Origin of the sequence: Arthrobacter bussei (assembly GCF_009377195.2) — a bacterium.
GTDB classification, from domain to species: domain Bacteria; phylum Actinomycetota; class Actinomycetes; order Actinomycetales; family Micrococcaceae; genus Arthrobacter_D; species Arthrobacter_D bussei.
Map to the genome: position 1 here is coordinate 57,672 of NZ_VJXX01000005.1, position 205,918 is coordinate 263,589.

Sequence of the window (205,918 nt, forward strand, 5' to 3'; positions counted from 1 at the left end):
GCTCGCACGCCGTCGACGTCGGCGCTGCGTCGGGCAGTGGTGCGTCGAGCGGGCACGGCACCGCGGACCAGGGCGGAAAGGGGTACGGCGCGCGCGGTGGCCCCGCTGTCCCGGCCGACGCAGACCCCGAGCGCGACGACGCCCGCCGCTCCTCCCCGAGCCTCGGCATCCGGCTCACGTACGGGTTCGGTACGGATCGGGGCCTCCGCCGCGAGCTGAACGAGGACTCCTTCATCGCCGTGGAGCCAGTGTTCGCCGTGGCCGACGGCATGGGCGGCCACGAGGCCGGAGAGGTGGCCAGCAGCATCTGCGTACGGACGCTGGGTGCCAGCAGCATCATCGGCAGCAGGGCGCCGCAGTTCACCGCGAACGATCTCGAGGACCTCATCCGGGACGCGGACCAGCGCATCCGCAGCGAGGCGGGCGGCCACGCGGGCACCACGCTGACCGGCGCCGTGCTCGTCGAGGAATCCGGCGCGCCCTACTGGCTCTTTTTCAACGTGGGTGATTCACGGACGTACCGCCTCAGCGGCGGCACCTTCGGCCAGATCTCCGTGGACCATTCCGAGGTCCAGGAACTGGTGGATATCGGCCGCATCACGGAGGAGGAGGCGCGCACGCACCCGCGCCGGCACGTCGTCACGCGGGCGCTCGGGACGGGTGACGACGCCGAGGCGGACTTCTGGCTCATGCCCGTCGAGGAGGGTGACCGCATCCTCCTGTGCTCCGACGGGCTGAGCGGGGAGGTCACGGATGACGGTATCTGCACCATCCTCAGCACCGTGCAGGACCCGCAGGAGGCCTGCGACGAGCTGATCGCCGCGACCCTCCGCTCCGGCGCGCGGGACAACGTCACCGTGATCGTGATCGACGCGAGCGACCTCGGCGGCCACGACGCGGACGCCATCACGGTGCCGCGGGGCGGCCTCTTCGCCGCGGACGGGGACGCCCGGCTTCCCGGTGCGCCGGCGTGAACCCTGGACCGCTCGGGTACAGCCCGGGGGAGTGGCTCTGCCTCGTCCGGCACGGGCTCGTCGCCGTCGTCCCGCGATCGACGCTCGTCGAGGACAGTGAGCGCCTGTGGGAGGCGTTGCTTCCGGGCGTCTCGCTCGGTCAGCTGCTGCCGGTGGCCGCACGCGGGCTGGGCGCCGGACTCGACACGGTGCCGCCCTTCGCGCTCCTGGCCGTCGGTGAGGACCTGCACGTGATGCTACGGGGTCCGTTCGCACTGACGACGCGGGAAGAGGGGGCCGAGACGGCGCGGGTGGCCGGGGGTGGACGCATCACCACGTGGACGGAGAGCGTCATCGAGGGTGGTGGCCGCGCGGCCTTCGAGCTCGCCTGCGGTGAAGCAGTGACGCCGGGCCCGCTGTATCCGGTGGAGTCGGGCATGGTGCTGGCCTCGGTCGTCCGTGGCGGTACGCGCGTCCCGGGCACGCCCGACGTCGTCCGGGTCTCCGCTGCCGACGGGGTGTCCAGCAGCCCCGCGCGAGAGGCCGTGGTACCCGTGACCCGACCAGCGGCTGCGGACCCATCCCGGCCGACCGACCCGGTGCCCGTCCGGCCCACCCGTCCGGTGAAGACCCTGATCGACTCCATCCCCTGGCTGCGCGCCGACGCGGAGGGCGCCGGCTCCGGAGGGAGCGACGTCGGGACCGCCGACGCCGGCACCGCCGCGGCCGCGGGGCCCGCCGACGCCAACGCCGACGCCGATGAGCCACGGTCCGCGCCGATCCTCGCAGGCATGAGCGATCACGACGGTGACACCATCATGGGCCCACCCTCGCCCGATGCGGATTCCGACCAAGCGGACGTACGGATACCGGAAGTACCAGCACCTGCGGTGCCGGTATCTGCAGCGCCGGCACTTCAGGCTCCGGGCGAGGCGGAGGGCCGGAGGCCGGCCGACCCGCAGGCCGTGGGCGACGCCGACTCCGCGGACACGATCGTCCGGCCCGGCGCCGCTGGTCCCGATGCCGAGGAGCGCTCGCTCCGGCCGCCGTCGAGCCCGGGTACGGGTCCGATGGTCGTGGCACGCCTGTGCCGGCAGGGGCACGCCAACGCGCCCACCCGTACCGTGTGCAGCCACTGCGGGTCCGGGCTGAAGGACGAGACGGAACAGGTGCGGCGCCCCAGCCTCGGGCAGGTGCGGCTGAGTACTGGCGAGGTGTTCGAGCTCGACCGGTCGCTGGTGTTCGGGCGGCAGCCCTCCGTCTCGCGGGTCGCCGGCCGGGAGATGCCGCGGCTCGTGCAGGTGCCGAGCGGCGGTGGTGACATCTCACGCTCGCACGTCGAGGTGCGCCTGGACGGCTGGCACGTCCTGCTCTGCGACCTGCGGGCCACCAACGGCACGCTGCTGCTCCGAGCAGGCCAACCACCGCGCCGGCTCGGTGAAGGCGAGACGGCCTTCCTGCTCGACGGCGACGTCGCCCAGCTAACCGACGACGTCTCCCTGCGCTTCGAGGGACTGCCGTGAGCCCGAAGCGACTTCCTGCGCCGCCCCCCGCCCTTCCCGGCTACCGCTACATCAGCCTCCTCGGTTCCGGCGGATTCGCCGACGTCTACCTGTACGAGCAGGACCGCCCGCGTCGACGGGTCGCCGTCAAGGTGCTCCTCTCGGACCTGCGTACCGACGGCGCGCGCCGGGCCTTCGAGGCCGAGGCGAATCTGATGGCGCAGCTGTCCTCCCACCCGTACATCGTCACTATTTTCGAGGCGGACACCACGGCGGACGGGCACTCCTACCTCGCCATGGAGTACTGCTCCCGGCCCAGCCTCGACGTCCGCTACCGCAGTGGCCGGCTCTCGGTCGCGGAGGCACTGACGGTCGGCGTCCAGGTGGCGTCGGCGGTCGAGTCGGCGCACCGTGCGGGGATCGCGCACCGGGACATCAAGCCGGCCAACATCCTCGTCACGGACTACAATCGTCCCGCCCTCACCGACTTCGGGATCTCGGGCACCATCGGCGGGACGGGTGATGTGCAGGACCACGGCATGTCCGTCCCGTGGTCACCGCCCGAGGTGTTCGGGGACGGGGCGGTGGACGGTTTACTCGCGGACGTGTGGTCCCTGGGTGCGACCGTCTACACCCTGCTGGCCGGTCACTCTCCCTTCGTGCAGCCGGGTGCGGACAACGGGCAACTCGCGCTGATGGACCGGATCGGATCTGCACCGTTGCGTCGGACGCACCGCGAGGACGTCCCGGACTCTCTCGAACTGGCGCTCGCCACGGCGATGTCGAAGCCGCCGTCGTCGCGCTTCACCTCCGCCTACTCGTTCGGACTGACGCTGCAGCGCATCCAGACCGAGCTCGGATTCTCGGTCACGCCCTTCGAGGTCCTCGACGAGACCGGGGACACGGTCGGCGAGAACGACGGCGAGGAGGCGACGCGCGTACGGCGCGTCCTGTCGATCGACCCCGGCGCCGGCACGTCCCGGCCGTCCTTCGCCGACGCCCCGACCACCCGCCCCGCGACCCCCCGGTTCCTGCCCGTTCAGACGGGGCAGGACGCAGCGCAGGAGGATCCGGACGAGGGACGGACGATCCTCCGCGGGTCCCGCAGATCCTCCGGAGCACGCGGAACGGGCACGGCATCCGGCGCAGCGGGAGCGGACACGGGCACCACGGGTCGCACGACGTCGTCGACCCTCCCGTCCGGGGCGGAAGCAACGCCGCTCCACGCCCCGGAACGCGGGGCACGGCCCGCACGCCGGGCGTCCGCTCTGCTCGCGGCGGGCGTTGCCGTGGTGGGCGGGATCGTCATCGCCGCCGTCGCGTCGGGCGGGACGGATGAGGACACCGGGCCGCCGCCGGGCTTCACGCAACCCCCCGCCGATCCGCTCGCGGGGGTGGAGGGCAACGTGCCACCGCCCGAAGCGGTGCAGGGCAGCGCGGATGGAGACACGGTCACGTTCAGCTGGACCAATCCCGACCCGCGGGACGGGGACGTCTACCGGTTCCGCACCGTCACGGTGCGGGAGACGACCGACTGGACCCGGACGCTGCAGACCACCGCCTCGGTGCCGGCGGACCCGTCCGGCACCACGTGCATCGACGTCCAGACAGCGCGCAGCAACGGCCAGGGGTCGGAGCCTGCGGCCGCGTGCTGGCCCGAACAGCCCGAATAGCCCGAATAGCCCGAACAGCTGGGAGAGGATGACCATGGGGGAGCTTGCGCTCGACTACTGCGGGGAGTGGCACGAGCCGCCCGACGACGCCGTGTTCAGCATCGGCCGGGAGGGGGACCTGGAGGTGGACGAGAACCCGTACCTCCACCGGCAGTTCCTGGAGATCGCCCGGCAGAACGGCATCTGGTGGCTGTCCAACGTGGGCAGCATGATCTCGGCGACCGTCGCGGATACCACCGGCGGCATGCAGGCCTGGGTCGCGCCGGGTGCGCGCATCCCCATCGTCTTCGGCCAGACGCGGGTCGTCTTCACCGCCGGACCGACCACCTACGAGTTCGACATCCACCTGCGGACCCCGGCTTTCCGGCAACAGGCGAGGGCGGAGGACAGCGGCGGAGCGGCCACGATCGGTCCCGTGCGGTTCACCGATGCCCAGAAGGCCGTGATCGTCGCGCTCGCGGAACCCATGCTGCGGCGGGAGGGTACCGGCTACAGCGCCATCCCCTCGTCCGCCCAGGCTGCCGAGAAGCTCGGGTGGGCGCTGACCCGCTTCAACCGCAAGCTGGACAACGTGTGCGACAAGCTGGACCGGGTGGGTGTGGTGGGACTCCGCGGCGGAGCAGGCAGGCTGGCCACCAACAGGCGTGCCCGGCTCGTCGAGCACGCGATCACCTCCCACCTCGTCACGGCCGAGGATCTCGGGTTGCTCGACACCCAGCACGGCCGCGCCGAGGACGAATGATCCCCCGGACGGGTGGCGGAGGAACCGGCTCCGCGCCCACCTAGAATCAGGACGGTCGGTGTCGCACGGTGAAGGGGACGTCCCTGCACGGCACCCCCAGGAAGACAGGACCCACCCCATGGCCCCGAAGCTCGTCAACGCCCTCGCCCGACAGCGCGTCCTCGCAAAGGTGCTGGACGCCGTCCTGCCCGCGCTGGCGCTCGCGGTCGCCCTCCTGATCGGTGGCCGGAGCGCGGCGGTGCTGACGGCCTCAGGTCTGACGCTGCTGTACTGGATCGGTGTGCTCGTCTGGGAATCGGTGTCGGGACGGACGCCGGGCAACGTGGTGGTGGGCCTCAGGACCGTCGGTCCCGCCGGCGGACCCCCGGGATTCGGCGCCGTCTGCGTCAGGGCGCTGGCCCTGGCAGCCGCGTCGATCGTCCCGCTGATCGGTCCCGTCCTGGTGCTCGTCTCCAACCTCTGGGACCGTGACGGGCAGCGGAGGGGCTGGCATGACAAGCTCGTGGGGACCTTTGTGGTGGACGTCCGCGCAGGCCGCGATCCGCTGGTCACCGGGGGCATCGACGGCCCGGGTGTGCGCGACGTCGCGCACGGCGAGGATGCAGGCATCGGAACGGTGCCGGTCCGAGCGGACGCGGCTGTCAGCGGCCCGGCCGGCGACCGGGCGGAGGACCTGGTGCTCGCCGGGCGGAGGGCGCCGGGGCGGCAGGTCGGGGGCCCGACCGACCGCTTCGCGCCGCCGATCCCGGCACCGGCATCGGGTGCGGCGGGAGAAGCCCCGACCGGGGTGGCCGCCGCGGCCCCGGCAACCACTCCGACGGAAGCCTCAGCAACTGATCACGCGGCCGGGGTCGCTCACCGGGCACCCGCCGCGGAGGCTGCAACGGGACCTGCCGATGGCGCTGACCGGGCGTCCGCCGGCGTCACCGCATCCACACCCGCCGGCGGTGCTGCCGCGGCCGACGTCGCCGCCGGCGCGACCTGGGCGCCCTACGACGGGCAGGCGGCCGGTCGCGCCGCGCGCGACCCGGACGGCTCGGCAGGCGTTCCCGCCGTCCCCGCGCAGCGCGTTCTCGTGTTCGACGACGGGACGGAGGTGGACATCGCCGGGCAGGCCCTGATCGGCCGCAACCCGGAACCGCGGGCCGGAGAGTCGGTCAACTACCTCATCAACTTCGCCGATCTCAACCGGTCCGTCTCGAAGACCCACGTGCATGTGGGCGTGGACGACGGTGCGGTGTGGGTGACCGATCGCGGCTCCACCAACGGCAGCTTCCTCGTGGACCAGACCGGGGTGGAGCAGCCGCTCCACCCCGAGGTACCGATGCTGCTGCCCTCGGGGTGCGGCGTCCGCTTCGGCGACAGACGGTTCACCGTCCGCTAGCTCCGCCCGGCCGCCAGCCGGTCAGCCCGCCGCCGGGCCCGTCAGCCCGCAGGCCGGTCAGCCCGCAGGCCGGTCAGCCCGGCGGCACGAGGGCCAGCGCTCCAGCCCGTCAGCCCGCCTGCCGGTCAGCCCGGCGGCGTGAGGGCCAGCGCCCCCAGCAGGGAGGCATACGCCTCGAGGGGGTGCTGCCGTCCCGGGATCTCCTCCTGCGGATACTGCACGGCGAGGGACTGGACGGGAGCAGCCCCGAGGAGCCGCGCGTCCCCGCCGGACTCCTCCGCGAGGCGCACAGCGGGTGCGGCGCCGGTCGCAGCGAGTGCCTCCGGACCGAAGAGGGCGACGGCGGGAACTGTGGAGCCGGTGAAGCGCGCCGGCCGGGTCAGGCCGGTGTAGCCCACCCCGTGTCCGACGAGCGCCGTGCGTGCCCGTGCCGCGTGCAGCGCCCCGGCGAGTCCGGCCAGGTCCGCGGAGGACAGGGGGTCGTCGCTCTCCGCCAGGATCTCGAGCGATTCGACCACGGCGTCGGAGGTGCGCTCGACGGTCAGCACCCCGATCGCCGGGACGGGGCTGCTGCTGCCGGCGCGTGGCGTGCCGCGGACCACCAGGCGCGTGGACCGGGGCGACCTCGTGTAGGTGAAGGAGGACAGCGCCTGTGCATCCCACGGTTCGCTGACGGGTTCGTGGAGACCCCAGCCGACGGGCGCCGATCCGGTGAGGGCCACGAAGACGGTCTCGGTGAATGTCCCGATCCGCGCAGCCAGGGAGGCCTGGTGGACGGTTTCCGCGCGCAGGTGGAGGTAGCCGGAGGGGCGGGGCTCGGCGAGGAGGAAATGGGACTCCACCTCCGGCTCGTCGCGGGGCGCCACGCCGTCGGCCGACCATTCGAGGACCTGCCCGGTGAAGCCGTCGTAGAGGGCGTTGGCCGGGCTCGTGGCGATCCAGCGGCAGCCGCTCCCGCCGAGCAGGGTCGCGAGGGGAAGGGTGATGGTCGCCGAGGAGGGCGTGAGGACGGCGAACTGGCGCCCCGAGGAGGTTGCCGAGGCGTAGCCGCGGGCTATCCACGAGGTCAGGGCGACCACGGGCGTGTCCTGCAGCACGGCGCACAGTCCTGCACTCGCGTAGTCGAAGGGGTGCTCGGCGGTCGGGCCCGTCATGGGTTCTCCCCGATCAGCGGGTGGGGTGGCGCCGTCCGCGGTGCGACCACGACCCCGCGGCACCGACGGGCGACGGCGTGCGCCAGGGCTTCCGCCAGGTGGTCGGTGCGGGGCACGTTGGCCGATGCATGCAGATCCTGCCACCACACCGGCGAGGGACCGTCGGCGGCGCCCGGGGAGGTGAAGAGGTCCGGGATGCCGACGGATCCCTCCGGTGCCGAGACGTCGGCGCCCGGGTGCAGCCTGGCGAGCTCGGCCGGCGTGTGGACGAGCTTCGCCCGCTCGACGACGAGGAGCGTCACCGACCGGTCGTCCAGCAGCTCCAGATAGTGCCCGTCCTCGGACGGACGTATGTCGACGGCGTCGACCACATGACGCAGGGCCTCGATGACGACACATTCGGTCGGTTCGTCGACGGACAGCACGATCCAGTCCCTGCTCATGCCTCACCCCTCCTGTCCGCCCGGCGACACGGAGACCGCCGCCGGCTCGTTCCACAGCAGCTGCACGGTCTGGACCGGCCGTCCGGCCTGGACCAGTTGACCCCGCCCGGGCGGGAGCGCGCGAGCCCTGACCCCGCTGAGCAGGGGGCCTTCGCCGCGGTCGCCCGAGAGGACGAGGGCCGCCGTCCCCGAGTCGCGGAGCGAGCTGGAGAAGGTCTCGTACAGGCCCCGCGACGAGCCCCGTACGCGTCGGGTGAGGACGGCATGGAGGCCGATCTCGCCGGCGAGGGGGAGATAGGGTGCCAGCCGCGCGAGGGGAGCCGAACCACCGGCGGTCAGGATGTCGTAGTCGTCGATGACCAGGACGATGCGCGGCATCGACTGCACGGCGGCCCGGCCCGCTCCCGTGCGCTTGTCCAGCTCGGTGGCGACGGCGGCCGCGAGCTGCTCGGCCAGGGCGGCGCTGGTCGCATAGCCGCCGAGGTAGGAGTCCGGGACCTGGTCGGCCAGGGTGCGCCGGGGGTCGAAGACCGCGAGGACCACGTCGTCCGCCGTGTGCTGTGCCACCATGCTGCGGATGACCGTGCGGAGGACGTTGGTCTTGCCCGACCCCTCGTCCCCCAGGACCATCAGGTGCCGCTCGCGCAGCTCGAGGTCGAGGTACTCGACGTCGAGGTCCGCCTCCCGGAGGCCGAGGGGGACCAGCGCCTGCCGCTCGGGGATGGCGACCGTCGACGCGGGAACGGTCTCGGGCAGGACCCTGACGCGCATGGCCCGCTGGTCCGTCGAGGACGCGACCGCGGCCACGAGATCGCGCATGCCCTGGACCGCCGTGTCCTCGTCGGAGACACCGTCGATGCGGGGGAGCGCGAAGTGCCCCTGGAGCTTGTTCGCGGCCAGACCGCGCCCGGGACGTCCCAGGCTGACGGCGTCGGCGGTCTTGCGGCCGTGGGCGGACTCGCCCGGATCCGCGAGCCGGAGTTCGATCCGGTTGCCGAAGAAGCTCTGCTGGGAGATGCGGATCTCGTTCATGCGCGAGGATGTCGTCACCACGTGCAGGCCGTACCCGCCGCCCCTGGCGATGAGCGAGTGCACCTGCTTCTCGATGTCCTCGAACTCGTCCGTCAGCTGGCCGTAGCCGTCCAGGACCAGGACGACGTCGGCACTGGTCACCTCGGGGACCTGGCCCTGCGCGCACATGCGGCGCAGGGTCGGCAGGGAGTCGATCTGGTACCGCTCGAAGAGCCGCTCACGCTCGGTCAGCATCGCGAGGAGCTCGTCGACGGTGCGGCGGATCACCTCGCGGTTGCTGCGCACGGCCACCCCGCCCACGTGGGGCAGACCCTCGAGGGCCATCAGCGAGCTCCCGAGCAGGTCGATGCCGTAGACACCCACCTCGGCCGGGCTGTGGGTCAGCGCGAGGCCGGCGACGATCGTGCGGAGCGCCGTGCTCTTGCCCGTCTGCGGACCGCCCACGATCGCGAGATTCCCGCCATTGGCGGACAGGTCGAGCTCCCACACGCCCTGCCACTGGTGCGCCGGGTCGTCGAGGAGCCCGACGCCGATCCGGAGGGGGGCGGTCCGGGTCATGGCGTGGCCGAGGCGGAGGCCCTGGCTCGTCGTCTGGATCCCCCCGGCCGCGGCGTCGAGCGAGATGCCGGCCGGCAGCGGAGGAAGCCAGATGGGGTCGACGGCGCGCGGGAAGGTGGACAGCGTCTCCATCAGGGTCGAGAGCACGGTAGGGCCCGTGGTCCGCTTCGATCCGCTGGTCGACTGTGGTGCCGGCGCCTCCCTGGCCGCCGGGTTCGAGGACAGGAGGGTGGCGGCATACCGCGGGACCTCGAGCACCTCGTCCTGCTCCCCGCCGTCGTCCTCGTGCTCCTGTTCCTCGAGCAGCGCGTCGAGCGGACCCGAGACGTAGCCCGCCTTGAATCTCGTGTAGGTGGTGGTGTCCACCTTGAGGTAGCCGAAACCCGGCACAGGGGGCAGGTGGAAGGCATCGGGTGTCTCGAGCACGGTCCTGCTCTCGGCCTCGGACAGGGTACGGAGGCCGATGCGGTAGGACAGGTAGGTATCGAGTCCCCGGAGCTTGCCGGCCTCGATGCGCTGGCTGGAAAGGAGGAGATGCACGCCGATGGACCGTCCGATCCGGCCGATGGACAGGAAGAGGTCGATGAAGTCGGGGCGGGCGGTGAGCAGTTCGCCGAACTCGTCGATGATGACGACGAGGTGCGGCAGGGGCGGCAGGTCCTCCCCGTGCGCCTTACGTTCCTGCCGATGCAGCTGGTAATCGGTGATGTTCGCGAGGTTCCCGGCGGACTTCAGTACTTCCTGGCGGCGCTGGATCTCGCCGGCCAGGCTGGCGTACACCCGCTCGATCAGGCTGAGATCGTCGGAGAGGTTGGTGATGACACCGGTGACCTGCGGTGCCCGTTCGAAGGGGGCGAAGGTGGCGCCGCCCTTGTAGTCGACGAGCACCATGGCGAGCGTCTCGGGAGGGTGGGTGGCCAGGAGCCCGACGACGAGGCTCCGCAGCATCTCACTCTTGCCCGATCCCGTGGCCCCGATGCACAGGCCGTGCGGGCCCTGGCCGAACTGGGCGGCCTCCTTGAGGTCGAGCAGCGTCGGCCGTCCGCGGTCGTCCGCGCCGAGGGGCACACGGAGGAAGTCCACCTCGCTGCGCGGTTGCCAGAGCCGGCGGATGTCCTCGGCGCCGAGTTCAGGGGTCAGTCCCAGCATCTCGAGGAATCCCACCGAGCTCTCCGACACATCGTGTTCGAGGGAGTCGGGGGACAGGCGCAGCGGTGCCAGATCGCGGGCCACCGCCTCTGCCGTGGGAACCGGGAGGTCGTCCAGGATGCCCCGCTCGACGAGGGGATCGACGCCGTCCACCCGGTAGTTCTCCACCATGAAGCCGTCCGGGGTCTCACTGATGCGCAGCGCCACCTCACCCGGCTCCTGCACCCTGTCGGCCACCAGATGAACGGTGGTGATGCCGAGCTGGCCCGGCGCGGCATGCGTGTCGGGGAGGTGCAGTTCCACGGGCAGACGTCCGTAGGCGTCCGCCACCACGAGGAGGCGGGGCAGCGCAGCGCCGACACCTCCGCGGAGGAAGTTCTTGCGGGACTCGGCAGCGAGGCTCGACCTCTCGAGGAGATCCTCGCGGAGGAGGTCGGAGAGGTGCTCGACGGTCGGTGCGAGCCGGCGCACCGGTCCTGTGCGGTGGGTCTTCTGCTGGTCGGCGAGGTGCGGGAGCCAGGTCGCCCACTCCCAGTCGGGGCGCTCCTCCTCGTCGCAGGCGATCGCCAGGAGCAGGTCCTCGGGGGAGTGGAAGGACGCGGCCTCGGCGACGAGCAACCGCCCGACCTGCAGCACGAACGCACGGGAGCCGATCACGCTGACGTTGCCGGCACAGTCCAGGGGCAGCGTGATGGGCAGGTCCGGGCTCGACTCGTAGCGCTGCCTGAGCAGCTCCAGTTCCGTCGTCATGAACGTGTCGGCCTGCTGCAGGGCGGACCCCGCGTTGGCGACGTGGATCTCGCGGTTGCGCCTGGGGCCCGTGCCGAGGCGCACGCGCAGGAAGTCCTCGTTGGCCCGGCGGCGTTCCCACAGCCGATGGGGGTTACGGATGATGTCGAAGAGGGCATCCGGCGGCGGGCTGCCGACCCTGGCGACGCGCTCGGCGAGCTGCTCCTCCGCGCGCAGCTGGGTCCTCGCGCGCTCCAGGTACTCGAGGTAGTTCTCCCTCTGCTCCCGCCGCTGCCGGCCCTGCTTGCCCCGCTGGCTCACCATCATGACCACCGAGGCGAGCACGGTGACGATCATCATCAGTGCTCCGACGGCGGCCAGGGAGGATCCCCTGAAGAGCATCATCACGGTCATCGACAGGCCCGCGCCGAGCAGCGGGACGAGGGACATCATGTTCATCCCGCCCCCGCCGGATTCGACGGGTGGTGGGGCGTCCAGGCTGAAGGGCGGAAGCTGGCGGGCCGGTGGCGTGGTGCGGGCCGGCCGGTGCACGATCCGTACGCTCATCGGGCGCCTCCGTCGATCGCCAGGTGCAGCGCGCGGGACGCGAGCGTGCTCACCTGCAGGCGCGTCCTCCGCGCGAGCAGCGCCAGGTCCAGTTCCACCCCGGCCGCGAGGTGCCGGTCGTAGTCCAGGTGGACCGCGGGGATGCCCGCCCCGTTCAGCCGCGCGGCCTGACGTGCGGGGTCGAGGGCAGCGCGGTCATCCACGCGGACGACGACGACGAGCAGCGGCACGTACCCGGGCTCGCCCGGTTGCGGCCACCGGTAGGTGACGGCGAGGGCGTCCTCGATGCCCGCGACGGACGCCGGGGTCACGAGGAGGGCGGCGTGTGCCTGGTCGACGGCCCAGACGGTCGTGGGGAGCTCCATCCCCGCGCCGCAGTCGTAGACGGTGACGGGACAGAAGCGGGAGACGGTGCGTACCAGGCCCGTCGCGTCCTCCGTGCGCGTCCCGGCGAAGGGCGGCGCCGTGAGGCGGGCGGCCCCGCTCCCCGCGACCAGGAGATTCTCCTGTGCCCTGCCCATGACCCCTGCGAGCTCGTCGACGGTGGCCACGGGTCCCGAGGCGATGAGCTCGGCGACGGTCGGTGCGGACTCGAGGCCCAGCCTGAGGCTGAGGGTGCCGAGACCCGTACCGGCGTCGATCGCCGCGATGGTGTCCGAGCGCATGGCCGCGAACACGCGTGCGAGGAGCGCGGCCGTCGTCGTCCTCCCGGCTCCGCCGCGCGATCCGACGACGGCGATGCGCCGCCCCGTGGTCACAGGAGCCTGGGTGCCCGCCGCCGCCCGGGTGAGCTCCTCGCCGTAGGCGTCGCTGCGGAAGAGATCGGTGACCTGCTGCACCAGGGTCCGCAGCGGACCGTCCGCGGGACGCGTCCTGAGGACCCTGCGGAGGCGTTCCTCCGGCGTCTCGAAGGAGTCGGCGCCACGAGGGACGGGGCTGGAAGAGGTCGTCACGGCGTTCATCCGAAGCTTTCGAGGAGTTGGGCGAAGACGCCGAACATCCCCACGGTGAGGGGGACGGAGACGAGGATCGCCAGGGTCTCGAGGCGTTTGGCCTGCTGCCGGCCCCGCGCGGCGACATGGTCGGCCGGGGTGACAGCCAGTGAGACGGCACTGACCCCACCGATCAGCAGGACGACGACGCCGACCAGCCAGGGCTGGTGGGGGAGGAACCGGAGGGCGCCGAGAGCGAGTGCGGCGAGACCGACGGCCGACGCCGCGTACAGGGCGATCCGCTCTGCTGCGAGCGGGAAGGCTCGGGCACGCAGGGCGGTCGCCACGATCAGCGCGGTCAGGAGCGGCAGGGTCCACGGCTGCGTGCTCGCATCGGTGCCGATGATCCACAGGCCGGTTCCGATGGAGGTGGCGGCGATGACCGATCCGAGGCTGAGGGTCGCGTGTGCGGCGGCGATCGCGTCGAGCGCGTCGGTCCGCGCGATCGTGTCCCCCTTCGCCCGCTGGTCATCGAGCGTCGCGAGCCCGGAGGAGGACAGTGCGATCTTCGGCATCAGCCCGAGCACCAGGACCCCGGCGAGAGTCGCGAGGGCGGCCGCCTTCGGCGGGTCGGGGGCGAGGACCGTCGCCGCTACCCAGACGAGGGACACGGTGGCAAGGGTGATCGCCGCACTGGTCATGGCCCGGCGCCTGTCCGCGACGATCCCGATGGCGAGGAACAGGACGATGGTCAGGACCGCGGTGAGGAGCGCGGCCACGGGTAGTCCGTCGTCCCGGTGGATGAACCCGGCGAAGGCGCAGATCCATCCGGCGGCGAGCAGGGCGATTCCGACCGTCCGGAGGCGGGGGGCGGCACCGGCCAGCGTCCCTGCCCCGAGGAGGACGGCCCCGAGGGCGCACATGATCCACCAGGCGCTGTCCGCGGCGTAGGCCTCGAGCAGCAGCTCCGCGCCGGCCCACAGCCCGAGTGCCGTGAGGACGGCAGCCGTCACCGACGCCAGGCCGGCGGTCCATCGACCACGGACCTCCGGGCCGCCGTCCACCACGAGGTCGGTCACGTCGTAGACGACGGCGGCGGGCGGAGCCTCGGCCGCGTCGCACAGGAGCAGGGAGGACCCGTCGGTGACACCCGCGTCGTCGAGCGTGCCGGCGGCGTCGAGCGGTGCACCATCGGGGCCGACGAGCAGCTTGGCGGCGACGTCCTCGCTCGGCTCGTCCTGCAGGAGGTCGAGGACCTGCGGCATCAGGCCTCCGACGGGCCGGTCGGAGGGGAGGAGGAGGTCGAGGTGGCGCCTGGTGCCGATGAGGGTCACCCGGGTGAAGGCGTGGGCCATCCGGTCAGTCTCCAAGGGGTCGGTGGGGGAACCAGGGCGAGGCCTGGCTGCGGGGGTCGCCAGCGGGCTGGTGGACGATGCCGATGCCGATGCCGATGGCGCTGTTCTGCTGTTGCTGCTGGCGCTCGCGCTGCTCCTCGAGGAGGTTGCCGACGAAGGAGATGCCGACGCACACCGAGGCGACGACGGCGGTGAGTGCGACGCTGAAGAGGAAGAGCCGCACGGAATCCATCCACCGTCGCTGGTGCGGATTCGCACCGAAGAGGACCGCGTTGGTGAGGCGGTTCCTGCGGACGGTGACGGACTCGATGAGCTGGCTGTCGTAGTCGTTCGCCACAAAACCCCCCGGATTGTTCCTGAAACCGTTCATATACTCGCACCCTTTGACCCGCACGCCGTCCTCCGCGGGCCGGGATGGGGAGAACTACCCATCCTCCGACCTTGACCATCGGCCCGCAGGCCGGTTCGATGAGTACAGCAGGGTCCGCAGGCGTGATGTCGCCCGGGTCCGCGGTCCGCCAGGACCGGCCCGCTCCGGGTGCAGTAGAGGCATCGAGAAGCGCCGGAAGGCGCCAAGGGGGTAATCGTGAAGTTCGACATGGGTTCACAGACACTGTCCACGCTGACACAGCAGACCGGCACGTCGAACGAGGACCTGGGCCAGCTGGTCCGCAGCCTCGTGGATGCCGTCGCCCCGCTCGAAGGCAAGTTCAACGGCCAGGGCCGCGTCCGCTTCGACGAGTTCAAGCACCGCACGGACGTCGTCGCCAACGAGCTGAACGCCTCGCTCGGCATCATCCTCCAGGGTCAGTCGGAGATGGACACCGCCTTCCAGACCGGCGACCAGGAATCAGCGGACAACGCGACGCAGCAGCAGGGGTCGGCCGCCTTCGACGCCGCGCGCTTGGGCGGGCGCTAGTCCAGCCGGTCAGCCGGCCCGGCCGCGCACCGCGGCTCCGCCCTGCGGGGCACACCCACTTTCTCCGAGTACGGCGCCGGACCACCGGCGCGGAAGGACACACCATGTCACAGGATCGCGTCAGCTTCGATACAGATACCTCCGCCTCCGTCCAGGGCGACATCCAGTCGATCGTCGGGCGTCTCGAGGCCCTCATCGCCGACCGGGAAAAGGCCGTCAGCACCGCGATGTCGGATTTCCAGGCCGACGGCGTCTCGGAGGAGTACCAGGCGGTGGAGGTGCGCTTCAAGAATGCCGCCAACGAGACCCGCAACATCATCTCGCTGGTCAAGGAGACGCTGGGCCTGAACGACCAGACCGCCACGGGTGCCGGTTCCCGGGCGCGTTCCGCCGTGCAGAACATCGGCTGATGCGCCCCGGCACCACCGGGACACCTGCATCGACGAAGGACCGGACGGGGGAGTCGGATGTCCTATGACGTAGCGACCGGCGAGGTCGTCGCCGTACTGAACAGCGTGAACGACGAGATGCAGGCCTATGAGGCCCTCTTCACGAGCCTCGGTGAGAACCTCTCGGCGCTCGCCACCGCGTGCATGGCCGAGCCCGTGTCGGCGGAACTGGAATCGCTGAGCACCGAGGTGGTGCAGCCGGCCCTGCAGAACGTGGCGGGACGTTCCGGAGCGGCCGTCAGCGCGGTGAACGAGGTCGTGACCATCCTGACGACGGCGGACGTCGACATGACGACCGCCGCGAACCAGGCACTCGTTCGCGCCGAACAGACGAAGGTCGACGACCTGCCGGACGGCGGCGGGTCCGCTGCGCCGGCCTCGCGCACCATCCCCCACTAGGGCGGCGCCCACCACGCGTGGGTCCGCAGTGGCCGCGGCCCTTCTCCGTCCGCGTCGATCCCCACGGGTCGGACACACCTCCCAGACAGGTCTCCCATGACGATCAACATCGCCGAGTTCGAAGCGGTGCTTCCGGATGCGGAAGCGATCAGGACGGCCGCCGGAGCGTTCAAGGACACCGTCGGCTCGATCAACACCACCGCCACGGTCACCGCGTTCACCTGGGCGCGGCTCCAGGGAGGTGTCTATGACGTACCGGGCAAGGAGCAGGTGTTCAGCGCGTTCCTCCCCGTCCTCACGGCGTCCGGAGACCTGGTCGAGAGCACCGCGACGGTCCACACCGCGACGACCGCCTATGCGGACGCCGTCGACGCCCTCGAGGTGCGGCTCCAGGGTGTGAAGGCGGACGCTGCCTCCTTCTACAGCGAGGTGGACGGCCGGCCCCAGGACGAGTGGGACGACGACGAAGGCCTGGTCGAGAAGGAACTCGCCATCATCGGTGCGCTCGACCAGCTGTACGCCGATCTGCAGGCTGCCCAGCGGGACTGCGCCAACGCGATCAGCGGGATCTACGGCGGTCCGTCCTACGTCCAGACGACGGAGGAGGGACCAGCCGCCCACCAGGTGGCCTACGGGTACTCGAAGGACCAGCTCGACGCGGCGGCCGCCGCAGGGGACGTCCCCTGGGGCAAGCCCACCGAGTGGGACAAGCCCTGGTACAGGGACGTCGGGGATGGCATCGCGTCCTTCGGCAAGGGCCTGTGGTCCGGGGTCACCGGGACGGTCACGGGCCTCGGGAACATGGTGGGCCTCAATGGCTCGGAGGCGTTCGAGCAGACATGGGCCGGAATCGGCAAGCTGGCCGTGAACGTCGCGATCGTCACGAGCCCCCTGGCGCGGGTCGCGCTGCGGGCGTCGGGCAACGGCGACGTCGTCGACCGCGCCGGTGAGGAATTGCTGGCGGTGGGCAAGGCCGCGATCCACTGGGACGAGTGGCAGTCCGATCCCGCCTATGCGGCCGGCGCGACGACCTTCGACCTCGCGACCATCCTCCTGACGGCCGGCGCCGGTGCGACGGCGAAGGTCGGATCCGTCGCGGGGAAGGTCGCGACGATCGGCGGCAAGGCCGGGACGGTCGTCCGGGTGACCGGTATCGGGAAGGTCGCCGTCGGCACCGTGAAGGCGACGGACTTCGTCCAGGGCGTGAAGGTCAGCACCATCACGGTCACTGCCGATGTCGGCCGCACCGTCATCGCCAAGGTCGACGACGTGTACCGGGCCGGGACCGCGGGGGTGGGGAACACCGTACGTCACGGTGTCGCCGTGCTGAACGACGCCGGGGACAGATTCGTCAACGCCCTGTCACCGCAGTCTGCTCTCGCCGGCGCGGGTGGGGTGTCGACGCGGCCGGGCACGCTGCTGAACGCCGTCGAGACGCACACGGGATCACGGGGCGGTGCGGGCAACTCCACAGGCGCCCCGTCGGGCACGGGTTCGCCGGGATCATCCTCGTCGGGAACCTCGTCCTCGAACCGTGCCGAGGAGTTCCGGCGGCTGAACGAGGGCCGGTACGGGCAGACCGTCGACCAGCAGCCGGTGCCGGTGCGCACGGACGCTGGACCGATGCCCGACGCCGCGACCGGGACGGGGGCTGCCGAGGCGGGCAGGTCCTCCTCGCCGGGACTGTCCGCGCGGCCTCAGGCCGAGGGTGCGGCGGGCACCACGACCTCCATGGCGACATCGGAGCCTGCCACCAGCCGACCCGCCACCCCAGGGAATGCCGTACCGGAGCATCGTGCGCCCGGAACCGACGCTACGGGGCCCACCACGGAATTCGACACGCCGGCTGGTTCGCGTGACGGTGGCACACCGACCGATGCGGCCCCCGGAGCAGCCCGCCCGTCGACGTCGCCGTTCGCGCACCCGGAGTCCTCGCACGGCACCCCGGTCCCGGACGTCATCCACAGGCCTGCCGAGCACGCCGTGTACGGGCTGCGCAACGATGCTCCTGATGCTCCGAGCCGGCTCGAGGGTGCGGCTCGTCTTCCGGACGAGGTGCACGCGGACCTGCGGGGCATCGTGGATCCGGACCAGCCGCCATATGGCCTGGACGAGCACGGTCACGAGCTCACGGAAGCGGAGTACGCGAACCGGTACGGCAAGGCCGATGATCAGGGCGCCATCGCGTGGGATCGGTACCCGGACAACGCGGGAGCAGTGGAGGGGTCTGTCCGGCAGTACGACACCCTCGATGACCTGCGTGCGGACCTCGGCGACGTGACGGTCGACCGTATCGGCGCCAACAGCGGGTCCTTCCTCGCGGTGGAGGGCACGCCGTGGGAGATGCGGAGCCTTCCGGTCAACACGCTCGGCAAGGAGTTGCACCACTTCGAGCTCGACGATCTGCCCGGCGGGTACAGGGTCGAGGTCTCGGAGATCGCCCCGGCTTTCGGACGGCCCGGCGGTGGCACGCAGCTGCGGATCGTCGACGCGATGTCCGGGCAGCCGGCAAGCGTCGATCGTCTGATCGACGCGCAGATGCTGCGGGAGACCGGGCCCCTCCCGGCCTCCTCGCCCCTGGCGCCCGAGTCGGTCGACGGACGCTCGCTACCCGGCGACGGGCCGGCCGCTGTGGGTGATGCAGGTGTTGGCGGACAGTTCACGACGGGTGGAGATGCCGCGGCTGTCCACGGGGTCCGCGAGCCGTTCGACCAGGCGGATCCGTCGGGCGTGGGTCGTTCGCCCGACCTGCAGCCTCGGGTTCACGACAGCGACTCCGGACCGGGGTCGTGGGAGTACGAGCCGCCGCAGAAGCACGGCGGGCCTTACCAGAGGTTCGTGACCGGCGTGGAGTTGGACGACGACGGGCGATGGCTGGAGTACAGCGTGCCGACCGAGTCGCCGTCTTCTCCGTCGGGCAGGGTGAAGTTCGATGGCCATTACTGGGACAAGGGACCGCCCCCCGTCGAGGTCTTCCAGGAGGCGAAGGGCGAGTACGCCTTCTTCGACAAGTGGGGAGCTCTGGACGATACGTTGGACACCATGGTCGGTGATCAGCTGACGAGACAGGTCGACGCGCTGGAAGCGGCTGCACCTGAGGCCCGGCTCGAGTGGAACTTCGCCGAGCAGGTCGTGGCGGATAAGATGCAGGCGCTCGTCAACCAGAACCGGATCTTCCGCGACCTGTCGGATGAGGGGCGGATCATCATCAAGTGGACGCCGATGACGTGAAGAAGGACGAGGGGGTCGTGATCGCGACGATGACTGACGAGACAGCAACAGACCGAGGCCTTTCCACGGTGTTCCCCCATCATCCGGAGGGAGCCTTCGTCAGCCTGGGTTGGGGTGGGCGGCTGGAATCCCCGGCGGAACTCGCTCCACGATACGAGGCGATGTTCGCCCTGATCCGTCGGTTGGCGGGTGACTCCTTCCGCTTGTACGAGGGACACCTGAACCCGGAGGCGGAGGTGAGGGAAGTGCCGATGAACGGTGCTCCCCTGATCGAGTGGATAGCGTCGTACGGTCGTGAGCCCGGAGCCGAGCGCGTGCCCTGGAGCACGACGTCCACGTCACTGAGGGCCGACCCGGAAGCCACAGGACATCGGACGGCATCCATCTCGGTAGCTGCCGGGGCTCCTACGCGGACGGCGAACAACGTCCTCCTTCGTCTGGCGTCCGACTTCCCGATCGGGACCGCCCAGGAATCGGTGGAACTCCTGCTGGCCCTGGTCCGCATCTGGCAGCCCGATGTCGCGGTCCTCCTGACCTCCGAGGCTGTTGCTTCGATGTCCCCGTCCACGCATGCGGCGTACGCGTCGTGGACGTCAACCCTGGCTCGGGGGGAGGAGCCGACCGGCAGGGGGGAGAGAGCCGTTCCCTACGGGGACGGGACGGTCTGGATCGCCGAGGAGTGGTCGGTCGAGGCTCTGACAGCTCTCAACAGCGAACTGGTCGCGGCCGGCGCGCCTCGCCTGTCGAAAGGTCGGGCACTGCAGCTTCCGCCGACCCTTCCCCATGACGTGCCCGAGCATCTGGTGGACATCTGCCGGAACATCCGTATCCCGAACCCACGTGGGAGGTGACGGATGGACTCCCGGAACTGCGGGCTCGCGCATCCATCGTTCTCGACCGACCGAAGCCCTGCGATGGTGTTCCGGTCGACGCCGGACCTCCTTCGATCCGACCTGGACGTGACAGACCCGTCGACGCCGCGGCCGCGGGCGGACCTTGCCCGAGGAGACACGTGAAGACGCTGCGGGAATCGATCGATCCCGAGGTGCTGGCGATCGTGGCGGAGTGGTTCGGGGGCAGTGCTCCGGTGTGGCAGGACGACGAGTGGATCTGCTACGACGCCGAGACGGACGGGATCCTGATCACTGGTGAGCCGGGCGCCGTGTCGGTGTTCTTCACCCTTCATCAGGGTGACCGCAGTGGTGGGCCCGATGTGGTGTGCACGGATGCGGCAGATGCCCTGCGGTATGCCCTGTTCAAAGCGGGAGTCAGGTTCCGTCAACGGCGTCTGTACGGGCGTCTGCTGGTTCCTTTCTCGACCGCGCTCGCTCGTGCAGGGTTCACCATGTCACCGCTCAACGGTTTCGGGGCGATGCTGACGGTGGATGACGGGGATGGTTCGGCGCCGGAGCGGCGGTTGTCCTTCACCATGGGAGGGGAGGCGACGGAGGCGACGTTCTACCTGGACGCGAGCTTCCCGGACCTGATGGACTCGATGCGCGCGCCTGGCGGGCAGCCCTTGTTCGGGGATGTGCGGCAGGTCCCGGCGACGAGCTTCGAGCGGGCCCGTCCCTGATCGGGGTCGTCGTCCCTGGTTCCTGTCCTTTGTCGCGGCGCTGTTCGGTGCCAGCAGTGAGAGTGGTGTTGTTGTGCGGGTGAGTGTTGGAAGGTCCCGGTTCGTCCAGCCTGTCGGTTCGGATGCGGAGCGTCAGTGGTTCGACGCCGATGAGAACATGTCCGTGGCGAGCTTCCTCGAGCAGTGTGGCCTGCCCCTGCAGTTCGTGGACGGTCAGGGTCTGTGGGCAGTGTCGATCGGCGGGGCGGGGCGGGTGGAGGCGGTGGTGCGTCAGGCATCGGCGCCGGGCGCACGGGGTGCCGTCCCGGACGTGCTGTACGCGACGGACCGTACTCTGGGCGAGTTCGCCTCCGGGGACGGGGCGGTGCATGTGGTGTTCACGTCGACCCCGGGGCCGCTGGCCGAGGTGGTGGAGCGCGCGAAGGACGGTCGGGTCTGGACGGTGTCGTCCCCGAGCGGCGAGGTCCGCAACGGTCGGGTGGCCGACGCCGTCGTGCAGTTCGCGAAGAGCCCTGACCAGCGGTCGATGATCGAGGTGCTGCGTGGCTGCCTCGCCGGTGAGTTGCTGATGGATGTGACCGGCTCCGATGCGGCGTCGCCCGCCCTGCGCGGTTTCATGGGGGCCCGCGATGTCCCGGCGATCGGCGTGTTCACGGACCAGGGCGAACTCGCCCGGTTCCTGGCGGGCCAGGGCGACGGATCAGATGCGCTACAGTCGCTCGCCCTGCCGGGTGTCCTCGCCCTGCAGACGGCTCTGGAGGATTCGAGGGTGGGCTGGGTGTACGTGAATCCGGGGGGTCCCACGTGTGCTCTGGCCCGTCCTGACCTCGAGTTCGCCCTGCAGGGGCCGCCGAACCAGGCACTGCGCGAGGTGGTGGTGCGTCAGGGCTCGCAGCAGGAACTGTTCACGGCGATGCTGGGGGACACGAGGGTGTTCCTGGGTGAGATCGAGCGGGACGGCAGGAAGCAGCCCCTCACCGTACCGGTCGACAAGGACGGATCCACCGAGGTCCACCTCGCTGTGTTCACCTCTGCTGCCGAGGTCGCGGCGTTCGACGCCACGGCGGCGGTGCGGGCGTTCACGCCCGAGTGGGTGATGCAGCTGGTGTTCGGGCAGCGGCTCGCCGGGGTGCTGATCGACCCCGCCGGCCCGTCGGCCTCGATCGGGTCGTTCCAGATCTGGCACCTGCTCGACAACCCTCCGCTCGACGGCCCGGCCACGAGCGTCCAGGGCGCGTCGTAGCCGCGGACGCCCTGCGCCGCTCGACGAGGGGTAGGGGATCCTCGCCAGTGGCCCGTGTCGGAGCCGTAGGGCAGGATGGGCGAGTGACTTCCACAGCAGACGATGCATCACTGGACATCCCCCGGACGGGTTCGGACGGGCCTCCCGACGGCGATCTCCGGGAGGAGCACGCGCTGCTTGCCGAGGAGATCCGGAAACACCGGATCGCCTACTACCAGGAGGCGGCTCCCACGGTGTCGGATGCCGAGTTCGACGCCCTGTTCCGGCGCCTGGAGGAACTCGAGGCCCTTCATCCGGAACTCGTCTCGAATGATTCGCCGACCCAGGAGGTCGGCGGCGAGGTCTCCTCGGCCTTTACGCCGGTCGACCATCTGGCCCGCATGTACAGTCTCGAGGATGTCTTCTCCCTCGAGGAACTGAAGGTCTGGCTGGACCGTGCCACGGCAGGCGTCGAGCAGCGCAGCCCCGGCGCGGGGATCCAATGGCTCACGGAACTCAAGATCGACGGTCTGGCCGTCAATCTCCTGTACCGCGACGGCGAGCTCGTCCGGGCGGCCACCAGGGGAGACGGTGTCACCGGCGAGGACATCACGCACAACGTCCTCACCATCGCGTCGATCCCGAAGCGACTCGCCGGCACCGATCACCCCGAGGTGGTCGAGATCCGGGGCGAAGTGTTCTTCCCCACCAAGGAGTTCGGCCAGCTCAACGAACGCATGGTCGCCGCGGGTAAGGCGCCCTTCGCCAATCCGCGCAACGCCGCGGCCGGCTCGCTCCGCCAGAAGGACCCGGCCATGACGGCCGAGCGTCCGCTGGACATGTACGTGCACGGGATCGGAGCGAGGACCGGCCTGTCCGCCGAGACCCAGTCCGGCACCTACGAGCTCCTGAAGGCCTGGGGACTGCCCACGTCGCCGTACTACAGGGTGCTGCAGGACCAGGCCGAGGTCGTCGCGTTCATCGAGCACTACGGCGACCATCGCCACGACCTGCTGCACGAGATCGACGGCATCGTGGTGAAGGTGGACAGCTTCGCCCTGCAGCGCGCGCTCGGTCACACCTCCCGGGTGCCCCGGTGGTCCGTGGCCTACAAGTACCCGCCCGAAGAGGTGAACACCAAACTGCTGGACATCCTCGTCAACGTGGGACGCACCGGGCGCGTGACCCCTTTCGGCCTCATGGAACAGGTGAAGGTCGCCGGATCCACGGTCGGCATGGCCACTTTGCACAACCAGGAGGTCGTGAAGGCCAAGGGCGTCATGATCGGCGACATCGTGGTGCTGCGGAAGGCAGGGGACGTGATCCCCGAGATCGTGGGGCCGGTCATCGCGCTCCGGGACCAGCAGGACCCGCCCGTGCGGGAGTTCGTCATGCCCAACGAGTGCCCGTCCTGCGGGACGGCGCTCCAGCCGGCCAAGGAGGGCGACGTCGACATCCGCTGCCCGAATGCGCGGTCCTGCCCCTCCCAGCTCCGGGAGCGTGTCTTCCACCTGGCCGGCCGTGGTGCCTTCGACATCGAGGCCCTCGGGTGGGAAGCGGCCATCGCGCTGACGCAGCCTGCCGAACCCGAGGTACCGCCCATCACCACCGAAGCGGACATCTTCGACCTCACGCCCGAGAAGCTCGCCGATGTGAGGATCGAGCGGGACAAGAAGGTCAAGGGCGTGGTGACCGGCCGTGAGCTGGTGCCGTACTTCTACTCGAAGGGCACGGCCAAGAAGCCGTCCGAACCGAGCGCCACCACCCGCAAGCTCTTCACCGAGCTGGAGAAGGCGAAGCGGCAGCCGCTCTGGCGTGTCCTCGTCGCGCTCTCCATCCGCCACGTCGGTCCGACAGCCTCCCGGGCCCTGGCGACGGCATTCGGGTCGATGGAACGCATCCGCGCGGCCACCGAGGAGGAACTCGCCGACGTCGACGGCGTCGGTCCGACGATCGCGGTGGCCCTGACCGAGTGGTTCGCCGAGGACTGGCACCGGGAGATCGTGGACCGGTGGACCGCGGCGGGTGTCCGCATGGAGGACGAGGTGGACGAGAGCACCCCCCGTACGCTCGAAGGCCTCACCGTCGTGGTCACCGGATCGCTCGAGCGGTACAACCGCGACGAGGCGAAGGAGGCGATCATCACCCGGGGCGGCAAGGCTGCGGGCTCGGTGTCGAAGAACACGAGTTACGTGGTGGCGGGTGAGAACGCCGGCACCAAGCTGGAGAAGGCGGAAGCACTCGGCGTCGCGGTGCTGGACGAGGAGGGTTTCATGGCGCTGCTGGAGCACGGACCCGCCGCGCTGGCGGGTAACGCCGACGGGAGCAGCTCGGCCGCCGACCCGACCGGGGAGTCAGGCCAGGGTTCCGCTGCCGGGGAGCCGGATCCCAGCGAGGACGAGGACGTCGCAGGGGAGCTCGGCGCCGGCGCCGGCGCCGGTACCGATACGGCGTCGGCAGCCAGGGCCGAGGGATGACCGCGGTACCCGGCCCGGTGGGAGCGACGTCGGCATCCGTCCCCGCGCTGCTCCACCTCGCGCGCCAGGCAGCCGCTGCCGGGGCGGCCGTCCTCGCGCGCCGTGATCCCTCGGCCTTCGAGGCCGGCAGCAAGAGCTCGGACAGCGACTGGGTGACGGCCTTCGACGTCGCTGCGGAGCGGGCCGTGCGGGGCGTCATCACCGATTCCCGGCCGCACGACATCATCACGGGAGAGGAACTGGGCACCACCGTGCCACCGGGCCCGGCGGCCGCGTCCGACCGCATGCGGTGGTCCATCGACCCGCTCGACGGCACCACGAACTTCATCCGCGGGATCGTCTACTACGGAACCTCCGTGGCCGTCGCCGACGCGGAGGGTGAGTGGCTCGCCGGCGTCGTCCATGCGCCCGCCCTGCGCCGGGTCTACTGGGCGTCCCGGGGTGGGGGAGCCTGGCTGAACGACGACGGCGCCGTCCGACGGCTCTCGGATCCGATCGTCGGACGCGGCGGCCTCCTCGCGACGGGCTTCTCCTACGACCCCTCGACGCGCAGCGACCAGGTGCGCGAGCTTGCGGACCTGCTCGACGGGTTCGGGGACCTGCGGCGGCTCGGCTCGGCGGCGCTGGACCTCTGTCTGGTGGCCGACGGCACGCTCGACGCATTCGTCGAGCGCGGGCTCAACGAACACGATTGGGCCGCGGGCGCCCTGATCGCGGAGGAGGCCGGTGTCGCGGTGCGCCGCCCCGACCTCACCCCCATGCTCGACGGCGGACCGGGCGACGCCGAGCGCCTCGGCGCCGTCACCGTTGCCGGACCGGAGGACCTCGTCCACGCCGTCACCGGAGCTGTCGCCCGGTCGACCGAGAGGCCGCGATGACCACGCCGTCCTGGCAGAAGGTGTTCTCCACGCTGGCCGGAGGTCGATCGCGCGAGCTGTACGCCCGGGCCGTCCTCGGGCAGCCGCTCGAGGCGACGCCGAAGGAGCTGCAGCGCCTGCGGGACGCCGGGCTCGTCCTGCCGGACGGCACTGTCGACGAGAACCTCTTCAAGGCTGTCCTGGCGGCTGCTGCACCGAAAACGCCGAAGGGTGTGGACAGGTTCTTCCACGAGGGCCGGATCGACGGGTTGCCGCGCGCCGGCCAGGATCGTGCGGACCTGCTCTCGCACCTCGCCGAGCGGCTCCTGCCGGCTGACCGGGAGATCAGTGAGCCCGAGGTCAACCGGCTGCTCGCCACGGTGACGCGCGATGTCCCGACGCTCCGCCGCGCGCTGGTGGATGACGGTCTGATGGAGCGCTACCCGGACGGCACCGGATACCGGAGGGTGACCGAGGCGTCCTGAGCCCAGGGTCCGGCGGGCCGGCCGCCTGCAGGTGCGTGGGTCAGTTCCGGGACGATGCGACAGACAGAAGGACTCCCGCAAGGGTGCTGGAGTCCTTCTGTCCGAGTGGGTCCGAGCGTCCTCAGCCGGCGGCGGGGGGCGTGAGGACGGCGTCGATGAGGTAGACGACGGCGTTGGCGGTCTGGACGCCGCCGCAGATGACGTTGGCGTCGTTGACCTTCAGTTCCTGGCCGGATCCGGTGACCTCGAGGTCGGCGCCCTGGACGGTGGTCTGGGTGGTGCCTTCGAGTTCGGTGGGCTGGATCTTGCCGGGGACGACGTGGTAGGTGAGGATGCTGGTGAGGCCCTCGGTGTCGGTCTTGAGGCCTTCGACGGTCTCGGCGGGGAGGGCTGCGAAGGCGTCGTCGACGGGTGCGAAGACGGTGAATTCGTCGCCGTTGAGGGTGTCGACGAGGTTGACGTCGGGGTTGATGCCGCCGGAGACGGCTGCGGTGAGCTGGGTGAGGATGGGGTTGGCGCCTGCGGCGTTGGCGACGGGGAGCAGGGACATGCCTTCGACGGAGCCGTCGCCGGAGGGGACCTGCTCGGCGTAGCCGGCGCAGCCGGGGCCGACGAGGTTCGCGGCGGGGTCCATCATGGCGTCGGCCGAGGCGGAGGGGGCCATGCTGGCCTCTGCCGACGGCGACTCGCTCTCGGGGCCTGCCGTGCTGCTCTCACTGGCCATGTTGCCCGAGGTCGTCTCGGTCTCGTCGGTGCCGCCGCAGGCTGCGAGGCCGAGCATCGAGACTGCTGCGATCCCGAGGATCGAGAGGTTCCTGCGCTTCGTGAGTTCCATGCTTCTCCTTCGTAGGTGAGCGGTCCACCGCCCACTGTGTCCGACGTTCCCGACGCTTGACTTCTCACGCCGATGTCTTGCTGGTCCTTCGGTGGCACGGCGCGGGCAGATGGGTGCCGGCACCATGTGAGGAGCGCCACAGGTGCTGGCCGGCGAGCCTGCTCCTGGTCGCCGGCCAGTGCCTGCTGTCAGGCCGCCGGCGTGATCTGCGCGTAGAGGGCGGCCGGGTCGTGGGCCAGCGATGCCTTGATCATCGCGCTCCACTCGTCGACGACCACCTCGATGGCGCCCTCGGCCAGTCCGTCGAAGGACGCGCGGGGTACGAGTGCCGGGTCGATCATCGGTCCGTCGTACCCGGACATGATCTCGGTGTCCGCTGCGCCGAGGTGGACGCCCTGCACGAGCGTGCCCTGGGCCGCGAGGTCCTGCCGCACGCCATTGGTCATGTTCCACTCGGCGGCCTTCGCGGACGCATAGCCTCCGTTGCCGGGGTAGGAGAACCAGGACAACGCGGACAACACATTGACGATCCCGCCTCCGCCGTTGGCCGCAAGGGTCGGAGCGAACTCGCGGATCATGTCCAGCGTTCCCCAGAAGTGCGTGTCCATCTCGCGACGGAGTGCGTCGAGATCGCCCGTGACGAGGGGAGTCGAGGTGGCGATGCCGGCGTTGTTGATGAGCAGCGTGACGTCTGTGGCGGCGCGGGCCGCTGTGACGACCGAGACGTGATCGGTGATGTCGAGCGGCAGCACCTCGACGCGGTCGAGGTCAGCGAGGGCACGTGCCTCCGGGGTGTCGGTGCGGCGTGCCGTGGCGTAGACCTTGCGGGCTCCCCGGGCGAGGAGCTCGTCGACGAAACGACGTCCGATGCCGCGGTTGGATCCGGTGACGAGGGCGACCTGGTCGGTGATGTCCATGTGAGGTGTTCTCCATTCTGGCGGCCTGGCGTCGTGCCCTGCCTGCTCGGCTACAGTAGGACTTCACGTTGACGTCAAGGGCAAGTCGGCCCCCGGCGTCGGAGGGGAGAGGTGCTCATGCGCATCGGAGCCATCGCCGAGCGGGCCGGGGTCAGTACCCGGGCCCTCCGCTACTACGAGGAGCAGGGCCTGCTGCCTGCGCAGCGCACGGCACGGGGCCAGCGCGTGTACGAGGAGGCTGCCGTCGAACGGGTCCAGCTGATCCAGCAGCTCTTCGCGGCGGGACTGGCCAGCCGCACGATCGTCGACCTGCTTCCGTGCGTCGACAGGGGAGAGGCGAGCGAGGACGCACTTGCGCTGTTGAAGCAGGAGCGGGACCGCATCACCGAGAGCATCGCCGACCTCCAGAAGGCACGCGCACAGCTCGACCGCGTCATCGAGATCTCCCTGCACCCCGACCCGGAGCACTGCCCCGCCCTCCGCACCGGGACAGCGCCGCAACCGGTCTGAGTCGAGGGTGCGGTCCGGTGGTCATTCGATGCCGGGATCACCCGCAGAAGACCGTCCCTCCCGGTCGGGCCCCGGCGGGCCGCGCTGACCGACTCAGCGGAGCGCCAGTGCAAGGCCCAGCATGGCGAGGGCGAGGACGGGAAACAGCCAGTTGGTGACGTGGACCAGGATCCTCGCACCTGCCCCGGTGCCGGCCGTGGTGCCCGACAGCGGGTCGATGATCTCGTCGTCGTCCGCAGCGCGGGAGGATCGGACGGTATTCCGCACCGACAGTGCCACCATGACGACGGCGGTCCCGATGAGCCAGGGTGAAGGATCGATGGCCAGCCACGCGTCGGAGGCCTGCGTCGGTGCGACGACGGCCGAGAGGACACCTGCGACGGCGCAGATCGCAGTGATCGCGATACCTACCCAGATCCGTCGGACGACGGCGTCGAGATAGAGCGGCAGGAGGGCCACGAGAACCACCGGTGTGGCGAGAAGCGCCAGCTGGGCAGGGGACACCAGGAGTACCTCCTGCTGCGTCCAGGCCGCGACCGCCTGGTTGAACAGGAGGAAGGCCAGGAGCCCGAGCAGGGACGGCCAGAGTGCCTGTCGCACCCAGTCGTGCCCGGGTGCGGCGGGCAGCTCGAGCGCGGCAGCGTAATCGCGGGCGGGCCCGAAGGCTTCCGCCGCCGCCTGGCCGGTGTCGCCGAGAAGCTCCTTGGCGCTCGCCACGGTGTCGCCGATGGCGCTCCCGTGGACCTGCCGCAGCCGGAGCTCCATGACGAGCTCGTCGAACCACTTCTTGTCGCTGGTCCTCTGCATCATGGGGAGATCTCCTTCGCGGGTCGATCAGGATCGAGGTAGTGCACGCTGGACTCGACGAAACGCCTCCAGTCGGCGCTGAGCCTTGTGAGTTCTGCCCGGCCCTGCTCGGTGAGGGCGAAGTACTTGCGGCCGGGACCGCCGTCGCCGGCGCGCCACTCGGTGGTCAGGAGCCCGGCCGCCTCGTAGCGGGTGAGCAGCGGATACAGGGTTCCGCCCTTGATGGCACCGAAACCGTGGCGCTCGAGCTCGCTGATGATCGCGTACCCGTAGGAGGGCCCGAATGACAACGCACGCAGGGCGAGGAATCCGAGGGTCGCCCTGAGCCAGTCGCTGGGCCAGTCCACGCCATCCGTAGCTCGCACATCGGGGGTGGAGGTGCTCATGACTAGATTGTCTCTCTAAGTAGTTAGCCTGTAAAGCCCCTACGCGGCTCCGCGCCGGCCTCATTGCCGGCGTCGGTCCCCGTGACAAGATGAAGCGGTGACTTCCGCTCCGTCCGGCCACGCCGTGTCCGACTCCCGCCTCACCATCCGGTCCATCCGCACCGAGGACTACGACGCCGTCCGCCGCATCACGCGCGACGCCTACCTCGAGGCCGGGTACTTCGCCGACGACGGCCACCCGTACATGGCGGTCCTGTCCGATATCGAGCACCGCGCACAGCACGCCGAGGTCTGGGTCGCCGAGCGGGACGGCACCGTGGTCGGATCGGTCGCACTGACGTTCGCGGGCCAGCGGTACACGGACATCGCCGTCGAGGGTGAACTGGAGTTCCGCATGCTGGCCGTCGATCCTTCGGTGCAGCGGGGCGGGGTGGGCCGCGCGATGGTGGAGCGCATCGTGGAGCATGCGCGCACCCTGACCGGTATCGAGGCCGTCAGCCTGACCAGCGGCTCCGAGATGGTGCGCGCCCACCGCCTCTACGCGTCGATGGGGTTCGTCCGGGTGCCCGAGCGGGACTGGGAGGTCCCCAACGAGGACATCCTGCTCTGGGTCTTCCGGCTGCCGCTCCAGCCTCCGCGTCCCGTCGTCGAGCCGCCTGCCGCCCTGCCGGACGCGCCACGCGACCGCACTAGACTGGACGGAGAAACCCACCTCCGACTTCCAGGGGAGATCCATGGCTGAGATCAACCGGGACGACGTCGCGCACCTCGCGCGTCTCGCCCACATCGACATGACCGACGAGGAGCTCGACCGCATGGCCGGGGAACTCGCCGTGATCGTCGATTCCATCAAGACCGTGAGCGAGGTGGCGGGCGACGACGTCCCCGCGACCAGCCACCCGATCCCGCTGAGCAACGTGTTCCGCGAGGACGTCGTGGGGGAGACCCTCAGCAACGAGGAAGCGCTGCTCGGCGCGCCCGACAACGCCGACGGACGCTTCAAGGTCCCCGCGATCCTGGACGGGGAGTAACCCATGACCGATCTGATCCATCTCTCCGCCGACGCCCTCGCGCAGAAGCTCGCGGCGAAGGAGGTCTCCGCCGTCGAGGCGACGCAGGCCTGCCTCGACCGTATCGGCGCCGTCGACGGTGCCATCAACGCCTTCCTGCATGTCAACACCGACGAGGCACTGCTCGTCGCGGCGGAGGTCGACAAGGCCCGGGCCGACGGCGACACGCTGCATCCGCTGGCAGGGGTCCCCATCGCCGTCAAGGACCTCATCGTCACGAAGGGCCAGCCGACCACGGCCGGGTCGAGGATCCTCGAGGGCTGGCAGAGCCCCTACGACGCGACCGTGGTGAAGAAGCTCCGCGCCGCGAGGATGCCGATCCTCGGCAAGACGAACCTCGACGAGTTCGCCATGGGCTCCTCGACCGAGCACTCCGCGTTCGGCCCCACCCGCAACCCGTGGGACCTGGACCGCATTCCCGGCGGCTCCGGCGGTGGCTCCGCTGCCGCGGTCGCCGCCTTCGAGGCGCCGCTGGCCCTCGGCACCGACACCGGTGGCTCCATCCGCCAGCCCGGCGCCGTCACCGGCACGGTCGGCGTGAAGCCCACCTACGGCGGTGTCTCCCGCTACGGCGCCATCGCCATGGCCTCCTCGCTGGACCAGATCGGTCCCGTGTCCCGCACGGTCCTCGACAGCGCGCTGCTGCACGAGGTCATCGGCGGGCACGACCCGCACGACTCGACGTCGCTCACCGACCCCGTCGGCGCGCTCGTCGAGGCCGCGCGGATGGGCCAGGTCGAGGGCATGCGCATCGGCGTCATCGAGGAACTGCAGGGCGAGGGCTACCAGGCCGGCGTCCTCACCCGGTTCCACGAGTCGCTCGACCTGCTGCGCTCGGCGGGCGCCGAGATCGTCGAGGTCTCCTGCCCCAATTTCCGCTACGCGCTCGAGGCGTACTACCTCATCATGCCGTCCGAGGCCTCCAGCAATCTGGCCAAGTACGACGGCGTCCGCTTCGGCCTGCGCGTGGTGCCCGACGGCGCCCCGACCATCGAGCGCGTCATGGGCGCCACCCGCGCTGCCGGCTTCGGTGACGAGGTGAAGCGGCGCATCATCCTCGGCACCTACGCGCTGAGCGCCGGGTACTACGACGCGTACTACGGTTCGGCGCAGAAGGTCCGCACGCTCATCCAGCGGGACTTCGCCGCCGCGTTCGAGCAGGCCGACGTGCTCATCTCGCCGACGGCGCCGACCACGGCGTTCAAGCTGGGGGAGAAGCTCGACGACCCGCTGGCCATGTACCTGAACGACGTCGCGACCATCCCGGCGAACATGGCGGGCGTCCCCGGGCTGTCGCTCCCCGGTGGACTCGCGGACGAGGACGGGCTCCCCGTGGGCATCCAGCTCCTCGCACCGGCGCGCCAGGATGCACGCCTCTACCGCGTGGGCGCCGTCCTCGAAGCACTGCTCGAGGAGACGTGGGGCGGCCCGCTGCTGGCCAAGGCTCCGGCCATTTTGAAGATTGCAGGTGGAAAGTAATGACTGCTGGTACCGATGAGGTCCTCTCCTTCGACGAGGCCATAGAGAAGTACGACCCGGTGCTCGGGTTCGAGGTCCACGTGGAGCTCAACACGAGGACCAAGATGTTCTCCTCCGCGCCGAACGCCTTCGGCGACGTCCCCAACACCAACGTGACCCCGGTGGACCTCGGCCTGCCCGGCGTCCTGCCCGTGGTGAACGGGGTGGCCGTGGAATCCGCCATCAAGATCGGGCTCGCGCTCAACTGCAGCATCGCCGAGAAGTGCTACTTCGCCCGGAAGAACTACTTCTACCCGGACACCCCGAAGAACTTCCAGACCTCCCAGTTCGAGGACCCGATCGCGTACGACGGGCACATCGACATCGAGCTGGCCGACGGGACGGTGTTCAGGGTGGAGATCGAGCGTGCCCACATGGAGGAGGACGCCGGCAAGCTCACCCACATGGGCGGCTCCACCGGCCGCATCCAGGGCGCCGAGTTCTCCCTGGTCGACTACAACCGCGCCGGCGTGCCGCTGATCGAGATCGTCACCAAGCCGATCGAGGGCGCCGGTGCGCGGGCCCCCGAACTCGCGAAGGCCTACGTCGCCGCGATCCGCGAGATCGTCAAGAACCTCGGTGTCTCCGATGCCCGTATGGAGCGCGGCAACGTGCGCTGCGACGCGAACGTCTCCCTGCGTCCGTACGGCCAGGAGAAGTTCGGAACCCGTACCGAGACCAAGAACGTCAACTCGCTGCGCGCCGTCGAGCATGCCGTCCGGTACGAGATCCAGCGGCACGCCGCCGTGCTCGACACCGGGACGCCGATCCTGCAGGAGACGCGGCACTGGCACGAGGACACACGCTCGACGACGTCGGGCCGGCCCAAGTCCGACGCCGACGACTACCGCTACTTCCCCGAGCCGGACCTCGTGCCCGTGGTCACGAACGAGGCGTGGATCGAGAAGCTCCGCGCCGAACTGCCCGAGCCGCCCGCCGAGCGCCGCAAGCGCCTGCAGGCCGACTGGGGCTACTCCGACGCCGAGTTCCGCGACGTCGTCAACGCGGGCGTCATGTCCTCGATCGAGGACACCGTCGCCGCAGGCGTCAGCGCCGCCGTCGCCCGCAAGTGGTGGATGGGCGAGATCTCCCGCCGCGCCAAGCTGGCCGACGTCGAGCCCGCCGAGCTGGGGGTGACGCCCGAGCTGATCGTCGAGCTCAACGCGCTCATCGAGTCGGGCAAGATCAACGACAAGCTCTCCCGCGATGTGCTCGACGGCGTCCTCGCCGGGGAGGGTACGCCTGCCGAGGTGGTCGAGAAGCGCGGCCTGGCCGTGGTCTCCGACGACGGACCGCTGCTCGAGGCGATCGACGGTGCCCTCGCGGCGCAGCCCGACGTCGCGGACAAGATCCGCGGCGGCAAGGTCCAGGCCGTCGGCGCGATCGTGGGCGGTGTCATGAAGGCCACTCGCGGCCAGGCCGACGCCGGCCGCGTGCGGGAGCTCATCCTCCAGCGCCTCGGCGTCGAGGGCTGACCCGCACCCGAAGGACACGGACGAGGGAGGGCACGATGGCGCTCATGCCGGTGGCAGAGATCGACGTCATGCCCTCCCTCGTCGTCTCACTCCTCGAGCAGCAGCACCCCGACCTCGCGGGCCTGCCGCTGCGATTCGCCGGCAACGGCTGGGACAACGCGATCTTCCGGCTCGGCGCGGACCTCCTGGTGCGGCTGCCGCGCCGCGCGGTCGCCGACCCCCTGATGGTCGAGGAACAGCGGTGGCTCCCGGGACTGACCGCAGGCCTCGAGGTGCCGACGTCGTCGCCCGTGCGGCTGGGCAAGCCCGGCGCGGGGTATCCGTGGCACTGGTCGGTGAGCCGGTGGATCGCGGGCGGGAGCGGACTCACGGCCCCCCGTGCGCTCCGGGGACCGGCGGCTGCTCCGCTCGCGCGGTTCCTCGTCTCCTTCCAGGGGCCTGCCCCGGCGAACGCCCCGGTGAGTCCCGTGGGGCGGGGCGGTCCGCTCGCTGCGCGCAACGAGATCGTGCGGGAGCGGCTGGCATCCCTTGCCGGCGATCCGGCCCTGTCCGCTGCGTGGGCTCGGGCGGTGGCTGCTCCCGCGTGGGCCGGCGTCCCGCTCTGGCTGCACGGCGACCTGCACCCCGCGAACGCGGTCCTCACGCCCGAGGGCGGGCTGGCCGGCGTCGTCGACTTCGGGGACCTCTGCTCGGGGGATCCGGCCACCGACCTCGCGGCGGGATGGCTGTTCTTCGACGCAGCCGGTCGCTCCGCGTTCCGGTCGGAGGCGGAGCGGTTGCGACCGACGGACGAGGCCACGTGGGACCGGGCGCGCGGCTGGGCCGTGAGTATCGGCAGTGCGGTGGCGGCGTCGTCCGACGATGCCCCGGATCTGCGCACGCTCGGCCGGGAGACCCTGGCGGAGGCCTGCGCCGACTGACCCGCTCCGGTGGCAGCCCGGCTCGGCGCCGGACCCGGCGGGGCTCCACGGCGGGCTCGACCGTCCGCCGCGGTCTGCCTCCGCACAGCGCTGATAGTGTTGCTGCGGGCATATCCCGCCCGGCACTCGTCCCGCTCGGAAGCCCGGCCCACTCCGCCGGAGCCGCAGCGGCATGGAAGGAACTGTCCAGTGAAGGCGCTGTACAAGTCCGGGGCACACCCCGGTTTCGAACTGGTCGACAGGCCCGAACCCGAAGCAGGGTTCGGCGAGGTCAAGATCCGCGTGATGACCACCGGCATCTGTGGCACCGACCTCCACATCGAGAGCTGGGACTCCTGGGCGCAGGGCATGATCTCGGCGCCGCTCATCCCCGGACACGAGTTCTACGGTGAGGTCGTGGCGCTCGGCGACGGCATCCGTGACGTCCGCATCGGTGACCGTGTCTCCGGTGAGGGCCACATCGTCTGCGGGACCTGCCGCAACTGCCGTGCCGGCCGCCGCCAGATGTGCATCCGCACCTCGAGCGTCGGCGTGCAGCGTGACGGCGCGTTCGCCGAGTTCGTCGTCGTCCCCGAGACCAACGTCTGGGTCCACGACGCGACCATCACCCCCGAACTCGGTGCGGTCTTCGATCCGTTCGGCAACGCCGTCCACACCGCGCTCAGCTTCCCCCTCGTCGGCGAGGACGTCCTGATCACCGGCGCCGGGCCGATCGGCCTCATGGCCGTCGCCGTCGCCCGCCACGCCGGAGCGCGGAAGATCGCGATCACGGACGTCTCGGCGCCGCGACTGGAGCTCGCCCGCGGCGTCGGTGCGGACATCGCCATCGACGTGAGCCGCATGCGGGTCGCCGACGCGCAGCGCGAGCTCGGCATGAAGGAGGGATTCGACGTCGGCATGGAGATGTCCGGCCACGCCACGGCACTGCCGGAGATGATCGACAACATGAACCACGGCGGGCGCATCGCGATGCTCGGCCTGCCCTCCGGTCCCATCTCGATCGACTGGGGCAAGGTGGTCACGCACATGCTCACCCTCAAGGGCATCTACGGCCGCGAGATGTTCGAGACCTGGTACGCGATGAGCGCCATGCTGCAGTCCAACCGGACGCTGCGCGACGCCGTCTCGTCGGTCGTCACCGACTGCCTGCCCGCCCGCGAATGGGAGCAGGGCTTCACGACAGCGCGCGACGGCGCGAGCGGCAAAGTGGTCCTCGACTGGACCACCTTCTAGGGAATCGGGAACACCATGTACTCAGCAGTCCGCGACCAGCTCGCCGGCGAACTCGACGACATCCGCACCGCCGGCCTCTTCAAGCACGAGCGCCGCATCTCGTCCCCCCAGTCCAGCCACATCACGGCCGGGGCGCTCGACGCCGGGGACGCGGAGGTCCTCAATTTCTGCGCGAACAACTACCTCGGCCTCGCCGACCATCCCGACATCATCGCGTCGGCGAAGAACGCGCTCGACGAGCGCGGATTCGGCATGGCCTCGGTCCGTTTCATCTGCGGCACCCAGGACCTCCACCTCGAGCTCGAGCGCCGGGTCTCGCAGTTCCTCGGCACCGAGGACACCATCCTCTTCTCCTCCTGCTTCGATGCGAACGGTGGCGTCTTCGAATCGCTGCTCGGCGCTGAGGACGCCGTCATCTCGGACTCCCTGAACCACGCGTCGATCATCGACGGCATCCGGCTCTCGAAGGCGCAGCGCTTCCGCTACGCCAACCGCGACATGGCCGACCTCGAGGCGAAGCTCCAGGAGGCCGCCGGGGCGCGACGCCGTCTCGTCGTGACGGACGGCGTCTTCTCCATGGACGGCTACCTCGCGCCGCTCGAGGCGATCTGCGACCTCGCCGAGCGCTACGACGCGATGGTCATGGTGGACGACTCGCACGCGGTCGGCTTCATGGGCTCCACCGGGGCCGGGACGCCGGAGCACGCGGGCGTGGCGAGCCGTGTCGACATCTTCACCGGGACCTTCGGCAAGGCGCTCGGTGGCGCCTCCGGCGGGTACGTCGCGGCCAGGGCCGAGATCGTCGCCCTGCTGCGGCAGCGCGCCCGCCCGTATCTCTTCTCGAACTCCCTCGCGCCGTCGATCGTCGCGGCGACCCTCACGGCGCTCGACCTCGTGCAGAACAGCGGGGAGCTCCGCGGAACACTCACCGCCAACGCGGCGCTGTTCCGGCGCCGGATGACGGAGGAGGGGTTCAACCTGCTCGAGGGCGAACACGCCATCATCCCGGTGATGTTCGGCGACGCCGTGCTCGCGGCGCGCACCGCCGACGCGATGCTCGCGCACGGCGTCTTCGTGACGGCTTTCAGCTACCCCGTGGTGCCCAAGGGTGCAGCGCGCATCCGCGTGCAGCTCTCCGCCGCCCACACCGACGAGGACATCGAGGCCTGCGTGCAGGCGTTCGTCGCGGCGCGCGACGACGTCTCCGCGGACGGCGCGGGGGCCGAGGACGCCGGTGCTCCGGGCGCACACGTGGGCGGCGCCTAGTCCTTCTCCGCACACCGGGAGCCCCGGCGGCCGTTCGGGGGAGCGCCCATCTAGGATGACGGCATGAGCTCCCTCGAGTGTGACGTCCTGATCGTCGGCGGCGGGATCGCCGGCCTCTCCCTCGCCTCGGCCCTCGCCCCGTTCTCCAGTGTGGTGCTGGTCGAGGCGGAGGGCACGCTCGGCTACCACACGTCGTCGCGCTCGGCCCGGCAGCTCATCCCCAGCTACGGACCCGGACCCGTCCTGGACCTGACGCGTCGAACGCTCGACCTGCTGGACGGCGTCCAGTCCTCCACCGGTTTGCCACTGACGGTGCCTCGAGCCTTCCTCCTGATCGGTACCGAGGACGAGGTCGGCGCCGCCATGAACGGGTCCATGCGCCGCGTCCCGCACGCCGAGGCCCTGGCGCTGTGCCCGCAGCTCCGCCCGGACGCCTTCACCGCAGCCGCCATCGACACGGACTGCGTCGGCACCGACACCGATCTGCTCCTCGACTACCACCGCCGCCGTGCGGGCGACGACGGCGTCATCATCCTCACGGGTGCCGAGGTCACCTCAGCGCGCTACGACGGTGCCGGCTGGAGTGTCCGGGCGGGCTACCGTCCCATCAGCGCGGAGGTCGTCGTGAACGCCGCCGGCGCCTGGGCCGACGGCCTCGCCGATGTGTGCGGCGTCGCGCCGCAGGGTCTCGTTCCCCTCCGGCGGACCGCCGCGATCGTGACGGCCACCCATGCGCCACCCGTCGGGACACCCATGGTGGCGGCAGCCGACGACGCCTTCTACTACCGGCCGGACGCCGAGGGGATCCTGATCTCCCCGTGCGAGGCGGAGCCTGCCGAGCCGGGCGACGCGCAGCCCCACCCGGGCGATGTCGAGCGTCTCATCGACCACCTGGGAACCGTCACCGATCTCGGCATCACCGGTGTCGTACGGGCCTGGACCGGGTTGCGCACGCAGCGCGCGTCCGGCCTGCCGGTCGTCGGGTTCGACGCCGCGCATCCCGGTTTCTTCTGGCTCGCCGGCCAGGGCGGCTACGGTTTCCAGACCTCCTCCGGCATCGCCGAACTCGCGACCATCCTGCTCACCGGTGCGGACCCCGAGGATCTCGGCGCCGATCCGGTCCGGATCAGGGCTGCGGCGGAGGCACTCCGCCCCGCGTGACCCCAGCTGATGTCCACGATCCGCGCAAGGAACGGGCACCGCCGGGACCCCGGATCCGGAAGCGGCGCCCGTTCCGTAGTGTGGGTCCTCGATACCGGCATGATGCCGGGAACACAGGAGCCGCCGCAGGCGGCACGGAGAACGGGAGTGCAGCATGTCGGCAGGCGGAGGCAACAAGGCGATCATCGCGGCGCTCGCGGCGAATCTCACCATCGCCGCCCTCAAGTTCCTCGCGTTCGCCCTCACGCGATCGTCGTCGATGCTCGCCGAGGGCATCCACTCGGTGGCGGACTCCGGCAATCAGGTGCTGCTGCTCGTGGGCGGCAAACGGTCGAAGCGCCAGGCGAGTGCCGAGCATCCGTTCGGGTTCGGACGCGAACGCTACATCTACGCCTTCATCGTCTCGATCGTGCTGTTCAGCGTCGGCGGGCTGTTCGCGCTCTACGAGGCCTACCACAAGTACCAGGACCCGCACCCGATCGAGGGCTCCTTCTGGTGGGTGCCGCTCGCGGTGCTCATCGGGGCGATCGTCGCGGAGTCGTTCTCCTTCCGCACCGCCATCCGGGAGTCCAACCACACCCGGGGGGACATGGGCTGGGTGCGCTTCGTCCGGACGGCCAAGGCTCCCGAGCTGCCCGTCATCCTGCTGGAGGACTTCGGCGCGCTCATCGGACTGCTGTTCGCGCTGTTCGGCGTCTCCATGACCCTCCTCACGGACAACGGCATCTGGGATGCCGCGGGGACGGCGATGATCGGCCTCCTGCTCGTGGCCATCGCCGCCGTCCTCGCCGTCGAGACCAAGAGCCTGCTGCTCGGCGAATCCGCGTCGGCGTCGGACGTGGCGAAGATCGAGGAGGCCATCGGCAACGACGGTGCCACGCACATCATCCATCTGAAGACCCTCCACCTGGGACCGGACGAGCTGCTCGTCGCCGCGAAGATCACGGTCGGGAGCCAGGAGAGCGGAGCGCAGATCGCCGCCGAGATCAACGACGCCGAACGGCGCATCCGGGCGGCGGTGCCGATCGCCACGGCCATCTACCTCGAACCGGATCTCTACATCCCCGACGCCGCGGCGACGCTCTCAGCGAACGGCAGCTCCGCCCGTACCCCGGCGTCCGGCGAAGGGAGTGGGCAGGTCTAGGATGGGCGCATGAACGTCATCGAAACACGTCTTCCCGGCATCGGAGTGCGGCGCGAGATCGTCACCGGTTCCGGGCGAAGGGTGGGCATCGTCGCCCAGCGCGACGGCGATCTCGACCTCATCATCTCCAAGGCCAATGATCCCGACGCCTGCGTCGCCTCGATCCCGCTGACGCCGGACGAGGCCGCCACCATCGGCAACCTCCTGGGTTCGCGGCAGCTCGTCGCGCAACTGACGGAGGAGCACCGGGACCTGCCGGGCGTCTCCACCCGGCAGTTCCTCATCGAGCGCGGTTCCCCCTTCGACGGTCATCCCCTCGCGGACACCCGGATGCGCTCGCGCTCCGGGGCGTCCCTCGTGGCGGTGCTGCGCTCGGGGCAGGTCCAGGCATCCCCCACGCCCGACTTCACCCTGGCCGCCGGCGATCTGCTGGTGGTGGTGGGAACCTCCGAGGGCCTCGACGCCGCGGCGGACATCCTGCGCAACGGCTGAGCCGCCCGTGCACACCACCGCCCTGACCCTGATCGAACTCGGCGCCATTCTCCTGTTCCTCGGTATCCTCGGGCGGCTCGCAGGCCGGATCGGGCTCTCGCCCATCCCGCTGTACCTGATCGGCGGCCTGTTCTTCGGGCAAGGCGGGTTCATCGAGCTCGAGGGCGTCATCGAGTTCAGCGAGGTCGCCAGCGAGATCGGCGTGGTGCTGCTCCTGCTGATGCTCGGGCTCGAGTACACGGCGAAGGAGCTGGTCACCGGCCTCCGGCAGTCCTGGCTCGCCGGGATCGTCGACTTCCTGCTGAACTTCACGCCCGGTGCGCTCGTCGCGGTGATCCTCGGGTGGGGTCCGGTCGCCGCCCTGGTGATGGGCGGCGTCACCTACATCTCCTCGTCCGGCATTGCGGCGAAGGTCATCAGCGACCTCGGCAGGCTCGGCAACCGCGAGACCCCCACCGTGCTGGCGATCCTCGTCTTCGAGGACCTCGCGATGGCCATCTACCTGCCGGTCCTCACCGCCGTGCTGGCGGGACTGAGCTTCGCGGGGGGACTCGGCACGGTCGGTATCTCGCTCCTCGTCGTCACGCTGGTGCTCGTGATCGCCCTCCGCTGGGGCAACGTGGTGTCCGCTGTGGTGGACAGCACGGACCGCGAGGTATTCCTCCTGACGCTGATCGGTGCCGCGCTCCTGGTCGCCGGTCTCGCCTCCGCGCTGCAGGTCTCGGCTGCCGTCGGCGCGTTCCTCCTCGGCATCGCCATCTCGGGGGCGACGGCGGAGAACGCCGCCCGGATCCTCGAACCCCTGCGCGATCTCTTCGCCGCCATCTTCTTCGTGGTGTTCGGGCTCAACACCGATCCGGCCTCGATCCCGCCCGTCCTCGGTTTCGCCCTGGGTCTGGCGCTGGTCACCTCGGCCACCAAGATCGCCACCGGGTGGTGGGCGGCCAAGCGGCAGGGGATCGGGCGGCTCGGCCGTGCGCGTGCAGGGACGGCGCTGGTGGCGCGGGGCGAGTTCTCGATCGTCATCGCCGGGCTCGCCGTCGCGTCGGGGGCCGTGATCCCCGAACTGGCGGCTCTCGCCACCACCTACGTCCTGCTGATGGCCGTCCTAGGCCCGGTGCTGGCCCGCCTCGCCGAGCCGGCGATGGAACTCCTCGACCGGGCTCCGAAGCGCAGGCCGAGGGCCGTGACGGCCTGACCGACGCGAAGAGATACCCCGGGCGTCATCCGCGGCCCGTGGCGGCCTGACGAGCGCGGCTGTCCGCCCCGGGCGTCAGTCCTCCAGGATGCGGCCGATCGGCTCGAGCTTCTCCGCCTGGAAGGTGTCCTCCTCGCGCCCGTACGCCCAGTAGCCGGAGAGCGACACCTGCTTCTTCTCGAGCCCCCGTCCCTTGAACAGCACGTCCCGCAGGGCCTTCATGGCACCGCGCTCACCATGGACGAAGGCGTCGACCCGGCCCTCGGGCCACGGACCGGCCGCGACGGCGTCCGCCAGGAGCGTCGTCGTCCCGGCGGCCCTGCCGTCGCGCAGCAGCCAGTGCACGGCGAGTCCGTCCGGTGCGTCGAGCGGGATGATCTCCGCGTCGCTGTCCACTTCGAGGTAGGCGTGCCCGACGGCGGTGGACGGCAGCGCATCGATGCCCGCCGCGATCGCGGGGAGTGCGGAGTCGTCGCCGACGAAGAGGTGCCAGTCCGCCGTCGGATCGGGAGACCACTTGCCGGACGGCCCCATGAGCACGAGCGTGTCGCCGGGTACGGCCGATGCCGCCCAGGGGCCGGCGATGCCGGCGTCACCGTGCACCACGAAGTCGATCGCGAGCCGCTGCGTCCCGTGGTCGAGCCAGCGGATCGTGTAGGTGCGCTTCACCGGTCGGTCGCCGGCGGGGAGCTCGTGCTTCAGCGCCGCGAGGTCGTACGGCGGGACGAGTCCCAGCTCGGGCCTCGCGAACAGCAGCTTGGCGTACTTGTCCGTCGCCTCGCACTCCTGGAGATCCGCGAAGCCCGGTCCGCCCGCGACCACCCGCACCAGGTGGGGGCTCAGCCACTGCGTCGCGACCACGGTGAGGACGGCTTGCGGCCTCGGGGGCTTGCGGGGCGCCGGGGCCTGTGGCGCCGGATCGGCGGGACCGGCAGGGTCGGGAGACGCCGAGGTGGGAGCGGGGGAGGGTGAGGACATGGGGCGGGACTTCTTTCTCGGTGGGACTTAGTCCACCCTAACAAGCCTTACCCGGCGGACGCCGGGAGTTCCGCGTGCGCTGCCGCGAGGAGCGAGCCGTCCGCGACGAGGAGCCGTGCCGCTTCGATCTCGGGAGCGAGATAGCGATCGGTTCCCGGCCCCGGGACGTCCTGCCGGAGCCGTGACCGCACGGCGCTGATGGGAGCCGAGCTGCGCAGGGCGGGGGAGCTCCCCGGAGCGTCAGCGCCGGCGGACGGGTCCGTCCAGCCCTGCAGTCCGCCGTCGCGCATGTCCAGTCCGCGCGCCGCCGTGAGGATCTCGATGGCGAGCACGCGAGTGAGGCCGTCGATCGCCCGGCGGAGCTTCAGCCCGGCCGCCCAGCCCATGGAGACGTGGTCCTCCTGCATGGCCGAGGAGGGGATGGAGTCGACGGAGGCGGGCTGGGCGAGGCGCTTGAGCTCGGACACGATGCCGGCCTGGGTGTACTGGGCGATCATGTGCCCCGAATCGACGCCGGGATCATGGGCGAGGAACGGGTTCAGCCCGTGGCTGCGGGCCCGGTCGAGGAAGCGGTCCGTGCGCCGTTCGCTCATCGAGGCGACGTCGGCGACGGCGATCGCGAGGAAGTCCAGCACGTATCCCACGGGAGCGCCGTGGAAGTTGCCGTTCGACTCGATCCGGCCGTCGGGCGTGATCACCGGGTTGTCGATGGCCGAGCCGAGCTCGATCGCGGCGACCGATTCCGCGTGCGCCAGCGTGGCCCGCGCGGCGCCGTGCACCTGGGGTGCGCACCGCAGCGAGTAGGCGTCCTGGACGCGCGTGAAGCGGTGCCGCCCCGTCGCGGACGTGAGCTGCTCGGCGATGAGCGGTGAGCCGTCCAAAAGGGCGCGGATGCGGGCGGCCGACGCCACCTGACCCGGGTGAGGACGCAGGGCATGCAGGTCCCCGGCGAAGACGGCGTCCGTCCCGAGCAGTCCCTCGACGCTCATCGCGGCGGCGAGGTCCGCCGTCGCCAGCAGCAGGTGCAGGTCGGACGCCGCGAGGACCAGCATCCCCAGCATCCCGTCCGTGCCGTTGATGAGGGCCAGCCCCTCCTTCTCGCGCAGCTCGACGGGCGTGATCCCCGCGGTGGTGAGGGCCTCGGCCGCGGGGACGAGCCGTCCCCGCGCATCCCGCACCTCGCCCTCGCCCATGAGGGCGAGGGCCACGTGCGAGAGCGGCGCGAGGTCGCCGGAGCAGCCGAGTGAGCCGTACTCGCCGATGACGGGGGTGATGCCGGCGTTGAGGAGAGCCGCATAGGTGGTGGCGACGACGGGACGCACGCCGGTGCGGCCCGTCGCGAGGGTCGAGAGCCGGTTGAGCATGAGCCCGCGCACCACCTCACGGTCCACCTCCGCGCCCGAGGATGCCGCGTGGCTCCGGATGAGGCTGCGCTGCAGCTGGGTGCGCTGCTCGAGCGGGATGTGCTTCGTGGCGAGGGCGCCGAAGCCGGTGGAGACGCCGTAGTGGGGGGTCCCGTCGTCGACCAGGGCGTCGACGACGGCACGGGAGGCGGCCATGGCGGCCGACGCGTCGGGATGGAGCTCGACGGGCGCGCCGGAACGGGCCACCGCGACGACGTCGGCGGGCGAGAGGGGGCCGGTCCCCACGATCACGGGATGCTGCACGGGAACCTCGGTTCTGCGGTCGGACCGCTATTGCCATCTGGTGAAAAGGACGTTTCAATAAGTGAAATACAGGACCGGTTCGAAAGCAAGGAGGCGGCATGGCGGAATCGTCCACCCGCACCGTAGAGCGGGCACTGGTGCTGCTCGGCGCTGTCTGCGGGGCGGGATCGATCACGCTCGCCGACGCCGCGCGCGGGACCGGGCTCTCGGCGTCGACCGCCCTGCGGCTCCTGCGCACCCTCGAGAGCACGGGCTTCGTCCGGCGGGACGGTGACGGCTCCTACCGCCCCGGGCTCCGCGTGGTCCAGCTCGGGGCTCAGGCGCTCGGGCAGGAGTCCCTCGTCTCCCTCGCCGAGCCCGCCCTCGAGCGGCTGGTGGGGCAGACGGGGGAGTCCGCCTACCTGAGCGTCCCGTCACACGACGGTCAGGGCGTGTACCTCGCCATGCGCGAGGGGACGCATTCGGTGCGCCACGCCAGCTGGGTGGGGCGCAGCATCCCGCTGGACGGCACGGCTGTCGGCGCGGTCCTGGCAGGCGCAGCCGGGCCGGACGGGTTCGTCGTCGTGCGCGACGGCGTGGAGGCCGACGTCACGGCCGTCGCCGCGCCGGTGTCCCCGGGCGGACGCGTGGTCGCGGCGATCAGCGTCGTCGTCCCCAGCTACCGCATCACCGCCACGGAGGCTCGCCGCCTGGGCGCACTCGTCGCCCGTGAGGCCGAGGACCTGCTCGCCCACATCCCGGCCGGCCCGCTCGGGCAGGACCTGACAGGAGAACCCGCATGACGACCCACGATCCCTCCCGCTCCATCCGTGCGGCCCGCGGAACGCAGCTCACCGCGAAGAGCTGGCAGACCGAGGCGCCGCTCCGCATGCTCATGAACAACCTCGACCCCGAGGTAGCCGAGCGCCCCGAGGACCTGGTGGTCTACGGCGGCACCGGCAGGGCCGCGCGCAGCTGGGAGGCGTACGACGCGATCGTGCGCACCCTCGAGACGCTCGACGACGACGAGACGCTCCTCGTGCAGTCCGGCAAGCCCGTCGGCGTCTTCCGCACGAACCCCTGGGCTCCGCGCGTCCTGCTCGCCAACTCGAACCTCGTGGGGGACTGGGCCACCTGGCCGGAGTTCCGCCGCCTGGAGGCCGAGGGCCTCATGATGTACGGGCAGATGACGGCCGGCTCCTGGATCTACATCGGCACGCAGGGCATCCTGCAGGGCACGTATGAGACCTTCGCCGCGATCGCCCGCAAGCGCTTCGGCGGCACCCTTGCCGGCACCCTGACGCTCACCGGCGGCTGCGGCGGCATGGGCGGCGCGCAGCCGCTGGCCGTCACCCTCAACGGCGGCGCCGTCCTGATCGTCGACGTCAGCGAGGCGCGCCTCCGCCGCCGCGTCGCCAAGCGCTACCTGGACACCGTGGCGGACACGCTCGACGACGCCGTCGCGCAGGTCCTCGCCGCGAAGCGCGAGAAGCGCGCTCTGTCGGTCGGCGTCGTGGGGAATGCGGCCGCCGTGTTCCCCGAACTGCTCCGCCGCGGGTTCGACGCCGACATCGTCACGGACCAGACCTCCGCGCACGACCCGCTCAGCTACCTGCCGGAGGGCATCGCCCCCGACGAGTGGGAGCGCGAATCCGCTGCGGACCCCGACGGCTTCACGAAGAAGGCCCAGGTGTCCATGGCCCTGCAGGTCGAGGCGATGGTGGGCTTCCAGGACGCAGGCGCCGAAGTGTTCGACTACGGCAACTCCATCCGCGACGAGGCTCGGAAGGGCGGCTACGGCCGCGCCTTCGCCTTCCCCGGCTTCGTGCCCGCCTACATCAGGCCGCTCTTCTGCGAAGGGCTCGGCCCGTTCCGCTGGGTGGCCCTCTCCGGGGACCCCGCGGACATCGCGGTCACCGACGCCGCCCTCAAGGAGCTGTTCCCCGACGACGTGCACCTGCACCGCTGGCTCGACGCCGCCGCCGAGCACGTCGAGTTCGAGGGCCTGCCCGCCCGGATCTGCTGGCTCGGGTACGGGGACCGCGCGAAGGCCGGGCTGCTCTTCAACCGCCTGGTCGCGGAGGGCAGGGTGTCCGCGCCGATCGTCATCGGCCGCGACCACCTCGATTCCGGCTCCGTCGCCTCCCCCTACCGCGAGACGGAGGCCATGGCGGACGGCTCGGACGCCGTCGCCGACTGGCCCCTGCTCAACGCCCTGCTCACCACGTCCTCCGGAGCCACCTGGGTGTCCATCCACCACGGTGGCGGCGTCGGGATCGGCCGGTCCATCCACGCGGGCCAGGTGTCCGTGGCCGACGGCACCGACCTCGCCGCCCAGAAGCTCGAGCGGCTGCTCACCAACGATCCCGGCATGGGGGTCATCCGCCACGTCGACGCGGGGTACGAGAGGGCACGCGAGGTCGCCTCCCAGCGTGGCGTCCGTATCCCCATGGAATCCTGAGCAGGACCACACCCGCCCCACCGCAGGAAGGCACCCTTGTGCAGACCGTCTCCACCGTCCTCGACTCCATCAGCGACGTCGGCCGCGACGCATCCCGCGGCGGCTACTCCCGCGGCGTCTTCACCTCCGCCGAGCTGTCGCTGCGCGACTGGTTCGTCGCGGAGGCGACGGCCCGTGGGCTCGCGGTCGAGACCGACCGCAACGGCATCGTGTGGGCGTGGTGGGATGCCACGGACAGCCGCGACGGCGCCCTCGTCACCGGCAGCCACCTCGACTCCGTGCCCGGCGGCGGTGCGTTCGACGGGCCGCTCGGCGTCGCCTCGGCACTCGCGGCCGTGGACCTCCTGCGCGAGCGCGGGGTGCAGCCGAACCGGTCGCTGGCCGTGACGGTGTTCCCCGAGGAGGAGGGGTCCCGCTTCGGGGTGTCCTGCCTCGGGTCCCGGCTGCTCACCGGCTCCCTCGATCCGGACCACGTGCGCTCGCTCACCGACACCGACGGCACCACCTTCGCCGACGCCGCGCGTTCCGCCGGGATCGACGTCGCGCACCTCGGCCGCGACGAGGAGGCCGCCCGCCGGATCGGCGACTTCGTGGAGCTGCACGTGGAGCAGGGCCGCGGGCTGATCGACCTCGACTCCGCCGTCGCCATCGGCTCTACGATGCTGGGCCACGGTCGCTGGCGCCTGTCGGTCACCGGGCAGGGGAACCACGCCGGCACCACCCTCATGGCGGACCGTGCCGATCCGATGGTCGCCGCCGCGCAGGTGGTCCTCGCGGTCAGGAGGATCGCGGCCGAGCAGGACGGGGCGCGCGCCACCGTCGGCCGGCTGCAGCCCGTCCCCGGCGGGACGAATGTCATCGCCTCCCGCGTGGACCTCTGGCTCGACGTCCGCCACGAGGAGGACGCCGTCACCGCCCAGCTCATCGAGAGGATCCACGGCCAGGCCCAGAAGATCTGCGCCTTCGAGGGCTGCCGTGCCACGCTGACGGAGGAGTCGCGCAGCAGCACCGTCCACTTCGACGGCGCCCTGCAGCGGACACTGCACAACGCACTCGGGCGGTCCTTCCCGGGCGCGCCGACCCTGCCCACGGGCGCCGGGCACGACGCCGGGATCCTCGGCAGCATCGCGCCGACGGCCATGCTCTTCGTCCGCAATCCCACGGGCATCAGCCACTCGCCGGAGGAGTTCGTGGAGCGCGACGACGCCGACGCCGGTGCCACCGCGCTCGCGGACGTGCTCGAAGACCTGCTGTGATCCGAGCCGCACACCACACCGACCGCGTCGTCCCTGCCCGCCCGGCGGGCCTCGCCGGTCTCGCAGCCCCGGCGCGTCCCGCCGGTCACGCATTGAACGGCGGGACGGCCGATCCTGCGTCGCCTGCCGTCCGGGCGGTCTGGTGCGAGTCCGCGTGGCTGGGCTCGGAGGGCGTGGCCGATGCCGTGCGGATCGAGGTCGACGCCGACGGGTACGTGGCCGGCGTCCGGCCGGGCCACCCCGCGCAGGAGGGCGACGTCGTCCTGCACGGCGTGGCCTTCCCCGCCGCCGCGAACGGACACTCCCACGCCTTCCACCGAGCGCTGCGCGGTCGGACGCACGACCGCGGCGGGACGTTCTGGACGTGGCGGGAGACGATGTACCGGGCTGCGCGGGCCCTCACGCCGGCACTCTACGAGGACCTCGCCACCGCCGCCTACGCCGAGATGGTCGCAGCGGGCTGGACGAGCGTCGCCGAGTTCCACTACATCCACCACCTCCCCGACGGGACGCCGTACGGCCAGGGGACCGGCGAACCCCACGCGATGGAACTCGCCCTCGCCCGAGCCGCCGTGCGCGCCGGCATCCGGCTCACCCTGCTCGACACGTGCTACCTGGCCGGCGGTTTCGGGCAGCCGATCGAGGACGGGCAGCGCCGGTTCTCGGACGGAAGCGCAGAGCGGTGGCTCGAGCGGCTGGATGCGCTGCGGGCCACCGTCGCCGGGCTGTACCCGGACCACCACGTGTCGGTCGGGGCGGCCCTGCACTCGGTGCGGGCCGTGCCCGAGAGGGACCTCGCGGTGATCGCGGACCGGCTGCCGGCGGGGCTGCCCCTCCACGTGCATCTCTCCGAGCAGCCCGCCGAGAACAAGGACTGCCTCCGCGCGACCGGGGTGACGCCCGCCGGTCTGCTGCAGCGGCACGGCCTCGTGGACGGGCGCCTCTCGGTGGTCCACGCCACCCATCTCGGCGAGGAGGACATCGCCCTGCTCGGCGGCGCGGGCGCCGGTGTCGTGCTCTGTCCCACCACCGAGGCGGACCTCGCCGACGGACTCGGGCCGGCGGGACCGCTCCGCGCGGCCGGAGCGGTCCTGGCGCTCGGCACCGACCAGCACGCCGTCGTCGACCCCTGGCTGGAGATGCGCGCGCTCGAACACGGCGAACGGCTCCGCACCGGGCGGCGCGGCCACTTCGACCCGGAGGTCCTGCACGGCATCGCCTCGTCGGGCGGGGCCCGGGCGCAGGGTCGCCGGAGCGCCGGCATCGGTGCCGGGTCCGTCGCCGACCTCATGGCCATCGATCCGCACACCGCCCGTACCGCCGGGTCCTCCTGGGACCAGCTCGCCTACACGGCGACGGCGCAGGACGTGACGGGCGTCGTCGTCGGCGGGGAGCTCACCGCCCGGAACGGTACCCACATCACCCTCGGCGATCCCGCCGAGTCGCTCGTCGCAGCGATCGCCCGGCTGGACGCCGCCGCAGCCGCCGACGACCCGACCTCCGCATCCGGGTACACCCACCCCCGGGAGCGGCACTGATGGCCATCCTCATCACGCACATCGGCGAGCTGACGACGCAGGACGCCGGGCACGCCGTCCTGCGGGATGCCGCCATGGTCCTCGAGGGTGAGCGGATCAGCTGGATCGGGCCGGCCTCGGCAGCACCCGCGGCGGACACGGCCTACGACGCCGGGGGCCGTGCCGGCCTGCCCGGCTGGGTGGACAGTCATACGCACCTCGTCTTCGCCGGCGATCGCACCGCCGAGTTCGAAGCCAGGATGGCGGGGGAGTCCTACGCCGCGGGCGGCATCGCCGTCACGGTCGAGGCGACGCGCGCCGCGGGGGACTACGACCTCACGCGCCTCCTGCTGGCCCGGGTGGCCGAGGCCGCCTCGGGTGGGACCACCTACATCGAGACGAAGACGGGGTACGGGCTCGACGTCGCGCACGAGGCCCGCAGCGCGCGGATCGCCGCCGGCGTCGTCGACGAGGTCACCTTCCTCGGCGCGCACCTCGTCCCGCGCGGGTGGGACGCGGACGCGTACACGGACCTCGTCTGCGGACCGATGCTCGACGCCGTCCGCCCCTTCGTCCGCTGGGCGGACGTCTTCTGCGAGACCGGTGCCTTCACGGCCGACCAGTCCCGCCGCGTCCTCGCCGCCTGCGCTGCGGCCGGACTCGGCCTGCGCGTGCACGGCAACCAGCTGGGCCCGGGCCACGGGGTGGCCCTGGCCGTCGAGTTCGGCGCCGCCAGCGTGGACCACGTCAACCACCTGTCCGACGGCGATGTCGACGCGCTGGCCGGCACCTGGCACGCCGGGCCTGGACGACCCGGCACCGTCGCGACGTGCCTGCCCGCCTGCGACCTCTCGACCCGGCAACCCTTCCCGCCCGCACGCCGGCTCCTCGACGCCGGGGTCCAGATCGCGCTCGCGAGCAACTGCAACCCCGGGACGTCCTACACCAGCTCCATGGGCTTCTGCGTCGCGACGTCCGTCCTGCAGATGGGACTCACCGTCCACGAGGCCGTGCGCGCCGCGACCTACGGCGGAGCCCTCGCCCTGCGCCGGCACGTGGGCGACGACGCCGACGGCCGCCGGGCGGTCGGCTCGCTCGCGGTGGGACACAGGGCCGACCTGCAACTGCTGAACGCGCCGTCGGCGGCTCATCTGGCCTACCGGCCGGGGATGCCGCTCGTGCATGCGGTGTGGAAGGCGGGCACGCGCGTCCGCTAGCCCGACCGGACCGTCCGGCATGCAGAATGCCGGGTTGGGAATCCCCAGCCGGCGCTGGGAGGATGACGCCATGCATCCGGATCCTCCCTCCTCCGCACACCTGCAGCCCGGTCCACCGTCCACGTCCCGGTCCGGACCACGTGCATCCGGGACCGGCGGCACGCCCGAGCCCACGTCGGGGCCGGCCTCCGCTCCTCGACGCCGCATCAGGGCGGAGCTGCTCATCGTCCTCGGACTCTCACTCGGGCAGTCCGGCGTCTACGCGATCGTCAACCTCGCGGAGAAGCTCACCCGCGGGCCGCTCGCCGCCCAGACCACCACCCTGAACCCGGTGCTCAACGACCGCCAGTACTTCGATCTCACGTACCAGCTCCTGAACATCGCCTTCGCGCTGGTGCCGGTGGCCCTGGTCCTCTACCTCCTCGGCGGTCACGGGGTCTCCGCCTTCCGCCGGCTCGGGTTCACGTTCGAGAAACCGCTGCGGACAGTGGGTTTCGGCGTCGGGCTCGCGGCGATCATCGGCGTCGGGACGCTCGGCGTCTACGCCGGAGGGAGGGCGCTCGGCATCACCACCGCGCTCGTCCCGGCGGCGCTGGACGCCTACTGGTGGACCATCCCGGTGCTCGTCCTGTCCGCGGTGCGGCACGCCGTCCTGGAGGAGGTGATCGTGGTGGGGTATCTGTTCATCCGGTTGCGCGAGCTCGGATGGTCGACGCCCGCCATCGTCGTCAGCAGTGCACTCCTGCGCGGCAGCTATCACCTGTACCAGGGCTTCGGCCCCTTCATCGGCAACGTCCTGATGGGTCTGCTGTTCGGCTGGTTCTACACGCGCACGCGCCGTGTCATGCCGCTGGTGATCGCGCACGCGCTCATCGATATCACCGGTTTCGTCGGATTCGCGCTCATCGGACCGGCCATCGGAATTGGCGGCTGAATAAAGAAAGGCTTCCCTTTGTTCATTTGCGCGCACAAATCATGACTAAATTATCCGCTAATTGCGGGTTTATGCTCACTTCATCCGGCACAGACAACGGCGGCTCCGACAGGGACCCCACCGGACCAGCCAGGAGGAATCATGAGCAGCGCCCCGAGTGCCCCCAGTGTCACCAGCGTCTCCGAGTGCAGTGTCCACAACTGCTCCTTCAACCACGACGGCTGCACCGCCGTCGCCATCACGGTGTCGGGCAGCGAGGAGCACGCCTCCTGCGCCACGTTCATCGACACGTCCATCAGCGGCGGGCTGCCGAAGATGCTCGCGCACGTCGGTGCCTGCCAGCGCTCCGAGTGCAGCTTCAACCACGATCTCCTCTGCAGCGCACCGGCCGTGAAAGTGGGTCCGGGCGCCGAGGCCGCTGACTGCCTCACCTACACGCACGCCTGACCAGTTGCGGCGGTCGACAACGGCCGTCAAGAAGGAGAAGGACCGGACGACAGTCCGGTCCTTCTCCGTGTCCGCATCGCCGCGAGCTCTCAGATCTCGACGCGTCCCTCGCCGGTCTCGAACGTCACGGACATGATGCCGGGGGTGCCGTTCGGGGCGATCCACTGCACCTGGACGCCGTCGAGCGTCTCCTCGACCGCAGTGCCGAGCCACTCGGTCACGCGCTCGGAGGACCCCGCGATGGTCAGGCAGTCGAGCTTGACCGACGCCGGGCGTGCCTTGGACGGGTGGAGATCCTCGGTGCCCTCGTCCCAGCGGAGGAGGTAGGGGACCTGCGGGTCCGCGATGAGGCCCCTGATGCCGATCTGCTGCCAGGTCAGTTCCTGGCCGTCCGGGAACTTACGGTTCCCGGGGACGGCGCTGCGGCCGAGGCGCTCCTCGAACGGGCCCAGGTCGTCGACCGCGACGCACCAGCCCATCCAGCCGCCGCCGGCCTCGGACCGGGCGCGGACGGCCTGGCCGAAGGGCGCCTTGTCCGACGCCGGGTGGTTCAGCACCTCCACGACCTCGAGGTACTGGCTGTTGGCCAGCGGGAAGATCATGTTGCGGGTGCCGAAACGCGGGTGCACACCGCCCTTCACGGGCTCCATGCCGAGCCGGGCCGAGATCCGGTCAGCAGTCGCGGCAAGTCCATCGGGTTCACAGGCATAAGAGACGTGGTCCAGGCGCATGCGGTTATTTTGGCACTAAGTGATGCACGTCTCGACTTAGGACCGCCTTACCCGTGGACATCGCCCGTCGGCCCTGTCGGAGCGCCGTCCAGGGAGGCCGCGGAGCACAGCGGCGGTGGGCCGGATGCTGGCGCGAGGCACCGCCGGGAACCGGAGGGGGCACCTCGGGCGACGGTTCGTGCCGGCTTAACGGAGGGTCACACGGGTTGCCGGACAGGCTTCCATACGTTTTCATGGGTGCAGGTCATGAGTGCCAGCACGAAGCCCCGGCTTGCTGGCCGGCAACCCTCCAACCGCGGTGGGGTGCCCCGGGTGAAGACCAGGTCCGGCGCCGGTTCGGCGTCGTTCAAGCGCGGGCTCCTGCGGTGCCCGGTCTCCCGGAGCCGAGAACGTCGGCGGGAGCATCGGAGATCGCAGGGCCCCTACCGACAGGGAGCACCATGTCCGACGATTGGTCTTTCGAGACACGCCAGATCCACGCCGGCCAGGTGCCGGACGCAGCCACGGGGGCCCGGGCCCTCCCCATCTACCAGACCTCCTCGTTCGTGTTCCCGAGCGCCGAGAGTGCTGCGAACCGGTTCTCGCTCACCGAGCTCGCGCCCATCTACACCCGGATCGGCAATCCGACGCAGGAGGCCGTGGAGACCCGGATCGCGAGCCTCGAGGGTGGCGTCGGTGCGCTGCTCCTCGCCTCGGGCCAGGCCGCCGAGACCTTCGCGGTGCTGAACATCGCCGAGGCGGGGGACCACATCGTCGCCAGCCCGAGCCTCTACGGGGGTACGTACAACCTGTTCAGACATACGCTGAAGAAATTCGGGATCGACACCACGTTCGTGGAGGACCCGGACGATCTCGAGCAGTGGAGGGCGGCGGTCCGCCCGAACACCAAACTCTTCTTCGGCGAGGTGGTCTCGAATCCCCGCCAGGACGTCCTCGACCTCGAGGGCATCAGCGGTGTCGCCCACGAGCACGGGCTCCCGCTGATCGTGGACAACACGCTCTCCACCCCATACCTCATCCGGCCCATCGAGTGGGGCGCGGATATCGTGGTCCACTCGGCCACGAAATACCTGGGCGGGCACGGCACCGCGATCGCGGGCGTGATCGTGGACTCCGGGAACTTCGACTTCGCCCGGTACCCGGAGCGGTTCCCCGGCTTCAATACGCCGGACGAGAGCTACCACGGGCTCGTCTACGCGCGTGACCTCGGTGTCGGAAGCCCGCTCGGCGCCAATCTCGCCTACATCCTCAAGGCACGGGTGCAGCTCCTGCGTGATCTCGGCGCCGCGGTCTCGCCGTTCAACGCCTTCCTGATCGCGCAGGGCCTCGAGACGCTCAGCCTCAGGGTGGAGCGGCATGTGCAGAACGCACAGGCCGTCGCCGAGTGGCTGGAGGCGCACGACGACGTCGAGCGCGTCTCCTACGCGGGCCTGCCGTCCAGCCCCTGGTACGAGCGCGGCCGGAGGTACGGGCGCATCGGTACGGGGGCGATCGTGAGCTTCGACATCGCCGGAGGGCTCGAGGCGGGCAAGCGCTTCGTCGACGGGCTCGAACTGCACTCGCACGTGGCGAACGTGGGGGATGTGCGCTCGCTCGTCATCCACCCCGCATCCACCACCCACAGCCAGCTCGGCGCGGAGGCGCAGCTCACGGCGGGCGTCCGGCCGGGCCTCGTCCGCCTGTCCGTGGGACTCGAGAACATCACCGACATCCTCGCCGACCTCGACGCCGGCTTCCGAGCGGCCAAAGGAGCCTGACCCTTCGTGACCACCTATCCTCCCGCTCCGCTGCACCAGGGGAACGACGCTGGCCCCTTGGGGGACGGGTTCCTGCGCGTCGCCCCGATCGGCCCCCTGGCCCTCGAGACCGGGGGCGCGCTGCCGGACGTGCAGCTCGCTTTCGAGACGTGGGGGGAGCTGGATGCGGAGGCATCGAACGCGGTGCTGGTGCAGCACGCCCTCACGGGCAGCTCGCACGTCGCACGCGGTGCGTCCGAGGAGGAGGGCTGGTGGGATGCGCTCGTGGGTCCCGGGCGGACGGTGGACACGGACCGCTTCTTCGTGGTGTCGATCAACATGGTGGGCGGCTGCTACGGCTCGACGGGGCCGGCCAGCCTGGCGCCCGACGGCGCCCCCTGGGGCTCCCGTTTCCCGTTCGTCACCATCCGGGACGGGGTGCGGGCGGAGGCGTTGCTCGCCGACCAGCTCGGCATCCACCGCTGGCACTCGGTCCTCGGCGGGTCCATGGGCGGCGCGCGTGCCCTCGAGTGGGCCCTGATGTACCCGGACCGCGTGGAGCGGTGCGCCGTCATCGCCTGCACAGCCGCCAGTTCGGCCGAACAGATAGCGTTCGCCCAGGCACAGCTGCAGGCTATCCGCCTGGATCCCGCGTACCGCGGTGGCGACTACTACGACGGTCCGCATCCGGATGCGGGCCTCGGGCTGGCGCGCCGCATCGCCCACATCACCTACCGCTCGGAAGGGGAGTTCGAGGCACGCTTCGGCCGGGCCGAGCAGGATGCAGAGCAACCCCTCGGTGCGGTGGTACCCGCCGACCGTGGGCGGTACCAGGTGGAGAGCTATCTCGACCACCAGGCCGAGAAGCTGGTGGACCGGTTCGATGCCAACAGCTACGTGATCCTGACGGAGGCGCTCATGAGCCACGACGCCGGCCGCGCCCGGGGGAGCCTCGCCGCCGCCCTCGCTGCCGCGCCGGCACAGTTCTTCGTCGCGGCGGTCGACTCCGACCGGCTGTACGTCCCAGGGCAGTCCCGTCGCCTGGCGGCGGGGCTGCCCGGGGAGGTGCCCGTCCACACGATCACCTCACCGGTGGGCCACGATGCCTTCCTCACGGAGATCCACCAGCTCGACGCGCAGTTGCGCACTGCCTTCTACGCGAAGTAGAAATTTCGCGGCGGCAGCTGTTGGGTTTCTCCGTGCCTGCCCCTAGGCTGGGAGCTAAGCCTGCTTATCGATTGCCGGCAGGCAAGCCCGGGACCCTGTCCCGCGCGCACCACACCGACGGATGAAGAGGAGCTGTTCATGGAACTGAGCACCATTGGCTGGAACCAGGAAGCACGCGACAAGATCCTGCTCGACGCCGACCGGGCGCTGCAGGGCGCGGTGAAGGAGGCGGCGGAGACCATGGACGGCAAGTCCCGCGACGAGGTCTACGAGTTCCTCTTCGAGAAGCTCAAGCCGCAGTTCGTCGACTTCAAGCCGGGGCCCGATCTCAGCGCCTGCGCGGACGCGGTCGCCAACGGCGAGGTCGCACTCGAGAGCTGACTCCCGGGCGTCGCCCTCGGCGCCCATGAGACGCCGATGAGGCACCCATGGGACGCCGGTGATGACCGGTCGGCTGCCGGCCGACCGGTCATCGTCGTCTCCGGGACGCTGGGAAGGGTCGTCTCCGGGACGCTGGTCATCGTCGTCGCCGGGACGCTGGGAAGGCCGGACCCCGGGCCGACGAGAAAGGCGCGGCGGACGGTCCCGCGTGCCGGGGCGGACGGCGAGCTAGTCCGCGGCGCCCGGCGGCATGCCCGGTCCGAAGATCGGTGCCGGTTCGAGCCGCTTGGCGGTGACGCCGTCGCCCGAGGACTGGTGCCGCAGCCGGCGCAGGACCCATGGTACGAAGTATTCGCGGGCCCACACGAGGTCCTCCGCGCGTGCGGCGCGCCAGGTGCGCGCCGGCAGCTCCTTGGGCTGCAGCGGCTCGAGGGTGTGCCTCACGGCGAGGGTGTCGAGGACCATCGCGGCGATGGTGTGGTGGCCGAGCGGGGAGAAGTGCAGCCTGTCCGTGGACCACATCTGCGGATCGAGCAGCTGCCGGAGCGCCCACATGTCCGCGATGACCGCCTCGTGCCGCGTCGCGATGGTGCGCAGGTTCTCGTTGTAGATCGCGGTCTTGGAGCGGATGCTTCCGAGGACGGTCTCGCGCACGTCCGGCCCGGTGAACAGCACCACGGTCGTCCCCGAACCGGCGAGGGTCCCGACGACGTCGTCGAGCTTGCTGGCGAGCAGGTCGGGATCGCCGCCCGGACGCAGCAGGTCGTTGCCGCCTGCCGAGATGGTGACGAGATCGGGACGCAGGGTGATCGCGGCGTCGACCTGCTGGTCGACGATCTGCTGGAGGAGGCGCCCGCGCACGGCGAGGTTCGCGTAGGCGAAGTTCGACTGGCCGCGCGCCAGTTCCTCGGCGACGCGGTCCGCCCAGCCGCGGTTCCCGCCGACGCTGGCCGGGTTCGGATCGCCGATCCCCTCGGTGAAGGAGTCCCCGAGTGCCACGTAGCGATGCCACGGGTGAGGCTCGGAGTTGAGGGTGGGGTCGATCATCGGGCCGTTCGGGATGGGCTGGGCGTTGCTCTGCGGGGGACCCCCGGTGTTCGCTGCACTCACCGCACCATTGTCACCGCTGCCGGCCGTCGGACACCAGCCATCCGGAGTGCAGGCAGTGATGGCCCCGTGACAGGATGGACGGCATGACTGAATCCGCCTCCGGCACCGCCGCGCCCGAGCCACGCTCCTGGGAGCCGGTGGTCCTCTGGTCCAGGCCCGAGTCCGAGCGCGCCGGTACGCCCCTGCTGGTCCTGTTCCACGGCTACATGGCCGACGAGGAGGACCTCATGGGCCTGACGGACCACCTGCCCGGTGAGTTCACCGTGGCCTCCGTGCGGGCGCCGCTGGCCGTGGGCCCCGGCTACTCGTGGTTCCCCCTGTCCCGTGATGCCGACTACTCCGTGGAGCGCGTGGTCGCTGGTGTCGGTGCTGTCTCGGAGTGGCTCGACACCGCGCGCGACGTGCATACCAGCGTCAGCATCCTCGGGTTCTCGCAGGGGATGGCGGTGGCGACCTCGCTCCTGCGGCACCGACCGGCGGACTTCACCTGCGTCGTCGGGCTCTCCGGCTTCACCGTCCCCTCGGAGGGTCATGCGTTCTTCCGGGACGAGGACGCCGCTGCGACCCCCACGCCGTTCTTCTGGGGGCGCGACCAGGAGGACCAGGTCATCACTGCGGAGATGATCGAGGTCACCCATGCCTGGCTGACCACCCACACGAAACTGACGAAGATCCTCTACTCGAACATGTTCCACAGCATCAACGTGCAGGAGCTGGCCCATGTCCGCGAGTTCCTCGCGATGACGGTGCTCGGGAAGCGCTGACGCCGAATCCGGACGCGGCGGGAGGACCACCGGGGACGACCCGGCGGCGACGGATGCGCCGTAGCCGCGCGGTGCGGACCACCCGCGTCGGGGAACCGTCAGCCGCGGGTGAGCCGCACCGTCTCGCCGTTGACGCTGATGGTGTCACCCGGGTGGAGCTGGCGTCCGCGCCGTTCCTCGATCTCCCCGTTCACGTGCACCAGCCCGTTGTCGATGAGGGTCTTCGCCTCCACGCCGTCCTCCGCGAGGGAGGCGAGCTTCAGCAGCTGCCCCAGGCGGATCATGTCATCCCGGATGGGCAGTTCTGTGCTGGAGTCGTCGGTCATGCGTCCATCATGCCGGAAGCCGCCCGACTAGGCTGTACGGGTGTCCGACGCGCCTCTGCTCCCTCCCTCCGTCAGCTTTCCGCTCGCCCTCGCCGCGGGACTCGCGGTACCCGTCCAGGGCCGGATCAACGGTGCGCTCGGTACCGCCCTGGGGGACGGTATCGCCGCCGCCCTGATCAGTTTCGGCACCGGCCTCGTGGTGATGATCGTCATCACCCTGGCGCTGCCGTCCGCACGCGCCGGTGCGCTGCAGATCCTGCCCTCGGTGCGTGAGCGCCGGTTCCCGCCCTTCTACATCGCCGCCGGTGCGATCGGTGCGTTCTTCGTCTTCACGCAGTCCCTGACCATCGGGTTGATCGGCGTCGCCCTGTTCACCGTGGCCGCCGTGATGGGCCAGTCGCTGAGCGGACTCCTGGTGGACCGGGCCGGGATCGGACCGGGTGGGAAGCGGGCCGTCACCGCCATGCGCGTCATCGGCGTCGTCCTGACCGTCCTCTCCGTCGTCTGGGCCGTCTCGCCGCGGTTCGGGGGAGCCGGCGAGGTCTCCAGCTGGCTCCTGCCCGTCCTGCTGCCCGTCGCCGGAGGCGTGCTGCTCAGCTTCCAGCAGGCCATGAACGGCACGGCGTCCCTGCACTACGGCACGCCCCTCGCCGCGACCCTCATGAATTTCATCGCCGGGACGGCGGTCCTGCTGGCGGCCTGGCTGGTCAAGCTCGTGATCGCCGGACCGGGGAACCCCCTGCCCTCCGAGTGGTGGTACTACCTCGGCGGACCCATGGGGTGCGTCTTCATCGCCCTCGGCGCACTGCTGGTGCGGAGCCTCGGCGTCCTTCTCACCGGTCTGTGCATGATCGGCGGGCAGCTCGTCGGCTCGCTCCTGCTCGACCTCGTGGTCCCGGCGCCCGGGACCATCGTGGCCTTCGCGACCGTGGCAGGGACCCTGCTGACGCTCGGCGCCATCATCCTGACGACGCTGCCCTGGCCGCGTCGCGTGAATCCCTGAGCCCGGGCCCCTGACCCCGCTGCACGCAGCAGGGGCTGCCCCGTCGGGAGCAGCCCCTGCCGATCGTGCTGGTCGTGCTGGTCGTGCTAGCGGTCCGCGACCTCGTGGTCGTGGTCGTGCTCCGGGTGGAGCCCGCCGCCACTCTCCGTTCCGCCGCCGAGGGGGTTGCCCTCGAAGCGGTCCTTCTTGCCCTTGCCCTTCACGGGAGTGCCGGCACCGTTCACGGCGAACGTGCTCGACGCGTAGGTCAAGGTCAGGTGCGCGACGGCGTCGCTCAGCTGGTCGAGGGCCTCGATGCTGAGATTGTTCGTGTCGTCGCATGCCGCGTGGTAGCAAGCGTCGTAGGGCGCGCCGGCCACTCCACCGAACAGGGCGGCCTGCTCGGGGGTCTTGATGCCCTCGGCCCCGGTGAAGAGGCCACCCGCGGGGACGCCCTCCGCGATGAAGGGTCCGTAGTCGCTCCTGCCGCTGAACGCGGTCTCACCCGAGGCAAGGCCCACCGAGGCGAAGTAGTCGTGGAAGTCCTGCTCAATTTGGCCCGATCCCTCAGGGCCGGCCGCCGCGTCGGGACCCACCGGGAAGGCGGAGTTGTCGCCGTCGTACACGAAGCGGCCGAAGTTCGGCGAGCCGATCATGTCGAAGTTCAGGTAGAGGCCCACGCGATCGAGCTCATCCTTCTCCACGAGGTCGGCCACGTAGTACTCGGCGCCCAGCAGGCCCTCCTCCTCGGCACCCCACCACGCGAAGCGGACCTTGTTGGCCGTCCTGACCTTGGCCATGCCCTCCGCCACGGCGAGGATGCCGGCGCTGCCCGTCCCGTTGTCGTTGATCCCGGGTCCGGCGAGCACGCTGTCGAGGTGCGCTCCGACCATGACCACGTTGTCCGGGTCCCCGGTACCGGTCTCGGCGATGACGTTGTAGGTCTCTCGGTTCTCGGAGATGGTGTCGACGGCGACACGGCCGGTGACACCCTCGCCCAGGAGGTCGTTGCCGGCGGCGAAACTGGCTCCGACGACGGGGATGCCCACGAGGTCCGGTGCCCCCAACGTGCCGGCGACCGCGGCGGTGTTGCCGCCCACGCCGGTGTTGAAGATGATGACCGCCGTTGCGCCCGCGGCCTCGGCGTTGGCGGCCTTGATGGCGAAGGTGCAGCCGCCGCGCTGCACCAGCGCGATCGAGCCGGCCGTGAAGCCGGCGAAGTCCGTGGCCTCGCAGCCACTGGTGCCGGCCGCGCTCGCTGTTCCCGTGGTGTCCACCGTGCGGATCGCGCCGGAGACGTCTCCGGCGCCTGAGAACGTCATCGTGGCCACGTCCTCGGCGCCGTAGGAGACGTCGTCGGGCGTGGACTGCTCCAGCACGGCGGGGCTCAACTCGGCGAAGAACGGAAAGAGGAAGGACTGGACGGTCGGCGAGTAGCCCGCTGCCGTGAGCTTGCCCACGATGTAGTCGACGGATGCCGAAAAGCCCTCGGTGCCCGAGGCGCGGGTGTTTTCGTTGGCCTCGGCGATGGCGTCGAGGGCCGTGAGGTGCCCCACCACCTTCTCGACCGTCACCGCCGTCCGAAGCTTCTTGGAGGAGTTGTTGGTGCTGTTGTCGAACGTCGGCGCGGCATTGGCCGCGAAGCTGCCGCTCGCCACGAGGGCGAGGCTGCCGGCGAGGGCCAGCGCCGAGCGTCCGATGCGGGCGCGCGGGCGTACGAAGGAACGGGGCATGGGTGTCCTTTGGGTGCGAGCGGTCCGGACCGTCCGGACGCGGGAGTGACGTGGATCACACGTCGGAGTGTGCTCAACCTAGGAAGCTTCGGCCGTTACGTCAAGGGGCTTCCCCCTGCCCCTCCGCGATCGGGTGCAGAGCCTGCCACCACCGCCGACGCCACGGCCCGACCCGGTAGGCTTGCCGGGTAGCTCTGGCGCCCCTGCGACGGGAGCGGACCAGCCTGCACCACGCGCCCCCCACCCGCGGACCGCACCCAGCGGCCTGCAGAGAACCGGAGAAGATCCCATGGCAGCAGCCAAGTCAGCACTCGACCCCATCATCTCGCTCGCCAAGCGGCGCGGCTTCGTCTTCCAGTCGGGCGAGATCTACGGCGGTTCCCGCTCGGCCTGGGACTACGGACCCCTCGGGGCCGAGTTCAAGGAGAACATCAAGCGGCAGTGGTGGCAGACGATGGTGCGCGGCCGGGAGGACGTCGTCGGCCTCGATTCCGCGGTCATCCTGCCCCGGCAGGTCTGGGAGGCCTCCGGCCACGTGGACGTCTTCAGCGACCCCCTCGTGGAGTGCCTCTCCTGCCACAAGCGGTACCGGGCGGACCACCTCGAGGAGGAGTACGAGGAGAAGAAGGGCCGCGCGCCCGAGAACGGCCTCAAGGACGTCACCTGTGCCAACTGCGGGACCAAGGGCCAGTGGACCGAACCGCAGGAGTTCTCCGGACTGCTGAAGACCTTCCTCGGACCGGTCGCGTCGGAGGAGGGCATGCACTACCTGCGTCCCGAGACCGCCCAGGGCATCTTCGTGAACTTCAACAATGTCCTGACGACCGCGCGCAAGAAGCCGCCCTTCGGCATCGGCCAGATCGGCAAGAGCTTCCGCAACGAGATCACGCCCGGCAACTTCATCTTCCGCACCCGGGAGTTCGAGCAGATGGAGATGGAGTTCTTCGTCGAGCCCGGGACGGACGAGGAGTGGCACCGGTACTGGATCGACCAGCGTTTCGCCTGGTACACCGATCTCGGCATCAGGGCGGACAACCTGCGCCTCTTCGAACACCCCCTCGAGAAGCTCAGCCACTACTCCAAGGGCACCACGGACATCGAGTACCGCTTCGGTTTCCAGGGCTCCGAATGGGGAGAGCTCGAGGGCATCGCGAACCGCACCGACTTCGACCTCTCGACGCACTCGAAGCACTCGGGTACCGACCTCGGCTACTTCAACCAGGCCACCAACGAGCGCTACACGCCCTTCGTGATCGAGCCCGCGGCCGGCCTCACCCGCTCCTTCATGGCGTTCCTCGTGGACGCCTACACGGAGGACGAGGCGCCGAACGCCAAGGGCGGGGTGGACAAGCGCACCGTCCTGAAGCTCGACCCCCGCCTCGCCCCGGTCAAGGCCGCCGTGCTGCCGCTCAGCCGCAACGAGGACCTGTCCCCGAAGGCGAAGGACCTTGCCGCGCAGCTCCGCAAGGGCTGGAACATCGACTTCGACGACGCCGGGGCCATCGGCCGCCGCTACCGGCGCCAGGACGAGATTGGGACTCCCTTCTGCATCACCGTGGACTTCGACACGCTCGATGACCAGGCCGTCACCATCCGCGAGCGTGACAGCATGGCGCAGGAGCGCGTGTCCCTCGACCAGGTGCAGGGATACCTCGCCGCACGCCTGATCGGAGCCTGATGGCCCTCGAGTACCGCGCCTGGCAGGAGGGCGACGACCTCGAGCTCATCCAGCTCTGGGGTGGCCCCGAATCCGCGACGTCGGAGCAGTTCCGTGGGTCCTTCAGGCCGCCGGCGGAGGAGCCCTGGAACCGCTGCATCACCGTGGTGGACCAGGGCGTGCCCGTCGCGGCCGGCTGCGTCTACGGTGCGGCACTGCACCCCGACAGGCTCTGGTGCTACATCGAGGTCGCGGCGGACCACCGGCGTACGGGCGTCGGCTCCACGCTCCTCACGATGCTCCAGCACGAGGCCGCGGCGTCGCCGTCGGGCATCACGGCCCTCCGGTCGAAGGTGACGCCGGGGACCACCGGGGCGGCGTTCGCGCAGGCCACCGGATTCGGCGCGCTGCAGCGCTCGCGGCTCGTCGTCATCGGGCCCGGCGCCCTCGCCGCCCCAGCGCTCGATGACGCCGCGGGTCCCCAACTGGAGGAGGCGGCGACCGGATCGGTGGAACTCACCCGGGCGCTCACGGCCTTCTACGAGTCCGTCCATGTCTGGGACCGCGCCGAGCTCAGCCTCGGCAGGGCCCAGCAGCTCTTCCTCGGTGATGCCAGCGGAGCCGGCGGGGCGATCGTGCTCCGGGACCGGCCGAAGGCCGACGGCGGCGCGATCGCGACCTTTGCGGTCAGCTACACGCAGGCGCGCACGGACGACCCCGCGGACGTGCTGCTCGGCTACGACACCTCGCTCCCGCCCGCGGAGCAGCAGGCCGCGGTGGCCACGATGATCGCGATGCTGGTGCACCAGTACCCCATCCAGCTGGAGGTCGACGACGCCATGGAGGCCCTCGTCGCCGTCGTCGAGCCCCTGCTCGCCACGGGCGCCGCGCAGCTCGCCGGACCCGAGACGCTGGTCGTCGCAACCGCCTGACCGGGGCGTCAGCCCCGGCTGTGCCTCCCGGCCTTCTTGTCGGCCACATCGGCGGCGTCGCGCTCTGCCTCGGTCATCGCGCCGCCACCGAGGTGCGCCGGCATCCACCAGGCGCCCGCTTCGGGCGGGACCGGGAAGTCGGCGATGCAGGTCTCGATGCCGTCCTGCAGTTCCCGCCGCAGCCGCTCGGTCTCCTCGGCCACGTCGACGCCGGGCGAGTGGTGGATGGGCGGGCCGATGTGCAGGCGGATCGGTGACCGCCAGGCGCGCTTGAGCGAGAAGCCGTGCCCGCGGGTCAGCAGTCGGTGCGCACCCCAGACGCTGATCGGGATCACGGGTACTCCCGCTTCCGCGGCCAGCCGCACAGGACCGGTCTTCAGGGCCCGGACGGTGTAGCTCCGTGACACCCCCGCCTCCGGCAGGATCGCGACGTACTCACCGGCGCGCAGCTTCGCCAGCGCGTCGTCGTACGCCTCCGCTCCCGCCGTCCGGTCCGTGATGACGTGCCCGAGCCCGTGCACGAACGGACTCACGAACCAGTGCTCCGCGGCGCGCTTGGAGATCATGTACCTGGCCTGGATGCGCGCATGGTTCCACAGGACCAGTTCGGCGAACGCGAAGTCGAGGTAGCCGAAGTGCGTGATGGCGACGACCGCGCCGTGACCCGGGACCGCGCGGCGTGAGCGCCCGTTCAGCGGGTCCGAGGCGGGCAGGTTCTCGGTTCCCGTGACCTTGACGGGCAGGCGGAGCGCCGTGAACACGGACTTGCCCGCGTACACCACTGCCCGGTACATGCGGTCACTCTGCCGCGGCTTCCATCCCATGCTCAGATCCCTCTTCCGGCCTTCGGCGGGAGCGGGAAGAACCCGCTCGTGCTCTCGATGTACTCTTTGTACCCCGGCCGGGCGGACATACGCTTCTCCGTCAGCGGTTTCCCGGTCTTGTTGGCAAGGGCCCAGTACATCAGCGCGGGGGACAGGACGGTCAGGACTCCCGGCCAGGAGTCGGCCGCGACGAGGAACAGACCCGTCCACACCATCGCGTCGCCGAAATAGTTGGGGTGGCGGGTGTAGCGCCAGAGGCCGGTGTCGAGCACCGTCCCCCGACGGGCGGGATCGTTCTTGAAGGACGCGAGCTGCTGGTCGCCGACGGCCTCGAAGAACAATCCCACCGCCCACGCGGCCGCGCCGATCCACGCGAGTGGCCCGAGGGTGCCGGTGCTGACCATGGCGACCTGGATGGGCAGCGAGACGAAGAGCATGACCCCGGCCTGGGGCAGGTAGACCTTCCGCAGCGCGAGCACGGCTGCCGAGCCGGGGGGATCCGCAAGCATCTCCTCGTAGCGCGGATCCTCCTCGCCGCCGCGGGCCCGCCAGCCGATGAACCCGGCGAGGCGGAGGCCCCAGGCGGCGACGAGGACGAGCATGAGGACGCGGCGGCCGTCGTCGCCCTCGCCGGCAGAGGCCAGGAAGGTGATGACCGCCACGACCACGAAGCCGAGGCCCCACGTCACGTCGATGACCGAGTGCCGCCTCTGCACCGTGGCCACGGCGAAGGTCAGGGCCATCAGCACGACGACCCCCGCGATCGAGAGCAGCAGGCCGACGAGGAACGCGGACAGGGGGAAGTCGGTCATGGGCACCTTCGATGGGTCGTGGCGGGGTCGTCGTGGGTCGTCGTGGGGTCGTGGCGGGGTCGTGGTGGGGTCGTCGCGGGGTCGTTGCGGGGTCGTCGCGGGATGGCAGGGGCAGCCGTGGGAAGCGGAGTCGTTCTCATGCGGTCATGCGGTCATGCGGTCATGTCGAGAGGTCAGGCGGTCACGCCGTCACGCCGAGTGGGTCGGACGATCGGCACAGCAGGTCCGAGCGCCCGAGGACGGCGGGGGCGACGGCTGCTCCCGTGTCCTCGGCGAAGCGCCGGAGGAGGAATGAGGTGCTGAGGCCGTGCCAGACGGGGACGGTCCGGAACATGAAGTGGCCGGCGCCGAGCATCCGCACGTAGTGGACGTCCTCGGCGACGCCCACCGCCCGCCGCGCGAAGGAGAGCGACGACGTCGGGCTGGTCCACCGGTCCGTGTCCCCGTGCATGATGAGGACGTCCCGCCCCCGCACCGGTTCCACCGGACTGGAGGGTTCGAGCCAGGGAGCCAGGGCTGCGACGGCGCGCACCTGTGGATGGTCCGCGGCGTAGAGCGCGGTGAGGCCGCCCATGGAGTGGCCGAGGAGGTAGACCGGCAGCGAGGGATACTCGGCCGCGATGCGCGCGAGGGCCCAGCGTGCGTCCTTCAGGGCGGACTGGTCGGCGCCGTTCCAGCCGCGTACCCGGTTGCGGAGCGTCCACACCGCGAGTCCGTGCCTCCCGCCGTCGGCGGCGAGGCGCGCCGCGAAGGGGCGCATCCGCAGCGGACTGAGGTGCTGGGACTGCACCGCGTCGAAGCTGCTGGCCCTGCCCCCGTGGAGGACCAGTGCAACCCCGCGCACGTCGGAGTCCGCGCCGCCGGTCGAGACCATCGGGTCCCTGTCCCTCGCGGGGAGTGATGCCTGCGCTGCCACGTTCCGTCCTCTCACACCCCGGAGGGTCGTCCTCGTGCTGTCGGTCCTGCGGTGGCAGACGGGGCAGCCTGCACCGTCCCCGGTCTCCCCGGCGCTGCCGTCCCAGCCTCCCATGTTCTCCTGCGTAGAATCCGTACGGGCCGCAGCGCGACGCCGTCGTGCCTGCCGAACCCTCGCACCGCCCAGCCGTACCGACCAGCCGGAGGAGTTCCGTGGGCCACAGCCACCCGCACGCCATGAGCGCCACGGGGAGTTCGGAGCCGTCCGCATCCGCGATTGCCACCCGCCGCCGCGCAACCCTCCTGCTCGCGGCCATCCTCGTGCCCATCGGCGTGCTGACCCTCGTCGCGATGGTGCTGCTCTGGCCGAGCGGCGACCGCGGCTCCCTGACCGTCGCCGATCCGTACGCCACGGCCGACGGCGTCAGCTTCGACCGCGGCACCGTCCGCGAGGTCGCCGAGGCGGACTGCCCGTCCTCCCAGGCGACCGTCGACGCCGGCGGGACGGCCCTCACCTGCACGGTCGCCTACACGCAACCCGCCCTCGGCGGTGACCTGATCCCCGTCGAGGTCACGCCGGAACTGGCGCGGACGGACGCCGTCGGGGCCGGTGACGAGATCCGGTACCTGGACCTGTCCGAGGTCATGCAGGGCGGTGCCGCGCCTTATGTCTTCGTGGACTTCGTCCGGTCGGTCCCCATCGTCGCGCTCGCGGTGCTCTACGCCGTCGTCGTGATCGCGGTCGCCCGCTGGCGGGGGCTGCGCGCCATCGTCGGCCTGGTGGGAGCCCTCGTGATCCTCGCGCAGTTCATCCTGCCCGGCCTCCTCGAGGGGGCGCCCCCGCTGCTGCTCGGGCTCGTGGGCTCGGTGGCGATCATGTACGGCGTCCTGTACTTCGCGCACGGGTTCTCCGCGCGGACCTCCACCGCGCTCCTCGGTACCGTCTTCGGGCTGGCGGTGACGGCGCTCCTCGCCGCATGGGCCACGGATGCCGCGCATCTCACGGGGGTCGGGGACGAGAACGCCTACACACTGGTGAACGCCTCGGACAACCTGTCGATCTCGTCGATCATCCTGTGCGGCCTCATCATCTCCGGCCTCGGTGTGCTCAATGACGTCACGATCACGCAGGCGTCGTCGGTCTGGGAACTGCACGAGCTCGCGCCGGACACCTCCGGCCGCCGCCTCTTCGCCTCCGCGATGCGGATCGGCCGCGACCACATCGCCTCGACCGTCTACACGATCGCCTTCGCCTACGCCGGGGCGGCCCTGCCCATCCTGATCCTCGTCTCCCTCTACGACCGCCCGCTCCTCGACACGCTCACGAGCGGCGAGCTCGCCGAGGAGGTGGTGCGAACCCTGGTCGGGTCCATCGGGCTCGTGCTCGCCATCCCGCTCACCACCCTGATCGCGGTGCTCGTGGTCAAGGCCGTCGGGCCGCGGGCCGCACGCGGTCACGGGGGAGGGCGCAACGGCGGAGGACTCGACGGAGACCCGTCCGGCCGCACTCCCGGCCGCACTCCCGACGGCAGCCTCAAGGACGACACCGTCGACGGCATCTCCGACGACGCCCGGCTCGGTGGTGCCCTTGACGACGGCACCCGCCACGGTGGCACGTCCGACGACGGCACCAGGCACCACGGCGGGGTGACGCCCGCGGTCCTCGCCACCGACGGAGCGGGGACGCTCGCGCCCGGCCAACGGCTCGTGGCGCTCGGCGAACGCCGCGCCCGCCGTGCCCGTCAGGCGGACGAGCCGGAGCAGGAGAGGGAGGGAGCGGAATGACGCGGGGCTGGCGCAAGGCTTCGGCCGCGAAGCGGGCGTCCGCGCTCCCGGCGGTCCGGCCGGGGCCGGAATCCGGATTTGCCGCCCCTTGCGACAATGGAGGGGTGACTGCAGTTTCCACCCGCCCCGCCCGCTCCGGTGCCCATTCGTCCGACGAGCCGGCCGCCGCGCCGCACGACCCGGCCGACGCCGCCCTGCGACTCGACCTCCCGCCCCTGACGCTCGGGAACATCACGGTGGACACGCCCGTGATCCTCGCCCCCATGGCCGGCATCACCAACAAGGCCTTCCGCCGGCTGTGCCGCGAGTACGGCGGCGGTCTCTATGTCTCCGAGATGGTGACCTCCCGTGCGCTCGTCGAGCGCACCCCCGAGTCGATGCGCATCATCTCCCACGACGACGACGAGAAGGTGCGCTCGGTGCAGCTGTACGGCGTCGACCCGAAGACCGTCGGGGCAGCCGTGCGCCTCCTCGTGGAGGAGGACCGCGCCGACCACATCGACCTCAACTTCGGCTGCCCGGTCCCGAAGGTCACCCGCAAGGGCGGGGGAGCGGCGCTTCCCTGGAAGCTCGATCTCTTCACGGGGATCGTGCAGACCGCGGTCCGCGAGGCGTCGAAGGGTGACGTGCCGCTGACCATCAAGATGCGCAAGGGCATCGACGAGGACCACCTGACGTTCCGCGAGGCGGGGAAGATCGCCCGCGACAGCGGCGTGGCCGCCGTCGCCCTGCACGGACGCACGGCGTCCCAGTTCTACTCGGGGCAGGCGGACTGGAACGCCATCGCCGAACTGCGGGAGGCCCTTCCGGACATCCCCGTCCTCGGGAACGGCGACATCTGGAGCGCCGAGGACGCCGTCCGCATGGTGCGTCAGACCGGCGTCGACGGCGTCGTCATCGGTCGCGGCTGCCAGGGCCGGCCTTGGCTGTTCGGGGACCTGATGAACGCCTTCGAGGGCAGTTCGACGCGGCACCGTCCCGGCCTCGGCCAGGTCGCGGACACGGTGTACCGGCACGCCGAACTCCTCGTCGAGACGTTCGGCAGCGAGATGATGGGCCTGCGGGACATCCGCAAGCACATGGCCTGGTACTTCAAGGGGTACGTGGTCGGTGGGGACCTTCGGGCCAGGCTCGCCACCGTCCCCACCCTCGAGGTGCTACGCGGCCTCCTCGCCGAGCTGGATCACGACTCGCCCTACCCGGGCCAGGACGCGGAGGGACCGCGCGGCCGTGCCGGATCGCCGAAGAGGACCGCCCTGCCCGAGCACTGGCTCGAGGGTCGCGTGCTCAACGCGGCGCAGCAGGCTGACATCGCTGCCGCCGAGCTCGACGTCTCCGGCGGCTGACCGATCCTCCACACGCGCCGATCCCGCGGGCGTCCTCCGAGTAATTGCGCTAGAAAGGCATCATGAGCTTCACCGAACCGGCCTCCACCACCGGCTACACCGCCGCGGACACCGCGCGGTGGGTCGAGGAGCCGCCGAAGAGCTCCCACCGCACGGACTTCGAACGTGACCGGGCCCGCGTGCTGCACTCCTCCGCGCTCCGCCGGCTGGGTGCGAAGACGCAGGTGGTCGCGCCCGACACGGACGACTTCGTCCGCACGCGCCTCACCCACTCCCTCGAGGTGGCGCAGGTGGGCCGTGAACTCGGGCGTACCCTCGGCTGCGACCCGGACATCGTGGACACCGCCTGCCTCGCCCACGATCTCGGCCACCCGCCCTTCGGCCACAACGGCGAGTCGGCGCTGAACGACATCGCGCACGGTATCGGCGGCTTCGAGGGCAACGCCCAGACCCTGCGCCTGCTCACCCGGCTCGAGCCCAAGGTCCTGCAGGCCGACGGCGGCCCCGCCGGCCTGAATCTCACCCGCGCGAGCCTCGACGCGGCGTGCAAGTACCCCTGGACCGCGGCCTCGGCGCCCGTCATCAGCGGCCGGCGCACCACCAAGTTCGGCGCGTACGACGACGACCTCCCGGTCTTCGACTGGCTCCGGGCGGGTGCACCCGAGGGCCGGTCGTGCGTCGAGGCGCAGGTGATGGACCTCGCGGACGACATCTCCTACTCGGTGCACGACGTCGAGGACGCGATCGTCGCGGGGCACCTGCAGCTCAGGTGGATGGACAGTGCCGACGCCCGGGCACGCGTGGTCGGCTACACGCAGCAGTGGTACCTGCCCGGCAGTGATCCTGCCGCCGTCGACGCCGCGCTGTCCCGCCTCGAGCGGACCCCCGTGTGGGTGCGGGAGGCCGACGGGACCCGCCGGTCCATGGCCGCGCTGAAGAACATGACGAGCCAGCTGATCGGCCGCTTCTGCCTCAGCGCCATGCAGTCCACACGCTCCATCTACGGACCTGACCCGCTGACGCGCTACAACGCGGAGATGGTGGTGCCCGAGGAGACCATCATGGAGATCGCGGTGATGAAGGGCCTCGCCACCACCTACGTCATGACCACGGACCATCGCCAGCCGCTGTACGAGCGGCAGCGGGAGATCCTCGCGTCCCTGGTCGCCCAGATCCACGCCGACGGCGACCGCTACCTCGAGCCCATGTTCGCCGCGGACTGGCGCGAGGCCCCCGATGACGACGCCCGTCTCCGCGTCGTGATCGACCAGGTGGCATCGCTCACCGATGCCTCTGCCCTCGGGCTCCACGAGCGGATCGTCGGTCCCGTCCCCGCCCTCTGGTAGGAGCCGGTCCGCGTGTCGGTGGGGCAGGCATAAACTGGATGCCATGGCCGGACTCATCAAGCGTGAAGACATCGATGAGGTACGCCAGCGCACCGACATCAAGGAGGTCGTCGAGGCGTACGTGACCCTGAAATCGGCGGGGATCGGCTCGTGGAAGGGGCTCTGTCCGTTCCATGACGAGCGGTCGCCCTCCTTCCACGTCCGCCCCCAGATGGGGTCCTACCACTGCTTCGGCTGCGGCGAGGGCGGTGACGTCATCTCCTTCGTGCAGAAGCAGGACCACACCTCGTTCAGCGAGACCGTCGAGAAGCTCGCCGCCCGGATCGGCTTCGAGCTGCACTACGAGGACGGCGGCACGGGGCCGCGCCGCGAGGACGTCGGCAAGCGCAGGCGGCTCCTCGACGCCCACAAGGTCGCCGCCGAGTTCTACCGTGAGCAGCTGCTCACCCAGGGTGCGGCGACGGCCCGCCAGTTCCTGCAGGAGCGAGGCTTCGACCGCGAGGCCGCCGCCCACTTCGGTGTCGGCTACGCGCCCCAGGGCTGGGACTCGCTGCTGAACCACCTGACGGGCCGCGGCTTCACCCTCGACGAGCTCAAGCTCACCGGCATGTTCAGTGCGTCGTCGAGCAACGCCGGGCGCTTCTACGACCGTTTCCGCGGCCGCCTCATCTGGCCCATCCGGGACATCACCGGGGACACCGTCGGCTTCGGGGCACGGAAGCTCTACGAGGACGACCAGGGACCCAAGTACCTGAACACCCCCGAGACCTCCCTGTACAAGAAGTCTCAGGTGCTCTACGGCATCGACCTCGCCAAGAAGGAGATCGCGAAGAACCGGCAGCTCGTCGTCGTCGAGGGGTACACCGACGTGATGGCGTGCCACCTCGCGGGTGTCCGGACCGCCGTCGCGACGTGCGGCACCGCCTTCGGCACGGACCACATCAAGATCGCCCGCAGGTTGCTGTCCGACGACGGCACGGGTGGCGAGGTGGTGTTCACCTTCGACGGGGACGCCGCCGGCCAGAAGGCGGCCCTCCGCGCCTTCGAGGAGGACCAGCGGTTCACGGCCCAGACCTACGTGGCCGTCGAGGCCTCCGGCGCTGACCCCTGCGAGCTGCGGCAGACCCGGGGCGACGACGCCGTGCGTGCGCTGATCGCGGACCGCCGTCCGCTGTTCGAGTTCGCGATCAAGGCCTCCTTCGATGCGTTCGACCTGTCCTCCGGCGAGGGGCAGGTGAAGGCTCTGCGGCACGCCGCGCCGATCGTCGCGCAGATCCGCGACGTCTCCCTGAGGTCGACCTACACCCGCGAGCTGTCCCGCTGGCTCGGCATGCAGTACGTGGGGGAGGACCAGGTGGCCCGGGCGGTCTCGTCCGCAGCTCGGCGCGAGACGGGTGGCCCCGGTGCCTCCGCGTCCGGCGACAGGCAGGGACGGTTCGGCCAGCAGCCGGGCGAGCAGGCTGGCGCGGGGAACACCGCGGCCGCCCAGGGCACGCAGGCCGGCACCGATGTGGAGGAGCCCTACTACGAGCGACCGGATCCCCGCGACCCGATCGCGCGGATGGAACGCGAGGCGCTCGAGGTGGTGCTGCAGCAGCCCACCCTCCTCACCGCGACCCAGTGGGAGAGTTTCTCCACGTCCCGTTTCAGCGTGCCCGTCTACGAGGCACTGCACACGGCTGTGATCGCGGCGGGGGCGGCGGGCACGGAACTGTCCCGCTGGGTGGAGTCGGTGCGGGAGGGTGTACCCGATGTCCTCCGTCCCCTGGTCAGCGAGCTGGCCGTCCGGCCGCTGCCGGCGAAGGACGCCGAGGCGATGGTGCTGTACTGCAGGGACATCCTCAACCGGCTGACCGAGCTGCGCATCACGCAGCAGAAGGCCGACAAGCTCGGGCAGCTCCAGCGCATGGATCCGGCGGCGGATCCGACGCTCTACAACCAGCTCCAGCGCGACCTCATGGAGCTCGAGATGCAGCGCAGACTCCTCCGCGAGGAGTGAGCGCGGGCCGATTTCACATCCCCCCGGCAGGTATGTAGAGTTGTACCTGCGCATTCCTCCGTAGCTCAATTGGCAGAGCATTCGACTGTTAATCGAAGGGTTACTGGTTCAAGTCCAGTCGGAGGAGCAACAGGGCCCCTGACCAGTGGAAACACCGGTCGGGGGCCTTTTCCTTGCCTGCCGCAGAGGCTTCGGGAGCCGCGGGGCCGGCGCCCCGGCTGAGGAGCTGTCAGGGGCCGGGCGTAGTCTGTGCGCATGGACACTGACGGCACGCAGGGCACAGACGGCAAGCTCATCCTGGTCACCGGAGCCACGGGGTACATCGGCGGCCGACTGGTCACCAAACTCGTGGCCGACGGTCGCAGGGTGCGGGTCATCGTCCGGTCCCCGCAGAAGCTGAAGGACGTCCCCTGGGCAGGCTCCGTTGACATCGTGCAGGGTGACCTGCAGGACGAGGAGACCATGCGCACCGTGACGCAGGGTGTCGACACGCTGTACTACCTCGTCCACTCCATGGGTTCGGGCAGGGACTTCGACAAGCGGGAGTCCGCCATCGCCGCGACGGTCTCCGAGGCGGCCGCGGTCGCGGGCGTCCGTCGGATCGTGTACCTCGGCGGCCTGCACCCCGAGGGGGTCGAGCTCTCCACCCACATGCGGTCGCGCACGCAGGTGGGGAAGATCCTCCTCGACTCCGGGACGCCCACCATCGCCTTCCAGGCCGGTGTCGTCATCGGCTCCGGCTCGGCCTCCTTCGAGATGATCCGGCACCTGTCGGACGTCCTTCCGGTCATGCCCGCACCGAAGTGGGTCCTGAACCACATCGAACCCATCGCGGTGCGGGACGTCATCCACTACCTCGTCGGCGCACTCGACCTGCCGGACACGCTCAACAGGACCTTCGACATCGGGTCGAGGGAGGTCCTCACCTACGCCGAGATGATGAACCAGTACGCGGAGGCGGCGGGCCTGCCCCGCCGGAAGATCCTGGCCCTGCCGGTCCTGACACCGCGCCTCGCCGGCCACTGGGTCAACCTGGTCACGCCGATCCCGCGGGCCATGGCCATGCCGCTCATCGAATCGCTGCAGCACGACGCCGTCACCGCCGAGCAGGGGATCGACGAGTACATTCCCGCCCCGGAGGGCGGCCTCACCGGCTACCGCCGCTCCGTGGACCTCGCCCTCGGCAAGATGCGCGGGGGAGAGGTGGAGACCAGCTGGGCCGGGGCGTCCCAGATCGACACCGAGGCCGATCCGCTGCCGTCGGACCCGCAGTGGGCGGGCCACACCGTTTTCACCGACGTCCAGACCTACAGCTCCACGGCGTCCCCGCAGAAGCTGTGGAGCGTCGTCGAGGGCATCGGTGGCGAGAACGGCTGGTACTCCTGGCCCGTGGGCTGGGCCGCACGCGGCTGGATGGACAAGTTGGCCGGCGGAGTGGGCCTGCGCCGCGGGCGGCGTGATGCGAAGGAACTGCTCACCGGGGAGGCCCTGGACTTCTGGCGTGTGGAGGAGCTCGTGCGGGGTGAGCGGCTCAGGCTGCGCGCCGAGATGAAGGTGCCCGGCCGTGCCTGGCTCGAGTTCAGGGTGGAGCCGGACGGCTCCGGCAGTTCCTACTACCAGCGGGCCGTGTTCTTCCCGCAGGGCCTCTCCGGCCGGCTGTACTGGCTCGCGGTGCTGCCTTTCCACGGCTTCATCTTCACGTCCATGGCCCGGAACATCGCGAAGACCGCCGAGGCCCTGCCCGGCGAGGCGGAGACCACGGCATCGGAGCCGGCCGCCGCCTGAGCCGGTGCCGGTTCCCCGGTGCCCTGAGCGCCGTGCCCGGGCGCAGGTCTCCCGGTGCCCTGTGTCGTTTCCCGTTGCCGGCACCGGTGCCGGTATCGGTGCCGGTATCGATGCTGGTTCTGGTCCTAGTGCAGCGCCGGCACCGTCCGCGGGCGGACGACCGACCAGAGGAACACCATCGCCGCGGCGATGCAGGAGGCCATGACCAGAGCCATGGGTGTAGCGGACTCGATGCCCTCCCCGAGGAGGCCGACGAGCGGTGACACGATGCCGGCCAGCCCGAACGTGACGGCGCCGAGGAGTGACGCCGCCGTCCCCGCCTGTGCGCCGTTGTTGATCAGTGCGAGGACCTGCACGCAGGGGAAGATGAAGCCCGTCGCCATGATGTAGAACCACAGCGGCAGTGCGGTGCCCCAGAAACCGAGCCCCAGCTGGTCGAACGCGATCATGAGCAGCGCCATGCTGAGCTGCACGAGCGTCGCGGCGGCGATCACCCACTGCGGGCCGACGCGCCTCAGCATGCGGGAGCTGATCTGCACCCCCGCGACGATCCCGAGCGAATTGATGGCGAAGAGCAGGCCGTACTGCTGCTCGTTCAGCCCGTAGGGCCCCTGGAAGAGGAAGGGCGAGGCGGACAGGTAGGAGAACAGCCCCGAGAAGTTCATGCCACCCACGAGCAGGATGCCGATGAAGATCCTGTCGCTCAGGACGACCCGGTAGCGCTCGACGACCGTCAGGCCGGAGCGCCGCCGGCTCTCCTTCGGGAGGGTCTCGATGATGAACAGTGAGACGGCGACGATCACGAGTACGCCGTAGGCCGCGAGGAACCAGAAGATCCCCGGCCAGGGGAACAGGAGGAGCAGCTGGGAGCCGATGACCGGCGCGAAGATCGGCGCCATGCCGTTGACCAGCGCCATGTAGGAGAGCATCCGCACGAGGGTGTAGCCGCCGAAGAGGTCACGCACCATCGCCATGGCCACCACGCCGCCGCCCGCAGCGCCGACGCCCTGCAGCACGCGGAAGAGCATGAGCATCGTGATGTCCTCGGAGGACGCCGCTCCGATCGAGGCACCGACGTGCAGTGCGGTGGCCAGGATGAGGGGCACGCGACGGCCGATCTTGTCGCTGAGCGGCCCGACGAGCAGTTGCCCGCCCGCGAAGCCGAGGATCGTTCCCGTGAGGGTCAGCTGCACCGCGGTCTCCGGCACGCCGAAGTCCGACTGCAGCGCAGGGAACGCCGGGAGGTACAGGTCGATCGTGAAGGGGCCGAGGGCCGTCAATGTGCCGAGGATGAAGACGTAGATGATCTTCTCGCGCCGGGTGAGGGTGTCGCCGGGGTGGGTGGTGGTGCTCACAGTGCTGCCTAACGGGAGGGTCGGTGCCGACGGGGGGACGCGGGACGTGACGGTGATGGATCGGGTGGAGCGCGGACGGATCGACGACGGCGGCCCGGCGACGACGGCGGAGCGGCTCGAGGCCCAGGACCGACGACCCGGACGACGGGAAGATGGTTGCTGGGGCGAATCAATACCCCTCCATCCTAGGACCGTCGTCAACCTGATGGGGAGTGCTGCAGCACTGGTGCGTTGCACCCGATCTCTAAGCATGCTTGTGGTTGACGTAGGGTGATCAGACACCGAACGAGCAGGGAGATACGACCATGAGCGAGAACGATGCGGGAGTGCAGGCGGAGCAGTCACCGAAGCACATGGCGAGGGTCATCGGCATCACTGTCGCCGCCGCCGTCGGAGGACTCCTGTTCGGCTTCGACACCGCGGTCATCAACGGAGCGGTCGACTCCATCCAGGCCGACTTCGGGCTGAGCGCGAGCGTCCTGGGCTTCACGGTCGCGATCACGCTCCTCGGCTGTGCGGCCGGCGCCTGGTTCGCCGGAGGCCTCGCCGACCGCTGGGGCCGCAAGAAGGTCATGGTGGCCGCGGCCATCCTGTTCGCGGTCAACTCGGTGGGGTCGGCGTACGCCTTCTCCGAATGGGACCTGATGGCCTGGCGCCTGGTCGGCGGCCTCGCCATCGGCATCGCCTCGGTGATCGTTCCCGGCTACATCGCCGAGATAGCACCGTCGAAGTGGCGCGGGGGACTCGCCTCCGTGCAGCAGCTCGCGATCACGGTCGGCATCTTCGCCGCCCTGCTGTCCGATGCCTCCCTCGCGAGCGCCGCCGGTGGTGCGGGCGAGGAATTCTGGTGGGGGCTGTCAGCATGGCGCTGGATGCTGCTGGTCGGCGTCGTCCCGGCGGTCGTCTACGGGGTCCTGGCACTGATCATCCCCGAGTCCCCGCAGTTCCTCATCCGGGCCGGACGCGACGACGAGGCGGCTCGGGTGCTCTCCCGCGTCGCCGGGGTCCGGGACACCACCGGCAAGATCACCTCCATCCGGGAGAGCTTCCAGCGCGAGGACCGCGCGAGCTACCGCGACCTGCGCGGGCCCGCTTTCGGACTGCAACCCATTCTCTGGGTCGGTATGACCATCGCGGCGCTCCAGCAGCTGGTCGGCATCAACGCGATCTTCTACTACTCCACGACGCTGTGGAAGTCCGTGGGCTTCAGCGAGAGCGATTCCTTCACGACATCGGTCATCACCTCCGTCATCAACGTCGCCATGACGTTCGTCGCCATCTTCTTCGTCGACCGTGTCGGGCGCAGGAAGCTCCTGCTCATCGGATCGATCGGCATGGCGATCGGCCTGCTCGCAGCCACCCTCGCCTTCTTCCAGGCCGAAGGCAGCGGGGAGGACATCGTGCTGCCCGGCGCGTGGGGGCCGATCGCCCTCGTCGGTGCGAACCTCTTCGTGATCTTCTTCGCCGCCACCTGGGGCCCGGTGATGTGGGTGACGCTCGGTGAGATGTTCCCGAACCGGATCCGCTCCATCGCACTCGGGGTCGCCACGATGGTCAACTGGGTGTTCAACTTCATCGTCACGCTGACCTTCCCGTGGGTGAGCGAGAACCTCGGACTGTGGACCATGTACGCGGCGTTCACGGTGTTCGCCGTGCTGTCCTTCGTCTTCGTCCGCACCCGTCTTCCCGAGTTCGCCGGCAAGGACCTCGAGGACAATGCGGAGCTCGCGTCCACCTCGTGACGCATTACCTCATCGGGCGCCACGGGGTCCCCTTGCCCGCGCGTCCGTCGGATCGGAACCACGGCAACGGGCCGATGGTAATTTTGGTTCAGCCAATGTCCAGCACACAACCTACGAATGGAGGCAGGGCCTATGAACAGCTCGGCCAGTACGCGCGGCAAGCGGTCCACGGGCTCGCTCTCGCTCTTCGGTCTCATCAAGCTCCTGGCACGCCTGACACCCCGGCAGGTCAGTGACGAGGTATCGATCGCCCTGCAGCAGATGAAGCAGAAGGGCATTAAGGCAGGGATCGCCGCCGCTTTCCTGGTCGTCGCGCTCATCTTCGTGCTGTTCTTCGCCGTTGCGCTCGTGGTGGCCGCCATCATGGGCCTCGCCGAGGTCATGCCCGCCTGGCTGGCCGCCCTCCTGGTCGCCGTCCTCTTTCTGGTGATCGGGGGCGTCCTGGCCCTGATCGGCGTCTCCCGGCTCAAGAAGCAGCTTCCGTTGATCCCCGAGGACGCCATCCGCGGCATCCGGTACGACCTCGGCGTCCTCAAGGAGGGCCGGAGCTTCGACCCCGCCACGCTGGACGTCAAGAAGCCGAAGGAGGACAAGGCCGGGAAGGACCGCAAGGACGACGCGAAGGACGCCAAGCCCAAGGAGCCGACGCCGTCCTACGAGGAACTGCGCGGCCGCTCGGGCGAACGCCGGACGCACATCGCCGACGCGAGGGACTCGCTCGGCGCCCGCGTCGATGTCAAGGCCCGCCTCAACGGAGCGAAGCACCGTTCGGACAAGGGTGGATCGACCACCGGCGCCCCGTCCGGTGGGTCCGGTAGCGGGCGCGTCGCCGCCGTCGCCGTCCGCCGCGAGGTCCCGCACAACACGACGCTCGCCGACCGCTGGAAGCCGTTGAGCGTCCTCGCGGGTTCAGTCGCCACGATGCTCGTCCTGCTGCGCCGGCTGCTGAGCAGGTAGGGGCAGCCCACAGCGCTCCAGCGCCACCCCGGCGGCCCTTCGCCCCTGACGACCCGCAGCAGTCTGCGGACGTCACGGGGGAGGGGCCGCCTCCTGTGCATAATGGGGTGGGAGGCACGGGTGATGAGATTGATCGGCGCGGGCGGACAGGCCGGCAGCGAGGGTGTGGCGCTGTCGACGGCGTGGACCCTACCGAACCTCATCACCGTGGTGCGCTTCCTCGGAGTCCCCCTGTTCGTCTGGTTCATCGCACAGCAGCGCTTCGGAGCCGCGGTGATCACCCTGGTGGTGATGGGCGGCACGGACTGGGTGGACGGCTACGTGGCCCGTCGGTTGAACCAGGTGTCGGTGATCGGCACGTGGCTCGATCCCGTGGCGGATCGCACCGCACTGATCGTCGTCGCGGTGACCTTCGTGATCGCCGACATCGCGCCGGCCTGGCTCGTCTGGACCATCGTGATCCCGGACGTCATCATCATCGTCAATGCGTTGATCCTCTTCCGCGGTCCCCTGCACCTGCCGGTCATCACCGTCGGGAAGATCCGGACGGCCCTGCTGCTGGTGGGTGCGCCGCTGCTGCTGCTCCACCATGTCGAGGGCTTCGGTCAGGAGTGGCTGCTCGTGGTGGCGCAGGGGCTGCTCGCCGCAGGCTGCGTCCTGCACCTCGTCGCGTTCTACGCCTACTTCACGGCGGCGCACCGCAAGTACCGGCTGGAGCAGGCCGAGCAGCAGTCGTGCCCCTCCTAGCCATCGGGCTCGCCCTGCTGGGCGCTGTCTTCCTCGCGTTCGGAGCGCAGCGCCAGGGCAGTGCCGTCCGTGCGAACACGGGCGGGCTCTCACTCAGCAGTTCCGGGCTCATGCGGCTGCTCACCAACCGGCGCTGGATCTTCGGGCTCCTCCTGCTCGGTGCCGGTACGGCCCTCAACGTCGTCGCACTGACGCTCGCGAGCCTGACGGTCGTGCAGCCCATCGGGGCGATCGCGCTCGTGATCACCACCGTCGTAAACTCGCGGGACCAGGGCATCCGTATCAACCGGCCGACCGTCGCAGCCATCGCAGCGTGCGTCGCCGGCAGCGCGCTGTTCGTGATCCTCGCCGTGAACGTGACGCGCGAGAACCACTCCGTGGATCCCGCGCAGGAACTCTCCGTCGTCCTCCTGCTGGGGGCGGCCGTCGCGGTGTTCGGATCGCTCGCCGTCGTCGGGCGGCACCGGCTCAACGCCTTCGCCTACATCCTGGGCGCCGGTGTGCTGTTCGGTTTCGTGGCGGTCCTCACCAAGCTGGTCGCCGGGCATCTGCTCGACCCGAACGGGCGCTTCCTGCTCAACGTCCCGCCGCTGAGCCTGGTGGCGCTCATCGCGGCCGCAGCCCTCGGGGCCTGGTTCGTGCAGAGTGCCTATGCCACCGGACCGCCGGATCTCGTCATCGCCGGACTCACCGTGATCGACCCCATCGTCGGCATCGCCGTCGGCATCACGATCCTCGAGGAGTTGCAGCCGGACGTGCGCACCGTCACCGCACTGGGCATGGGCGCGGCGGCCCTCGTTGCTATTGTTGGGGTCGTCGCGCTGTCCCGCCACCACCCCGACGTGGTCAAGCGCCAGCACTGACACGAGAGAAGCAGTTCCGAACAGCACACCGACGTAGGGGATCCACGCGTGAGTTACCAGGCCGACCACAAGCCTCTGACCATCCTGATCGCCGCGGACACCTATCCGCCCAACGTGAACGGTGCAGCGCAGTTCGGGTACCGGCTCGCGAAGGGGATGACGGGTCGGGGCCACTCCGTCCACGTCCTCGCGCCAGGCGTCTCCAACGGCAGGAGCTACACGGAGCCCGGTGGCGACTGGACCGTGCACCGCCTCCGCTCGCACAGCGTACCCACGCACGACTACTGGCGAATCTGCTACCCCTGGGAGATCAAGCGGGACATCAGCCTGCTGTTCGACCAGGTCCAGCCCGATGTCGTCCACATCCAGTGCCACTACATGGTGGGCGAGTACACCCTCTACGAGGCGGTGAAGCGCGGCATCCGCGTGGTGGCGACGAACCACTTCATGCCGGAGAACCTCAACCCGTTCCTGCCGTTCCCCGCATGGCTCAAGCGGGTCATCGCCAGGAACTCGTGGAAGGACATGGGCAAGGTGATGGGCAAGGCCGCCGCGGTCACCACCCCCACGCCCCTCGCAGCCAAGGCCATGCACGACCATGCCTTCCTGCGCGAGGTGCTGGCCGTCAGCAACGGCATCGATTCCGCTGCCTACGAGGTGCAGCCGGGGGAGACGATCCAGCCGCACGAGGATCCCACGGTCCTGTTCGTCGGCAGGCTCGCCGAGGAGAAGCACGTCGACGTCCTCATCGATGCCGTCGCCAAGACCCCGGAGCACCTCCGCGTGCGGTTGGAAGTCGTCGGCGGCGGAGAGGTCAAGCCCGCACTCCAGGCGCAGGCTGCGCGCCTCGGGATCAGCGACCGCGTCACCTTCCGGGGACTGATCGACGACGACGAACTGCGCCTGAGCTACATCCGGGCATCCCTCTTCTGCCAGCCGGGCACGGCCGAGCTGCAGTCACTCGTCACGCTCGAGGCGATGTCCGCTTCCACCCCCGTGCTCCTCGCGAATGCGATGGCGCTGCCCCACCTGGTGTCCGACGGCGAGAACGGGTACCTGTTCACGCCCGGTGATTCCGACGAGCTGGGCCGCCGCATCACCGAGATCCTCGAGCAGTCGCCCGAGGACCAGCGGAAGATGGGGGCGGCGAGCCGCGACCTGGTGCGCAGGCATGACATCACCAAGACGCTGGAGACCTTCGAGGGCCTGTACTACGGCACCCTGTCCAGCGATCATCCCCATGAGGCGCAGCGCGCGGCCGCCGGATCCTGACGCACCGGAACCGCTGCAGCCGTCTGCCTACAATGGGAGCCGCGATCGGCGTCTGGAGACGTCCTGCCGGTCACGTCCGGGGGCGGACTGCCCCAGGGGGCTGTAGCTCAGCTGGTTAGAGCAGCGGACTCATAATCCGTTTGTCCTGGGTTCAAGCCCCAGCAGCCCTACGCATCGTCAGGATGGTCGGCGACCCCGATCCCGAGTGCGCCATCTCCGCGGAGATGGCGCATTCTGCGTTGCGGCACCTCTTCCCTCCCTCGAGTCCTTGCCTCAGAGATGGCTGCCTCCACTGGCGCCCTATGTTACTGACGGGTAACATAGGGCTTGAGCGCAGCACGCGCCCACCACGCGGACAGCATGGTCGAGTGAGAATGCCGGTCGCCGCCGACCGGAGTGAGGCGAATTCCATGAGCAAGACGTCGATCGACATCAACAACCTGCCGTATGCGGACGGCGACTTCTATGCCTTCGAGGAGCTGCTGTCCGACAAGGAGCGCTCCCGGCTCGAGGAGATCCGTTCCTGGCTGACCGCCGAAGTCCGGCCGCACGCGGTGGAGTGGTGGAACCAGGGCTCCTTCCCCCAGCAGCTCATCCCGAGGATCGCCGAACTGGATCCTGTGAGCCCGGTGTTCCGACAGGGCTATTCCAACCTCTTCGCAGGGATCACCCACGCCGAGTTCACCCGCGCGGACACCTCGATCGCCACGTTCCTCGGCGTGCACGACGGCCTGTTCACCGGATCCATCGAGGCCCTGGCGTCGAAGGAACAGCAGGAGGAGTGGCTGCCCGACATCTACGCGATGAAGAAGATCGGCGCCTTCGGCCTGACGGAACCGCTCGGTGGATCCGACGTCGCGGGAGGAACCCGGACCACGGCACGCCGGGACGGGAACTCCTGGGTCCTCAACGGCGCCAAGCGCTGGATCGGCAACGCGACGTTCTCCGACTGGGTGGTCATCTATGCCCGCGACGTCGCGGACAACCAGGTCAAGGGTTTCCTGGTCGACACGAAGACCCCGGGCTTCTCCTCGACGAAGATCGAGAACAAGATCGCCCTGCGGATCGTCGAGAACGCGGACATCGTGCTGGACGACGTCGTCATCTCCGACGACTTCCACCTCAAGGGCGCGAACAGTTTCAGGGACACCAACAAGGTGCTCAAGGTGACGAGGCTCGCGGTGGGCTGGCAGGCGGTCGGCCAGCAACTCGCCGCGTTCGACGTCGCCCGCCGGTACGCCGTCGAGCGCGAGCAGTTCGGCCGACCCATCGCCAGCTTCCAGCTCATCCAGCAGCAGCTCGTCCAGATCCTCGGTAACGCGATGAGTTCGATGGGGATGATGGTGCGTCTGTCGCAGCTGGAGGATGCGGGTAAGGCGAAGGACGAGCAGTCGGCGCTGGCGAAGGCGTTCACCACCGCCCGCATGCGCGAGAGCGTCGCGGCCGGCCGGAACATCCTCGGCGGCAACGGGATCGTGGCCGACTACGAGATGGCGAAGATCTTCTCCGACGCCGAAGCCGTCTACTCCTACGAGGGCACGCAGGAGATCAACACTCTCGTGGTCGGCAGATCCATCACGGGGATCGCCGCCTTCGTCTGACACGACGCCGAGTCAGCCGTCGAGTGGCAGGAGGACGGACGGTCGGCGGTCCGTGACGAAGGCGAGCGGATCGACGTACTCGCCCTCGACACGGACTCCCCAGTGGAGGCACGGTTCGCCGCAGTGGCTCCGGACCGTGCTACCCGGGATCGCCGCGGACCGGCTCAGGGCCACCGCGGCGACCACGTCGCCTGCGCCGACCGCCTGACCCGCGGCCAGGGTGGTGTTCACCGGTTCGAAGCTGCTCCTCCGGCCATCGCCATGGTCGATCGTCAGGACGCCGCGGTCCACCACCGTCCCCGCGAAGGCCACGACACCGTCCGCCGGACTGCGCACCTCGGTCGGCAGGCCGCGCGTCGACAGGTCCACACCCCGGTGTCCGGGCTTCCAGTTCTGCGGAGGTTTCTCGAAAGGTCGCAGCACGGTGGGTACCGGAACGAGGGGCCACGACCAGGCGGCGACGAACGGGTCCCGTCCGACGGCTGCGACCACCGGGACCGATCGCCCGGCAGGCACGATCGCTGGGACCGATCGCGCGGCGGACCCGACCGACGCGAGCAACGGACCCCCGGAGGCGACGGGCTGCGCAGGAGAGCAGACCGGGATCAGCGCCAGCAGGAGGAGTGGCACCACCCGGCCCGTACGCCAGGCGGGCCGTCCCCCGGCCGTCCGGCGGTCGTGGATGCGCTCGCTCGGACCGGTGCCGGCGCGGATCACGGGATGGGTTCCGGGGGAGTCCTCGCTCATGGCATCAGCCTTCCCGCGCGGGGTAGCCACAGGGGCGTCGGGCCACCGTATGTGGACAACTCCGAGGCAGCCCGCCAGCCGTCCCAGGCGCGATGCGGCGGTGATACCTGCCCGCCCCGGGGCCTGTCGGCCGCCCCGGAGGGCAGCACCGCTGTAGTACACTCTTACAAGCAGTCTGCTGCTCCGATCCCGTCATGCCTCTGGCTCCGCCGGGCCCTGGGATACCGCAGGCTGACTACGCGTGCCTGCTATCCGATGCTCTCGACGAGCGCGGAATGCCCACCCCGCGGTCCGGCTGAGTCCGGTGGGGGAGGGTGTGTCCATGACGAACAGGTGCCAGGACGTGGTGTCCACCCCGGTCACCACCGAGATAACCGTCAACAAGCTTCAGGCGGCGCCCTGCGCCCGAGCCGAAGCTGAAGAAAGGCATGACATGCCAGTCGTCACCATGCGCCAGCTGCTCGACAGCGGCGTCCACTTCGGTCACCAGACCCGCCGTTGGAACCCGAAGATGAAGCGCTTCATCTTCACCGAGCGCAACGGCATCTACATCATCGATCTCCAGCAGTCGCTGGGCTACATCGACCGCGCCTACGAGTTCGTCAAGGCCACGGTCGCCCACGGCGGGACCGTCCTCTTCGTCGGCACGAAGAAGCAGGCGCAGGAAGCGATCGCCGACCAGGCGATGCGCGTGGGCCAGCCCTACGTCAACCAGCGCTGGCTCGGTGGCATGCTCACCAACTTCCAGACGGTCTCCAAGCGCATCCAGCGCATGAAGGAACTCGAGGAGATCGACTTCGAGGACGTCGCCGGTTCGGGTCACACCAAGAAGGAGCTCCTGCTCCTGAAGCGTGAGCTCACCAAGCTCCAGAGCAACCTCGGCGGTATCCGCAACCTGACCAAGGCTCCCTCGGTCGTCTGGGTCGTGGACACCAAGAAGGAGCACCTCGCGATCGACGAGGCGAAGAAGCTCAACATCCCCGTCGTCGCGATCCTCGACACCAACTGCGATCCCGACGAGGTCGACTTCCCGATCCCGGGCAACGACGACGCCATCCGCGCCGTCAACCTGCTGACCCGTGTCATCGCGGACGCCGTGGCCGAGGGCCTCATGGCTCGCCACAACCGCTCCGGCAACGGCGAAGCCACTGCTGACGAGCCCATGGCCGAGTGGGAGCGCGAGCTGCTCCAGGGCACTGCGGATGCACCCGCTGCCGAGCCCGCAGCAGCCGAGGCACCCGAGGCCGCAGCCCCCGAGGCGCCCGCCGGCCTGCAGGCGCCCATCGCGGAAGAGGTTCCCGACGCGGTAGCTCCCGCGACGGAAGCCGCCGTCGACACCAAGTAGTCCACGGTGCGGAAGGGGTGTGGGTCGAACCACGCCCCTTCCGCATGTTCGGCAGGTGTTCACCGCGTGACACCTGCACGGCGGGCCGCGGCCCGCAGAAGCTCTTCGTAGATCCACCTCACCCTAGGAGTGCACATGGCTAATTTCACAGCCGCTGACATCAAGGCCCTGCGCGAGCGCACCGGCGCCGGCATGATGGACGTCAAGAAGGCCCTCGACGAAGCCAACGGCGACGCCGACAAGGCCCTCGAACTGATCCGTATCAAGGGACTCAAGGGCGCCACCAAGCGCGAGGGCCGCTCCACCGCCGAGGGCCTCGTGGCCGCGCGCGTGGACGGCAACGTCGGCGTCATGGTCGAGGTCAACTGCGAGACCGACTTCGTCGCCAAGGCGGGCCCCTTCATCGACTTCTCGAACAAGGTGCTCGCCGCCGCGATCGAGTCCGGTGCCACGGACGTCGAGACCCTCCTGTCCTTCGAGCTCGACGGCAAGCCCGTCTCCGAGCACGTCATCGAGGCCGGTGCCCTCCTCGGCGAGAAGGTCGACGTCCGCCGCATCGCGCGCGTCGAAGGCCAGATCGTCGACGCGTACCTGCACAAGACGTCCAAGGACCTCCCCGCCCAGGTCGGCGTCCTGTTCGCCGTCGAGGGCTCCGGTGACGCCGCCGTGCAGACCGCGCACGACGTCGCCGTGCACATCGCCGCGTACTCGCCGACCTACCTGACCCGCGAGGACGTCCCCGCGGAGCTCGTCGAGTCGGAGCGCCGCATCGCCGACGAGACCGCCCGTGCCGAGGGCAAGCCCGAGCAGGCCCTCGCCAAGATCGTCGAAGGGCGCCTCACCGGCTTCTTCAAGGAGGGTGTCCTGGTGGACCAGGCCTTCGCGAAGGACGCCAAGAAGTCCGTCGCCGCAGTCCTGACCGAAGCGAATGCCAAGGCCACGGCCTTCGCACGTTTCCGCGTCGGGGCCTGACCCCCGCGGTAGGCAGCAGCATCCCGGAAAGGGCGGCCGCCTTCGAGGTGGCCGCCCTTTCCTGCGCCCGGGGAGGCGCCCCGTATCCTGTAACGGGTCCGGCAACATCCCCACCCCAGCATCACCGGCCGTCCGACCAGGACCGGCCCCCAGTTCTACGCCCGGGAGGCACTTCATGGACACCACGTCAACCACTCGACCGGGTGGTACCGAGGGCCGGCGCCGGGTACTCCTGAAGCTTTCCGGTGAGGTGTTCGGCGGTGGCAAGCTCGGCGTCGATCCCGAGACCGTCCGCTCGGTCGCCCAGCAGATCGCCGCGACGGTGGGCGAGGTCGAGGTGGCCATCGTCGTCGGCGGCGGCAACTTCTTCCGCGGCGCGGAACTGTCCCAGAGCGGCATGGACCGCTCACGGGCGGACTACATGGGCATGCTCGGCACGGTCATGAACTGCCTGGCCCTGCAGGACTTCCTCGAGCAGGCCGGGGTGGAGACCCGCGTGCAGAGCGCCATCACCATGGGGCAGGTCGCCGAGGCATACATCCCGCGGCGCGCCATCCGCCACCTGGAGAAGGGCCGTGTGGTCATCTTCGGAGCGGGCGCGGGCCTCCCGTACTTCTCGACCGACACGGTCGCCGCCCAGCGTGCCCTCGAGGTGCACGCGGACGAGGTCCTCATGGCCAAGAGCGGCGTGGACGGCGTCTACACCGCCGACCCCCACAAGGACCCGACGGCGGAGAAGCTGGAGACGCTCTCCTACGACGAGGCCCTGCGGCGGGACATCCGCGTCATGGACCAGACGGCCATGACGATGTGCAAGGACAACGACCTGACCATGGTGGTGTTCGGCATGGAGGGCGAGGGCAACGTGACACGGGCCATCCGCGGCGAGAAGCTCGGGACGCTCGTCACCGCCTAGCGGCTCCGAGGGGAGAGGGCAACGACGCCTGCGGCCCTGCCGGGCCGCGGGACGGCCGTGAACTAGGATTGACCACTGGAACGGTTGCCGTGCAGCCGACTGCGGAGCGAAGGAGACATTGTGATCGAAGAGACCTTGCTGGAAGCCACAGACAAGATGGACAAGGCCGTGGAGGTTGCAAAGGACGATTTCGCCACGGTCCGCACCGGCCGCGCCAACGCCTCCCTGTTCTCCAAGGTGGTGGTGATGTACTACGGGGCTCCCACCCCGCTGCAGCAGCTCGCGTCCTTCCAGAACCCCGAGGCGCGCACCCTGCTCATCACGCCCTTCGACCGCGGAGCGCTGAACGACATCGAGCGTGCCCTGCGCGACTCCGACCTCGGCGCCAACCCGTCGAACGACGGCAACGTGATCCGCGTGGTCCTGCCCGAGCTCACGCAGGAGCGCCGCAAGGAGTACGTGAAGCTGGTCAAGACGAAGGCGGAGGACGCGAAGATCTCCATCCGCAACGTCCGACGGAAGGCGAAGGACGGCATCGACAAGGCCGTCAAGGACGGCGACGCCGGTGAGGACGAGGGCTCGCGCGCCGAGAAGGAACTCGACGCGACGACGAAGGCCCGCGTGGACCTCATCGACGAGCTGCTGAAGCGCAAGGAAGCTGAGCTGCTCGAGGTCTGATGGCAGACCTCGATCCTCCCGGCACGGATCGCGGGCACGGGACCCGCTCCGCCGTCGGGACAGAAGAAGGCCGCACGGGTGGCTCCGAGCCGGCCTCGGCGCCGGGGCCGACCACGCTCCCCAGGACGCCGTCGCGCACCGGGCGGTCCGGTCACGGACTCTTCCGTCGCCGCAGGCCCATCCGTGAGCCGGGCAAGCCGTCCCGCGCGGGACGCAACCTTCCCGCCGCGATCGGCGTGGGTGCGGGTCTGCTCATCCCCGTCCTCGTCGGCCTCTTCTTCCCGGTCGTCTTCGTCGGGATCGTCACCCTGTTCGCAGCAGTGGGCGTGTGGGAGATCAGCCGCGCCCTCGAACTGCGGCGCATCCACATCCCGCTGGTGCCGACCATGGCGGGGACCCTCGTCCTGCCCTTCTCCGCCTACCTCGGCGGCGCCGAGGGCCTCGCCGGAGGGGCGGTCGCAGCCGTCGTCGTCCTCTTCCTGTGGCGCGCGGCGAGCCCGGCGCCGGATGCCGCCAGGAGCCTGATGGCCGGTACCTTCACCGTGCTCTGGGTGCCCTTCATGCTCAGCTTCGCCATGCTGCTCATGAAGGTCGACGGCGGGAACCTCGTCATCGCGACGCTCCTCCTGCTGGTCGTCGCGAACGACACCTTCGGGTACCTGATCGGCGCCTTCTTCGGCAAGCACGCCATGGCGCCCAAGATCAGTCCCAAGAAGTCCTGGGAGGGTTTCGGCGGTTCGATCGGCGGTGCCCTCGTGGTCGGCGGGCTCTGTGCCGTCCTCCTGCTCGATCAGCCCGTCTGGATCGGGTTCGCCCTCGCGGTCGCCATCGTGGCGTCCGCGACCGCGGGAGACCTCGCAGAATCGATGATCAAGCGAGAGCTGGGTGTGAAGGACATGGGCACCCTCCTGCCCGGTCACGGGGGAGTCATGGACCGCCTCGACTCGATCGTCTTCGCCTCCCCGGTGGCCTACCTGCTGTCCGCTACATTGATACAGGGGTTGCTGTAGCCGCTGATCGCGGACCGATCCCGGGGGCGGAGGCCCCGCACGGTCTCGAGTATCTCAGCGCAAAGGACGTCAGACGATGGATGTGGCCCGGCCGAGCAGCTCCCCCTTCGCACGGGTGGGCCGCCGGGAGGTCGGCTACGACATGCGCCAGGTGGACCGCTTCCTCACACGGGCCCGCAGCCACTACAACGCCGACGACCCCGACTCCCTCTCCGTCACGAGCAGTGAGGTACGCGGCCAGTCGTTCCGCCCGACCCCGGGTGGCTACGATCCCCAGGCCGTCGACGCCGCGCTCGACCGGCTCGAGGACGTCTTCGCCCGGCGGGAGCGCGACCGGCTGATACCCGCGCAGGGCGAGGACGCCTGGCTCCGCCGGATCGGCCGCACGGCCGCGGTCCTGCGCGGTCGGCTGCACCGCCCACACGGAGAACGCTTCCGCCGCCCGGGGAGGGGGAACGCCCCCAGCTACTCCGTCGAGGACGTCGACCGCCTCTGCGACGAGCTCCTGCGGTACCTCGAGCAGGACCTGCCCCTGAGCGTCGACGTCGTCCGCCGTGCCGTGTTCCGCGAGGCCCGCGGTGCCGACGGCTACGAGGAGAACCAGGTGGACGTGTTCCTGGACCGCGTCGTCGAGCTCATGGCGGGCATCGACTGACGCCTCCGGGTCACCCGAGGCGGGACGACGCGGCCCGGACGGTCCTCAGTCCCTGTGCGCCGGTGGCTCGGGTGTGTGCAGGCGGGCCAGCACGCGTGACGCCGACGCGGGCCTGCGTCCCGCCGTCGACCTCGAGACGAGCACCATGGTGAGGAACGCCGCCGGCACCGTCCAGAGGGCGGGTTGGCCGAGCCAGACCCAGCGGTCGTCGGCTTCCGGCCCGAGGGCGGCCGTGACGGCGATCGCCCCGCCGCAGAGCACGGCGCCGATCAGCATCCCCGCGATCGCCCCGGCGTCGGTCAGGCCACGCCACCAGATGCCCAGCAGCAGCAGCGGGCAGATCGTGGAGGCGGTGAAGGCGAACACCGATCCGACGCTGCCCGCCAGTGCCAGGCTGTCCGTCAGCAGTGCGACCACGAGCGGGATGAGCGCCGAGAGCAGGGCTGCCCGGCGGAAGCCCCGCACGCTGCCCTGGAAGAACTCCTGGCTCACCACGCCGGCGAGCGAGACCACGAGTCCGCTGGTCGTCGACAAAAAGGCGGCGAACGCTCCGGCGGTCACCAGCGCGGACAGGAGGTCGCCGGTGGCACCGTCGAAGATCCGGCCCGGGAGCAGGAGCACCGTCGCGTCCGCGGCACCCTCCGCCGCGAGCTCGGGTGTGTGGATGCGCCCGAGGATCCCGTAGACGGTCGGGAACAGGTAGAAGACCGAGAGCAGGCCGAGCACGATCACCGTGGTCCGGCGGGCGGAGGCGCCGTCGGGGTTCGTGTAGAAGCGGACGAGGACGTGCGGCAGGCCGAGCGTTCCGAAGAGCAGGGCGATGACCAGAGAGATGGTGCCGTAGAGGGATGCATCCGCCGTCGTGTTGAGATCCGCGGTGAAGGCGCTGCCGCCCGCGGTGATCGGTCGGCCGTCCGCGCCGAGGCGGAAGAGAATGAAGGCCACCGGCACGGCGAGCGCCGTGAGCTTGAGCCAGTACTGGAAGGCCTGCACGAAGGTGATGGAGCGCATCCCCCCGGTGACCACGCTCAGGCACACCACGACGACGACGGCGAGGGGCCCCACCCAGGACGGCAGTCCGGTGGTGATGCGCACGGTCAGGGCCGCCCCGTGCAGCTGCGGAACGATGTACAGCCACCCCACGACGACCACGAGCATGCTGGTCACCCGGCGGACGAGGAGGGAGTCGAGCCGCGCCTGGGCGAAGTCGGGGATGGTGTACGCGCCGGACCGTCGCAGCGGCGCGGCCACGAAGAGCAGCAGCATCAGGTAACCGGCGGTGTAGCCGATGGGGAACCAGAGCGCATCGACTCCGGAGATCAGGATGAGGCCGGCGACGCCGAGGAAGCTCGCCGCCGAGAGGTACTCGCCACCGATCGCGGAGGCGTTCCACCAGGGCCGCACCGTACGCGAGGCCACGTAGAAGTCGCCCGTGGTGCGCGAGATCCGCAGGCCGTAGATGCCGATCAGCACCGTGCTGAGGGCCACGAGCACGAGCGCCGTGTACCCGACGGCGGGGCTCAGCTCGAGACTGCCGCTGTCCAGCGCGTCAGTCATCGTCCACCAGGTCCTGGAAGCGGCGCTCGTTGCGGGATGCGCTTCGGACGTACAGGACGGCGCACCCGATCACGAGCGGATAGATCCCGAGGCCCAGCAGGAGCCAGGGGATCGGGACGGTCAGGATGGTGACCCCGGTGATGTCGGGGAACACGGCGAGCAGCACGGGGATGCCGATCAGGATGACCAGGAACCCGCCCGCCACCACCAGCGCGAGCCGCAGCTGCGAACGGATGAGTGAGGCGACGAACAGCTGGCCCACTTCCGACTGCTCGGCCATCTCCCGCGCCACGGGGAAGCTGGCGCCGGTGGCCCGGGCCGCGGTGCGCGGCGCGGTGACGCGGACCCGGCGGGGAACCGTCGGCTGCTCGTCCGTCACCGTCTCAGTGGCTCGGGCGGAGGCGCGTGGCCTCGAGCTTCTCCCGGACGTCGGGGAGGTGGCGGCGGCTCACGGGCAGCTCGGCATCCCCGACGAACAGGCTGGCCCGGCCCGCCCCGATCCTGACCTTCCGCACCTGGTCCATCGCCACGAGGTAGGAGCGGTGCGTGCGGAGGAAACCCGCGTCCGCCCACTGGCGTTCGAGGTCGTTGAGGGGGATGCGGATCAGGTAGCTCGCCTCCGAGGTGTGCAGGCGGGCGTAGTCACCCTGCGCCTGCACGTACCGGACGTCGTCGCGCCTGATCATCCGGCTGATCCCGCCCTGGTCCACGGTGATGACCTCGGGCGCGGCCGTCGAGCCCTCCATCAGTTCGCAGACGCGACGCACGGATTCCGCGAGGCGCTCGGTCCGCACGGGTTTCAGGAGATAGTCGACGGCGCGGAGGTCGAAGGCCTCGAGCGCACGGTCCTCGTCGGCCGTGACGAACACGACGGCGGGCGGGCGGCTGAAGCGGGAGATGACGCGGGCGATGTCCAGCCCGGAGAGGGCGGGCATGTGGATGTCGAGGAACAGGGCATCGACGCTGTGCTGCTCGAGCGCCCGCAGCGCCTCCGCGCCGCTCGACGCGCGGTGGATGGTCCCGATCCGCGCGTCCTTGCCGAGCAGGAAGGCCAGCTCCTCGACGGCGGGGAGTTCGTCGTCGGCGACGATGACATTGACCATGTGTCCTAGGTTACGCGCCTCAGGCCCGGTGGTCCGGCTGCGACTTCGGCACGCGCAGGGTGATGAGGGTGCCCGCGCCGGGGGCCGTGTCGATGACCAGTCCGTGGTCGTCGCCGTACACCTGGCGCAACCGTGAGTCGACGTTGCGGAGCCCCACGTGGACGTCCTCGGTGTGGCCGGCGAGGACGGAGCGCAGGTGGTCGGGATCGATCCCCACACCGTCGTCCTCGATGGTGACCTCCGCGTACGGCCCGTCGTCGTGGGCCGTGATGGTGATGTTCCCGACGCCGTCCTTGGAGTCGAGCCCGTGGCGCACCGCGTTCTCGACGAGGGGCTGCAGGCTGAGGAACGGGATGACCGTGCTCAGCACCTCCGGTCCGATCTCGAGGGTCACCTTGAGCCGGTCGCCGAACCGCGCTCGTTCCAGCAGCAGGTAGCGGTCGATGCTCCGCAGTTCCTCGGCCACGGTGGTGAAGTCGCCGTGGCGGCGGAAGGAGTAGCGCGTGAAGTCGGCGAACTCGACCACCAGTTCACGGGCACGCTGCGGGTCGGTATTGATGAAGGACGCGATGGCGTTGAGCGAGTTGTAGATGAAGTGCGGGCTGATCTGCGCCCGCAGCGCACGGACCTCCGCCTCGGCGAGCAGCCGCCGGGAGGAGCCGAGCTCGGCGAGCTGCACCTGCGTGGACACCCAGCCGGCCAGCTCGTTGGTGGCCCGGACGAGCCCGGCGTTGACGTCCCCGGCGAAGGCCCCGACGGTGCCGACCACGCGGTCGTCGACCCGCACGGGGGAGAGGACGAGCTCCCCGAGGTCGGTCAGTCCCGCGGCGTCGAGCCGCTGACGCCGAAAGATCTGGGTCCGCCCGCTCTCGAGGACCTGCCGGACGAGGGGCATGACGTCCGGGGCCGGCCCGCGGCCGCCGTCCCAGGCCAGCACGCCGGCGTCGTCGCTCATCATCAGGACGTCGCAGCGCAGGAGGCCGCGCAGGTGCCGGCTCGCCTTCGAGGCGCCGGACGCCGTCAGCCCCTCGCGCAGGTGCTCGGAGGCGAGCGCCGCGGTGTGGAGGGTGGCGTAGGTGGCGCGGTCGGCATCGGAACCGAGATCACGGTAGGAGCGGGAGAGACGGAAACCGAGCGAGGCGACGACGGCGAGGGTGATGACGGCGACCGCGCACACCAGGGCGGTGTCGACGGCGGCGCTGAACATGGCACCACAGTAGCGTCCGTGGTGCGGACGGCCTCGACCGTTCGGCGCGCCCTGCAACCGTTCACCGCACCTCGCCGCTCACTCACCGACGCGTCCGCGCGGTTCGCTGGTGGGGCCCGACGACGTCGTCCACAGTGATGGGTGTCACACCGACGTGCCTCCCTGCGCGGCAAGGATGCCGCCGTCGCGGTCGGTGGGGCGCCCGAGAAGGAGGAACCATGGGTTCGCACCCAGTAGAGCCGGACGCCGGTTCCGGTGCTGCCGTCGACTTCACCGAAGTCCAGCAGACCGAGCAGTTCAAGGAACTGCGCAAGCGCCACCGCAGCTTCGTCTTCCCCATGGCAGTGTTCTTCCTGCTCTGGTACTTCGCCTACGTGCTGCTGGCCGACTACGCCCACGAGTTCATGGCCACGCCCGTGTTCGGCAACATCAACGTGGGCATCATCCTGGGCCTGCTGCAGTTCGTCAGCACGTTCGCCATCACCATGTGGTACGTGAGCTACGCCAACCGCCGCCTCGACCCCATTGCCGCGAACCTGCGGCATGAACTCGAGGAAGCAGCCCCCGAGGTATTCGTCGACCCGTCAGGTGGAAAGAAATGAGCATCATCACCGCCGCGGGCATCCGCGTCCCCCTGCAGACCGCCGAGGTCACCACCGTCGGCTCGCCTGTCCTCAACATCGCCATCTTCGGCCTCTTCGTCGCGATCACGCTCGTGATCGTGCTCCGGGCGAGCCGCAACAACAAGACCGCGGCCGACTACTACGCCGCCGGACGCTCGTTCACGGGTGGCCAGAACGGCACCGCCATCGCCGGTGACTACCTCTCGGCGGCGTCCTTCCTCGGGATCGTCGGAGCGATCGCCATCAACGGGTACGACGGCTTCCTCTACTCGATCGGCTTCCTCGTCGCCTGGCTGGTGGCCCTGCTCCTCGTCGCGGAACTGCTCCGCAACACGGGCAAGTTCACGATGGCCGACGTCCTGTCCTTCCGGCTCAAGCAGCGTCCCGTGCGCATCGCGGCGGCGATCACCACGCTCGCGGTCTGCTTCTTCTACCTGCTGGCCCAGATGGCCGGTGCCGGTGGGCTCGTGTCACTGCTCCTCGGCATCAACGACCGCCTCGGGCAGTCGATCGTCATCACGGTCGTGGGCGTCCTCATGATCATGTACGTGCTGATCGGCGGCATGAAGGGCACCACCTGGGTGCAGATCATCAAGGCCTGCCTCCTGATCGCCGGCGCGTTCATCATGACCATCTGGGTCCTCGCGCTGCACGGCTTCAACCTGTCCACCCTGCTGGGTGCGGCGATCGAGACCTCGGGCAACGCGGCGATCACGAGCCCCGGCCTGCAGTACGGGCTGACGTCGATCACGCGGCTCGACTTCCTGTCCCTGGCGCTCGCGCTGGTCCTCGGCACCGCCGCGCTCCCGCACGTGCTCATGCGCTTCTACACCGTCCCCACGGCGAAGGAGGCCCGACGCTCGGTGGTCTGGGCCATCTGGCTCATCGGCGCGTTCTACCTGTTCACGCTGATCCTGGGCTACGGCGCCAGCGCGCTGATCGGCTCCGAGCGGATCCTCGGTGCCCCGGGCGGGGTGAACTCGGCAGCACCGCTGCTGGCGTACGAGCTCGGCGGGTCGATCCTCCTCGGACTCATCTCCGCCGTCGCCTTCGCGACGATCCTGGCTGTGGTCGCGGGTCTCACCATCACCGCCGCGGCATCGTTCGCGCACGACATCTACGCCAGCGTCATCCGCAAGGACAGGGTCGATCCGGACGGCGAGGTCAAGGTGGCGCGCCGCACGGTGGTCGTGATCGGCCTGGTCTCGATCGCGGGTGGAATCGGGGCGCAGGGTCAGAACGTGGCGTTCCTCGTGGCCCTCGCCTTCGCGGTGGCAGCCAGCGCGAACCTGCCGACCATCCTCTACTCGCTGTTCTGGAAGCGGTTCAACACCCAGGGCGCCATCTGGAGCATGTACGGCGGCCTCGGCTCGGCCATCCTGCTGATCGCCCTCTCGCCCGTCGTCTCCGGCGGCGAGAAGTCGATGATCCAGGGCGCCGACTTCTCCGTCTTCCCGCTCAGCAATCCCGGTATCGTCTCGATCCCGCTTGCCTTCTTCCTCGGCTGGCTCGGGACGGTCCTCTCCCGCACCACGGAGGACCCGATGAAGCAGGCGGAGATGGAGGTCCGCTCGCTGACCGGGGTCGGAGCCGAGAAGGCCACCGACCACTAGGCACACGACGCTCAGATCCGACGAGGCCGCCCCACCCGCTGGTGGGGCGGCCTCGTCCGTCCGGTGATCCCGCGCTATGACGGGCAGGCAGGGCCGGGCAGGCCAGGCGGGGCAAGGCAGGACACGAGGGGGTGCCGATGGGCGTGGAGGCCGGTGGTCGGCCCGTGTCTCTCCTCACCGCAGCGCATCGCTGAGGCACTGCAGCCAGGTCCGGAAGTGCTCGGGACCGTCGAAGTGGGAGCCTGGCACCGCTGCGACCTCCGGGGCCGCGTCGGCTCCGTCGACGACGAGGCAGTGGCCGCCGGCGTCGCCCTCGCCGGTGCATCCCGGTCAGGATGCCGGCTGCGGTCCGCGCGCGAGGAGGGGCTCCACCCGGAAGGGGATGAGCTCGCCCATCGCCAGGGACGTGTCGCAGCGCTCCACGCCGTCGCAGGCCAGGATCTTGCCGTTGATGCGGAAGAGGTCCTCGGCATCGACGGCGACCACGCGCACCAGGATGTCCGCCTGGCCCGTCACGCCGAAGGCCTCGATCACCTCGGGCACGGCCGCGATGCTCCGCGTGATGGCAGCCAGCTTCTGCTGCTGGACGTGCACATGGATGAAGGCGGTCAGTGGGTAGCCCAGCGACACCGTGTTGATACGCCGCTCGAAGGACAGGAAGACGGACTTCTTCTCGAGCTGCGCCATCCTCGCCTGCACCGTGTTGCGCGAGAGCCCGAGCTTCTGGGCGAGGGCGACGACGGTGCGCCGGGGGTCCTTCGCCATGGCCTGCAGGAGGCGCGTGTCGGTGAGGTCGAGGGGTTGCATAGTGCGCAACGCTAACACGGCGGTTGCGCCCGGAATAGTGCACTCTGCTCAGTCGATCAGGAATCGGTTGTGCCTCCTGTGCCGTGTGAGTAGGGTCACAACCACTCCGGGTAAAGGCGCCCGGAGCCCTCCCACCTGCTGATCGCGGGGGGGAGGGTCTGTCTGTCAACGCGGAGGTAGCGTGCAATGACCGAGGACTCCACGCAGCCGGGAGCAGGATCCGACAGCGGGTCCTACCCGCAGGGAACGGCGCCGTCGGGTACCGGCGGAACGGTTCATCCGGGACCGGGCCGCGAGGGCGCGGACGATCTCGTCCGGCTGGTCGACCACCACGGCGTGCGCCACCCGAACCGCCACTACGACGCGCTCGTCGCCGACGTCGACGGCGCCGCCCTGCAGAAGCTCTACGAGGACATGGTGGTGGTGCGGCGTATCGACGCCGAGGCCACGGCCCTGCAGCGCCAGGGCGAACTCGCGCTGTGGCCGCCGCTCCTCGGCCAGGAGGCCGCGCAGATCGGCTCCGGGCGCGCGCTCCGCTCCGACGACTTCGTGTTCTCCAGCTACCGCGAGAACGCCGTCGCCTACTGCCGCGGCGTGGACCTCGCCGACATCCTGCGCGTCTGGAGGGGCAACGCGTCCTCGGGGTGGGACCCCTACACGATCAACATGGCCACCCCGCAGGTCATCATCGGTGCGCAGACGCTGCATGCCACCGGCTACGCGATGGGCATCATCAACGATGGCGCCGATTCCGTGGCCGTCACCTACTTCGGCGACGGCGCCACGAGCCAGGGCGACGTCAACGAGGCCATGGTGTTCGCCGCCAGCTACCAGGCGCCCGTCATCTTCTTCTGCCAGAACAACCACTGGGCCATCTCCGAACCGGTGGGACTGCAGGCCCACGTGCCGATCGCCCGTCGGGCGCCCGGGTTCGGCATCCCCTCGGTCCGGGTGGACGGCAACGACGTCCTCGCGTGCCTCGCCGTCACGCGCGAGGCGCTGGCGCGGGCCCGTTCCGGCGGAGGCCCCACCTTCATCGAGGCCGTGACCTACCGCATGGGCCCGCACACGACGGCCGATGATCCGACCCGCTACCGCGACGCCAACGAGCTCGAGGACTGGGCGGCCCGCGACCCGCTGGCCAGGATCGCCACGCTGCTCGACTCGCTCGGACTGCTCGGTGCGGACTACTCGGACGCGGTGAAGGCGAAGGCCGACGCTGTCGCCGCCGAACTGCGCGAGGGGTGTCTGTCCATGCCGGAACCGGCGCCCTCGGACGTCTTCCGGCACGTCTACAGCGAACCGAACTCCTGGCTGGAACGCCAGCAGGACCACTACGAGCGCTACCTCGCCTCCTTCGCCCCGGCACCCCAGGAAGGGACCCGCTGATGTCCACCATGACCTTCGGCCGCGCGATCAACGCCGGCCTCCGCCGTGCCATGGACGAGGACCCGAAGGTGATCCTGATGGGGGAGGACATCGGCAAGCTCGGCGGTGTCTTCCGCATCACCGACGGCCTGCAGAAGGACTTCGGGGCCCACCGGGTCCTCGACAGCCCGCTGGCCGAGGCGGCCATCATGGGTACCGCCGTCGGGATGGCCTACCGGGGGTACCGGCCGGTCGTGGAGATCCAGTTCGACGGCTTCATCTACCCGGCCTTCGACCAGATCGTCTGCCAGGTGGCGAAGCTGCACTACCGCACGCAGGGCGCCGTCAGGATGCCCATCACCATCCGCGTGCCCTTCGGGGGTGGCATCGGTTCGCCCGAGCACCACTCGGAGTCGCCCGAGGCCTATTTCACGCACACCTCCGGCCTGCGGGTCATCAGCGTCTCGAACCCGCAGGACGCCTACACGATGATCCAGCAGGCCATCCGGTCGGACGATCCCGTCCTGTACTTCGAGCCCAAGCGGCGCTACCACGTCAAGGGCGAGGTGGACGAGGCGGTCGATCCGGCGTCGTCGGACATGGGCGCGGCGCACGTGGTGACCCGCGGGACCGACGTCACCCTCGTGACCTACGGCCCGCTCGTGCCCACCGCGCGTGACGCCGCCATCGCGGCGTCCGACGACGGCGTCTCCATCGAGGTCATCGACCTGCGGTCCCTGGCGCCCATCGACTTCGCGACGGTCGAGGCGTCGGTGCGCAAGACCGGCCGCCTGGTGGTCACGCACGAGGCGGCGCAGTCCGGCGGGCTCGGCGCGGAGATCGCCGCGAGCATCACGGAGCGCTGCTTCGACTACCTCGAGCACGCACCCGTCCGCGTCACCGGATTCGACATCCCCTACCCCTACTCGAAGCTCGAGTTCCACCACCTGCCGGACCTCGACCGGATCCTCGACGGCGTGGACCGGGCGCTCCGCCGACCGAACTCCCTGAGCGGACCCGAAACCGAAGGGGCAGCACTGTGAGCGCACCCGCGACCGACGCATCGCCGACCACCGTCCGGGAGTTCCGGCTACCCGACCTCGGGGAGGGGCTGACCGAGTCCGAGATCGTGCAGTGGCACGTCACCGAGGGCGACACGGTGGAACTCAACCAGATCATCGCGGACGTCGAGACCGCCAAGGCCGTCGTCGAGCTGCCGTCGCCGTACGCGGGCGTCGTCGTCCGCCTGCACGAGGCCGCGGGCACCGTGGTGGACGTCGGATCGCCGATCGTCTCGTTCCGGATCGCCGGTGAGCCCGAGGCCGTCGTCCGTCCGGTTCCCGAGGACGAAGCCCCGGCCCGGCGTGAACCCAACCTCGTGGGGTACGGGGCCGCCGTCGAGAAGGGTGGACGGCCGCAGCGGCGGAGCCGATCGACCGTTCCTGCCGTGGGTGCCCCAGGCCCGCAGGTACCGGCGCTCGAGGCGACGGTCCTCCCCGCGACCGTCCTCCCTGCGCAGGCCCCGGCGCAGACCCGGACTCCGACCGCTGCGCCGAAACGGACGCCGGTTCCCACTGCCGCCCTCGCGCCCGGACGGCCGCTCCCGGCCGTGCACGACGGCCTATCCGAGGCGTCGTCGCAGACGGTCGTCGCACACGCCGACGAGCGGCCGCGGTCCACACCGCCCGTGCGGAAGCTCGCACGGGACCTCGGGATAGCGCTCGAGGACCTCGCGGGAACCGGTCCGGGAGCACTCATCACCCGGGCGGACGTGCTGGCCGCGCTTGCCGGCGCAGCCGGGCCCGACGCAGCAGTGCTCGACGCGGCAGTGCTCGACGCGGCAGTGCTCGACGCGAGCACTGCATCCGTCGGTTCCCCCGAGCCGGCGCGGGACGAGCGATCGGCGGCAGCGACGGGGGAGATCCGCACACCCATCAAGGGGATGCGGAAGCACACCGCGGCGGCCATGGTGGCCAGTGCTTTCACCGCGCCGCACGTGACGGAGTTCCTGACCATCGACGTCACGCCGACCATGGAGCTGCTGGCGGAGCTCAAGGGTTCCAGGGCGTTCGAGGGCACGAAGGTGACGCCACTGACCCTGGTGGCGAAAGCCGTGTGCATCGCGGTGGCACGCAACCCCACCCTGAACTCGTCGTGGGACGAGGCGGCCCAGGAGATCGTGCAGTACTCCGGCGTGAACCTCGGCATCGCCGCGGCGACGCCGCGTGGCCTGCTCGTGCCGAACATCAAGGGCGCCCAGGGGCTTGCCCTGGTCGAGCTCGCCCGCGCGCTCAACGGCCTGACCGAGACGGCCCGTGCGGGCCGGACCCCACCGGCGGATCTTGCGGGCGGCACCCTCTCGATCACCAACATCGGTGTGTTCGGGATCGATGCGGGGACGCCGATCCTGAACCCGGGGGAGGCGGCGATCCTCGCGATGGGCGCAGTGCGCAGCATGCCCTGGGAGTACCAGGGCGCGGTGGCCCTGCGGTCCGTCATGACGCTCAGCCTGTCCTTCGACCACCGGTTGGTGGACGGTGAGCAGGGCTCGCGCTTCCTGGCCGACGTCGGCACCATCCTCCGGAACCCGGCGATGGTCCTGACCATGGTGTAGCAGGAGGTCCGGGACTCCAGGACGTCCCGCTCGGACGTGTCGGGCGGTCCGACCGGTTGCCCCGTCCTGTCGGATGTGTCAGGGCGGGTGCCTCGCGGTCGGAGGCGGCGGTCAGACCAGTTCGAGGATGAGTTCCCGGACCACGGCGCCGCGCGCGGGTGCGAAGCCCTGTGCCTCGCCGACCTGCTGGAACCCCCACCGCTCCAGGATGCGGATGGAGCTCACGTTGTCCGCGACGGCTCGGGCGCGGATCGGCCGCTCGGTCACCTCGTTCAGGAACTGCCCGACGGCGGCCGTGGTGATGCCCTGACCCCAGCGTGACCGGTCGATCCAGTAGCTGATCTCCGGGGCGTCGCCGTCGTTGTAGGCGAGGATGCTGCCCACCACCTCGCCGTCGGACAGGATGGTCCGCACCGTGATCCTCGAGTCGTTCAGGATGTCCTGCCAGTGGTGGTCGAAGACGCCGCGATCGGACGGGTTCTTCGCGCCGAAGGCCGCCATGTGGTTGGCGCTGGGGTCCAGCTGGTGCGAGAAGAACTCGTCGAGGTCGGTGGCTTCCACGGGACGTAGCGTGATCACGGCGGTACTTTCAGTTGTGGGCGACCCCGGCCGCTCCGCGCGACCGGGACTTCTCGTGGTTCAGCGTACTAGGCGGCCGGGCCGGCCGCTGGGCGCAGCTGCGCTGCCCGGGCCCGGTGTCCGGCCCGGAGCTCAGACGGTCAGCGCGGCCCACGCCATGTCCTGCAGCAGGTCGCGCAGGGCGCCGAGTTCGCGGCCCGTCCCCGTGCCGTGCGCCGTGTGGGGGGTCGAGTTGATGAGTCCGAACACGGCATGGACCCGGCGGCGCAGCAGCGACCGCTCGGAGTCGGGCCGGTACGCGGCGAGCTCGTCCACCCAGACCTGGACGTAGCTGCGCTGGAGCGACCGCACGGCGCGTTCGTCGTCGTGGGCCAGCGAGCCGAGGTCACGGTCCTGGACCCGGATCACGTCCGCGTGCCTGAGGGCGAACTCGACCTGGAAACGGATCAGTCCCCGCAGCGCCTCCTCTTGCGAGGGGGCGGAGTCGGCGACGGCCCTGCCTCCCTCGAGGAGGTCCTCGCTCACCCCGGTGAGCAGGGACGAGAGCACGGAGGGCTTGCCGGTGAAATGCCGGTAGACGGCCGGACCGCTGACGCCCGCGGCGGCGCCGAGGTCCTCGATGGACACGCCGTTGTAGCCGCGTTCCGCGAACAGCTGCGCCGCTGCGTCGAGCAGGGCTGCGCGTCGGGTGGCCTTGGCGATGCTCCGGCCGGTCACGCGGTCCTCGGTGGGCAGTGCCTCCATGCATTCCTCATCATCCCGGGGGTCTTCCCCTCATTCTGATGGACATTCAGGTTAATGACCACTAACCTGATCCCGGTTAGCGAATGCTAACTGAACACTGCGCGAGGAAGTAGTCGATGGAGACACTGACGTCGAAGGTCGACCCGCTCTCACCGGTCTTCGCGGCCAACGCTGCCGCGCAGCGGGAGCTCGTCACCGATCTCCGCTCCCGCCTCGCCACCGCAGCCCTCGGCGGCCCCGAGCGCTCCCGTGAGCGGCACGTGGCCCGCGGCAAGCTGCTCCCGCGCGAGCGCATCGACCAGCTGCTCGACGACGGCAGCCCCTTCCTCGAGATCGTGCCCCTCGCGGCGAACGGCATGTACGACGACGAGTGCCCGGGTGCCGGGGTGATCGCGGGCATCGGCCTGGTGCACGGGCGCCACGTCCTGGTCATCTCCAACGACGCCACCGTCAAGGGCGGCACCTACTACCCGATGACGGTGAAGAAGCACCTGCGTGCGCAGGAGATCGCCCTCGAGAACAACCTGCCGTGCGTGTATCTCGTCGACTCCGGCGGCGCGTTCCTCCCGCGGCAGGACGAGGTGTTCCCGGACCGGGACCACTTCGGCCGTATCTTCTACAACCAGGCCTCCATGTCCGCCCGCAAGATCCCGCAGATCGCCGCCGTCATGGGCAGTTGCACCGCCGGTGGCGCCTATGTGCCGGCGATGAGCGACGAGACCGTGATCGTCCGCAACCAGGGCACCATCTTCCTCGGCGGACCGCCCCTCGTGAAGGCCGCGATCGGCGAGGTGGTCACGGCCGAGGAGCTCGGGGGCGGCGACGTCCACTCCCGCGTCTCCGGCGTCACCGACCACCTCGCCGAGAACGACCAGCACGCCCTCGAGATCGTCCGCGACATCATCGCCACCCTGCCGCCGGCCCCGCGCGCGGGCGTGCCGGAGGTGGCGAGGACGCAAGCCCCGGAGCCCGCCGAGCCTGCCGTCGCCCCCGACGAGCTCTACGGCGCCGTGCCCACCGACGTGAACGCCGCCTACGACGCGCGGGAGGTGATCGCGCGGATCGTCGACGGCTCGCTCTTCCACGAGTTCAAGCGCGAGTACGGCACCACGCTGGTCACGGGCTTCGCGACGATCCACGGGCACCGGGTCGGCATCGTCGCCAACAACGGCGTGCTGTTCAGCGAGTCGGCGCTGAAGGGCGCGCACTTCATCGAACTCTGCGACCAGCGGGGCATCCCGCTCGTGTTCCTGCAGAACCTCTCGGGTTTCATGGTCGGCAAGGACTACGAGGCGGGGGGCATCGCGAAGAACGGCGCCAAGATGGTGACGGCGGTCGCCACGTGCCGCGTCCCCAAGCTGACCGTCGTGATCGGCGGATCCTTCGGCGCGGGGAACTACTCGATGTGCGGCCGGGCCTACTCGCCGCGGTTCCTGTGGATGTGGCCCGCGAGCCGGATCTCCGTGATGGGCGGCAACCAGGCCTCGTCGGTCCTCGCGACGGTCAAGCGCGACCAGCTCGAGGGCCGGGGCGAGGAGTGGTCCACGGCGGCGGAGGAGGCCTTCCGTGCGCCGATCCGCGACCAGTACGAGGCGCAGGGCAACCCCTACTACTCCACCGCGCGCCTGTGGGACGACGGCGTGATCGACCCCGCCGATACCCGGACCGTCCTCGGGCTGGCCCTGGACGTGTGCGCTGATGCACCCCTGCCCGACACCTCCTTCGGCCTCTTCCGGATGTGACCAGATGACCCTCTCCCCACACACCCCCAGCGCCCCCGCAGCGGACGGCTCCACCGGGGTCCCTGACCGGCCCTTCGACACCGTCCTCGTCGCCAACCGCGGCGAGATCGCCTGCCGCGTCATCCGGTCGGTCCGCGCCCTGGGGCTCCGTTCGGTCGCGGTCTACAGCGACGCCGACGCCGGAGCGCGCCACGTGCTCGAGGCAGACCTCGCCGTGCGGATCGGGGGAGCAGCGCCTGCCGAGAGCTACCTCTCCATCCCCGCCGTCGTCGAGGCCTGCCGGCGCACGGGCGCGGGCGCCGTCCACCCCGGCTACGGCTTCCTCAGCGAGAACGCGGCCTTCGCCGAGGCACTCGACGAGGCGGGGATCGTCTTCATCGGACCGTCCGTGCACGCACTGGGCATCATGGGTGACAAGATCCGCTCGAAGAACCACGTCGCCGGCTTTCAGGTGCCGATCGTCCCCGGGATCGCCGAGCCCGGACTCACCGACGAGGCACTCCTCGCCGCCGCGGACGTCGTCGGTTTCCCCCTGCTGATCAAGCCCTCCGCGGGCGGCGGCGGCAAGGGCATGCACGCCGTCCACCACTCCGAGGACCTCCCCGAGGTGCTCGTCACGGCGCGCCGTGTCGCCGCCCGCGCCTTTGGGGACGACACCCTGTTCCTCGAGCGGCTGATCGAACGCCCCCGCCACATCGAGGTGCAGGTCCTCGCGGACGGCCACGGCAACGTCATCCACCTCGGCGAACGCGAGTGCTCCCTGCAGCGCAGGCACCAGAAGGTCATCGAGGAGGCGCCCTCCGCGCTGCTCGACGCCGCGACGCGACGCCGCATCGGCGAGGCGGCCTGCAGCGCCGCCCGCAGCGTCGACTACACGGGGGCCGGCACGGTCGAGTTCCTCGTCTCCGACGCCGCGCCGGACGAGTTCTTCTTCATGGAGATGAACACGCGGCTCCAGGTGGAGCACCCCGTCACGGAGCTGGTCACCGGGGTGGACCTCGTCGCGTGGCAGATCCGCATCGCCGCCGGCGAGGAGCTGTCCCTCCGGCAGGAGGACATCGTCCTCACCGGACATGCCGTCGAGGCACGGGTCTACGCGGAGGACCCCGAGGCCGGCTTCCTGCCCTCCACCGGCACCGTCGTCGCGCTCGGCGAGCCGGCGGGCGAGGGCATCCGGGTGGACAGTTCGCTCCTGAACGGCGGAACCGTCTCGTCGTCGTACGACCCGATGCTCGCCAAGGTCATCGCCTGGGGCGCGGACCGGCGCCAGGCACTCGACCGCCTCGACGCCGCGCTCGCGGACACCGTGGTGCTCGGCGTGGACACCAACATCGAGTACCTGCGCCTGCTGGTCACGGACGACGACGTCCGTGCCGGACGGCTCGACACCACGATGATCGAGCGGAAGCTCCCTGATCTCACCTTCCGGCGCGTGGCGGGCGAGGATCTCGCGCTCGCCGCCGTCCTCCTCGTCGAGGCGGAGCCCGTCGTCCCGGGTGGCTCGCCCTGGCACCGCGCGGACGGCTTCCGCCTCGGCACCCCGAGGCCCCGTGCCATCACGCTCGAGGTCGGGAGCGTCACGGAGACCGTCCTGCTGCAGGGAGCCGAGCACGGCTGGATCGCCACAATCGGGGAGACCCGCGTCCACCTCGAGGTGGTGGGGAACGGGGTGATCCTCGACGGGATCCGTTCGCCACGGTCCTTCGCCGTCGACAGCGATACCGTGTGGCTGGGCGACGCCGGATGGTCCGCCCGCGTACGCCGTCCCTCGCGCCGGGAGCTGCTGGATGCCGCCCTCGCCCGCATCAGCCGCGAGGACGGGGCTGCGGATCCGCTCGTCCGCAGCCCCATGCCCGGCACCGTCGTGTCCGTGTCGGTGGAGGACGGCGCGACCGTGCAGGTCGGCGACGTCCTGCTCGCCGTCGAGGCCATGAAGATGGAGCACCAGCTCACCGCCGCCGTCTCCGGCGTCGTCCGCCTGTCCCTGAAGCCCGGGGACCTCGTCAGGGCGCAGCAGGTCGTCGCGAGCATCGACGCCCCCGACCCGGCACCCGATCAGACAGCCAGTCCCGCAGAACAGCCCACGGAAGGGAACGCAGCATGAATTTCGAACTGAGCGAGGAGTACCAGGACCTCGTCGACACCGTCCGCGAGTTCGCGGACGAGGTCGTGGCCCCGGTGTCCGCGAAGCACGACGCCGAGCACAGCTTCCCCTACGAGGTCGTCAAGCAGATGGGCGACATGGGACTCTTCGGCCTGCCGTTCCCCGAGGAGTACGGGGGGATGGGCGGCGACTACTTCGCCCTGTGCCTCGCGCTCGAGCAGCTGGCCCGCGTGGACCAGTCCGTGGCGATCACCCTCGAGGCCGGGGTGTCCCTCGGCGCCATGCCCGTCTACCGATTCGGCACCGAGGAGCAGAAGCAGCAGTGGCTGCCCTCCCTCGCCTCCGGTGCGGCGCTCGGCGGCTTCGGCCTCACCGAGTCCGAGGCCGGTTCCGACGCCTCGGGGACCAAGACGACGGCGAAGCTCGAGGACGGCGCCGGCGGATCCGAGTGGGTCATCAACGGCACCAAGGAGTTCATCACCAACTCCGGCACCGACATCACCTCGCTCGTGACGGTCACCGCCGTGACCGGGACGAGCGAGCGCCCGGACGGCACGGTGAAGAAGGAGATCTCCACTCTCCTCGTCCCGTCCGACACGCCGGGCTTCACCGCCGAGAAGGCCTACAACAAGGTGGGCTGGAACGCGTCGGACACGCATCCGCTGACGCTCAAGGACGTCCGGGTGCCCGAGGCGAACCTCCTCGGCACCCGCGGTCGCGGCTACGCCAACTTCCTGCAGATCCTCGACGAGGGCCGCATCGCCATCGCCGCACTCGCCACGGGTGCCGCCCAGGGCTGTGTCGAGCAGTCCGTCAGGTACGCGGGGGAGCGCATGGCCTTCGGCAGCACCATCGGCGCCTACCAGGCCATCCAGTTCAAGATCGCCCGCATGCAGGTCCGTGCCCACACCGCGCGCCTTGCCTACTACGACGCCGCCGCGCGGATGCTCGCCGGGAAGCCCTTCAAGACCCAGGCCTCGATCGCGAAGCTCGTCGCGGGTGAGGCGGCCATGGACAACGCCCGGGACGCGACACAGATCTTCGGCGGCTACGGGTTCATCAACGAGTTCGTGGTGTCCAGGCACTACCGTGACTCGAAGATCCTCGAGATCGGCGAGGGGACCACGGAGGTCCAGCTCATGCTCATCGCGAGGGACCTCGGACTCTGACCGCAGCGGACGGTGACGGCGACGTGAAGGAGAAGCAGTGATCAACAAGGTGGTCGGCAGTGCGGCGGAGGCCGTGGCGGACATCCCGGACGGCGCCTCGCTCGCCGTCGGCGGGTTCGGTCTGTGCGGGATCCCGGTGACGCTCATCGACGCCCTGCACGCGCAGGGGACGGCGGAGCTCGAGACGGTCAGCAACAACTGCGGCGTGGACGGCTGGGGCCTCGGGATCCTCCTGTCCGATCACCGCATCCGACGGACCATCAGCTCCTACGTCGGCGAGAACAAGGAGTTCGCGCGCCAGTACCTCTCGGGCGAGCTCGAGGTGGAGCTCACGCCGCAGGGCACGCTCGCCGAGAAGCTCCGGGCGGGCGGCGCGGGCATCCCCGCCTTCTACACGACGGCGGGGGTCGGCACGCAGGTCAGTGAGGGCGGCCTGCCGCAGCGGTACGACGCCGAGGGGAACATCGCCGTCGCCTCCCGGGCCAAGGAGGTGCGGTCCTTCGACGGGGTCGACTACGTGCTGGAGGAGTCGCTGCGGCCCGACTACGCCCTGGTGCATGCCTGGAAGGGGGACCGGCACGGCAATCTCGTCTTCCACGCCACCGCGATGAACTTCAACCCGCTCTGCGCGCAGGCCGGACGGATCACCATCGCAGAGGTCGAGGAGCTCGTCGAGCCGGGCGAGCTGGACCCCGCACAGGTCCACACACCCGGGATCTTCGTGCAGCGCGTCGTCGTCGCCGGCGACGTGGAGAAGCGCGTCGAGAAGCGGACCGTCTCGATCGCCGGCAGCCCCGATCCGCAGGCCGGCCTCAACGCACCCGAAGGAGCATGACGATGGCGCTCACCCGCAACGAGCTCGCCGCGAGGGTCGCCCTGGAGCTCGAGAACGGCCAGTACGTCAACCTCGGCATCGGCATGCCCACGCTCATCCCGAACTACATCCCGGACGGCGTCGAAGTGGTGCTGCACTCGGAGAACGGCATCCTCGGCGTGGGACCCTACCCCGCGGAGGACGCCGTCGACCCCGACCTCATCAACGCCGGCAAGGAGACCGTGACCGCGAACGCGGGTGCCGCCTACTTCGACTCGGCCGCGTCCTTCGGCATGATCCGCGGTGGCCACGTGGACGTCGCCGTGCTCGGTGCCATGGAGGTCGCCCGGAACGGCGACCTCGCGAACTGGATGGTGCCGGGGAAGATGGTCAAGGGCATGGGCGGTGCCATGGATCTCGTCTTCGGCGCTAAGCGGGTGATCGTCATGATGGAGCACGTCGACCGTGCCGGACGCCCCAAGATCGTCGAGGCGTGCTCACTGCCGCTGACGGGCAAGGGCTGCGTGAACCGCATCGTCACCGACTTCGCCGTGATCGATGTCGAGGCGGACGGCCTCGTGCTGCGCGAGACGGCGCCCGGTGTCACGGTCGACGACGTGGTGGCGGCGACGGGCGCACCGCTGCGGATCGCCCTCACGGACGCCGCGGCGTGACCGCTCCCGGCGCCCCGTCGGGCGACACCGCCGGCACAGCGCCCGACCGGCGCATCATCGAGCAGCGTGGACTCTACCTCGACGAGCTCGAGGTGGGGACCGTCTACGCCCACCGGCCGGGCCGCACCCTCACCGAGGCGGACAACGTCCTGTTCACGACCCTCACCATGAACACCCAGGCCCTGCACCTCGATGCCGCCTGGTCCGAGGGCCAGCCGTTCGGCCAGCGGCTCGTCAACTCGATGCTGACCCTCGCGACGCTCGTCGGCCAGTCGGTCTCGCAGCTGACGCAGGGCACCATCGTGGCGCAGCTGGGGCTGACCGACGTCTCCTTCCCGAAGCCGCTCTTCCACGGGGACACCCTGTACACGGAGACGGAGATCACCGGTGTCCGAGCGTCCTCGTCCCGGCCCGGCCAGGGCATCGCGACCATGACCCACACCGGACGCAACCAGCACGGCGACGTCGTCGCCACCGCCACCCGCTCGGTGCTCATGTGGTCCTCGACGGCGGTCCCACCGGCGGTCCCACCGACAGTCTCACCGACGGTTCCGACGACGGTCCCGAGGACAGTCGCCCAGGAGCGATCATGAGCGGCATCCAGCTCGGACCCGCACTGCTCTTCTGCCCGGCCGATCGCCCCGAGCGCTACGCGAAGGCAGCGGAGCGGTCGGACACGGTCATCCTCGACCTCGAGGACGCCGTCTCTCCCGCCGCGAAGCCGGCCGCCCGGGAGGCGCTTGCCGCCTCGTCGCTCGATCCCGCCCGGACCGTGGTCCGCCTGAACGCCGTCGGCACGGCCGACTTCGCCCTCGACTGCGAGGCCGTCCGCGGCACGCCCTACCGGACGGTCATGCTGGCCAAGACCGAATCACCGGAGGACGTCGACGCCGTCCGCTCGGCCCTCGGCGGTGTCGACGTCATCGCCCTCTGCGAGACCGCGCGCGGCGTCGTGAACGCCGTGGGGATCGCCCGCGCGGAGGGTGTCACCGCGCTCATGTGGGGCGCGGAGGACCTGGTCGCCTCCCTCGGCGGCACGTCCAGCCGCTCGTCGGACGGCATGTACCGCGCCGTGGCCCTGCACGCGCGCTCGCAGGTGCTGCTCGCCGCCGGGTCGGCGGGCCGCACGGCCGTCGACGCCGTGTACGTGGACATCGCCGATGCCCGAGGCTTGAGCCTGGAGGCCGGGGACGCCGTCGCCTCGGGATTCGGCGCCAAGGCCTGCATCCACCCGGGCCAGGTCTCAGCCGTGCGCACGGCATTCGCGCCGGCAGACGCCGACGTCGAGCACGCCCGGGCGCTGCTCGCCGCCGCCGAGCACGAGCGCGGGGTCTTCACCTACGAGGGGCGCATGGTCGACGAGCCCATCCTCCGGCACGCCCGGAGCGTGCTGGCCAGGGCCCGCGCCTGACGGTCGGGCTCCTGCGGGATACTGGTCCCATGGATTTCAGCAACCCGACCCGGGAGCACCGGCGCGTCACCGTCCTCGGTTCCACCGGTTCCATCGGCACGCAGGCCCTCGACGTCATCGCCGCCGCGCCGGGCAGGTTCAGCGCCGCCGGGATCAGCGCGGGCGGGCGGGATCCGGAGCTCCTCGCACGCCAGGCCGTCGCCGTGCGGGCCCCTGCGGTCGGCGTCGCCACCGGCAGCGAGGCCGGGCTCGAGCAGGCCATCGGCAGGGCAGCGGACGAGGCCGGCGTGTCCGGCTACGCACCCCGGCTCTTCGTGGGGGACCGGGCGGCCTCGGACGTCGCGGCGTGGCCCGACGCGGACGTCGTCCTCAACGGCATCACCGGATCCATCGGCCTGGAGCCCACGCTGGCGGGGCTGGGGGCCGGCCACCTCCTCGCGCTCGCCAACAAGGAATCCCTCATCGCCGGTGGGGCGCTCGTCCGGGCGGCGGCCGCCCCCGGTCAGCTCGTCCCCGTGGACTCCGAGCACTCCGCCATCGCCCAGGCCCTCCGCGGCGGGACGGCGGACGAGGTGGACCGGCTCGTGCTGACGGCGTCCGGCGGTCCCTTCCGCGGCATGACGCGCGCACAGCTGCAGGACGTCTCGCCGGCGCAGGCCGTCGCCCACCCCACCTGGGACATGGGCCGCGTCATCAGCACCAACTCCGCGTCGATGGTGAACAAGGCCCTCGAGGTCATCGAGGCGCACCTGCTGTTCGACATCCCGCTCGAGCGCATCGACGTCGTCGTGCACCCGCAGTCCATGATCCACTCCATGGTCCAGTTCATCGACGGATCCACGCTCGCCCAGGCATCCCCGCCGGACATGCGCCTGCCCATCGCCCTCGGCATCGGGTGGCCGTTCCGCGTGGCCGGATCCGCCCGCGCCTGCGACTGGAGCCGCCCGTCGGAGTGGACCTTCGAGCCGCTCGACGAGGAGGCCTTCCCCGCCATCGTCCAGGCCAAGCGGGCGGCAGCCGAGGGCGGCACCCGCATGGCGGTGTTCAACGCCGCGAACGAGGAGGCCGTCGAGGCGTTCCACCAGGGAGCCATCGGCTTCACCGACATCGTGGACATCGTGTCCGCCGTCGTCGACGAGCAGCGCCGCCTGGACGCGGATGCAGGAACTGCGCTGACCCTGGCCGCCGTGCTCGAGGCGGAGCGGTGGGCACGTACGCGGGCGCGGATCCGTTGTGGGGTGGTGGAACCAGCGGCCGGGGCGGCCGCTGCCGAAGATCTGAAGGACACGTTGTGACCGTTCTGCTGTTCATCGCCGGCGTACTCTTCGTCGTCGTCGGCATCGCCGCGTCGATCGCCCTGCACGAGGTGGGGCACCTGGTGCCCGCGAAGCTGTTCCGGGTCCGCGTCACGCAGTACATGGTGGGATTCGGGCCGACCGTCTGGTCCCGCCGCCGCGGGGAGACCGAGTACGGGTTCAAGGCGATCCCGGCAGGCGGCTACGTCTCGATGGTGGGCATGTTCCCGCCCGCCACGACGGAGTCCGGAGCCGTGCGGCGGTCCAGCACGGGCGTCTTCCAGCAGCTCACCGACGACGCGCGCCAGGCGGCCGCGGAGCAGCTGCAGCCCGGCGACGAGAACCGTGTCTTCTACAAGCTGCCCATCTGGAAGCGCATCATCATCATGCTCGGTGGTCCGCTGATGAACCTGCTGATCGGGACCGTGCTGTTCGCCGTCCTGATCATGGGCTTCGGCACCGCGCAGCCCACCACCACGCTGTCCTCCGTCTCCGAGTGCGTCGTCCCCGCGAGCCAGCAGGCCGCGACGGGCCAGACCGAGTGCACGCCGGCCGATCCGGCCGCCCCCGGCTACGAGGCGGGACTGCTGCCCGGGGACCGGATCGTCGCCTTCGACGGCCGGGAGGTCGCCGACTGGGACTCCTTCTCGGGCTGGATCCGCGAGGCCGCGGGCCGCGAGGTGTCCATCAGCTACGTGCGCGACGGCGAGACCATCGAGTCGACCATCACCCCCCTCCTGACGGAGCGGCCCGTCGCCTCGGAGGACGGCACGCCGGTGGTGGACGACGACGGCGTGGCGGTGACGCAGGAGGTCGGCTTCCTCGGCGTCGGGTCCACGCAGGAGCTCGTCCCGCAGCCCGCGGGTGAGGTGCTGCCCGCCGTGGGCGATTCCCTCGCCCGGGTGGCCGGGGTGGTGCTCAACCTGCCGCAGCGTGTCGTCGAGGTGGGTCAGGCCGCGTTCTCCGACGCGCCGCGCGATCCCGAGGGGCCCATCAGCGTGGTGGGTGTCGGGCGGATCGCCGGCGAGATCTCGGCGATGGAGGAGATCCCGGTGGCGTCCCGGGCCGCAACGCTCATCGGCCTGGTGGCCGGCGTGAACCTGGCCCTGTTCGTCTTCAACCTGATCCCCCTCCTCCCGCTCGACGGCGGACATGTGGCGGGGGCCCTGTGGGAGGGATTGAGGAGGGCATTCGCCCGCCTGGTCCGGCGTCCCGATCCGGGGCCGTTCGACATGGCGAAGCTCCTCCCGCTCACCTACGCGGTGGCGATCCTGCTGATGGGCATGGGCGTACTCCTGATCTACGCCGACATCGTGAAGCCGGTCGATCTGTTCGGCTGACCGGTTGTAAACCGTATTTCAACCTTATATGGTTGATGAATGTTCGTCCTCACCATCGACCAGATCGGCAGCCGGAGCTCGACCGACCGGATCCCTGAGCTGCTCACGCTCCTCCGTCCGGTACCGACGGTCCTGCCGTGGGAGCGGTCGGTCGGTGACGAGGCCCAGGGCGTCCTCGCCGGGGCACCCGACGTCGTCCAGGCGGTGCTCCTGTGCCTCCGCGCGGGTGGTTGGTACGTCGGCATCGGCGTCGGGGAGGTCGACACGCCGCTGCCCGCCTCCCCCCGGGAAGGACGCGGCTCGGCCTTCGTCCACGCCCGGACCGCCGTCGACCGTGCGAAGAAGACGGGGGAGCGCGCGCCGCTCGCGGTCGAGGGGCCCGATGGCGCAGCCGAGGCGGAGGGCGTCCTGGCTCTCCTCGGGCGCCACGTGCTGGCGCGGTCGGAGGCCGAGTGGCGCATCCTCGACCTCCTCGAGCCGGGCGTGCGCGGCACGCAGACCGCCGTCGCCCGCACGCTGGGCATCACGCCGCAGGCCGTGAGCAAGGCCGCCGCCAGGGCGGCCTGGCACGAGGAGCAGGCCGTGCGACCCGCGGCGGCGCGGCTCCTGGCCTGGGTGGACCGCGACGCCGGGACGCCGTGACGCCCGACGCCGTGACGCCGTGACGCTCGACGGCGGGACGCCGTGACGCTCGACGGCGGGACGCCCGACGCCGGGACGCCCGACGCCGGGACGCCCGACGTTGGGAAGCCGTGACGCCGGGACGCCCGACGCCTGTCCCGCGACGGAGCTCAGCGGTGGCCGTGATCGTGGGTGCCGTGCGGTAGACATGGAGCAGGACGGCCAGGCCGGGCGTCCGGACGGTTGCGGAAGGGGAATCGATGGAGGCTCTGTGGATCGTCGTGGCCCTGCTCGCAGCGGGCGGCGTCGGACTGCCCGTGACCATGCTGGTGCTGCGCCTGGCCCGCTCGGTCGACACCGCGGAGCGCCGCCGCGCAGAACCCCCCGAGCCCGCCGACCAGCCCCAGTTCGAGCTGCCGGAGCCGCCCGCCGAGCCTCCGAGGGCGCCGGTGGACGCCCTTCCGCCGGGCGTCCTGCGCGGCGGGCTGGTGATCGGGGTGCTCGAGCGCCTCGCGGTCACCGTGGCGATCCTCGGCGGGCAGCCGGTCGCGATCGCCTACGTCGTGGCGGTGAAGGCCCTGGGCAGGTACGCGGAACTGAAGGAGTCACCCGCGGCCTCGGAGCGCTTCATCATCGGGACCCTGGCCTCCATGCTGTGGGCCGCCGGCGTCGCGTCGGTCGTCAAGGTCTACCTGCTGTGATTCACGTAGGGTGAGGCCATGAGTATCTTCGCCGTCGAATACGTGTACAACCCCGATCACGAGGAGCTCCGCGCGGAGCACCGCCCCGCGCACCGCCAGTGGCTCGAGGAGCTCGTCGGGCAGGGCCGCGTCCTCGCCTCAGGGCCCTTCACCGACGGCAGCGGCGCGCTCCTGGTGTTCTCCGCCGAGACGGAGGCGGATCTCAACCAGCTCGTCAGCGAGGACCCCTTCGCGCTGGTCGGCGCCATCTCGGCCGTGCAGACCACGGAGTGGAACCCGGTCATCGGGGCGTTCCGCGACCGCGTATGAGCACCGTGTGAGATGTATCGCGGGCGGCCCGTGAAGCTCCGGGCCGGGTGGATAATGAAATCAGGAATCTCGTCACACGAGCGGTTCAGGCCGCCAGCATGGAGGATGTTTTGACCTCGGTCAGCCTAGGAATGCCAGCAGCACCGCCGCCCGTCCTCGCCCCCCGGCGCAAGACCCGCCAGATCAAGGTCGGATCGGTGGGTGTGGGCTCGGATTCACCGATCAGCATCCAGTCGATGACCACCACGCCGACCACGGACATCAACGGGACGCTGCAGCAGATCGCGGAGCTCACGGCCACGGGCTGCGACATCGTCCGGGTCGCCTGCCCGTCCGCCGACGATGCCGCGGCGCTGCCCATCATCGCGAAGAAGTCCCAGATCCCCGTCATCGCGGACATCCACTTCCAGCCCAAGTACGTGTTCGCCGCGATCGACGCCGGGTGCGCCGCCGTCCGCGTCAACCCGGGCAACATCCGCAAGTTCGACGACCAGGTCAAGCAGATCGCCGCGGCGGCGAAGGCCGCCGGCACCTCGATCCGCATCGGCGTCAACGCCGGCTCGCTCGATCCCCGGCTCATGGAGAAGTACGGCAAGGCGACGCCCGAGGCCCTCGTCGAGTCCGCCGTGTGGGAGGCGTCCCTCTTCGAGGAGCACGATTTCCACGACTTCAAGATCTCCGTGAAGCACAACGACCCCGTCATCATGGTGCGGGCCTACGAGCTCCTCGCCGAGCGCGGCGACTGGCCGCTGCACCTCGGCGTCACCGAGGCCGGCCCCGCCTTCCAGGGCACCATCAAGTCCGCCACGGCCTTCGGCGCCCTGCTCTCCAAGGGCATCGGCGACACCATCCGCGTCTCGCTCTCCGCCCCGCCGGTCGAGGAGGTCAAGGTCGGCAACCAGATCCTGCAGTCCCTGAACCTCCGTCCCCGCAAGCTGGAGATCGTCTCCTGCCCGTCGTGCGGCCGCGCCCAGGTGGACGTCTACACGCTCGCCGAGGAGGTCACCGCCGGCCTCGAGGGCATGGAGGTGCCCCTGCGCGTCGCGGTGATGGGGTGCGTCGTCAACGGTCCGGGTGAGGCCCGCGAGGCCGACCTCGGCGTCGCGTCCGGCAACGGCAAGGGACAGATCTTCGTCCGGGGAGAGGTCATCAAGACCGTCCCCGAGGACCAGATCGTGGAGACACTCATCGAGGAAGCGATGCGGCTCGCAGAGGAGATGGGTGAGGCTGATGGCGAAACTGCTGGCCAGGGTGGCCCCATGGTTACCGTTAGCTAAACCCCAGGCCGATCCCGAAGGGCCGTGGTCCTTCCGCGTCCTCGGTGAACAGGACACCCGGGACCTCTGGGCGATCGTCAACGAGGACCCGGTGGCCAACGTGTTCGTGGCTTCGCACCTCGAGTCGAGGGGGAGTGCCGCGCCGTCGCTCGCGGGCGGGGAGATCGTCGGCATGTTCCGGCACAACGAGCTGCGCGCCGCGTGCTGGGCGGGCGTCAACCTCGTGCCGGTCGGCGTCACGGACGAGACCGGGGCCATCTTCGGTGACCACCTCGGGCGCTCCGGCCGCACCTTCTCCTCCATCTTCGGACTCTCCGAGGGCGTCATGGACCTCTGGTCCACCCTCGAGGACTACAGCGGAGAACCCTTCGACGTGCGCCCCACCCAGCCGCTCATGGCCATCCACTCCGACCCGCTCATCGCACCGGCCGAAGACCTCCGCTTCACCCGGCCCGAGGAGCTCGACCGACTCCTGCCCGCCTGCGCGGCGATGTTCGAGGAGGAGGTGGGCTACTCACCGTTCATCGGTGGATCGGACCACTACCGCCGTCGTGTCGCCTCGCTCATCGGACGGAAGCACTCCCTGGCGGCGTTCGACGACGACGGCAGGGTGGTCTTCAAGGCCGAACTGGGCACGGTGTCCTCCCAGGCCGTGCAGGTGCAGGGCGTGTGGATGAACCCCGACCACCGGGGCGAGGGACGCAGCGCGGCCTACATGGCCGCCGTCGTCGTCGCCGCCCGTTCCCTGGCACCGACGGTGAGCCTCTACGTGAACTCCTACAACGCACGCGCCATCGCCGCGTACAAGCGCGTGGGGTTCGATCAGGTGGACACCTTCGCAACCATCCTCTTCTGAGGAGCCGTCCACGGGGCGCCGGTCGCGTGCCCGGCCCGGCGGACCGACCCGCTAGATTGGTACCTGTTGTCTCCCGCCGGACGGCGGTGGGACCGATGGCAGCGCACCACCCAGACGAACGGACACCCGCGTGGTCTTACGACTCTCGACCCTCTTCCTGCGCACCCTGCGCGAGGATCCCGCCGACGCCGAGGTGGCGAGCCACCGCCTCCTCCTCCGCGCGGGCTACATCAGGCGTGCCGCCCCCGGGATCTACAGCTGGCTGCCGCTGGGACTGAAGGTGCTGGCGCGGGTCGAGGCGATCGTCCGCGAGGAGATGGAGGCGATCGGCGCGCAGGAGGTCCACTTCCCGGCGCTGCTCCCCAAGGAGCCCTACGAGGCCACCAACCGCTGGACCGAGTACGGCGACGGCATCTTCCGCCTCCAGGACCGCAAGGGCGCGGACTACCTCCTGGCGCCCACGCACGAGGAGATGTTCACGCTGCTGGTGAAGGACCTGTACACCTCCTACAAGGACCTTCCCGTCAGACTGTTCCAGATCCAGACCAAGTACCGCGACGAGGCGAGGCCCCGCGCGGGACTCCTCCGCGGCCGCGAGTTCATCATGAAGGACTCCTACTCCTTCGACATCGACGACGAGGGCCTCGAGGCGAGCTACCAGCTGCACCGGGGAGCCTACCTGCGGATCTTCGAGCGTCTCGGGCTCGACGTCGTCCCCGTCACCGCGACGGCCGGGGCCATGGGCGGGTCCAGGAGCGAGGAGTTCCTCCACCCCACGCCGATCGGCGAGGACACCTTCGTGCGCTCCGCCGGCGGATACACCGCCAACGTGGAGGCCGTGACGACGGTGGTCCCCGAGCCCATCGACTTCTCCGCTGCGCCCGCCGCCGAGGTGAGGGACACGCCCGACACCCCCACCATCGACACGCTCGTGGCCCACGCCAACGCCTCGGCGCCGCGCGAGGACCGTGCCTGGACGGCGGCGGACACGCTGAAGAACGTGGTGCTGGCCGCCGTCCTGCCCACCGGCGAGCGGGAGATCGTCGTCGTCGGCGTCCCCGGTGACCGGTCCGTGGACCTCAAGCGCATCGAGGCGACCATCGCCGGCCACCTCGAGACGGGCGGGGAAGTGGCCGTGGAGGCTGCGAACGAGGATGACCTGAAGAAGAACCCCGGACTGGTCAAGGGCTATATCGGCCCCGGCCTCACCCCCGGGGACGCAGTGCTCGGCGCCGACGCGTCCACGGGCCTGCGCTACCTCGTGGACCCCCGGATCGTCAGCGGTACCGCCTGGATCACCGGCGCCAACGAGCAGGGCAGGCACGTGTTCGGACTCGTGGCCGGCCGCGACTTCACCTGGGACGGAACCATCGAGGCCGTGGAGGTGCGCGAGGGCGACGAGGCTCCCGACGGCTCCGGCCCGCTGGTGGCGGCCCGCGGCATCGAGATGGGTCACATCTTCCAGCTCGGCCGCAAGTACGCGGAGGCACTCGGCCTCAAGGTCCTGGACCGGAACGGGAAGCTCGCCACCGTGACCATGGGCTCCTACGGCGTGGGCGTCACCCGCGCGATCGCGGCCCTCGCGGAGGCCAACCACGACGATCGGGGACTGATCTGGCCCCGCCACGTCGCCCCCGCGGATGTGCACGTCGTGGCAACGGGCAAGGGCGCCGAGATCTTCGAGGCGGCCGGGAAACTCGCCGTGGACCTCGAGGCCGCCGGTCTGACGGTGCTCTACGACGACCGTCCGAAGGTCTCGCCCGGCGTGAAGTTCGGAGATGCGGAGCTCATCGGCGTCCCGACGATCGTCGTCGTGGGCCGTGGGCTCGCCGACGGGGTCCTCGAGGTCAAGGACCGCCGCACGGGCGAGGCGCAGAACGTCGCGGTGGCGGACGCCGTCGCGCTGGTGCGCGGCATCGCCGCAGACTAGCGGCGATGTTCCCCGTGGGCTCGGGACTCGAGGAACTGCACCTCGCGACCATCCTGCTGGTCCTCGTCGCCGGGTTCGCGGCGGGCTGGGTGGATGCCGTCGTGGGCGGCGGGGGCCTGCTGCAGCTCCCGGCTCTGCTGCTGGTGCCCGGGATCACACCCGTCGAGGCCCTCGCCACCAACAAGCTGGGCTCCATCTTCGGGACGACGACGAGCGCGGTCACCTACTACCGGCGCGCCCATCCGGACCTGCGGACGGCACTTCCCATGGCGGCGATCGCCCTCGCGGGCAGTTTCGGCGGTGCCATCCTCGCCGCGTCGCTGCCGTCGTCGGTCTTCAAGCCGATCATCGTGGTCGCCCTCGTCGCCGTCGCGATCTTCACCGCGCTGAAGCCGTCCGTGGGGACCCTCACGCAGCTGCGGCACCGAGGGGTCCGCCACTACGGCACGGCGGCAGGCATCGGACTCGTCATCGGGTTCTACGACGGGCTGATCGGCCCGGGCACGGGATCCTTCCTCATCATCGCGATGGTCACGCTGCTGGGGTACAACTTCCTCGGCGCCAGCGCCAAGGCGAAGATCGTGAACATGGCGACCAACTTCGGTGCCCTCATGTTCTTCCTGCCCAACGGATCCATCCTGTGGGGCCTCGGCCTGCTGCTCGGCGTCGCGAACATGGCCGGCGGCTACACGGGCTCCCGCATGGCGATCAGCCAGGGCAGCAGGTTCATCCGCATCGTGTTCCTCGCCGTCGTCGGCGCGCTGATCATCAAGCTGGGCTACGACGTCTGGGTGGAGAACATCCGTCCGCTGATGGCGTCCGCCTGATCCCTGCGGGTTTTCCCTGCCCGGTGACTCCTTCCGGGCCGTTCCTGGCGGGCGCCTCCTACAGGGCGGGCAGGTCCCCGACCGCCGGCAGGCCGTCCAGCGTCCTGCCGAGCACCGAGCTCGCGACCCAGAGCGAGCGCTCGGCGTCGCCGGTCCGCCCGTGACCGAGGTAGGAGAGCGCGTTCCTGACCTCCCGCACCACGGTCCAGCCGCGCGCCAGCTCCCCGTCGAGGCCCGCTGCCGCGGCGAGGGCGGAACAGTGTGACCGGAGGTGGCCGGCCGGATCCGTCCCGTCGAGCTCGCCGAGCCTGTTCCACAGCATGGGCGCGACGGCGTACTCCGCATCACCGAGGACGGGTTTGGGGTCGATCGCGGCGAAGTCGCGCAGCTGCCCCGGTGTCGACGGCAGGAGATTCTCGTAGTGCAGGTCGGTGTGCACCAGCACGTCCCGCTCGGACCGCCGGCCGAGCACCCCCCGCGACTGGCACACCTCGAGGGCGGACTCCATGAGCCACCGCGGGAAGGGTTCGCCGAGTTCGTCCCAGCGTGCCGGCAGGGTGTCCGTCCACTGCTCGGCCTCGGAGGCCAGGTGCGGGAAGGATGCCCAGAGCGGGCTGTCGCCGGGCGTGATGGACAGCAGACGGACCACATCCGCCCAGGGCCCCGGGGTGTCGTCGAGGGGTACGTCACGCAGCGACCGGTCGCCGTCGAGCCGGTCGAGCAGCAGGGCGAAGTCAGGGCGTGAGGCCGCGAGCAGGGTCACTGCACCGTGCCCGTCCCACAGCTCCAGTGCGTCCGGCTCGGGCCGGGCCTCCTCGTGCGGGATCGTGATCTTGAGGACCGCCGCCGCGGGGCCGGTCGTCCTCCGGCGGGTCACCGGCAGGACGACGGCGCACTGTCCGGCCCACGCCGGCTGACCCGGCTGCAGGTCGAGCTCCAGGTCCCAGGCGGCGAGCCGATCCATCAGGATGGTGCTCCACTCCCGCGTCCACCGTGCACCACCCTCGATGGTGCGGGCACTGGCCGCGAGGCGCGGAGGCAGCTCCGGCGGCCCGGCGACGGACTGTCGAGGCGGATGGCCGTGCTCAGCCATCACCGGGCTCCGATGGGCCGGAAGATGGCCCGTCCGCGGGGCGGCCGGCGGCAGGGACGCCGCCGGAGGGTGCGGTGCTGCCGGGCGCGGCGCCGTCGGCGGGATCCGCGGCACCCTCCAGGCCGGGGAGCGCCGTCAGCGGCGTTCCGGCGTCGAGGCTGCGCTGCACGGCCGCGTTGTAGGAGGTGACGGCCCAGGCGCGCGCATCGGGTCCGACGGTGGCGAGGAGGTCGACGTAGAAGACGGCATGGTCCTGCTCGAGCTCCCTCACGGCTCCCGCCGGATCTGTGCGGAACGCCGTGCTCAGCGCGTGACCCGCAGGCGCGGGATCGCTCGGCGCGCACAGCAGGGCCAGGCGCTCGGCTGCTGCGTCTGCCGCAGCCCGGTGGACACCCGACCGCGCAAGGGCGTCGCCCGGTTCCGGGAGCAGGGCGGCCGCGACATCGTACCCGTAGGCGGCGCGCTCCTCGGCGGCCTTGGCCTCCCGCAGGGCCTCGCGATCCGCGTCCGGGCCCAGGGGAGTGTCCGTGCAATCGACGTCGGGGTCCACCGTGCCCGCTCCACCGGAGGGCGCCTCCGACGGACCGGGATCGGCTCCCGGTGCCCCCGTCGGCGGGGTCGCGGCGGGCGGGTCGGAGTGCCCGGAAGGAGGGGATGACGGGGCGTCCGGTCCGCCGGGCAGCCCGGAGAAGATACCGGTCCCGGCGGCCAGATCGGTCGCGGGGACGGCATCGGCCGGAGGGAGACCGGGGTCGGCGTCGAGGAGCACGGACAGCAGCACGGCGTTCCGCCACTGGTTCGCTCCGGCTGCGGCGAGCACGCGGCCCGGACCCGGCTCGGCCTGCGCCGCATCGCGGAGGCTGCGGAGCGCACTTTCCCGGAGCCCGGCGAGGACCGCACGGCCGTCGGCCGTCACCACCGGGCCGGGCGTCGAGGACCGTCCCTGGGACGGCAGGATGGGTCCCGATCCCTCGGGGTCCCGCGTCGGCGGTACGGGAGAGCGCGGCAGGGCGACGGCGTCCGCCTGCACCTCGAGGTCCTCGGCGATGGCCACGAGGACGTCCGCAGCGACCGGATCGAGGGCCGCGGCGGACCGCGCGTCCGCCGCCAGCGCGGTGAAGCCCGCCTCGGCGTCGAGCTGTGCCTGTTCGGTGGGGGAGTAGGACGGCGCGTGGGGTTCGGGCTGCCTTACGCCCAGGCCGAGGCCGACGACGAGGAGCACGACGACGAACAGGCCGACCAGCCGGACGGCCCAGCCGGCGGCCCGGCGCAGGCCGGAGGTCTTGCGCCCTCCGCGCGCCCGATCGCCGCCCTTCCGCCCCCGTACAGTCACAGTCCCCGATGATGCCACGGAGGGCCGCGTTCCCCCCGGTCACACACCGGGCGCCACGGAATGTCGGTACTCTTGGTGGACAACATCATCGAGTGGGAGGCAGCCATGGCGGTCCGGTCCGGGAACGAAAATCAAGCCTCGACCCGCAAGACGGCCGTCGAGGCCGAACTGCAGGCCGAGGCGCAGCGCCTGCGGACCAGGCTGCAGCCCGTGGTGGAGCAGCACAACCTCTATCTGGAGGATGTGGACATCAAGGTCGCCGGCTCGCACCGCACGGTGCACGTGGTCGTCGACCTCCCCGAGGAGGCCTCCGGCAGCGTCGGCCTCGATGTGATCTCCGCCATCTCCACCGATCTCTCCGCCGCCATGGACAGTGACCCGGACGACGACGACCGCCCGTACAGCCTCGAGATCTCTTCGCCCGGTGTCTCGCGGCCCCTGACGGAACCGCGGCACTGGCGCCGCAACGTCGGGCGCCTGGTGGAGGTCAAGCCGGTCACCGGCGACGTGGTGGTCGGCAGGCTGCAGGAGGTCACCGCCTCCGGTATCCGGCTCCTCCCGCAACTGCCGGTCAAGAAGGGCATGAAGCCGAAGCAGGGCGACCCCCTCGCGCTCGAGTTCGCCAAGATCCGCAAGGGGACCGTGCAGGTCGAATTCGCGCATCTCGATGATGAACACACCGACCACACCGATGGGGCCGAACCGGATTCCTCCGGCGCCGAGCACCACGCGTAAGGAGATCCACATGGACATCGACATGAGCGCCCTGAGGCTGCTCGAGCGCGAGCGGGAGATCCCGCTCGACAAGCTCATCCCGACGATCGAGCAGGCACTGCTCATCGCCTATCACCGCTCCCCGGGGGCACAGGAGACCGCACGCGCGGAGCTCGATCGCCGCAACGGTCACGTCACCATCTGGGCGACGGAGAAGAACGACGACGGCGAGAGCGTCGGCGAATTCGACGACACCCCGAGCGGCTTCGGCCGTATCGCGGCGAGCACGGCACGCCAGATCATCCTGCAGCGACTGCGTGACGCGGAGGACGAGAACATCCTCGGCGAGTTCCGTGGCAAGGAGGGCGAACTCGTCGCCGGCATGATCCAGCAGGGCAACAACCCGCACATGATCCAGGTGAACCTCGGGTCCGTCGAGGCCGTCCTGCCGCCGCCCGAGCAGGTCCCCGGCGAGAAGTACCTGCACGGCACCCGGCTCCGTGCATTCGTCGTGGATGTCCACCGTGGCATGAAGGGGCCCTCGATCACGCTGTCGCGGTCCCATCCCGGCCTGGTCCGGAAGCTCTTCGAGCTGGAGGTGCCGGAGATCGCGGACAGGACCGTCGAGATCGTGGCCCTGGCGCGCGAGGCGGGTCACCGGACGAAGATCGCGGTCAAGGCCAACGTCCCGGGCGTCAATGCGAAGGGTGCATGCATCGGGGAGATGGGGACGCGGGTCCGTGCAGTCATGAACGAGCTCAACGACGAGAAGATCGACATCGTGGATTACAACGACGACGCCGCGGCCTTCATCGCCAGCTCGCTGTCGCCGTCGCGCGTCACCTCCGTCACGATCACGGACGAGGCCACGCGCTCCGCCCGCGTCGTCGTGCCGGACTACCAGCTGTCCCTCGCCATCGGCAAGGAGGGCCAGAACGCGCGCCTGGCGGCGAAGCTGACCGGGTGGCGGATCGACATCGTGTCCGATGCCGCGCAGCCCGCGCAGGCGGCGAAAGCCTGACCTGTCCGGTCTCCCGGAACGGTCGGAAGGGGTAGAATGAAAGGGACTGCTGTCGAGTCGCGCCCGGACGACGTCGGTTCACGACGGGGATCCGGGCACCATCCGGCGGATGCCCATCCCGTACGCACCTGCGTGGGATGCCGCCGGCGGGACCGCCAGTCACACGTGATGCGGGTCGTTGCACGACCGATGGACGGACAGATCGTCGCCGTCATCGATGAGCGGCGCCGGCTATCCGGACGGGGTGCTTGGCTGCACCCCGACCCGGCATGCATGGACACGGCCATCAAGCGGAGGGCCTTCAGCAGGGCCTTCCGCGGGCCGGTGGACACTGCGCAGTTGGCAGTGGACTTCCAGGCATACCTGGGGCGTCTGAACCGAGGCCCCGATTCACCACCGTCCTCCCTGAAAGCGGGTCAGCACCCTCATGGAAACCCGATGAGAACCCAGCGATGAGTGCGCAACGATGACCAATCCGTTGCGCTCTGCATTCGATCTGCCAGCCGCCCTCGCGACTGGGATCAGCAGTAGGAAATAGACGGTTCGTGCCTGACTCGGTGCGGACCGAGACAGGAGAAATGTGGCCAAGGTCCGCGTACACGAGCTCGCGAAAGAGCTCGGTATAACCTCGAAAGACGCAGTCGCAAAACTGCAGGAACTGGGCGAATTCGTCCGTTCAGCCTCGTCCACCATCGAGGCCCCCGTCGTGAAGAAGCTTCGCGGCGCCTTCCCCGATGCCGGTGGCGCCAAGACCGCCCCGGCACCCGCACCCTCACGTCCCTCGGCGCCCACGCCGTCGGGCCCGAAGCCGGGAGCCGCCCAGGCAGCACCCGAAGCGTCGGCACCCGCAGCCCCAGCACCGGCCGCACCGGTGGCGCCGGCAGCCCCGGTGGCAGCAGCCCCGGCCGCTCCGCAGGCATCGCCGTTCTCGAACGGTGCCGCGCCCGCTGACGTCCCCACCCCCGCCGCCCAGGAGGCTCCCGCGCCGACCCAGCAGGGTTCGCAGGAGGAGTCGGGCCGTCCCGGCCCCCGTCCGGCCACGCCGCCGGCGGCGCCGTCCGCAGGGACGACGCGCCCGTCGGGTGCCCGTCCCGGTGGAGCTCCCCGCCCGGGCAACAACCCGTTCGCGCCCTCGCAGGGCATGGGTTCGCGCCGCGGCGACACCGACCGTCCCGAGCGCACCTCGCGTCCGGGCAACAACCCGTTCGCGCCCTCGCAGGGGATGCCGCGACCGGGTCGTCGTGACGATGCGCAGCAGCGCCCCGCCGCCGGTCCCGGTGGACCCCGTCCCGCTGCCGGTGCAGGTGGACCCCGTCCCGCGGCAGGCGCCGGCGGTCCCCGTCCGGGCGCACCGCGTCCCGGCGCTCCCCGTCCGGGCGGCGCACCCGGATCACGCCCCACCCCGGGCATGATGCCCAACCGCACCGAGCGTCCCGCTGCCCCCGGCCGCGGAGCACCGGGAGCGGGAGCCGGTCCGCGCCGCGGCCCCGGTGGTGCCCCCAACAGCCCGAGCGGTGCACCCGCGGGCGGCGGCTTCGGCAAGGGCGGCCGCGGACGCGGCGGCACCGCCGGTGCCTTCGGCAAGGGCGGCGCCGGTCGCGGCAAGCAGCGCAAGTCGAAGCGTGCGAAGCGGCAGGAACTCGAGCAGATGTCGGCTCCCTCGCTGGGCGGCGTCAGCGTACCCCGTGGGGACGGCAACACCGTCGTCACGATGCGCCGGGGCTCGTCCATCACGGACTTCGCCGACAAGATCGAGGCGAACCCCGCAGCACTGGTGACCGTGCTCTTCCACCTCGGCGAGATGGCCACGGCCACCCAGTCGCTGGATGAGGACACCTTCGAGGTCCTGGGAACCGAGCTCGGCTACAAGATCCAGGTCGTGTCCCCCGAGGACGAGGAGCGCGAGCTCCTCAGCAGCTTCGACATCGACTTCGATGCGGAGCTCGAGGCCGAGGGTGACGAGGACCTGGAGGCCCGTCCGCCGGTCGTCACGGTCATGGGCCACGTCGACCACGGTAAGACGCGACTGCTCGACGCCGTCCGTAACACCAAGGTCGTCGAGGGCGAGCACGGTGGCATCACCCAGCACATCGGTGCCTACCAGATCCAGCACGTCCACGAGGACTCCACGCGGGCCATCACCTTCATCGACACTCCCGGTCACGAGGCGTTCACCGCCATGCGTGCCCGTGGTGCGAAGGTCACGGACATCGCCGTGCTCGTCGTGGCCGCGGACGACGGCGTCATGCCGCAGACCGTGGAGGCGCTGAACCACGCCCAGGCAGCCAACGTGCCGATCGTCGTCGCCGTCAACAAGATGGACAAGGAGGGCGCGAATCCGGACAAGGTCAAGGGCCAGCTCACCGAGTACGGTCTGGTCCCCGAGGAATACGGTGGCGACACCATGTTCGTCCACGTCTCCGCGCTCCAGGGCATGGGCATCGACGAACTGCTCGAGGCAGTCCTGCTCACGGCCGACGCCGCGCTGGACATGCGGGCCAACCCGAACAAGGACGCCCGCGGCATCGCGATCGAGGCCAACCTCGACCGCGGCCGGGGTGCCGTCGCAACGGTGCTCGTGCAGTCCGGAACGCTGAACGTCGGCGACACGATCGTCGCCGGTACGGCCCACGGCCGTGTGCGAGCGATGTTCGACGAGAACGGCGACGTCGTCACCAAGGCGGAGCCGTCGCGTCCCGTCCAGGTGCTGGGTCTGTCCAACGTGCCCCGCGCCGGTGACACGTTCTTCGTCACGGACGACGAGCGCACCGCCCGTCAGATCGCCGAGAAGCGTGAGGCAGCGGACCGCAATGCGGCCCTCGCCAAGCGCCGCAAGCGCATCAGCCTCGAGGACTTCGACCAGGCCGTCGCCGACGGCAAGGTCGACACCCTCAACCTCATCCTCAAGGGTGACGTCTCGGGTGCCGTCGAGGCCCTGGAGGACTCGCTGCTCAAGATCGACGTCGGCGAGGGCGTGCAGCTGCGCGTCATCCACCGCGGCGTCGGTGCGATCACGCAGAACGACGTCAACCTGGCGACGGTCGACAACGCGATCATCATCGGCTTCAACGTCAAGCCGGCCGAGCGCGTCGCCGACCTGGCCGAGCGCGAGGGCGTCGACATGCGCTTCTACTCGGTCATCTACGCCGCGATCGACGACATTGAGCTCGCCCTCAAGGGCATGCTCAAGCCGGAGTACGAGGAGGTGCAGCTCGGTACCGCAGAGGTCCGCGAGGTGTTCCGTTCCTCCAAGTTCGGCAACATCGCCGGTTCGATCGTCCGGTCGGGCATCATCCGACGGAACTCGCGGGCCCGTGTCCTGCGCGATGGCAAGGTCATCGGGGACAACCTCTCCGTGGACTCGCTCAAGCGCTTCAAGGACGATGCCACCGAGGTCCGGACGGACTTCGAGTGCGGTATCGGCCTGGGGTCGTTCAACGACGTCAAGGAAGGCGACACCATCGAGACCTTCGAGATGCGGGAGAAGCCCCGCGTCTAGGCCGTAGGTCAGCACAGGCGCTCCGGTCCTCCGGGGCGCCTGTGCCTGTCGCACCACCGGGACCCGCAGGTCGGGTCCCCCCACCAGACCAGCTTCAGTAGGAGTATCAGCAATGGCAGATCCGGCCCGCGCCGCGCGGCTCGCGCAGCGCATCAAAGTCATCGTCGCCGAGGCGCTCCGGCGTCGCGTGAAGGACCCCCGGCTGGAAGCCGTGACCATCACCGACGCGCGCGTCACCAACGACCTCCAGCACGCCACGCTGTACTACACGGTGCTGGGCGACCCGGAGGAGCAGCAGGCCACGCGCATGGCGCTCGAATCCGCCCGGGGGGTCCTTCGCTCGGAGGTCGGCAAGAACATCACCGCCCGGCTGACGCCCACGCTGGAGTTCGTCCCCGACGAGGTGCCGGTCAACGCCAGCCACCTCGAGGAACTGCTGCAGAAGGCACGCGAGCGTGACGCGGAGGTCGCCGCCATCGCCCAGGGCGCGGACTTCGCCGGGGACGCGGACCCGTACCGCACCTCGGAGGACGACGAGGCGGCCCACTAGGATCCTCATCCCGTCCGTTCCACGGATGGGATGCACTGCGACGGCAGCCGATCTCCTGGTCGGCTGCCGTTCGCGTACCCGGGGCATCGGAGCTCGTCCGGAACCGCCTCGGAGGTCGCCGGGAGGAGCCGGGGGAGCGTCGGCTCCCCGGCCCGAAGAGGGCTGACCCTGCGGGCAGTCCGCGTCGGCCGGATCAGGGCCGACGCGGCGGCGCGGGTAGCCTGGACAGGCCCTCGACGAGATCCGCGGTCCGTCCGCAGAGGGCGATCCGCACCCACCCCTCACCCATCGAGCCGAAGGCCGTACCCGGCGCGAGGGCCACTCCGTGCCCAGCGAGGAAGGACCGTGTCCAGCCGCGGACATCCCCGCCCGTCGCGTGGCGGAGGTCCGCCCACAGGTAGAAGGCGCCCCGGGCGTCGAGGTAGTCGATGCCCAGCCGGTCCAGCACGGCGGTCGCCTCGTCGCGATTGGCCCTGTAGTGGTCGAGGGCGGTCCTGACGTAGTCCTGCGGACCCGTGAGCGCGGCGAGTCCGGCGTACTGGGAGGCGGCCGAGACGCAGGAGACCGTGGCCTCCATGACGTTGCTGAGGACGGCCTCCATCCCGGGCGGGACCACGAGGGCGCCGATGCGCAGCCCGGTGAGTCCGTAGGTCTTCGAAAGGGTGAGGGAGGTGATGACCCTGGCCTCCGTGGCCTCGGCGACGGCCTCGGGGCCCCCTGCGTCGAACCGTGCGGGGCTGACGTGCGGCACGTCGTAGGTGAAGGCCTCGTAGCATTCGTCGGAGATGATCCAGAGATCGTTCCGATGCGCGAACTGCACGAGCGCGCGCGTCAGGTCGTGGCTGAACACCGAGCCCAGCGGGTTCGACGGGGAGTTGAGCATGAGCACGCGTGTCCTCGGGGTGACGAGGCCCTGCAGATCCTCGATGCGCGGCTGGAAGCCGTGGTCGGGGACCAGGGGATAGGGCACCGGCCGGCCGCCCAGGAGTCCGACCGTCATCGTGAAGGTCGGGTACCCGGGATCGGGGACGAGGACCTCGTCCCCTTCGCCGATGAGGGTGCTGAGCGCCAGATGGAGGCCCTGCTGCGCTCCGGCGACGACGAAGATGCGTGACGGGTCTTCGTCGACGCCCGCGAGGCTCGCGAACCTGGACGCGAAGGCCGCACGGACCGGGCCGATGCCCGCGTTGGGGGTGTAGTTGGTGTCGTCCCGGTCGAGGGCGGCCATACCGGCCTCCAGGACGTGGCGGGCGACAGGGAAGGCCGGTTCGCCGATGCTCAGGACGATCGAGTCCGGGACCGCCCAGGCCGCCTGCGTGATCTCGCGGATCTGGTTGACCGGGACATTCGCCACGCGGGCGGGAGCGGAGGGCATAGGCAGTAGGGTATCGCGGGCCGGCCGGCGGCGGGCACCCCCGCCGTCGTGCTGGGCACCCCGAAGACGCGACGGGCTGCCGGAGTCCCGGTGAGCGTCCCGGGTCGGCGACGGCAGCAGGGACCGCACTGCCGCGCCCATATACTGGGAGGCGTGAATGCAGGGCAGGTCCACTCAGGGCTCATCATCGTGGACAAGCCACAGGGCTGGACCAGTCATGACGTCGTCGGCCGCATGCGACGGCTCGCCGGGACCCGCAAGGTGGGCCACGCGGGCACCCTCGACCCGATGGCCACCGGGGTGCTCGTCATCGGCATCAACCGCGCGACGCGGCTCCTCACCTACATCGTCGGCACGACCAAGACCTACACGGCGACGATCCGCCTGGGGCAGTCCACGATCACCGACGACGCCGAGGGCGAGATCACCGGCGGCAGCATCGCGGCCGCCGTGACCGAGGACGAGATCCGGTCCGCGATCGCCGACCTCACGGGCGACATCGAGCAGGTGCCGAGCAGCGTCAGTGCCATCAAGGTCAAGGGCGAGAGGTCCTACGCCCGCGTCCGGGCCGGCGAGGACGTCGACCTGCCGTCCCGACCGGTCACCATCCACCGCTTCGACGTCCATTCGATCCGTCGCGTGAACAACGGGCGGCTCCAGGACATCGACGTGACGGTCGAGTGCAGTTCCGGCACCTACATCCGCGCCCTCGCCCGCGACCTCGGCTCCGCCCTCTCCGTCGGCGGACACCTGACGGCGCTCCGCCGCACCCGAGTGGGCCCCTACTCGATCGAGCAGGCGCGCACGCTCGAGCAACTCGCGGAGGACCTTTCCGTCCTCCCCCTCGACGACGCGGGCCGGGCGCTCTTCCCCGTCCGGGACCTGTCCGAGGCCGAGACCGCGGACGTGTCCCACGGGCGGAGGATCGAGCCCAGTGCCCGGGCGGAGGTCCCCGTCGCGGCGTTCGCCCCCGATGGCACCCTCGTGGCGCTGCTCGAGAACCGTCACGGTTCCGCACGGACCATGCTGGTCTTCGCGCCCGGCGGGAAGGAGTGACCATGGACCCGTTCTTCCTCGTCGGCGTCATCGTCTGCGCTGTCGCTGCCCTCCTGTGCATCGGCGCCGGCCTCCTGCGTCAGCCCCCGAACGACATCACCATCCTGTCCACCGCGGCCGTCGAACTGTTCCTGCTCGCGTACACGGTGGGTGCGGTGATCCGGCAGCTGACGGGGGAACCGGTGCTCGGTGAGGCCTGGGAGTTCTGGGGCTACCTGCTGACCGCGCTCCTCGTGCCCGTCGGCGCCTTCTGGTGGTCCATCCTCGAAAAGACCCGCTGGAGCAACTTCGTGCTCGCGGCCTCCGCACTCACGGTGTTCGTCATGCTCTTCCGCATGGAACAGATCTGGGACGGGGTGGCAGGACTGTGACCGACGATCGGAACCACGAGGACCGCGCAGGCGGTCGGGACCGCTCAGGTCCGCCACTGGGCCCCGGCGCCGGGGCCTCGGCCGCAGCATCAGGCGCGCCCGGGACCGCGCCGGTGACCGGTCGCGCCACCGGTCCCGGACGGCTGCTGGTAGCCGTGTACGGTGTCTTCGCACTCGCCGCGTCCGCGCGGGCCGTGTTCCAGATCGCGACCAAGTTCGACGAGGCACCGATCGCCTATCTCCTCTCTGCTGTCGCCGCCGTGGTCTACATCGTCGCCACGGTGTCGCTGGCCCGGCCGGGCGTCCGTGCCTACCGCCTGTCGGTCATCGCCGTCACCACGGAACTGGTGGGCGTCCTGGTCGTGGGCCTGCTCAGCATCGTCGACGCGCAGGCCTTCCCCCACGAGACCGTCTGGTCCGGATTCGGGCGCGGGTACGGGTTCGTGCCGCTGCTCCTTCCCGTCCTGGGGCTCCTCTGGCTGCGGCGTACCCGCCCGGACCGCGCGGCGCGCTGACCGGTCCACGTCGGCGGACCGGATCGGCCGGTGCGCTCCACCCGGTCACGCCCGGGTCCTGGACGGAGCACGTCCGGACGCGTCCGTGCGACTGCTCACGCCGGCCCGGCATCCGACCGTCCTGGTCGTGCGGCGTCGTGAGACGATGGCGCTAGGTATCATCCAGCACCTAGGAGCGACATGACCAGCAACAGCCCCGATCACGACGGACCCTCCGTGCCGGGCCGCCGCCCGACGTCGGGCGAGCCCCTCCGCGCCGGGGGCAGCGATGGTCGGCTCTCGCCGGACAGTGCGCGGTCCTCCGCCGTCGACGGCCCGGCACCGACGAGTGCCCCGCGGGGCGCTGACACGGCCCGTGCATCCGCAGCGGAAGCCACGGAAGCCACGAAGGCCGGCCAGGGCACTCCCGGGAAGAAGGCCGGAACGGCCAGGACATCGGGGAAGAAGGCGTCGGGCGGGGACTGGAACGTCTTCCGCACCGTCGTCGTCCTCGTCGGCCTGGTCATCGCGGGCTTCGGCGCCTACTACCTGATCCTCGGCACCGCGGGCCTGCCGGACACCGAGGGTACGCCGGTCAACCCGACGCTGGAGAGCCAGTTCCGGTTCTTCTCCGCGATGATGGTCGGCGTCGGCGCCGCCTTCATCACGATCGCCATCAAGTTCCAGTGGGCCAACATGCTCTGGCTCGTCTGCCTCATGGTGTTCGTCGGCGGCATCGGGCGGGTGCTGTCCTGGGCCTTCTCCGGCACACCGAACTACATCATGATCGTCCTCATGGTCGTCGAGCTCGCCTTCCCGCCGGCCCTGCTCGTGTGGCACAAGTACATCGCCAAGACGAGCCAGATGCGCCAGGAGTTCGCGCAGCGCGGCTAGGAGTCCGCGAGGGCGGCGCGCCCACGAGGGTGCGGCCACCGGATTCCGCAGGCACCGTACCCATACCGACCCGCCGGACGACGGACCCGGGGGAGCGGCGACCGTGCGTCCGGGGCTCCCCGCGATGGTGGGAGCGGGGGGTGCCGTCGGCCATAATGGGAGCGGCGCAGAACCCGCAGGACGACGTCCGAGGCCGCGGGACGCAGCCGGATCACAGAGGAGATGCGTGTTCTACTGGAGAGACCTGGACAGCGTGCCCGAGGACTTCGGGCCCTCCGTCCTGACGCTGGGCAACTTCGACGGCGTCCACCGGGGCCACCAGCGCGTCCTGCAGCAGGTCGTCGAAGCCGCCCGGCAGCGCTCGGCCGCCGCCGTCGTCGTCTCCTTCGATCCGCACCCCGCGCAGGTCCACCGGCCGGACTCCGCACCGGAACTGATCATGGGCCTCGCCGATCGCGTCGAGACGCTCGCCGAGACCGGTATCGACGCCCTCCTGATGATGCACTACACGCTCGACCTCGCCGCGAACTCGCCGGAGGAGTTCGTGGAGCGCGTCTTCGTCCGGGCGTTGAGGGCGAAGGCCGTCGTCATCGGCCACGACGTCCGCTTCGGTGCCGGCAACAGCGGCGACCTGGACACCATGCGCGAGCTCGGTCGGAAGCTCGGTTTCGAGGTCATCGCGATCGACGATTTCGGCGCCAGCTTCCCCATGGACGCCACGGATGACGACGGCGACCGCCGGTGCTCCTCGACCTGGGTGCGCGAGGCCCTGGAGACCGGGGAGGTCGGCACCGCCGCCAGGGTGCTCGGACGCCACCACCGCATGCGCGGCGACGTCGTCCACGGGGCGGCGCGCGGCCGGGAGCTCGGCTACCCCACGGCGAACCTCGCGGCGTCCTCGCAGGGCTACATCCCCGCGGACGGCATCTACGCCGGATGGCTCGTGGACGAAGCCGGGACGCGGTGGCCCGCCGCCATCTCGGTCGGCTCGAACCCCACGTTCGACGGCGTGGACCGGCAGGTCGAGGCGCACGTCATCAACCGGCCGCCGGACCGCGTGCAGGACTTCGACCTGTACGGCCAGGCCGTCGTCGTCGAGTTCGTCGAGCGGCTCCGCGGGCAGGTCACCTACCGCGGGCCCGAAGCGCTCATCGAGCAGATGAAGCTCGACGTGGAGCAGGCCCGCGGGGTGCTTTCGACAGAACAACAGCCCAGACGGTAAACTTCAGGGAGATCCGGCTGCAGTCCGTGGTGGCTGGATTTTTCTGTGTCGTCGCGCAAGCGACGCTCAGCACCTGTTCACGGTACAACTCTAGGAGTTACTCGTGGCCCTTGACGCCGCCATCAAGCAGGAAATCATCAAGGAATATGCTCTCGCCGAAGGTGACACCGGTTCACCCGAGGTGCAGATCGCGATGCTTTCCCGTCGGATCCTCGACCTGACCGAGCACCTGAAGATGCACAAGCACGACCACCACACGCGTCGTGGCCTGCTTCTTCTCGTCGGTCGCCGCCGTCGCCTGCTGGACTACCTGCGGGACACCGACATCTCGCGGTACCGGTCGCTCATCGAGCGCCTCGGCCTGCGTCGATAAGCAGTACCTGAAGGCGGCACCTTCTCCACGGAGAGGGCGTCGCCTTCTCGCACTGACGGACCCCGTCCGGCGGTGCGACGCACGACAGCACCACCCTGCACCTGCAGGGGCAAAGACCGCACAACGATGGAGTCAACCGGTACCGCGCATTCGCGGTCCTCGGTAGTGATCTCCGGAAAGCGCCGGACCGGCGCCTTCCGTGGATCTCGATCGAAGACCGGGTGCTGTGGCCGTCCAGGACGGACGTGACCACGACGGGTGCCGGTTGCCTCCGATACTCATACAGACACAGAAACGGAGGTGACTCTCTTGGAGGGTCCCGAAATTCAGTTCGCCGAAGCAGTGATCGACAACGGTCGCTTCGGAACACGCACCATCCGCTTCGAGACCGGGCGCGTCGCCCAGCAGGCTGCAGGGTCCGCCATGGTCTACATCGACGAGGACACCGCGCTGCTCTCGGCCACCACGGCCGGCAAGCACCCGCGCGAGGGCTTCGACTTCTTCCCGCTGACCGTCGACGTCGAAGAGCGCATGTACGCCGCGGGCCGCATCCCGGGCTCGTTCTTCCGCCGCGAGGGCCGCCCCTCGACCGAGGCGATCCTCGCCTGCCGCCTGATGGACCGCCCCCTGCGTCCGGCCTTCGTCAAGGGCCTGCGCAACGAGGTCCAGGTCGTCGTGACCATCCTCGCGATCAACCCGGACGTCCGCTACGACGTCGTCGCCATCAACGCGGCCTCCATGTCCACGCAGCTGTCCGGCCTGCCCTTCTCGGGTCCGATCGGCGGCGTGCGCGTCGCGCTCGTCTCCGACGGCAGCGGCAACGACCAGTGGATCGCCTTCCCGAAGCACTCCGAGCTCGAGAACTCGGTCTTCGACATGGTCGTCGCCGGTCGCATCGCCGGTGACGACGTCGCGATCATGATGGTCGAGGCCGAGGCCACCGACAACTCGTGGAACCTCATCAAGGAGAACGGCGCCACCGCACCCACCGAGGAGATCGTCGCCGACGGTCTCGAGGCGGCCAAGCCCTTCATCCGGGCCCTGTGCGAGGCGCAGTCGGACCTGGCGGGCCGCGCGGCCAAGCCGACCGTCGAGTTCCCCGTCTTCCTCGACTACCAGGACGACGTCTACTCCGCCGTGGAGTCCGCGGGCTCCGACAAGCTCGCCCAGGTCTTCCAGATCGCCGACAAGCAGGAGCGCGAGAGCGCCTCCGACGCCCTCAAGGCAGAGCTGATGGAATCCCTCGGGGGCCAGTTCGAGGGTCGCGAGAAGGAGCTGTCCGCAGCGTTCCGCTCGCTCACCAAGGCGGTCGTCCGCCAGCGCATCCTGAAGGACCAGGTCCGCATCGATGGCCGCGGCCTCAGCGACATCCGCAAGCTGACCGCCGAGGTCGAGGTGCTGCCGCGCGTGCACGGTTCGGCGATCTTCGAGCGCGGCGAGACCCAGATCCTGGGTGTCACCACGCTGAACATGCTCAAGATGGAGCAGCAGATCGACTCGCTGTCGCCCGTCACGCGCAAGCGCTACATGCACAACTACAACTTCCCTCCGTACTCCACCGGTGAGACCGGCCGCGTCGGTTCGCCGAAGCGCCGCGAGATCGGCCACGGAGCACTCGCCGAGCGTGCCCTCGTGCCCGTGCTGCCCACGCGCGAGGAGTTCCCCTACGCGATCCGCCAGGTGTCCGAGGCGCTGAGCTCCAACGGCTCGACGTCGATGGGCTCGGTCTGCGCCTCGACGCTGTCGCTGCTCAACGCGGGTGTGCCGCTGCGTGCACCGGTCGCGGGCATCGCCATGGGCCTCGTGTCCGACGTCGTCGACGGCCAGACGCGCTACGCGGCGCTGACGGACATCCTCGGCGCCGAGGATGCCTTCGGCGACATGGACTTCAAGGTCGCCGGTACGTCCGAGTTCGTCACGGCCATCCAGCTGGACACGAAGCTCGACGGCATCCCCGCATCGGTCCTCGCGGCCGCCCTGAAGCAGGCCCGTGAAGCACGCCTACACATCCTCGGCGTCCTGCAGGCAGCGATCGACACCCCGGACGAGCTCTCCGAGTTCGCGCCGAGGATCATCTCGGTCAAGATTCCCGTGGACAAGATCGGCGAGGTCATCGGCCCCAAGGGCAAGATGATCAACCAGATCCAGGAGGACACCGGCGCCGACATCTCGATCGAGGACGACGGAACCGTCCTCATCGGTGCGACCAACGGTGAGTCGGCCGAGGCCGCGCGTGCCGCGGTCAACGCCATCGCGAACCCGCAGGTCCCCGAGATCGGCGAGCGCTACCTGGGCACGGTCGTGAAGACCACGACCTTCGGCGCCTTCGTCTCGCTGACCCCGGGCAAGGACGGCCTGCTGCACATCTCCGAGCTGCGCAAGCTCGCCGGTGGCAAGCGCGTCGACAACGTCGACGAGGTCGTCTCCGTGGGCCAGAAGGTCCAGGTCGAGATCACCAAGATCGACGACCGCGGAAAGCTCTCGCTCTCGCCCGTCGTGGCGGACGAGGCCGCGGACTCCTCCGAGGATGCCGGCATCGAGCTGCCCGAGGCAGCAGACGCCGAGTAGCCGCATGGCCCGCTCCTCCTGAGCGACGTACGGCCCCGGCGCCCACCGATCACCTCGGTCGGCGCCGGGGCCGTCTGCCTTTCCCGAACAGCTCGAGAAGAAAGACCAGGATGTCCCTGTCCTCCGTAGTGTCCCTGCCCCTGCTGCCCACGCCGCGTGACGGCGGTGGCTCCGACCACTCGTTCGTGGCGGGAGACCCGGGCGGCAACGTCGTCCGGCGCAGTGTCCTGCCCGGCGGGGTCCGCGTGCTCACCGAGGCCATGCCCGGTCAGCGGTCCGCCACGATCGGCTTCTGGGTGGGCGTCGGCTCCCGCGACGAGGCCGAGGGCCAGCACGGCAGCACGCACTTCCTGGAGCACCTGCTCTTCAAGGGCACGGCGCGCCGGAGCGCCATGGACATCGCGTCCGCCTTCGACGAGGTGGGCGGCGAGTCCAACGCGGCGACGGCGAAGGAGAACACCTGCTACTACGCGCGGGTGCTCGACTCCGACCTGCCCATGGCCATCGACGTCATCGCCGACATGGTGACCTCCGCCGTGCTGGACGCCGAGGAGCTCGAGCAGGAGCGCGACGTCATCCTCGAGGAGATCGCGATGGACAGCGATGATCCCGGGGACGTGGCGCACGAGAAGTTCGTCGAGCTCGTCCTGGGGGACCACCCGCTCGGCCGCCCCATCGGCGGGACCCCGGAGGCCATCATGGCCGTCCCCCGGGACTCCGTGCTCGCCCACTACCGGCGCTACTACGTCCCCTCGGAGATCGTCGTCACCGCGGCGGGCGGTCTCGACCACGACGTCGTCTGCCGTCTGGTGCAGGAGGCGCTCGAGACGGCGGGCTGGTCACTGGACGAGGGCGCCCTGCCCGTGGCCCGGCGGTCGACGACGGCGACCCCCGTCCGCGGTGCGACCGGCACCCACGTGATCCGCCGCGCCGTCGAGCAGTCGAACATCCTGATCGGCTGCCCGTCCCTGACGGCAACCGACGAACGGCGTTTCGCGATGAGCGTGCTGAACGCCGTGCTCGGCGGGGGGATGTCCTCCAGGCTGTTCCAGGAGATCCGCGAGAAGCGCGGGCTCGTGTACTCCACCTATTCCTTCTCCGCGGCGTACGCGGACGCCGGCTACTTCGGCATGTACGCCGGCTGCTCGCCGGCCAAGACCGGCCAGGTCATCCGGCTGCTCGGCGCCGAGCTCGACCGGCTCGCAGTGGACGGCATCGACGCCGAGGAGCTCCGCAAGGCCGTGGGCCAGCTCTCCGGTGGACTCGTGATGGCGCTCGAGGACAGCAGTTCCCGCATGTCCCGCCTCGGCCGCTCGGAGCTCGTGTCGGGGGAGTTCGTGGACATGGATGCCTCGCTCGAACGCATCAGGGCCGTCACGGCGGAGGATGTCCGGGACCTGGCCCGCGAGCTGGCGGCAGCGCCCCGCACCACCGTCGTCGTCGGTCCCTTCGACACCGAGGCGGATTTCGCCGAACACGAGGGCTGAGGGGGAGTCGTCCCGTCGGCACGCGCTGACGCGGCAGGGGGGCGCAGGGGTGCGCCCGACAGCCGGTGGTCCCGGCTAGCCGCCGGCGAACGGCGGCAGGATGTCGAGGACGTCGTCGGGCCGGAGGACCGTGGCGTGGTCACGAACCGCGATCTCGTTGAGCAGGTAGCTGCTGCGGTCGAGGACCTTTGCGAGCGAGGGGGAGCCTGGTGGGCCGGACCTGCCGCGGAGATCCACCAGCAGTTCCGCCAGGGGACGTCCGGCGGGCAGCTGCTCCTGGTCGACGCCTGACGCGGCCTTCGCCGCCCCGAAGTAGCGTACGAGGACCTCAGCCACCGATGGCACTCATCGACCGGTCGGGCTGGACGAAGCCGTCCGCACCGAGTCCCGTGTGCCCCATGCCGTGCGCCTTGGGCTTCAGCCACATGGCATCGCGCCAGCGCTGCGCGACGGCGTCGTCGTCCGCGTCCGAGCGGAGCAGGTCACGGAGGTCGGTCTCCTCGCGGGAGAAGAGGCAGCTCATGATCTTGCCCTCCGCTGTGACGCGCGTGCGGCGGCAGTCGGCGCAGAACGGCTCGGTGACGGACGCGATGATGCCCACGGTCCCCAGGACGACGTCGGGAGCGTCCTTCGACCTGACCTCCCACCGCTCGGCGGGGGCGCCGTCGCGGTTGCGCGGATCCGGGGTGAGGACGAAGCGGGTCTCGACGAGCTCCCGCATCTCCGCAGCCGTGACCATGCCCTCCTTGGTCCAGCCATGGTCCGCGTCGAGCGGCATCTGCTCGATGAAGCGCAGCTCGAAGCCGCGGCTCACCGCCCACTCGACCAGATCGGGTGCCTCGTGGTCGTTGATGCCGCGCATGAGGACGGCGTTGATCTTGACGAGGCCCAGTCCGGCGTCCGCGGCGGCCTCGATGCCCTTCAGGACACGGTCGAGGAAGGGGCGGCGTGTCAGCTGGGCGAAGGTCTCCGCGTGCAGCGAGTCCATCGAGACGTTGATGCGCGTCAGCCCGGCCTCCTTGAGCTGCACGGCGCGTCGGTCCAGGCCGAGCGCGTTGGTCGTCATGGAGATGGGCAGATCCGGGTGGTTCGCCCTGATCTCCCGGATGATGTCGAGCAGGTCCGCCCGGACGAGGGGCTCACCGCCGGTCAGCCGGAGCTCCCTGATGCCGAGGCGGTCGACGCCGATGCGGACCAGCCGGACGATCTCGACCCGGGACAGCACCTGGTCCTTCTGCAGCCAGTTGAGGCCCTCCGCGGGCATGCAGTAGGTGCAGCGCAGATTGCACTTGTCGGTGAGTGAGAGGCGCATGTCCGTGGCCTGCCGGCCGTGGGTGTCCATCAATCCCGCTGCCGGGACGACGGGGGCGGCGCTCGGCATGCCCATGTCGGTTCCCATGGTTCGAGGGTACGCCCTCGCCGCCTCCGGCCCCTACCCGGCAGCCCGTGCGGGGCGGGCCTTCCGCCGCCACCTCCGGGGAGGTAGGGGACGGCGGCGGGGGACGGGGAACCCGGTGACGGCGGCACGCGTGTATCGGGAGGACCATAGCGGCCGGCACCTTGCCGCCCGGGGCCCGGACGGAAGGCACCGGTATGCGGCGGCGGACATGGGCAGCAGTCTCCGGAGCGCTGGCGGTGGGGCTGGGCGTGATCGGCGGGGAGCTGTCCGCAGCGGCGCTGAGCCCCTCCGTCACGCCTGTCAGTGCCGTCGGGTCCGCGGTGATCGACGGCCTTCCGCCCGGGGTGAAGGACTGGGCCATCGCCTGGTTCGGTACCGCCGACAAGGCGGTGTTCCTCGTGACCATCGCGGTCCTCATCGCCCTGCTCGCCCTCGCCGCCGGCGTGCTCGAGTACCGCAGGCGCTTCGCCGGACGGGCGGTGGTCGCCGGCTTCGGCGCGGTCGGCGCGCTGGCGGTGGCCTCCCGTCCGCAGTCCTCCCTGATCTCCTTCGTCGCACCGGTCGTGGCGGCACTGGTGGCCGTCCTCGTGCTCGACGCGCTGGTCCGCGCCCTCAGGGCGTGGCAGCAGGGCGCCGACGGAGCAGCCACGACCGACAGGTCCCCGGCCCGGCGCCGGTTCCTGCAGGGTGCGGGCGGCACCGCCGTCGTCGTGGCCGCCACCGGTGCCGCGGCGACCGGAGTCCGGTCCTCGCAGTCGACCGTCACCCGGCAGCGCTCGTCCATCACCCTGCCCGCGCCGACGGAACCGGCAGCACCCCCGCGCCCCGAGGGATCGTTCGTCCCGGAGGGCGCGGAGCTGGAGATCCCCGGCATTAGCGAGCTGGTGACCGATGCGGACGACTTCTACCGGATCGATACCGCGCTCGTCGTCCCCGTGGTGGATCCCGCCGGGTGGACACTCCGGGTCACCGGTCTCGTGGACCGGGAGGTGGAGATCACCTTCGACGAGCTCCTCGCACTGCCGCTCATCGAGCGCCACGTCACCCTGGCCTGCGTCTCGAACACGGTGGGCGGAGGCCTGACCGGCACTGCACGGTGGCTGGGCTGGCCGGTGCGGGAGCTCCTCGCCCGCGCGGGGGTCCGGCCGGAGGCGGACATGGTGCTGTCCCGCAGCGTCGACGGCTTCACCGCGGGCACCCCGCTGGAGGCGCTCACCGACAGCCGCGACGCGCTGATCGCCGTGGGGATGAACGGCGAACCGCTGCCGGTCGAGCACGGCTTCCCGGTCCGCCTCGTGGTCCCCGGGCTCTACGGCTTCGTCTCCGCCACGAAGTGGGTGAGCGAGCTCCAGGTGACCCGGTTCGCCGACGAGAAGGCGTACTGGTCCACGCGGGGCTGGTCCGAGCGCGGCCCCGTGAAGACCTCCTCGCGGGTCGACGTGCCGCGTCCGAACGCCGATGTGCCGGCGGGGGACGTCGTCGTCGCGGGGGTCGCATGGGCTCAGCATCGCGGTGTCGAGGCCGTCGAGGTGAGGGTCGACGGCGGTCCCTGGCAGCGCGCGGTCCTCGCGACGGCGATCTCCGTGGACACGTGGTGCCATTACAGCGCGACGCTGGCCCTGGCGGCCGGCTCGCACACCGTCCAGTCGCGGGCGGTGGATCGTGAGGGCGACGTGCAGTCGGACGCCGACGTGGCTCCGGCGCCTGACGGGGCCGAGGGCCTGCACACGGTAACGTTCACGGTGACCTAGACCACCCGCCTCCCCGGCGCCCGACCGCCTCCCGTGGCTCTTACAGGGACGGCGGTCCCGCGCGGGGCGGCGTCCGGCTCAGCGGAGGCACTGATGAGAAGAACCGTCGCCGAACACCAGGCCGCCGTCGCCGGCCTCCTGCGCTGGAGCAGCGGGTACGATGCCGGAGCGCCGGAGATCCTCCCGCTCGCCGACGCCCTCGGCCGGTCCCTGGCCACCGACGTCCCGGCTCCGGTCAGCCTCCCGCCGTTCGACAACTCCCAGATGGACGGGTACGCGGTCCATGCCGCCGATCTCGAGGATCCGTCCCATCTCGCCGTCACCGACGCGATCGCGGCCGGTTCCGTGCCGGCCGACCTGCGGCCCGGCACGGCCGCCCCGATCATGACGGGGGCCATGCTGCCCACCGGCGCCGCCGCCGTCGTGCCCATCGAGCGGGCGGTCCCACCCCGGTTCCACACTGCAGCCGATCTCGCCCGGCCCGGTGCCGCGGTGACGGTCGCCCTCCCGGCGGGCATCCCTGCCGGCCAGTACGTGCGACGGGCCGGGAGCGACATCGCCGAGGGGGCCACCGCGCTGACCGCCGGAACACTGCTGGGGCCCGCGCACCTCGGACTGCTCGCGGCCTGCGGCGTCGGACGCGTGCCCGTCCGGCCGCGCTTCCGGGTCCTGCTGCTGTCCACCGGTGACGAGGTGGCGGAGCCCGGGACACCGCTCGCTCCCGGCACCATCTACGACGCCAACAGCACCTTGCTGGAGTCCGCCCTGACCGAGGCCGGGGTCGCCGTCACCCGCCACCGCCTCCTCGGTGACGACCCCGCCGTCCTCCGGGAAGCACTCGCCGGTATCGCCGCGGGAAGCACCAACCTGGTCCTCAGCACCGGCGGCATCAGCCAGGGGGCCTACGAGGTGGTGAAGCAGGCCCTGGCTGACAGCAGTGTCGAATTCTCGTCGGTCGCGATGCAGCCCGGAGGGCCGCAGGCGCACGGGACGCTCTCGGGGATCCCCTTCCTCGGATTCCCCGGCAACCCGGTCAGCGCGCTCGTCTCCTTCGAGATGTTCCTGCGGCCCGCCCTCCAGCAGCTCACCGGCCTCCCGGCAGCACGGCCCGTCCTCGACGCCGTCCTGACCGAGGGGCTCACCAGCCCCGAGGGCAAGCACCAGCTGCGGCGCGGGCTGTTCCGTGGAGGCAGGGTGGCACTCATCGGCGGACCGGGCTCCCACCTCCTCCGCGCCCTCGCGGCGTCGAACTGCCTGGTCCACGTGCCCGAGGGCGTGGACATCCTGCAGGAGGGGGACAGGGTGCAGGTGACCCTCATGGGACCCGTCCCCACGGACCCGTTCGCCGTCGAGGACGTCCTCGTCCTCGAGGACGCCGAACCGGCGAGCGTCACGGACTGATTGAATGGGATCCGCAGAAAGGACTCCTCGATGAGCACACCAGCACCTCCCGATACCGGAGGCCCATGGGCCGCGTCCCCGGCACTGTCCCACGTGCGGGCAGACGGGACCGCCCATATGGTCGACGTCTCCGGCAAGCAGCCGACCGTCCGCGAGGCCGTCGCCGAGTCAACGCTCGAGACCACGGCCGACGTCGTGGCCCTGATTGCGGACGGGACTCTGCCGAAGGGTGACGCCCTCGCCGTCGCCCGCGTGGCCGGCATCATGGCGGCCAAGCAGACCTCCACCCTGATCCCGCTGTGCCACCCGTTGCCCCTGTCGAAGGTGACGGTCGACTTCGAGCCGGACGGCGGCACCGTCAGGGTCCTCGCGCTGGTCAGGACCACGGCGCTCACTGGGGTCGAGATGGAGGCGCTCACCGCCGCGTCCGTCGCGGCCCTGACGCTCTACGACATGATCAAGGCCGTGGACAAGCGTGCCGTGATCAACGGGACGCGCGTGGTGTCCAAGTCCGGCGGGAAGAGCGGGGACTGGACGGCATGACGGGTCTCCGCACCGCAGCCGTGGTCATCGCCTCCACGCGCGCCGCCGCCGGTACCTACGAGGACGAGTGCGGCCCCGCCATCGCCGCGTGGCTCTACGAGCACGGGTTCGCCGTCGCGGACGCCGTGGTGGTCCCGGACGGCGACGCCGTGGGGACCGCCATCGGCGCTGCCCTGGAGGCACGCCCCGCCGTGCTGATCACGAGCGGCGGCACGGGCCTCAGCCCCGACGACGCCACGCCGGAGCAGACGGCGCCCTACCTGACGCGCAGCCTCCCCGGCATCGTGGAGGCCATCCGGCGCGCCGGTGAGGAGAAGGTGCCGACGGCCGTGCTGAGCCGTGGCCTGGCAGGCACCGCCGGCAGCACCTTCGTGCTCAACCTGCCCGGTTCGCCCGGCGGGGTCCGTGACGGGCTCTCCGTGCTCTCCCCCCTGATCAACCACATCTGCTCCCAGTTGGAGGGCCGCAATGACCACCGGTGACGTCGTCCACGCAGCCGTCGCAGCATCGCCGATCGCCCCCGAGGAGGCATACGCCGCCGTCGATTCTCCGTTCTGCGGTGCCGTCGTCGGCTTCAGCGGTGTGGTGCGGGACCACGACGGCGGCAAGGGCGTGACGTCCCTGAGCTACTCCGCGCACCCGAGCGCGGAGCGCATCATCCGTGAGGTCGCCGAGGAGATCGCGGCCCGGCACGAGGGCATCCGCATCTGGGTGGCGCACCGCGTGGGTCCCCTCGACATCGGCGACCAGGCCCTGGTGGCCGCCGTCGGGGCCGCCCACCGCGGTGAGGCGTTCCGGGCCTGCTCGGACCTCGTGGACCTGGTCAAGGAGAAGGTGCCCATCTGGAAGGAGCAGTTCTTCACGGACGGCACCGTGGAATGGGTCGGCGCCGGGGCGTGACAGTAGGCTGGAGGGCATGACCGAACTCCTGCCCGTCGCCGTCCTCGGCGCCCGTGGACGCATGGGTTCCGAGGCGGTCCGCGCCATCGGGGCGGCGCCCGACCTCGACCTCGTGGCCGCCCTCGGCAGCAGCGACCCGCTCGAGTCCCTCGTCTCCGCCGGTGCCGCCGTCGTCGTCGACCTGACCGTGCCCGAGGCCACGGCGTCGAACGTGCGGTTCCTCGTCGACCACGGCATGCACGCCGTGGTGGGGACCACCGGCTGGACCGCCGACCGGCTCGCCGAGCTCGAGGCCCAGCTGGCCGGCAGCCCAGCGACGGGAGTCCTCATCGCGCCGAACTTCGCCCTCGGATCCGTTCTCGCATCGGCGTTCGCCGCCACCGCGGCCCGGTACTTCGAATCCGTCGAGATCATCGAGCTGCACCACCCGGACAAGGTGGACGCGCCGTCGGGCACGGCCGCGCGGACCGCGCAGCTCATCGCCTCGGCGCGGGCCGCCGCGGGGGTGCCCCTGGCGCCGGACGCGACGCGCGACGAGCTCGACGGGGCCCGCGGTGCCCGCGTGGACGGCGTCCCCGTGCACTCCGTCCGGCTCCGGGGACTCACGGCGCACCAGGAGGTGCTGCTCGGCAGTCCGGGGGAGCAGCTGACCATCCGGCACGACTCCTACGACCGTGCGTCCTTCATGCCGGGCGTCCTCCTCGGCATCCGCTCCGTGGCCGGGCATCCGGGGTTGACCGTCGGCCTCGACGGCTACCTCGACCTGCAGACCGGCGGACGATCGTGAACGCCGTGGACCTCTACCGCCGGCACAAGGTCAAGCTCGGCGTCCTGCTGGTGACGGCCCTGCTCGTGTTCTGGCTCGCGGTCGCCTTCCAGCGCAGCTTCCTGCTGCTCGGCGACCCCGAGCCCGTGGCCAAGGCGATCGGCGCGGGGTACCTGCTCCTGCCGTGTATCGGGGCGTGGGCACTGATCCGCGAACTGCTGTTCGGTGCTCAGACCCAGCGCATGGCGCGGCAGCTCGACCGCGAGGGCGGTCTACCGGTCGACGACCTGCCGAGGACTCCTGCCGGGCGCATCGTCCGCTCCGCGGCCGACGAGGCCTTCCCCGCCTACCAGGCCGAGGTCGAGTCCGACCCGGAGAACTGGCGCAGCTGGTTCAGGCTCTCCTGCGCCTACGACGCGGCCGGGGACCGCAAGCGGGCCCGGCGCGCGATGCGCGAGGCCGCGAAGCTCCACCGGCAGCACGGCGCGGCCACCGCGCCCTGACGTCGTCGGCGGCACGGACCGTGACCGGGGGATCGGAGCCCCCGCGCCTCAGCGGCGTGCTTCGATGCGACCGTCGCGTGCCGCGTTGGCCGCCCCCGACGCGATGAGTTCCAGGGGCCCGCGTGAGCCGACGCGCTGGAACAGGATGCCGACGGCGACGGCGGCGGCCAGCTGGAGCCAGAAGAGCTGCAGGGGATCCGGGAGCGGAGTCAGCTGGTCGGCCCAGCTCATGACGCAGATGTGGAGGCTGTAGAGGGTCAGCGTCATGGCCCCCGGCGCCGAGAGCGGCAGGAGCGCCTGCGGGATGCGGCGCGTCAGCAGGAGGCAGACGGCGACGACGGCCGCGGCGGCTCCGGACACGTGCACCAGGTCGAGGCTCGAGCCGGAGTGGGGAGCGCTGACCGCGAGCCACCACCAGGACCCGGACTGGTCGATCCCCGCGAGACCGACGTCGAGCATGGCCTCCAGCGGATACCTGGCGCCGTCCGGGGTCCCGAGGATGGCGGCGAGGCCGCCCGCCCCGAGCAGCTGTGCGCTGAGGAGCTTGGCCCCGATCGCGGCGGCGACGCCTCCCCCGAGGAGGCCGAGCTGCACGGGCAGTCGGCGGAGGTCCAGCCGCCCGATGACCAGCCCCACGAGGATGAAGCCGAGCCACTGCAGTGCCGGGTAGTAGCCAGTGAGCATGATGTCCGCGGCAAGGGTCTGCGGTACGAGGAAGTGGTCGAAGACCGGATTGCCGCCGAGGGTCGGGGGATCGACACCCGCCGTGACGACGGGCCGCAGCAGGTAGGCCGCGACGGGCGCGAGGACGAGCCACCCGACGGTCCAGGCGGCCAGTGCACGCAGCCGGAGGCCCACGAAGGGAAGGGCGAGGAGGAACAGCACGCCGTAGTGGAAGAGGATGATCGCGATGTTCGTCTCGACCCCGCCCAGGATCAGGCCGGTCAGCGCGATGAGCAGGGCGCGCACCGCGATCCCGGTCCGGTCGGCGGAGAGCGTGCGGTCGCGGTGCGGCGAGCGCCCGCCGGTGAGCAGCGCCAGCCCGATCCCCGCGATGACCGCGAACAGGCCGGAGGCACGTCCGGAGAAGACCAGGGCGGTCCAGGTGGCGGTCGTGCTCCCGGGTGCGTACAGCGGCAGGATGTGCGTGCTCATCATCCCGAACAGCGCCACGCCGCGGGCCGCGTCGATCCCGGTGAGGCGCCGCGGCGCGGCCGTCGTCTGCATGCTGTCATGGTCCCACAGGCCCCGGGCGGTCCCGTCGGGTCCCACCGGGCGCCGCCCGAACGGGTAACGTTTCATCCATGGCTGACACCCCCTCGAGCACCCCTCCCTTCGGCACCCTCGTGACCGCCATGGTCACGCCGTTCACCGCCGACGGCGCCGTCGACCTCGACGCCACCGCCGCCCTCGCCTCGAAGCTCGTGGACGACGGCTGCGACGGACTGGTGGTCTCGGGGACCACGGGGGAGACCTCGACGCTGGAGGACTCCGAGAAGGAGGACCTCTACCGCGTGGTCGTGGAGACCGTCGGGGACCGCGCCCGCGTGATCGCCGGGACCGGGACGAACCACACCTCGCACTCGGTGGAGATGGCGCGCCGTGCGGAGCGGGCAGGGGCCCATGCGCAGCTCGTCGTGACGCCGTACTACAACAAGCCCACCCAGGCCGGGGTGATCGCGCACTTCGACGCCGTCGCGGCGGCCTCGGACCTCCCCATCATGATCTACGACATCCCCGGCCGCTCGGCCATCCCCATCACCACCGAGACCATGATCCGGCTCGCGGAGAATCCGAGGATTGGCGCCCTCAAGGACGCCAAGGCGGACTTCGCGGCGATCACCAGGGTCCTCGCCTCCACAGACCTCGACGTGTACTCCGGCGACGACGGCCTGACCCTGCCCTGGATGGCGGCCGGAGCGGTCGGCGTGGTCAGCGTCAGCGCCCACGTCGCGACGGCCGGCTTCCGGGCGCTGGTGGACGCGGCGGCCGCCGGGGACTTCGTGGAGGCCCGGCGCATCCACTTCGAGCTCGACCCCGTGATCCGCGCCGTCATGACGCACATCCCCGGTGCGGTCTCCGCCAAGCACATCCTGCACCTGCAGGGGGTCCTGGCGAACGCCGTCGTGCGCATGCCCCTCGTCCAGGCCGACGAGCAGGAGCTCGGCCCGATCCTCGCGGATCTCGCCGAGGCGGGGTGGGACCTGTCCCCGGCCGGCGCGCACCCGGGCGCAGGCGCATGAGTGACGCCGCCGGGGTCGGGCCCGCACTGCGCACCCTGCCACCGGCACTCGAGGCCGGCACGCTGAGGATCGTCCCGCTCGGCGGGCTGGGGGAGATCGGCCGGAACATGGCCGTGTTCGAGATCGGGGGCAAGCTGCTGATCGTCGATTGCGGCGTTCTCTTCCCCGAGGAGACCCAGCCCGGCGTCGACCTGATCCTGCCGGACTTCTCCTACATCGAGGACAGGCTCGACGACGTCGTCGGGCTGGTCCTCACGCACGGCCACGAGGACCACATCGGCGCCGTCCCGTACCTGCTGCGCCTCAAGGCCGACATCCCGGTCATCGGCTCGCAGCTCACCCTCGCGCTCGTCGAGGCCAAGCTGCAGGAACACCGGATCCGCCCCTACACCCTGACGGTGTCCGAGGGGCAGATCGAGCAGTTCGGCCCCTTCGAGTGCGAGTTCGTGGCGGTCAACCACTCCATCCCGGACGCGCTGGCGGTCTTCATCCGCACGGAGGCCGGCAACGTCCTCCACACCGGTGACTTCAAGATGGACCAGCTGCCCCTCGACGGCCGCATCACGGACCTCCGCGCCTTCGCCCGCCTCGGCGAGGAGGGCGTGGACCTCTTCATGGTGGACTCCACCAATGCGGACGTCCCCGGCTTCACGACGGCGGAGCGCGAGATCGGCCCGGTCCTCGAGAACCTCTTCGGGCAGGTCCGCAAGCGCATCATCGTCGCATCCTTCTCCTCGCACGTGCACCGCGTGCAGCAGGTCATCGACGCCGCACACGCCCACGGCCGGTTCGTCTGCTTCGCCGGCCGGTCGATGGTCCGCAACATGGCCATCGCCGCGAAGCTCGGCTACCTCAAGGTGCCGGACGGGATCCTCGTCGACATCAAGAACGTCGACGACCTGCCGGACGACCGCGTGGTCCTCATGTCCACGGGCTCCCAGGGTGAACCGATGGCCGCGCTGTCGCGCATGGCCAACGGGGACCACCGCATCACCGTCGGCAAGGGTGACACCGTGATCCTCGCGTCCTCGCTTATCCCGGGCAACGAGAACGCCGTCTACCGCGTCATCAACGGCCTGCTGAAGCTCGGCGCTGACGTCATCCACAAGGGGAACGCGAAGGTGCACGTCTCCGGGCACGCCGCAGCGGGCGAGCTCCTCTACTGCTACAACATCCTCCGGCCGAAGAACGTGATGCCCGTGCACGGCGAGACGCGCCACCTCATCGCGAACGGGAAGCTGGCCCAGCAGACCGGCGTCCCGGCCTCCAACGTGCTCCTGACGGACGACGGCTCCGTGGTCGATCTCGTGGACGGCAGGGCGCGCGTGGTCGGCGCCGTGGAGTGCGGCTTCGTGTACGTGGACGGCTCCAGCGTCGGCGAGATCACGGACGCCGACCTCAAGGACCGGCGGATCCTCGGCGAGGAGGGATTCATCTCGATCATCACCGTCGTCAACCGGACCACGGGGAAGGTCGTCTCCGGCCCCGACATCCACGCGCGGGGCTTCGCGGAGGACGACTCCGTGTTCGACGAGATCAAGCCGAAGATCAACCAGGCACTCGAAGAAGCCGTGATGAACACCACGGACCACACCACGTACCAGCTGCAGCAGGTGGTCCGGCGCATCATCGGGACCTGGGTCAACCGCCGGTACCGCCGCAGGCCCATGATCATCCCGGTGGTCCTCGAGGCCTGACGGCAGGCGGGTCCACCGCAGCGAAGCTCGACCGGGTGCGGCGTCCCGGGTGCCGGGTGCCGGTGTCGGGTGCCGGTGTCGGGTCCCGGGTTCCGTGAGGGCCGGGTGCCGGGTCCCGTGGGTGCGGGAATCCGACGCTTCGGCGGCGCGGTCCGGTACCGTGAGGATCATGGCCACTCGAACGTCCCCTGCCCCGCGGGGCCAGCACCAGACCCGCGGCAAGGGAGCCTCCGCCGCTGCGGGGACCGGCCGGGCCAAGGCGCCCGCCAAGGACACCCAGCGCCCGACGGCGAAGACCCGGCAGGTCCCGGTCACTCCGGAGCCGCAGCACGAAGACCGCCTGGCGCTGCCGCTGCGGGCCGTCCGGGCCGTCTGGATGGGCACGGCGCGTATCGTCGGGTCGGGTGTCCGCACCTTCGGGCACCACGTCGAACCGGAGCGCGACCTCCGCCGTGACGGCACCGGGTTCTTCCTCCTCCTGCTGGCACTGGCCGTCGCAGCCGTCGAATGGTGGGCCCTGACCGGGACGCCGGCCGACATCGTCCACGCGGCCGCCGGGGGGACGTTCGGCTGGATGGCCCTGCTCGTGCCGTTCATGCTCGGTATCGGCGCCGTCCGGCTCTTCCGGTACCCGGAACGCCACCGGGCCAACAACCGCATCGCCATCGGACAGCTCGTCATCCTCTTCGCCGGCTCGGGCATCGCGCACCTCGTCGGTGGCCAGCCCGGCCTCGCGGCAGGACTGGACGCGCTGTGGCGCGCCGGGGGAGTGGCCGGCTTCGTCGTCGCCGGACCCCTCAGCAGTGTCCTCACGGCCTGGCCCGTCGCCCTCGTGCTCACCATGGCGATCTTCCTCGGCCTGCTGATCGTCACCGCCACACCCTTCCGCCACATCCCCTCGCGCCTGCGGACCCTCTACGAGCACCTCATGGGCCAGGACCCGGACGCCGCCGACCACCGGCGCGAGGACGGCCACGACCAGAGCTACCTCTACGAGACGCACGGGGCCACCGCCGCGCAGGAGCCGAAGAAGCGCAAGCGCCTGTTCGGCAAGGACCGGCAGTCCGCCGCCACCGGGGACCCCGGCGAGTACGACGCCGACGGCTACGTCGGCGACGAGGCGTTCGAGCGAGCCGTCATCGAGGACGAGGAGCGCCGCGCCCGCGAGGCCGAGGCCGCCGTGCCCCCGGGCGTCCGCCGCCCGACCAAGCAGGAGCTCGCCGCCGAGGAGCTGAAGCGATCGAACGCCGCCCGCCTGCCGGCCACCGAGGCACCGGAGCGCGCGCCCGAGGGGGCCACCGAAGCCATCGACGTCGTCCCGGCGGCGAAGGCGCTGATCGTCCCGTCGACCCCGGTGCAGCCGCAGGTGCCGCCGACGCCGATCCCGCAGCGCACCGAGCAGCTGCAGCTCGCCGGGGATGTCGCCTACACCCTGCCGCCGTCGGACTACCTGCCGGCAGGCACCCCGCCGAAGGAGCGCTCGGAGGCCAACGACGCCGTCGTCGCCGCCCTGACGCACACCATGGACCAGTTCAACGTCGACGCCAAGGTCACCGGATTCTCGCGTGGTCCGACGGTCACGCGCTACGAGATCGAACTCGCGCCGGGCACCAAGGTGGAGCGGGTCACGGCGCTGTCCAAGAACATCTCCTATGCGGTCGCGTCCTCCGACGTCCGCATCCTCTCGCCCATCCCCGGCAAGTCCGCCATCGGCATCGAGATCCCCAACACGGACCGCGAGACCGTCTCCCTCGGTGACGTGCTCCGCTCCGGCAACGCGCGGAAGACGGACCATCCGATGGTCATGGGCGTCGGCAAGGACGTCGAGGGTGGGTTCGTCGTCGCGAATCTCGCCAAGATGCCCCACCTCCTCGTGGCCGGTGCCACGGGCGCTGGCAAGTCCTCCTTCGTCAACTCGATGATCACCTCCATCCTCATGCGGTCCACTCCGGACGAGGTGCGGATGGTCATGGTGGACCCCAAACGTGTGGAACTGACCGCGTACGAGGGGGTCCCGCACCTCATCACGCCGATCATCACCAGCCCGAAGAAGGCCGCCGAGGCACTGCAGTGGGTGGTCCGCGAGATGGACACGCGCTACGACGACCTCGCCAACTACGGCTACAAGCACATCGACGACTTCAACAAGGCTGTCCGCAACGGCAAGGTGGTGCCGCCCGAGGGCTCCAAGCGCGTCGTCCGGCCGTATCCGTACCTCCTGGTCATCGTCGACGAGCTCGCCGACCTCATGATGGTCGCCCCCCGCGACGTCGAGGACTCGATCGTCCGCATCACGCAGCTCGCGCGTGCCGCGGGCATCCACCTCGTGCTGGCGACGCAGCGCCCCTCGGTCGACGTCGTGACAGGCCTGATCAAGGCCAACGTGCCCTCCCGCATGGCCTTCGCGACGTCGTCCGTGACGGACTCCCGCGTGGTGCTCGACCAGCCGGGCGCGGAGAAGCTGATCGGCCAGGGCGACGCGCTGTTCCTGCCGATGGGTGCGTCCAAGCCGATGCGCGTGCAGGGCGCGTGGGTCACGGAGTCGGAGATCCACCGCGTCGTCGAGCACGTCAAGGGCCAGCTGCAGGCGGTGTACCGCGAGGACGTTGCGGTCGACGCGCCGAAGAAGCAGATCGACGACGACATCGGGGACGATCTCGACGTCCTGCTGCAGGCCACCGAACTGGTGGTCACCACCCAGTTCGGCTCGACGTCGATGCTGCAGCGCAAGCTGCGCGTCGGCTTCGCCAAGGCGGGCAGGCTCATGGATCTGCTCGAGTCGCGCGGCGTCGTCGGCCCCTCGGAGGGCTCCAAGGCCCGCGACGTCCTCGTGAAGCCGGACGACCTCGAGCCCGTTCTCGCGGCGATGCGGGGGGACGAACCGGCGTCGCAGGCCGCGTCCGCGCCCCGCCCGGCCCAGGCCCCGATCGACCTCGTCGCCGACGACCTCGCCTCCAGGGCACAGGCCGTCGACTACCACGACGGTGTTGACGGCTCGGACGACGACGCGGACGGCGACACCGACGCCTGGAACCTCACCGGCAGGTAGCCTGACACCGTGAACAGCTCCCCCTCCCCGGCGGTGCCGGTACTGAACATCGCGAACGTCCTGACGGTCGTGCGCATCCTGCTGGTCCCCTTCTTCATCTGGTTCCTCCTGCTCGACGACGGCCGGGCCGGCCTCTTCCGCTGGCTCGCCGTCGCGACGTTCGCCGTCGCGATCTACACGGACAAGCTCGACGGCGACCTCGCCCGGAGCAGGGGCCTCATCACGGACTTCGGCAAGATCGCCGATCCGATCGCCGACAAGCTCCTGATCGGTTCCGCGCTGATCCTGCTCTCCGTGCTCGACGAACTGTGGTGGTGGGTCACGATCGTCATCCTGGTGCGGGAGCTCGGTATCACGTTGCTCCGCTTCGCGGTGATCCGCTACGGCGTGATGCCCGCCTCGCGCGGCGGGAAGCTGAAGACGGTCGTCCAGACGGTCGCGATCCTCCTGTTCCTGGTCCCGCTGCAGGCGCTCCTCGGCGACTGGGCCTGGTGGGTCGCCGCGGCGGTCATGGCCGCAGCGCTCGTGATCACCGTCGTGACGGGGGTCGACTACATCCTCCAGGCGATCCGCCTCCGCGCGCAGGCCCGCCGGTGACCGCGGCCGCGTCCTCGCCCGCCCCGACGGGTGACGGACTCCTCGTCCTGGTGCGGCCGGTCGCGGGGGGAGCAGCAGGGGACGCTCCGTGAGCTACACCCCCGCCGCCGAGGTCGTCGCCCTCGCAACGCGGCGCGGGCTGACGGTCGCGACCGCCGAATCCCTGACCGCCGGCCTGGTCGCATCGGCACTGGCAGATGTGCCCGGGGCCTCGTCCGTCCTGCAGGGCGGTGTAGTCGCCTACCAGGTCGAGGTCAAGCAGAATCTGCTCGGCGTGGACCCTGATCTGCTGGCCGCCGTCGGAGCCGTCGATCCCCGCGTCGCGGCGGCCATGGCCGAGGGGGCCCGGCTCGCCCTCGTCGCCGACATCGGCGTCGCCACCACCGGAGTGGCCGGCCCGTCTGCCCACCAGGGCAAGCCCGTGGGCACCGTCTTCACGGCGATCTCGACGTCATCCGGGACGAGGAGCTTCGAACACCACTTCCACGGCGGGCGTGACGACATCCGCGCCGCGACCCTCGAAGCTGTCCTCGCGGAACTTCTCGGGGAACTCTCCGGGGGAACAAACCGTCCACGGGGTGAGTTATAAACACTGCCGGCCGTTGATAGGGTTGGCGACTCAGGCTCAAGCAGATCGGGCAGGTCATCATCACGGGGCGCTCGTCGATCACGGCGGTGCCGCATCTATGAGGGAGCAAGGCGATACAGATGGTAAAGCAGCCCGTGTCCGTAAACGGCGTGGTCCGTTGGCGTGATGTGGGGTTGGCAGATGATGCACAACGCAAGCCCAAGGAGCGCAAAATGGTCGTACTTCGCCATGAGATCGGCGATGTCCTTCGGGACGTCCGCCAGCGCCAGGGCCGTACCCTGCGTGAGGTGTCGCACAGTGCGAGGGTTTCCCTCGGATACCTCAGTGAGGTCGAGCGTGGACAGAAGGAAGCATCCTCTGAACTCCTCTCATCAATCTGCAGTGCACTCGAGGTGCCGCTCTCCTCGATGCTGCGGGAAGTCAGCGACCGGCTGGCAGAAGCAGAAGGCGTATCCATCCCGGATACCGTCCCCCAGGAATTCGCGCGTGAGTTCGGTGACGACCTCAGCGACGGACTGAACGACGACTTCCGTCGGGGGCTCGCGGCGACGAACCGCTAGCCACCCCACGGCAAGGAAGGCCCGTCCCACGAGGGACGGGCCTTCCTGCTGTCCGTTACCAGTTGTCCTTGGTGTACGTGCTGTTGAGCTGGGCGATGAGGGTCCCCAGACGCGTGAGGTCGTCGACGTCCCAGTCCTCCATGAGCTGGTGGAACGCCTGCTTCCTGGCCGACTGCGCCGCGACCAGCTGGCTGGTGCCGGCGTCCGTGAGCGAGATGGACTGTGCCCGCCCGTCGAGCGGGTCCGCTTCCTTCTGGACCAGGCCGAGCTGCTCCAGCATCGCGATCTGGCGACTGACCGAGGGCTTGCCCACCCCGACGCTCGCCGCGATGTCCGTCAGGCGCATCGACCCCTCCCGCTGCAGGATCACGAGCAGGCCGTAGGCCGCCGGTTCCATGTCCGGGTGCACGCGGCGCGCGACCTTGTAGGAGTTCGACCGGGCGCGCCGCCACAGCATGCTCAGTTGTTGCTCGAGCGCTTCGATGGCGGCATCGGTGTCGGCGTCGTCGCCGGGATAGGGCGCCAGGCCCGGGCCGGGGTCGGTGATGCTCGGCTTCGCGTTCATGGGCCAATTGTAGGGTTCCGGTTCCCGGCGGGCACCATGCGACGCCGGCCGATATCCGGCGACCTCCGGCGACCCGCCGCGACTCCGTCGCCTGCCGGATCGCCGGGAGCACCACGGCGCTGCACGGACCGGCGGCGCAGCCTCCCGTCGTGGTGAGACGGTCGGGCCTCACACCGGTCGATGCTGCACGCGGACGGTGCGGGCGGCCACAATGGAGAGGGCGCCGCAGGGCATGCGGGCGCCGTCGAACAGGAACGGCAGGGAACTGGACATGCGGTTGAGCGATTTCTGGCGGTTGATGGACGACGAGTTCGGGGAGCGGTATTCCCGCACCCTCGCCCGTGACCTCGTGGTGGACCAGCTCGGAGACAGGACCGCGTCCGAGGCGCTGTCGGCGGGACTGGATCCGAAAGCCGTGTGGGAGGCGGTGTGTCGCGCCCAGGACGTCCCCCGGGACCGCTGGCTGGGCCGGGACGTGAAGCCGCGCTGACACCGCCCGGACCGTCGGCGAACACGCGGGAGAGGTGCTGGATAATCGAATATCTGTTCGGATCGCGATAGAATGATGCTGGAGGCGGAGCGCTCTTGTACACATAGCGGTAGGCCCACCTCAAACTGTCGGCGCAGACTCCTACAGTCGACAATGAACACGTAAACAGGCCTCACGGCCATGGACAACCGAGGTGAAGAATGGCCGCTCCAGACCGCGAGAAAGCCCTCGAAGCAGCTCTCGCTCAGATCGACAAGCAGTACGGCAAGGGTTCCGTGATGCGTCTCGGTGACGAGACCAGGGCGCCCATCGAGACCATCTCGACCAGTTCCATCGCGCTGGACGCCGCGCTCGGTATCGGCGGGCTTCCCCGTGGAAGGGTCGTCGAGATCTACGGGCCGGAGTCCTCGGGTAAGACCACCGTCGCACTCCACGCCGTCGCCAGCGCCCAGCGCAACGGCGGTATCGCCGCCTTCATCGACGCGGAGCACGCGCTCGATCCCGAGTACGCCAAGCGGCTCGGGGTGGACACGGATGCCCTCCTGGTCTCCCAGCCGGACACCGGTGAGCAGGCGCTGGAGATCATGGACATGCTGATCGGGTCGGGGTCCATCGACATCGTCGTGATCGACTCCGTCGCAGCACTCGTGCCCCGCGCCGAGATCGAGGGCGAGATGGGTGACAGCCACGTCGGCCTGCAGGCGCGCCTGATGAGTCAGGCGCTGCGCAAGATCACCGGACGCCTGAGCCAGACCAAGACGACCGCCATCTTCATCAACCAGCTACGCGAGAAGATCGGCGTGTTCTTCGGAAGTCCCGAGACCACCACGGGTGGCAAGGCGCTCAAGTTCTACGCCTCCGTCCGCATCGACGTGCGGCGCATCGAGACGTTGAAGGAGGGCGTGAACCCGGTCGGCAACAGGACCCGCGCCAAGATCGTCAAGAACAAGATGGCGCCGCCCTTCAAGCAGGCGGAGTTCGACATCCTCTACGGACACGGGATCTCCCGCGAGGGCGGGCTGATCGACGTCGGGGTGGAGAACGGCCTGGTCAAGAAGTCGGGCGCCTGGTTCACGTACGACGGTGACCAGTTGGGACAGGGTAAGGAGAACGCCCGCAAGTTCCTGATCGACAACCCGGGACTCGCTGACGAGCTGGAGCAGAAGATCCGGGTCAAGCTGGGGATCGGTGTCCAGGCGGAGGAGCCCGAGGCACCCAAGCTGAAGGCCGTCAGCGGCGAGTAGCCGCATGGACGGGGATGAGGGCGCCCTACCCGTCGAGTGGGGGACCTCCTTCGGCCGATTCGGCGCCGACAGCTCGAAGGAGTCGGCCGAAGGACCGGACGTCGACGGCGAGAGCCCGCGTCGGGCAGGTACGCGAAAGGGCCTGACGCGGTCCGGATCGTCCTCCTTCGGCCGCGGCGGGGTGTCGAGGTCGGCGTCCGGGCGCACGGAGGCCGGAAGTTCCAAGCGCAGCCGGCGGCAGCCGGGAGGGCGGGCTACCAGCGGCCGCGACGGACGCTCCTTCGTCGATCCGTTCGGACCGGTCGTCGGATCGTCGGCCGACGCCGACGCTTCCGCGGGTGGGACGGGCGGGCACCCCGACAGCGGGGAGGGCCCGAGCGCCCGCGCGCAGGGACGCCGCCGTCGGCGGGGTGCGCGAGCCGAGACCGGGAGCGGAGCGGATTCCGCACTCCACGGACCGGCCGGGCCACCGCAGGATTCCGACGGTGATGAGACCCCTGCTGGCGCGGCGAGGACCGACGAGGAGTGGACGTCCCTGGGTCGATCGGTCCTCCTGCGGCACCTCGCCCTCGGCGCACGGAGCCGTCATCAGCTGGACCGGAAGCTCGCCGAGCGGGAGGTGCCGCCGTCGATCGCCTCGGCGCTCCTCGACCGGTTCGTCGAGGTGCAGCTGATCGATGACGCGGAGTTCGCGCGCATGTGGGTCCGCACGCGGATCGCGGGCAAGTCCCTGTCCCGGTCCTCGTTGCGTCGGGAGCTGGCCGAGAAGGGCATCGCCGTCGAACTCGTCGATGATGCCCTCGAGCAGGTGTCCGATGAGGACGAGACCGAGCAGGCCCGCGACGTCGTCCGGCGGAAGCTGCGGGTGTCGGCAGATCTCACCGACCGGACGGTCCGGGAGAAGGAGATCCGCAGGCTCGTCGGTGTCCTCGCCCGGAAAGGCTACAACCCGGGGAGTGCTTACTCCATCGTCAAGGAGATCATCACGGGGGCAACAGATGCGGCAGCAGAGGCAGAGCCCGAGGGGCGACCGGATGCATGGCCCGGGGAATGAGCAGGCGCAGGCTGCCCCGAGGGCCCGGGTGTGCGCGCGGAGGCGCCGGTCCGGCGTTGGCCGGACGAGGCCGTCGCTCGGCCCATCGACGGCCCACCGCGCCGAGCCGGGGCGATTGTGGGGCTCCGTCCCGGCGGTCGTACGCTTGATGCCGTGAGCAGCACAGTCCCCGTCGCCGTCGGTCCCATCGATCTCGAACCAGCCGGAGCACCTTCCGCCGTGCCGGTATCGCACCGCACGTACGAGGTGCGCACCTTCGGCTGCCAGATGAATGTCCACGACTCCGAGCGGATCTCGGGCCTCCTCGAGGACTCGGGCCTCAGCCGGAACGAGGACGGGCAGGCCGATGTCGTCGTCTTCAATACCTGCGCCGTCCGCGAGAACGCGGACAACAAGCTGTACGGCAATCTCGGGATGCTCAAGGCGATCAAGGAGCAGCGACCGGAGATGCAGATCGCCGTCGGGGGTTGCCTCGCGCAGAAGGATCGGGAGACCATCCTCGCCAAGGCCCCCTGGGTGGACGCGGTCTTCGGAACCCACAACATCGGCGCCCTGCCCGCCCTGCTCCAGCGGGCCCGCCACAATCAGGACGCACAGCTCGAGATCCTGGAATCGCTCGACGTGTTCCCGTCCACGCTTCCGACGAAACGCGAATCCGTCTACGCGGGCTGGGTCTCCATCTCGGTCGGGTGCAACAACACCTGCACCTTCTGCATCGTGCCCGCCCTGCGCGGGAAGGAGCGCGACCGCAGGCCGGGGGAGATCCTCGCCGAGATCGAGGCGCTCGTGGCGGACGGTGCCGTCGAGGTCACGCTGCTCGGGCAGAACGTCAACTCCTATGGTGTGGAGTTCGGCGACCGCGGTGCCTTCGCCAAGCTGCTCCGCGCCTGCGGGTCCATCGAGGGGCTCGAGCGCGTGCGCTTTACCAGCCCCCACCCTGCAGCGTTCACCGATGACGTCATCGAGGCGATGGCGGAGACGCCGAACGTGATGCCGCAGCTGCACATGCCGCTGCAGTCGGGCTCGGACCGGATCCTCAAGGCGATGCGCCGCTCGTACCGGTCCTCACGGTTCCTCGGCATCCTCGACCGAGTGCGTGTGCGCATGCCGGACGCGGCGATCTCCACGGACATCATCGTCGGCTTCCCGGGCGAGACCGAGGAGGACTTCCAGGCCACCCTCGACGTCGTGGAGCGGTCCCGCTTCGCGACGGCCTTCACGTTCCAGTACTCGAAGCGGCCGGGTACGCCTGCTGCCGATCTTCCCGACCAGTTGCCGAAGGCCGTGGTGCAGGAGCGCTTCGAGCGGCTCACCGCCCTCCAGGACAGCATCGCGCGCGAGGAGAACGCCCGCCAGGTCGGCCGCTCTGTCGAGGTGCTCGTGACCGATCAGCAGGGCCGGAAGGGCAGCGAGACGCACCGCCTGACCGGTCGGGCCCGCGACCAGCGGCTCGTCCACTTCTCCGTGCCCGAGGGAGCACCCGCACCGCGGCCGGGCGACCTCGTCACCGTGCCCGTCACCGAGGCCGCGTCGTTCCACCTGCTCTCGGACCCGAGCCTTGAACAGTACGTCCTCCGCCGATCGCGGGCAGGAGACGCCTGGGACCGGAGCCAGGCCGACTCGTGCGGTGTCCCCACCGCAGGGGACGGGTCCGTCCGGGCCGTGTCCCTCGGCATGCCGGCCCTCCCCGTCAGGGCGAGCGCCTTGTGATCCTGCCCGTGGTCGCCTTGGTTGGCCCGACCGGATCAGGCAAGTCCGAGCTCGGGGTGGCACTTGCACACCGGCTGGGCGGGGAAGTGATCAATGCCGATGCGCTGCAGTTCTACCGCGGCATGGACATCGGCACGGCGAAGCTCCCCGTCGAGGACCGCCGGGGCGTCGAGCACCATCTCCTCGACGTCCTCGATGTCACGCAGGAAGCCTCCGTGGCGGCCTACCAGCGGGACGCACGGAGTGCCGTCGACGAGATCCGCAGCCGTGGACTGGTCCCCGTGCTCGTCGGCGGCTCGGGGCTCTACCTCCGGGCCGCCCTCGATCGTCTCGACTTCCCTCCCACCGATCCGGCGGTCCGCTCCCGGCTGGAGGCGGAACTGCTCGACGGCGGCCGCGCGCCCTTCCGCGAGCGGCTCCGGGCCGTCGATCCCGTATCCGCTGGTCGCATCGAGGACGACCGCCGTCTCGTCCGGGCGCTGGAGGTGCACGAGGTCAGCGGGCGGCCCTTCAGCTCCTTCATGCCGACGCGTGAATATCATCGCCCGGCCGTTCAGATCGGCTTGGCAGTGGACCGTGGTCTCCTGCGTGAGCGTCTCGGGGAGCGCGTCCACGGCATGGTCCGCCTCGGGCTGCGCGGGGAGGTCGAGCGACTCGCGGCGAGCGGACTGCGTGAAGGGCGGACGGCATCGCGCGCGCTGGGCTACGGCCAGTTCCTGCGGGTCATCGACGGTGGGATGACCGAGGCCGAAGCCGTCGACGAGACCATCGCCGCCACGCGCCGCTTCGCGAAGCGTCAACTGACCTGGTTCCGGGGGGACCCCAGGATCACGTGGCTGGACGCGCAGCAGGAGAGCCTTGTCGACGACGCCGCCGCCCTGGTGCGGTCCCGCGGGGACCTATCCTTGGAAGCGTGACCGACTTCCGCAGCGAAACCGAACCAGCCCGAGGCACCCATCCGGTGGACGCCGCCGTCGCAGGCTCCTCCGGACTCACCTTCACCAAGGGCCATGGCACGGGCAACGACTTCATCCTCGTACTCGACCCCGACGGCCTCGCACCGACGGACGGCCCTTTTGTCGCAGCCCTGTGCGACCGGCACCGCGGTATCGGCGCGGACGGCTACATCCGCGCGGTCCGTTCGTCCTCGCTCCCGGAGGGCCGAGCTCTCCTGCAGACCGAACCCGCCGCGGAATGGTTCATGGACTACCGCAACGGCGACGGGTCCGTGTCGGAGATGTGCGGCAACGGCGTCCGCGTCTTCGCCCACTTCCTCCTCCAGATGTCCGTCGCGCACCTGCCCGAGGGCGGAGAACTGGCCATCGGTACGCGCGCGGGCGTCAAGCGCGTGGCACGGTCCGGCGACGGGTACGCGGTGGACATGGGCCCGTGGGAGTTCATCGTGCCCGATGCCGCCGTGTCTCGGGGCATGGACTCGCTCGTCGCCGTCGGCGGGCTCGACGTCGATCGTCCTGGCCTGTCGATCAGCATGGGCAACCCGCACACCGTCGTCGCGCTGGCGGAGTACGAGGAACTCGGCAGGACGGACCTGAACAGGGCGCCGGTCGTCGATCCGGTGCCTCCGCTCGGCACCAATGTGGAACTGGTCGTCCCGTCCGATCCGCTGGTGGGGGACGACGGCGTAGGTCGCCTGACCATGCGGGTGCACGAGCGGGGTGTCGGAGAGACGCAGTCCTGCGGGACCGGAGCCTGCGCCGCGGCAGCGGCGACGCGCTTCTGGGCAGGGCCCACCGCGCCGGCGCAATGGCTCGTCACGGTACCCGGGGGTGTGGTCGGCGTGACCTTCTTCGACGGGCCGGAGGGTCGGGAGCACGTGCAGCTCAGCGGGCCGGCCGTCCTCGTGGCCCACGGCACCCTCCTGAACGGCTCCTGAACAGCCAGCCCGGTGTACCGCGGTCGCGGGTGATTGTGAGTCCGGCCCTGGACGGGCCGGACCGGCAGGGACGTCAGTCCGCCCGGTGGACCTCGATGATGCGGAAGGACTTGGACGTCTCGGCGCGCCGCACCGTGAAGCCGGTGGGCAGTTCGTCCGCCAGCCACCGCTGCAGTGAGTCGGCGCCCAGATTCTTCTGTACCACCAGCCAGGCATGCCCGCCCGGGGCGAGCCGGGGAATCCAGCGGAGCAGCAGCGCGTGGAGCTCCTGCTTGCCGATACGGATCGGCGGATTCGACCAGATGGTGTCGAACTCGAGGTCCGGATCGACGTCGTCGGGCTTCGCGCCCGTGATGTTCGTCAGGCCGAGGCGTGCCGCATTCTCGGCGGTGAGCGCGAGGCACCGCTCGTTCACGTCGACCGCGAGAACCGACGCCTGCGGAGCCCGGAGCGCCAGGGTCAACGCGATCGGGCCCCACCCGCACCCGATGTCCAGCAGCCGCCGCCCCTCGGGAGCCGGCACGCCGTCGAGGAGGATCCGCGTGCCCTTGTCGATGCCGTCGGGACTGAAGATTCCCGACGAGGTCACGAGCTCGCGCCGTTCGCCGGCGAGGACGACCGACAGGGGTTTGCGTGTGTCCGGACCGGACGGCTGCGCGCTGAAATAGTGCTGGGACTCCATGGGGAAAGCCTAGTGGCAGCCTGCAGGCAACCGGTGCGGCCTGGATTTCGCGCTGGGAGAAGAGCCTGTGTCCGTCGTCGTGCGTGGACGTAGAATTGACGTACTGATAACTAGGGAGACCATGACCACGAACAACGGACATTCCACCGGAGCCGACATGGGCCCGGAGGAGATCCAAGCCGTCATCGATCGGATTCTCGCCAGCGACGAAGCTGCCGTGGCGAAGACGAAGGGCGGTACGCCCGAGCAGGGTGCCGCGCCCACGGAGAAGACCTGGCGATCGCGGGCGCTCGCCCTTTCGGACGGGGACGAGGCGTCGGACGCCGACGGGGACCAGCAGGATCTCGCCGAACGCCGCGCCCTGCGCCGCGTCGCGGGACTCTCCACGGAGCTCGAGGACGTCACTGAGGTCGAATACCGCCAGCTGAGGCTCGAGCGCGTCGTCCTCGCCGGTCTCTGGAGCGAGGGCACGGCGCAGGACGCCGAGAACTCGCTGCAGGAGTTGGCGGCCCTCGCCGAGACAGCAGGTTCCGAGGTCCTGGACGGGATCGTCCAGCGCCGGCTCAAGCCGGACCCCGGGACGTTCCTCGGTTCGGGCAAGGCACAGGAGTTGAAGGACATCGTGCAGGCCACGGGCGCGGACACCGTGATCGTGGACAGCGAACTCTCGCCGTCCCAGCGGCGCGGCCTCGAGGACATCGTCAAGGTGAAGGTCATCGACAGGACCGCCCTCATCCTCGACATCTTCGCGCAGCACGCCAAGTCCCGCGAGGGCAAGGCGCAGGTGGAACTGGCCCAGCTCGAGTACCTCCTGCCGCGTCTGCGTGGCTGGGGCGAGTCGATGTCCCGCCAGGCCGGTGGCCAGGTCGGCAGCGCCGGGGCAGGTATGGGATCGCGCGGACCGGGTGAGACGAAGATCGAGCTCGATCGACGCAAGATCCGCACCCGCATGGCGAAACTGCGCCGGGAGATCGCGGCGATGAAGCCTGCCCGGGAGACCAAGCGGTCCAACCGCCGCCGGAACCAGGTGCCGTCCGTGGCGATCGCCGGGTACACGAACGCCGGGAAGTCGTCGCTCCTGAACCGCCTCACCGATGCCGGCGTGCTCGTCGAGAACGCGCTGTTCGCGACTCTCGATCCGACCATCCGACGCACCGAGACGCCGGACGGGATCGGCTACACCCTCGCCGACACCGTCGGCTTTGTCCGCTCACTGCCCACCCAGCTGATCGAGGCCTTCCGGTCCACCCTCGAGGAGGTCGCGGACTCGGACCTCATCCTGCACGTCGTCGATGCCTCCCACCCTGATCCCGAGGGGCAGATCGCCGCGGTCCGCGCCGTCCTGACCGAGGTCGAGGCACGGAACGTCCCCGAGATCATCGTGCTCAACAAGGCCGATGCCGCCGATCCTTTCGTCATCGAGCGACTGCGTCAGCGGGAGCCTCGCTCCGTGGTCGTCTCCGCCCGGACCGGTGCGGGCCTGACCGAGCTGCGGCAGCTGATCAGCACGAGCATCCCGCGCCCCGGGGTGAAGCTGGACCTGATGGTGCCCTACGAGCACGGCGAGATCGTCAGCCGCCTCCACGAGGAGGATGCGGAGATCCTCGGGATGGAGCACGTCGACGAGGGGACCCGCCTCGAGGTGATGGTCCGTGAGGGCCTGGCAGCCGAGCTGGAGCCGTACGTCCGGCATGAGTGACAGCACGCGGTCCGGCGCCGTCGTTGCGGCGCCGGACGCGGCTCGCCCTTCCCGGGAATCACGCCACGCGCTCGAGCTCCTCGACACCGCCGTCTCCGCCATGGGCGGGGAGATGCGCTCGGGTCAGCACGAGATGGTGCGCCAGGTCAGCGAGGCGATCCACTCGGGTGACCACCTGCTCGTCCAGGCAGGCACGGGGACCGGCAAGTCGCTCGCCTATCTGGTACCCCTGATCGCCCACGCCATGGACAGCGATCGACCGTCCGTCGTGTCGACGGCGACGCTCGCCCTCCAGGCACAGATCGTGGGCCGGGACCTGCCCCGCCTGCTGGACGCGGTCCGGCCCGCGCTCGCCCGGCCGGTCGACGTCGCGCTGCTCAAGGGACGCTCGAACTACGTCTGCCTGCACAAGACCGGCGGGGGATTCCCCGAGGAGGATGCGCCGGACACGCTCTTCAGCCTCGGCGAGGACGCGGCTCCCCACCCGGCTCCCGCCGCCGGTGCGGGCGGAGTCGCCTCGGCTCTGGGCCGCGAGGTGGTCCGGCTCCGGGAGTGGGCGGAGGAGACGGAGACGGGTGACCGCGACGACCTCGTGCCCGGCGTCAGCGATCGCGCCTGGCGGCAGGTGTCCGTCTCCAGCATGGAGTGCCTCGGCGCCGCGCGCTGCCCCGTCGCCCAGGAGTGTTTCAGCGAGAAGGCCCGCGCCGCGGCGGCCGACGCCGACATCATCATCACGAATCACGCCATGCTGGCGATCAGCGCCTTCGAGGGACTCGCCGTGCTGCCCGAGTACGACGTCGTCGTGATCGACGAGGCGCACGAGCTCCACGACCGCGTCACCGGGGCCGTCTCCGGTCAGCTCTCCGCCGCCATGGTCAGCACTGCGGCGACCGGCCTCAGGCGCCATGCCTCCGTTGCGACGACAGCGCTCGATTCCGCCGCCAGCGCCTTCGAGGCGGCGTCCGAGCTGGTCTCCTCGGGCCTGCTCGCCGGCGGGCTCCCGGACGATCTGGAGCGGACCCTCGCCCAGGTCCGCGACGCGGCTCGCGCCGCCCTCTCCGACACCAAGACGGACGGGAAGTCCGAGGCCGATGCGGACGGCGGGCGCCAGATGGCGCGGTCCCGCGTCACGCTCGTGTTCGACCTGGCCGAGCGCATCCTCGCGGCGTCGGACGCGAAGGAGGTGGTGTGGGCGTCGAGGCCCAGCAGCTTCACGCCCGGATCCGGTTATTCACCGGCGGACGAGAGCGCGCCGGCGACGCTCAACGTGGCGCCGCTCTCGGTGGCCGGGCGGCTCCGCGAAGGGCTCTTCGAGGACCACACGGTGATCCTGACGTCGGCGACCCTGGCCATCGGGTCCGAATTCGGCCCCGTCGCCGGGTCCCTGGGTCTGAGCGGTCCGGGCGCGCCGGCGTGGACCGGCGTGGACGTGGGCAGTCCGTTCGACTACCCCCGCCAGGGCGTCCTGTACGTCGCCAAGGACCTGCCGAAACCCGAGCGCGGGACGTCGGACGCGCAGCTCGAGGAGCTGCTGGTGCTGCTCAAGGCGTCGCGGGGCGGAGCACTGGGGCTCTTCTCGTCCAAGCGGGCCGCCGAGGAAGCCGCGGAGGCACTGCGCCCGAAGGTGGACTTCGAGATCCTCTGCCAGGGGGAGTCCTCCCTCAACGCCCTGGTCACGCAGTTCGCCGAGGAACAGGACACGTGCCTGTTCGGCACCATGTCGCTCTGGCAGGGCGTCGACGTGCCGGGGGAGTCCTGCCGGCTCGTCGTGATCGATCGCATCCCGTTCCCGCGGCCGGACGATCCGCTGATGACGGCGCGCACCAGGGACGTCGCCCGGAACGGCGGCAACGGGTTCATGAGCGTGTCGGCCACGCACGCGGCGGTCCGCCTCGCCCAGGGAGCGGGACGCCTGATCCGTGCGACCGGTGACCGGGGGGTCGTCGCGGTGCTGGACAGCCGCCTCGCCACGGCGCGGTACGGCGGGTTCCTCCGGGCAGCGCTGCCGCCCTTCTGGGCGACGACGGACCGGGCCACGGTCACCGGCATCCTCGAGCGGATCTCGGGGCGCTGAGGCCTCCGGGCCGGGTGTGCTCAGGCGGGTCTCGGCGTGTTGAGGCCTCATGCCCGGGCGGCGCGGGGTGCCGGCGGGCAGGGCCCTACCGGCAGGTGCCCGGGCACCCTCGCCCACCATTCGGCGGGCGGCTCCCACCCCGGTCGGAACGGGCTAGAGCGCCCGCATCACCGAGACGACCTTGCCCATGATGCTCGCGTGGTCGCCGAGGATCGGCTCGTAGCGGGTGTTCTGCGGCAGGAGCCACGTGTGGCCGTCGCGCTGGCGGAAGGTCTTGACCGTCGCCTCGTCGTCCAGCAGGGCAGCCACGATGTCGCCGTTCTGGGCGCTCTGCTGACGCCGCACCACCACCCAGTCGCCGTCGCAGATGGCGGCGTCGACCATCGAGTCCCCGGAGACCCTGAGCATGAACAGATCGCCGTGGCCCACGAGCTGCCGGGGGAGGGGCATCACGTCCTCCACCACCTGATCGGCGAGGATCGGGCCACCCGCCGCGATGCGGCCGACGAGCGGCACGAGCGCCGTGTCGACGGCGAACTGCTGCTCCGGGGCCGTGCCTGACGCGGAGGAGCCCCCGTCACTCGGCGTCTCCGCAGCAAGTGTCAGCGGCAGCAGGACCTCCATGGCACGGGGCCGCTTCGGGTCGCGCCGCACATAGCCGAGGCGCTCGAGCTGCGACAGCTGGTGCGTGACGCTCGACAGGCTCGCCAGACCGACAGTGTCGCCGATCTCCCGCATGGACGGGGGATACCCCTTGTCGGCGATCGACCGCTGGATGGTCTCCAGGATGGTCAGCTGGCGGGCCGTCAGTCCTTTGGACACGGACCGGCCGCGCGGCCTGCCGCGGCTCGGGCTGAGGGGCACGACGTCGGTCGGGGCGTCGACGGTGTTCGAATCCTGTCGAGCTGCCGGTGTTCGTTCCGCCACGGTGAGCCTTTCGCCTGGGACTGTCCGTCCCGTCGGTTCCGCCCTCCCGCCTCCGGTTGTCCCGGAAGCGATTGTGTCAGTGGCGGGTGATTGTCTTGGGTTCATCGGGGCCGCCGTTGCGCGGAAGCAGCGACGTCACCGGTGTTCTCCTGTCACGTTCACGCTAGGACAGACCGGGGCACTTATCAAACATATGTTCGAGCGAGTCTCGACAGCGGTCGTCACTGAGTGCTAGAAATAGGACCAGACGAATTAGAACATGTGTTCGAACACGCTGATCGGGCGCGTCCGTACATTCGAAGAAAGTGGGAATGGACATGGCTGAAGCAACAGTTCTGCACGGCAGCACGGCGCTGTGGGCGCTGACGCCTGCACGGGCGGCATCCCATCTCCGGGTCGTTCCCTCGACGTTCGACGCCGATCCTGCCCGGGTCCGTACGTCCACGCAGCGGACTGCGGGCTTCTCGGGTTCCGAAGGCACCGTCACCGACACGTCGCCGGCAGCACGGCCTCTCACCCTGACGAGGCGCGGCCGCCTGCTGCTGGTAGGCCTGCCCATCGCCCTCGGTGTGGCGGCGCTGGTCCTCCTCGGAGCGTTCCTCACCTCCCAGGCGCAGGCGGGGGTGGACGCTCCTGCGCCGTCCGCCGTCGTCCAGGTCGACGTCGCGGCGGGCGAGACACTCTGGGACCTGGCCGTTCAGTACGCACCGGAGCGTGACACGCGTCAGGTCGTCGGCGAGATGGTCGAGCTGAACAATCTGGGCACGTCGGTGATCCACGCCGGCCAGAGCCTCTCCATCCCGTCCCGGGGCTGAATCGCTTCTTCCAGATGCCCGGAGGTGCCGACCCCACGGCTCGGTGCTCCTGACCCACTCCGGTCGCATTCGTCGGCGGAGAGGCCTTCCCTTAAACTGGGCGAGTGCCTTCAACCGTCGATGCCCTAGCAAACCTGCCCCTCCGCGATGATCTCGTGGGGCTGCACCCGTACGGCGCACCGCAACTCGATGTCCCCGTCCTCCTGAACGTGAATGAGAACACCTTCGGCGTTCCGGCCGATGTGCACGCCGCGATCGTCGCCGCCGTGGATGCGGCCGCGCAGGGATTGAACCGTTATCCGGACCGTGAGTTCACGGAGCTGCGGACGAACCTCGCGCGCTACCTCGGCCACGGGCTCACGCCGGACCAGCTCTGGGCGGCCAATGGTTCCAACGAGGTGCTGCAGCAGATCCTCCAGGCGTTCGGTGGGCCGGGGCGGACGGCGATCGGCTTTCCTCCCACCTATTCGATGTATCCGCTGCTGGCCAGTGGAACCGGAACGCGGTACGTCACCGCGCCCCGCGACGCCGCCTATGCCATGACGCCTGACGCCACGGCGCGCGCCGTGCAGGACTCCGGTGCCAACGTCGTGTTCCTCTGCTCCCCGAACAACCCGACCGGGACCGCGCTCGGGCTGGATGTCGTCGAGGCGGTCTACGAGGCAGGGAAGGATTCCCGGGCGATCGTGATCGTGGACGAGGCCTACGGCGAGTTCGCCCAGACGGGGACGGCCAGCGCCCTGACCCTGCTGCCCGGCCGGCCCCGGTTGCTCGTCTCGCGAACCATGAGCAAGGCGTTCGCCCTGGCCGGGGCCAGGATCGGTTATCTTGCCGCCGCACCGGAGATCGCCGACGCCCTCCGCCTGGTGCGCCTCCCGTACCACCTCTCCGCGATCACACAGGCGGCGGCCAATGCGGCCCTGACCCACGCCACCACGCTGCTGTCCAATGTCGAGGCGATCAAGGTGCAGCGGGACCGGATCGTGGTGGAACTGCAGGCGCTCGGGCTGACGCCGGCGCCGTCGGACGCGAACTTCGTCTTCTTCACGGGCCTCGAGAACCCGCACCGTGTCTGGGAAGGCCTGCTGGAGGCCGGGGTGCTGATCCGTGACGTCGGCATACCGGGGTCGCTGCGGGTGACGGCCGGGACCGAGGAGGAGACGACCCTGTTCCTCTCGGCGCTGAAGAACCTCCTGTAGGGCTTCGCGGCCCCGCCTGTTCTCCTAGACTTGAGGGGCAGGATCGCGGCACCCGTCCAGTGGGCGGAGCCGGGCCGCCCCCTGCGCCTGATTCGTCGACCAGCGCCCGGAAGCCCGGCAGCGCACAGAAGGAATGACATGACTGCAGATGCCCCCCGCGGCCGCACGGCCCGGATCGAGCGCGTCACCAGTGAGTCCAGCGTGCTCGTGGAACTGGACCTGGACGGCACCGGCGTGTCCACCATCGACACGACGGTCCCGTTCTTCGACCACATGCTCACGGCGCTGTCCAAGCACTCACTCATCGACCTCACCATCCGCTCGTCCGGCGACACGCACATCGACGTCCACCACACCGTGGAGGACACTGCCATCGCGATCGGCGAGGCCCTGCTCGTCGCGCTCGGCGACAAAGCCGGGATCCGCCGCTTCGGCGAGGCGACCGTCCCGCTCGACGAGGCGCTGGCGAACGCCGTCGTGGACATCTCCGGCCGCCCCTTCCTCGTTCACGGCGGAGAGCCCGCGGGTCAGGAGTACCACCTGATCGGCGGGCACTTCACGGGGTCGCTGACGCGCCACGTGCTGGAGGCGATAGCGCTGCACGCCCGGATCTGTCTCCACGTCACGGTGATCGCCGGCCGGGATCCCCACCACATCGTCGAGGCACAGTTCAAGGCCGTCGCCCGGGCGCTCCGCGCCGCCGTCGAGCCCGACCCGCGGGTCGAGGGCATCCCGTCCACCAAGGGGGCCCTGTGAGCGCGCGGACCGTTACCGTCCTGGACTACGGCTCCGGCAACGTCCGTTCGGTGGTGCGTGCCCTCGAGCACGTGGGCGCGGAGGTCCTCCTCAGCGCCAAGCCGGACGACGTCCTGAACGCCGACGGGCTGCTGGTCCCCGGGGTGGGCGCCTTCCAGGCCGTCATGAAGGGCCTGAAGGACGTCGATGCCCTGCGCATGATCGGCCGCCGGGTCGCCGGAGGCCGGCCGGTACTCGGCATCTGCGTCGGGCTCCAGGTCCTGTTCGACGAGGGGGTGGAGCACGGTGTGCGTACGCCAGGGATGGCCGAGTGGCCCGGAGTCGTCGAGCGGCTCAAGGCCGACGTCGTCCCGCACATGGGGTGGAACACCGTCCAGGCACCGGAGGACACCGTCCTGTTCGACGGCATCCGCGACGAGCGCTTCTACTTCGTCCACTCCTACGGCGTGCAGGACTGGTCCTTCGACGTGACGCAGCCCGCCATGAAGCCTCCCCAGGTCACGTGGTCGAACCACGGTGGTCCGTTCATCGCCGCCGTCGAGAACGGACCCCTCAGCGCCACCCAGTTCCACCCCGAGAAGTCGGGTGACGCAGGGGCGCACCTCCTGCGGAACTGGATCGACGGCCTGCGGTGACCGCGTGCTGAGCCTCGTGCTCATGGGGGTGGCCGGCGTCCTGATCGGTGGTGCCTTCTCGCTCCGGGGGCAGGACTTCCCCCGATGGGTCTGGATCGCCTTCCTCGTCCTGGCGGGCCTCTCGCTCGTCGCCGCCTACCTGTTCACCCTTCCCGGCGACTGACCGGGCATCCGTCCATCGACCCCGTGGTCCTCCCGTACCGACGAAAGCAGACACCGCACCCATGAGCCCCTTCACCGAATCACCCACGCTCGAACTCCTTCCGGCCGTCGACGTCGCCGACGGCCAGGCCGTGCGCCTCGTGCAGGGCGAAGCCGGTAGCGAGACCAGCTACGGCGATCCGCTCGACGCCGCCCTCGCCTGGCAGGAGGCAGGCGCCGAGTGGGTGCACCTGGTCGACCTCGACGCCGCTTTCGGGCGCGGTTCGAACAAGGACCTCCTCGAGCGCGTGGTCCGCAACCTCGACATCAAGGTGGAGCTCTCGGGCGGTATCCGGGACGACGTCTCACTGGATGCCGCGCTGGAACTGGGCGCGACGCGCGTCAATCTGGGCACCGCAGCGCTCGAGAACCCCGAGTGGACCCAACTCGCCATCGCGCGCTACGGCGACGCCGTCGCCGTTGGCCTGGACGTCCGCGGCACCACGCTCGCGGCCCGCGGCTGGACCGAGGAGGGTGGTGACCTGTGGGAGGTGCTGCAGCGGCTCGAGGATGCCGGCTGTGCGCGATACGTGGTCACCGACGTGACGAAGGACGGAACCCTGCGCGGACCGAATCTCGAACTCCTCCAGCAGGTCCTCGCCCGGACCACACGACCCGTCGTCGCCTCCGGCGGCATCTCGAGCCTCGACGACATCGCAGCACTGCGGGACCTCGTGCCGCACGGTCTGGAGGGCGCGATCGTCGGGAAGGCGCTCTACGCCGGCGCCTTCACGCTCCCGCAGGCCCTCGACGTGGCGGGAATGCCCGGCGCAGACGCGTGACGGCCAGGCGCCTCCCCGCACATATCGCCGCGGCCCTCGCCGGCCGTCAGGACGGCCCCGACGGCGGGAACACCGCGGACTCCGCGGGCCGTCCATGGGCCGGACGGGACCTGTCCGGTCCTGACAACCCACTCCACGCGTTCGACGACGACGACGGGTCCGCCGATCCAGGGCTGGTCGCGGCCGTGGCTGGACTGCTCGGGGGCCCGGCGGCGACGGAAGGGCCGGTGGACCAGCCGGGTCCGGGTGAGCGCCGGGTCCTCGCAGCACTCGCAACGGCGCGCGTCTTCATCCCGATCGTCGCGCAGCTCACCGTCACGGGGGAAGCGGAAAATGCGGCCGGGTCCGCAGTACCGCAGGGCGCTCTGCACTCCGACAAGGAAGCGGACATGGCTCTCGTGACGCTCACGGCGCCCGACGGCCGGAAGGCGCTGCCGGTCTTCTCGTCCACCGGGGCCCTGGAGCGCTGGCATCCGGAGGCACGGCCCGTCGCGGCCTATGCCTCCAGGGCTGCCCTCGCGGCGGCCGCCGACGGCGCCGAGCTGCTGGTGCTCGATCCCGGCGCCGCACTGACCGTGGTCGTCCGACGCCCAGCGGTGTGGGCACTGGCCCAGCAGGTCGCCTGGACGCCGTCCTACGAGGACCCTGCACTGGTGACGCTCGTGGAGACCGCCGCCGCCGGTCAGGAAGAGATCCTGTCGGTGGCTCTCCGGCCCGCCGCAGGCGTCCTCAGCCGGGCTGCCGACGGTAGCATTGCCTCCGGAGGAGGGCCAGGCCCGGAACTCCGGATGGACGTGCGGCTACGACCGGGCCTGCCCGCGGAGGGCGTCCGCGAGGCCGTCACCGCCCTCAGGTCCACCCTTCTGGGTCTCCCGGATTTCGTGGAACGGGTCGACTCGCTCGACATCAAACTCATGGGCTGACGGGAGTGTCGGCCAGGAAGACGACTTGTGAACTTCGCCGTATACCGGGACCTGCTGCGCATCCGCTCCGTCCGTACCCTGCTGATCGTCGGCATGATCGCCCGGTTCCCGCACTCCGCGGCCGGTGTGCTGCTGACCCTCCACGTGGTGCAGACCCTCGATCGAGGCTATGCGGAAGCCGGCGCTGTCGCCGCCGTCGTCACCATCGGGATCGCCGTCGGAGCGCCCTGGCGCGGACGCCGGATCGACAGCGCGGGTCTGCGCCGCGCGCTGATCCCCTCGGTCGTCGCCGAGGCGGTCATCTGGTCCGTCGCGCCGCACCTGCCCTATCCCTGGCTCCTGGTCGCCGCGCTCGTCGGCGGGCTGTTCACGCTCCCGGCGTTCTCCGTGATCCGGCAGGCGCTGGGCGTGCTGGTCGAGGGGGACCGGCGCCGGACCGCGTTCACGCTCGACGCGATCTCGACGGAGGTCGTCTTCATGGCAGGACCGGCCGTCGGCGTCGTCCTCGCCACGCAGGTCTCGACGGTCCTCGGGCTGACGCTGATCGGGATCGCCACCGCGTCGGCCGGCCTGTTCCTCATGTGGTTCAATCCGCCGACGCGGTCCGAGCAACTGCCCGACGCCGCCACGGTGCCCGCTGCCGCGCCGTCCGGCGTCGGAGAGGCTGCAGCCGATCTCATCGGTACCCGGGACACCGGAGCGTCGCCGGGAGCCCGAGCCTCGCTCCTGCGCAGGGGCGTGCGCCGCGCTCTGCCCTGGCTGACCTTCCCGCTCCTGATCGTCATGGTGGTCGCAGCAGGCGCCGGGCTCGTGCTCTCGGGGACCGAGGTGGGGATCGTCGCCGCGCTCGAGCTGTCCGGCGACGAAGGCGAACTCGGCCTCGTGTTCGTCGCGTGGTGTGCGGCCTCCGTGGTGGGCGGACTGCTCTACGGGGCGCTCCACCGACCCGTACCGCCGTCCCTTCTCCTGCTCGGCATGGCACTCCTGACGCTGCCCCTGGCCTTCGCGGACTCGACCCTGGAACTCGCGCTCCTCTCCATCCCCGCCGGCCTGCTGTGTGCCCCGGTCCTGTCTGCTGCATCGGAGAAGGTCGCTGATCTCGTCGCCGAGGACCGGCGGGGGGAGGCGATGGGGTGGTACGGATCCGCACTGACGTCGGGCGTCGCGCTCGGAGCCCCCGTCGCCGGTCTGCTGATCGACGCCACGGGCCCCTGGGGCGGATTCATCGCCGTCGGCGTCGTGTCCTCTCTGATCGGCCTCGTCGGGTTCACGGTCAGCGACCTGGCCCGCCGTCCGGCCACGGCGGAGTCGGCGCACGCCGGCCGCTAGGACCCGAGCGGCTGAAGGCGCGGCCCACGCAGCGGTTCGGGTGTCCGACGGACATGACGAGGGCCCGCACCGATCGAACGGTGCGGGCCCTCGTCATGCCGGGTCTCGCGGGCGGTGCGATGCGTCAGTTGACCGGGCCGGTGTACTTCTCGCCCGGGCCCTGCCCCGGCGGATCGGGGATGATCGACGCCTCGCGGAAGGCGAGCTGGAGGGACCGCAGACCGTCGCGCAACGGACCGGCGTGCTGAGAGCCGATCTCCGGCGCGGCAGCGGTGACGAAGCCGGCGAGAGCGGTGATGAGCTTGCGGGCCTCGTCGAGGTCCTTGAGCTGCTCCGCGTTTTCCTCGTGCCCGAGACCGCATTTCACCGCTGCCGCGCTCATGAGGTGCACGGCCGACGTGACGATGACCTCCACCGCAGCCACCTCGGAGATGTCGCGCATCTGACGCCGGACGTCCTGCTCGGTGTCGCTCGGACCGTCCGCGGGTCCGCGATCGTGGCCGTGACCGTGGCTGTCGGACCCACCGTCCAGGGGGTTCTGGTTCTCCTCCGTGAAGCTACGCCGGGTAGGGGCCGCGGCGTCGGCATCGGGGGAGTGCGGCGGATTGTCGTGTGGCGTGTTCATACTGGTAAGCTTGGCATAGACCAACCGGTCATCGTTACTCGCTGTGCTCTGTAAGGAGCGCGCTGAAGCTGGCCGGTCTGCAAGCGGAGTCCTCTCCCACCCGCGTTTGCCTGGTGCAGCCTTCGGCAGCATTGCAGGTAGCCGGGTCCCCTGGTCGGTCCTGATGATGGATGTGCAGGAAGCTCACGCTTCCTCCGGTCATCCGGTACCGGTTTCCGAGGCCTTCGATTGCGCATGCAATGGAAGGCCTTCTTTCGTCTGCAGGCGGTTTCGGTTAGAGCACCTACAGGAGTCACACATTAGCGAGCCGAGAATCAATGATCGTATCCGCGTCCCCGAGGTGCGGTTGGTTGGACCTGCCGGCGAACAGGTAGGAATCGTCCGTATCGAGGACGCACTCCGACTTGCCGCCGAGTCCGACCTGGATCTGGTCGAGGTAGCACCGCAGGCAAAGCCTCCGGTGGCCAAGCTCATGGATTTTGGTAAGTACAAGTACGAAGCGGCCGTCAAGGCCCGCGAGGCGCGGAAGAACCAGACCAACACGGTCCTCAAGGAGATCCGGTTCCGCCTGAAGATCGACACGCACGACTACGAGACCAAGCGTGGCCACGCCATCCGCTTCCTCGGAGCCGGCGACAAGGTCAAGGCCATGATCCAGTTCCGTGGACGTGAGCAGCAGCGGCCCGAGATGGGTATCCGCCTGCTCCAGAAGTTCGCGGAGGACGTGGCGGAGGTCGGCGTGGTCGAGTCGTCACCGCGGATCGACGGACGCAACATGGTCATGGTCATCGGACCGACGAAGAACAAGGCCGAGGCGAAGGCCGAAGCCCGTCGCGCCACGCAGCGTGCCGAGGCGAAGGCCGCCAACGAGGCTGCGAAGTCCGGTGTCGACACCGGTCGGGTCGACACCTCGGGTAGCGACAACGCACCGTTCACGCAGTCGCTCGCCGATCTCCTGCCGGAGGGGTACACGGTCAACACCGAGCCCGAGGCTCCGGTTGCTCCGGTTGCCGAGGTGGTCCCGGAGGCAACGTCGACGACTGCCGACGCTCCTGCGGCCGAGGCGACGGGACGTGAGGGATCGACGACGGAAGCACCGAGGGCCGCTGCACCGAAGGCTGCTCCTGAGCGCTCGACGTCGGCACCACGCTCGACGTCGGCACCGCGCTCTGCGCCGGCCCGTACCTCGACCGAGCGTCCTGCGTCGTCGCGGCCGGCGTCCTCCGTGTCGCGGCCGGCATCCTCAGCACCGCGGACCGCGTCCACGACGCCACGGCCCGCGTCTGCAGCTCCCTCGGCCCCGAGGCCTGCCACGGCTCCAGCGCCGTCGCCTGCGGCGGCACCGAAGCCTGCGGCGGCTGCAAAGCCGTCCGCCATGCCCAAGCCGGGTGCGCCGAAGCCTTCGGCGACCCCCAAGCCTGCCGGCCGGACGGCTCCTCCCAAGAGCCCGACCAGCCGTCCCAAGCCCGGAAGCACGGAATAAGGGCTCCGGCCCCCGTTCCCCCGGGTACGTTCGACAACCAGCAGGCACCCCCGGGTGCCGACCTCCGGGTGCATCCGCCCCGGCTACGAGAAGGAGATCGGTTCCCATGCCGAAGATGAAGACCCACAGCGGAGCCAAGAAGCGCTTCAAGCTGACCGGTAGCGGAAAGCTGAAGCGCCAGCAGGCGAACCGCCGTCACTACCTCGAGCACAAGTCCTCGACCCTGACCCGTCGACTCGCGAGCGACCAGATCGTCTCGAAGGCCGACACCAAGGTCATCAAGAAGATGCTGGGCATCTAACCACCAATCCACCCCCTCGGGAAAGCACGGGCACCCCAGGTGCCGCGCTGCGGCTGCGGCCGTGACCGAAGAAGCAAAGGAGTACACACGTGGCACGTGTGAAGCGGGCAGTCAATGCCCACAAGAAGCGTCGCGTCATCCTCGAACGCGCCAAGGGCTACCGTGGACAGCGCTCGCGCCTGTATCGCAAGGCCAAGGAGCAGCTGCTCCACTCGTTCGTCTACAGCTACGGCGACCGCCGCAAGCGCAAGGGTGACTTCCGTCGCCTCTGGATCCAGCGCATCAACGCTGCGTCCCGCGCCAACGGCCTTACCTACAACCGCCTGATCCAGGGCCTCAAGGCTGCCGAGATCCAGGTCGACCGCCGTATGCTCGCCGATCTCGCGGTCACCGACGGAGCCGCGTTCGCCGCGCTCGTCCAGATCGCCAAGAACGCCCTGCCGGCCGACACGTCGGCTCCGCTGAAGGCCTCGGCCTAGGCACATCGGCTGCCGCGGGCCCAGGCTCGCGCACCCGGTCCACGATGACTGTGAACGGACGCCCCCAGGCGCCACTGATGACCAACACCCACGCTGATCGGGTGAAGGAGGTGGCACGCCTGGCCGGGCGTCCGTCCCGGTTAAGGCGGCGGGAGTTCCTCGCCGAGGGGCCGCAGGCCGTCCGTGAGGCCCTCCGGCTGCACCAGCAGCGGAACGACGACGGCGCCTCCGGGGTGGTCATCGATGTCTACGCGACCGCCGAGGCGCTCGACCGGCATCCTGACGTCGCCGCACTCCTGGCCTCCGACGACACACCGACGGCTCGGCTGGTGAGTCCCGACGTCCTGGCGGCGATGTCCTCGACCGTGACACCCCAGGGTTTCATCGCGGTCTGCCGCTTCGTCGACAGTTCCCTCGACGACGTGCTCGCGGCGCGCCCGCGCCTCGTCGCCGTGCTGGTCGAAGTGCGGGACCCCGGGAACGCCGGCACGATCATCCGCGCAGCAGACTCCGCAGGTGCCGATGCGGTCATCCTCACCGGCGCGAGCGTCGATCCCTACAACCCGAAGACGGTCCGCTCCACGGTCGGATCCCTCTTCCACCTCCCGCTGGTAATCGGCGCGGAGCTCGACGGGCTGGCCGATCGACTGCGGGCCGCCGGACTGGCCGTCCTCGCCGCCGACGGTTACGGGAGCACGAGCCTCGACGACCTGCAGGACGCCAGTGCCGCCAGGCGTGGTGCCACGCGCACCGCCGGGCCGGACCTCGCTTCAGGGGCAGGGACCTCGACGGCCGAGCCGGGCGGGATCCGGACGAAGGATTCCGAGGTGCGCCTCGAGCAGCCCGCGGCCTGGCTGTTCGGCAACGAGGCGCAGGGTCTGGCCCAGGAGGTCTCCGCTGCCGCCGACGCCCGTGTCGCCGTCCCCATCTACGGCAGGGCCGAGAGCCTCAATGTCGGAACGGCTGCGACGGTGTGCCTCTACGCCTCGGCGCGCGCACAACGCTGAGGGCGGGTGCTGGGCCCGGGCCGGCGGGAACGACGCCGGGCTTCCACCCATGCGGTGATGCCGGCAGGAGTGATGCCCGCGGCAGGGACCGGGCGCCTCACTCGTCAGGGGACGCGGACGCCCTCCGCGGTCGAACCCGCTTCCGGCATCCCGGCTGTCACCGGTGCCTCGGGCCGCCCGGTCGATCCGCCGTCAGGGGCCGGAGTGTCCCGTCGATCCATGCGGCCGCTCAGGACGGCCACGCCGAGGCCGAGAACCGCCAGGCCCGCGCCGACGAGCGCCGGCGACGTGAAGCCCCACCCGGCCGTGATGACGGCTCCGCCGACCGCTGCCCCGAGAGCATTCGCCGTATTCAGCGCCGAGTGGTTCATCGATGAGGCGAGTGAGGGAGCCCCGGGGGAGACATCGAGGAGCCGTGCCTGCAGCGGCGGGATGAGCGTCGAGCCACTCGTCCCCACGAGGAAGACGAAGAGGCAGGCGGACCAGGGCGCGCCGGCGGCCACGGGGAACAGCAGGAGGACGATCGTGATGCTCGCCATGACGCCGTAGATGCTGCCCATGATGGACCGGTCGGCGAGCCGGCCGCCCAGGATGTTGCCGGCGACCATCCCCAGCCCGTACAGCGCGACGACGAGCGGCAGGAGCGCGGACTCCAGTCCTGCGACCTCGGTCATGATCGGCGAGATGTACGAGTAGACGGCGAAGAAGCCGCCGAAGCCGACGATCCCGATGAGCAGGGTCATCCACAGTTGCGGACGGCGGAGCGCGCCAAGTTCGGTGCGGATACTCGCGCCGGGCCGGACGGGGATGTCGGGTACGAAGGCGCGGATGGAGACCAGGGTCGCGATGCCGATGAGGCCCACCAGCAGGAACATGGTGCGCCACCCGAACTGTTGTCCGAGCCACGTGGCGAACGGGACGCCGACGACATTCGCGATGCTGAGACCCAGCATCACCATGGCGATCGCACGGCCTCGCTTCGCCGGATCGGCGAGTGTCGCGGCGATGACGGCTGCGACGCCGAAGTACGCGCCGTGCGGCAGGCCGGACAGGAAGCGTGACGCGAGCATGCACCCGAAGCCGGAGGCGAAGTAGGACGAGAGGTTGGCGAGCGTGATGACCAGCATCAGGGCCAGTGCCACGGTGCGCTGCGGTTTTTTCGCCCCGATGGTCGCGAGCACCGGCGCACCGATCACCACACCGAGCGCGTAGGCCGAGATGACGTGGCCCCCTCGGCGTAGTCGACGCCGAGATCCGCGCGCATCTGCTCGAGGAGTCCCATGATGGTGAACTCGGTGGTGCCGATGGCGAAGCCGCCCACCGCCAGCGCCGCGATGGCGAGGTTCAACCGGCGGCGCGACAGGCGCTGGGAGGGTGGACCTTGGGCAGGGGTGTCAGTCATGGGTGTCCTAGCGGCGGAGTCTGTCGGGAACGGTCGGCCCGGTCGCCGGAGGCCCGGGACGGGACGACCGCCGGGCGGAACGGCGACAGGTGACGTCGTCGTTCCCCTTCAAGCCTAGGCGAGGGGCTCCGGGGTCGGGAAATGCAAGGGAAACGTTCGTCGGGACGGGTTTGCCACCAAGAAATCAGCAACCTTACGATTACTGACGGAATCTTGGTTGAGCAGCGGCCCTGACACGTCTTCCTGCTCAGGAGTTCGACATGCAGATACTCGTAGAGGTCCTCGCGCGACGCGCCCGGACGCAATCCGCTTCACCTTCGGGTATGTAGCCATGAGGACCTTCGGTATCGAGGAGGAGTTCCTTCTCGTCGACGCGGTGACGGGAGAGCCGAGGCCTGTCGGCCGGCAGGTCGTCGAGCAGAGCTTCGACGATCGTCTGACGTGTGAAGTCACGCAGGAGCAGCTCGAAACAGCCACCCGACCGCACCGGGATGTCAACGACCTCGCCCTCGACTTCGCGAGGTGCCGCACGCTCGCCGACGAGACGGCGCTTCGGGTGGGTGCACGGGTCGCCGCCCTCGCGACGTCCCCGCAGCCGGTCCTCCCGCTCGCCTCTCCCGGCAGCAGGTACGACGAGGTACGCGAGCGCTTCGCCCTGACTGCCAGCGATCAGGTGACCTGCGGGTGCCACGTCCATGTGGCTGTCGAGGACGACGACGAGGGTGTGGCGGTCCTCGACCGCATCCGCCCGTGGCTACCGGTACTCCTGGCACTGTCGACCAACTCGCCGTACTGGAACGGAGCGGACACGGGGTACGCCAGCTACCGGTCCCAGGCCTGGGGGCGCTGGCCGATGGCGGGGCCGTGCGATCTCTTCGGTACGGCGGAGCGGTACCACGCGACGGTCGAGGCCCTCCTCGAGACCGCCGTACCCGTGGATCTCCGGCAGATCTACTTCGACGCCCGCCTGAACCACCAGTACCCCACGGTCGAGGTGCGCGTGAGCGACGTGTGCCTGTACTCCGACGACGCCGTCCTGATCGCGCTCCTGACCCGCGGACTCGTCGAGACCGCCGCACGCGAGTGGCACGCGGGCGTGCCGCCGCTCGAGATACCCACCGCGACCGTCAGGATGGCTTCATGGCGGGCGGGCCGCTTCGGTATGGACGGACGGCTCCTGCATCCGGTGACGGCCACTCCGCAGGATGCAGGCGACGTGGCGCTCGCCCTCCTGCAGCACGTGCGTCCTGTCCTCAGGGACCAGGGAGACGCCGAGATCGCCGAGTCCCTGCTGCGCCAGCTCCTCGCCCGCGGAACCGGAGCGCGCCGCCAGCGTGCAGCACTGTCGAGGAGGGGCGATCTCCGTGACGTCGTCTCCGAGGCGGTCCGCGTGACCAACCTTCCCCGCGGCGGCATCACCGATCAGCATGAGGCCGCGGCTCGTCCTGCGTCACGCTCGTTCGCCGGCTTCCTGGGATGGGGCAGGCCATGAAGCGGAGACTGCCCGGTGGACCCTGCCCGGTGGACCCTGCGTGATGGGCCGGTCCAGAGACCGAGCTGCGCCGCTCGTCAAGCCCCGGGGTGCAGTCGACCCCAGCTGGCCGATCCCGTGTGCTGATGATGTGATCGGGGGATGAGCTGGACACCCCACCCCTCCCAATTACCCCATAGCGAGCATCTTCGCGAGGACATCAACCTGCCTGCAGAGCCCGAGTCCGAGAGCGCTGCGGACTTCTCCGACGAGTCCTACACCTCGATGGAACTCAATGCCGGCCAGCAGGTGCCCGGACTGAGCCCACATGGTGAATACCGGCGCGGGGACGACCCCGAACGCCGGACGGCGCCGACGGGCGACGGCCTGGCCTCGCCCGAGGAGAGCTGAGCGCACTCGATAGACTTCCCGGGTGACGCAACCAGCAACGGATCCTCTCCGTCAGATCGTGGGAGCCGCCGTCGTGGACTCCCTCCTGCAGCCGACCCGACTCCTCGTGGCCCGGCGGACGGCGCCGCCCGAATTCGCCGGGATGTGGGAGTTCCCGGGCGGCAAGGTGGAGCCGGGGGAGACCTGCGAGGCAGCGCTCCTGCGGGAGCTCGAGGAGGAACTGGGCATCCGGGCCGTCCTGGGCTCCGAGATCGAGGGTCCGGGCCACCAGGGGTGGCAGCTCAATGCTGTAGCCGCGATGCGCGTCTGGCTGGCCGAGGTCGCGGACGGCGAGCCTGCGCCCCTCCAGGACCACGACGAGGTGCGGTGGGTCCTCCTGGACCCCTCCCACGAGCTGGAAGCCCTGCCGTGGATCCCGGCAGACCGTCCGATCCTCACCGCGTTACGAGCCGAGGCGGCTGCACGCCGGGTGTCCTGAGCCTGCTGCCCGACGTCGACGGTTCGATCCGACGCCGGAGACCCTGACCTGCCGAAGGAGAGAACATGGAACTCGACGATCTACTCGCCGCACTGGATGCCGGGGAGACCATCACCGGCGACTCACCTCTGCACGAGGTGATGCACGCCGTGAGCCAGGACGCCCTGCGGATCACGGGCGAACTCAACGATGGCTATAAGGACCCGGCGCGCGTCCGGGTGCTGCTGTCCGAGCTGACCGGCAGGCCGGTCGACGAATCCGTGACGGTGTTCCCGCCGTTCTACTCGGAGTTCGGCCGGAACATCACCCTGGGGCGACGCATCTTCATCAACGCCGGATGCAAGCTGCAGGACCAGGGCGGGGTGGTCATCGGGGACGACTGCCTGATCGGGCACAACGTGGTGATGGCAACCCTCAACCACGACCTCGACCCCGGCAGGCGCGCCGACATGATCCCCGCCCCGATCATCATCGGCCGGAACGTCTGGGTCGGCTCGAACGCGATCATCCTTCCCGGGGTCACCATCGGGGACAACGCGGTCGTCGCAGCGGCTGCCGTCGTGACGAGGGACGTGCCGGAGAACGCCGTCGTCGTCGGTTCTCCGGCACGAGTGGTGCGCTCAGTGACCGGTTGACCGGTCGACCCGTCAACCGGCGGCCGGGCGGGTGCCGGGGTTCGTGGAACGGACCTGTCCGGCCCCACCCGCCGGGTCGCCCGGCCGGCTGGCCAGGCCGCTGGTCAGAAGAGTGTCGCCTGAACCGGAGGGGGAGCCGGTGTCCGGGCGTCGGACGGTGCTCGCGTGCCCTTATAGCCGGGGGTGCCGGGGGTGCCGGGAGTGGCTGGTGCGGGGAGCTCGGTCGGCGTCAGGTTCCGGAAGAACCCGGCGCCCGCGGTGAGGCCATGCTTCCGCCTGAAGACACGGATCCGTCCCGACAGCCAGTCGCGGTACTCCCTGGAGGCATAGCTCCCGCTGCTGTACAGGCCCTCGTACCGTGACACGAGGCGGGGGTGATGCGCGGAGAGCCACTGCATGAACCACTCCCGCGACCCGGGTCTCAGGTAGAGGGGGCCCGCGCTGACCCCGGTCGCACCGGCGGCGGCGAGCGCGCCGAACAGCTGGTCGAGGGACTCGTCGCCGTCGGTGAGCCACGGCAGGATCGGCATGGCCATCACCCCGCAGGGCAGTCCGGCGTCACGCAGCCGTGAGATGAGCGCAAGACGCGCCTTCGGTGCGGGGGTGCCCGGCTCGATCGACTCCGCGAGGACCGGGTCCATCAGCGCGAGCGAGATACCCACACCGACGGACACCGAGTGCGACGCCGCCGCGAGGAGGGGGATGTCCCGGGCCAGGAGCGTGCCCTTCGTCAGGATGGAGAACGGCGTTCCCGACTCCGCGAGGGCGGAGATGATCCCGGGCATCAGACGGTACCGGCCCTCCGCGCGCTGGTACGGATCCGTGTTCGTCCCGAGGGCCACATGGTCGCGGTTCCACGAGGGCCTGGCGAGTTCGCGGGCCAGCACCTCCGCGGCGTTGATCTTCACGACGAGCTGCGCGTCGAAATCGAGCCCGGTGTCCAGGTTCAGATAGCTGTGGGTCTTCCTCGCGAAGCAGTAGACACAGGCGTGGGAGCACCCACGAAAGGGATTGATCGTCCACGAGAAGGGCATCGACGAGGTCGGCGGGACCTTGTTGAGCACCGATTTGGCGGCGACCTCGTGGAAGGTGATGCCCGCGAAGTCCGGGGTCCTCACCGTGCGGACGAGACCCGCGAGCGGCAGGAGGCTCGGTTCCGCAAAGGTACTGTCACCCTGCTCCGTGACTCTCTGGCCTTCCCACCGCATAGCAGTATTAGAACATGTGTTCTAATGACCTGTCATCCGATGGCTGGCCTAGGCTTGTCCGATGATCCTCCTCACCGGCTTCGAACCCTTCGGGGGAGAAGCGACCAACCCGTCCTGGCTCGCCGCCCGGCGCGCGACGTCGCTGCTGCGCGAGCAGGGTCTGGACGCCGCCGCCGTCGAGGTGCCGTGCGTCTTCGGCCGCAGCGTCGATGCGCTGGCGGAGGCGATGGATCGCCATCGGCCGGACGTCGTCCTCTGCGTCGGGCAGGCCGGCGGCCGCGAGCGCGTCTCCATCGAGCGTGTCGCCATCAACGTCGATGATGCTCGCATCCCGGACAACGCGGGCCGTCAGCCGGTCGATGAGGCGGTGGAGCCGGGCGGTCCCGCCGCCTACTTCTCCACCCTGCCGATCAAGGCGTGCCGCGAGGCGGTGGCGGCGCTCGGCGTCCCGGTGGAGGTCTCGCAGACCGCCGGGACCTACGTCTGCAACCACATCTTCTACGGGCTCATGCACCGCCTCGCGGGAAGCAGCGGAACGAGGGGCGGCTTCATCCACGTCCCGTACTCGACGGAGCAGGGCGAGGCGAACGGCGCCCCTCGGCTCCCGGTCGAGGACATGGCGGCCGCGCTCGTGGCCATCGCGACGACGACGGCGGGGACGTCGAGGGACGTGCGGGTCTCCGCCGGCGCGGAGCACTAGGCCCGGGCGCGACGACGACGGACGTGCGGGTCCCCGCCGGTGCGGAGTACCAGGCCCGGGCGCGACGACGACGGACGTGCGGGTCTCCGCCGGCGCGGAGCACCAGGCCCGGGCGCGACGACGACGGACGTGCGGGTCTCCGCCGGTGCGGAGCACCAGGCCCGGGCGCGGTGACGACCATGGCGGGACCGAGGGACCGAGGGACCGGGGGACCGGGGGACTGGGCGACCGGAGGACGGGGACACAGGGACCGGCCGAGCAGGACACGCGGCGGACCACCGCTGCCGTGCAGGGCTCAGGACGCCGGGTCCTGCTTCCGGGGCTCGCGCCTGGCGGCCAGTGCGGCCCGGACCGCGGCAGCGACGGGACGGAGCGGCTGTTCGCGGTAGCCGCCGTCCGCCAGTCCGGCCCCGCGTTCGAACGGGTTGCGCGATGCCGGATCGCCCGTCCGCAGGAGCGAGTACCCGGCGGCCACCAGATAGGCGGGAAGGAACGGCAGGCCGAGGAAGGCGGCGTACTGGCGGCAGTGGCGTGCCTCGTGCTCGAGGAGGCGCTGGAAGCCCGCCGGCACGTCCTGGGGGACCCGCCCGCGCAGCAGCACGACGCTGCCCACGGTGAATGCACGGGCTCTGGGCAGGCGACGCCGGTAGCCCTCGGCGAGGAGGATGCCATGCGGACCGCGGGTGATCCTGCAGCCCGACAGGACGGCGACGGCCAGGCCGCTCGGGGTGGACAGGTTCACCCAGTTGAGGACGGGCACGAGGCTCCGGTGCATGCCGACATCGTACTGCGGCCCGAGAGCCGGTCACCGACGACGTCGGACGAGCTGGCCTCGGGCCGGGCGTGATGCGGTTGCGGGCCCGCCGAGCCGGTCGCCTAGACTTGACCCGCCGGTGCGCCCACGCTGCGACCCGGCGTTTTCCTGTCCACGGCGTGGCCGGCCGAGCAGGCCGCCCGCCGCACGTCGCGAGAGTGCAAGGTAGCAATCGATATGTCCGACACCCCAGAGCACGCCGGGCCCGCCGGCCCCGATGCCTCCGATGCTGGAGTCCCCGATCCGCTGGACGCCGCGTCGGTCGCCGCCGCCGTGGACGCCGCGCTCGCCGACATCGCTGCGGCAGGAGACCTCGACGGACTCAAGGCGGCACGGATCGCCCACACGGGGGAGAAGTCACCCCTCAGCCTCGCCAACCGCGGCATCGGCGCGCTGCCGAAGGAGCAGAAGTCGGCGGCGGGCAAGAACATCGGTCCGGCCCGGGGGCGCATCAATCAGGCACTCGCCGCACGCGCCACCGAGCTCGAGGCCGAACGGGACGCCCGCATCCTCGTCGAGGAGGCCGTCGACGTGACGGCCGCGCCGCGCCGCCGTCGTACCGGCGCCCGGCATCCGCTGTCCACCCTGCAGGAGCGCGTCAGCGACGTGTTCATCGGGATGGGCTGGGAGATCGCGGAGGGGCCCGAGCTGGAGTCGGAGTGGTTCAACTTCGACGCCCTGAACTTCAAGCCGGACCACCCCGCCCGCGAGATGCAGGACACCTTCTTCGTGGAGCCACCCGAAGCGCACCTCGTGCTGCGCACGCACACCTCGCCGGTCCAGGTGCGGTCCATGCTCGAGCGCGAGCTGCCTATCTACGTGCTCTGCCCGGGCAAGGTGTTCCGCACCGACGAGCTCGACGCGACGCACACGCCGGTCTTCCACCAGTTCGAGGGCCTCGCGATCGACAGGGGGCTCACCATGGCGGACCTCGTCGGCACGCTCGAGCACTTCACGCAGCAGCTGTTCGGCGACGACGCCAGGGTGCGGCTGCGGCCGAACTTCTTCCCCTTCACCGAACCCAGTGCGGAGCTCGACATCTGGCACCCGGGGGCCAAGGGCGGGCCGCGCTGGATCGAGTGGGGCGGCTGCGGCATGGTCAACCCCAACGTGCTCAGGGCCACCGGGATCGACCCGGACGTGTACTCCGGTTTCGCCTTCGGGATGGGGATCGAGCGGGCACTCATGTTCCGCAACGAGGTCGTCGACATGCGCGACATGATCGAGGGCGATGTACGTTTCAGCGAACACTTCGGGATGGAGATCTAAGTGAGAGTCCCACTCTCCTGGCTGCGCGAGTACGCAGCCGTACCTGCGGACGCCACCGCGGAAGACGTCATGGCGGAGCTCGTGAAGGTCGGGCTCGAGGAGGAGGACGTCCACCGTCCCACCGACGAGCTGACCGGACCGATCGTCGTCGGGCAGGTCCTCAGCCTGGTCAAGGAACCCCAGTCCAACGGGAAGACCATCAACTGGTGCCAGGTGCGCGTGGTACCCGAGGGTGCCGGGCAGGCACTGACCGGCGACGGGATCGACCCCTCCGGCGTGCAGGGCATCGTCTGTGGCGCCCACAACTTCGTCGAGGGCGACAAGGTGGTGGTCACACTGCCGGGCGCGGTGCTGCCGGGCGACTTCCGCATCAGCCCCCGCAAGACCTACGGGCACGTGTCCGCCGGGATGATCGCCTCGGTGCGCGAGCTCGGGATCGGCGAGGACCACGACGGCATCCTCGTGCTCTCGACGCTGGGCCTCGATCCCGAGGTCGGCACCGACGCCATGGAGCTGCTCGGGCTGTACGACGAGGCCGCCGAGATCAACGTGACCCCGGACCGCGGGTACTGCTTCTCCATCCGCGGTGTGGCCCGCGAGTACGCCCACGCCACGGGAACGGCCTTCACGGACCCGGCGGCCGCCGTCGTCGTACCGCCGGGCACGGGCGAGGGCTACCCGGTGCGGCTCGAGGACAGTGCGCCCGTCTACGGTGTCCCCGGCTGCGACCGGTTCGTGGCCCGGACGGTCCGCGGAATCGACCCCACCCGGCCCACCCCGCCCTGGTTGTCGGCGCGCCTGCGCCTGGCGGGCATCCGCTCCATCTCGCTCGTGGTCGACATCTCCAACTACGTGATGCTCGAACTCGGCCAGCCGCTGCACTTCTACGACCTCGACGCGCTCTCGGGCGAGATCGTGGTGCGGCGCGCCACCGCCGGCGAGACGCTCCGCACGCTCGACGACAAGGTGCGCACGCTCGACGCAGCGGACCTCCTCGTCACGGACGCCTCCGGCCCCATCGGCATCGCGGGTGTCATGGGTGGTGCCGCCACCGAGGTCACCGACGGCACGCGCAACGTCCTGATCGAGTCCGCGCACTTCGACGCCGTCAGTATCGGCCGCTCGCGCCGCCGCCACAAGCTCCCCTCCGAGGCGTCCAAGCGCTTCGAACGCGGCGTGGACTGGCACGTGGCGGACATCGCCGCGCAGCGCGCCGTCGAGCTCCTCCTCGACCTCGCGGGCGGAACGGTGGACGACGCCGTGACCGATGCCGGCCAGGCACCGGAGCCGCGGGTCATCGAGTTGGCCGCCGACTTCCCGGCGCGCCTGATCGGCCGTCCCTTCGACGACGGCGAGATCACCGGCACGCTTACCGATCTCGGCGCGGCGGTCGAGCGCATCGACGGCGGCTACCGCGTGACCGCCCCGAGCTGGCGCTCCGACCTCGAGACACGGGAGGACCTCACGGAGGAGATCATCCGCCTCCTCGGGTACGACACCATCCCGTCGAGCCTGCCCGTGGCCCCGCCCGGCCGCGGCCTGACCCGCGTCCAGCAGCAGCGGCGCCGGCTCCTGAACGCCCTTGCGGCGGCAGGCCTCACGGAGGTGCTGTCCTACCCGTTCGTCAGCGCCCGGTCCAACGACGTGTTCGGAGCGCCGGAGGAGGGCATGGGAGCACCGTCGGTGAAGCTCGCCAACCCGCTGAGCGCCGAACTCAAGTTCCTCCGCCGGTCCATCCTGCCGGGCCTGGCCGAACTCGCCCGGCGGAACCACTCGCGCGGCTTCCGGGACCTCGCCCTGTTCGAGGCGGGGGCGGTGTTCCTGCCCGGCGATCCGCTCGGCACGGACTCGATCCCGCCGCTGGGCATCAAGCCCGACGACGCCGTCCTCGACGCGCTGTACGCCGGGATCCCGGACCAGCCGCAGACCGTGGCGGGCCTGTTCACCGGACACGAGGCGGCGCCGTCGGCCGGAGTGGCGCCCCGCGCCTGGGACTGGGCCGATGCCGTCGACGCGGTGCACCTCATGGCGCAGGTCACCGGGGTCGACGTCGTGGTCCGGCAGGGCAGCCACCAGGCGTTCCACCCCGGCCGTACGGCGGAGTTCTCGCTGCGCAGCGGGGAACGGCTGGGGTACGCGGGCGAACTGCACCCGAAGCTCATCGCGGCGGAGGACCTCCCGGCGCGGACCGTCGCCTTCGAGATCGACGTGGACCTGCTGTTCGACGCCGCGGCCGACGTGATCGTGGCCCGGCCGCTGTCCACCTACCCTGCCGCGACCCAGGACGTGGCGCTCGTCGTCGATGCCGCCGTCGTCGCGGGGGACGTGCTCGAGGCCCTGCGCGAGGGCGCGGGCGAACTCCTCGAGGACGTCAGCCTGTTCGACGTCTACACCGGCCCGGGCATCGGCGAGGGCAGCAAGTCGCTGGCCTTCGCGCTGCGCTTCCGTGCTCCCGACCGGACCCTGACCGCGGACGAGGCGAGCGCCGCGCGGGACAGCGCCGTCGCCGGCGCGGCGGAACGCTTTGGAGCCGTACAGCGCTGACCTCCGGGAGACACGACCGGCACGACGGAAGGCCCGCCCACGCTCACGCGGGCGGGCCTTCCGTCGTCAGGACACACAATCCGGTCAGGGGACCAGCAGCACTTTCCCCGTGGTCCTGCGGCCCTGCAGGTCCTCGTGCGCGCGTGCGGCGTCCGCAAGGGGGTAGCGGGCGCCGATGCGCACCTCGAGATGGCCCGCGACGACGGCACCGAAGAGCTCCTCGGAGCGCCAGCGCCGTTCCTCCGGGGTGAGCAGGTGGTGGACCAGCGTGGGGCGGGTGACGAACAGCGAACCCCCGCTGTTGAGGCGCTGCAGCTCCAGCGGAGGGACCGGGCCGGATGCCGCCCCGTAGAGCACCAGCGTGCCGCGGATCCTCAGCGCGCGCAGTGACTCGTCGAAGGTGTCCTTGCCGACGCCGTCGTAAACGACGTCCACTCCCGTACCGTCGGTCAGGGCTCGCGCGGCATCCGCGAAGCCGTCGTAGCGCAGTACCTCGTCGGCGCCGGCGCTGCGGGCCAGCTCCTCCTTCTCGGCCGTGGACACGGTAGCGATGACGCGGGCGCCCTTGGCCTTGATGAGCTGCGTGATCAGGAGGCCAACGCCACCTGCGCCCGCGTGGACCAGCACGGCGTGCTCGGGCCGCACCTCGAACGTGGAGTTGATGAGGTAGTGGGCGGTCATCCCCTGCAGCGGCAGTGCCGCGGCCGTCTCGAGGTCGACGCCGTCGGGCACGGGGAGGGCGCGGTCGGCGTCGACGAGGGCGTATTCGGCGTAGGTGCCCGACCCCTCGGCGAAGGCGACGTGGTCGCCCACCCCGAAGCCCTCGGTGTCAGCCCCGAGCGCCTCGACGGTGCCCGCTGCCTCGGCTCCCGGCGTGAAGGGATGCTCGACGGGGTAGGCACCGCTGCGCTGGTAGGTCTCGATGAAGTTCACCCCCGCGGCGGCGACCTTCACGAGGAGCTGGCCGGGACCCGGTTCCGGGCGGTCCACGGGGGCGAGGGCGAGGACCTCCGGTCCGCCTGCCTGCCGGACGACGATGGCTGAGGGCATGATGCTGATCCTTTCGGTGGCGTCTGCCCATGCTATTCCCGCAGACCGGACCGGGGGACTGCATAACTATGTGTAGCTCTGCATATCCTTGCTGTAGGGTTGGGGCATGACGTTCACCGCAGCGGTATCCGGCGCCAGTGGCTACGCCGGGGGAGAGCTCCTGCGCCTCCTCGCGAACCATCCCGACATCGAGGTCGGAGCCATCACCGCGCACAGCAGTGCCGGGTCCGCCCTCGGCGCGCTCCAGCCCCACCTGCACTCCCTGGCCGACCGCGTCCTGCAGGACACGACGCCCGAGGTCCTCGCCGGGCACGACGTCGTCTTCCTCGCCCTGCCGCACGGTGCCAGCGCGGGGATCGCCGCGCAGCTCCCGCTGGACACGCTCGTCATCGACGCCGGGGCGGACCACCGCCTGCAGGACCCCGCCGCCTGGGAGAAGTTCTACGGTTCCGTGCATGCGGGCACCTGGCCGTACGGGCTGCCCGAGTTGCCCGGACACCGTGCCGCCCTCGAGGGTGCGCGCCGCATCGCCGTTCCCGGCTGCTATCCCACGAGCGTGCTCCTCGCCCTCACCCCCGGCTTCGCCGCGGGCCTCCTCGAGCCCGACGACGTCGTCGTCGTCTCGGCATCGGGCACCTCGGGTGCGGGCAAGGCCGCGAAGCCCCACCTGATCGGCTCCGAGGTGATGGGCGGCATGAGCCCCTACGGCGTCGGGGGAGGCCACCGCCACACCCCCGAGATGGAGCAGGGCCTCAGCCTCGCCGCCGGCGAGCGCGTGTCGCTGTCCTTCACGCCGACCCTCGCACCGATGGCCCGGGGCATCCTGACGACGGCGACCGCGAAGGTGCGTCCCGGCGTCGGCCACGCCGAGCTGCGTGAGGCATGGGAGGCGGCCTACGCGGACGAGCCGTTCGTGCGCATCCTCCCCGAGGGGCAGTGGCCCGCCACGAAGTCGGTCCTCGGCTCGAACTACGCGAACCTCCAGCTCGCGTTCGACGCGCACGCCGGCCGCATGATCGTCAGCAGCGTCATCGACAACCTCACCAAGGGGACCGCCGGCGGAGCCGTGCAGTCCATGAACATCGCCCTCGGTCTCGACGAGACCCGGGGCCTGACCATCCAGGGGATCGCACCGTGAGTATCACCTACCCGGGCGGGTTCCGCGCCGCGGGCGTCGCCGCCGGCCTCAAGAGCACCGGCAAGCCCGACATCGCCCTCGTGGTCAATGACGGGCCGCTGCACAACGCGGCAGCGGTCTTCACCTCCAACCGCGTCGTGGCCGCTCCCGTCCTCTGGTCACGCCAGGTGGTCTCCGACGGACGCGCCGACGCCGTCGTCCTCAATTCCGGCGGTGCCAACGCCTGCACGGGGCCGGAGGGCTTCCAGAACACGCACCGCACCGCCGAGGTGGCTGCCGAGCTCCTCGGCGTCTCGGCCACCGACGTCGTCGTGTGCTCCACCGGACTCATCGGCGAGCAACTGCCCATGGAGAAGCTCCTGGCCGGTGTCACCGACGCCGCCGGATCACTCGGCAGGGGAGGCGGACTCACGGCCGCCGAGGCGATCATGACCACCGACACGGTGTCCAAGGAAGCCCGCTACCCGGCGACCGCCGACACCGCCAGCGAGGGCTACGCCATCGGCGGGATGGCCAAGGGCGCAGGGATGCTCGCGCCCGGCCTCGCCACGATGCTCGTCGTCATGACCACGGACGCCGCGCTCGACGCCACGGCCCTGGACGCGGCACTCCGCGAGGCGACGCGCGTCAGCTTCGACCGCACCGACGCCGACGGCTGCATGTCGACGAACGACACCGTGGTGCTCCTCGCCTCGGGTGCCGCCGGGATCGCGCCCGACCAGGCTCAGTTCACCGCGGCCCTGACCGGTGTGTGCCTCGACCTCGCCGCGCAGCTCATCCACGACGCCGAGGGCGCGAGCCACACCATCGCCGTCACGACGGTCAACGCCGCGACCGAGCGGGACGCCGAGGTGGTCAGCCGCGCCGTCGCCCGCTCGAACCTCTTCAAGACCGCCATCTTCGGCAACGACCCGAACTGGGGCCGGGTCCTCGCCGCCGTCGGCACCACCGACGCCGTCTTCGAGCCGGACCAGCTCAACGTCTCCATGAACGGCGTCCAGATCTGCCGGAACGGCGGTATCGGCGACCCGCGCGACCTCGTGGACCTCAGCGGACGGGACGTCGCCGTCGAGATCGACCTCGCAGCGGGATCGGCCGGCGCCACCATCTGGACCAACGACCTCACGCACGAGTACGTGCACGAGAACTCGGCGTACTCGAGCTGATGGGAGGGACCATGACCGACGCACCCCCGACCGGACCCTCCGCGTCGACGCTGCGGGCGCAGGACAAGGCCGCCACGCTGATGGAGGCCCTGCCCTGGATCCAGCGGTTCGCCGGGACCACGATGGTGATCAAGTACGGCGGCAACGCCATGGTGGACGACGACATGCGCCGGGCCTTCGCCGAGGACATCGTCTTCCTCCACCATGTGGGTATCCGCCCGGTCGTCGTCCACGGCGGCGGACCGCAGATCAACGCGATGCTGCAGAAGCTGGGCATCGAATCCGAGTTCAAGGGCGGCCTGCGCGTCACGACGCCCGAAGCCATGGACGTGGTCCGCATGGTCCTCACCGGACAGGTGGGCCGGGAGCTCGTGGGCCTGATCAACTCGCACGGGCCGTACGCCGTGGGCCTCTCCGGGGAGGACGGCGGGTTGCTGCGCGCCGTGCGCACCGGGACGGTGGTCGACGGCGAACCCGTGGACCTCGGCCTGGTCGGCGAGGTCACCGCCGTCCATCCGGGCGCGATCCTCGACATCCTGCAGGCCGGCCGCATCCCGGTGATCTCCACGGTGGCGCCCGAGTACGACCTCGACGGCGAGCCGACGCAGCAGGTCCTCAACGTCAACGCCGATTCCGCCGCTGCCGCGCTCGCCGTGGCCCTCGGGGCAGCCAAGCTCGTGATCCTCACCGACGTCGAGGGGCTCTACGCCGACTGGCCCGACCGCGGTTCGCTCGTCTCGTCGCTGTCGGCGGGCCGGCTCCGGGAGCTCCTGCCATCGCTGGAGTCCGGCATGATCCCGAAGATGACCGCCTGCCTGCAGGCCGTCGAGGGCGGCGTGGAACGCGCGCACATCGTGGACGGCCGGCTGGCCCACTCGATGCTCCTGGAGACCTTCACCGCGGCGGGCATCGGCACCCAGGTGGTCCCCGACGAGACCCCAGCACCCACGGAAGGAACCCCATGACGGACTTCGGGACGACGACAGGCACGCAGGGCACCGTGGGCACCGCGCACGGCCGGCACGCTGCCGCCGGTCCGGTCGATGCGGTCCCCGCGGAGGCGGGCCGGATCGACGCCGGGACGGCCGGTCACGCGGTCGGCGTCCTCACGGGCGGCAGTTCCGGCGCCGACTGGCTCGCCCGGTACAGCGGCTCCCTGATGGGTGTGTTCGGGACGCCGCAGCGCGTGCTCGTGCGTGGCTCGGGCTGCTACGTCTGGGACGCCGACGGGAGCCGGTACCTCGACCTGCTCGGCGGCATCGCCGTCAACGCCGTCGGTCACGCCCACCCGTTCGTCACGTCGGTGATCTCGAGCCAGCTGGCGACCCTCGGTCACATCTCGAACTTCTTCACCAGCCCCACGCAGGTGGCGCTCGCCGAGAAGCTCCTCGCGCTCGCCGACGCCCCCGAGGGGTCCCGCGTGTTCTTCACCAACTCCGGGGCGGAAGCGCTGGAGGCCGCCGTCAAGCTGGCCCGCCGGAACAGCACGCCGGAGCGGCGCCGCATCCTGGCGCTCGACGGCGCCTTCCACGGCCGCACCATGGGCGCCCTCGCGCTGACGTCGAAGAAGGCCTACCGCGAGCCGTTCGAGCCCCTGCCCGGCGGCGTCGAGCATCTTCCGTTCGACGACGTCGAGGCCCTCCGTGCGGCGATGGACCACACCGTGGCCGCCCTCGTCGTCGAACCGATCCAGGGTGAGGCCGGGGTCCGCCCGCTGTCCGCCGGATACCTCCGCGCCGCGCGTGAACTCACCCGCGAGCACGGCGCCCTGCTGATCCTCGACGAGGTCCAGTCCGGCATCGGCCGCACCGGCCGCTGGTTCGCGCACCAAGGGGTGGAGGGAGTGGTCCCCGACGCCATGACCCTCGCCAAGGGACTCGGTGGGGGCTTCCCCGTCGGCGCGCTCGTCACGTTCGGCGAGGCGGTCTCGACGCTCATCTCCGCGGGCCAGCACGGCACCACCTTCGGTGGCAACCCGGTGGCCACGGCAGCCGGGCTCGCGACGCTCCACGTCCTCGAGACCACGGGTGCCCTGCAGGACGCGGTGCACGTCGGAGCCCTCCTGCGGCGCGGGCTCGCCGCCACGCGGGGCGTCGTCGCGGTGCGCGGCGAGGGACTCCTCATCGGGTTCGACCTCGACGGCGACCATGCCCCGGCCGCCGTGCAGGCCGCCCTGCAGTCCGGGTTCATCATCAACGCGACCGGCCCGGCGACCATCCGGCTCGCGCCGCCCCTCATCCTCACCGAGGACCAGGCAGCGAGCTTCCTCGACGCGCTCCCCGGCATCCTCGACGCCGCCCGGCCGTCGACCGACAGCACATCCCAGGAGGCACCAGCATGACGCGCCACTTCCTCGTCGACACCGATCTCTCGCTGGCCGAGCAGGCGGAGGTCCTGGACCTCGCCGCCGAGCTGAAGGCGGACCCCTACGCGCACGCCCCCTTCGCGGGCCGCGGTGCGGGCCGGAAGACGGTCGCCGTCATCTTCGACAAGACGTCCACGCGTACCCGGGTGTCCTTCGCCTCCGGCATCGCCGACCTCGGCGGCGTCCCCCTCATCATCGGTGCGGGGGACTCCCAGCTCGGGCACAAGGAATCGATCACCGACACGGCGAAGGTCCTGGAACGGATGGTCGCGACCATCGTCTGGCGCACCTACGCGCAGTCCGGGCTCGAGGAGATGGCGGCCGCCTCCAGCGTCCCGGTCATCAACGCCCTGTCCGACGACTACCACCCGTGCCAGCTCCTCGCCGACCTGCTCACCATCCGCGAGCACAAGGGGAAGCTGACGGGGCTGACCATGACCTACCTCGGGGACGGCGCCAACAACATGGCGAACTCCTATCTCCTCGCCGGCGTCACGGCAGGGATGCACGTGCGCATCGCGGGGCCGGAGGGCTACCTTCCTGCGGCCGCCGTCGTCGCGGCCGCCGAGGAGCGGGCGCGTGAGACGGGCGGGTCCGTCCTCGTCACCACCGACGCCGCCGCCGCGCTCGCCGGGGCCGACGTCGTCGCGACCGACACCTGGGTGTCCATGGGCCAGGAGGACGAGAAGGCCGCCCGGCAGGAGCTGTTCCGGGCCTACGCCGTCGACGCCGCCGCGATGGCGCAGGCCGCGCCCGACGCCGTCGTGCTCCACTGCCTCCCCGCCTACCGCGGCTACGAGATCGCGGCGGACGTCATCGACGGCCCGCAGTCGCTCGTCTGGGACGAGGCGGAGAACCGGCTGCACGCGCAGAAGGCGCTCATGACCTGGCTCGTCGCCCGCTCGGCGGCCACACCGTGACCGTGCAGCGCGACTCCGCCCGGCCCGTCACGAAGACGGCCCGGCACGCCCGGATCACCGACCTGCTGACCGCGCACCCCGTCCGCTCCCAGGCCGAACTGGCCACGCTCCTCGCGGCCGACGGCGTCCAGGTGAACCAGGGCACGCTGTCGCGGGACCTCGTGGAACTCGGCGTGGTCCGGGTGCGCGGGGCCGACGGCGCCCTCGTGTACGCGGTGCCGGTCGAGGGTGGCGGGCGGCACGTCCAGAGCGGGGTCTCGCAGGAGATCCTCGACGCGCGGCTCGCGAAGCTGTGCAACGAACTGCTCGTGACGGCGGAGGCGAGCGGCAACATCGTGATCCTGCGGACGCCACCGGGAGCCGCGAACTTCCTGGCCCTGGCGATCGACCACTCCGTCATCCCGTCCATCCTCGGCACCATCGCGGGCGATGACACCGTCATGCTCGTCAGCCGGGAGGTCGACGGCGGGGCCGCCGTCGCCGAACGCTTCCTGAACCTCGCGCAGGAGCCGCAGGGCAGCGCCGAGACCGCCTGACCCCGCCCCACCGATCACCCGCCGCTACGCTGGCAGCAGCGGCACAAACCACCCACACCAGGATCTTCCGGGCCCCGCCCGGACAACCGAAGGAGCACATCCCCGTGACCGAACGCATCGTCCTCGCCTACTCGGGCGGACTCGACACCTCCGTCGCCATCGGCTGGATCGCCGAAGCCACCGGAGCCGAGGTGATCGCCGTGGCGGTCGACGTCGGACAGGGCGGCGAGTCCCTCGAGACCATCCGCCAGCGCGCGCTCGGCTGCGGCGCCGTCGAGGCCTACGTGGCGGACGCCCGCGACGAGTTCGCGACCGAGTACTGCATGCCCGCGCTCAAGGCGAACGCCCTGTACATGGACGCGTATCCGCTGGTCTCCGCGGTGTCTCGTCCGGTCATCGTCAAGCACCTCGTGGCAGCCGCGCGGAAGTTCGGCGCCACCACCGTCTCCCACGGCTGCACCGGCAAGGGCAACGACCAGGTGCGCTTCGAGGTCGGCATCCAGACCCTCGGTCCGGACCTGAAGTGCATCGCCCCCGTACGGGACCTCGCACTCACCCGCGACAAGGCCATCGCCTTCGCCGAGGAGAAGGGCCTGCCCATCGAGACCACCAAGAAGAACCCCTTCTCGATCGACCAGAACGTCTGGGGCCGCGCCGTCGAGACCGGCTTCCTCGAGGACATCTGGAACGGCCCCACGAAGGACGTCTACGACTACACCGAGTCGCCCGAGTTCCCGCCCGCCGCGGACGAGGTCGTCATCTCCTTCAAGGAGGGCATCCCGGTGGCGATCGACGGCAACACCGTCACCCCGCTGCAGGCCATCGAGGAACTCAACCGCCGTGCGGGCGCCCAGGGCGTGGGGCGCATCGACATCGTCGAGGACCGCCTGGTCGGCATCAAGAGCCGCGAGATCTACGAGGCCCCCGGCGCCATGGCGCTCATCGCGGCCCACCGCGAACTGGAGAACGTCACCATCGAGCGCGAGCAGGCCCGCTTCAAGAAGACCGTGGGCCAGCGCTGGACCGAGCTGGTCTACGACGGCCAGTGGTTCTCGCCGCTGACGCGCTCGCTGAACGCGTTCATCGACGACACCCAGAAGTACGTGACGGGAGACATCCGCATGGACCTGCACGGTGGCCGCGCCACCGTGACGGGGCGCCGCTCCGACGTCGGCCTGTACGACTTCAACCTGGCCACCTACGACTCGGGGGACACCTTCGACCAGTCGATGGCCCGCGGCTTCATCGAACTCTTCGGGATGTCGTCCAAGGTGGCGTCGCGCCGGGACCAGCAGGCAGGCGCCTGATGGTGCCAGCGCACGACGGCGGGACCGCCGGACCGCGGGGGCACCGGGCGGAGCCACGAGCGCCGGGGTCCCCGGCCGAGCGAAGCGGGCGTGCGGGGCGTTCGGGAACGAACGAGGGTTCGCTGTGGGGCGGCCGGTTCGCCGGCGGTCCCGCCGACGCCCTCGCCGCGCTGAGCAAGTCGACGCACTTCGACTGGCGCCTGGCCACGTACGACATCGAGGGCTCCCGCGCCCATGCCCGCGTGCTGCACCGTGCCGGACTGCTCGACGACGTGGAGCTCGCCGGGATGCTCGATGCCCTCGACCGGCTCGACGCCGACGTCCGCTCGGGCGCCTACGTCCCGGCGGAGAGCGACGAGGACGTGCACGGCTCCCTGGAGCGCGGCCTGATCGAGCGTGCCGGTCCGGCGCTCGGTGGAAAGCTGCGTGCGGGGCGCTCGCGGAACGACCAGGTGGCGACGCTCGGCCGGATGTACCTGCGCGACCACGCCCGGATCATCGCGCGGGGCGTGCTCGCGACCATCACGGCGCTCGTCGACCAGGCGGAGGCGAACCTCGAGGCGCCCATGCCCGGACGCACCCACCTCCAGCACGCCCAGCCCGTCCTGCTCAGCCACCACCTGCTGGCCCACGCGTGGGCGCTGCTGCGCGACGTGCAGCGGCTCGCCGACTGGGACCGCCGCGCCGGTGTCTCGCCCTACGGGTCCGGGGCCCTCGCGGGATCCTCGCTGGGGCTCGACCCCGAAGCCGTGGCCGCCGACCTCGGGTTCTTCTCCGCCACGCACAACTCGATCGACGGCACCGCATCGCGCGACGTCTACGCGGAATTCGCGTGGGTGTCGGCGATGATCGGCGTCGACCTGTCGCGGGTGAGCGAGGAGATCATCATCTGGGCCACGAAGGAGTTCTCCTTCGTCACGCTCGACGACGCCTTCTCCACAGGGTCGTCGATCATGCCGCAGAAGAAGAACCCCGACGTCGCCGAACTGGCGCGCGGCAAGGCCGGACGCCTCATCGGGGACCTCACGGGTCTCCTGGCCACACTGAAGGGCATGCCCCTCGCCTACAACCGGGACCTGCAGGAGGACAAGGAGCCGGTGTTCGACGCCATCGACACCCTCGAGGTCCTGCTGCCCGCCGTCTCCGGGATGATCGCGACGCTCGTGTTCAACACGGAGCGCATGGCCTCCCTCGCACCGCAGGGGTTCGCGCTGGCGACGGACATCGCCGAGTGGCTGGTCCGCCAGGGGGTGCCGTTCCGTGAGGCGCACGAACTGTCCGGTGCGGCGGTGCGCGTGGCCGAGCAGCGCGGCGTCGAACTGTGGGATCTGACGGACGAGGAGTTCGCGGGGATCTCGGACCACCTCACCCCTGCGGTCCGCGAGGTGCTGACCGTCGAGGGATCGCTGGCCAGCCGCGACGCCCAGGGCGGAACCGCGCCGGCCGCGGTCCGGCGCCAGCTGACGGCGCTGAAGGCCGAGCTCGAGGACGTGCAGCCCTACGCTGCCGGGTGACAGCCCGGTTCCGGTGTGTGCCCCGCGGGGACACACCGGAACCGGCCATCCCTCTGACCCGCGTCCTCCTACGCCCGTCGCGAAGTGCTTTGACTCGCCCGGCCGTCCGGCGCACTGTGTGGCTATGAACACCACCACCCAGCGCGCCACCCTCCGGGAGTTCTTCCCCTACCTGCGGGGCCACGTCCGTGTCCTCGTCCTGGTCGCCGTCGTCTCCCTCGTCTCGACCGGCCTCTCGATCGCCCAGCCGCTGATGGTGCAGCAGCTCGTGAATGCCGTCTCGGCGAGCGAGCCGGCCACGGTGTTCGTCTGGTTCCTCGTGGCCATCACGCTGGGCGGAGCGGTCTTCGGAGCGGCACAGTCCTACCTGCTGCAGCGGACCGCGGAGTCGGTGGTGCTGGGTGTGCGGCGCTCGCTCGTCGGGCAGCTCCTGGCACTGCCCATCCGGGAATTCGACCGGCGGCGCGTCGGCGACCTCATCTCCCGCGTCGGATCCGACACCACGCTGATGCGCAGCGTCATCACGTCCGGTCTCTTCGAGATCGTGTCCTCGATCCTCATGTTCTGCGCCGCCGTGGTCCTGATGGTGCTCATCGACCCGCTGCTCTTCGGTATCACCCTGACCGCCGTGCTGCTCGGCGCCGGCGGCGTCCTGTTCCTCGGGCGCCTGATCCGCACGCGCAGCCGCGCGGTGCAGGACGCCGTCGGCTCGATGACCGCCGCCGTCGAGCGCGGACTGTCCGGCATCCGCACCATCAAGGCCTCGGTCGCCGAGGAGCGCGAGGCCGCGGTCATCGACGTCGAGGCGACGAAGGCCTTCCGCGCCGGCATCGCCATGGCCCGCCTGCAGGCCGCCGTGCAGCCCATCATGTCCATCTGCATCCAGGGCGCCTTCATCGTGGTCCTCGCGGTCGGCGGCATCCGGGTTGCCGCGGGAGAGTTGCTGCTCGGGGACCTCATCGCCTTCATCCTGTACCTGTTCCTGCTCGTCATGCCCATCGGTTCGGCCATGGGCGCCTTCGTGCAGATCCAGTCGGGACTCGCGGCGCTCGACCGCATCCAGGAGATCGCCCGGCTCGAGCCCGAGCGTGCGGACGAGCAGCACCTGACCGAGGATGCAGCCGTCGCCGGTTCCGTCGTCGGTTCTGCTGTCGCCGGTTCTGCTGTCGTCGGTTCTACTGTCGCCGGTGCCACCGGTGCGCGGACCGGCGGCACCATCGAGCTGCGTGATGTCAGCTTCCGCTATGCGGCGACCGAGGACGACGCCGCCGGCCCTTCCGCGAGCGGCAGTGCCGGCGGTGCCCCCGGTTCGGCGACGACCGGCGGCGCCGATCGGAGCGAGCTGCACGACGACGCCCAGCTCGTCCTCGACGGCGTGAGCTTCACGGTCCCTGCCGGGAGCCGGACAGCCCTCGTGGGCCCCTCGGGCGCCGGCAAGTCCACCGTGCTCGCCCTGCTCGAGCGGTTCTACGAGCCGGACGGGGGAGGCATCAGCCTCGACGGCGTCCCCCTCCGCGACCTCGAGCGCTCCGAGCTGCGCGCTCGCATCGGCCTCGTGGAGCAGGAAGCTCCCGTGCTCAGCGGCACGCTGGCGGACAACCTGCGTCTCGCAGCCCCGGACGCACCGGACGGTGAGCTGCGCCGGGTGCTCGCCGCCGTCGGACTGGATGCGCTCGGTGACCGGTCCGAGGACGGACTCGACCTGAACCTCGGCGAGGACGGCATCCGGCTGTCCGGCGGCCAGCGCCAGCGGCTCGCCTGGGCGCGGACGATCCTGGCGGATCGGCCCGTCCTCCTGATGGACGAGCCGACGTCGGCCGTGGACTCCCGGACGGAGCAGCTGCTGCAGCAGACGCTGGGGGAGGCCTCGCGGGACCGCACGGTCGTCGTCGTCGCGCACCGCCTGTCCACGGTCGCGGACTTCGACCAGATCGTCGTGCTGGACCAGGGGCGGGTCTCCGCGGTGGGCACCCACCAGGAGCTGCTGGAGACGAGCGAGCTGTACCGGGACATGGCGGCCCGGCAGCGCCTCGTCGCCCACGCCTGACGGTGACGGTGACGGTGGCGCCTGACGGAATCGCTCAGGACCCGAGCCTGGGCCAACGGCCCGACGCCGTCGCCCACGCGCCGGTGAGGCCCGCCGGGCACACCGGCTCGCCGGAGCATTCGCGGCGTGGCGGGGATCAGGGGAGCGGAAGCCGTCCCGCCTCGCGGTCGAGCAGCCGCTGCTTCACGGCGAGGCCCCAGCGGAATCCACCGAGGGTGCCATCCGTGCGGATGATGCGGTGGCAGGGGACGAAGAGGGCCGCCGCGTTCTTCGCGCAGGCGCCGGCAGCGGCGCGTATGGCTGCCGGATTGCCGGCGCGCTCGGCGTACTGCAGGTAGGTCACGGGTGCGCCTGGTTCGACCGTCCGCAGCACCTCCCAGGCGTGCACGCGGAACGGACCGGAGGCCTGACGGACCCGCACGGAGGCGATCGCTGCGAAGTCGCCGTCGTAGTACCGTTCTACCGCCTCGAGGATAGGCGCTGGCGCCGATGCGGCCGGATCGAAGGCCGTGGCCCTGATCGTGGGATGGATCTGGCCCACGAGGTCCTCCGCGGTGTCCGTCCACCCCGAGGAGAGCACCGCGCCCTCGGCCTCGATGACGGTGAAGGCGCCGTCGGGGGTGTCGATGGTGGTCGTCGTCGTTCCCTGCAGTCGGGGGATGCCGGGCGTCGGCGTCGGAGCGGGGGTTGTCGCCGCGGCGGCGGGTGCTGCGGGGGAGAGGGTGCTCATGGGGAGATCGTCCGTTCGGTGGGTGCCAACAGGGTACGTGGTGCAGCTGATGAGGTCCGGGGTGGCGCCGCTGCCCGGCCGCGAGGTTCGGCAGCGACACGCCATAGGTGGAGCGTCGCGTAGGAACGCCAGGGTCTGATCCCCAGCATCGCCTCCTCGAGGGAGGTGTCCGATCCCGCGGATGTCGCGTTCGACGCGAGGACCCGCGACCAGCCCGTGCGGACGGCGGCGTCGCCGAGCAGATGGACGTCCGGGTCTCCCAGCACGCGCATCCCGACGTAGTCCGCGGTCCAGGGCCCCACGCCGTCGAGTGTGAGGAGGTCCCTGCGGAGGTCTGCCGGATCGGAGCCGACGCCGAAGGACAGTGCTCCTGTCGCGAGCTTCACGCCCGCGGCCCGCAGGGCGTCGTTCCGCCGGCGTGGTCCCCGCAACAGGGGGTCGGGTCGGTCCGCCAGGGCCTGGGCGGAGGGGAAGTACCGTGTCAGCGTCGTTCCCGGCACCTGCACGGGCTGACCTGCCTCCGCGAGGCGCCCCAGGGCCGTCGTCGCTGCAGCGACCGTGACCTGCTGCCCCGCGATCGCCCGGACCAGCGTCTCGTGGGGAGCCAGGGAACCGGGAAGGCGCAGTCCCGGGGCCGCTGCGGCGAGGGGAGCGAAGGCTCGGCTTCCGGTCAGTGCCGTGTCGATGGCCACAGGATCCGCGTCGAGGTCGAAGAGCCGCCGGATGCGCGCCAGGAGGGCGGGAAGGTCACCGAGCCCCGTCACCGAGACCGTCACCGGGAGCACGGCCCGGCCGTCGGTCCGGTGCTCGACCCGTGCCGCGCGGAACCAGGCCGGTCCGGCCGGGAGTCTCAGGAGCCGCTCGTAGGTGGAATCCGTCCCGAGTTCCACGCCGGCCACGGCCCGCGCGGCGAGGAAGCGGAAGATGCCGTCGTCGTACGGCGGGCGGACCGGCAGTGCGAGGGACAGGCGGACCGGGCCCCGGCCCGGCCCGTGCGGACCCGGCCCCTCGACCGGGAGTCCACGCGCGGCGTCGCGGAGTTGCCGGGGGGTGAGGTCGAAGACCTGCTGCACGGTGTCGTTGAACTGGCGGATGCTGCCGAATCCGGAGGCGAAGGCGACGTCGGCGAGACGGAGCGCGGACCCGGTGAGGAGGGTTCGGGCTGTCTGGGCTCGGTGTGCCCGGGCGAGGGCGAGGGCTCCGGCCCCGAGCTCCGCCGTCAGGATCCGGTTGAGGTGCCGTGTGGAGTAGCCGAGGTGAGCTGCCAGGCCGGATACGCCCGTGCGGTCCACCTCCCCGTCCGTGATGAGGCGCATGGCACGGGCCGCTGCGTCGTTCCGCAGGTTCCATCCGGGATCGCCGGGAACCGCTTCGGGGAGGCATCGCTTGCAGGCGCGGTACCCGGCGTCGTGGGCGGCTGCCGAGGTGCGGTAGAACGTCACGTTCACGGGCTTCGGGGTCCGTGCGGGACAGGACGGACGGCAGTAGATGCCGGTGCTCGAGACCGCGGTGACGAACTGCCCGTCGAAGCGCGCGTCGCGGGCATCGATCGCCCGGTACTGCTGCCAGAAGTCCATACCCGCCATCCTGACAGCCGTCACGGTCAGGAACTAGCGGGATTCGGACACGGCGGCGGCGGTCGGGATCCGGGGACTTTGCTACGGTCGAAGCGTGATCGAGGAGAGCAGCACCGGCCCGGCGACGCGGGCGGAACTTGCCCGCAGTGCACTGGACGTCGCACCTAGGCTCCTGGGCTCCTGCCTCACCCACCGGTCGGAGGAGGGCGCCGTCACCGTCCGGATCACCGAGGTGGAGGCGTACCTGGGGGACGCCGATCCCGGTTCGCATGCCTTCCGCGGGATGACCGCCCGGAACGCGACGATGTTCGGACCTGCCGGCCACCTCTACGTGTACTTCACCTACGGCATGCACTACTGCGCCAACATCGTGTGCGGCACCGAGGGCTGGGCCACCGGGCTCCTGCTGCGCGCGGGCGAGATCGTCGAGGGTATCGACGTCGCCCGCGAACGGCGCTCCCGCCCCGCGTCGGATCTCGACCTCGCACGCGGGCCTGCACGCCTCGCCCAGGCCCTGGGACTGGACCGCCGGTTCGACGGCGCCGACGCGCTCGCGGAGCCGTTCCGCCTGGACCTGCCGCAGGAGCCTGCCGGCAGATTCGAGCGCGGCCCGCGCGTCGGTGTCAGCGGCGTCGCGGGGACCGAGGAGTACCCCTGGCGCTTCTGGCTGCCGGGCGAGCCGACGGTCTCCCGGTTCCGCCCGGGCAAGCCCCGTGCAGCCCGTAAGGTTGATCCGTGACGATCAGCGGAGCCGAAACCGGCGGAACCAGTGCACCCCGACCGGCCGCCGACCCCGGGAGCACGTACCTCCTGGATCGTGCGGTGACGGCCATCGACCGCCTCACCGTCGTCGTCCCCGACTTCCCGTCCGCGGGCATCATGTTCCGCGACCTCACTCCCGTCTTCGCGGACGCGTCGGGCTTCCGCGCCGTCGTCGACGCGATCGCCGCGTCCTTCGCCGGGACCTTCGACGCCGTCGCCGGGGTCGAGGCGCGCGGCTTCCTGCTGGCGGCCGCCGTCGGGTACGCGACGGGGACCGGCGTCGTCACCATCCGTAAGGCGGGCAAGCTGCCGCGAGCCGTGCACCGGGAGTCCTACGACCTCGAATACGGCCAGGCAGCGTTGGAGATCCACCAGTCGGACCTGCCTGCAGGGTCCCGCGTGCTCGTGCTCGACGACGTCCTCGCGACGGGCGGAACGCTCGTCGCGGCGTGCGCGTTGCTCGACAAGGCGGGAGCAACCGTCGTCGGCTGCGGAGTGGTCCTCGAACTCGGCGGCCTCGGCGGGCGCGAGAAGCTCGCCGGACGGACCGTTCACGCGCTGGAGATCGTGGCGCCCGCACCGCGCTAGACTTGACGGTCCGCCTTTGTGATGGAAGGAAGTTCCCGATGCCCGAGACGCCCCAGGCGAGAGTCGAACTCGACGCGGAGCGCGACTACGTCGATGGCCTGTACCGCCGGCTCGATCATCTTCGGGCGGAGAAGGCGCAGCAGCTCGCCGACGTGCGGCGCACCCAGGCGGCCGGCTCCCACCAGAACCGCTCGGAGCGCGACGCCTTCGCCACCATGTACGAGGATCGTCTCGCCCAGCTGAACGCCGTCGACGACCGCCTCGTGTTCGGCCGCCTGGACCTCGACAGCGGCGACAAGCGCTACATCGGCCGCATCGGCCTGTCCGACGACGACCTCCGGCAGCTCATGGTCGACTGGCGTGCACCCGAAGCGGGCACGTTCTACCAGGCCACGGCCTTCGAGCGGATGGGCGTCCGCCGTCGCCGCCACCTCATCCTCTCGCGGCGCGACGTCGTCGCGATCGAGGACGACGTCCTGGATGCGGACCTCCTCGGCGACGACGACTCGCTGCAGGGGGAGGGAGCCCTGCTCGCCGCCCTGAACTCCCGCCGCACCGGCCAGATGTCGGACATCGTGGGCACCATCCAGGCGGAGCAGGACCGCATCATCCGCGCGCCCCTGCCGGGCGTGACCGTGGTGCAGGGCGGGCCGGGTACGGGCAAGACCGCCGTCGCGCTCCACCGTGCCGCCTATCTCCTCTACACGCACCGCGAGCGGCTGAAGTCCGCCGGCGTCCTGCTCGTCGGACCCACCGACGCCTTCATGAAGTACATCGAGCGGGTTCTTCCGTCCCTCGGTGAGACCGGGGTCGTGATGGCCGGCATCGGCACCCTGATGCCGGGTGTCCACACCGTCCAGGAGACGAGCGAGGAGGCAGCAGCCATCAAGGGCCGCCTCGACATGGCCGGGGTGATCCGCAGCGCCGTCGCGAACCGTGAGCGGGTGCCCGCCGAGAACAAGCGCCTCAACGTCGAGGGGACCATGCTGACCCTCACCCCCCGGCAGGTGGGCCGTGCGCGGGAGCGTGCCCGCGCGACCGGGAAGCCGCACAACGAGGCACGGGTGACCTTCGTGAAGATCCTGCTCCGGGAGCTCACCGAGCAGCTGCTGGACAAGCTCGAGGAGTCCTCGGGCGGCGGCAACAACGCGGACCGCTCCTACCTCGCGGAGGACGTGCGCAGTTCCAGGGACGTCCGGATCGCCCTGAATCTCGCGTGGATGCCGCTCACGCCGCAGAAGCTCGTCTCGGAACTCTTCGCGCGGCCGGAACTGCTGCGCGCCGCGGCGCCCAGGCTGACGGAGGCCGAGCGGGCTGCCCTAGTGAGGCCCGTCGATGCTCCCTGGACCGAGGCAGACGTACCGCTGCTCGACGAGGCCGCCGAACTGCTGGGGGATCTCGATGCCTCCGCGGGCCGCGACACCGCCGCCCGGGAGCAGGAGCAGAAGCGCGACCTCGCCAACGCCGAGCGTGCCCTCGAGAACGTCAGCGCCTCCCTCGAGGACTCCGGCGTGGACGGGGTCCTGACGGCGGAGGACCTCGCGCAGCACAACGCCGTGTCCGCGACGCGCCTGTCCGCCGCCGATCGCGCCTCCACCGACCGCACCTGGGCGTACGGGCACATCGTCGTCGATGAGGCGCAGGAGCTGTCCCCGATGCAGTGGCGCCTGCTCATGCGCCGCTGCCCGCTGAAGTCCTTCACGATCGTCGGTGACATCGCCCAGACCAGCTCCGCCGCCGGTTCGCGCTCGTGGCATCAGGCGCTCGAACCGTTCGTCGGGGAGCGTTGGCAGCTGGAGGAGCTGACGGTCAACTACCGGACGCCGTCCCAGATCGCCGAAGCCGCCGTGCGGATGGCCAACGCCGCCGGTCTCGTGGTCTCGGCACCGAAGGCCGTGCGTGAGGGCAGGTTCCCCCCGGTGCTCGATACCGTTCCCGAGGTGCTGCCCGCACTGGTGCGGGCCATGCCCGAGGAGCTCGCGGCGATCGACGGCGGCCTTCTGGCGGTCATCGCCCCCGAGGCCCTGGTGCCCGGCGTCCGCGCTGCGCTCGCACCCGGCTACGCGGATCGGGTAGGGACCGGCGCAGGTGGGCCCGGCCAGGACATCGTGGTCATCAGTCCCCGCGAATCGAAGGGCCTGGAGTTCGACGGCGTGGTCATCCTCGAGCCGCAGGAGATGCTCGACTCCGCCAGCGCGAGGGTGGGGGACCTGTACGTCGCGATGACGAGGCCCACGCAGCGCCTGCGCGTCATCTCCTCCGGCCGAATTCCCGCTGGTATGGCCGACTGATAATTTGGTGGGGTGTCCCAGCAAACAGAATCCCCGGTCAGTGGCCTCGCAGGCCAGCGCAACGATCCGTCCTTCGACGGAGTGTACGACGAGCTCGTCTGGCGGGGCCTGATCCATGTCTCCACGGACGAGCGCGAACTGAGGGAGCTGCTGGCCGGTCCGCCCATCACGTTCTACTGCGGGTTCGACCCCACGGCGCCCAGCCTGCACCTGGGCAATCTCGTCCAGCTGCTCACGATGCGCCGTCTGCAGCTGGCGGGGCACCGTCCCCTGGGCCTGGTCGGGGGATCCACGGGCCTGGTCGGTGACCCCCGGCCGACGGCGGAACGGACGATGAACACCAAGGAGACCGTCTCCGAGTGGGTCGGCTACCTCCAGGGGCAGGTGCAGCGCTTCCTCGACTTCGAGGGTGACAATGCCGCGCGGATGGTCAACAACCTCGACTGGACCGGGCCGATGTCCGTCATCGATTTCCTCCGCGACATCGGGAAGTACTTCCGCGTCGGCACCATGATCAAGAAGGAGACGGTCGCCAAGCGATTGAACTCCGACGAGGGCATCAGCTACAGCGAGTTCAGCTACCAGATCCTGCAGGGCATGGACTACCTCCAGCTCTTCCGCGACTACGACTGCGTGCTGCAGACGGGTGGATCGGACCAGTGGGGCAACCTGACGAGCGGCACGGAGCTGGTCCGGAAGGTCGAGGGGAGAGGCGTCCACGCGATCGGCACGCCGCTGATCACGAACTCGGACGGCACCAAGTTCGGGAAGAGCGAGGGGAACGCCATCTGGCTGGATCCCACGATGACCAGTCCGTACGCCATGTTCCAGTTCTGGCTGAACACCTCCGACGCCGATGTCGCGGAGCGGATCAGGATCTTCACGTTCCGCTCGCGTGCGGAGATCGAGGAGCTGGAGCGCGCGACGGCGGAGCGGCCGCATGCCCGGGAGGCGCAGCGGGCGCTGGCCTACGATGTCACGTCGCTGGTGCACGGGGTCGAGGCCACCGACAAGGTCATCGCGGCGTCGGCAGCACTGTTCGGTCAGGGCGACCTCGCGTCGCTCGACCTCCCGACCCTGCAGGCCGCGACAGCCGAGCTCGAGTCGGTCACTGTCGAACGCGACTGCCTCGGCATCATCGAACTCCTCGTCGCCTCCGGGCTGTCGGCCAGCAATTCCGCAGCGCGCCGCACGGTCGCGGAGGGAGGCGCCTACGTCAACAACCAGAAGATCTCGGATGTGGATCATGTGGTGGGGGAGGCGCACCTGCTGCACGGGCGCTACCTGCTCCTCCGCCGGGGCAAGCGCAACCTGGCGATGGTCGACGCGGGCTGACGCTCAACCCGTCAGGATGGTTTGGTCGCGTTCGGCCGGACTTGCCGTACGTGGCACAGGGCGGCGGCGACGAGTAGAGCCGGCACCTCCCCGTGGGGAAGGTGCCGGCCTTCTTCGTCCGTGACGCCCGCCTTGTCCTTGCACTGTCCGCCGTCGTGTCGTCGGGTAGGTCGGGTAGGTCGGGCTCGTCCGGTCGTCGGACTTGTCTAGTTCGTCCGGTCGTCGGACTCGTCTGGTTCGTCGGGTTCGTCCGTTCGTCGGGCTTGCCGGGTTCGTCGTGCTTGTCACGGCTGCGCTGTGTGGGCCGTCCTGCCCGTCTTTGCAGCAGGGCGCTTTCGCGACCCTGCTCCGGCGACCCAGCTCGATGCCCACCTCCCCTTGCAGAGTAGATACTGGCTCCGACGAGGTCGCTCGGTGCTTGCGTGCTTCGGTACCGGCGGGCCGTCGCGAGCTGCGGCGAGTCAGCTCTGTGCCTACGTATCCTGACCGAGACTGCCCAGATCCGTGCCCGCCCGACGTGGCTCTGCGCGGGCCGATGCGGGCTAGGACGAGTCGGCTCCGCGCCAACCAGCACTTGCTCCGGTGGGACTGTGCGGTCTGGTGAAGCAGCCCGGACCGAGGCGGGCCTGCTGGCCTGTACTGGTCGGTGTTTGGGGGTGTGGGGGGTGTGGGGGGTGTGGGTGGATTTGGTGGTGGGGGTGGGGTGGTCGTATAGTTATGGAGTTGCCCCGGTGTGGGTGACGACCCCCCTTACAGAGTTGAAGTTGTTCCGGCGTGTGCTGTGCATGGCGTTGGGATGGGCTTCTTGTTTGTTGTCGGTTGTGTGGGTTTGTTCTGGTTGTGGTGCTGGTTCCTGGAGTGTTCTGGGGGTTGGTGGCGGGACTGGGGATGGATTTGCAGGATCGGGTTGGTGTGGGTAAGCTTGAGAAGTTGCTTCGGAGCGATAATGCAGCGGTTTAGTTGTGTTTGGTGCCGGTAGCTCCTGTTGTTTGAGAACTCAATAGTGTGCCAAGTTTGTTGATACCGATTGTTTTTTGATTGGTTGAATTTGCTGGTTGTCGCGCATTTTGTGTGTGGTGGCTGGTT

188 protein-coding genes, 2 tRNA genes, 1 pseudogene and 1 riboswitch (1 of these 192 running past the window's edge) are annotated in these 205,918 nt (G+C 70.5%); of the genes and pseudogenes, 147 read left to right on the forward strand and 44 right to left on the reverse strand.

What is annotated here, in order from left to right:
• The 5 genes from FNH21_RS13520 to FNH21_RS13540 form a co-directional block, all read left to right on the forward strand.
• Positions 1-974, forward strand: partial view of a PP2C family protein-serine/threonine phosphatase gene (locus tag FNH21_RS13520; RefSeq protein WP_152816574.1) — the 3' portion only. Its footprint begins 22 nt before the window's first position; 974 of the gene's 996 nt are visible here — the last part of the coding sequence; the start codon falls outside the window, past its left edge; the stop codon is at positions 972-974.
• A complete protein-coding gene (locus tag FNH21_RS13525) occupies positions 971-2,476 on the forward strand; it encodes a hypothetical protein (RefSeq protein ID WP_152816576.1) in 1,506 nt (501 codons plus the stop codon). The genes FNH21_RS13520 and FNH21_RS13525 overlap by 4 nt, the downstream gene beginning before the upstream one ends.
• Positions 2,473-4,128: a protein kinase domain-containing protein gene (locus tag FNH21_RS13530; protein ID WP_191931979.1), complete on the forward strand. Its 1,656-nt coding sequence runs from the start codon at positions 2,473-2,475 to the stop codon at positions 4,126-4,128. The genes FNH21_RS13525 and FNH21_RS13530 overlap by 4 nt, the downstream gene beginning before the upstream one ends.
• A gap of 34 nt (positions 4,129-4,162) precedes the next feature.
• Positions 4,163-4,870, forward strand: coding sequence for a hypothetical protein (locus FNH21_RS13535; protein ID WP_152816578.1), 708 nt, complete (start codon positions 4,163-4,165; stop codon positions 4,868-4,870).
• Positions 4,871-4,988: 118 nt separating this feature from the next.
• Positions 4,989-6,254 carry an RDD family protein gene (locus FNH21_RS13540; RefSeq protein ID WP_152816580.1) on the forward strand — a complete coding sequence of 422 codons (1,266 nt, stop codon included), beginning with the start codon at positions 4,989-4,991 and terminating at the stop codon, positions 6,252-6,254.
• Between the two features lie 125 nt (positions 6,255-6,379).
• Here the strand turns inward: FNH21_RS13540 and FNH21_RS13545 are convergent, their stop codons facing one another.
• The 6 genes from FNH21_RS13545 to FNH21_RS13570 are packed head-to-tail and all read right to left on the reverse strand — an operon-like array spanning position 6,380 to position 14,543.
• Positions 6,380-7,408, reverse strand: coding sequence for a DUF6177 family protein (locus FNH21_RS13545; RefSeq protein WP_152816583.1), 1,029 nt, complete (start codon positions 7,406-7,408; stop codon positions 6,380-6,382).
• Positions 7,405-7,851 (reverse strand): hypothetical protein, encoded by a 447-nt coding sequence (locus tag FNH21_RS13550; protein WP_152816585.1) that lies wholly within the window; start codon positions 7,849-7,851, stop codon positions 7,405-7,407. The genes FNH21_RS13545 and FNH21_RS13550 overlap by 4 nt, the downstream gene beginning before the upstream one ends.
• A 3-nt stretch (positions 7,852-7,854) precedes the next feature.
• Positions 7,855-11,886, reverse strand: a complete 4,032-nt coding sequence (gene eccCa, locus FNH21_RS13555) for a type VII secretion protein EccCa (RefSeq protein ID WP_152816587.1) — start codon at positions 11,884-11,886, stop codon at positions 7,855-7,857.
• Positions 11,883-12,839: a CpaE/TadZ family protein gene (locus FNH21_RS13560; protein WP_152816589.1), complete on the reverse strand. Its 957-nt coding sequence runs from the start codon at positions 12,837-12,839 to the stop codon at positions 11,883-11,885. Before FNH21_RS13560 ends, eccCa begins: the two co-directional genes overlap by 4 nt.
• A gap of 5 nt (positions 12,840-12,844) precedes the next feature.
• Positions 12,845-14,173, reverse strand: coding sequence for a type VII secretion integral membrane protein EccD (gene eccD / locus FNH21_RS13565; RefSeq protein ID WP_152816591.1), 1,329 nt, complete (start codon positions 14,171-14,173; stop codon positions 12,845-12,847).
• A gap of 4 nt (positions 14,174-14,177) precedes the next feature.
• Positions 14,178-14,543 carry a hypothetical protein gene (locus FNH21_RS13570; RefSeq protein WP_152816594.1) on the reverse strand — a complete coding sequence of 122 codons (366 nt, stop codon included), beginning with the start codon at positions 14,541-14,543 and terminating at the stop codon, positions 14,178-14,180.
• A 228-nt stretch (positions 14,544-14,771) separates the two neighbouring features.
• Here FNH21_RS13570 and FNH21_RS13575 point away from each other — a divergent pair, with 228 nt between their 5' ends.
• The 10 genes from FNH21_RS13575 (at position 14,772) to FNH21_RS13620 (ending at position 25,788) form a co-directional block, all read left to right on the forward strand.
• Complete coding sequence (locus FNH21_RS13575; protein WP_152816596.1) at positions 14,772-15,092, forward strand: hypothetical protein; 321 nt, start codon at positions 14,772-14,774, stop codon at positions 15,090-15,092.
• Between the two features lie 104 nt (positions 15,093-15,196).
• Positions 15,197-15,502, forward strand: a complete 306-nt coding sequence (locus tag FNH21_RS13580; protein ID WP_152816598.1) for a pore-forming ESAT-6 family protein — start codon at positions 15,197-15,199, stop codon at positions 15,500-15,502.
• A 57-nt stretch (positions 15,503-15,559) separates the two neighbouring features.
• A complete protein-coding gene (locus FNH21_RS13585) occupies positions 15,560-15,940 on the forward strand; it encodes a DUF6507 family protein (protein ID WP_152816600.1) in 381 nt (126 codons plus the stop codon).
• Positions 15,941-16,036: 96 nt separating this feature from the next.
• Positions 16,037-19,171, forward strand: coding sequence for a glycohydrolase toxin TNT-related protein (locus tag FNH21_RS13590; protein WP_152816602.1), 3,135 nt, complete (start codon positions 16,037-16,039; stop codon positions 19,169-19,171).
• Complete coding sequence (locus FNH21_RS13595) at positions 19,153-20,022, forward strand: hypothetical protein (RefSeq protein ID WP_152816603.1); 870 nt, start codon at positions 19,153-19,155, stop codon at positions 20,020-20,022. Before FNH21_RS13590 ends, FNH21_RS13595 begins: the two co-directional genes overlap by 19 nt.
• A gap of 161 nt (positions 20,023-20,183) precedes the next feature.
• The gene (locus tag FNH21_RS13600) at positions 20,184-20,747 is read left to right on the forward strand and encodes a hypothetical protein (RefSeq protein ID WP_152816605.1); all 564 of its coding nucleotides are present in this window, start codon (positions 20,184-20,186) and stop codon (positions 20,745-20,747) included.
• A 79-nt stretch (positions 20,748-20,826) separates the two neighbouring features.
• Positions 20,827-21,990 (forward strand): SseB family protein, encoded by a 1,164-nt coding sequence (locus tag FNH21_RS13605; RefSeq protein WP_152816607.1) that lies wholly within the window; start codon positions 20,827-20,829, stop codon positions 21,988-21,990.
• Positions 21,991-22,073: 83 nt separating this feature from the next.
• On the forward strand, positions 22,074-24,446 hold the full coding sequence (ligA, locus tag FNH21_RS13610; protein ID WP_191931981.1) for an NAD-dependent DNA ligase LigA: 2,373 nt from the start codon (positions 22,074-22,076) through the stop codon (positions 24,444-24,446).
• Positions 24,443-25,324, forward strand: a complete 882-nt coding sequence (locus tag FNH21_RS13615) for an inositol monophosphatase family protein (protein ID WP_152816609.1) — start codon at positions 24,443-24,445, stop codon at positions 25,322-25,324. Before ligA ends, FNH21_RS13615 begins: the two co-directional genes overlap by 4 nt.
• Positions 25,321-25,788: a DUF2087 domain-containing protein gene (locus tag FNH21_RS13620; protein ID WP_152816611.1), complete on the forward strand. Its 468-nt coding sequence runs from the start codon at positions 25,321-25,323 to the stop codon at positions 25,786-25,788. Before FNH21_RS13615 ends, FNH21_RS13620 begins: the two co-directional genes overlap by 4 nt.
• 121 nt (positions 25,789-25,909) lie before the next feature.
• Here the strand turns inward: FNH21_RS13620 and FNH21_RS13625 are convergent, their stop codons facing one another.
• Together FNH21_RS13625 and FNH21_RS13630 are read right to left on the reverse strand one after the other, a co-directional pair.
• Entirely contained in the window at positions 25,910-26,623 is a 714-nt protein-coding gene (locus FNH21_RS13625) for a fasciclin domain-containing protein (protein ID WP_152816613.1), read from the reverse strand.
• A gap of 188 nt (positions 26,624-26,811) precedes the next feature.
• On the reverse strand, positions 26,812-27,540 hold the full coding sequence (locus tag FNH21_RS13630; RefSeq protein WP_152816615.1) for an SDR family oxidoreductase: 729 nt from the start codon (positions 27,538-27,540) through the stop codon (positions 26,812-26,814).
• A gap of 117 nt (positions 27,541-27,657) precedes the next feature.
• On the opposite strand from FNH21_RS13630, the gene FNH21_RS13635 reads away from it, so the two are divergent.
• Positions 27,658-28,050, forward strand: a complete 393-nt coding sequence (locus tag FNH21_RS13635; protein WP_152816617.1) for a MerR family transcriptional regulator — start codon at positions 27,658-27,660, stop codon at positions 28,048-28,050.
• A gap of 93 nt (positions 28,051-28,143) precedes the next feature.
• On the opposite strand, the gene FNH21_RS13640 is transcribed toward FNH21_RS13635, so the two are convergent.
• Together FNH21_RS13640 and FNH21_RS13645 are read right to left on the reverse strand one after the other, a co-directional pair.
• Positions 28,144-28,860, reverse strand: a complete 717-nt coding sequence (locus FNH21_RS13640) for a hypothetical protein (protein WP_152816619.1) — start codon at positions 28,858-28,860, stop codon at positions 28,144-28,146.
• Positions 28,857-29,243 (reverse strand): PadR family transcriptional regulator, encoded by a 387-nt coding sequence (locus tag FNH21_RS13645; RefSeq protein ID WP_152816621.1) that lies wholly within the window; start codon positions 29,241-29,243, stop codon positions 28,857-28,859. Before FNH21_RS13645 ends, FNH21_RS13640 begins: the two co-directional genes overlap by 4 nt.
• 97 nt (positions 29,244-29,340) lie before the next feature.
• On the opposite strand from FNH21_RS13645, the gene FNH21_RS13650 reads away from it, so the two are divergent.
• The 11 genes from FNH21_RS13650 to FNH21_RS13700 all read left to right on the forward strand — a co-directional run bounded on the left by FNH21_RS13650 (position 29,341) and on the right by FNH21_RS13700 (position 40,720).
• Complete coding sequence (locus tag FNH21_RS13650) at positions 29,341-29,985, forward strand: GNAT family N-acetyltransferase (RefSeq protein ID WP_191931982.1); 645 nt, start codon at positions 29,341-29,343, stop codon at positions 29,983-29,985.
• A complete protein-coding gene (gene gatC / locus FNH21_RS13655) occupies positions 29,978-30,274 on the forward strand; it encodes an Asp-tRNA(Asn)/Glu-tRNA(Gln) amidotransferase subunit GatC (protein WP_152816623.1) in 297 nt (98 codons plus the stop codon). The genes FNH21_RS13650 and gatC overlap by 8 nt, the downstream gene beginning before the upstream one ends.
• A gap of 3 nt (positions 30,275-30,277) precedes the next feature.
• A complete protein-coding gene (gatA, locus tag FNH21_RS13660; protein ID WP_152816625.1) occupies positions 30,278-31,792 on the forward strand; it encodes an Asp-tRNA(Asn)/Glu-tRNA(Gln) amidotransferase subunit GatA in 1,515 nt (504 codons plus the stop codon).
• Positions 31,792-33,306 carry an Asp-tRNA(Asn)/Glu-tRNA(Gln) amidotransferase subunit GatB gene (gene gatB / locus FNH21_RS13665; protein ID WP_152816627.1) on the forward strand — a complete coding sequence of 505 codons (1,515 nt, stop codon included), beginning with the start codon at positions 31,792-31,794 and terminating at the stop codon, positions 33,304-33,306. Before gatA ends, gatB begins: the two co-directional genes overlap by 1 nt.
• Before the next feature lie 35 nt (positions 33,307-33,341).
• The gene (locus FNH21_RS13670) at positions 33,342-34,226 is read left to right on the forward strand and encodes an aminoglycoside phosphotransferase family protein (protein WP_152816629.1); all 885 of its coding nucleotides are present in this window, start codon (positions 33,342-33,344) and stop codon (positions 34,224-34,226) included.
• A 189-nt stretch (positions 34,227-34,415) separates the two neighbouring features.
• Positions 34,416-35,459: an L-threonine 3-dehydrogenase gene (gene tdh, locus FNH21_RS13675; RefSeq protein ID WP_191931983.1), complete on the forward strand. Its 1,044-nt coding sequence runs from the start codon at positions 34,416-34,418 to the stop codon at positions 35,457-35,459.
• A gap of 15 nt (positions 35,460-35,474) precedes the next feature.
• Positions 35,475-36,725 (forward strand): glycine C-acetyltransferase, encoded by a 1,251-nt coding sequence (locus tag FNH21_RS13680; RefSeq protein ID WP_152816631.1) that lies wholly within the window; start codon positions 35,475-35,477, stop codon positions 36,723-36,725.
• 63 nt (positions 36,726-36,788) lie between these two features.
• Positions 36,789-37,886: an NAD(P)/FAD-dependent oxidoreductase gene (locus FNH21_RS13685; protein ID WP_152816633.1), complete on the forward strand. Its 1,098-nt coding sequence runs from the start codon at positions 36,789-36,791 to the stop codon at positions 37,884-37,886.
• Positions 37,887-38,040: 154 nt separating this feature from the next.
• Positions 38,041-39,030: a cation diffusion facilitator family transporter gene (locus tag FNH21_RS13690; protein ID WP_152816635.1), complete on the forward strand. Its 990-nt coding sequence runs from the start codon at positions 38,041-38,043 to the stop codon at positions 39,028-39,030.
• 9 nt (positions 39,031-39,039) lie between these two features.
• Entirely contained in the window at positions 39,040-39,522 is a 483-nt protein-coding gene (locus FNH21_RS13695) for a cation:proton antiporter regulatory subunit (RefSeq protein WP_055772741.1), read from the forward strand.
• Between the two features lie 7 nt (positions 39,523-39,529).
• Positions 39,530-40,720 (forward strand): cation:proton antiporter domain-containing protein, encoded by a 1,191-nt coding sequence (locus FNH21_RS13700; protein ID WP_191931984.1) that lies wholly within the window; start codon positions 39,530-39,532, stop codon positions 40,718-40,720.
• Positions 40,721-40,795: 75 nt separating this feature from the next.
• Here FNH21_RS13700 and FNH21_RS13705 read toward each other — a convergent pair whose 3' ends face one another.
• On the reverse strand, positions 40,796-41,698 hold the full coding sequence (locus tag FNH21_RS13705; protein WP_152816637.1) for a siderophore-interacting protein: 903 nt from the start codon (positions 41,696-41,698) through the stop codon (positions 40,796-40,798).
• Between the two features lie 47 nt (positions 41,699-41,745).
• Positions 41,746-43,365 carry a histidine ammonia-lyase gene (hutH, locus tag FNH21_RS13710; RefSeq protein ID WP_191931985.1) on the reverse strand — a complete coding sequence of 540 codons (1,620 nt, stop codon included), beginning with the start codon at positions 43,363-43,365 and terminating at the stop codon, positions 41,746-41,748.
• A 98-nt stretch (positions 43,366-43,463) separates the two neighbouring features.
• On the opposite strand from hutH, the gene FNH21_RS13715 reads away from it, so the two are divergent.
• The 7 genes from FNH21_RS13715 to FNH21_RS13745 all read left to right on the forward strand — a co-directional run bounded on the left by FNH21_RS13715 (position 43,464) and on the right by FNH21_RS13745 (position 51,176).
• The gene (locus FNH21_RS13715) at positions 43,464-44,147 is read left to right on the forward strand and encodes an IclR family transcriptional regulator (protein ID WP_152816639.1); all 684 of its coding nucleotides are present in this window, start codon (positions 43,464-43,466) and stop codon (positions 44,145-44,147) included.
• The gene (hutU, locus tag FNH21_RS13720) at positions 44,144-45,805 is read left to right on the forward strand and encodes a urocanate hydratase (RefSeq protein ID WP_152816641.1); all 1,662 of its coding nucleotides are present in this window, start codon (positions 44,144-44,146) and stop codon (positions 45,803-45,805) included. Before FNH21_RS13715 ends, hutU begins: the two co-directional genes overlap by 4 nt.
• A gap of 38 nt (positions 45,806-45,843) precedes the next feature.
• Positions 45,844-47,061 carry an allantoate amidohydrolase gene (locus FNH21_RS13725; protein ID WP_191931986.1) on the forward strand — a complete coding sequence of 406 codons (1,218 nt, stop codon included), beginning with the start codon at positions 45,844-45,846 and terminating at the stop codon, positions 47,059-47,061.
• Positions 47,058-48,599, forward strand: a complete 1,542-nt coding sequence (locus tag FNH21_RS13730) for a formimidoylglutamate deiminase (protein WP_338403288.1) — start codon at positions 47,058-47,060, stop codon at positions 48,597-48,599. Before FNH21_RS13725 ends, FNH21_RS13730 begins: the two co-directional genes overlap by 4 nt.
• On the forward strand, positions 48,599-49,795 hold the full coding sequence (gene hutI, locus FNH21_RS13735) for an imidazolonepropionase (RefSeq protein WP_152816643.1): 1,197 nt from the start codon (positions 48,599-48,601) through the stop codon (positions 49,793-49,795). Before FNH21_RS13730 ends, hutI begins: the two co-directional genes overlap by 1 nt.
• Before the next feature lie 70 nt (positions 49,796-49,865).
• The gene (locus tag FNH21_RS13740) at positions 49,866-50,729 is read left to right on the forward strand and encodes a CPBP family intramembrane glutamic endopeptidase (protein WP_152816645.1); all 864 of its coding nucleotides are present in this window, start codon (positions 49,866-49,868) and stop codon (positions 50,727-50,729) included.
• Between the two features lie 141 nt (positions 50,730-50,870).
• Complete coding sequence (locus FNH21_RS13745; RefSeq protein ID WP_152816647.1) at positions 50,871-51,176, forward strand: DUF1540 domain-containing protein; 306 nt, start codon at positions 50,871-50,873, stop codon at positions 51,174-51,176.
• An 89-nt stretch (positions 51,177-51,265) separates the two neighbouring features.
• Here the strand turns inward: FNH21_RS13745 and FNH21_RS13750 are convergent, their stop codons facing one another.
• A complete protein-coding gene (locus FNH21_RS13750; protein WP_152816649.1) occupies positions 51,266-51,907 on the reverse strand; it encodes a VOC family protein in 642 nt (213 codons plus the stop codon).
• A gap of 242 nt (positions 51,908-52,149) precedes the next feature.
• Positions 52,150-52,266: riboswitch (SAM riboswitch) on the forward strand.
• Between the two features lie 81 nt (positions 52,267-52,347).
• Between FNH21_RS13750 and FNH21_RS13755 the strand changes: the two genes are divergently transcribed.
• From FNH21_RS13755 to FNH21_RS13765, 3 genes are all read left to right on the forward strand, one after another.
• On the forward strand, positions 52,348-53,664 hold the full coding sequence (locus FNH21_RS13755; protein WP_152816651.1) for a bifunctional o-acetylhomoserine/o-acetylserine sulfhydrylase: 1,317 nt from the start codon (positions 52,348-52,350) through the stop codon (positions 53,662-53,664).
• 6 nt (positions 53,665-53,670) lie between these two features.
• Positions 53,671-54,810 (forward strand): homoserine O-acetyltransferase MetX, encoded by a 1,140-nt coding sequence (gene metX / locus FNH21_RS13760; protein WP_338403289.1) that lies wholly within the window; start codon positions 53,671-53,673, stop codon positions 54,808-54,810.
• A 138-nt stretch (positions 54,811-54,948) separates the two neighbouring features.
• Positions 54,949-55,191, forward strand: coding sequence for a hypothetical protein (locus tag FNH21_RS13765; protein ID WP_055772713.1), 243 nt, complete (start codon positions 54,949-54,951; stop codon positions 55,189-55,191).
• A gap of 228 nt (positions 55,192-55,419) precedes the next feature.
• Here FNH21_RS13765 and FNH21_RS13770 read toward each other — a convergent pair whose 3' ends face one another.
• Positions 55,420-56,238 (reverse strand): SGNH/GDSL hydrolase family protein, encoded by an 819-nt coding sequence (locus FNH21_RS13770; protein WP_152816759.1) that lies wholly within the window; start codon positions 56,236-56,238, stop codon positions 55,420-55,422.
• A gap of 146 nt (positions 56,239-56,384) precedes the next feature.
• Between FNH21_RS13770 and FNH21_RS13775 the strand changes: the two genes are divergently transcribed.
• Positions 56,385-57,065, forward strand: a complete 681-nt coding sequence (locus tag FNH21_RS13775) for an alpha/beta hydrolase (protein ID WP_152816653.1) — start codon at positions 56,385-56,387, stop codon at positions 57,063-57,065.
• 98 nt (positions 57,066-57,163) lie between these two features.
• Here the strand turns inward: FNH21_RS13775 and FNH21_RS13780 are convergent, their stop codons facing one another.
• The gene (locus FNH21_RS13780; protein ID WP_055772707.1) at positions 57,164-57,391 is read right to left on the reverse strand and encodes an RNA-binding S4 domain-containing protein; all 228 of its coding nucleotides are present in this window, start codon (positions 57,389-57,391) and stop codon (positions 57,164-57,166) included.
• 40 nt (positions 57,392-57,431) lie between these two features.
• On the opposite strand from FNH21_RS13780, the gene FNH21_RS13785 reads away from it, so the two are divergent.
• Positions 57,432-58,394, forward strand: a complete 963-nt coding sequence (locus FNH21_RS13785) for a DMT family transporter (RefSeq protein WP_191931987.1) — start codon at positions 57,432-57,434, stop codon at positions 58,392-58,394.
• Between the two features lie 86 nt (positions 58,395-58,480).
• On the opposite strand, the gene FNH21_RS13790 is transcribed toward FNH21_RS13785, so the two are convergent.
• Entirely contained in the window at positions 58,481-60,106 is a 1,626-nt protein-coding gene (locus tag FNH21_RS13790) for a M28 family peptidase (RefSeq protein ID WP_152816655.1), read from the reverse strand.
• A 289-nt stretch (positions 60,107-60,395) separates the two neighbouring features.
• On the opposite strand from FNH21_RS13790, the gene FNH21_RS13795 reads away from it, so the two are divergent.
• On the forward strand, positions 60,396-61,784 hold the full coding sequence (locus FNH21_RS13795; RefSeq protein ID WP_152816657.1) for a glycine--tRNA ligase: 1,389 nt from the start codon (positions 60,396-60,398) through the stop codon (positions 61,782-61,784).
• Complete coding sequence (locus FNH21_RS13800; protein WP_152816659.1) at positions 61,784-62,695, forward strand: GNAT family N-acetyltransferase; 912 nt, start codon at positions 61,784-61,786, stop codon at positions 62,693-62,695. Before FNH21_RS13795 ends, FNH21_RS13800 begins: the two co-directional genes overlap by 1 nt.
• An 8-nt stretch (positions 62,696-62,703) precedes the next feature.
• Here FNH21_RS13800 and FNH21_RS13805 read toward each other — a convergent pair whose 3' ends face one another.
• From FNH21_RS13805 to FNH21_RS13815, 3 genes are all read right to left on the reverse strand, one after another.
• Complete coding sequence (locus FNH21_RS13805; protein ID WP_241743264.1) at positions 62,704-63,489, reverse strand: lysophospholipid acyltransferase family protein; 786 nt, start codon at positions 63,487-63,489, stop codon at positions 62,704-62,706.
• Between the two features lie 32 nt (positions 63,490-63,521).
• Positions 63,522-64,331 (reverse strand): DUF1295 domain-containing protein, encoded by an 810-nt coding sequence (locus tag FNH21_RS13810; RefSeq protein WP_152816663.1) that lies wholly within the window; start codon positions 64,329-64,331, stop codon positions 63,522-63,524.
• A 181-nt stretch (positions 64,332-64,512) separates the two neighbouring features.
• Positions 64,513-65,247, reverse strand: coding sequence for an alpha/beta hydrolase (locus FNH21_RS13815; RefSeq protein ID WP_338403290.1), 735 nt, complete (start codon positions 65,245-65,247; stop codon positions 64,513-64,515).
• A 236-nt stretch (positions 65,248-65,483) separates the two neighbouring features.
• On the opposite strand from FNH21_RS13815, the gene FNH21_RS13820 reads away from it, so the two are divergent.
• The 6 genes from FNH21_RS13820 (at position 65,484) to FNH21_RS13845 (ending at position 73,507) form a co-directional block, all read left to right on the forward strand.
• Positions 65,484-67,031 (forward strand): YibE/F family protein, encoded by a 1,548-nt coding sequence (locus tag FNH21_RS13820; RefSeq protein WP_206687063.1) that lies wholly within the window; start codon positions 65,484-65,486, stop codon positions 67,029-67,031.
• The gene (gene dusB / locus FNH21_RS13825; RefSeq protein ID WP_422108786.1) at positions 67,028-68,377 is read left to right on the forward strand and encodes a tRNA dihydrouridine synthase DusB; all 1,350 of its coding nucleotides are present in this window, start codon (positions 67,028-67,030) and stop codon (positions 68,375-68,377) included. The genes FNH21_RS13820 and dusB overlap by 4 nt, the downstream gene beginning before the upstream one ends.
• A 62-nt stretch (positions 68,378-68,439) precedes the next feature.
• The gene (locus tag FNH21_RS13830) at positions 68,440-69,723 is read left to right on the forward strand and encodes a deoxyguanosinetriphosphate triphosphohydrolase (protein WP_152816665.1); all 1,284 of its coding nucleotides are present in this window, start codon (positions 68,440-68,442) and stop codon (positions 69,721-69,723) included.
• A 43-nt stretch (positions 69,724-69,766) separates the two neighbouring features.
• On the forward strand, positions 69,767-71,722 hold the full coding sequence (gene dnaG / locus FNH21_RS13835; RefSeq protein ID WP_152816667.1) for a DNA primase: 1,956 nt from the start codon (positions 69,767-69,769) through the stop codon (positions 71,720-71,722).
• A gap of 54 nt (positions 71,723-71,776) precedes the next feature.
• A tRNA-Asn gene (locus tag FNH21_RS13840) sits at positions 71,777-71,849 on the forward strand.
• Positions 71,850-71,977: 128 nt separating this feature from the next.
• Complete coding sequence (locus FNH21_RS13845) at positions 71,978-73,507, forward strand: SDR family oxidoreductase (protein WP_152816669.1); 1,530 nt, start codon at positions 71,978-71,980, stop codon at positions 73,505-73,507.
• A gap of 125 nt (positions 73,508-73,632) precedes the next feature.
• On the opposite strand, the gene FNH21_RS13850 is transcribed toward FNH21_RS13845, so the two are convergent.
• On the reverse strand, positions 73,633-74,862 hold the full coding sequence (locus FNH21_RS13850) for a multidrug effflux MFS transporter (protein WP_338403291.1): 1,230 nt from the start codon (positions 74,860-74,862) through the stop codon (positions 73,633-73,635).
• Positions 74,863-75,167: 305 nt separating this feature from the next.
• On the opposite strand from FNH21_RS13850, the gene FNH21_RS13855 reads away from it, so the two are divergent.
• From FNH21_RS13855 to FNH21_RS13885, 7 genes are all read left to right on the forward strand, one after another.
• Positions 75,168-76,604 carry a sugar porter family MFS transporter gene (locus FNH21_RS13855; protein ID WP_152816673.1) on the forward strand — a complete coding sequence of 479 codons (1,437 nt, stop codon included), beginning with the start codon at positions 75,168-75,170 and terminating at the stop codon, positions 76,602-76,604.
• 132 nt (positions 76,605-76,736) lie between these two features.
• Entirely contained in the window at positions 76,737-77,561 is an 825-nt protein-coding gene (locus tag FNH21_RS13860; RefSeq protein ID WP_191931988.1) for a phage holin family protein, read from the forward strand.
• Between the two features lie 123 nt (positions 77,562-77,684).
• Positions 77,685-78,308, forward strand: a complete 624-nt coding sequence (locus FNH21_RS13865) for a CDP-alcohol phosphatidyltransferase family protein (RefSeq protein WP_152816675.1) — start codon at positions 77,685-77,687, stop codon at positions 78,306-78,308.
• Positions 78,296-79,171 carry a DMT family transporter gene (locus FNH21_RS13870; protein ID WP_191931989.1) on the forward strand — a complete coding sequence of 292 codons (876 nt, stop codon included), beginning with the start codon at positions 78,296-78,298 and terminating at the stop codon, positions 79,169-79,171. Before FNH21_RS13865 ends, FNH21_RS13870 begins: the two co-directional genes overlap by 13 nt.
• Positions 79,172-79,219: 48 nt before the next feature.
• Positions 79,220-80,443, forward strand: coding sequence for a glycosyltransferase (locus FNH21_RS13875; RefSeq protein ID WP_191931990.1), 1,224 nt, complete (start codon positions 79,220-79,222; stop codon positions 80,441-80,443).
• Between the two features lie 96 nt (positions 80,444-80,539).
• Positions 80,540-80,613: transfer RNA gene (locus FNH21_RS13880), tRNA-Ile, on the forward strand.
• Between the two features lie 240 nt (positions 80,614-80,853).
• Positions 80,854-82,044, forward strand: a complete 1,191-nt coding sequence (locus FNH21_RS13885) for an acyl-CoA dehydrogenase family protein (RefSeq protein WP_152816676.1) — start codon at positions 80,854-80,856, stop codon at positions 82,042-82,044.
• Positions 82,045-82,056: 12 nt separating this feature from the next.
• Here FNH21_RS13885 and FNH21_RS13890 read toward each other — a convergent pair whose 3' ends face one another.
• Complete coding sequence (locus tag FNH21_RS13890; protein ID WP_152816677.1) at positions 82,057-82,791, reverse strand: murein hydrolase activator EnvC family protein; 735 nt, start codon at positions 82,789-82,791, stop codon at positions 82,057-82,059.
• Between the two features lie 433 nt (positions 82,792-83,224).
• On the opposite strand from FNH21_RS13890, the gene rpsB reads away from it, so the two are divergent.
• The 6 genes from rpsB (at position 83,225) to FNH21_RS13920 (ending at position 88,367) form a co-directional block, all read left to right on the forward strand.
• Complete coding sequence (rpsB, locus tag FNH21_RS13895; protein ID WP_055772660.1) at positions 83,225-84,136, forward strand: 30S ribosomal protein S2; 912 nt, start codon at positions 83,225-83,227, stop codon at positions 84,134-84,136.
• A 135-nt stretch (positions 84,137-84,271) separates the two neighbouring features.
• A complete protein-coding gene (gene tsf / locus FNH21_RS13900) occupies positions 84,272-85,108 on the forward strand; it encodes a translation elongation factor Ts (protein WP_055772657.1) in 837 nt (278 codons plus the stop codon).
• Positions 85,109-85,283: 175 nt separating this feature from the next.
• Positions 85,284-86,024, forward strand: a complete 741-nt coding sequence (gene pyrH / locus FNH21_RS13905) for a UMP kinase (RefSeq protein WP_152816678.1) — start codon at positions 85,284-85,286, stop codon at positions 86,022-86,024.
• A 120-nt stretch (positions 86,025-86,144) separates the two neighbouring features.
• Positions 86,145-86,702 (forward strand): ribosome recycling factor, encoded by a 558-nt coding sequence (gene frr / locus FNH21_RS13910; RefSeq protein ID WP_055772650.1) that lies wholly within the window; start codon positions 86,145-86,147, stop codon positions 86,700-86,702.
• On the forward strand, positions 86,702-87,712 hold the full coding sequence (locus FNH21_RS13915) for a phosphatidate cytidylyltransferase (protein ID WP_152816679.1): 1,011 nt from the start codon (positions 86,702-86,704) through the stop codon (positions 87,710-87,712). Before frr ends, FNH21_RS13915 begins: the two co-directional genes overlap by 1 nt.
• Positions 87,713-87,788: 76 nt before the next feature.
• Positions 87,789-88,367, forward strand: a complete 579-nt coding sequence (locus FNH21_RS13920) for a DivIVA domain-containing protein (RefSeq protein ID WP_152816680.1) — start codon at positions 87,789-87,791, stop codon at positions 88,365-88,367.
• 45 nt (positions 88,368-88,412) lie between these two features.
• Here the strand turns inward: FNH21_RS13920 and FNH21_RS13925 are convergent, their stop codons facing one another.
• Genes FNH21_RS13925 through FNH21_RS13940 form a run of 4 tightly spaced genes read right to left on the reverse strand, consistent with a single transcriptional unit; the run spans position 88,413 to position 92,234 of the window.
• Positions 88,413-89,891: a sodium/solute symporter gene (locus FNH21_RS13925; RefSeq protein ID WP_152816766.1), complete on the reverse strand. Its 1,479-nt coding sequence runs from the start codon at positions 89,889-89,891 to the stop codon at positions 88,413-88,415.
• Positions 89,892-89,916: 25 nt separating this feature from the next.
• Entirely contained in the window at positions 89,917-90,303 is a 387-nt protein-coding gene (locus tag FNH21_RS13930; RefSeq protein ID WP_191931991.1) for a DUF485 domain-containing protein, read from the reverse strand.
• 4 nt (positions 90,304-90,307) lie between these two features.
• Positions 90,308-91,027: a LytR/AlgR family response regulator transcription factor gene (locus FNH21_RS13935; RefSeq protein ID WP_152816681.1), complete on the reverse strand. Its 720-nt coding sequence runs from the start codon at positions 91,025-91,027 to the stop codon at positions 90,308-90,310.
• A 19-nt stretch (positions 91,028-91,046) separates the two neighbouring features.
• On the reverse strand, positions 91,047-92,234 hold the full coding sequence (locus FNH21_RS13940; protein WP_152816682.1) for a sensor histidine kinase: 1,188 nt from the start codon (positions 92,232-92,234) through the stop codon (positions 91,047-91,049).
• A gap of 218 nt (positions 92,235-92,452) precedes the next feature.
• Here FNH21_RS13940 and FNH21_RS13945 point away from each other — a divergent pair, with 218 nt between their 5' ends.
• Both FNH21_RS13945 and FNH21_RS13950 read left to right on the forward strand, forming a co-directional pair.
• A complete protein-coding gene (locus FNH21_RS13945; protein ID WP_055772633.1) occupies positions 92,453-92,836 on the forward strand; it encodes a DUF485 domain-containing protein in 384 nt (127 codons plus the stop codon).
• Positions 92,833-94,470, forward strand: a complete 1,638-nt coding sequence (locus FNH21_RS13950) for a solute symporter family protein (RefSeq protein WP_152816683.1) — start codon at positions 92,833-92,835, stop codon at positions 94,468-94,470. Before FNH21_RS13945 ends, FNH21_RS13950 begins: the two co-directional genes overlap by 4 nt.
• Before the next feature lie 330 nt (positions 94,471-94,800).
• Here the strand turns inward: FNH21_RS13950 and FNH21_RS13955 are convergent, their stop codons facing one another.
• Positions 94,801-95,277, reverse strand: a complete 477-nt coding sequence (locus FNH21_RS13955; RefSeq protein WP_152816684.1) for an Lrp/AsnC family transcriptional regulator — start codon at positions 95,275-95,277, stop codon at positions 94,801-94,803.
• 186 nt (positions 95,278-95,463) lie between these two features.
• On the opposite strand from FNH21_RS13955, the gene pdhA reads away from it, so the two are divergent.
• The 3 genes from pdhA to FNH21_RS13970 are packed head-to-tail and all read left to right on the forward strand — an operon-like array spanning position 95,464 to position 99,259.
• The gene (gene pdhA, locus FNH21_RS13960) at positions 95,464-96,666 is read left to right on the forward strand and encodes a pyruvate dehydrogenase (acetyl-transferring) E1 component subunit alpha (protein ID WP_241743265.1); all 1,203 of its coding nucleotides are present in this window, start codon (positions 95,464-95,466) and stop codon (positions 96,664-96,666) included.
• The gene (locus FNH21_RS13965) at positions 96,666-97,688 is read left to right on the forward strand and encodes an alpha-ketoacid dehydrogenase subunit beta (RefSeq protein ID WP_152816685.1); all 1,023 of its coding nucleotides are present in this window, start codon (positions 96,666-96,668) and stop codon (positions 97,686-97,688) included. The genes pdhA and FNH21_RS13965 overlap by 1 nt, the downstream gene beginning before the upstream one ends.
• Positions 97,685-99,259, forward strand: coding sequence for a 2-oxo acid dehydrogenase subunit E2 (locus tag FNH21_RS13970; RefSeq protein WP_191931992.1), 1,575 nt, complete (start codon positions 97,685-97,687; stop codon positions 99,257-99,259). Before FNH21_RS13965 ends, FNH21_RS13970 begins: the two co-directional genes overlap by 4 nt.
• A gap of 111 nt (positions 99,260-99,370) precedes the next feature.
• Here FNH21_RS13970 and FNH21_RS13975 read toward each other — a convergent pair whose 3' ends face one another.
• Positions 99,371-99,838, reverse strand: coding sequence for a GNAT family N-acetyltransferase (locus FNH21_RS13975; RefSeq protein WP_191931993.1), 468 nt, complete (start codon positions 99,836-99,838; stop codon positions 99,371-99,373).
• A 132-nt stretch (positions 99,839-99,970) separates the two neighbouring features.
• Positions 99,971-100,582 (reverse strand): TetR/AcrR family transcriptional regulator, encoded by a 612-nt coding sequence (locus FNH21_RS13980; RefSeq protein WP_152816686.1) that lies wholly within the window; start codon positions 100,580-100,582, stop codon positions 99,971-99,973.
• Positions 100,583-100,698: 116 nt separating this feature from the next.
• Here FNH21_RS13980 and FNH21_RS13985 point away from each other — a divergent pair, with 116 nt between their 5' ends.
• The 16 genes from FNH21_RS13985 to FNH21_RS14060 all read left to right on the forward strand — a co-directional run bounded on the left by FNH21_RS13985 (position 100,699) and on the right by FNH21_RS14060 (position 117,652).
• Positions 100,699-102,324, forward strand: a complete 1,626-nt coding sequence (locus FNH21_RS13985) for a carboxyl transferase domain-containing protein (protein ID WP_152816687.1) — start codon at positions 100,699-100,701, stop codon at positions 102,322-102,324.
• Between the two features lie 4 nt (positions 102,325-102,328).
• Positions 102,329-104,428: an ATP-binding protein gene (locus FNH21_RS13990; protein ID WP_152816688.1), complete on the forward strand. Its 2,100-nt coding sequence runs from the start codon at positions 102,329-102,331 to the stop codon at positions 104,426-104,428.
• On the forward strand, positions 104,425-105,597 hold the full coding sequence (locus tag FNH21_RS13995; protein ID WP_055772607.1) for an acyl-CoA dehydrogenase family protein: 1,173 nt from the start codon (positions 104,425-104,427) through the stop codon (positions 105,595-105,597). The genes FNH21_RS13990 and FNH21_RS13995 overlap by 4 nt, the downstream gene beginning before the upstream one ends.
• 37 nt (positions 105,598-105,634) lie before the next feature.
• The gene (locus FNH21_RS14000) at positions 105,635-106,432 is read left to right on the forward strand and encodes a CoA transferase subunit A (RefSeq protein ID WP_191931994.1); all 798 of its coding nucleotides are present in this window, start codon (positions 105,635-105,637) and stop codon (positions 106,430-106,432) included.
• A gap of 2 nt (positions 106,433-106,434) precedes the next feature.
• A complete protein-coding gene (locus tag FNH21_RS14005; protein WP_152816770.1) occupies positions 106,435-107,085 on the forward strand; it encodes a CoA transferase subunit B in 651 nt (216 codons plus the stop codon).
• Positions 107,082-107,678 carry a MaoC/PaaZ C-terminal domain-containing protein gene (locus FNH21_RS14010; RefSeq protein ID WP_191931995.1) on the forward strand — a complete coding sequence of 199 codons (597 nt, stop codon included), beginning with the start codon at positions 107,082-107,084 and terminating at the stop codon, positions 107,676-107,678. The genes FNH21_RS14005 and FNH21_RS14010 overlap by 4 nt, the downstream gene beginning before the upstream one ends.
• Positions 107,675-108,496, forward strand: coding sequence for an HpcH/HpaI aldolase/citrate lyase family protein (locus FNH21_RS14015; protein ID WP_152816689.1), 822 nt, complete (start codon positions 107,675-107,677; stop codon positions 108,494-108,496). The genes FNH21_RS14010 and FNH21_RS14015 overlap by 4 nt, the downstream gene beginning before the upstream one ends.
• Before the next feature lie 29 nt (positions 108,497-108,525).
• Complete coding sequence (gene dxr / locus FNH21_RS14020) at positions 108,526-109,791, forward strand: 1-deoxy-D-xylulose-5-phosphate reductoisomerase (RefSeq protein ID WP_152816690.1); 1,266 nt, start codon at positions 108,526-108,528, stop codon at positions 109,789-109,791.
• Positions 109,788-111,131, forward strand: coding sequence for a site-2 protease family protein (locus FNH21_RS14025; RefSeq protein ID WP_191931996.1), 1,344 nt, complete (start codon positions 109,788-109,790; stop codon positions 111,129-111,131). Before dxr ends, FNH21_RS14025 begins: the two co-directional genes overlap by 4 nt.
• Before the next feature lie 39 nt (positions 111,132-111,170).
• A complete protein-coding gene (locus FNH21_RS14030; RefSeq protein WP_152816691.1) occupies positions 111,171-111,773 on the forward strand; it encodes a MarR family transcriptional regulator in 603 nt (200 codons plus the stop codon).
• Positions 111,774-112,012: 239 nt separating this feature from the next.
• Positions 112,013-112,453, forward strand: a complete 441-nt coding sequence (locus FNH21_RS14035; RefSeq protein ID WP_152816692.1) for a hypothetical protein — start codon at positions 112,013-112,015, stop codon at positions 112,451-112,453.
• Positions 112,454-112,471: 18 nt separating this feature from the next.
• Positions 112,472-112,762, forward strand: coding sequence for a YciI family protein (locus FNH21_RS14040; protein ID WP_152816693.1), 291 nt, complete (start codon positions 112,472-112,474; stop codon positions 112,760-112,762).
• Between the two features lie 110 nt (positions 112,763-112,872).
• Positions 112,873-114,039, forward strand: a complete 1,167-nt coding sequence (gene ispG / locus FNH21_RS14045; RefSeq protein WP_055772581.1) for a flavodoxin-dependent (E)-4-hydroxy-3-methylbut-2-enyl-diphosphate synthase — start codon at positions 112,873-112,875, stop codon at positions 114,037-114,039.
• Positions 113,993-114,895, forward strand: a complete 903-nt coding sequence (locus FNH21_RS14050; protein WP_152816694.1) for a GNAT family N-acetyltransferase — start codon at positions 113,993-113,995, stop codon at positions 114,893-114,895. Before ispG ends, FNH21_RS14050 begins: the two co-directional genes overlap by 47 nt.
• 130 nt (positions 114,896-115,025) lie before the next feature.
• Positions 115,026-116,825 carry a proline--tRNA ligase gene (locus FNH21_RS14055; RefSeq protein WP_191931997.1) on the forward strand — a complete coding sequence of 600 codons (1,800 nt, stop codon included), beginning with the start codon at positions 115,026-115,028 and terminating at the stop codon, positions 116,823-116,825.
• 14 nt (positions 116,826-116,839) lie between these two features.
• Positions 116,840-117,652, forward strand: a complete 813-nt coding sequence (locus tag FNH21_RS14060; RefSeq protein WP_191932014.1) for a TSUP family transporter — start codon at positions 116,840-116,842, stop codon at positions 117,650-117,652.
• A gap of 58 nt (positions 117,653-117,710) precedes the next feature.
• Here the strand turns inward: FNH21_RS14060 and FNH21_RS14065 are convergent, their stop codons facing one another.
• Together FNH21_RS14065 and FNH21_RS17440 are read right to left on the reverse strand one after the other, a co-directional pair.
• Entirely contained in the window at positions 117,711-118,745 is a 1,035-nt protein-coding gene (locus FNH21_RS14065) for an aminoglycoside phosphotransferase family protein (RefSeq protein WP_152816696.1), read from the reverse strand.
• Positions 118,738-120,078 (reverse strand): DUF4439 domain-containing protein, encoded by a 1,341-nt coding sequence (locus FNH21_RS17440; protein WP_152816697.1) that lies wholly within the window; start codon positions 120,076-120,078, stop codon positions 118,738-118,740. Before FNH21_RS17440 ends, FNH21_RS14065 begins: the two co-directional genes overlap by 8 nt.
• Before the next feature lie 105 nt (positions 120,079-120,183).
• On the opposite strand from FNH21_RS17440, the gene FNH21_RS14075 reads away from it, so the two are divergent.
• From FNH21_RS14075 to rbfA, 5 genes are all read left to right on the forward strand, one after another.
• Positions 120,184-120,813, forward strand: coding sequence for a ribosome maturation factor RimP (locus FNH21_RS14075; protein ID WP_152816773.1), 630 nt, complete (start codon positions 120,184-120,186; stop codon positions 120,811-120,813).
• Between the two features lie 10 nt (positions 120,814-120,823).
• Positions 120,824-121,813, forward strand: a complete 990-nt coding sequence (gene nusA, locus FNH21_RS14080) for a transcription termination factor NusA (RefSeq protein ID WP_152816698.1) — start codon at positions 120,824-120,826, stop codon at positions 121,811-121,813.
• Positions 121,814-121,981: 168 nt separating this feature from the next.
• Positions 121,982-122,269 carry a YlxR family protein gene (locus FNH21_RS14085; RefSeq protein ID WP_241743267.1) on the forward strand — a complete coding sequence of 96 codons (288 nt, stop codon included), beginning with the start codon at positions 121,982-121,984 and terminating at the stop codon, positions 122,267-122,269.
• A 124-nt stretch (positions 122,270-122,393) separates the two neighbouring features.
• Positions 122,394-125,312 carry a translation initiation factor IF-2 gene (infB, locus tag FNH21_RS14090; protein WP_191931998.1) on the forward strand — a complete coding sequence of 973 codons (2,919 nt, stop codon included), beginning with the start codon at positions 122,394-122,396 and terminating at the stop codon, positions 125,310-125,312.
• Between the two features lie 112 nt (positions 125,313-125,424).
• Positions 125,425-125,862 carry a 30S ribosome-binding factor RbfA gene (gene rbfA, locus FNH21_RS14095; RefSeq protein ID WP_152816700.1) on the forward strand — a complete coding sequence of 146 codons (438 nt, stop codon included), beginning with the start codon at positions 125,425-125,427 and terminating at the stop codon, positions 125,860-125,862.
• 193 nt (positions 125,863-126,055) lie between these two features.
• Here rbfA and FNH21_RS14100 read toward each other — a convergent pair whose 3' ends face one another.
• Entirely contained in the window at positions 126,056-127,237 is a 1,182-nt protein-coding gene (locus tag FNH21_RS14100; protein WP_152816701.1) for a pyridoxal phosphate-dependent aminotransferase, read from the reverse strand.
• 153 nt (positions 127,238-127,390) lie between these two features.
• Here FNH21_RS14100 and truB point away from each other — a divergent pair, with 153 nt between their 5' ends.
• From truB to FNH21_RS14140, 8 genes are all read left to right on the forward strand, one after another.
• On the forward strand, positions 127,391-128,293 hold the full coding sequence (gene truB, locus FNH21_RS14105; RefSeq protein ID WP_191931999.1) for a tRNA pseudouridine(55) synthase TruB: 903 nt from the start codon (positions 127,391-127,393) through the stop codon (positions 128,291-128,293).
• A gap of 2 nt (positions 128,294-128,295) precedes the next feature.
• Positions 128,296-128,664 (forward strand): hypothetical protein, encoded by a 369-nt coding sequence (locus FNH21_RS14110; protein ID WP_152816702.1) that lies wholly within the window; start codon positions 128,296-128,298, stop codon positions 128,662-128,664.
• Between the two features lie 113 nt (positions 128,665-128,777).
• A complete protein-coding gene (locus tag FNH21_RS14115) occupies positions 128,778-129,179 on the forward strand; it encodes a hypothetical protein (protein WP_191932015.1) in 402 nt (133 codons plus the stop codon).
• Positions 129,180-129,359: 180 nt separating this feature from the next.
• Positions 129,360-130,052 carry a DUF4345 domain-containing protein gene (locus FNH21_RS14120; RefSeq protein ID WP_152816703.1) on the forward strand — a complete coding sequence of 231 codons (693 nt, stop codon included), beginning with the start codon at positions 129,360-129,362 and terminating at the stop codon, positions 130,050-130,052.
• A 226-nt stretch (positions 130,053-130,278) separates the two neighbouring features.
• A complete protein-coding gene (locus FNH21_RS14125; RefSeq protein ID WP_338403292.1) occupies positions 130,279-131,274 on the forward strand; it encodes a bifunctional riboflavin kinase/FAD synthetase in 996 nt (331 codons plus the stop codon).
• A gap of 103 nt (positions 131,275-131,377) precedes the next feature.
• On the forward strand, positions 131,378-131,647 hold the full coding sequence (gene rpsO, locus FNH21_RS14130) for a 30S ribosomal protein S15 (protein ID WP_055772546.1): 270 nt from the start codon (positions 131,378-131,380) through the stop codon (positions 131,645-131,647).
• 309 nt (positions 131,648-131,956) lie between these two features.
• Positions 131,957-134,215 (forward strand): polyribonucleotide nucleotidyltransferase, encoded by a 2,259-nt coding sequence (locus FNH21_RS14135; RefSeq protein WP_152816777.1) that lies wholly within the window; start codon positions 131,957-131,959, stop codon positions 134,213-134,215.
• Positions 134,216-134,325: 110 nt separating this feature from the next.
• Positions 134,326-135,702 carry a M16 family metallopeptidase gene (locus FNH21_RS14140; protein ID WP_152816704.1) on the forward strand — a complete coding sequence of 459 codons (1,377 nt, stop codon included), beginning with the start codon at positions 134,326-134,328 and terminating at the stop codon, positions 135,700-135,702.
• Between the two features lie 75 nt (positions 135,703-135,777).
• Here FNH21_RS14140 and FNH21_RS14145 read toward each other — a convergent pair whose 3' ends face one another.
• Positions 135,778-136,038, reverse strand: coding sequence for a MoaD/ThiS family protein (locus tag FNH21_RS14145; RefSeq protein ID WP_191932000.1), 261 nt, complete (start codon positions 136,036-136,038; stop codon positions 135,778-135,780).
• A complete protein-coding gene (gene moaA / locus FNH21_RS14150; RefSeq protein ID WP_152816705.1) occupies positions 136,031-137,101 on the reverse strand; it encodes a GTP 3',8-cyclase MoaA in 1,071 nt (356 codons plus the stop codon). Before moaA ends, FNH21_RS14145 begins: the two co-directional genes overlap by 8 nt.
• 194 nt (positions 137,102-137,295) lie before the next feature.
• Here moaA and FNH21_RS14155 point away from each other — a divergent pair, with 194 nt between their 5' ends.
• From FNH21_RS14155 to FNH21_RS14185, 7 genes are all read left to right on the forward strand, one after another.
• The gene (locus tag FNH21_RS14155) at positions 137,296-138,852 is read left to right on the forward strand and encodes a molybdopterin-dependent oxidoreductase (protein WP_152816706.1); all 1,557 of its coding nucleotides are present in this window, start codon (positions 137,296-137,298) and stop codon (positions 138,850-138,852) included.
• Between the two features lie 93 nt (positions 138,853-138,945).
• Positions 138,946-140,253 (forward strand): molybdopterin molybdotransferase MoeA, encoded by a 1,308-nt coding sequence (locus FNH21_RS14160; protein WP_152816707.1) that lies wholly within the window; start codon positions 138,946-138,948, stop codon positions 140,251-140,253.
• A 30-nt stretch (positions 140,254-140,283) separates the two neighbouring features.
• Positions 140,284-140,796, forward strand: coding sequence for a cyclic pyranopterin monophosphate synthase MoaC (gene moaC / locus FNH21_RS14165; RefSeq protein ID WP_152816708.1), 513 nt, complete (start codon positions 140,284-140,286; stop codon positions 140,794-140,796).
• The gene (locus tag FNH21_RS14170) at positions 140,793-141,278 is read left to right on the forward strand and encodes a MogA/MoaB family molybdenum cofactor biosynthesis protein (protein WP_152816709.1); all 486 of its coding nucleotides are present in this window, start codon (positions 140,793-140,795) and stop codon (positions 141,276-141,278) included. Before moaC ends, FNH21_RS14170 begins: the two co-directional genes overlap by 4 nt.
• Positions 141,265-141,696 (forward strand): molybdenum cofactor biosynthesis protein MoaE, encoded by a 432-nt coding sequence (locus tag FNH21_RS14175; protein ID WP_152816710.1) that lies wholly within the window; start codon positions 141,265-141,267, stop codon positions 141,694-141,696. Before FNH21_RS14170 ends, FNH21_RS14175 begins: the two co-directional genes overlap by 14 nt.
• Before the next feature lie 16 nt (positions 141,697-141,712).
• Positions 141,713-142,483: a 4-hydroxy-tetrahydrodipicolinate reductase gene (gene dapB, locus FNH21_RS14180; protein WP_152816711.1), complete on the forward strand. Its 771-nt coding sequence runs from the start codon at positions 141,713-141,715 to the stop codon at positions 142,481-142,483.
• Entirely contained in the window at positions 142,477-142,965 is a 489-nt protein-coding gene (locus FNH21_RS14185) for a hypothetical protein (RefSeq protein ID WP_191932017.1), read from the forward strand. The genes dapB and FNH21_RS14185 overlap by 7 nt, the downstream gene beginning before the upstream one ends.
• 48 nt (positions 142,966-143,013) lie before the next feature.
• Here FNH21_RS14185 and FNH21_RS14190 read toward each other — a convergent pair whose 3' ends face one another.
• On the reverse strand, positions 143,014-144,192 hold the full coding sequence (locus tag FNH21_RS14190) for a heparan-alpha-glucosaminide N-acetyltransferase domain-containing protein (protein WP_152816712.1): 1,179 nt from the start codon (positions 144,190-144,192) through the stop codon (positions 143,014-143,016).
• Positions 144,193-144,269: 77 nt separating this feature from the next.
• On the opposite strand from FNH21_RS14190, the gene dapA reads away from it, so the two are divergent.
• From dapA to FNH21_RS14220, 6 genes are all read left to right on the forward strand, one after another.
• A complete protein-coding gene (gene dapA, locus FNH21_RS14195) occupies positions 144,270-145,208 on the forward strand; it encodes a 4-hydroxy-tetrahydrodipicolinate synthase (RefSeq protein ID WP_152816713.1) in 939 nt (312 codons plus the stop codon).
• The gene (locus tag FNH21_RS14200; protein ID WP_152816714.1) at positions 145,205-146,905 is read left to right on the forward strand and encodes a ribonuclease J; all 1,701 of its coding nucleotides are present in this window, start codon (positions 145,205-145,207) and stop codon (positions 146,903-146,905) included. The genes dapA and FNH21_RS14200 overlap by 4 nt, the downstream gene beginning before the upstream one ends.
• Positions 146,906-147,074: 169 nt before the next feature.
• Positions 147,075-149,954 carry an FtsK/SpoIIIE family DNA translocase gene (locus tag FNH21_RS14205; RefSeq protein WP_152816715.1) on the forward strand — a complete coding sequence of 960 codons (2,880 nt, stop codon included), beginning with the start codon at positions 147,075-147,077 and terminating at the stop codon, positions 149,952-149,954.
• A 9-nt stretch (positions 149,955-149,963) separates the two neighbouring features.
• Positions 149,964-150,551 (forward strand): CDP-diacylglycerol--glycerol-3-phosphate 3-phosphatidyltransferase, encoded by a 588-nt coding sequence (gene pgsA, locus FNH21_RS14210; RefSeq protein WP_191932001.1) that lies wholly within the window; start codon positions 149,964-149,966, stop codon positions 150,549-150,551.
• 88 nt (positions 150,552-150,639) lie between these two features.
• A complete protein-coding gene (locus tag FNH21_RS14215; RefSeq protein ID WP_191932002.1) occupies positions 150,640-151,140 on the forward strand; it encodes a nicotinamide-nucleotide amidohydrolase family protein in 501 nt (166 codons plus the stop codon).
• 119 nt (positions 151,141-151,259) lie between these two features.
• Entirely contained in the window at positions 151,260-151,700 is a 441-nt protein-coding gene (locus FNH21_RS14220; protein WP_055772501.1) for a helix-turn-helix domain-containing protein, read from the forward strand.
• A 55-nt stretch (positions 151,701-151,755) separates the two neighbouring features.
• Here the strand turns inward: FNH21_RS14220 and FNH21_RS14225 are convergent, their stop codons facing one another.
• Complete coding sequence (locus FNH21_RS14225; protein WP_241743268.1) at positions 151,756-152,265, reverse strand: MarR family winged helix-turn-helix transcriptional regulator; 510 nt, start codon at positions 152,263-152,265, stop codon at positions 151,756-151,758.
• Positions 152,266-152,536: 271 nt separating this feature from the next.
• Here FNH21_RS14225 and FNH21_RS14230 point away from each other — a divergent pair, with 271 nt between their 5' ends.
• The 6 genes from FNH21_RS14230 to dapF all read left to right on the forward strand — a co-directional run bounded on the left by FNH21_RS14230 (position 152,537) and on the right by dapF (position 158,657).
• A complete protein-coding gene (locus tag FNH21_RS14230; RefSeq protein ID WP_152816782.1) occupies positions 152,537-152,755 on the forward strand; it encodes a DUF3046 domain-containing protein in 219 nt (72 codons plus the stop codon).
• 200 nt (positions 152,756-152,955) lie between these two features.
• Complete coding sequence (recA, locus tag FNH21_RS14235) at positions 152,956-153,999, forward strand: recombinase RecA (protein ID WP_152816716.1); 1,044 nt, start codon at positions 152,956-152,958, stop codon at positions 153,997-153,999.
• A gap of 4 nt (positions 154,000-154,003) precedes the next feature.
• A complete protein-coding gene (locus FNH21_RS14240; protein ID WP_152816717.1) occupies positions 154,004-155,053 on the forward strand; it encodes a regulatory protein RecX in 1,050 nt (349 codons plus the stop codon).
• Positions 155,054-155,239: 186 nt separating this feature from the next.
• On the forward strand, positions 155,240-156,763 hold the full coding sequence (gene miaB / locus FNH21_RS14245; protein WP_338403295.1) for a tRNA (N6-isopentenyl adenosine(37)-C2)-methylthiotransferase MiaB: 1,524 nt from the start codon (positions 155,240-155,242) through the stop codon (positions 156,761-156,763).
• Positions 156,760-157,680 carry a tRNA (adenosine(37)-N6)-dimethylallyltransferase MiaA gene (gene miaA / locus FNH21_RS14250; RefSeq protein ID WP_191932003.1) on the forward strand — a complete coding sequence of 307 codons (921 nt, stop codon included), beginning with the start codon at positions 156,760-156,762 and terminating at the stop codon, positions 157,678-157,680. Before miaB ends, miaA begins: the two co-directional genes overlap by 4 nt.
• 44 nt (positions 157,681-157,724) lie before the next feature.
• Entirely contained in the window at positions 157,725-158,657 is a 933-nt protein-coding gene (dapF, locus tag FNH21_RS14255) for a diaminopimelate epimerase (protein WP_191932019.1), read from the forward strand.
• A 73-nt stretch (positions 158,658-158,730) separates the two neighbouring features.
• On the opposite strand, the gene FNH21_RS14260 is transcribed toward dapF, so the two are convergent.
• A complete protein-coding gene (locus tag FNH21_RS14260) occupies positions 158,731-159,339 on the reverse strand; it encodes a class I SAM-dependent methyltransferase (protein ID WP_152816719.1) in 609 nt (202 codons plus the stop codon).
• A 121-nt stretch (positions 159,340-159,460) separates the two neighbouring features.
• Here FNH21_RS14260 and hflX point away from each other — a divergent pair, with 121 nt between their 5' ends.
• Together hflX and FNH21_RS14270 are read left to right on the forward strand one after the other, a co-directional pair.
• Positions 159,461-161,038: a GTPase HflX gene (gene hflX / locus FNH21_RS14265; RefSeq protein ID WP_152816720.1), complete on the forward strand. Its 1,578-nt coding sequence runs from the start codon at positions 159,461-159,463 to the stop codon at positions 161,036-161,038.
• Entirely contained in the window at positions 161,031-163,112 is a 2,082-nt protein-coding gene (locus tag FNH21_RS14270; RefSeq protein WP_152816721.1) for an ATP-dependent DNA helicase, read from the forward strand. Before hflX ends, FNH21_RS14270 begins: the two co-directional genes overlap by 8 nt.
• Positions 163,113-163,265: 153 nt before the next feature.
• On the opposite strand, the gene lexA is transcribed toward FNH21_RS14270, so the two are convergent.
• The gene (lexA, locus tag FNH21_RS14275; RefSeq protein ID WP_191932020.1) at positions 163,266-163,976 is read right to left on the reverse strand and encodes a transcriptional repressor LexA; all 711 of its coding nucleotides are present in this window, start codon (positions 163,974-163,976) and stop codon (positions 163,266-163,268) included.
• Positions 163,977-164,356: 380 nt separating this feature from the next.
• On the opposite strand from lexA, the gene FNH21_RS14280 reads away from it, so the two are divergent.
• The 8 genes from FNH21_RS14280 (at position 164,357) to FNH21_RS14315 (ending at position 170,679) form a co-directional block, all read left to right on the forward strand.
• Positions 164,357-164,854, forward strand: a complete 498-nt coding sequence (locus tag FNH21_RS14280) for a LysM peptidoglycan-binding domain-containing protein (RefSeq protein ID WP_152816723.1) — start codon at positions 164,357-164,359, stop codon at positions 164,852-164,854.
• Positions 164,855-164,958: 104 nt separating this feature from the next.
• Positions 164,959-166,053, forward strand: coding sequence for a histidinol-phosphate transaminase (locus tag FNH21_RS14285; protein ID WP_191932004.1), 1,095 nt, complete (start codon positions 164,959-164,961; stop codon positions 166,051-166,053).
• 138 nt (positions 166,054-166,191) lie between these two features.
• Entirely contained in the window at positions 166,192-166,809 is a 618-nt protein-coding gene (hisB, locus tag FNH21_RS14290; protein ID WP_152816724.1) for an imidazoleglycerol-phosphate dehydratase HisB, read from the forward strand.
• Positions 166,806-167,444, forward strand: a complete 639-nt coding sequence (gene hisH / locus FNH21_RS14295; protein WP_055772465.1) for an imidazole glycerol phosphate synthase subunit HisH — start codon at positions 166,806-166,808, stop codon at positions 167,442-167,444. Before hisB ends, hisH begins: the two co-directional genes overlap by 4 nt.
• A gap of 4 nt (positions 167,445-167,448) precedes the next feature.
• Positions 167,449-167,607 carry a hypothetical protein gene (locus FNH21_RS14300; protein ID WP_191932005.1) on the forward strand — a complete coding sequence of 53 codons (159 nt, stop codon included), beginning with the start codon at positions 167,449-167,451 and terminating at the stop codon, positions 167,605-167,607.
• Positions 167,608-167,668: 61 nt separating this feature from the next.
• Positions 167,669-168,427 carry a bifunctional 1-(5-phosphoribosyl)-5-((5-phosphoribosylamino)methylideneamino)imidazole-4-carboxamide isomerase/phosphoribosylanthranilate isomerase PriA gene (priA, locus tag FNH21_RS14305; protein ID WP_055772462.1) on the forward strand — a complete coding sequence of 253 codons (759 nt, stop codon included), beginning with the start codon at positions 167,669-167,671 and terminating at the stop codon, positions 168,425-168,427.
• Entirely contained in the window at positions 168,424-169,350 is a 927-nt protein-coding gene (locus tag FNH21_RS14310) for an SseB family protein (RefSeq protein WP_191932006.1), read from the forward strand. Before priA ends, FNH21_RS14310 begins: the two co-directional genes overlap by 4 nt.
• A 27-nt stretch (positions 169,351-169,377) precedes the next feature.
• Positions 169,378-170,679 (forward strand): MFS transporter, encoded by a 1,302-nt coding sequence (locus FNH21_RS14315; protein WP_191932007.1) that lies wholly within the window; start codon positions 169,378-169,380, stop codon positions 170,677-170,679.
• Between the two features lie 124 nt (positions 170,680-170,803).
• Here the strand turns inward: FNH21_RS14315 and FNH21_RS14320 are convergent, their stop codons facing one another.
• A complete protein-coding gene (locus tag FNH21_RS14320) occupies positions 170,804-171,304 on the reverse strand; it encodes a DUF1844 domain-containing protein (RefSeq protein ID WP_422108787.1) in 501 nt (166 codons plus the stop codon).
• 340 nt (positions 171,305-171,644) lie between these two features.
• Here FNH21_RS14320 and infC point away from each other — a divergent pair, with 340 nt between their 5' ends.
• From infC to FNH21_RS14340, 4 genes are all read left to right on the forward strand, one after another.
• Entirely contained in the window at positions 171,645-172,787 is a 1,143-nt protein-coding gene (gene infC, locus FNH21_RS14325; RefSeq protein WP_422108788.1) for a translation initiation factor IF-3, read from the forward strand.
• A 106-nt stretch (positions 172,788-172,893) separates the two neighbouring features.
• Entirely contained in the window at positions 172,894-173,088 is a 195-nt protein-coding gene (gene rpmI / locus FNH21_RS14330; protein ID WP_055772451.1) for a 50S ribosomal protein L35, read from the forward strand.
• A gap of 89 nt (positions 173,089-173,177) precedes the next feature.
• Entirely contained in the window at positions 173,178-173,567 is a 390-nt protein-coding gene (gene rplT, locus FNH21_RS14335; protein ID WP_055772447.1) for a 50S ribosomal protein L20, read from the forward strand.
• A 44-nt stretch (positions 173,568-173,611) separates the two neighbouring features.
• The gene (locus tag FNH21_RS14340) at positions 173,612-174,574 is read left to right on the forward strand and encodes a TrmH family RNA methyltransferase (RefSeq protein WP_152816725.1); all 963 of its coding nucleotides are present in this window, start codon (positions 173,612-173,614) and stop codon (positions 174,572-174,574) included.
• A 104-nt stretch (positions 174,575-174,678) separates the two neighbouring features.
• Here the strand turns inward: FNH21_RS14340 and FNH21_RS14345 are convergent.
• Positions 174,679-175,976 (reverse strand): annotated as a pseudogene (locus tag FNH21_RS14345) (MFS transporter).
• A 331-nt stretch (positions 175,977-176,307) separates the two neighbouring features.
• Here FNH21_RS14345 and FNH21_RS14350 point away from each other — a divergent pair.
• The 4 genes from FNH21_RS14350 (at position 176,308) to FNH21_RS14365 (ending at position 178,971) form a co-directional block, all read left to right on the forward strand.
• Complete coding sequence (locus FNH21_RS14350; RefSeq protein WP_152816726.1) at positions 176,308-177,468, forward strand: glutamate--cysteine ligase; 1,161 nt, start codon at positions 176,308-176,310, stop codon at positions 177,466-177,468.
• A gap of 141 nt (positions 177,469-177,609) precedes the next feature.
• The gene (locus FNH21_RS14355) at positions 177,610-177,858 is read left to right on the forward strand and encodes a hypothetical protein (protein WP_152816727.1); all 249 of its coding nucleotides are present in this window, start codon (positions 177,610-177,612) and stop codon (positions 177,856-177,858) included.
• A gap of 22 nt (positions 177,859-177,880) precedes the next feature.
• The gene (locus FNH21_RS14360) at positions 177,881-178,336 is read left to right on the forward strand and encodes an NUDIX domain-containing protein (protein ID WP_338403294.1); all 456 of its coding nucleotides are present in this window, start codon (positions 177,881-177,883) and stop codon (positions 178,334-178,336) included.
• Positions 178,337-178,401: 65 nt separating this feature from the next.
• The gene (locus FNH21_RS14365) at positions 178,402-178,971 is read left to right on the forward strand and encodes a DapH/DapD/GlmU-related protein (protein WP_152816728.1); all 570 of its coding nucleotides are present in this window, start codon (positions 178,402-178,404) and stop codon (positions 178,969-178,971) included.
• A gap of 104 nt (positions 178,972-179,075) precedes the next feature.
• Here FNH21_RS14365 and FNH21_RS14370 read toward each other — a convergent pair whose 3' ends face one another.
• A complete protein-coding gene (locus tag FNH21_RS14370; protein ID WP_152816729.1) occupies positions 179,076-180,179 on the reverse strand; it encodes an Rv2578c family radical SAM protein in 1,104 nt (367 codons plus the stop codon).
• Positions 180,180-180,240: 61 nt separating this feature from the next.
• Between FNH21_RS14370 and pcp the strand changes: the two genes are divergently transcribed.
• Complete coding sequence (gene pcp / locus FNH21_RS14375) at positions 180,241-180,879, forward strand: pyroglutamyl-peptidase I (protein WP_152816730.1); 639 nt, start codon at positions 180,241-180,243, stop codon at positions 180,877-180,879.
• Between the two features lie 295 nt (positions 180,880-181,174).
• On the opposite strand, the gene FNH21_RS14380 is transcribed toward pcp, so the two are convergent.
• Positions 181,175-181,654: an eCIS core domain-containing protein gene (locus FNH21_RS14380; protein ID WP_152816731.1), complete on the reverse strand. Its 480-nt coding sequence runs from the start codon at positions 181,652-181,654 to the stop codon at positions 181,175-181,177.
• 216 nt (positions 181,655-181,870) lie between these two features.
• On the opposite strand from FNH21_RS14380, the gene pheS reads away from it, so the two are divergent.
• Together pheS and pheT are read left to right on the forward strand one after the other, a co-directional pair.
• A complete protein-coding gene (gene pheS / locus FNH21_RS14385) occupies positions 181,871-182,962 on the forward strand; it encodes a phenylalanine--tRNA ligase subunit alpha (RefSeq protein WP_152816732.1) in 1,092 nt (363 codons plus the stop codon).
• Complete coding sequence (pheT, locus tag FNH21_RS14390) at positions 182,963-185,506, forward strand: phenylalanine--tRNA ligase subunit beta (protein ID WP_191932008.1); 2,544 nt, start codon at positions 182,963-182,965, stop codon at positions 185,504-185,506. It begins immediately after the preceding gene.
• Between the two features lie 84 nt (positions 185,507-185,590).
• Here the strand turns inward: pheT and FNH21_RS14395 are convergent, their stop codons facing one another.
• Positions 185,591-186,556, reverse strand: coding sequence for a quinone oxidoreductase family protein (locus tag FNH21_RS14395; protein ID WP_152816733.1), 966 nt, complete (start codon positions 186,554-186,556; stop codon positions 185,591-185,593).
• A 106-nt stretch (positions 186,557-186,662) separates the two neighbouring features.
• Here FNH21_RS14395 and argC point away from each other — a divergent pair, with 106 nt between their 5' ends.
• From argC to FNH21_RS14440, 9 genes are all read left to right on the forward strand, one after another.
• Entirely contained in the window at positions 186,663-187,694 is a 1,032-nt protein-coding gene (argC, locus tag FNH21_RS14400; protein WP_152816734.1) for an N-acetyl-gamma-glutamyl-phosphate reductase, read from the forward strand.
• Entirely contained in the window at positions 187,691-188,860 is a 1,170-nt protein-coding gene (gene argJ, locus FNH21_RS14405; protein WP_191932009.1) for a bifunctional glutamate N-acetyltransferase/amino-acid acetyltransferase ArgJ, read from the forward strand. The genes argC and argJ overlap by 4 nt, the downstream gene beginning before the upstream one ends.
• 11 nt (positions 188,861-188,871) lie before the next feature.
• Positions 188,872-189,825 carry an acetylglutamate kinase gene (gene argB / locus FNH21_RS14410; protein WP_152816735.1) on the forward strand — a complete coding sequence of 318 codons (954 nt, stop codon included), beginning with the start codon at positions 188,872-188,874 and terminating at the stop codon, positions 189,823-189,825.
• Complete coding sequence (locus tag FNH21_RS14415) at positions 189,822-191,201, forward strand: acetylornithine transaminase (RefSeq protein WP_152816736.1); 1,380 nt, start codon at positions 189,822-189,824, stop codon at positions 191,199-191,201. Before argB ends, FNH21_RS14415 begins: the two co-directional genes overlap by 4 nt.
• On the forward strand, positions 191,198-192,145 hold the full coding sequence (gene argF / locus FNH21_RS14420; RefSeq protein ID WP_152816737.1) for an ornithine carbamoyltransferase: 948 nt from the start codon (positions 191,198-191,200) through the stop codon (positions 192,143-192,145). The genes FNH21_RS14415 and argF overlap by 4 nt, the downstream gene beginning before the upstream one ends.
• A 2-nt stretch (positions 192,146-192,147) precedes the next feature.
• Entirely contained in the window at positions 192,148-192,681 is a 534-nt protein-coding gene (locus FNH21_RS14425; RefSeq protein WP_235498989.1) for an arginine repressor, read from the forward strand.
• Between the two features lie 104 nt (positions 192,682-192,785).
• The gene (locus FNH21_RS14430) at positions 192,786-193,988 is read left to right on the forward strand and encodes an argininosuccinate synthase (protein WP_191932010.1); all 1,203 of its coding nucleotides are present in this window, start codon (positions 192,786-192,788) and stop codon (positions 193,986-193,988) included.
• Positions 193,988-195,502, forward strand: coding sequence for an argininosuccinate lyase (gene argH, locus FNH21_RS14435; RefSeq protein WP_152816739.1), 1,515 nt, complete (start codon positions 193,988-193,990; stop codon positions 195,500-195,502). The genes FNH21_RS14430 and argH overlap by 1 nt, the downstream gene beginning before the upstream one ends.
• Positions 195,503-195,626: 124 nt before the next feature.
• Entirely contained in the window at positions 195,627-197,549 is a 1,923-nt protein-coding gene (locus tag FNH21_RS14440; RefSeq protein ID WP_152816740.1) for an ABC transporter ATP-binding protein, read from the forward strand.
• Positions 197,550-197,685: 136 nt separating this feature from the next.
• On the opposite strand, the gene FNH21_RS14445 is transcribed toward FNH21_RS14440, so the two are convergent.
• Positions 197,686-198,279, reverse strand: coding sequence for a methylated-DNA--[protein]-cysteine S-methyltransferase (locus FNH21_RS14445; RefSeq protein ID WP_152816741.1), 594 nt, complete (start codon positions 198,277-198,279; stop codon positions 197,686-197,688).
• Positions 198,276-199,856, reverse strand: coding sequence for an AlkA N-terminal domain-containing protein (locus tag FNH21_RS14450; RefSeq protein ID WP_152816792.1), 1,581 nt, complete (start codon positions 199,854-199,856; stop codon positions 198,276-198,278). Before FNH21_RS14450 ends, FNH21_RS14445 begins: the two co-directional genes overlap by 4 nt.
• A 94-nt stretch (positions 199,857-199,950) precedes the next feature.
• On the opposite strand from FNH21_RS14450, the gene FNH21_RS14455 reads away from it, so the two are divergent.
• From FNH21_RS14455 to tyrS, 4 genes are all read left to right on the forward strand, one after another.
• Positions 199,951-200,595: a DNA-3-methyladenine glycosylase gene (locus tag FNH21_RS14455; protein WP_422108789.1), complete on the forward strand. Its 645-nt coding sequence runs from the start codon at positions 199,951-199,953 to the stop codon at positions 200,593-200,595.
• Between the two features lie 140 nt (positions 200,596-200,735).
• Positions 200,736-201,206, forward strand: a complete 471-nt coding sequence (locus FNH21_RS14460) for an adenine phosphoribosyltransferase (RefSeq protein ID WP_241743288.1) — start codon at positions 200,736-200,738, stop codon at positions 201,204-201,206.
• Positions 201,207-201,244: 38 nt separating this feature from the next.
• Positions 201,245-203,497: a HelD family protein gene (locus FNH21_RS14465; protein WP_152816742.1), complete on the forward strand. Its 2,253-nt coding sequence runs from the start codon at positions 201,245-201,247 to the stop codon at positions 203,495-203,497.
• A gap of 12 nt (positions 203,498-203,509) precedes the next feature.
• Positions 203,510-204,832, forward strand: a complete 1,323-nt coding sequence (gene tyrS, locus FNH21_RS14470) for a tyrosine--tRNA ligase (protein ID WP_191932011.1) — start codon at positions 203,510-203,512, stop codon at positions 204,830-204,832.
• The last annotated feature ends 1,086 nt before the right edge of the window (positions 204,833-205,918 follow it).

What these genes read in the sequence shown, in the direction of transcription:
- FNH21_RS13535 (WP_152816578.1), top strand. Translation starts at nt 4,163, where the DNA reads ATGGGGGAGCTTGCGCTCGACTACTGCGGGGAGTGGCACGAGCCGCCC.
- FNH21_RS13770 (WP_152816759.1), bottom strand. Translation starts at nt 56,238, where the DNA reads ATGATCGACCCCACCCTCAACTCCGAGCCTCACCCGTGGCATCGCTAC.
- moaA (WP_152816705.1), bottom strand. Translation starts at nt 137,101, where the DNA reads ATGGGAACCGACATGGGCATGCCGAGCGCCGCCCCCGTCGTCCCGGCA.
- pdhA (WP_241743265.1), top strand. Translation starts at nt 95,464, where the DNA reads ATGACCGAGGACTCCACGCAGCCGGGAGCAGGATCCGACAGCGGGTCC.
- argB (WP_152816735.1), top strand. Translation starts at nt 188,872, where the DNA reads ATGACCGACGCACCCCCGACCGGACCCTCCGCGTCGACGCTGCGGGCG.
- FNH21_RS14260 (WP_152816719.1), bottom strand. Translation starts at nt 159,339, where the DNA reads ATGGAGTCCCAGCACTATTTCAGCGCGCAGCCGTCCGGTCCGGACACA.
- FNH21_RS13790 (WP_152816655.1), bottom strand. Translation starts at nt 60,106, where the DNA reads ATGCCCCGTTCCTTCGTACGCCCGCGCGCCCGCATCGGACGCTCGGCG.
- FNH21_RS13865 (WP_152816675.1), top strand. Translation starts at nt 77,685, where the DNA reads ATGAGATTGATCGGCGCGGGCGGACAGGCCGGCAGCGAGGGTGTGGCG.
- pcp (WP_152816730.1), top strand. Translation starts at nt 180,241, where the DNA reads ATGATCCTCCTCACCGGCTTCGAACCCTTCGGGGGAGAAGCGACCAAC.
- FNH21_RS14155 (WP_152816706.1), top strand. Translation starts at nt 137,296, where the DNA reads ATGCGGCGGCGGACATGGGCAGCAGTCTCCGGAGCGCTGGCGGTGGGG.
- FNH21_RS13615 (WP_152816609.1), top strand. Translation starts at nt 24,443, where the DNA reads ATGACCGCGGTACCCGGCCCGGTGGGAGCGACGTCGGCATCCGTCCCC.
- rpmI (WP_055772451.1), top strand. Translation starts at nt 172,894, where the DNA reads ATGCCGAAGATGAAGACCCACAGCGGAGCCAAGAAGCGCTTCAAGCTG.
- FNH21_RS13575 (WP_152816596.1), top strand. Translation starts at nt 14,772, where the DNA reads ATGGGTTCACAGACACTGTCCACGCTGACACAGCAGACCGGCACGTCG.
- dusB (WP_422108786.1), top strand. Translation starts at nt 67,028, where the DNA reads ATGACGCGGGGCTGGCGCAAGGCTTCGGCCGCGAAGCGGGCGTCCGCG.
- dxr (WP_152816690.1), top strand. Translation starts at nt 108,526, where the DNA reads ATGGATTTCAGCAACCCGACCCGGGAGCACCGGCGCGTCACCGTCCTC.
- FNH21_RS14395 (WP_152816733.1), bottom strand. Translation starts at nt 186,556, where the DNA reads ATGCCCTCAGCCATCGTCGTCCGGCAGGCAGGCGGACCGGAGGTCCTC.
- FNH21_RS14140 (WP_152816704.1), top strand. Translation starts at nt 134,326, where the DNA reads ATGTCCCTGTCCTCCGTAGTGTCCCTGCCCCTGCTGCCCACGCCGCGT.
- FNH21_RS14355 (WP_152816727.1), top strand. Translation starts at nt 177,610, where the DNA reads ATGAGCTGGACACCCCACCCCTCCCAATTACCCCATAGCGAGCATCTT.
- FNH21_RS13670 (WP_152816629.1), top strand. Translation starts at nt 33,342, where the DNA reads ATGGCGCTCATGCCGGTGGCAGAGATCGACGTCATGCCCTCCCTCGTC.
- FNH21_RS14240 (WP_152816717.1), top strand. Translation starts at nt 154,004, where the DNA reads ATGGACGGGGATGAGGGCGCCCTACCCGTCGAGTGGGGGACCTCCTTC.
- FNH21_RS14380 (WP_152816731.1), bottom strand. Translation starts at nt 181,654, where the DNA reads ATGCACCGGAGCCTCGTGCCCGTCCTCAACTGGGTGAACCTGTCCACC.
- FNH21_RS13800 (WP_152816659.1), top strand. Translation starts at nt 61,784, where the DNA reads ATGGCCCTCGAGTACCGCGCCTGGCAGGAGGGCGACGACCTCGAGCTC.
- FNH21_RS14460 (WP_241743288.1), top strand. Translation starts at nt 200,736, where the DNA reads ATGTTCCGCGACCTCACTCCCGTCTTCGCGGACGCGTCGGGCTTCCGC.
- FNH21_RS14050 (WP_152816694.1), top strand. Translation starts at nt 113,993, where the DNA reads ATGGCGAAACTGCTGGCCAGGGTGGCCCCATGGTTACCGTTAGCTAAA.
- pyrH (WP_152816678.1), top strand. Translation starts at nt 85,284, where the DNA reads ATGGACACCACGTCAACCACTCGACCGGGTGGTACCGAGGGCCGGCGC.
- hflX (WP_152816720.1), top strand. Translation starts at nt 159,461, where the DNA reads ATGACCACGAACAACGGACATTCCACCGGAGCCGACATGGGCCCGGAG.
- FNH21_RS14005 (WP_152816770.1), top strand. Translation starts at nt 106,435, where the DNA reads ATGGCGCTCACCCGCAACGAGCTCGCCGCGAGGGTCGCCCTGGAGCTC.
- nusA (WP_152816698.1), top strand. Translation starts at nt 120,824, where the DNA reads ATGGACATCGACATGAGCGCCCTGAGGCTGCTCGAGCGCGAGCGGGAG.
- FNH21_RS13680 (WP_152816631.1), top strand. Translation starts at nt 35,475, where the DNA reads ATGTACTCAGCAGTCCGCGACCAGCTCGCCGGCGAACTCGACGACATC.
- FNH21_RS14065 (WP_152816696.1), bottom strand. Translation starts at nt 118,745, where the DNA reads ATGGCTGAGCACGGCCATCCGCCTCGACAGTCCGTCGCCGGGCCGCCG.
- FNH21_RS13950 (WP_152816683.1), top strand. Translation starts at nt 92,833, where the DNA reads ATGAGCATCATCACCGCCGCGGGCATCCGCGTCCCCCTGCAGACCGCC.
- FNH21_RS13695 (WP_055772741.1), top strand. Translation starts at nt 39,040, where the DNA reads ATGAACGTCATCGAAACACGTCTTCCCGGCATCGGAGTGCGGCGCGAG.
- FNH21_RS14465 (WP_152816742.1), top strand. Translation starts at nt 201,245, where the DNA reads ATGCCCGAGACGCCCCAGGCGAGAGTCGAACTCGACGCGGAGCGCGAC.
- hutU (WP_152816641.1), top strand. Translation starts at nt 44,144, where the DNA reads ATGACGACCCACGATCCCTCCCGCTCCATCCGTGCGGCCCGCGGAACG.
- FNH21_RS13765 (WP_055772713.1), top strand. Translation starts at nt 54,949, where the DNA reads ATGGAACTGAGCACCATTGGCTGGAACCAGGAAGCACGCGACAAGATC.
- eccCa (WP_152816587.1), bottom strand. Translation starts at nt 11,886, where the DNA reads ATGAGCGTACGGATCGTGCACCGGCCGGCCCGCACCACGCCACCGGCC.
- priA (WP_055772462.1), top strand. Translation starts at nt 167,669, where the DNA reads ATGAGCCCCTTCACCGAATCACCCACGCTCGAACTCCTTCCGGCCGTC.
- FNH21_RS13640 (WP_152816619.1), bottom strand. Translation starts at nt 28,860, where the DNA reads ATGATGCAGAGGACCAGCGACAAGAAGTGGTTCGACGAGCTCGTCATG.
- FNH21_RS14120 (WP_152816703.1), top strand. Translation starts at nt 129,360, where the DNA reads ATGACCAGCAACAGCCCCGATCACGACGGACCCTCCGTGCCGGGCCGC.
- FNH21_RS14075 (WP_152816773.1), top strand. Translation starts at nt 120,184, where the DNA reads ATGGCGGTCCGGTCCGGGAACGAAAATCAAGCCTCGACCCGCAAGACG.
- FNH21_RS13585 (WP_152816600.1), top strand. Translation starts at nt 15,560, where the DNA reads ATGTCCTATGACGTAGCGACCGGCGAGGTCGTCGCCGTACTGAACAGC.
- FNH21_RS13755 (WP_152816651.1), top strand. Translation starts at nt 52,348, where the DNA reads ATGTCCGACGATTGGTCTTTCGAGACACGCCAGATCCACGCCGGCCAG.
- FNH21_RS13965 (WP_152816685.1), top strand. Translation starts at nt 96,666, where the DNA reads ATGTCCACCATGACCTTCGGCCGCGCGATCAACGCCGGCCTCCGCCGT.
- FNH21_RS14100 (WP_152816701.1), bottom strand. Translation starts at nt 127,237, where the DNA reads ATGCCCTCCGCTCCCGCCCGCGTGGCGAATGTCCCGGTCAACCAGATC.
- FNH21_RS13990 (WP_152816688.1), top strand. Translation starts at nt 102,329, where the DNA reads ATGACCCTCTCCCCACACACCCCCAGCGCCCCCGCAGCGGACGGCTCC.
- FNH21_RS13775 (WP_152816653.1), top strand. Translation starts at nt 56,385, where the DNA reads ATGACTGAATCCGCCTCCGGCACCGCCGCGCCCGAGCCACGCTCCTGG.
- FNH21_RS13890 (WP_152816677.1), bottom strand. Translation starts at nt 82,791, where the DNA reads ATGAGCGAGGACTCCCCCGGAACCCATCCCGTGATCCGCGCCGGCACC.
- FNH21_RS14220 (WP_055772501.1), top strand. Translation starts at nt 151,260, where the DNA reads ATGGTAAAGCAGCCCGTGTCCGTAAACGGCGTGGTCCGTTGGCGTGAT.
- FNH21_RS14015 (WP_152816689.1), top strand. Translation starts at nt 107,675, where the DNA reads ATGAGCGGCATCCAGCTCGGACCCGCACTGCTCTTCTGCCCGGCCGAT.
- FNH21_RS14350 (WP_152816726.1), top strand. Translation starts at nt 176,308, where the DNA reads ATGAGGACCTTCGGTATCGAGGAGGAGTTCCTTCTCGTCGACGCGGTG.
- FNH21_RS13805 (WP_241743264.1), bottom strand. Translation starts at nt 63,489, where the DNA reads ATGTACCGGGCAGTGGTGTACGCGGGCAAGTCCGTGTTCACGGCGCTC.
- gatC (WP_152816623.1), top strand. Translation starts at nt 29,978, where the DNA reads ATGGCTGAGATCAACCGGGACGACGTCGCGCACCTCGCGCGTCTCGCC.
- gatA (WP_152816625.1), top strand. Translation starts at nt 30,278, where the DNA reads ATGACCGATCTGATCCATCTCTCCGCCGACGCCCTCGCGCAGAAGCTC.
- FNH21_RS14270 (WP_152816721.1), top strand. Translation starts at nt 161,031, where the DNA reads ATGAGTGACAGCACGCGGTCCGGCGCCGTCGTTGCGGCGCCGGACGCG.
- FNH21_RS13915 (WP_152816679.1), top strand. Translation starts at nt 86,702, where the DNA reads ATGGCAGACCTCGATCCTCCCGGCACGGATCGCGGGCACGGGACCCGC.
- FNH21_RS14225 (WP_241743268.1), bottom strand. Translation starts at nt 152,265, where the DNA reads ATGAACGCGAAGCCGAGCATCACCGACCCCGGCCCGGGCCTGGCGCCC.
- FNH21_RS13855 (WP_152816673.1), top strand. Translation starts at nt 75,168, where the DNA reads ATGAGCGAGAACGATGCGGGAGTGCAGGCGGAGCAGTCACCGAAGCAC.
- FNH21_RS14170 (WP_152816709.1), top strand. Translation starts at nt 140,793, where the DNA reads ATGACGGGTCTCCGCACCGCAGCCGTGGTCATCGCCTCCACGCGCGCC.
- FNH21_RS13945 (WP_055772633.1), top strand. Translation starts at nt 92,453, where the DNA reads ATGGGTTCGCACCCAGTAGAGCCGGACGCCGGTTCCGGTGCTGCCGTC.
- FNH21_RS13630 (WP_152816615.1), bottom strand. Translation starts at nt 27,540, where the DNA reads ATGGACATCACCGACCAGGTCGCCCTCGTCACCGGATCCAACCGCGGC.
- FNH21_RS13750 (WP_152816649.1), bottom strand. Translation starts at nt 51,907, where the DNA reads ATGCGCCTGGACCACGTCTCTTATGCCTGTGAACCCGATGGACTTGCC.
- FNH21_RS14230 (WP_152816782.1), top strand. Translation starts at nt 152,537, where the DNA reads ATGCGGTTGAGCGATTTCTGGCGGTTGATGGACGACGAGTTCGGGGAG.
- argC (WP_152816734.1), top strand. Translation starts at nt 186,663, where the DNA reads ATGACGTTCACCGCAGCGGTATCCGGCGCCAGTGGCTACGCCGGGGGA.
- FNH21_RS13830 (WP_152816665.1), top strand. Translation starts at nt 68,440, where the DNA reads ATGAGCTTCACCGAACCGGCCTCCACCACCGGCTACACCGCCGCGGAC.
- eccD (WP_152816591.1), bottom strand. Translation starts at nt 14,173, where the DNA reads ATGGCCCACGCCTTCACCCGGGTGACCCTCATCGGCACCAGGCGCCAC.
- dapA (WP_152816713.1), top strand. Translation starts at nt 144,270, where the DNA reads ATGGCTGACACCCCCTCGAGCACCCCTCCCTTCGGCACCCTCGTGACC.
- tsf (WP_055772657.1), top strand. Translation starts at nt 84,272, where the DNA reads ATGGCTAATTTCACAGCCGCTGACATCAAGGCCCTGCGCGAGCGCACC.
- FNH21_RS14440 (WP_152816740.1), top strand. Translation starts at nt 195,627, where the DNA reads ATGAACACCACCACCCAGCGCGCCACCCTCCGGGAGTTCTTCCCCTAC.
- FNH21_RS14175 (WP_152816710.1), top strand. Translation starts at nt 141,265, where the DNA reads ATGACCACCGGTGACGTCGTCCACGCAGCCGTCGCAGCATCGCCGATC.
- FNH21_RS13985 (WP_152816687.1), top strand. Translation starts at nt 100,699, where the DNA reads ATGGAGACACTGACGTCGAAGGTCGACCCGCTCTCACCGGTCTTCGCG.
- FNH21_RS13810 (WP_152816663.1), bottom strand. Translation starts at nt 64,331, where the DNA reads ATGACCGACTTCCCCCTGTCCGCGTTCCTCGTCGGCCTGCTGCTCTCG.
- FNH21_RS14340 (WP_152816725.1), top strand. Translation starts at nt 173,612, where the DNA reads ATGACTGTGAACGGACGCCCCCAGGCGCCACTGATGACCAACACCCAC.
- moaC (WP_152816708.1), top strand. Translation starts at nt 140,284, where the DNA reads ATGAGCACACCAGCACCTCCCGATACCGGAGGCCCATGGGCCGCGTCC.
- FNH21_RS13795 (WP_152816657.1), top strand. Translation starts at nt 60,396, where the DNA reads ATGGCAGCAGCCAAGTCAGCACTCGACCCCATCATCTCGCTCGCCAAG.
- FNH21_RS13745 (WP_152816647.1), top strand. Translation starts at nt 50,871, where the DNA reads ATGAGCAGCGCCCCGAGTGCCCCCAGTGTCACCAGCGTCTCCGAGTGC.
- FNH21_RS13570 (WP_152816594.1), bottom strand. Translation starts at nt 14,543, where the DNA reads ATGAACGGTTTCAGGAACAATCCGGGGGGTTTTGTGGCGAACGACTAC.
- rbfA (WP_152816700.1), top strand. Translation starts at nt 125,425, where the DNA reads ATGGCAGATCCGGCCCGCGCCGCGCGGCTCGCGCAGCGCATCAAAGTC.
- FNH21_RS13690 (WP_152816635.1), top strand. Translation starts at nt 38,041, where the DNA reads ATGTCGGCAGGCGGAGGCAACAAGGCGATCATCGCGGCGCTCGCGGCG.
- FNH21_RS13845 (WP_152816669.1), top strand. Translation starts at nt 71,978, where the DNA reads ATGGACACTGACGGCACGCAGGGCACAGACGGCAAGCTCATCCTGGTC.
- FNH21_RS13580 (WP_152816598.1), top strand. Translation starts at nt 15,197, where the DNA reads ATGTCACAGGATCGCGTCAGCTTCGATACAGATACCTCCGCCTCCGTC.
- hisB (WP_152816724.1), top strand. Translation starts at nt 166,192, where the DNA reads ATGACTGCAGATGCCCCCCGCGGCCGCACGGCCCGGATCGAGCGCGTC.
- FNH21_RS13685 (WP_152816633.1), top strand. Translation starts at nt 36,789, where the DNA reads ATGAGCTCCCTCGAGTGTGACGTCCTGATCGTCGGCGGCGGGATCGCC.
- FNH21_RS13635 (WP_152816617.1), top strand. Translation starts at nt 27,658, where the DNA reads ATGCGCATCGGAGCCATCGCCGAGCGGGCCGGGGTCAGTACCCGGGCC.
- FNH21_RS13740 (WP_152816645.1), top strand. Translation starts at nt 49,866, where the DNA reads ATGCATCCGGATCCTCCCTCCTCCGCACACCTGCAGCCCGGTCCACCG.
- FNH21_RS14110 (WP_152816702.1), top strand. Translation starts at nt 128,296, where the DNA reads ATGGACCCGTTCTTCCTCGTCGGCGTCATCGTCTGCGCTGTCGCTGCC.
- rpsB (WP_055772660.1), top strand. Translation starts at nt 83,225, where the DNA reads ATGCCAGTCGTCACCATGCGCCAGCTGCTCGACAGCGGCGTCCACTTC.
- FNH21_RS13780 (WP_055772707.1), bottom strand. Translation starts at nt 57,391, where the DNA reads ATGACCGACGACTCCAGCACAGAACTGCCCATCCGGGATGACATGATC.
- FNH21_RS13545 (WP_152816583.1), bottom strand. Translation starts at nt 7,408, where the DNA reads ATGACGGGCCCGACCGCCGAGCACCCCTTCGACTACGCGAGTGCAGGA.
- FNH21_RS14370 (WP_152816729.1), bottom strand. Translation starts at nt 180,179, where the DNA reads ATGCGGTGGGAAGGCCAGAGAGTCACGGAGCAGGGTGACAGTACCTTT.
- FNH21_RS13955 (WP_152816684.1), bottom strand. Translation starts at nt 95,277, where the DNA reads ATGCAACCCCTCGACCTCACCGACACGCGCCTCCTGCAGGCCATGGCG.
- FNH21_RS14280 (WP_152816723.1), top strand. Translation starts at nt 164,357, where the DNA reads ATGGCTGAAGCAACAGTTCTGCACGGCAGCACGGCGCTGTGGGCGCTG.
- FNH21_RS14200 (WP_152816714.1), top strand. Translation starts at nt 145,205, where the DNA reads ATGAGTGACGCCGCCGGGGTCGGGCCCGCACTGCGCACCCTGCCACCG.
- FNH21_RS13550 (WP_152816585.1), bottom strand. Translation starts at nt 7,851, where the DNA reads ATGAGCAGGGACTGGATCGTGCTGTCCGTCGACGAACCGACCGAATGT.
- FNH21_RS14190 (WP_152816712.1), bottom strand. Translation starts at nt 144,192, where the DNA reads ATGCAGACGACGGCCGCGCCGCGGCGCCTCACCGGGATCGACGCGGCC.
- FNH21_RS14085 (WP_241743267.1), top strand. Translation starts at nt 121,982, where the DNA reads ATGCGGGTCGTTGCACGACCGATGGACGGACAGATCGTCGCCGTCATC.
- FNH21_RS13935 (WP_152816681.1), bottom strand. Translation starts at nt 91,027, where the DNA reads ATGGTCAATGTCATCGTCGCCGACGACGAACTCCCCGCCGTCGAGGAG.
- FNH21_RS13620 (WP_152816611.1), top strand. Translation starts at nt 25,321, where the DNA reads ATGACCACGCCGTCCTGGCAGAAGGTGTTCTCCACGCTGGCCGGAGGT.
- FNH21_RS13980 (WP_152816686.1), bottom strand. Translation starts at nt 100,582, where the DNA reads ATGGAGGCACTGCCCACCGAGGACCGCGTGACCGGCCGGAGCATCGCC.
- FNH21_RS13645 (WP_152816621.1), bottom strand. Translation starts at nt 29,243, where the DNA reads ATGAGCACCTCCACCCCCGATGTGCGAGCTACGGATGGCGTGGACTGG.
- FNH21_RS13715 (WP_152816639.1), top strand. Translation starts at nt 43,464, where the DNA reads ATGGCGGAATCGTCCACCCGCACCGTAGAGCGGGCACTGGTGCTGCTC.
- hutI (WP_152816643.1), top strand. Translation starts at nt 48,599, where the DNA reads ATGGCCATCCTCATCACGCACATCGGCGAGCTGACGACGCAGGACGCC.
- FNH21_RS14160 (WP_152816707.1), top strand. Translation starts at nt 138,946, where the DNA reads ATGAGAAGAACCGTCGCCGAACACCAGGCCGCCGTCGCCGGCCTCCTG.
- FNH21_RS13705 (WP_152816637.1), bottom strand. Translation starts at nt 41,698, where the DNA reads ATGTCCTCACCCTCCCCCGCTCCCACCTCGGCGTCTCCCGACCCTGCC.
- dapB (WP_152816711.1), top strand. Translation starts at nt 141,713, where the DNA reads ATGACCGAACTCCTGCCCGTCGCCGTCCTCGGCGCCCGTGGACGCATG.
- FNH21_RS14205 (WP_152816715.1), top strand. Translation starts at nt 147,075, where the DNA reads ATGGCCACTCGAACGTCCCCTGCCCCGCGGGGCCAGCACCAGACCCGC.
- FNH21_RS14040 (WP_152816693.1), top strand. Translation starts at nt 112,472, where the DNA reads ATGAGTATCTTCGCCGTCGAATACGTGTACAACCCCGATCACGAGGAG.
- FNH21_RS13540 (WP_152816580.1), top strand. Translation starts at nt 4,989, where the DNA reads ATGGCCCCGAAGCTCGTCAACGCCCTCGCCCGACAGCGCGTCCTCGCA.
- FNH21_RS13995 (WP_055772607.1), top strand. Translation starts at nt 104,425, where the DNA reads ATGAATTTCGAACTGAGCGAGGAGTACCAGGACCTCGTCGACACCGTC.
- FNH21_RS14450 (WP_152816792.1), bottom strand. Translation starts at nt 199,856, where the DNA reads ATGGACTTCTGGCAGCAGTACCGGGCGATCGATGCCCGCGACGCGCGC.
- argH (WP_152816739.1), top strand. Translation starts at nt 193,988, where the DNA reads ATGGTGCCAGCGCACGACGGCGGGACCGCCGGACCGCGGGGGCACCGG.
- FNH21_RS13940 (WP_152816682.1), bottom strand. Translation starts at nt 92,234, where the DNA reads ATGTTCAGCGCCGCCGTCGACACCGCCCTGGTGTGCGCGGTCGCCGTC.
- FNH21_RS13885 (WP_152816676.1), top strand. Translation starts at nt 80,854, where the DNA reads ATGAGCAAGACGTCGATCGACATCAACAACCTGCCGTATGCGGACGGC.
- FNH21_RS14035 (WP_152816692.1), top strand. Translation starts at nt 112,013, where the DNA reads ATGGAGGCTCTGTGGATCGTCGTGGCCCTGCTCGCAGCGGGCGGCGTC.
- dnaG (WP_152816667.1), top strand. Translation starts at nt 69,767, where the DNA reads ATGGCCGGACTCATCAAGCGTGAAGACATCGATGAGGTACGCCAGCGC.
- FNH21_RS14030 (WP_152816691.1), top strand. Translation starts at nt 111,171, where the DNA reads ATGTTCGTCCTCACCATCGACCAGATCGGCAGCCGGAGCTCGACCGAC.
- gatB (WP_152816627.1), top strand. Translation starts at nt 31,792, where the DNA reads ATGACTGCTGGTACCGATGAGGTCCTCTCCTTCGACGAGGCCATAGAG.
- argF (WP_152816737.1), top strand. Translation starts at nt 191,198, where the DNA reads ATGACGCGCCACTTCCTCGTCGACACCGATCTCTCGCTGGCCGAGCAG.
- pheS (WP_152816732.1), top strand. Translation starts at nt 181,871, where the DNA reads ATGTCCGACACCCCAGAGCACGCCGGGCCCGCCGGCCCCGATGCCTCC.
- FNH21_RS13860 (WP_191931988.1), top strand. Translation starts at nt 76,737, where the DNA reads ATGAACAGCTCGGCCAGTACGCGCGGCAAGCGGTCCACGGGCTCGCTC.
- recA (WP_152816716.1), top strand. Translation starts at nt 152,956, where the DNA reads ATGGCCGCTCCAGACCGCGAGAAAGCCCTCGAAGCAGCTCTCGCTCAG.
- FNH21_RS14415 (WP_152816736.1), top strand. Translation starts at nt 189,822, where the DNA reads ATGACGGACTTCGGGACGACGACAGGCACGCAGGGCACCGTGGGCACC.
- FNH21_RS13625 (WP_152816613.1), bottom strand. Translation starts at nt 26,623, where the DNA reads ATGGAACTCACGAAGCGCAGGAACCTCTCGATCCTCGGGATCGCAGCA.
- FNH21_RS13820 (WP_206687063.1), top strand. Translation starts at nt 65,484, where the DNA reads ATGAGCGCCACGGGGAGTTCGGAGCCGTCCGCATCCGCGATTGCCACC.
- FNH21_RS14445 (WP_152816741.1), bottom strand. Translation starts at nt 198,279, where the DNA reads ATGAGCACCCTCTCCCCCGCAGCACCCGCCGCCGCGGCGACAACCCCC.
- FNH21_RS13590 (WP_152816602.1), top strand. Translation starts at nt 16,037, where the DNA reads ATGACGATCAACATCGCCGAGTTCGAAGCGGTGCTTCCGGATGCGGAA.
- FNH21_RS14365 (WP_152816728.1), top strand. Translation starts at nt 178,402, where the DNA reads ATGGAACTCGACGATCTACTCGCCGCACTGGATGCCGGGGAGACCATC.
- FNH21_RS13920 (WP_152816680.1), top strand. Translation starts at nt 87,789, where the DNA reads ATGGATGTGGCCCGGCCGAGCAGCTCCCCCTTCGCACGGGTGGGCCGC.
- FNH21_RS14320 (WP_422108787.1), bottom strand. Translation starts at nt 171,304, where the DNA reads ATGAACACGCCACACGACAATCCGCCGCACTCCCCCGATGCCGACGCC.